This is a genomic window from Psychrobacter sp. S4(2024), assembly GCF_036861305.1.
Lineage (GTDB): Bacteria > Pseudomonadota > Gammaproteobacteria > Pseudomonadales > Moraxellaceae > Psychrobacter > Psychrobacter cryohalolentis.
Genome location: NZ_JAZAQR010000002.1, coordinates 229010 through 459695, shown reverse-complemented (window position 1 = coordinate 459695; position 230686 = coordinate 229010). Strand labels below are relative to the sequence as shown.

At 42.6% G+C, this 230686-nt stretch carries 187 protein-coding genes and 7 tRNA genes (1 of these 194 only partly in view); 110 read left to right on the top strand and 84 right to left on the bottom strand.

Annotated elements, in window-relative coordinates:
* The first annotated feature begins 271 nt into the window (after positions 1 to 271).
* The 3 genes from dapA (at position 272) to purC (ending at position 2370) form a co-directional block, all read left to right on the top strand.
* On the top strand, positions 272 to 1177 hold the full coding sequence (gene dapA / locus VLA57_RS06870; RefSeq protein ID WP_133103913.1) for a 4-hydroxy-tetrahydrodipicolinate synthase: 906 nt from the start codon (positions 272 to 274) through the stop codon (positions 1175 to 1177).
* Between the two features lie 14 nt (positions 1178 to 1191).
* Positions 1192 to 1527 carry a hypothetical protein gene (locus VLA57_RS06865; RefSeq protein ID WP_133103912.1) on the top strand — a complete coding sequence of 112 codons (336 nt, stop codon included), beginning with the start codon at positions 1192 to 1194 and terminating at the stop codon, positions 1525 to 1527.
* Between the two features lie 129 nt (positions 1528 to 1656).
* Entirely contained in the window at positions 1657 to 2370 is a 714-nt protein-coding gene (purC, locus tag VLA57_RS06860; protein WP_133103911.1) for a phosphoribosylaminoimidazolesuccinocarboxamide synthase, read from the top strand.
* A gap of 72 nt (positions 2371 to 2442) precedes the next feature.
* Here purC and VLA57_RS06855 read toward each other — a convergent pair whose 3' ends face one another.
* Positions 2443 to 2901, bottom strand: coding sequence for a hypothetical protein (locus tag VLA57_RS06855; protein WP_333954695.1), 459 nt, complete (start codon positions 2899 to 2901; stop codon positions 2443 to 2445).
* Positions 2902 to 3110: 209 nt separating this feature from the next.
* On the opposite strand from VLA57_RS06855, the gene VLA57_RS06850 reads away from it, so the two are divergent.
* Together VLA57_RS06850 and VLA57_RS06845 are read left to right on the top strand one after the other, a co-directional pair.
* Positions 3111 to 3749: a DNA-3-methyladenine glycosylase gene (locus VLA57_RS06850; protein WP_333954694.1), complete on the top strand. Its 639-nt coding sequence runs from the start codon at positions 3111 to 3113 to the stop codon at positions 3747 to 3749.
* A gap of 85 nt (positions 3750 to 3834) precedes the next feature.
* Complete coding sequence (locus tag VLA57_RS06845) at positions 3835 to 4146, top strand: NIF3 1 (protein ID WP_011512537.1); 312 nt, start codon at positions 3835 to 3837, stop codon at positions 4144 to 4146.
* Between the two features lie 32 nt (positions 4147 to 4178).
* Here the strand turns inward: VLA57_RS06845 and VLA57_RS06840 are convergent, their stop codons facing one another.
* The 3 genes from VLA57_RS06840 to VLA57_RS06830 form a co-directional block, all read right to left on the bottom strand.
* Entirely contained in the window at positions 4179 to 4550 is a 372-nt protein-coding gene (locus VLA57_RS06840; RefSeq protein ID WP_011512538.1) for a hypothetical protein, read from the bottom strand.
* 203 nt (positions 4551 to 4753) lie between these two features.
* The gene (locus VLA57_RS06835) at positions 4754 to 5377 is read right to left on the bottom strand and encodes a hypothetical protein (protein ID WP_333954693.1); all 624 of its coding nucleotides are present in this window, start codon (positions 5375 to 5377) and stop codon (positions 4754 to 4756) included.
* A gap of 903 nt (positions 5378 to 6280) precedes the next feature.
* Complete coding sequence (locus VLA57_RS06830) at positions 6281 to 6484, bottom strand: CsbD family protein (RefSeq protein ID WP_011512540.1); 204 nt, start codon at positions 6482 to 6484, stop codon at positions 6281 to 6283.
* A gap of 496 nt (positions 6485 to 6980) precedes the next feature.
* Between VLA57_RS06830 and VLA57_RS06825 the strand changes: the two genes are divergently transcribed.
* Positions 6981 to 9209, top strand: a complete 2229-nt coding sequence (locus tag VLA57_RS06825) for a molybdopterin oxidoreductase family protein (RefSeq protein WP_333954692.1) — start codon at positions 6981 to 6983, stop codon at positions 9207 to 9209.
* Positions 9210 to 9305: 96 nt separating this feature from the next.
* Here the strand turns inward: VLA57_RS06825 and VLA57_RS06820 are convergent, their stop codons facing one another.
* A complete protein-coding gene (locus VLA57_RS06820) occupies positions 9306 to 10625 on the bottom strand; it encodes a D-amino acid dehydrogenase (protein ID WP_333954691.1) in 1320 nt (439 codons plus the stop codon).
* Between the two features lie 52 nt (positions 10626 to 10677).
* The gene (ygfZ, locus tag VLA57_RS06815) at positions 10678 to 11445 is read right to left on the bottom strand and encodes a CAF17-like 4Fe-4S cluster assembly/insertion protein YgfZ (protein ID WP_333954690.1); all 768 of its coding nucleotides are present in this window, start codon (positions 11443 to 11445) and stop codon (positions 10678 to 10680) included.
* A 295-nt stretch (positions 11446 to 11740) separates the two neighbouring features.
* Here ygfZ and VLA57_RS06810 point away from each other — a divergent pair, with 295 nt between their 5' ends.
* Together VLA57_RS06810 and hemL are read left to right on the top strand one after the other, a co-directional pair.
* The gene (locus tag VLA57_RS06810) at positions 11741 to 12094 is read left to right on the top strand and encodes a zinc ribbon domain-containing protein YjdM (RefSeq protein WP_333954689.1); all 354 of its coding nucleotides are present in this window, start codon (positions 11741 to 11743) and stop codon (positions 12092 to 12094) included.
* Between the two features lie 84 nt (positions 12095 to 12178).
* A complete protein-coding gene (gene hemL, locus VLA57_RS06805; RefSeq protein ID WP_333954688.1) occupies positions 12179 to 13480 on the top strand; it encodes a glutamate-1-semialdehyde 2,1-aminomutase in 1302 nt (433 codons plus the stop codon).
* A gap of 86 nt (positions 13481 to 13566) precedes the next feature.
* On the opposite strand, the gene VLA57_RS06800 is transcribed toward hemL, so the two are convergent.
* Complete coding sequence (locus VLA57_RS06800) at positions 13567 to 13893, bottom strand: DUF962 domain-containing protein (RefSeq protein WP_259275382.1); 327 nt, start codon at positions 13891 to 13893, stop codon at positions 13567 to 13569.
* A gap of 483 nt (positions 13894 to 14376) precedes the next feature.
* On the opposite strand from VLA57_RS06800, the gene ppx reads away from it, so the two are divergent.
* From ppx to tilS, 3 genes are all read left to right on the top strand, one after another.
* The gene (gene ppx / locus VLA57_RS06795; RefSeq protein WP_011512547.1) at positions 14377 to 15903 is read left to right on the top strand and encodes an exopolyphosphatase; all 1527 of its coding nucleotides are present in this window, start codon (positions 14377 to 14379) and stop codon (positions 15901 to 15903) included.
* Between the two features lie 228 nt (positions 15904 to 16131).
* Positions 16132 to 16935: an acetyl-CoA carboxylase carboxyltransferase subunit alpha gene (locus tag VLA57_RS06790; RefSeq protein ID WP_011512548.1), complete on the top strand. Its 804-nt coding sequence runs from the start codon at positions 16132 to 16134 to the stop codon at positions 16933 to 16935.
* A 141-nt stretch (positions 16936 to 17076) separates the two neighbouring features.
* Positions 17077 to 18684, top strand: a complete 1608-nt coding sequence (gene tilS, locus VLA57_RS06785; RefSeq protein WP_011512549.1) for a tRNA lysidine(34) synthetase TilS — start codon at positions 17077 to 17079, stop codon at positions 18682 to 18684.
* Between the two features lie 10 nt (positions 18685 to 18694).
* Here tilS and VLA57_RS06780 read toward each other — a convergent pair whose 3' ends face one another.
* Positions 18695 to 19216, bottom strand: coding sequence for a GNAT family N-acetyltransferase (locus tag VLA57_RS06780; protein ID WP_333954687.1), 522 nt, complete (start codon positions 19214 to 19216; stop codon positions 18695 to 18697).
* Positions 19217 to 19434: 218 nt separating this feature from the next.
* Between VLA57_RS06780 and proC the strand changes: the two genes are divergently transcribed.
* Entirely contained in the window at positions 19435 to 20268 is an 834-nt protein-coding gene (proC, locus tag VLA57_RS06775) for a pyrroline-5-carboxylate reductase (protein WP_333954686.1), read from the top strand.
* Between the two features lie 121 nt (positions 20269 to 20389).
* Positions 20390 to 20959 (top strand): YggT family protein, encoded by a 570-nt coding sequence (locus VLA57_RS06770; RefSeq protein WP_011512552.1) that lies wholly within the window; start codon positions 20390 to 20392, stop codon positions 20957 to 20959.
* Between the two features lie 123 nt (positions 20960 to 21082).
* On the opposite strand, the gene VLA57_RS06765 is transcribed toward VLA57_RS06770, so the two are convergent.
* Positions 21083 to 21877 carry a hydroxymethylpyrimidine/phosphomethylpyrimidine kinase gene (locus VLA57_RS06765; protein ID WP_333954685.1) on the bottom strand — a complete coding sequence of 265 codons (795 nt, stop codon included), beginning with the start codon at positions 21875 to 21877 and terminating at the stop codon, positions 21083 to 21085.
* Between the two features lie 247 nt (positions 21878 to 22124).
* On the opposite strand from VLA57_RS06765, the gene VLA57_RS06760 reads away from it, so the two are divergent.
* The 3 genes from VLA57_RS06760 (at position 22125) to VLA57_RS06750 (ending at position 23302) form a co-directional block, all read left to right on the top strand.
* Positions 22125 to 22214: transfer RNA gene (locus tag VLA57_RS06760), tRNA-Ser, on the top strand.
* Between the two features lie 183 nt (positions 22215 to 22397).
* Positions 22398 to 22474 (top strand) — tRNA-Arg (locus tag VLA57_RS06755).
* Positions 22475 to 22648: 174 nt separating this feature from the next.
* A complete protein-coding gene (locus tag VLA57_RS06750) occupies positions 22649 to 23302 on the top strand; it encodes an RDD family protein (protein WP_333954684.1) in 654 nt (217 codons plus the stop codon).
* Positions 23303 to 23344: 42 nt separating this feature from the next.
* Here the strand turns inward: VLA57_RS06750 and VLA57_RS06745 are convergent, their stop codons facing one another.
* The 10 genes from VLA57_RS06745 to VLA57_RS06700 form a co-directional block, all read right to left on the bottom strand.
* Positions 23345 to 24325, bottom strand: coding sequence for a calcium/sodium antiporter (locus tag VLA57_RS06745; RefSeq protein ID WP_333954683.1), 981 nt, complete (start codon positions 24323 to 24325; stop codon positions 23345 to 23347).
* 210 nt (positions 24326 to 24535) lie between these two features.
* A complete protein-coding gene (gene panD / locus VLA57_RS06740; RefSeq protein ID WP_011279481.1) occupies positions 24536 to 24916 on the bottom strand; it encodes an aspartate 1-decarboxylase in 381 nt (126 codons plus the stop codon).
* Between the two features lie 99 nt (positions 24917 to 25015).
* Positions 25016 to 25597, bottom strand: a complete 582-nt coding sequence (gene pth / locus VLA57_RS06735; RefSeq protein ID WP_333954682.1) for an aminoacyl-tRNA hydrolase — start codon at positions 25595 to 25597, stop codon at positions 25016 to 25018.
* 158 nt (positions 25598 to 25755) lie between these two features.
* Positions 25756 to 26430 (bottom strand): 50S ribosomal protein L25/general stress protein Ctc, encoded by a 675-nt coding sequence (locus VLA57_RS06730; protein WP_020442553.1) that lies wholly within the window; start codon positions 26428 to 26430, stop codon positions 25756 to 25758.
* A gap of 431 nt (positions 26431 to 26861) precedes the next feature.
* Positions 26862 to 27809 (bottom strand): ribose-phosphate pyrophosphokinase, encoded by a 948-nt coding sequence (locus VLA57_RS06725; RefSeq protein ID WP_011512558.1) that lies wholly within the window; start codon positions 27807 to 27809, stop codon positions 26862 to 26864.
* Between the two features lie 110 nt (positions 27810 to 27919).
* Positions 27920 to 27995 (bottom strand) — tRNA-Gln (locus VLA57_RS06720).
* Positions 27996 to 28239: 244 nt separating this feature from the next.
* Positions 28240 to 28315: transfer RNA gene (locus tag VLA57_RS06715), tRNA-Gln, on the bottom strand.
* Positions 28316 to 28482: 167 nt separating this feature from the next.
* Entirely contained in the window at positions 28483 to 29451 is a 969-nt protein-coding gene (gene ispE, locus VLA57_RS06710; protein WP_333954681.1) for a 4-(cytidine 5'-diphospho)-2-C-methyl-D-erythritol kinase, read from the bottom strand.
* Between the two features lie 95 nt (positions 29452 to 29546).
* Positions 29547 to 30185 (bottom strand): lipoprotein insertase outer membrane protein LolB, encoded by a 639-nt coding sequence (lolB, locus tag VLA57_RS06705; protein WP_333954680.1) that lies wholly within the window; start codon positions 30183 to 30185, stop codon positions 29547 to 29549.
* A gap of 184 nt (positions 30186 to 30369) precedes the next feature.
* Positions 30370 to 32289: a tetratricopeptide repeat protein gene (locus VLA57_RS06700; RefSeq protein WP_105575682.1), complete on the bottom strand. Its 1920-nt coding sequence runs from the start codon at positions 32287 to 32289 to the stop codon at positions 30370 to 30372.
* A gap of 714 nt (positions 32290 to 33003) precedes the next feature.
* On the opposite strand from VLA57_RS06700, the gene hemA reads away from it, so the two are divergent.
* The 4 genes from hemA to VLA57_RS06675 all read left to right on the top strand — a co-directional run bounded on the left by hemA (position 33004) and on the right by VLA57_RS06675 (position 37305).
* Positions 33004 to 34398, top strand: coding sequence for a glutamyl-tRNA reductase (gene hemA, locus VLA57_RS06690; RefSeq protein ID WP_011512562.1), 1395 nt, complete (start codon positions 33004 to 33006; stop codon positions 34396 to 34398).
* A gap of 571 nt (positions 34399 to 34969) precedes the next feature.
* Positions 34970 to 36106 carry an aminotransferase class V-fold PLP-dependent enzyme gene (locus VLA57_RS06685; protein ID WP_333954677.1) on the top strand — a complete coding sequence of 379 codons (1137 nt, stop codon included), beginning with the start codon at positions 34970 to 34972 and terminating at the stop codon, positions 36104 to 36106.
* 266 nt (positions 36107 to 36372) lie between these two features.
* The gene (locus VLA57_RS06680) at positions 36373 to 36810 is read left to right on the top strand and encodes a YeeE/YedE family protein (RefSeq protein ID WP_011512564.1); all 438 of its coding nucleotides are present in this window, start codon (positions 36373 to 36375) and stop codon (positions 36808 to 36810) included.
* Between the two features lie 72 nt (positions 36811 to 36882).
* Complete coding sequence (locus VLA57_RS06675) at positions 36883 to 37305, top strand: DUF6691 family protein (RefSeq protein WP_333954676.1); 423 nt, start codon at positions 36883 to 36885, stop codon at positions 37303 to 37305.
* 139 nt (positions 37306 to 37444) lie between these two features.
* On the opposite strand, the gene VLA57_RS06670 is transcribed toward VLA57_RS06675, so the two are convergent.
* On the bottom strand, positions 37445 to 39109 hold the full coding sequence (locus tag VLA57_RS06670; protein ID WP_333954674.1) for an AMP-binding protein: 1665 nt from the start codon (positions 39107 to 39109) through the stop codon (positions 37445 to 37447).
* A 348-nt stretch (positions 39110 to 39457) separates the two neighbouring features.
* Between VLA57_RS06670 and VLA57_RS06665 the strand changes: the two genes are divergently transcribed.
* Positions 39458 to 41593 carry an NADPH-dependent 2,4-dienoyl-CoA reductase gene (locus tag VLA57_RS06665; protein ID WP_333954673.1) on the top strand — a complete coding sequence of 712 codons (2136 nt, stop codon included), beginning with the start codon at positions 39458 to 39460 and terminating at the stop codon, positions 41591 to 41593.
* Between the two features lie 129 nt (positions 41594 to 41722).
* On the opposite strand, the gene VLA57_RS06660 is transcribed toward VLA57_RS06665, so the two are convergent.
* The 3 genes from VLA57_RS06660 to VLA57_RS06650 all read right to left on the bottom strand — a co-directional run bounded on the left by VLA57_RS06660 (position 41723) and on the right by VLA57_RS06650 (position 45631).
* Complete coding sequence (locus tag VLA57_RS06660) at positions 41723 to 42727, bottom strand: lipoate--protein ligase (protein ID WP_333954672.1); 1005 nt, start codon at positions 42725 to 42727, stop codon at positions 41723 to 41725.
* A 496-nt stretch (positions 42728 to 43223) separates the two neighbouring features.
* Positions 43224 to 43916, bottom strand: coding sequence for a hypothetical protein (locus tag VLA57_RS06655; protein ID WP_333954671.1), 693 nt, complete (start codon positions 43914 to 43916; stop codon positions 43224 to 43226).
* A 116-nt stretch (positions 43917 to 44032) separates the two neighbouring features.
* Positions 44033 to 45631 (bottom strand): GMC oxidoreductase, encoded by a 1599-nt coding sequence (locus VLA57_RS06650; RefSeq protein WP_333954670.1) that lies wholly within the window; start codon positions 45629 to 45631, stop codon positions 44033 to 44035.
* Between the two features lie 394 nt (positions 45632 to 46025).
* On the opposite strand from VLA57_RS06650, the gene trpB reads away from it, so the two are divergent.
* The 3 genes from trpB to VLA57_RS06635 all read left to right on the top strand — a co-directional run bounded on the left by trpB (position 46026) and on the right by VLA57_RS06635 (position 50007).
* Positions 46026 to 47252, top strand: coding sequence for a tryptophan synthase subunit beta (gene trpB / locus VLA57_RS06645; RefSeq protein WP_333954669.1), 1227 nt, complete (start codon positions 46026 to 46028; stop codon positions 47250 to 47252).
* A gap of 100 nt (positions 47253 to 47352) precedes the next feature.
* The gene (locus VLA57_RS06640) at positions 47353 to 48249 is read left to right on the top strand and encodes a DMT family transporter (protein ID WP_333954668.1); all 897 of its coding nucleotides are present in this window, start codon (positions 47353 to 47355) and stop codon (positions 48247 to 48249) included.
* Between the two features lie 654 nt (positions 48250 to 48903).
* Entirely contained in the window at positions 48904 to 50007 is a 1104-nt protein-coding gene (locus VLA57_RS06635; RefSeq protein ID WP_333954667.1) for an alkene reductase, read from the top strand.
* A gap of 271 nt (positions 50008 to 50278) precedes the next feature.
* Here VLA57_RS06635 and VLA57_RS06630 read toward each other — a convergent pair whose 3' ends face one another.
* Positions 50279 to 51580, bottom strand: a complete 1302-nt coding sequence (locus tag VLA57_RS06630; RefSeq protein ID WP_333954666.1) for an NAD(P)/FAD-dependent oxidoreductase — start codon at positions 51578 to 51580, stop codon at positions 50279 to 50281.
* 387 nt (positions 51581 to 51967) lie between these two features.
* Here VLA57_RS06630 and acs point away from each other — a divergent pair, with 387 nt between their 5' ends.
* The 4 genes from acs to pgsA all read left to right on the top strand — a co-directional run bounded on the left by acs (position 51968) and on the right by pgsA (position 57279).
* Positions 51968 to 53935 carry an acetate--CoA ligase gene (gene acs / locus VLA57_RS06625; protein ID WP_333954665.1) on the top strand — a complete coding sequence of 656 codons (1968 nt, stop codon included), beginning with the start codon at positions 51968 to 51970 and terminating at the stop codon, positions 53933 to 53935.
* A gap of 356 nt (positions 53936 to 54291) precedes the next feature.
* Positions 54292 to 55473: an NAD(P)/FAD-dependent oxidoreductase gene (locus VLA57_RS06620; protein WP_333954664.1), complete on the top strand. Its 1182-nt coding sequence runs from the start codon at positions 54292 to 54294 to the stop codon at positions 55471 to 55473.
* A gap of 98 nt (positions 55474 to 55571) precedes the next feature.
* Complete coding sequence (locus VLA57_RS06615) at positions 55572 to 56003, top strand: MgtC/SapB family protein (RefSeq protein ID WP_011512578.1); 432 nt, start codon at positions 55572 to 55574, stop codon at positions 56001 to 56003.
* Between the two features lie 595 nt (positions 56004 to 56598).
* Positions 56599 to 57279 (top strand): CDP-diacylglycerol--glycerol-3-phosphate 3-phosphatidyltransferase, encoded by a 681-nt coding sequence (gene pgsA, locus VLA57_RS06610; protein ID WP_011512579.1) that lies wholly within the window; start codon positions 56599 to 56601, stop codon positions 57277 to 57279.
* A gap of 142 nt (positions 57280 to 57421) precedes the next feature.
* Here the strand turns inward: pgsA and VLA57_RS06605 are convergent, their stop codons facing one another.
* Entirely contained in the window at positions 57422 to 57916 is a 495-nt protein-coding gene (locus VLA57_RS06605; protein ID WP_011512580.1) for a pyridoxamine 5'-phosphate oxidase family protein, read from the bottom strand.
* A gap of 436 nt (positions 57917 to 58352) precedes the next feature.
* Here VLA57_RS06605 and purL point away from each other — a divergent pair, with 436 nt between their 5' ends.
* Positions 58353 to 62363: a phosphoribosylformylglycinamidine synthase gene (gene purL / locus VLA57_RS06600; protein ID WP_333954663.1), complete on the top strand. Its 4011-nt coding sequence runs from the start codon at positions 58353 to 58355 to the stop codon at positions 62361 to 62363.
* A 279-nt stretch (positions 62364 to 62642) separates the two neighbouring features.
* Here purL and VLA57_RS06595 read toward each other — a convergent pair whose 3' ends face one another.
* The 10 genes from VLA57_RS06595 to VLA57_RS06550 form a co-directional block, all read right to left on the bottom strand.
* Positions 62643 to 64625: a DUF3732 domain-containing protein gene (locus tag VLA57_RS06595; RefSeq protein WP_333954662.1), complete on the bottom strand. Its 1983-nt coding sequence runs from the start codon at positions 64623 to 64625 to the stop codon at positions 62643 to 62645.
* On the bottom strand, positions 64622 to 65071 hold the full coding sequence (locus VLA57_RS06590) for a three component ABC system middle component (RefSeq protein ID WP_011512583.1): 450 nt from the start codon (positions 65069 to 65071) through the stop codon (positions 64622 to 64624). The genes VLA57_RS06595 and VLA57_RS06590 overlap by 4 nt, the downstream gene beginning before the upstream one ends.
* Positions 65072 to 65077: 6 nt before the next feature.
* On the bottom strand, positions 65078 to 66214 hold the full coding sequence (locus VLA57_RS06585; RefSeq protein ID WP_011512584.1) for a hypothetical protein: 1137 nt from the start codon (positions 66212 to 66214) through the stop codon (positions 65078 to 65080).
* Positions 66215 to 66576: 362 nt separating this feature from the next.
* The gene (locus VLA57_RS06580; protein WP_333954660.1) at positions 66577 to 66780 is read right to left on the bottom strand and encodes a hypothetical protein; all 204 of its coding nucleotides are present in this window, start codon (positions 66778 to 66780) and stop codon (positions 66577 to 66579) included.
* Between the two features lie 28 nt (positions 66781 to 66808).
* On the bottom strand, positions 66809 to 67693 hold the full coding sequence (locus tag VLA57_RS06575; RefSeq protein WP_333954659.1) for an N-acetylmuramoyl-L-alanine amidase: 885 nt from the start codon (positions 67691 to 67693) through the stop codon (positions 66809 to 66811).
* Positions 67694 to 67699: 6 nt separating this feature from the next.
* The gene (locus VLA57_RS06570) at positions 67700 to 68500 is read right to left on the bottom strand and encodes an MOSC domain-containing protein (protein WP_333954658.1); all 801 of its coding nucleotides are present in this window, start codon (positions 68498 to 68500) and stop codon (positions 67700 to 67702) included.
* 221 nt (positions 68501 to 68721) lie between these two features.
* Positions 68722 to 69135 (bottom strand): ribosome silencing factor, encoded by a 414-nt coding sequence (gene rsfS, locus VLA57_RS06565; RefSeq protein ID WP_011512587.1) that lies wholly within the window; start codon positions 69133 to 69135, stop codon positions 68722 to 68724.
* A 140-nt stretch (positions 69136 to 69275) separates the two neighbouring features.
* Positions 69276 to 70184, bottom strand: coding sequence for a nicotinate-nicotinamide nucleotide adenylyltransferase (locus tag VLA57_RS06560; RefSeq protein ID WP_333954657.1), 909 nt, complete (start codon positions 70182 to 70184; stop codon positions 69276 to 69278).
* A gap of 196 nt (positions 70185 to 70380) precedes the next feature.
* Positions 70381 to 72537 (bottom strand): phosphate acetyltransferase, encoded by a 2157-nt coding sequence (gene pta, locus VLA57_RS06555; protein WP_011512589.1) that lies wholly within the window; start codon positions 72535 to 72537, stop codon positions 70381 to 70383.
* 110 nt (positions 72538 to 72647) lie between these two features.
* Complete coding sequence (locus VLA57_RS06550) at positions 72648 to 73880, bottom strand: acetate/propionate family kinase (RefSeq protein ID WP_333954656.1); 1233 nt, start codon at positions 73878 to 73880, stop codon at positions 72648 to 72650.
* 601 nt (positions 73881 to 74481) lie between these two features.
* On the opposite strand from VLA57_RS06550, the gene lptM reads away from it, so the two are divergent.
* From lptM to VLA57_RS06530, 4 genes are all read left to right on the top strand, one after another.
* Positions 74482 to 74793, top strand: a complete 312-nt coding sequence (gene lptM, locus VLA57_RS06545) for an LPS translocon maturation chaperone LptM (protein WP_333954655.1) — start codon at positions 74482 to 74484, stop codon at positions 74791 to 74793.
* A gap of 95 nt (positions 74794 to 74888) precedes the next feature.
* Positions 74889 to 76220, top strand: coding sequence for a diaminopimelate decarboxylase (lysA, locus tag VLA57_RS06540; protein ID WP_333954654.1), 1332 nt, complete (start codon positions 74889 to 74891; stop codon positions 76218 to 76220).
* Positions 76221 to 76421: 201 nt separating this feature from the next.
* The gene (gene dapF, locus VLA57_RS06535; RefSeq protein ID WP_020442583.1) at positions 76422 to 77309 is read left to right on the top strand and encodes a diaminopimelate epimerase; all 888 of its coding nucleotides are present in this window, start codon (positions 76422 to 76424) and stop codon (positions 77307 to 77309) included.
* Between the two features lie 57 nt (positions 77310 to 77366).
* On the top strand, positions 77367 to 78416 hold the full coding sequence (locus VLA57_RS06530; protein ID WP_333954653.1) for a tyrosine recombinase XerC: 1050 nt from the start codon (positions 77367 to 77369) through the stop codon (positions 78414 to 78416).
* Positions 78417 to 78491: 75 nt separating this feature from the next.
* On the opposite strand, the gene VLA57_RS06525 is transcribed toward VLA57_RS06530, so the two are convergent.
* Positions 78492 to 79388 carry a nitrilase-related carbon-nitrogen hydrolase gene (locus tag VLA57_RS06525; protein ID WP_333954651.1) on the bottom strand — a complete coding sequence of 299 codons (897 nt, stop codon included), beginning with the start codon at positions 79386 to 79388 and terminating at the stop codon, positions 78492 to 78494.
* 331 nt (positions 79389 to 79719) lie between these two features.
* Between VLA57_RS06525 and rpoN the strand changes: the two genes are divergently transcribed.
* Together rpoN and hpf are read left to right on the top strand one after the other, a co-directional pair.
* Positions 79720 to 81432, top strand: a complete 1713-nt coding sequence (gene rpoN / locus VLA57_RS06520) for an RNA polymerase factor sigma-54 (RefSeq protein WP_333954650.1) — start codon at positions 79720 to 79722, stop codon at positions 81430 to 81432.
* A gap of 402 nt (positions 81433 to 81834) precedes the next feature.
* Complete coding sequence (gene hpf, locus VLA57_RS06515) at positions 81835 to 82203, top strand: ribosome hibernation-promoting factor, HPF/YfiA family (protein ID WP_201530493.1); 369 nt, start codon at positions 81835 to 81837, stop codon at positions 82201 to 82203.
* A 298-nt stretch (positions 82204 to 82501) separates the two neighbouring features.
* Here the strand turns inward: hpf and thiS are convergent, their stop codons facing one another.
* From thiS to VLA57_RS06495, 4 genes are all read right to left on the bottom strand, one after another.
* Positions 82502 to 82702 carry a sulfur carrier protein ThiS gene (gene thiS, locus VLA57_RS06510; protein WP_011512598.1) on the bottom strand — a complete coding sequence of 67 codons (201 nt, stop codon included), beginning with the start codon at positions 82700 to 82702 and terminating at the stop codon, positions 82502 to 82504.
* A 111-nt stretch (positions 82703 to 82813) separates the two neighbouring features.
* Positions 82814 to 83182: a DUF423 domain-containing protein gene (locus tag VLA57_RS06505; protein ID WP_201530492.1), complete on the bottom strand. Its 369-nt coding sequence runs from the start codon at positions 83180 to 83182 to the stop codon at positions 82814 to 82816.
* A gap of 65 nt (positions 83183 to 83247) precedes the next feature.
* Positions 83248 to 84111, bottom strand: a complete 864-nt coding sequence (gene rpoH, locus VLA57_RS06500) for an RNA polymerase sigma factor RpoH (RefSeq protein WP_011512600.1) — start codon at positions 84109 to 84111, stop codon at positions 83248 to 83250.
* 241 nt (positions 84112 to 84352) lie between these two features.
* A complete protein-coding gene (locus tag VLA57_RS06495) occupies positions 84353 to 84820 on the bottom strand; it encodes a sulfurtransferase TusA family protein (RefSeq protein ID WP_333954648.1) in 468 nt (155 codons plus the stop codon).
* A gap of 409 nt (positions 84821 to 85229) precedes the next feature.
* Between VLA57_RS06495 and VLA57_RS06490 the strand changes: the two genes are divergently transcribed.
* Positions 85230 to 86891 (top strand): M48 family metalloprotease, encoded by a 1662-nt coding sequence (locus VLA57_RS06490; protein WP_333954647.1) that lies wholly within the window; start codon positions 85230 to 85232, stop codon positions 86889 to 86891.
* A 74-nt stretch (positions 86892 to 86965) separates the two neighbouring features.
* Here VLA57_RS06490 and VLA57_RS06485 read toward each other — a convergent pair whose 3' ends face one another.
* Positions 86966 to 87415 carry a GatB/YqeY domain-containing protein gene (locus tag VLA57_RS06485; RefSeq protein WP_011512603.1) on the bottom strand — a complete coding sequence of 150 codons (450 nt, stop codon included), beginning with the start codon at positions 87413 to 87415 and terminating at the stop codon, positions 86966 to 86968.
* Positions 87416 to 87606: 191 nt separating this feature from the next.
* Complete coding sequence (rpsU, locus tag VLA57_RS06480) at positions 87607 to 87822, bottom strand: 30S ribosomal protein S21 (protein WP_010195908.1); 216 nt, start codon at positions 87820 to 87822, stop codon at positions 87607 to 87609.
* A 392-nt stretch (positions 87823 to 88214) separates the two neighbouring features.
* Here rpsU and VLA57_RS06475 point away from each other — a divergent pair, with 392 nt between their 5' ends.
* The 4 genes from VLA57_RS06475 (at position 88215) to VLA57_RS06460 (ending at position 90777) form a co-directional block, all read left to right on the top strand.
* Positions 88215 to 88601, top strand: a complete 387-nt coding sequence (locus tag VLA57_RS06475) for a hypothetical protein (RefSeq protein WP_333954642.1) — start codon at positions 88215 to 88217, stop codon at positions 88599 to 88601.
* Between the two features lie 66 nt (positions 88602 to 88667).
* The gene (locus tag VLA57_RS06470; protein WP_333954641.1) at positions 88668 to 89183 is read left to right on the top strand and encodes a c-type cytochrome; all 516 of its coding nucleotides are present in this window, start codon (positions 88668 to 88670) and stop codon (positions 89181 to 89183) included.
* A 96-nt stretch (positions 89184 to 89279) separates the two neighbouring features.
* Positions 89280 to 90338 carry a tRNA (adenosine(37)-N6)-threonylcarbamoyltransferase complex transferase subunit TsaD gene (gene tsaD / locus VLA57_RS06465; protein ID WP_333954640.1) on the top strand — a complete coding sequence of 353 codons (1059 nt, stop codon included), beginning with the start codon at positions 89280 to 89282 and terminating at the stop codon, positions 90336 to 90338.
* Positions 90339 to 90405: 67 nt separating this feature from the next.
* Positions 90406 to 90777 carry a CrcB family protein gene (locus VLA57_RS06460; protein ID WP_333954639.1) on the top strand — a complete coding sequence of 124 codons (372 nt, stop codon included), beginning with the start codon at positions 90406 to 90408 and terminating at the stop codon, positions 90775 to 90777.
* A 73-nt stretch (positions 90778 to 90850) separates the two neighbouring features.
* Here the strand turns inward: VLA57_RS06460 and VLA57_RS06455 are convergent, their stop codons facing one another.
* The 4 genes from VLA57_RS06455 to potA all read right to left on the bottom strand — a co-directional run bounded on the left by VLA57_RS06455 (position 90851) and on the right by potA (position 94760).
* Positions 90851 to 91741 carry a LysR family transcriptional regulator gene (locus tag VLA57_RS06455; protein WP_333954638.1) on the bottom strand — a complete coding sequence of 297 codons (891 nt, stop codon included), beginning with the start codon at positions 91739 to 91741 and terminating at the stop codon, positions 90851 to 90853.
* Positions 91742 to 91843: 102 nt separating this feature from the next.
* Positions 91844 to 92674: a spermidine/putrescine ABC transporter permease PotC gene (potC, locus tag VLA57_RS06450; RefSeq protein WP_333954637.1), complete on the bottom strand. Its 831-nt coding sequence runs from the start codon at positions 92672 to 92674 to the stop codon at positions 91844 to 91846.
* Complete coding sequence (gene potB / locus VLA57_RS06445; protein WP_333954636.1) at positions 92674 to 93552, bottom strand: spermidine/putrescine ABC transporter permease PotB; 879 nt, start codon at positions 93550 to 93552, stop codon at positions 92674 to 92676. The genes potC and potB overlap by 1 nt, the downstream gene beginning before the upstream one ends.
* On the bottom strand, positions 93552 to 94760 hold the full coding sequence (gene potA, locus VLA57_RS06440) for a spermidine/putrescine ABC transporter ATP-binding protein PotA (RefSeq protein WP_333954635.1): 1209 nt from the start codon (positions 94758 to 94760) through the stop codon (positions 93552 to 93554). Before potA ends, potB begins: the two co-directional genes overlap by 1 nt.
* A gap of 450 nt (positions 94761 to 95210) precedes the next feature.
* Here potA and VLA57_RS06435 point away from each other — a divergent pair, with 450 nt between their 5' ends.
* Positions 95211 to 95849, top strand: a complete 639-nt coding sequence (locus tag VLA57_RS06435) for a carbonic anhydrase (RefSeq protein ID WP_011512612.1) — start codon at positions 95211 to 95213, stop codon at positions 95847 to 95849.
* A gap of 96 nt (positions 95850 to 95945) precedes the next feature.
* On the top strand, positions 95946 to 96512 hold the full coding sequence (gene gloA, locus VLA57_RS06430; protein ID WP_011512613.1) for a lactoylglutathione lyase: 567 nt from the start codon (positions 95946 to 95948) through the stop codon (positions 96510 to 96512).
* 80 nt (positions 96513 to 96592) lie between these two features.
* Here gloA and VLA57_RS06425 read toward each other — a convergent pair whose 3' ends face one another.
* From VLA57_RS06425 to ribA, 3 genes are all read right to left on the bottom strand, one after another.
* Positions 96593 to 97063 (bottom strand): c-type cytochrome, encoded by a 471-nt coding sequence (locus tag VLA57_RS06425; RefSeq protein ID WP_263240925.1) that lies wholly within the window; start codon positions 97061 to 97063, stop codon positions 96593 to 96595.
* A 575-nt stretch (positions 97064 to 97638) separates the two neighbouring features.
* Entirely contained in the window at positions 97639 to 98646 is a 1008-nt protein-coding gene (gene hemF, locus VLA57_RS06420; RefSeq protein ID WP_333954634.1) for an oxygen-dependent coproporphyrinogen oxidase, read from the bottom strand.
* 18 nt (positions 98647 to 98664) lie between these two features.
* Positions 98665 to 99339, bottom strand: coding sequence for a GTP cyclohydrolase II (ribA, locus tag VLA57_RS06415; protein WP_333954633.1), 675 nt, complete (start codon positions 99337 to 99339; stop codon positions 98665 to 98667).
* A gap of 563 nt (positions 99340 to 99902) precedes the next feature.
* Here ribA and dxs point away from each other — a divergent pair.
* Positions 99903 to 101945 (top strand): 1-deoxy-D-xylulose-5-phosphate synthase, encoded by a 2043-nt coding sequence (dxs, locus tag VLA57_RS06410; protein WP_333954632.1) that lies wholly within the window; start codon positions 99903 to 99905, stop codon positions 101943 to 101945.
* A gap of 319 nt (positions 101946 to 102264) precedes the next feature.
* Positions 102265 to 103092 carry an inositol monophosphatase family protein gene (locus tag VLA57_RS06405; protein WP_011512618.1) on the top strand — a complete coding sequence of 276 codons (828 nt, stop codon included), beginning with the start codon at positions 102265 to 102267 and terminating at the stop codon, positions 103090 to 103092.
* 48 nt (positions 103093 to 103140) lie between these two features.
* On the opposite strand, the gene VLA57_RS06400 is transcribed toward VLA57_RS06405, so the two are convergent.
* Both VLA57_RS06400 and VLA57_RS06395 read right to left on the bottom strand, forming a co-directional pair.
* Positions 103141 to 104580 carry a WS/DGAT/MGAT family O-acyltransferase gene (locus VLA57_RS06400; RefSeq protein WP_020442606.1) on the bottom strand — a complete coding sequence of 480 codons (1440 nt, stop codon included), beginning with the start codon at positions 104578 to 104580 and terminating at the stop codon, positions 103141 to 103143.
* Positions 104581 to 104626: 46 nt separating this feature from the next.
* Positions 104627 to 105451 carry a thiazole synthase gene (locus VLA57_RS06395; RefSeq protein ID WP_333954631.1) on the bottom strand — a complete coding sequence of 275 codons (825 nt, stop codon included), beginning with the start codon at positions 105449 to 105451 and terminating at the stop codon, positions 104627 to 104629.
* 162 nt (positions 105452 to 105613) lie between these two features.
* On the opposite strand from VLA57_RS06395, the gene gspE reads away from it, so the two are divergent.
* The gene (gene gspE, locus VLA57_RS06390) at positions 105614 to 107182 is read left to right on the top strand and encodes a type II secretion system ATPase GspE (protein ID WP_333954630.1); all 1569 of its coding nucleotides are present in this window, start codon (positions 105614 to 105616) and stop codon (positions 107180 to 107182) included.
* A 22-nt stretch (positions 107183 to 107204) separates the two neighbouring features.
* Here the strand turns inward: gspE and VLA57_RS06385 are convergent, their stop codons facing one another.
* Positions 107205 to 107726 (bottom strand): RidA family protein, encoded by a 522-nt coding sequence (locus VLA57_RS06385; protein ID WP_333954629.1) that lies wholly within the window; start codon positions 107724 to 107726, stop codon positions 107205 to 107207.
* 146 nt (positions 107727 to 107872) lie between these two features.
* The gene (locus VLA57_RS06380; protein WP_201551677.1) at positions 107873 to 108583 is read right to left on the bottom strand and encodes a DUF4442 domain-containing protein; all 711 of its coding nucleotides are present in this window, start codon (positions 108581 to 108583) and stop codon (positions 107873 to 107875) included.
* A 287-nt stretch (positions 108584 to 108870) separates the two neighbouring features.
* Here VLA57_RS06380 and VLA57_RS06375 point away from each other — a divergent pair, with 287 nt between their 5' ends.
* The 21 genes from VLA57_RS06375 to VLA57_RS06275 all read left to right on the top strand — a co-directional run bounded on the left by VLA57_RS06375 (position 108871) and on the right by VLA57_RS06275 (position 132518).
* Positions 108871 to 110328 (top strand): McrB family protein, encoded by a 1458-nt coding sequence (locus VLA57_RS06375; RefSeq protein ID WP_333954628.1) that lies wholly within the window; start codon positions 108871 to 108873, stop codon positions 110326 to 110328.
* 48 nt (positions 110329 to 110376) lie between these two features.
* The gene (locus VLA57_RS06370) at positions 110377 to 111837 is read left to right on the top strand and encodes an McrC family protein (RefSeq protein ID WP_333954627.1); all 1461 of its coding nucleotides are present in this window, start codon (positions 110377 to 110379) and stop codon (positions 111835 to 111837) included.
* Between the two features lie 248 nt (positions 111838 to 112085).
* Positions 112086 to 112162 (top strand) — tRNA-Pro (locus tag VLA57_RS06365).
* Between the two features lie 92 nt (positions 112163 to 112254).
* Positions 112255 to 112331: transfer RNA gene (locus tag VLA57_RS06360), tRNA-Arg, on the top strand.
* 40 nt (positions 112332 to 112371) lie between these two features.
* Positions 112372 to 112447: transfer RNA gene (locus VLA57_RS06355), tRNA-His, on the top strand.
* Between the two features lie 348 nt (positions 112448 to 112795).
* Complete coding sequence (locus VLA57_RS06350) at positions 112796 to 113731, top strand: helix-turn-helix domain-containing protein (protein WP_020442614.1); 936 nt, start codon at positions 112796 to 112798, stop codon at positions 113729 to 113731.
* A 283-nt stretch (positions 113732 to 114014) separates the two neighbouring features.
* The gene (locus tag VLA57_RS06345; RefSeq protein WP_333954626.1) at positions 114015 to 115103 is read left to right on the top strand and encodes a hypothetical protein; all 1089 of its coding nucleotides are present in this window, start codon (positions 114015 to 114017) and stop codon (positions 115101 to 115103) included.
* Positions 115104 to 115186: 83 nt separating this feature from the next.
* The gene (gene gspF, locus VLA57_RS06340) at positions 115187 to 116389 is read left to right on the top strand and encodes a type II secretion system inner membrane protein GspF (protein WP_201532308.1); all 1203 of its coding nucleotides are present in this window, start codon (positions 115187 to 115189) and stop codon (positions 116387 to 116389) included.
* Between the two features lie 519 nt (positions 116390 to 116908).
* Entirely contained in the window at positions 116909 to 117442 is a 534-nt protein-coding gene (gene gspG / locus VLA57_RS06335; RefSeq protein WP_262880838.1) for a type II secretion system major pseudopilin GspG, read from the top strand.
* A gap of 441 nt (positions 117443 to 117883) precedes the next feature.
* Positions 117884 to 118408 (top strand): protein-disulfide reductase DsbD N-terminal domain-containing protein, encoded by a 525-nt coding sequence (locus VLA57_RS06330; protein WP_333954625.1) that lies wholly within the window; start codon positions 117884 to 117886, stop codon positions 118406 to 118408.
* 59 nt (positions 118409 to 118467) lie between these two features.
* Positions 118468 to 120702: a cytochrome c biogenesis protein CcdA gene (locus VLA57_RS06325; RefSeq protein WP_333954624.1), complete on the top strand. Its 2235-nt coding sequence runs from the start codon at positions 118468 to 118470 to the stop codon at positions 120700 to 120702.
* A 473-nt stretch (positions 120703 to 121175) separates the two neighbouring features.
* On the top strand, positions 121176 to 122609 hold the full coding sequence (locus VLA57_RS06320) for a phospholipase A (RefSeq protein ID WP_333954622.1): 1434 nt from the start codon (positions 121176 to 121178) through the stop codon (positions 122607 to 122609).
* 72 nt (positions 122610 to 122681) lie between these two features.
* Positions 122682 to 123560, top strand: coding sequence for a ComF family protein (locus tag VLA57_RS06315; protein ID WP_333954621.1), 879 nt, complete (start codon positions 122682 to 122684; stop codon positions 123558 to 123560).
* A gap of 274 nt (positions 123561 to 123834) precedes the next feature.
* Positions 123835 to 124308 carry a prepilin-type N-terminal cleavage/methylation domain-containing protein gene (locus VLA57_RS06310; protein ID WP_333954620.1) on the top strand — a complete coding sequence of 158 codons (474 nt, stop codon included), beginning with the start codon at positions 123835 to 123837 and terminating at the stop codon, positions 124306 to 124308.
* Positions 124308 to 124943: a type IV pilus modification protein PilV gene (gene pilV, locus VLA57_RS06305; RefSeq protein ID WP_333954619.1), complete on the top strand. Its 636-nt coding sequence runs from the start codon at positions 124308 to 124310 to the stop codon at positions 124941 to 124943. Before VLA57_RS06310 ends, pilV begins: the two co-directional genes overlap by 1 nt.
* Positions 124943 to 125896 (top strand): PilW family protein, encoded by a 954-nt coding sequence (locus tag VLA57_RS06300; protein ID WP_333954618.1) that lies wholly within the window; start codon positions 124943 to 124945, stop codon positions 125894 to 125896. The genes pilV and VLA57_RS06300 overlap by 1 nt, the downstream gene beginning before the upstream one ends.
* A 25-nt stretch (positions 125897 to 125921) precedes the next feature.
* Positions 125922 to 126752 carry a pilus assembly protein PilX gene (locus VLA57_RS06295; RefSeq protein ID WP_333954617.1) on the top strand — a complete coding sequence of 277 codons (831 nt, stop codon included), beginning with the start codon at positions 125922 to 125924 and terminating at the stop codon, positions 126750 to 126752.
* A 79-nt stretch (positions 126753 to 126831) separates the two neighbouring features.
* Complete coding sequence (locus tag VLA57_RS06290) at positions 126832 to 130674, top strand: pilus assembly protein PilY (RefSeq protein ID WP_333954616.1); 3843 nt, start codon at positions 126832 to 126834, stop codon at positions 130672 to 130674.
* A 51-nt stretch (positions 130675 to 130725) separates the two neighbouring features.
* On the top strand, positions 130726 to 131301 hold the full coding sequence (locus VLA57_RS06285) for a type IV pilin protein (protein WP_333954615.1): 576 nt from the start codon (positions 130726 to 130728) through the stop codon (positions 131299 to 131301).
* Positions 131301 to 131753 (top strand): type IV pilin protein, encoded by a 453-nt coding sequence (locus VLA57_RS06280; protein WP_333954614.1) that lies wholly within the window; start codon positions 131301 to 131303, stop codon positions 131751 to 131753. The genes VLA57_RS06285 and VLA57_RS06280 overlap by 1 nt, the downstream gene beginning before the upstream one ends.
* A gap of 318 nt (positions 131754 to 132071) precedes the next feature.
* Complete coding sequence (locus VLA57_RS06275) at positions 132072 to 132518, top strand: pilin (protein ID WP_333954613.1); 447 nt, start codon at positions 132072 to 132074, stop codon at positions 132516 to 132518.
* 356 nt (positions 132519 to 132874) lie between these two features.
* On the opposite strand, the gene VLA57_RS06270 is transcribed toward VLA57_RS06275, so the two are convergent.
* From VLA57_RS06270 to mutS, 3 genes are all read right to left on the bottom strand, one after another.
* On the bottom strand, positions 132875 to 133411 hold the full coding sequence (locus tag VLA57_RS06270) for an REP-associated tyrosine transposase (protein WP_333954612.1): 537 nt from the start codon (positions 133409 to 133411) through the stop codon (positions 132875 to 132877).
* 208 nt (positions 133412 to 133619) lie between these two features.
* The gene (gene fdxA / locus VLA57_RS06265; protein ID WP_333954611.1) at positions 133620 to 133943 is read right to left on the bottom strand and encodes a ferredoxin FdxA; all 324 of its coding nucleotides are present in this window, start codon (positions 133941 to 133943) and stop codon (positions 133620 to 133622) included.
* A gap of 92 nt (positions 133944 to 134035) precedes the next feature.
* Positions 134036 to 137143 (bottom strand): DNA mismatch repair protein MutS, encoded by a 3108-nt coding sequence (gene mutS, locus VLA57_RS06260; protein ID WP_333954610.1) that lies wholly within the window; start codon positions 137141 to 137143, stop codon positions 134036 to 134038.
* A 398-nt stretch (positions 137144 to 137541) separates the two neighbouring features.
* Here mutS and secA point away from each other — a divergent pair, with 398 nt between their 5' ends.
* Together secA and VLA57_RS06250 are read left to right on the top strand one after the other, a co-directional pair.
* Positions 137542 to 140322: a preprotein translocase subunit SecA gene (secA, locus tag VLA57_RS06255; RefSeq protein ID WP_333954609.1), complete on the top strand. Its 2781-nt coding sequence runs from the start codon at positions 137542 to 137544 to the stop codon at positions 140320 to 140322.
* A gap of 181 nt (positions 140323 to 140503) precedes the next feature.
* Positions 140504 to 141028 carry a hypothetical protein gene (locus VLA57_RS06250; protein WP_201551636.1) on the top strand — a complete coding sequence of 175 codons (525 nt, stop codon included), beginning with the start codon at positions 140504 to 140506 and terminating at the stop codon, positions 141026 to 141028.
* 94 nt (positions 141029 to 141122) lie between these two features.
* On the opposite strand, the gene VLA57_RS06245 is transcribed toward VLA57_RS06250, so the two are convergent.
* From VLA57_RS06245 to VLA57_RS06225, 5 genes are all read right to left on the bottom strand, one after another.
* Positions 141123 to 141791, bottom strand: a complete 669-nt coding sequence (locus VLA57_RS06245) for a YsnF/AvaK domain-containing protein (RefSeq protein ID WP_333954608.1) — start codon at positions 141789 to 141791, stop codon at positions 141123 to 141125.
* Between the two features lie 171 nt (positions 141792 to 141962).
* Positions 141963 to 142811: a DUF2382 domain-containing protein gene (locus VLA57_RS06240; RefSeq protein ID WP_020442634.1), complete on the bottom strand. Its 849-nt coding sequence runs from the start codon at positions 142809 to 142811 to the stop codon at positions 141963 to 141965.
* Positions 142812 to 143198: 387 nt separating this feature from the next.
* On the bottom strand, positions 143199 to 144380 hold the full coding sequence (locus VLA57_RS06235) for a thiolase family protein (RefSeq protein WP_333954607.1): 1182 nt from the start codon (positions 144378 to 144380) through the stop codon (positions 143199 to 143201).
* Positions 144381 to 144438: 58 nt separating this feature from the next.
* Positions 144439 to 145785 carry a homoserine dehydrogenase gene (locus tag VLA57_RS06230; protein WP_133103823.1) on the bottom strand — a complete coding sequence of 449 codons (1347 nt, stop codon included), beginning with the start codon at positions 145783 to 145785 and terminating at the stop codon, positions 144439 to 144441.
* Between the two features lie 214 nt (positions 145786 to 145999).
* Positions 146000 to 146857: a DsbC family protein gene (locus VLA57_RS06225; protein WP_011512652.1), complete on the bottom strand. Its 858-nt coding sequence runs from the start codon at positions 146855 to 146857 to the stop codon at positions 146000 to 146002.
* A gap of 400 nt (positions 146858 to 147257) precedes the next feature.
* Here VLA57_RS06225 and VLA57_RS06220 point away from each other — a divergent pair, with 400 nt between their 5' ends.
* Positions 147258 to 148181 carry a DUF808 domain-containing protein gene (locus tag VLA57_RS06220; protein ID WP_333954606.1) on the top strand — a complete coding sequence of 308 codons (924 nt, stop codon included), beginning with the start codon at positions 147258 to 147260 and terminating at the stop codon, positions 148179 to 148181.
* A 124-nt stretch (positions 148182 to 148305) separates the two neighbouring features.
* Here VLA57_RS06220 and VLA57_RS06215 read toward each other — a convergent pair whose 3' ends face one another.
* A complete protein-coding gene (locus VLA57_RS06215; protein WP_333954605.1) occupies positions 148306 to 152646 on the bottom strand; it encodes an Rne/Rng family ribonuclease in 4341 nt (1446 codons plus the stop codon).
* A 1205-nt stretch (positions 152647 to 153851) separates the two neighbouring features.
* On the opposite strand from VLA57_RS06215, the gene VLA57_RS06210 reads away from it, so the two are divergent.
* Together VLA57_RS06210 and VLA57_RS06205 are read left to right on the top strand one after the other, a co-directional pair.
* Positions 153852 to 154868: an RluA family pseudouridine synthase gene (locus VLA57_RS06210; RefSeq protein WP_020442640.1), complete on the top strand. Its 1017-nt coding sequence runs from the start codon at positions 153852 to 153854 to the stop codon at positions 154866 to 154868.
* Positions 154869 to 155003: 135 nt separating this feature from the next.
* Positions 155004 to 155708 carry an HAD-IA family hydrolase gene (locus VLA57_RS06205; protein ID WP_020442641.1) on the top strand — a complete coding sequence of 235 codons (705 nt, stop codon included), beginning with the start codon at positions 155004 to 155006 and terminating at the stop codon, positions 155706 to 155708.
* A 108-nt stretch (positions 155709 to 155816) separates the two neighbouring features.
* Here the strand turns inward: VLA57_RS06205 and yihA are convergent, their stop codons facing one another.
* Positions 155817 to 156602, bottom strand: a complete 786-nt coding sequence (gene yihA / locus VLA57_RS06200; RefSeq protein ID WP_333954604.1) for a ribosome biogenesis GTP-binding protein YihA/YsxC — start codon at positions 156600 to 156602, stop codon at positions 155817 to 155819.
* Positions 156603 to 157013: 411 nt separating this feature from the next.
* On the opposite strand from yihA, the gene VLA57_RS06195 reads away from it, so the two are divergent.
* The 4 genes from VLA57_RS06195 (at position 157014) to VLA57_RS06180 (ending at position 160136) form a co-directional block, all read left to right on the top strand.
* A complete protein-coding gene (locus tag VLA57_RS06195; RefSeq protein WP_011512658.1) occupies positions 157014 to 157349 on the top strand; it encodes a c-type cytochrome in 336 nt (111 codons plus the stop codon).
* Between the two features lie 335 nt (positions 157350 to 157684).
* Positions 157685 to 158353 carry a c-type cytochrome gene (locus VLA57_RS06190; protein ID WP_011512659.1) on the top strand — a complete coding sequence of 223 codons (669 nt, stop codon included), beginning with the start codon at positions 157685 to 157687 and terminating at the stop codon, positions 158351 to 158353.
* Between the two features lie 248 nt (positions 158354 to 158601).
* A complete protein-coding gene (locus VLA57_RS06185; protein ID WP_333954603.1) occupies positions 158602 to 159744 on the top strand; it encodes a hypothetical protein in 1143 nt (380 codons plus the stop codon).
* Positions 159732 to 160136 (top strand): RnfH family protein, encoded by a 405-nt coding sequence (locus VLA57_RS06180; RefSeq protein WP_333954602.1) that lies wholly within the window; start codon positions 159732 to 159734, stop codon positions 160134 to 160136. Before VLA57_RS06185 ends, VLA57_RS06180 begins: the two co-directional genes overlap by 13 nt.
* A 25-nt stretch (positions 160137 to 160161) precedes the next feature.
* Here VLA57_RS06180 and VLA57_RS06175 read toward each other — a convergent pair whose 3' ends face one another.
* On the bottom strand, positions 160162 to 160578 hold the full coding sequence (locus VLA57_RS06175) for an outer membrane protein assembly factor BamE (protein ID WP_333954600.1): 417 nt from the start codon (positions 160576 to 160578) through the stop codon (positions 160162 to 160164).
* A gap of 324 nt (positions 160579 to 160902) precedes the next feature.
* Here VLA57_RS06175 and fur point away from each other — a divergent pair, with 324 nt between their 5' ends.
* Entirely contained in the window at positions 160903 to 161337 is a 435-nt protein-coding gene (gene fur / locus VLA57_RS06170) for a ferric iron uptake transcriptional regulator (RefSeq protein WP_011512663.1), read from the top strand.
* A gap of 111 nt (positions 161338 to 161448) precedes the next feature.
* On the opposite strand, the gene VLA57_RS06165 is transcribed toward fur, so the two are convergent.
* Positions 161449 to 162570: a PilT/PilU family type 4a pilus ATPase gene (locus VLA57_RS06165; protein ID WP_133103813.1), complete on the bottom strand. Its 1122-nt coding sequence runs from the start codon at positions 162568 to 162570 to the stop codon at positions 161449 to 161451.
* Between the two features lie 158 nt (positions 162571 to 162728).
* Entirely contained in the window at positions 162729 to 163781 is a 1053-nt protein-coding gene (locus tag VLA57_RS06160) for a type IV pilus twitching motility protein PilT (protein ID WP_149492504.1), read from the bottom strand.
* A gap of 315 nt (positions 163782 to 164096) precedes the next feature.
* Here VLA57_RS06160 and VLA57_RS06155 point away from each other — a divergent pair, with 315 nt between their 5' ends.
* The gene (locus tag VLA57_RS06155) at positions 164097 to 164855 is read left to right on the top strand and encodes a YggS family pyridoxal phosphate-dependent enzyme (protein ID WP_333954599.1); all 759 of its coding nucleotides are present in this window, start codon (positions 164097 to 164099) and stop codon (positions 164853 to 164855) included.
* A 218-nt stretch (positions 164856 to 165073) separates the two neighbouring features.
* Here the strand turns inward: VLA57_RS06155 and VLA57_RS06150 are convergent, their stop codons facing one another.
* Both VLA57_RS06150 and VLA57_RS06145 read right to left on the bottom strand, forming a co-directional pair.
* Positions 165074 to 166348 (bottom strand): hemolysin family protein, encoded by a 1275-nt coding sequence (locus VLA57_RS06150; RefSeq protein WP_201532335.1) that lies wholly within the window; start codon positions 166346 to 166348, stop codon positions 165074 to 165076.
* 244 nt (positions 166349 to 166592) lie between these two features.
* On the bottom strand, positions 166593 to 168296 hold the full coding sequence (locus VLA57_RS06145) for an NAD+ synthase (protein ID WP_333954598.1): 1704 nt from the start codon (positions 168294 to 168296) through the stop codon (positions 166593 to 166595).
* Positions 168297 to 169074: 778 nt separating this feature from the next.
* On the opposite strand from VLA57_RS06145, the gene VLA57_RS06140 reads away from it, so the two are divergent.
* From VLA57_RS06140 to epmA, 3 genes are all read left to right on the top strand, one after another.
* On the top strand, positions 169075 to 170214 hold the full coding sequence (locus VLA57_RS06140) for an AI-2E family transporter (protein WP_181209503.1): 1140 nt from the start codon (positions 169075 to 169077) through the stop codon (positions 170212 to 170214).
* A 105-nt stretch (positions 170215 to 170319) separates the two neighbouring features.
* Positions 170320 to 171480 carry a 4-phosphoerythronate dehydrogenase gene (locus tag VLA57_RS06135; protein ID WP_333954597.1) on the top strand — a complete coding sequence of 387 codons (1161 nt, stop codon included), beginning with the start codon at positions 170320 to 170322 and terminating at the stop codon, positions 171478 to 171480.
* Positions 171481 to 171519: 39 nt separating this feature from the next.
* Positions 171520 to 172542: an EF-P lysine aminoacylase EpmA gene (epmA, locus tag VLA57_RS06130; RefSeq protein WP_333954596.1), complete on the top strand. Its 1023-nt coding sequence runs from the start codon at positions 171520 to 171522 to the stop codon at positions 172540 to 172542.
* Positions 172543 to 172672: 130 nt separating this feature from the next.
* On the opposite strand, the gene VLA57_RS06125 is transcribed toward epmA, so the two are convergent.
* The 6 genes from VLA57_RS06125 to VLA57_RS06100 all read right to left on the bottom strand — a co-directional run bounded on the left by VLA57_RS06125 (position 172673) and on the right by VLA57_RS06100 (position 177922).
* Positions 172673 to 173311, bottom strand: coding sequence for an NAD(P)H-binding protein (locus tag VLA57_RS06125; protein ID WP_333954595.1), 639 nt, complete (start codon positions 173309 to 173311; stop codon positions 172673 to 172675).
* 207 nt (positions 173312 to 173518) lie between these two features.
* Positions 173519 to 173968 (bottom strand): YaiI/YqxD family protein, encoded by a 450-nt coding sequence (locus VLA57_RS06120; protein WP_333954594.1) that lies wholly within the window; start codon positions 173966 to 173968, stop codon positions 173519 to 173521.
* The gene (locus VLA57_RS06115) at positions 173968 to 175323 is read right to left on the bottom strand and encodes a 5-(carboxyamino)imidazole ribonucleotide synthase (RefSeq protein ID WP_333954593.1); all 1356 of its coding nucleotides are present in this window, start codon (positions 175321 to 175323) and stop codon (positions 173968 to 173970) included. The genes VLA57_RS06120 and VLA57_RS06115 overlap by 1 nt, the downstream gene beginning before the upstream one ends.
* A 241-nt stretch (positions 175324 to 175564) precedes the next feature.
* Complete coding sequence (gene purE / locus VLA57_RS06110) at positions 175565 to 176125, bottom strand: 5-(carboxyamino)imidazole ribonucleotide mutase (protein WP_333954592.1); 561 nt, start codon at positions 176123 to 176125, stop codon at positions 175565 to 175567.
* 130 nt (positions 176126 to 176255) lie between these two features.
* On the bottom strand, positions 176256 to 177200 hold the full coding sequence (locus tag VLA57_RS06105; protein WP_333954591.1) for a metallophosphoesterase: 945 nt from the start codon (positions 177198 to 177200) through the stop codon (positions 176256 to 176258).
* 113 nt (positions 177201 to 177313) lie between these two features.
* Positions 177314 to 177922 carry a rhomboid family intramembrane serine protease gene (locus tag VLA57_RS06100; RefSeq protein WP_133103801.1) on the bottom strand — a complete coding sequence of 203 codons (609 nt, stop codon included), beginning with the start codon at positions 177920 to 177922 and terminating at the stop codon, positions 177314 to 177316.
* 320 nt (positions 177923 to 178242) lie between these two features.
* Between VLA57_RS06100 and VLA57_RS06095 the strand changes: the two genes are divergently transcribed.
* Together VLA57_RS06095 and VLA57_RS06090 are read left to right on the top strand one after the other, a co-directional pair.
* Positions 178243 to 179760 (top strand): hypothetical protein, encoded by a 1518-nt coding sequence (locus tag VLA57_RS06095; protein WP_333954590.1) that lies wholly within the window; start codon positions 178243 to 178245, stop codon positions 179758 to 179760.
* A gap of 442 nt (positions 179761 to 180202) precedes the next feature.
* Positions 180203 to 181804 carry an OmpA family protein gene (locus VLA57_RS06090; protein ID WP_333954589.1) on the top strand — a complete coding sequence of 534 codons (1602 nt, stop codon included), beginning with the start codon at positions 180203 to 180205 and terminating at the stop codon, positions 181802 to 181804.
* Between the two features lie 248 nt (positions 181805 to 182052).
* On the opposite strand, the gene nagZ is transcribed toward VLA57_RS06090, so the two are convergent.
* On the bottom strand, positions 182053 to 183138 hold the full coding sequence (nagZ, locus tag VLA57_RS06085) for a beta-N-acetylhexosaminidase (protein ID WP_333954588.1): 1086 nt from the start codon (positions 183136 to 183138) through the stop codon (positions 182053 to 182055).
* Between the two features lie 482 nt (positions 183139 to 183620).
* On the opposite strand from nagZ, the gene VLA57_RS06080 reads away from it, so the two are divergent.
* Positions 183621 to 185831 carry a carboxy terminal-processing peptidase gene (locus tag VLA57_RS06080; RefSeq protein ID WP_333954587.1) on the top strand — a complete coding sequence of 737 codons (2211 nt, stop codon included), beginning with the start codon at positions 183621 to 183623 and terminating at the stop codon, positions 185829 to 185831.
* 501 nt (positions 185832 to 186332) lie between these two features.
* On the opposite strand, the gene VLA57_RS06075 is transcribed toward VLA57_RS06080, so the two are convergent.
* Positions 186333 to 186818 (bottom strand): FKBP-type peptidyl-prolyl cis-trans isomerase, encoded by a 486-nt coding sequence (locus tag VLA57_RS06075; protein WP_011279591.1) that lies wholly within the window; start codon positions 186816 to 186818, stop codon positions 186333 to 186335.
* Between the two features lie 325 nt (positions 186819 to 187143).
* Between VLA57_RS06075 and VLA57_RS06070 the strand changes: the two genes are divergently transcribed.
* The gene (locus VLA57_RS06070; protein ID WP_333954586.1) at positions 187144 to 189090 is read left to right on the top strand and encodes a M61 family metallopeptidase; all 1947 of its coding nucleotides are present in this window, start codon (positions 187144 to 187146) and stop codon (positions 189088 to 189090) included.
* A gap of 126 nt (positions 189091 to 189216) precedes the next feature.
* On the opposite strand, the gene copM is transcribed toward VLA57_RS06070, so the two are convergent.
* Positions 189217 to 190056 (bottom strand): CopM family metallochaperone, encoded by an 840-nt coding sequence (gene copM, locus VLA57_RS06065; RefSeq protein ID WP_333954585.1) that lies wholly within the window; start codon positions 190054 to 190056, stop codon positions 189217 to 189219.
* Positions 190057 to 190252: 196 nt separating this feature from the next.
* Entirely contained in the window at positions 190253 to 190879 is a 627-nt protein-coding gene (locus tag VLA57_RS06060; RefSeq protein WP_333954584.1) for an rRNA large subunit pseudouridine synthase E, read from the bottom strand.
* Positions 190880 to 191095: 216 nt separating this feature from the next.
* Here VLA57_RS06060 and icd point away from each other — a divergent pair, with 216 nt between their 5' ends.
* Positions 191096 to 192355, top strand: a complete 1260-nt coding sequence (gene icd / locus VLA57_RS06055) for an NADP-dependent isocitrate dehydrogenase (RefSeq protein WP_333954583.1) — start codon at positions 191096 to 191098, stop codon at positions 192353 to 192355.
* 158 nt (positions 192356 to 192513) lie between these two features.
* Here icd and VLA57_RS06050 read toward each other — a convergent pair whose 3' ends face one another.
* A complete protein-coding gene (locus VLA57_RS06050) occupies positions 192514 to 194733 on the bottom strand; it encodes an NADP-dependent isocitrate dehydrogenase (protein ID WP_333954582.1) in 2220 nt (739 codons plus the stop codon).
* A 669-nt stretch (positions 194734 to 195402) separates the two neighbouring features.
* Here VLA57_RS06050 and VLA57_RS06045 point away from each other — a divergent pair.
* The 5 genes from VLA57_RS06045 (at position 195403) to VLA57_RS06025 (ending at position 200896) form a co-directional block, all read left to right on the top strand.
* Positions 195403 to 196740, top strand: a complete 1338-nt coding sequence (locus VLA57_RS06045; protein WP_333954581.1) for a GNAT family N-acetyltransferase — start codon at positions 195403 to 195405, stop codon at positions 196738 to 196740.
* A gap of 52 nt (positions 196741 to 196792) precedes the next feature.
* A complete protein-coding gene (locus VLA57_RS06040; RefSeq protein WP_333954580.1) occupies positions 196793 to 197299 on the top strand; it encodes a chorismate--pyruvate lyase family protein in 507 nt (168 codons plus the stop codon).
* Between the two features lie 387 nt (positions 197300 to 197686).
* A complete protein-coding gene (gene glyA / locus VLA57_RS06035) occupies positions 197687 to 198943 on the top strand; it encodes a serine hydroxymethyltransferase (protein WP_020442674.1) in 1257 nt (418 codons plus the stop codon).
* Between the two features lie 206 nt (positions 198944 to 199149).
* A complete protein-coding gene (locus tag VLA57_RS06030) occupies positions 199150 to 199833 on the top strand; it encodes a hypothetical protein (protein WP_333954579.1) in 684 nt (227 codons plus the stop codon).
* Positions 199811 to 200896, top strand: coding sequence for a helix-turn-helix domain-containing protein (locus VLA57_RS06025; RefSeq protein ID WP_333954578.1), 1086 nt, complete (start codon positions 199811 to 199813; stop codon positions 200894 to 200896). The genes VLA57_RS06030 and VLA57_RS06025 overlap by 23 nt, the downstream gene beginning before the upstream one ends.
* Positions 200897 to 201004: 108 nt before the next feature.
* On the opposite strand, the gene gltS is transcribed toward VLA57_RS06025, so the two are convergent.
* From gltS to VLA57_RS06005, 4 genes are all read right to left on the bottom strand, one after another.
* Positions 201005 to 202279 (bottom strand): sodium/glutamate symporter, encoded by a 1275-nt coding sequence (gene gltS / locus VLA57_RS06020; protein ID WP_011512689.1) that lies wholly within the window; start codon positions 202277 to 202279, stop codon positions 201005 to 201007.
* Between the two features lie 73 nt (positions 202280 to 202352).
* Entirely contained in the window at positions 202353 to 202739 is a 387-nt protein-coding gene (locus VLA57_RS06015) for a barstar family protein (RefSeq protein WP_333954577.1), read from the bottom strand.
* Position 202740: 1 nt separating this feature from the next.
* Entirely contained in the window at positions 202741 to 203487 is a 747-nt protein-coding gene (locus tag VLA57_RS06010) for a ribonuclease domain-containing protein (protein ID WP_333954576.1), read from the bottom strand.
* A 297-nt stretch (positions 203488 to 203784) separates the two neighbouring features.
* A complete protein-coding gene (locus tag VLA57_RS06005; RefSeq protein WP_333954575.1) occupies positions 203785 to 205086 on the bottom strand; it encodes a glutamate-5-semialdehyde dehydrogenase in 1302 nt (433 codons plus the stop codon).
* Positions 205087 to 205441: 355 nt separating this feature from the next.
* Between VLA57_RS06005 and VLA57_RS06000 the strand changes: the two genes are divergently transcribed.
* The 10 genes from VLA57_RS06000 to VLA57_RS05955 all read left to right on the top strand — a co-directional run bounded on the left by VLA57_RS06000 (position 205442) and on the right by VLA57_RS05955 (position 216809).
* On the top strand, positions 205442 to 205768 hold the full coding sequence (locus tag VLA57_RS06000; protein ID WP_333954574.1) for a hypothetical protein: 327 nt from the start codon (positions 205442 to 205444) through the stop codon (positions 205766 to 205768).
* A 172-nt stretch (positions 205769 to 205940) separates the two neighbouring features.
* Positions 205941 to 206738 carry an ABC transporter ATP-binding protein gene (locus tag VLA57_RS05995; RefSeq protein ID WP_011512694.1) on the top strand — a complete coding sequence of 266 codons (798 nt, stop codon included), beginning with the start codon at positions 205941 to 205943 and terminating at the stop codon, positions 206736 to 206738.
* A gap of 340 nt (positions 206739 to 207078) precedes the next feature.
* The gene (locus VLA57_RS05990) at positions 207079 to 207879 is read left to right on the top strand and encodes a transporter substrate-binding domain-containing protein (protein WP_333954573.1); all 801 of its coding nucleotides are present in this window, start codon (positions 207079 to 207081) and stop codon (positions 207877 to 207879) included.
* Positions 207880 to 207965: 86 nt separating this feature from the next.
* Positions 207966 to 208898 carry a transporter substrate-binding domain-containing protein gene (locus VLA57_RS05985; protein ID WP_011512696.1) on the top strand — a complete coding sequence of 311 codons (933 nt, stop codon included), beginning with the start codon at positions 207966 to 207968 and terminating at the stop codon, positions 208896 to 208898.
* A gap of 99 nt (positions 208899 to 208997) precedes the next feature.
* Positions 208998 to 209915: an ABC transporter substrate-binding protein gene (locus VLA57_RS05980; RefSeq protein ID WP_333954572.1), complete on the top strand. Its 918-nt coding sequence runs from the start codon at positions 208998 to 209000 to the stop codon at positions 209913 to 209915.
* A gap of 437 nt (positions 209916 to 210352) precedes the next feature.
* Positions 210353 to 211087, top strand: coding sequence for an ABC transporter permease (locus tag VLA57_RS05975; protein WP_020442682.1), 735 nt, complete (start codon positions 210353 to 210355; stop codon positions 211085 to 211087).
* 13 nt (positions 211088 to 211100) lie between these two features.
* Positions 211101 to 211826, top strand: a complete 726-nt coding sequence (locus tag VLA57_RS05970; RefSeq protein WP_333954571.1) for an ABC transporter permease — start codon at positions 211101 to 211103, stop codon at positions 211824 to 211826.
* 97 nt (positions 211827 to 211923) lie between these two features.
* Positions 211924 to 212640: a fumarylacetoacetate hydrolase family protein gene (locus VLA57_RS05965; RefSeq protein ID WP_333954570.1), complete on the top strand. Its 717-nt coding sequence runs from the start codon at positions 211924 to 211926 to the stop codon at positions 212638 to 212640.
* A gap of 273 nt (positions 212641 to 212913) precedes the next feature.
* Complete coding sequence (locus VLA57_RS05960; protein WP_333954569.1) at positions 212914 to 215115, top strand: PhoX family protein; 2202 nt, start codon at positions 212914 to 212916, stop codon at positions 215113 to 215115.
* Positions 215116 to 215345: 230 nt separating this feature from the next.
* Positions 215346 to 216809 (top strand): alpha/beta fold hydrolase, encoded by a 1464-nt coding sequence (locus tag VLA57_RS05955; protein WP_333954568.1) that lies wholly within the window; start codon positions 215346 to 215348, stop codon positions 216807 to 216809.
* A 244-nt stretch (positions 216810 to 217053) separates the two neighbouring features.
* On the opposite strand, the gene hslO is transcribed toward VLA57_RS05955, so the two are convergent.
* Complete coding sequence (hslO, locus tag VLA57_RS05950; RefSeq protein WP_333954567.1) at positions 217054 to 218034, bottom strand: Hsp33 family molecular chaperone HslO; 981 nt, start codon at positions 218032 to 218034, stop codon at positions 217054 to 217056.
* 552 nt (positions 218035 to 218586) lie between these two features.
* On the opposite strand from hslO, the gene VLA57_RS05945 reads away from it, so the two are divergent.
* The 10 genes from VLA57_RS05945 to VLA57_RS05900 form a co-directional block, all read left to right on the top strand.
* On the top strand, positions 218587 to 219579 hold the full coding sequence (locus VLA57_RS05945; protein WP_333954566.1) for a glutamate/aspartate ABC transporter substrate-binding protein: 993 nt from the start codon (positions 218587 to 218589) through the stop codon (positions 219577 to 219579).
* Positions 219580 to 219688: 109 nt separating this feature from the next.
* On the top strand, positions 219689 to 220435 hold the full coding sequence (locus VLA57_RS05940) for an amino acid ABC transporter permease (RefSeq protein WP_011512705.1): 747 nt from the start codon (positions 219689 to 219691) through the stop codon (positions 220433 to 220435).
* Entirely contained in the window at positions 220432 to 221100 is a 669-nt protein-coding gene (locus VLA57_RS05935) for an ABC transporter permease subunit (RefSeq protein ID WP_011512706.1), read from the top strand. The genes VLA57_RS05940 and VLA57_RS05935 overlap by 4 nt, the downstream gene beginning before the upstream one ends.
* A gap of 183 nt (positions 221101 to 221283) precedes the next feature.
* Entirely contained in the window at positions 221284 to 222003 is a 720-nt protein-coding gene (locus tag VLA57_RS05930) for an amino acid ABC transporter ATP-binding protein (protein ID WP_041753349.1), read from the top strand.
* Between the two features lie 178 nt (positions 222004 to 222181).
* Positions 222182 to 223441, top strand: coding sequence for an NAD(P)/FAD-dependent oxidoreductase (locus VLA57_RS05925; protein ID WP_333954563.1), 1260 nt, complete (start codon positions 222182 to 222184; stop codon positions 223439 to 223441).
* A 330-nt stretch (positions 223442 to 223771) separates the two neighbouring features.
* The gene (locus VLA57_RS05920) at positions 223772 to 225526 is read left to right on the top strand and encodes an AMP-binding protein (RefSeq protein WP_333954562.1); all 1755 of its coding nucleotides are present in this window, start codon (positions 223772 to 223774) and stop codon (positions 225524 to 225526) included.
* 144 nt (positions 225527 to 225670) lie between these two features.
* Positions 225671 to 227281 (top strand): carboxyl transferase domain-containing protein, encoded by a 1611-nt coding sequence (locus VLA57_RS05915; protein ID WP_333954561.1) that lies wholly within the window; start codon positions 225671 to 225673, stop codon positions 227279 to 227281.
* Between the two features lie 61 nt (positions 227282 to 227342).
* Entirely contained in the window at positions 227343 to 228143 is an 801-nt protein-coding gene (locus VLA57_RS05910) for an enoyl-CoA hydratase/isomerase family protein (RefSeq protein ID WP_333954560.1), read from the top strand.
* Between the two features lie 62 nt (positions 228144 to 228205).
* Positions 228206 to 228634 (top strand): GFA family protein, encoded by a 429-nt coding sequence (locus VLA57_RS05905; protein ID WP_333954559.1) that lies wholly within the window; start codon positions 228206 to 228208, stop codon positions 228632 to 228634.
* A gap of 133 nt (positions 228635 to 228767) precedes the next feature.
* Positions 228768 to 230686, top strand: the 5' portion of a protein-coding gene (locus VLA57_RS05900) for an acetyl/propionyl/methylcrotonyl-CoA carboxylase subunit alpha (RefSeq protein ID WP_333954558.1). The gene runs 196 nt beyond the window's last position; the window shows 1919 of its 2115 coding nt (coding positions 1-1919); it begins with the start codon at positions 228768 to 228770; the stop codon falls past the right edge of the window.

Here is a 230686-nt window from a genome sequence, read left to right as displayed (position 1 = left end):
AAAATATGCTACACTAGCAGGCGTTTTTATAGCGAGATAATCATCCTATTAATGTCAGATAAAATGGCGTCAAGGACGGTATAAGACATACGAACATTCAGTATTAACCTCGAGCAAGATCTTACCAATGATGTTTATGAGCATGCATATTATTTATAGTATCCATGCAGCTATTTGACAATGAATACTTCAAAATATGCATTGGTACTTGCAAACGACCTATCATGTGATAGCTTTAGTCAAAGCTAGGATACGAGAGTAAGGCACAGTTATGAGCACAGCATACGACGATATTAAAACCCGACTACAAGGCTCAATGGTAGCTTTGATAACGCCCATGCTTCGTGACGGCACGGTCGATTATAAACGTCTGGCAGACCTCATAGATTGGCAGATTGAACAAGGCACACATTGCCTTGTCGCTGTTGGTACGACTGGCGAATCTGCAACCTTGTCAATGCAAGAGCATAGCGATGTCATTCGCTATTTTGTACAGCATGTTAAAGGTCGTGTGCCGGTGATTGCAGGTACTGGTGCGAACAATACGGTGGAAGCCATTAAGCTGACCCAAGATGCCGCAGATGCTGGTGCAGATTGTGCATTATTGGTCGCCCCTTATTATAATAAGCCGCCACAAGAAGGCTTATATCAACATTACAAAGCCATTGCTGAAGCTGTTAATATCCCGCAAATGCTGTATAACGTCCCTGGACGCACCGTCGTTGATATCGCGCAAGAAACAGTCGAGCGTTTAGCGGATATCGATAATATCGTTTCTATCAAAGACGCGACAGGTTCTGTTGCTCGCGGTGAACAATTAATAAAAGCAGTTGGCGATCGTCTTGTTGTCTTGTCTGGTGATGATGGTAGCGCCCTTGAGCTAATGAAATTTGGTGGTAAAGGGAATATCTCTGTGACTGCCAACGTCGCACCAAAAGCGATGAGTGAAACCTTTACAGCAGCCTTGCGCGGTGATTTCGATACCGCCAATCAAGTACATGATATCGTTAAACATTTACATCGTGACTTGTTTATCGAATCAAGCCCTATTCCAGCCAAGTACGCTTTGCACAAAATGGGTATGATAGATCAAGGCATTCGCCTGCCGCTGGTATGGCTAGCCGAGCAACATCACGCGACGATTGATAGTGCTTTGGTTCGTGCAAACTTATTATAAAATGATGCGTGTAAATGCTAACTCAGAGAGATAATATGATGAAAGTATCATCAATGACTGCAAAAGTATTCCCTGCTGTAATGACGGTCGTGTTGGGTAGTACGTTAGTATTAAGCGGCTGCCAAGCGACAAAAGAATTTATTGGTAAGCGTGACAATGGTAGCCTAGAGTATCAGCAAAGTAAAAAGTTGGCGCCGCTACAGCTGCCAGCTGCTCAAGAGACTGCACCCTTTGTACCGCTTTACCCAACCCCTAATGCAGGCGCCAATACGCTCACATTACAGAACGAGTCTGGTAAACAGTACCAGCTACCAAAACCGCAACGCGCTGTTGCGAGTCGTACTGAATAAAGTCTTTTTTAACCTTATCTATGCCGCTGATGCTTTTATCAATACCAATACATCTCATTGGTTTTATAAGTTATCAGCGGTCGCTGCGCGTTTTTACCACATAAGCTTGAACGAACAGGAAACCTCCTAATGCAAAAGCAAGAACTGCTCTATAAAGGCAAAGCCAAATCTGTTTATGAAACAGAAGACAACGACCTACTGATTTTACATTTCCGTGATGACACCTCAGCGCTTGATGGTAAGCGTATTGAACAGCTTGCACGCAAAGGCGTGGTTAATAATCGCTTTAACGCGTTTATTATGCAAAAGCTGGCAGACGCTGGTATCGAGACGCATTTTGAAAAGCAATTGTCTGACGATGAAGTGTTGGTCAAACGTTTGGATATGATTCCGGTTGAATGCGTTGTGCGTAACTTTGCTGCGGGCAGTTTGGTACGTCGTTTAGGGTTGGAAGAAGGTCAGGCTTTGACGCCACCGACTTACGAGCTATTCTATAAAGATGATGCGCTTGGCGATCCGATGGTTAATGAGTCAATCTCAATTTCTCTTGGCTGGGCAAATGAAGCACAGCTTGTTAAAATGAAAGAGCTGAGTCATCAAGTAAATGAAGTTTTGACAGCGCTGTTTGATGCTGGTGATTTGATACTAGTAGATTTCAAACTAGAGTTTGGTGTATTTCATGACCGTATCGTCTTAGGTGATGAGTTCTCACCAGATGGTTGCCGCATTTGGGATAAAGCCACCAAGAAGAAGCTCGACAAAGACCGCTTCCGTCAGTCATTAGGTGATGTCATCGAAGCTTATGAAGAAGTGGCAAGCCGTATCGGTGTACCACTGAGCTAAATGTAGAAAAATTAAAACCGTTAAGACATAAAAAAACTGAGCCATGGCTCAGTTTTTTTGCACTTAAATTTATTAGCTGTCTTTGCGAGCGTCTTTGATTTTCTTAGCAGCAAACTCCATGGCATCTGCCGCTTTATCTGCTAATGTACCGACCACTTCTTTTGCCTTTGTAGTAGCAGTATCAGCTAAAGAAGAGTCTTTATCGCCCTTACTTTTAGCATTTTTATCTGAAGACTTACTATCTTTACTATCGTCTTTATCTGATGCTTTGTTGTCTTTGTTGTCTTTGTTGTCTTTGTTGTCTTTGTTGTCTTTGTTGTCTTTGTTGTCTTTGTTGTCTTTGTTGTCTTTGTTGTCTTTGTTGTCTTTGTTGTCTGAGCTATTACTTGAATTCTTACTGTCAGAACCTTTATCAGTATTCTGATCTTTAGTGTCACTGGCAGTGTTGTTGTCTTTTACATCATTTTTTTTGTCTTCTGCTTTATCACTACCATTTTGCTGCTTATTGCCTTGGCTATTAGAGTTACTCATTGTTATATCCTTTTAATTTAATTATGTTTTTTAGTGTGGTCTATCTGGGATCAAGATTACTATTATATTGAGTTAACTGTCTGTATAACATCAGTTGCAATAAGTAATGGTGGTCGCTATCAGACAGCCTTTGATGGCTTTTTATGTTAAATTTATGCTGCTGTGATAATAGAGTGTAAATACAAACCCTTATAAAAAGGTTATGACTGATGTTAGCGTCTCAAGTTGTATCGAGTGTTTTGGAGCCATCTTGGTTCGCCCGTCCCACTTGCGTGGTAGCTGCCGACTTAATTGGCAAGGTGTTGTGTCGAGAGCTGACAGACAGCGATGGTCAACAAAAAATCTTGCGTATGCGTATCTCAGAGACAGAAGCCTATATTGGCGAGGGGGATGCTGCGTGTCATGCGCATGCAGGCACACGTACGCCGCGTACAGAGATTATGTACCATATAGGCGGTGTTTTTTATGTATACCTGACTTATGGTATTCATCATATGCTCAATTTGGTCAGTGGACCAACAGAGTCGCCAGAAGCTGTTTTAATACGTGCTGGATTTTTAATAGAGGGTAGCGCTCGCTTAATGAATGAGCAATTATTAGACGTTAATAGACAACTTAATCATATCAAACAGCTGGCAGGTCCTGGCAAGCTGACCAAGGGCTTACAGATAGATAGAACGTTATACGGTAAGCCAATCACGCCTGCGTCAAAAGTTTGGGTGGAGGATGATGGTTGTCAGCCACTAGTATCATTACGCCCCCGTATTGGCATTGATTATGCTGGCGACGCAAAAGAGTGGTTGCTGCGTTATATATGGACTGATCACCCTTCTTTGTCAAAAAATTAGAAAATTTTTTATAGTTTTAACTTAATTTTCAAGTATTTGATGAGGCGATTAATTTAATAAGGTTGCTATTTAATGGGGCTAGAACATGTATAAACTCACCTTTTTTGTACCAGACTCAGTATTAGAGCAGGTAAAGTCAGCGCTATTTGCAGCAGGTGCTGGCAAAATTGGCGATTATGAGCAATGTTGTTGGCAAGTGCAGGGGATAGGGCAATTCATGCCACTGGTAGGTAGCACGCCACATATTGGTACACAGGACAGTTTAGAGAAAGTCAATGAATGGCGGGTAGAGATGGTGGTTGCGAAGGTTAATATTGGTGATGTCATTATCGCATTAAAGCAGGCGCATCCTTATGAAACACCTGCTTATGATGTGATTGAAGTCTTAGATTTTTGATCGCAGTTTTCAATGCTTCTTAAAACAGACTATTAGTCTTCTTTTATTTTTAAGACATTATAGCCGGGATAGCCAAGCTCGATTTTATAATCTTCACCACCGCGGTATGCTTTTACTTTTATTTTGTTGTCGCCTTTTTTGTATTTAACGTCTTCAACACGGTAACCCATGCTACGGACTTTATTTGCTGCTCTTTGCTCGATAGCAGGACGGTAAATATCTTTATCAACGTTATTGATAGTTTCCTTATGTTTCTTATAGACGCTACTGTCTTTATAAATATCTTCATAAAGGTCGCCATAAGGGTTATATCCAGGTGTCGTAACACAACCTGTGGTTATCGTTAATAGCACTGCTGCCATACTGCCCGCTGCTGTGGTTTTTAGTAAAGAATTAATGTTCATAAGATGATCTCAGTAATGATATGAAAATTGCGTATGAAACGATGATAAATAGATAGTATACGATAAACAAGAAAAAGCGATAAAAAATGGTCAAATAAACCAAGGGCTGGCTTATTTGACCGCGGACATCAAATACTAAATGATGCCAAAATTTGATAAATAATAGAACGAATAAATGTTATTCGGATGCTATGTCTTTAACATTAATCTTTTTTAATCTTGATTACATTCAAGTTTGGATAGCCAAGTGTAATCTCATACTCTTGTGAGCCACGTTTGGCTTCAATCTCAAACACGCCACGATTGTTCTTTTGTTCAAACTCGATATCTTTGACTCGATAACCCATACCCTCAACTTTATTGATAGCACGGCGTTTAATCGCTGGATAACGTGATTCGTTCTTGATGCTATCTTCATTTTTATAATGTTTATCTTTGTATTTGCCATTATCTTTATAGTCGTTTTTATCATCCCAGACATTAGACCAAGGTTTTTTGGTCGAGCTGATCAGCCTGAGATCTGGTGAGCTGTATTTTAGTTCATACGCTTGATTATTTTTCTTAGCAAGAACCGTCAGCACACGGTTACCGCGGTAGCTCTCTGTTCTGATGTCCATCACGTTATAACCTTTACGGCGTAAATCCTGACGCAGCTGCTGAATAGCACGGTTATTTTCAGCGTGGTTATAACCGCTGTTGTCATTGTATACCGGATAATTATCATAACCTGAACCGGCGACAGCGCAGCCAGCAGTAATGCCAACGAATGAAAATGCAAGTGAGGCAGAAAGGACAGTTTTAAGCGAGAAAGGTTTTAACGTTTTCATGATGGAATCTCCTAAGATATAAGTTGACTTAAAAAGTGCTTATATACAGTTGCAAAATTTTGTCAATATATAATGCAGAATAACGCTAACAATCATGAATAATACGCAAAATATGCTTATAAACTATGGATGTTTGTTCTTAATTATCGTTATTCTTGAAATATTTTCTTACATACACATAGTAAGACTTAAAGCTCATTAATACGTGTCGTTGGTGTTAAGAAGTTGTAAATTTTGCAAATAGTTGCGTAAGCATTCGATACTTTGAGTGACTAAGGTGTTGCTTAGAACAGCGAATATCGCTAACACTTAAGTGGTCTGTATTAATTTTTTCTAGCTTAAAAATAGGTATTTATATTAAAAGCTATTAATATCATATAGTTAATCCTATTAACCTTCTGAATTTAAACTGACGTAAGCATATGCTTACACGCAATGACGTTTACGCGACTTAACAGTAGCTCAATAATTTGACACTATACACACACGGCATAAGGGAATGTGACTCAAGGATTGAGTTGACCGTATTAAGGATAATATTTCAACGGCTAGCATCAGGATGATAATAGCAATTGGATTAAGGACACATAACCCGTGTTGCAGGCAGATAATGCCACTAGTAGTAAAAAGGGCAGGATGCCCAACTGTCACAATATGCTCAATATCTTGCAAGGATGCAGCGATTAGAGCCGTGGTGGGTAACAAGGATAGTTAACAATAAAACCGCATAACAATTAATTGCTATGCGGTTTTATCGTGTCTGAGGTTTGAGCTTTGTCCCTGATAAGTATCTGCTGATACACCGAGCATAAAAAAACCGCATTAGTTTCTAATGCGGTTTTCGTTTAAATAATCTGCCTATAAAAGCTTTATCTAAAGTCTTGTTACAAGCATCACTATTTACTAGTATTTATTTTCAGTACGCCATGCATCTACTTCACGCTCAGCATCATCTTTACTATGACCATAACGCTCTTGTACTTTACCAACGAGCTTATCACGGCTACCTTCAACATGTAATAAATCGTCATCAGTAAGGTCAGCCCATTTCTGCTTTGCTGAGCCTTTTACTTGGTTCCACTCGCCTTTTAGAGTATGTTCATTCATTGCTATTATCCTTGTTTTAGTTATTGCGTCTTTTACAGTAGCTGTTATTTAAAAGTTAAATCAACAGGTTGCATCACGCTTTAGTATCCAAATTATTATTTATGATTCTTATTGCTAGTACAGTATTGCTGTTAAATAGCTTATTTCTTATATAGCGTATTTTAAAACACTTAACTACATTACAAATAGCCAATGGCTAACTTGTGCTACTAATATATGAATTTCAAAATGCTTTGTCTGTATGGACAATGTTGATACTGTTGCTCAATTATAAAAAAAATCGTGACTGTGTTATGAGCAGTCTAGTTATGTAATCATTAGGATGTTTTGTCAGTGAGGTACGTAACTAAGGTGCATAACTACAGTGCACACATTTGACTATGAGTTACAGCATCAGCGAGATATAGTAGAGAATAGACTGTCAGTAATCACAGTCTTAAAAAGGAATTCAGTATCGATTTATTAAGAATGATAATATAAAACAGGGAGCGCGACCGTGGCGACTGAACAAACCAAATCCAAAGAGCAGACGCATTTTAGAACCTGTACTCTGTGTGAGGCAATGTGTGGTATCGAGATAAAGCACGATGGCAAAAAGGTTTTATCGATTAAAGGGGATAAGAGCGATCCATTTTCTAAAGGGTATATTTGCCCAAAAGCGACTGCCTTGCAAGATTTGCATGAGGATACTGACCGCCTGCGTCATCCTGTTGAAAGAACGGCTAAAGGCTGGAAAGAAATTAGCTGGACTGAAGCGTTAGATAAAGTCGCAGCTGGTATTGGCGCAGTGCAAAAACAACATGGCAAAAATGCTTTTGGTGTTTATTTGGGCAATCCCAACGTACACAATCTGGGTGGCATGCTAACGATTAAGTATCTGCTAAACAGCCTCAAAACGCGCAGTCGCTTCTCTGCCACTTCAGTCGACCAATTACCGCACCATATCGTTAGCATGCATTTATTTGGGCATATGCTGCGTATTCCAGTACCTGATGTCAACCGTACTCAGTATATGCTCATCATCGGTGGCAATCCGCTAGCGTCTAACGGCAGTATTATGACGGCACCAAATATGCGCCAAAAACTAAAAGACATTAAAGCACGTGGTGGCAAAGTCGTCGTCATCGATCCAAGACGTACCGAAACCGCTGATATCGCAAGCGAGCATCACTTTATTCGTCCAGCGACTGACGTGTTGCTATTATTAGCGATGCTCAATGAGATTTATTTGCAAGGCTATGCTGATAAAGCAAGTATCAATAATAGAGCAGCAGCACTCGCGCCAGAAATAGAGCGACTGGCAGATTTTGCCAAAGACTATAGTGCAGAGTCAGTTGCCGCTATTACGGGCATAGCTGCGGTTGACATCAAGCGACTGGTCACAGAATTTTGTGAAGCAAAAAGCTCGGTTTGCTATGGTCGGATGGGTATATCAGTGCAGGAATTTGGTTTATTAAGCCAGTATTTGTCTATGGTTATTAATATCGTGACGGGGCGCTTAGATGAAGTGGGTGGTTTGATGTTCCCGAATGCTGCAGTCGATGTGGTGAATAATTCTGGTCCGGGGTATTTGGGTAAGCGTCATAGTCGTGTCAGCAAGCTGCCTGACTTTAATGGTGAATATCCCGTGGTTGCCATGAGTGATGAGATGTTGATCGAAGGTGAAGGGCAATTAAAAGGCTTTATGACGGTAGCGGGTAATCCTGTCTTGAGTACACCCAATGGCGAAAAATTAGATCAAGCCTTTGAACAGTTAGATTTTATGGTCGCCATTGATTATTTTGTCAATGAAACCAGTCGCCATGCTAATATTATCTTACCGCCAGTCTCACCGCTAGAGCGCGACCATTACGACGTTACCTTTAATAATTTTGCCGTACATAACGTCGCTAAATATTCAAAAGCGTTGTTTCGTAAAGATAAGGACGCCAAGCATGACTGGCAAATCTATCTAGAGCTGGCAAAGCGCTTAGATAAAAAAGCGTCTTTAGCAACCAAAGCTGAACGGCTATTGATAAGGCGAATAGGACCGAAATTTATACTCGATCAAGGATTGCGGCGTGGACCTTATGCTGGCATGACATTGAATAAGCTCAAGAAAAATGCTCATGGTCTTGATTTAGGACCGCTTAAAACCATGCTGCCGCAAGCGTTAAAGCACAAAGATAAGCAGATTCATCTGAATGTCGATTTTTACCAAGCAGATCTTGCCCGCGTGCAAGCGATGATGCAAAATTATGATGACAGCGAGATTTTATTGATAGGTCGTCGTCATGTCCGCAGTAATAATTCGTGGCTGCATAACAGCTACCGCTTGGTCAAAGGTAAGCCGCGCTGTACGCTCATGCTGCATCCAGATACTGCTGCGCAATATGGTATTGAGGATGGTCAAGACGTGAAAGTCACCTCGCGCGTCGGTAGCGTGATTGTTGCAGCAGAAATCACTGATGAGTTGATGGCGGGGGTAGTGAGTATTCCGCATGGCTTTGGTCACGGCCGTAAAGGCGTTAAGCAAAAAATCGCCCAAGCGCATGCAGGTGTCAGTGTGAATGATCTGACAGATGATACGTTGATTGATGAGTTAAGCGGTAATGCCGCTGTAAATGGCGTCCCTGTGCAATTGGAAGCTATACATGCAGAAACTGCTGGATTCTCAGAAACTGCTGAGTCAAACAGTTCGAACTCTTCGTCACATTCAAAAGCTGAGTCGGGTAGCGCTGCATAAATGCAATCAGTAGTATAGTTAAAGTTGGACTCGAAAGCGCTTATTTATAATGATAAGCGCTTTTTATTTACCTTATTAATTTGTCTTAGACTAAATCTAGATACCGATAAAATCAAAATCAACCTCAGGTATCTCGCCTTGTATTAGTAAGCTAATCGCTTTAGCCGAACCACATGCATGCGTCCAGCCAAGCGTGCCATGACCAGTATTGAGCCATAAATTATCAAAAGTGGCGTCAATATTTCGACTACCATGTCGGACTTTACCCATATGCGCGCGCCCTATTAAGGGGACATTTGAGGGTGTCATTGGTCGTAACCCTGTCCAATATTGTACAGAGTTGGCAATGATGCCTTTAGGAAACAACTGCTGCACGCGGCGAGTGATGGCTTCACAGCGTAGGGTATTCAAATCTAAGTTGTAGCCATTAAATTCTGCTGTCCCTGCCACTCGCAATTTATCGCCAAGACGTGAAGTGACCAGCTTAAATTCATCATCAATGAGACTGACAAAGGGTGCTAGATGGGGTGCTCGGGGGTTGATTTGATAAGTGGCCGAGTAGCCTTTGGCAGGGAAAATAGGCAGATGCATATTAAGGGGTTTCATTAAAGCGACGCTATGGCTACCAAGCGCCAATACATGGCTATCTGCACTAAAGGTTTGCGCATTTTCGCCTTTGGGTCGAATGGTAATGCTATATACGTGCGGACGCGCAGAGTCAGCATCCGTATTAATCGCTAAGATCTCAGTATCGTATAAAAACTTAACGCCAGCCTTTATACAGTGCTTAGCTAAACGCTGAGTAAATAGATGGGCATTGCCTGACTCATCATGGCTGGTATACGTCGCGCCTTTGAGCTTATGGGCAATGGGGTAGAGTGCTGGCTCGAGACTAACGGCATTATTGATGTCAATCACATAACGCTCGCAGCCAAGCGCCTGCATACGCTCTGTAGGCGCTATCGCAGCATCAAACTCCGCTTGATCGGTATAAAAGTGCATGATACCGCGCGTTTGCTGCTCGTAATTAATCCCAATATCCGTGCGTAATTGTTGTAAAGCATCGCGTGAGTACAATCCCAAACGTACCATTTGTACTAAATTTGCATCAGCACGATCTGCGCGGCACTCTTGCAAAAACTGCATCGCCCATTTAATTTGCGCCTTATCCGCACGCAATCGATAAAGCAACGGTGCATCCTCGCGAAACAACCATTTGAGTGCTTTTATCGGTGCAGTAGGATTTGCCCAAGGGGTCGCATGCGAGACTGATATCTGTCCGCCATTGGCAAATGAGGTTTGCATACCTGCAGCTGACTCACGCTCAATCACAGTCACATCATAGCCTGCTTGGCGGAGATACCATGCGGTGGTCACGCCCACCACGCCTGCTCCGAGTACCGCAATATGGGTCATAGATTACTCTGCTGCGATTGATGAAATTAGATGAGAGCGTTATTATCTGGTATTACTTGGGGCGAGCAACATCCACTTGTAACGCCAATGGTAAATCCAATATGGTCAGACTACTTTCAGCCAACTGTTCTGGACGAGCCACGACCAATGCCTCAAAGCCTTCACTAGTAGTAATCGCATTGACGACTTGTACTTTATCCAGTTTTTCACCAGCGGCAGGAGTTGTACCTGAGCCTTTTACACTTGTTCCTTTTACATAGTGCAAAAACGCTTTCGGCGCTGATTTAAAGTAAATACGGGCGATGACTTCTTGACCCAAATAACAGCCTTTATCGTAGTCCATGCCGCCGCGCTGATGCAGACGCAACTCTTGTGGTTGGAATTCGCCTTGCGTTGCCGCTACTATCCAATAGTTACCAGTTGCGATACTAGACTGCATCCAAGCTTGGATATTCTCAGACGTATTGTGGTCGTCCTGATGGCTAAAAGTCGGCACTTCATCAATAACACAAGGATAAATAGGGGTCGGGGCACTAGTATCAAACTTTGAAAAGGCACCGAATTTTTTTAAATGGCCTTGGAAAGCCTCAGCGCAATCTGCACTGATGACCACATCAAAATGTTTTTCCGCTTGTTTTTTAATCCAAATACCGAATTCTATGCGACCTTTTAAATTCCCAATGGCTGCGGCTTGATAGCTGAGTCCGAGCTTAGTGACATCACAAGTTAATTGTCCTTGCAAAAATTTTTCGGCATCCTCGCCTTGGATAGATAATTGGGAAAACTGTGGCAATGTCGCCGCATTGATAGATTGAGTCATTGTTATTATCCTTCTAAAAAGAGGTTTTTTATAAAGCAATAAATGTTAAGAATAAGTATCAAAAAATGATAGCTCAGATTTTTATGCCAAGATAAACAATTATAAAATCAGATGAGGCTAAGAAGAGTACCACAAAAAACACCCTCATAAAAAACGTCATCGTTAAGATAGCTATCAAGCGTTAAATTGGGCACAGCCAGCGGTTTTCAAGCGTACAAATTGGTTAAAGAGTGCAAGTTACGGTACAATGTGAGCTCTGGAATAAACCTAATATATGATGGCTGCCGAGGGAATTATGAGCTTACCAAATTGTCCGAAATGTGATGCTGAATATACGTATGAAGATGGCGCGCTGCTGATATGCCCGATGTGTGCTCATGAATGGACAGTGGCAGAAACTGATGTAGCACAATCTGAAGATCAAGACGCGGTCATTCGCGATGCCGTTGGTAATGAGCTGCAAGATGGCGATACCGTGACAGTCATTAAAGATTTGAAAGTCAAAGGCTCTTCAACCATCATCAAAGTAGGAACGAAAGCAAAAAGTATTCGTCTATTGCCAGATGCGACCGATGGTCATGATATTGATTGTAGGCTTGATGGCTATGGTCCGATGAAACTTAAATCATCGGTAGTTAAAAAAGCTTAAGCTACACATTTATTGTGAAAAAAAATAATACAAATCCCTAAGTATAAAATCACTAAATAAAAAACGATTAAATAGAGAATAACTATGAGCACTAAAAATGAACAACTATTCGCGCAAGCACGTAAGCATATCCCTGGCGGTGTAAATTCACCTGTCCGAGCTTTTGCTGGTGTCGGTGGCACACCAATATTTATGCACCGTGCCAATGGTAGCAAAATCTACGATACCGAAGACAATGCTTATATTGATTATGTCGGCTCTTGGGGTCCGATGATTTTGGGTCATGCCCATCCAAAAGTTATTGATGCGGTCAAAAAAGCGGCTGATGATGGTTTGAGCTTTGGTACGCCAACGCCATTTGAGACCACCGTTGCCGATAAAATTTGCGAAATCGTCCCGAGTGTTGAGATGATTCGTATGACCAGCTCAGGCACGGAAGCGACCATGAGTGCGATTCGTTTGGCACGTGGTTATACTCAGCGTGACAAAATCGTCAAGTTTGAAGGCTGCTACCATGGTCATTCAGACAGCCTATTAGTAAAAGCAGGCTCAGGCATGCTTGATATTGGTGAGCCAACCTCAAAAGGTGTACCAGCAGATTTTGCCAAGCATACTATTACGATTCCATATAACAATCCGCAAGCGATTAAAGACTGTTTTGAGAAATGGGGCGCAGAGATTGCCTGCGTTATCTTGGAGCCGATCGCTGGTAACATGAATATGGTCATTCCAAGCCAAGAATTCCATGATACCTTGCGTGCAGAATGTACTGCCAATGGCGCAGTATTGATTTTTGATGAAGTCATGACGGGCTTTCGTGTTGGACTTGGCGGTGCGCAAGCGCATTTCGGTATCGACCCTGATTTAACCTGCTTTGGTAAAATCATCGGTGCGGGCTTACCAGTGGGTGCTTTTGGTGGCAAAAAAGAAGTCATGTCTTGCATCGCACCACTTGGCGGTGTCTATCAAGCGGGTACGTTATCCGGTAATCCGCTGGCGATGCGCGCCGGTATCGCCATGTTTGAAGACTTAACGGCAGACGGTTTCTATGACGAGCTATCAGCGAAAGTAGACCATTTGGTTGATGGTTTCCAAGCGGCTGCTGACAAGCATGGTATCAATATGCGCACCAATAAATTGGGCGGTATGTTTGGTATGTTCTTTGTCAAAGACAGTGCGACGACTGTACCTCAAAACTTTGATGACGTGACTGAGTGTGATATGGAGTTATTTAATACTTTCTTCCACGGTATGCTTGATCGCGGTATTTATCTGGCACCGTCCGCTTATGAAGCAGGCTTTATGTCTATCAAGCATAGTAACGAAGATATCGAGGCGACTATTAAAGCCGCTGATGAAATATTTGCAGAAATGGCAAAAGCGTAACACAGCAGTTTTAGGCGTTTAAAAAAACCAGCATAGTGACAAGATTACTGTGCTGGTTTTTTTATGAATAATAAAGGCAGTTGTATTTATTGCACTTTATCAAACTTACGGTCTCTCAGACTTAAATTACCTCGCATTACGTCTACATACATACGAAAATCACTAGCAAAGCTTTTTAAAGGAAATTTAAAAGAGGCGGGTTTATTCTTTTCAAAGAAGAAATGTCCGACCCAAGCGCAAGCGTATCCTGCGGCAATACCTTTAAGTAAGGGTTTTGCTGAGCGATTCTTAACAGATTTTGCCAGTCCAATTAACCCAAAGCTACTGCCTGCAAAATGCAATCGACGGCAAGCCATATTTTGATGCTCATCAAGATAAAAGTCATAAAATGACGGTTTGTCTGAGCTATCCATTTTTATCAGATTGTTCTGGCTGTCTTTTTCAGCAGTAATTTCTTTAGTTTGTGACGTTTGCGTAGGGGTGTTATTCATCGATTTGGCTTCCTTGTAGGTTATGTCTCATCTATCCGTAATGAGTCTTGTCAGTAGAATGAAATAGCTTGATACCATAAAGCTCATAGGTAAGTACTTGTTCTCTATTATAATATAGACAATAGTGGTGGTAGCAAGCCAATATTGAACAAATAATGGCTAAGGGTAGAAGATGTTTTTTGCTTCAAAAAGTATCTATCCTGTTTTTAGCCGCTGTTTAGCGGTTGTTTTCGCTTACTTGCCAGCGTTTGGCATAAATGTTTTAATGGCAAAACTTGCCATCATTTATGTGATTATTATCTTTTTTATATATGGTAGTCCTTACTTTAATCCAACGTACTTTCTATTTTAAAAGCCTAAACCCTTTTAATTATCTTTTGATCTGACACGGTAACGACCTTACTTATGCCCAAAGACAACCTAAAAAATCCACCACTCGCAGAAGATGAACTGATGGCAGCCATTGATATTGGCTCCAATAGTTTTCATTTAGCCATTGCTCGCCTCGATCATGGTGAAGTGCGAAAAGTGGTGTCTATGTCTGAAAAAGTTCAGTTAGCTGCAGGACTGGATGAGCATAATATTTTGGGTGCAGCAGCGGAGCAGCGCGGTTTAGACTGTCTCAGCCGCTTTGTGGCGCGTCTAGATTCGGTGCCTCCGGAGCGTATTCGTATTGTTGCGACCAACGCCTTACGCCAAGCCAAAAATGCCAATGATTTTATCAGCCGTGCCAATAAAATCTTACCCAAGCCTATTGAGATTATCGCGGGACGAGAAGAAGCGCGTTTGATTTATTTAGGAGTCTCGCATACCAATGCCAGTAGTGACAAGCGTCTGGTTATCGATATTGGTGGCGGCTCAACAGAGTTTATTATTGGCCAAGAGTTTGATCCATTATTGACCGAGAGCTTACAGATGGGCTGTGTTGCCTTTACGCAGAAGTATTTTGCTAATGGGCAAATTACCAAAGAAGCCTTTAACAACGCCATATCGGCTGCGCGCAAAGAAGTACTGGCGATCAATGGGCGCTACCAAAAAGTAGGCTGGAGCAGCGCCATTGGATCGAGTGGTACGATTAAAGCGGTACGTAACGTCCTTGTTTCAAAAGGCTGGGCAGACGAGCAAGAGCGCATCACTTATAAAGGTGTTAAAAAGTTAGAAAGATTATTGCTTAAAATTGGCAACGTTGATGACATTGATTTAGAAGGCGTCAAAGAGCACCGTAAAGCCGTATTTCCAGCAGGCGTTGCGGTATTACGAGCAGTCATGAAGGTGTTGGGCGTAGATGCTATTACTTACTCAGATGGCGCGCTACGCGAAGGTGTCATGTACGATATGCTTGGACGATTTGCCAGTGAAGACGTACGTGACCGCAGTGTATTGGCACTGATTAAGCGCTATTCAGGCGATAAAAAGCAGGCTAAGCAAGTAGTCAAAACCAGTCGACACCTTTTTGGGCAAGTGCAAACTAAACTTGGACTCAGTACGGAAGATGGCGATCTACTCAGGCGAGCTGCATTTTTACATGAGATAGGGCTGGCGATTGCTCATAGTAGCTATCACAAACACAGTGCGTATTTGATGGAACATTCTGATATTCCAGGTTTTTCACAAGTCGATCAAAAACGTATGGCACAGCTGATGTTAAATCATCGCCGTAAGCTCAAAGCAGATATGTTAGAGCAAACGTGTACTATCGGCGGTGATCAGCTCGTTTATCTGTGCTTGCTGCTACGTTTGGCAGTACTGGCACATCACAGTCGCAGTGATTATGAATTACCAACATTAGAATTAAAAGTAGATGATGACAATCATTGGCAAATCATGGTTGGTGATAGCAGCGAGCACTACGCTTTCTTATTATCTGATTTGCAGACTGAAATAGAACAATTTGCCAAATGGGGCGTCAAACTAAGCGTCATTGAGGTTTAATTTTTTATCAGCTAAAACTGTTAGTAGATTACTTGATTAATGTGGTTAGAAATAACATAACAAAAGCGGTGTTGTCGGTAATGTTATGGCATATAAGATGTGCTATTATAGTTTTTATTGAGTTTACAACTGTACTTTTATTATCCTAAAGCCGATAACGATGTTATTATTAAATATAACCATATTGAACATAGCTCTATTAAGTATAACTAAGAAAGGGAAGCGTCTATGAGTACCGTCTGGGATAGCGTTCAGCTTGCACGGCATGCCAAACGTCCATTGTTTATGGACTATGTAAATCAGCTGTTTACCGAATTTGATGAGTTGCATGGCGACCGCGCTTTTGCTGATGACAAGGCAATCCTTGGTGGACTTGCACGCCTAAACGGTATGCCAGTGATGGTTGTTGGTCAACACCGTGGTCGCAGCACACGCGAGCGTATTGAGCATAACTTTGGTATGGCAAACCCTGAGGGCTATCGAAAAATCATTCGTTTGGTCAAAATGGCTGAGCGCTTTAATATTCCGGTTATGACCTTTGTTGATACCCAAGGAGCTTATCCGGGTATTGGCGCGGAAGAGCGTGGACAAGCACAAGCCATTGCTGAAAGCATTGCTGTGTTTTCTAGTTTAAAAGTGCCTATCATCGTCACCATTATTGGTGAAGGCGGCTCAGGTGGCGCATTGGCGATTGGCGTTGGTGATAAAGTGAATATGCTACAAAATAGTATTTATTCAGTCATCTCTCCTGAAGGCTGCGCTTCTATTCTATGGAAAACTGCCGAAAAAGCGCAAGATGCCAGTGAAGCCTTAAAGTTAAATGCTATCAATCTGTATCAAATGGGCTTGATTGATGCGGTCATCGACGAAGGTGAGGGTGCTCATATTCAGCCACAGCCAGTAATGACGGCATTAAAAGCTCTATTGGTTGAGCAATTGGATGAGCTGAAAGATTTAGATACCCATACGCGTTGTGAGCTACGTTATGAGAAATTCAAATCGTTTAACTCAGAAGTCATGTTGCCTTGCTAGTATGTCCTGTGTCTAAATAGTTGACAATCAGCTTTTAGCACTAGAGGCTTACGCTTAATGTTAAAATAAAAACGTGTCATGTTATGGCGCGTTTTTTTTTGTCAATTAATTCATATACTAACTAATGAGATAAGGTCAATGATGAGCAGCAGTGCAATCCTACCACATCCTATTGAGCCAATAGCTGAACTGCCGATTGACGATAATTTGGCAAAGGCATTATTGACCAGTATGGCTGAGTATGGCGAGCAGCTACAGGGTCGGCGAATTTGGCTGGCCTGTAGTGGTGGGCGTGATTCATTGGCACTGGCAGCGCTATGTGTGCAACTCTATCAGCAAGGTCGACTGCCATTTTTGCCGCAACTATTGCATGTCAACCATGGCTTGCAAGCGGATAGCGCTATTTGGGCTGCGCATGTTGCTAACTGGGCAAAGGCTCAAAAGATACCATGCACTATTTTGCAGGCACACGTAAATGGACATGATGAGCAAGCCGCACGCCAAGCACGTTATGATGTGATGCGTGCGCAACTCAATCAAGATGATGTATTACTATTAGCCCATCATGCTGATGACCAAGCTGAAACTGTGTTGATGCGGTTGATTCAAGGCGCAGGAGTAAATGGTCTGTCGGGTATGCATCCGTGGCGTGTACAAACGCAGGACGCGCATCGCATCATAGTATGGCGACCTTGGCTCATTGTACAGCGCGCCAGTATTAGCTCATATGCTAAGCGCCTAAAGCTGCCTTATATCGATGATCCCACCAATGACGGCGGTGATAACGTCCGTAGTGGACTGCGCCGTGACATCATGCCAGTATTGGCAAAATACAATCCTAACGTTATTGATAACATAGCGCGTAGCGCGCAGCTACTAAGCGATGCGCAATTAACGGTTAAGGCACAAGCGGCAGAGGATTTAAAGCAGACAGAGGTAATATCATTACAGCTACCATCTGCCCAGCGTGTGCTAAATATAGATGAACTACAAAAACTACCACTTTATCGCCAACGACAACTATTGCATTATTGGCTTGGTCAAGATGAGCCATTACCTCCTGCTAAGCAGCTTGTCGATGATGTATTGAGCTTAAGCCAGCGTCATGATCATGATCATCAAACGGAACTGTTTTGGCAAGGACGCAAACAGTCATATACTATTCGCCGTTATCGTCAGCAGCTTTATCGTCTAAGTAGCGACTGGCTCAAATGGTTAGAGTTGCCGCTTGCCGAACAGACGCAGAGCTTGTTTACTCATACTGAGTCTAATCTTATCGGGGCAGATATTCATACAACTGGAAGACAACCCGTTCCAATTAATCTACGCAATGATGATAAATTCACTTGGCAATTACAGATTCTGCCAAATGAAGTAATGCCACTATTAGAAAGCTATAAAGTAGAAAGCGATAAAGATAAGCTTAGGATTACCTTTGCGCCATTAGATCGCAATCAGCGTGTGCAAACCGCATTGGCGTCGCGTCCACAATCGGGCAAAAAGCTCTATCAAACCTTAGGTATTCCATCATGGATGCGTGAGAGTTTGGTAGTCGTTAGCGTGACTTTGATAAATAAAGAAAGTAGTGAAAACGAGCTTTTAGAGAACGATTGCCCGATAGAACAACCTATTTTATTATTATCACCTCTTGAAAACTGGGTGTTAGCTTCTGATAAGTTGTTAGAAAGCAATCCTCATTATATAGAAAGTGCTATTAGCAGCTGTTTAACCGTACCTAGCTCGTTTTGATGTTTGTTACTCAAAGCCTTGAGTAGGGTAGATCTTCATTTTTTTTGATCATTTTGATATCTACTATTTGTATATCTTTATAGTGCTCTTCACTCTTTTCGCCATCATAGACAAAGCCAAATTTTTTATAAAAATGAATAGCAGACGCGTTATCCTCTAATACCCATAAATAAAAATTTGCATTGATATTAAAACTCAATATGGCTTGTAATGACCTTTTCATCAATTTACTGCCTATACCTAGCCCATGATATTCTGATAAAACATATAAAGTCGTGATTTCATAGCTATTATTTTTAGTAAAATATCCAATAAATCCCAGGCTCTTATGATTAGCATCATAGGCTATCCAAATGATGACATCCGGATGAGTGATCACTTCCTGCCACATTTTTGTTTTTTCAATAAGATTGTTTTTATTGTTGATATAAGACTTAGGTAGCAGATTCAAGTAGGCGTCATGCCAACTTTTGCAATGGATATGAGCAATATCCGCAAAATCTTTTGAATGAGCTTTACGAATGCAAAACATGTTTTTCCCCTGTACCACTCTACATAAACGACTTTTTAATCTAACAGGTAAGCTGTGTGATATTCGATGTTAATTTAGTATCTCAATTAAACGGTAGTACTATTAGTTAGCCTTTGAATTTCCCGAACAGCGCCAGTAGCAGTATGGTAAACTGAGTGTCATTTTACCTATCATTATGTTAGTTTGAATACCTTTGGTTTTTTGAATAGGAGACATGTATGTCAGTATTAGATAATAAGAAAATCAGCTTTATCGGCGGCGGAAATATGGCGCAGGCTTTGATTAGTGGGCTTGTTAGCTGCGGTGTCAAACCGAGTTTAATTACCGTTGCTGATCCTAGTAGTGAGGCGCGCGAGCAATTGGCTGCTAAAGGATTGAACACAGTTGATCCAACTGCTGATGCAAAAGCTGCCGTTATCGATGCTGACATTGTGGTGCTGGCAGTCAAACCGCAAGTGATGAAAGCGGTAGTCAGTAGCTTTTCGGATATCTTAGACAAACAGCTGGTGATTTCAGTGGCAGCAGGTTTGTCGACTGAGCTTTTATCTGACATGTTGGGTGGGTATGACAATATCGTCCGCGCGATGCCAAATACACCTGCGATGATTCAAATGGGCGCAACGGGTCTGTACGGTACTGATAATATTTCTGCTGAACAGAAGCAATTGGCAACGGCGGTCATGGAAGCATCAGGATTGGTCATGTGGGTCGATAATGAAGAACATATGCATGCGGTAACCGCCGTATCAGGGTCAGCACCAGCGTATATGTTTTACTTTATTGAAGCTATGGTTGATGGGGCAGTGGCTTTAGGTTTGGATAAAGAGCAGGCTTCAGCGCTCGCTATGCAAACCATGTTGGGCGCGGCAAAAATGGCAATGGGTAGCGAAGATGCGCCAAGCGAGCTACGTCGTAAAGTGACCTCACCAAACGGCACAACCCAAGCCGCCATTGAATCAATGCAAGCCAATGACATTGGTCGTCAAATTGGTGAAGCCATGCAAGCGTGCTATGATCGCAGCCAAGCCTTGAGTGAAGAGATGAGCAAATAATCATCTTTATAATAGAGGTAGTATTTTATAAAATGCGGCCTCTGACTGGTTATAATAAATGCCTGATAATGACATTCGTCATCCTCAAACCTGTTAATAATGTCACATTGAGTAGCGCTTCATGAACAACATGTTATTGCAAATTTTTGATTTGGTCACCACCTTCGCCATGATGTTGGTGTTTATTCGTTTTATGCTACAGTTTGCAGGGATGGATGCCAGCAATCCTATGATTGCGCCTGCCTATAAAGCGACCCATATCGTCGATGTCTTTGGACGTATTTTTCCAACCGTTGCACAAGGTCGTATTAGTATCGCTGCCATCGTCCTGATGTTTTTGATTCGTCTGATTGATATCGCAGGAAAAGCAGCATTAACACATAAGGGTATTGCGCCAGTCCCATTGTTTTTTACCGGTACTATCAGCTTGGTTTTAGACTTTTTACGCATGTGCCGCTACTTGGTGATAGGTTCTATCATCGTTAGCTGGATTGTGGTTTTTACACAGTCTCAGCATCCGCTTATCGGTATTATTGTAAATTTAGCAGAACCTATTTTGGCACCGTTTCGTCGTATTACGCCAAACTTAGGGATGATTGACCTATCACCGATGATTGCCTTTTTCGCCTTTTACCTACTCGAAATTTTTATCGGTGGTTTGGCATCAAGCTTTATGCCGATGTTAGGTTAAGCCAGTTAAGTTAAAAAGATTTTCGGGATAATAAAATTTCAAATAAAAAAGGCGCTCTATACAAGATAGAGTGCCTTTTTTATGTTCGTTATTTAGATAAAATTATATGATAAATACTAAGTGCTAAAAGCGCATAAAGCGGTTGGGTATCAATTGCGCTTTAGCATCCTCAGGGTGCGGTGCATCAGCGGCACGCAGCGTTTTGGTAATCCAGCTATCCGCCGCTTTTACTGCCTCGATAAGCGCATCACCCATCGCTAAGCGCCCAGCGATAAAGCTCGCTAGTGAACAGCCAGAGCCGTGAAATTCGCCTTTTAGGCGTGGCAAGATACTTTTATGTACCATCTCGCCTTTTATGTATAAATACTGCTCAATATCACCGCTATCGAAGTCGTGTGAGGTTTTGACCAGTACTGCATGAGTGCCTTGTGCACATAACTTCTGAGCACCTATATGTAAGTCTTGTTCAGCACTCAAGGCGCGCAGCTCATGAGTGTTAGGGGTAATCAAGGTGGCATAGGGTAGCAGCTGTCTAAAGGCGGCGACTAGCGTCTGCTCATCGCCTAAGCTACCACCACTGTTGGCGACCAATACTGGGTCCAATACAAAAGGAGTACCCTTAACAATAATCTCGTCAGCAAATAACTGGGTGAGCATAGTGATATTATCAGTCGTACCAAGCATACCTGACTTAATGACACTGACAGACAAGTCATTAAGTACAGCGCTGGCTTGATCTTTAACTAAATTTGCCGCGCACGCATCAAAGCCAAATACCTGTTGCGAGTTTTGTATGGTAATAGCCGTACAAGCGATAGCAGCATGAGCGCCTGCTTGACCGATGGCTTCTATATCCGCTTGTAATCCAGCACCACCTGAGGGGTCTAAGCCTGAAAAGCACAATACGACTGGTCGCATAACACATCCTTTGATATCTTTTATAATAAGTGGTAAATACTATAGCCATCTACTGCCAAAAAAGCCATAAAGACCGATAAATCGATAATTATGCAAAAAGCATGATTAAAAGGACAGACAATGCTTGCAATTCGTTTTGGCTTTGCTATAATACTCGCCCACGGCATAAGACGTATTGTTAGCATCAATACTATGTTTAAAGAGGTATTTTTATTAAAAATACTTTGATAAGTGTCTTAAATCGTTAGGTGAAGTGGGTGAGTGGCTGAAACCAGTTCCCTGCTAAGGAACCATACGTGTAAGCGTATCGAGGGTTCGAATCCCTCCTTCACCGCCATTTATTCGTTGTTATTAGAGTAATCAAGCGAAAACAGCGTTAATTATCTTCTGTTTTGTTAAAACAAAAATTAATTTGATTTTAACGAAAAAAGGTGTTGACACAAGCGAAATTATCTATATAATGACCAACCTAATTTACTGTAATTGTTATTAACAAAGCAGTAAATGATGTGTAAAGTACGCGCTTGTAGCTCAGTTGGATAGAGCACTTGGCTACGAACTAAGGGGTCGGGAGTTCGAATCTCTCCAAGCGCACCATTTTACATCATCGCCTATTTACTAAATCAATCGCCTGTCTTATGACAATTTGGCGGTTTTTTTACGTCTGCGATTTCTTCATATCCAATCGACTATCCTGAGTATAGTGTACGATAAGTGCCTGAATTACGGTACAATAGCGCTATTATTCATTGCTTGCTATGAGCTGGTACCATGTCAAAGAGTTTATCTAAACGCCCGTCTAAATCCGCTGCTAAAGCCAAAAAATCTGCACCTCATACCTCTGAGGTTGAAGAGCTAGCGATTGCTAAACCCAGCACCCGCATGGCAGCGATTCTTTATGATGGTATGCTGATTTTAGCATTATTATTTTTGGTAGGGACGGTGCTGACGGTGATTGGCACCTTGTTGACGATGGAGACGGGTAGCGAGTCGTCACAAGCTCAATCACTGCCAACATGGTATCAAAACGTTATTATGACACCCTCTTTTATCCTGACGTTGGTAGGGTTTTATGGGTTGTTCTGGCGTCGTGGTGGGCAGACATTAGGTATGCAGACTTGGCGGCTTAAAACCGTTAATAACAACGGTCATCTGCTCACGTGGGGGCAATCCTTTAAGCGTGTTCTAGCAGCCAGTATCATGCCACTTATATTTGGTCTCATTGGTAGTGTCATCGGTGGCTCGCGTGCTATTTTATTGACCAGTGTCTTTCTGGGCTTTGTTTTTAATTATGCTTTTTGCCTATTCAACTCACGTGGTCTCGCAGTGCAAGATATGCTATCGAATACCATTACCTTAAAAATGCTAAAAACAGAAAATGAAGGACTATGGCGAGTGATTAGAAACCGCAAGCGAGGAAAATAAACCGCATTATCATTGCCATAGTCTGTCAACATACTTTAAACCTTACATGTTGGCTGTTTGCATCAGCCATAAAGTATAGCCGACAAAAAATAAGACCAAAGTCGAGCCAGAAGCGCGACCGAACGGACGCTTACTCATAAAGGCAAAAACCGCCATAGCTACCAGTAAGAGCGTGACCAGACCCATCGCCAATATATCACGTGATAAGATAATTGGACTGACTGTGATTGGCGCTATAAGGGCTGCGAGACCAACGACGCCCAAGGTGTTAAATATATTAGAGCCGATAATATTACCCAGTGCCATGTCGTGCTCACCTTTACGCGCGGCTGATAAGCTTGCGACCAATTCAGGCAGCGAGGTTCCAATAGCAACAATGGTCAGACCGATAATCAGCTCGCTCAATCCCCAAAACGTTGCCAGCTCAACGGCCCCCCAGACGATGGCTTGCGAGCTTGCTACCAGCATTGATAAGCCAATGACTAAACTGCCTAAACCGCGCATCAAGCTAGGATGGTTGTCCTCTGTACCGCTCAAATTTTCTGTAGTAGCCTCTTCATCATTTGATTTGCTTTCACGTAAACTAAGAATGATCTGAATTCCCAACACAATGACCAATGTTGCCAATAGTACCAGACCATCAGTTAGGCTTAATAGCCCGTCACGGAGCTGCCACGCTGCCAATGCAGTGATGACTACCAGTATTGGCAGATCGCGCTTGATGACTCCTTTATGAATGATAATAGGGCTAATGAGTACCGTTGCACCCAAGACCAAAGCAATATTGATGATATTAGAGCCATACGCATTACCCAGTGCGAGTTCAGGGCTGCCTTCCAATGCTGCCAATGCAGACACGACCATCTCAGGGGCAGATGTGCCTACTCCTAATATGATAACGCCAATTAAGAAGCTGGGCGCATTAAACTTTTTTGCCAATGCTGTTGCAGCATCAATGAAGACATCGGCACTCCAAACAAGAATCGCAAGACCAATCAATATTGCAATAACTGCCAACCACATTTAGACAACTCCTTCGTTAGAGATAAAAAACAGATATTGGATTTTGAGCAAGCTTATGTCATATAAAAATGGCATAAAAAAAAGCTGAATCACAATCTGGATTCAGCTTCGATATAAGTACAAGTATTTTAATGGGATTTTGACAGAAATGGCAACCGTGTGACCATGTATTTACTCATAGTTTATGTAACAAGTTCTTAAATGATTTTCTTAGGCCACTTGTACTGGAATAATATTTGCGGTGTCTTTAACTGTATTGTCTTCATTGCAATACACCAGTCTTGGCTGATACGTTGACGCTTCAACTTCATCAAAATGTGCATAGGCACAGATGATAACGATATCGCCTAGGTCTGCCATATGAGCCGCTGCACCGTTTAAGGAGATAATACCAGAGCCAGCTTCAGCGCGAATAGCATAGGTGCGAAAACGTTTGCCATTGGTGACATTATAGATGTCGATAGATTCGTTTTCACGCAGACCGGCAAGGTCTAACAAATCACCGTCGATACCGCATGAGCCTTCATAGTGAAGTTCGGCATGAGTAACACGGGCACGATGTAATTTGCACTTGAGCATATTAAGTAGCATAGATTGCTTCCTTAGTGTAACGGATATAAATGAGTCAAATCAAAACGTTAATGGGGATTAACTTGCTAAAATAAAAGGCTATTATAATTGAAACACCATTCATTCAGGTAATTTAAAACCATTAATTTGCGAACGTGCTTTTTCGACATCACCGCCTAATAGCAAAGGCAGGGCGTCAAAAGCAGCAGATAATGCACTATCAATAGCAATCTGCTCATCTGGCGCAGCTTTTGAAAGCACATGACCACTGACTTTAGACTTGTGACCCGGATGACCAATACCCACACGCAGACGATGGAAGTCGTTGCCAATATGGGGGGTTATGTCACGCAGACCATTATGACCGCCATGACCACCGTCAGTTTTGAGTTTGATGCTACCAGCAGGAATATCAAGCTCATCATGGGCGATTAACAGCTCGTCATTATCAATGCCATAAAATTTAACCATGGGCACGACCGACTGACCTGATTTATTCATAAAAGTCAGCGGCATCAATAGACGCACGTCATGCCCATGAATCTGCCCGCGTCCTGTCACTCCATGGAATTTTTTGTCGGGGGTGAGAGTGATATTAAACTGCTGAGCCAAATGAAGGACGAACCAAAATCCTGCATTATGGCGCGTAAACATATATTCCTGACCCGGATTACCAAGACCGACTATAAGCTTTATGGCCATAAAAACACCCTGCTTGACTATAATAAATGAGTGGTCAGGTCTGATTTCTCAAACCTTACTTACAAAAACAGCAGGAGATATTCATCACCTGCTATTTTTTGACTGAACGAACCTTACATTATATAGACAACAATAAGTCGCTATATAAAGCCGGTTTATTACTCGCCGTCTTTGCTTTCGTCAGTACCTTGCTCAGTCGCAGGTACGTCAGCGGCATCAACTTCAGAAGCTTCGTCAACTTCTTCAACCGTTGGTGGCTGCATGTTCACGATCGTACGGTCATGACCATCTTCTAATTCAAGCTCAGCAATAACCACGCCTTCAGGAAGAGTGATGTCTGATAGACGGAACAAATCGCCAATTTCCATACCAGATACATCTATTTCTAGATATTCAGGTAACTGTGATGGTATGCAAACGATTTCGATGTCAGTTACTAGTGTTGATAGAACACCACCAGCTTTAGTACCAGGCGCTTCTTCACGACCAGAGAAATGAACAGGAACATTCATGTTGATTTTCTGACCTTTCACAACGCGCTGAAAATCAGCATGCATTGGGAAACCTTTAGCAGGATGGCGTTGCAAGTCTTTAATAACTACTTGATGCTCTTCGCCATCTACATTCAAAGTCAAGATGTGTGAGAAAAACGCTTCAAATTCTAGTGATTTTACTAGCTCATTGATTTTGATAGAGATAGCTGTTGGCTGCTCACCACCACCATAGATGATAGCAGGAACTAGGTTCTGCTTACGTAGGCGGCGGCTCGCACCTTTACCTTGAAGCTCAGCAGAACGATCAACTGCGTTTAATGCAAAATGATTAATAGTCATGGATGTAATCCTATAAAAAAATGATGAAGTGTCTGGTCATAAAAAAGTGGATTTGCGACCAATCCACTAATACGTGATGATAGCTAGTATTTATCGTGCGTGATAAACGCCGATAATCAAATATAGCCATGTGCTTAACCTAATGATTGCCATGATAAACATTATCAAGAAAATCATTATTTTAAACGTGATCAGCACTTTTAATAATACTGACTGTTTTAAATCATAAAAAACGGTCAGCACAGGCGCGCATTATACGTGATTAGCTAATAATAAGAAAGACCTACGTAAAATAGCTGGGCAAAACCTTTATGCAAGATCGTTATGAAAAACACCTATACGAACAACAGTTCAAAACTATTAATTAACATCATTAAATAAAAAAGCGCCAAGTAATGAAACTTGGCGCTTTTTTCAATCTACGATAACTCTTAAGCGTCAAACATCGCGCTGATAGATTCTTCATTATTAATACGGCGTAAGCTTTCAGCCAACATTGGCGCGATGCTCACTTGACGAATCTTGCTGCAAGCTTTGGCAGCATCAGACAATGGAATCGTATCAGTAACGACAATCTCATCCAATTCTGATTCACTGATGTTCTTAAGCGCATTACCAGATAACACAGGATGCGTGATATAAGCCACTACGCGGCGTGCGCCATTTGCTTTAAGTGCTTCGGCAGCTTTACATAGCGTGCCAGCCGTATCGACCATATCATCAACGATGACACAATCACGGTCACGGACGTCACCGATAATGTGCATCACTTGCGACTCATTGGCACGGGCACGACGTTTATCGATAATCGCCATGTCAGTATCGCCCAACTGCTTAGCCATCGCACGTGCACGAACCACGCCGCCAACGTCAGGAGAGACAACCATGATGTTGTCATAATCTTGTTTCTGTAGATCGTTAAGCAATACAGGCGTGCCGTAGATATTATCAACTGGGATGTCAAAGAAACCTTGAATCTGATCTGAGTGCAAATCAACGGTCATCACACGATCGATACTAACGATGTTCAACATGTCAGCGACGACTTTAGCAGAGATAGGCACACGAGCTGAACGAGGGCGACGGTCTTGACGGGCATAACCAAAATATGGCATGACTGCTGTAATACGACCAGCACTAGAGCGACGCAAAGCGTCTGCCATCATCATGATTTCCATCAAATTGTCGTTGGTCGGTGCACAAGTAGGCTGCATGATAAACACGTCTTTACCACGCACGTGCTCTTTGATTTCTACGGCAATTTCGCCATCAGAAAAACGCGTGATGTCAGCTTTACCAAGAGGTATATGGAGATGATCGGCTACGGTTTTTGCTAATTCTGGGTGGGCATTGCCCGTAAAAATCGCCAAATAAGGCATGACAGAAGTCCTATTGATTGACTCAAGCAGCGACCGCTAAGCAGTGTCAAACTGCTCAAATTCAGAAAAGAGTGGTAAAAAAGATTGATGACTACTATTACAGTAAAAAATGGCAGGGGTAGCTGGACTCGAACCAACGGATGTCAGGATCAAAACCTGATGCCTTACCAACTTGGCTATACCCCTGTAATGTCTAGGCTGTGTACGTCGATATCTAAAAGCAACTTTTAATAAAAGTCATTATTAGAATAGCGTCACGACCTGTTCGTTATCTGATAAACGGAAAAACCGTCTAAAACATAACTTTTCCCTAACGGTGTTCATTGCGAACTATACCGAAACTGGGATAACATTGTCAATGTCGATAAGATAAGCGGCTGTCTATAAACTGCTTATAATAAGTACACATCTAATGCTTTGAGCTTAAAAATGGCAGGGGTAGCTGGACTCGAACCAACGGATGTCAGGATCAAAACCTGATGCCTTACCAACTTGGCTATACCCCTATTGAGGCGACCTATTATAATTAAATTTTCAGATTTTGCAAGTCATTTGCGCCTTTTTATAGCTTTTATTAAAAAATAGGTCAAAAATAAAACGGGTATTGGATCCATAAAACTTTTTACGCTGTATTTATAGTCCTCTTATTTTCACACTATAGCTCAAATCTAACTCATAAATTACGAACTAAATAGGCAGGACAGGGCGCCTCTTCAATCCACTTTGCCAAACGCGCTTTATCAGATATCACACCTGCATCCAAAGGCAAAAATACTGCGCTACCTGAGCCAGTCATTCTTGCTGTGCTCAGTGCTTGAGTCTCTAACTCTTGCAAATATCGTAGTGCTTCATTGACGGCAGGAGCAAGACTGGTCACCACTGGCGTAAAGACATTTTGATAAGGCGTGTTTAAATGTTGCACATAATCATTAGACTGGTTTTGAATGGTCTTAATTGATAGCGGGGCGATATCTCGCTGTAGCTTGGGGTGCGCAAAAAGCTCGGCAGTATTAGCGTGAGCATTAGGGATCAATACTAAATACTGTTGCTCAGGTAAATCAATCGCTGTCAGCTCTTCGCCAATGCCCATCGCAATAGCATCTTGTCCAAAAATAAATATCGGCACATCAGCGCCAATGCTTGCGCCAATTTTTATAAGCCTATCTTGATCAAAATTAATCTGCCATATTTTATTTAAGACTAATAATGTCGTCGCAGCATTGGATGAGCCACCACCTAAGCCTGCGCCCATCGGTAAGTGCTTATCTAACCTCACTGACACTTTCGGTAGATTCTTAGGTAGCGAATTTGAGTTTATGGCAGATGCCAGTAAGGCATTAGCCGCTTTAAAGATCAAATTGTCCTCTATGCTGCTGGTTATGGTGTCGGCACCACTTAGCGTAAGCAGCTGACCACACAGGCTACTATTATCTACAGCGCTATTGTCTGCTACGCTATCAATAGTAATTATTAATTCATCTGCTACTGAAAAATGCAAATAATCGCCCCAATCGAGCAGGCGAAACACCGTTTGCAAATTGTGATAATCATCAGCGCGCTTACCGGTAATATGCAAAAATAAATTAATCTTTGCTGGTGATAAGCGCGTGATGACAGATGAATTAGTAGAGTTCTTAATCATAAATGATGGTCACAATTCTCAGGTGCAATTTTAAAACGCAAATAGCCATTTATAAAAATGGCTGTTTGCAATAGCGATCAAATCTATTGGTGCTATTACTTTTGATGATCGATTGTCATGACAACTTTGTTGCCTTGCGATTGAACGGCACTGATCTTATTTGGTAATTTATCATTGCTTTTGTAGCTGAAGCTGGCACGCCATTCGCCATTTACAGAGCTAATTAGACGGTTTTGAGCATCAAGCTGCGGTGCGCTGTCTGAAGGCGCTGGGCGTCCAGAAATCCAGTAAGGCATCTGAGAGATAGGTGCTTGCCAACCGGTGGCTTTTTTAAGCAGGGTTTCAGGGTCAGCCGCATTCAAAGTACCGGTTTTTTCGCTCACCAAAGTCGCAGATTGACCATTGTATTCGATATTGGTTTTACCAATGCCTAACGCACCAATGAGTTCAATGGCAAAGCGATCATTCTGTTGACCCCATGCATAAAATGCACTGCCGCCTTGCGCCCCTGTTGTATCACTCGCAGCCGTTGTAACACCAATCTTACCTGTAATATTAAAGCTCTCAAGTTTCTTTGGTTGCTCAGTATTTTGACCTTGAATGGTTGTGCTAGGCTGGTTGGTCGCGTTGGCGGTCTTCATAGACTGACAGCCAGAGGTAATTACCATTGCTGCTGTCATAGCGGCAAATAGGGCCAATTTATTAGGTTTATAAAAAGATCGCAGGGTAGACATGATGTTTCCTCAAAAATGGACAAATTTGCAAAATTTTTGTTTCGAGAGCAGGTTAGCTTAAGTGTTATTTGTTACTCAGTTATGCGTGGCTGTTAGCTTCTTATACATGACTTGTAATAATAGGATGTCGTATTCGAGGACTTAGAAGCACTATGCCATTGCTTATTAATTATATCGTTTGTTATTAATACAATTGTATACGGTCATTGATATTGTGTTGCCCAAATGAGAAGCGCTGCTGCAAGTCGGCAAGTAAAGCGTCAACTTTTTCATTGTCGCCTAAGCCTTGATAAGCGCGTAATAGCAATGTCCCTGAGCGTAAAGTAGGGAGCACATCGTAAGGCGTTTGCAGATAGTCGATCACTTGCTGATAATTCTCGTTTGCCAGCGCATTACTTGCCAGTACATTGAGAGCTTGCAGGTGCAGCTCATTGTCATAGCGAGGGTCATCGTAGCGTATTTGTATGATCGCTGTCGCCAACGTCAATCCTTGCTCAGAACCACGCTCATTGGCCAGCAATAACTGGGCGTAACTCAGCTGATAAGCAGGATTGCTGGGGTCAAGCGCTTGCAAGTGATTAAGTAAGGTACGCTTGACGATATAGTCCTCTTTATCATCAAGGAGCTGGGCGCGTGCAAAAAGCAGCATCTCATTATCAGGGTATTTACGAGCAGCCTTAGTTAATAGGCGTAAGGCTTCTGCAGGTTCATTCTGTTGCCATAAGATATCCGCTTGTAGCACAAAGCTATCAGGAGCGAAGACGCTAAAGTCTTTACGCAGCTTTTCTAACGTTGCGATAGCGGCATCAACATTATTATTGAGTAAGTCTAATGCGACCACTTTTCGTCGAGCTTCCAATACCAAGTCCTCTTGCATGACAGCATTGAGGTAGTATTTGGCTTGTTCAAAGTTTTGCTGACGCTCGGCACTGATGCCCAGATAATAATAAGATTGATCTAAATAAGCGGGATTTTTGGCAAGCGTATTAAGCAATTGATCGGCACTAGTATATTTTTCGATATCTAAGCTAACCAGCGCCGCTAATAAGGTAATCTCAGCATCATCGGCAAAGCGCTGATGAGCGTCTAATAACAGCTGCCACGCTTGCTCATTCTGTTTTAAATCAAGCAAATAGCGAATCTCATACAAGTATAGATTCTTACTGTCAGCATTACGCAAGCGTGCTTGGCTGAGATACTCAATGACTGCTTCTGGCGTTTCGATTTTGCGCAGGATATCTGCTTTTAAGGTAATAAAAGGCACATAATCCGGCTGGCGCTCAACTGCTCGATTGATATGAACGATGGCAATCTCAGGTTCATTAAACTGATAAAGCAAGCCAGCTTTTAAGACTGACAGCGAGGCGTTTTGTTCACTTGCGATAGGTTGCAGAGCGGCGAGTAACTCTCGCTTATCATCATCGCTGTTTGGATAAATGCCAATCAGAATTTCGCTAAGGTCGGCGCGAGGATCATAGCTCAAGATGCGATTTAGAGTTTCGCCTGCCAACTCATAATCGTGCGCTCGCAGTGCCAAATGAGCGACATAAAACCAAGCCGGCACATGGTCTGGGTTTTCATCTTGCCATGCTTTGGCAAATTGTAAAGATTCTTCGACCCTGTCATTACGTAATGATAAGCTTAACGCTCTTTCAAATACGGCTGTGGCGTCTTGTTTAAATGATTGCTGCTTATAGATAATCAGCGCACGCTCGGTATCATCACGATTTGCAGAAAATTCTGCATCTAATAAGGCATACAAGCTTGGTTCATTGCTTATTTTATTGAGGTCAGATGACGGACTACCTTCGGTTATCGAGGCATCAGTTATCAAATTTTTATTAGCCATGCTTTTAGTCACTGGTGTGTGACTGTTAATAACTTGACTAGAGGCATTAATGGTTCTGGTAACGGTGGCACTACTAATGTTAGTAGGAGAGACTTTGGGCAAAGCTATGTTTGGTGAGACAATGGCATGGTCAGCATGGGCAGGGAATCCTAGGCACAAACAAACCGCCAACGAAAACGCTAGCTTATAACGTTGGCATAGCCGATCAATGAGAGCATGCAACAAAGCACTAAGGCTAGATTGAGCATTATGCATAGATTGTCGTCTAAATGAAGACCCAAAAAAGACCATAGCGTGCAGTATTTACCTATTCTGACCTTGTTTCTATGCCTAGTAAAAGGATTTGCAGCATAGAAGGCTGGGTTTATTAGAATCGTTTTAAAAACAGATATCTGTGACGAACAATGATGTCAAACATTATAAGAGTAGCATGAAGGGATACACAATAGCAGCCGTGTTACTTAGGCATCAGTAATAGTGTAAATTTATTCTATTGACAGTCCTAAATAAAAGAAATACAAATGTTATCAATAACTACTGGGGTTAATTTTTCTTGCTTGCTGTGCCTACGCAGACAGAGGCTGCGAATAATCAACCCCAGTAGTTCTGTATTCTTTTAAAAGTGGTGGATCAACTATAGTAGCACCCGAATTTAAGGGTAACATTGTTAGCTTTAAGTAAACCTATATGCAAATGTTAGAATATTAAACCAGTAATTACAGTTGATTTGTAAGCCATGCGCCCAGATACAGACAAAGTGCTGGCTTATAGAGGTGAGTGTTAAATAAAGCTATCAATAATGATATAATAAGCGCTTTTTATTATTTTACTTTCAAAGTTGCCTATTAAAAGCTATTTTTCAAAGATTTCTTGTCAAAAGCTGTCTTTGAAAAACGGGATTTTAATTTTTTAAAAACCGCTAAAGGTGTTTGGTTGGCGAGTGAATATCATATTTATGGTCTGTCAATAATGAGATTAGTGGTCATTGGGGTCAATCACAAAACTGCACCAGTCGCTCTACGAGAGCGCTTGGCGCTTGTCGGTGACGAGGTCAGTATCGCACTTGCGCAGCTACAAGGCTTTAGCGACGGTAGCGTGATAGTCTCCACCTGCAACCGGACAGAGATTTATGCATTGGTCCCAGAAAGCATATTATCACCACATACGTTATTGCCAAATTCAGCCTCAGCAGTTGTAGAGACTTCAGTTATAGAGTCTAGTATGACGGCTAACAATAGCGCCAACCTTTCATCGACTATCATCAGCGCTCACATCCTAAAAATTAAAACTTGGCTTGCAGGTTTTAAGCAATTATCACTGGATGAGATTGACCCTTATTTGTATGTCCATCGTAATACGCATGCCTTAACCCATTGGCTACGAGTAGCTGCAGGTCTTGACTCTATGATATTGGGTGAGCCGCAGATACTTGGGCAAATCAAGCGCGCTGTGCATATGGCGCAAGATCAAAAAGCGCTTAGCAATCAGCTAGGTTGGATTGTTGATCAGGTATTTGCAGCGGCAAAACGAGTACGTAATGAGACCCAAGTTGGCGCACAAGCCGTATCACTTAGCTATGCTGCTGCCAAACTGGTGACGCAAATCTTTGATGATTTGCCAAGTCGTACTTTGCTGGTGGTAGCCGCTGGCGAGATGAACCGCTTGGTAGCGACGCATATCGCAGGTCTTGGAGTCGGTCGCGTTATTATTTGCAACCGTAATCCTGAACGCGCAGAAGCGTTAGCGGCTGAGCTGCGCAATCCCAATCGCCGGATCGAAGTCAGAACGCTGCAAGAGCTGCCACAAGTATTGGCAGAAGCCGATATTGTGAGCAGCTGTAGCGGTAGCATGGACATATTGATTGATAAAACCATGACGCTGCGGGCACTGAAAAGCCGTCGCTATCAGCCGATGCTGATGATTGACTTGGCGGTGCCGCGTGATATTGATTCGACTGTCAGCCGGATAGACGACGTTTATCTATATTCTGTCGATGACTTACAACATGTGATAGCCGGTAATATCGAACAACGTCGGCAAGCAGCAGTAGATGCTGAGCTGTTGGTCAGTCAATTGGTGGTTGAGATGGATCGCCGCTTTCAAGTACGCCAAGTAGGCAAGGATATTCAGCAATATCGCACGCGTACTCATGAGCAGGTAAACAAACTATTGCAGGCGTCTATCGCAGAGCTGCATGGCGATAGTGCTAACCCTGAAGATATTATGATTGAGCTAACGCGGCGCTTAACGCAAAACTTGACCCATGCGCCCTCCAAGCTCATGCGTAAGGCGGCACGCGAAGGTGACAATGAATTACTCGATTTTGTGGTATCAGGTCTACAAGACGCCCATCGGAATCACTGATAGTTGCCTTTTATCATCAAAAATAAGAAATTGTATCAGTATGGTTTTAACGCAAACATAGCATTGTCAACCTGCATTATCAGTGCTAATATCGAGCTGTTATGACGATATTGAGTGATGATGCTTGATTGATGAATAGGGACTGTTTTTAGGATACTCGAGCGGTATTCGTTACAAAACCAGCGTCTTTATACTATTTAACTTTTATCTATCCAATCAATCATTTTCAATCACTACTGTTATCAGCTTACTACCGCGTAGCAACGATAATGGTTTGCGTATCTTATGCGCTTTCACTCAATATCTGATGACATCAACGACGTAAAAGATACCACCGTCAACGGCAATAGCGCTAGGATAAAGTGCTACATCGTCCACCCTGCGTCATATTCTCAATTATTAATCGATATTCGTACTTAGTGAATGCTATCTATAAACGTATCTGGCTATCATATTACGTTGGTCAAAAAATGTTTGATTAAAATAATAGCTGACCTAAATTTGCTAAGACAGTATCTAGATTTTGTTATCACTCATACTTAAAAAATATTACAACAGACAGGAGCGTCACATGACTGCATTACGTCAAGATATTGATCCAAACGGCTTATTAGAATATTCAGTGGTTTATACCGACCGCGCCCTTAATCATATGTCAAAAGCCTTCCAAGAGGTGATGAATGATTTGCTCAGCAACCTAAAAACAGTCTATAACGCTGAAGCCGCGGTTATTATTCCAGGTTCTGGTACCTACGGCATGGAAGCAGTCGCTCGTCAGCTGACCATTGATGAAGATTGTCTCATTATCCGTAACGGTTGGTTTAGCTATCGCTGGACGCAAATATTAGAAAAAGGCAAATTTGCCAAATCATCTACGGTACTAACGGCTGAGCGTACAGAAGATACGGAAGCGCCAAAACCATTTGCACCAGTAGATATCGAAACGGCCGTTGCCAAAATTAAAGCAGACAAATCTGCTGTTGTTTATGCGCCGCACGTTGAAACGTCGTCGGGCATTATATTGTCAGAAGACTACATCAAAGCATTAAGCGCGGCCGTACATAGTGTTGGCGGTTTATTGGTTATTGACTGTATCGCTTCAGGTTGTGTATGGTTAGATATGAAAAAATTGGGCATTGATGTGCTCATCAGTGCGCCGCAAAAAGGCTGGAGTAGCACACCATGTGCAGGTCTGGTTATGCTCAGTGATGCTGCTATCAAAAAGGTAGAAACCACGGAGTCTAACTGCTTTAGCCTTGATTTAAAGCAATGGTTAACCATCATGCGTGCGTACGAAAACGGCGGTCACGCTTATCATGCGACTATGCCAACCGATAGCTTGCGTCAATTCCGCGATACTATCTTGGAAGCAAAAGAGATTGGCTTTGATAAATTGTGTGATGCACAATGGGAGCTTGGCAACCGCGTCCGTAAGGTACTGGCAGATAAAGGTATTGAAAGCGTTGCTGCCAAAGGGTTTGAAGCACCAGGCGTTGTCGTATCTTATACCGACCGTGATGACATCCATAAAGGCAGTGCTTTTGCTGAAGCTGGATTGCAAATCGCTGCTGGCGTACCGCTAAAAGTCGGTGAGCCTGATAACTTCAAAACGTTCCGTTTAGGTCTATTTGGTTTGGATAAATTGACCGATATCGACGGCGCGGTAGAGCGTTTTGAAAAAGCGCTTGATGAAGTCTTAGTAAAATGATTTGAGAGGCTGACTCGTTTATTAACGACTATATTTATTAAGCCAGTCAGCCATCAAATGAAGAGATACTGAGCAATGCGTGACGCAATGTTCAGTATTTTTTTTACTTTTTCATTATGTTTTATAATATAATGTATTTATATAGAGTAATATGTAGTAAGATATAAATAATAAAAAATCGTTTATAGCAGTAGTACGATATCGTTGTTAAACTCAATTGAAGATATCAAACCATTTTTAATAAAAAATCAGCTTAGGTAATCATTATGGGTATACAAATAGACTGGCAAGCTTTTACGCCAATTTCCTTGGTAGGCGGGCTGATGCTAGGCGTTGCAACGGTTATCTTGCTGTTGGGCATTGGTCGTATTGCGGGTATTAGTGGTATTTTCTCAAGTCTTCTTAAACCCAAGCGCGTCGAGATGTGGCAGGTATTATTTATTGCAGGTCTGATTCTCTCGCCATTATTATATAGTTTATTTAGACCGTTACCTGATATCGAAATCAGTACCTCGATACCGTTATTAATCGGTGCAGGGCTATTGGTTGGTTTTGGGACGCGTTTGGGTTCAGGCTGTACCAGCGGACATGGTATTTGTGGTAATGCGCGACTGTCGCCACGGTCGATGGCGGCAACAGTGACCTTTATGTTATTTGGTATTGTGACGGTTTATATTGGTCGACATCTCTTGGGCTTAATTTAAACAACACATTGCTAAGACAACGTTGAATATGATTCATAAAAGCTTATATCCACGAATGAAGTGCGAGACATAATGATGCTAAAAAATATAATTGGGTTACTGGCAGGTCTGCTATTTGGTATTGGGTTATTAATCTCAGGTATGACTGATCCTGTTAAAGTACAGGGCTTTTTGGACGTCTTTGGTGCATGGGATATTTCTTTAGCACTGGTGATGGGCGGCGGTTTAATAGTTGCCATCGTTGGTGTCCAATTAGCTAAGCGTCAACAGACCAGCTGGATTGGCACTTCAATAGATATGCCAAGCAAAACAGTGATTAATAAAAAACTGTTAATCGGCGCGATGCTATTCGGTATCGGCTGGGGCTTGGTGGGTATTTGCCCAGGTCCTGGTATTGTGCTGCTCGGCACAGGACAATGGCAAGCGTATGTTTTTATCCCAGCGATGATAATCGGTATGCTGGTCTACCAATGGCTGGAGCCAAAGCTTAATTAGTTGTTTGATTAATAATAAGCTTGGTTTTTTTAGCGCAATAAAAAGGTCAGCCTACATTCATTAGGCTGACCTTTTTTATCAATGATGATTCATTAATATTAACGATAGTTCCGTATTACTAAGGCTTAATGATAAACACTTACTTAGCACTAGCCGTTACTTTTGGCGTTTCATGTGCTAAGGATTTGGCCGCTTGACGCAGCTCAAACTTCTGCACTTTACCAGTGCTTGTCTTTGGGATTTCAGCAAAGATAATATATTTTGGTACTTTAAAACCAGCAAGGTGCTGCTTGCAATGTTCCATCACATGATCGCGCTGTAAAGTGCTGCCTTCATGAATCTCGATAAATGCCACCGGTACTTCGCCCCATTTATCATGCGGCGCGGCGACGACCGCACAGCTTTGGATTTCTGGCATTTTATATAGGATGTTTTCGACTTCGATACTAGAGATGTTTTCACCGCCTGAGATGATAATATCTTTAAGCCTGTCCATAATTTTGATATAGCCGTCAGGATATTTGACCCCTAAATCACCGGTGCGGAACCAGCCATCAGTAAAGGCTTCTTCGGTGGCTTTACGACTTTTTAGATAACCTTTCATTACCATATTACCGCGCAGTGCCAGCTCGCCCATTTCTTCGCCATCTGCCGCAACTGGCTCCGTGGTGCCTTGTTTAAATAGCTCAAAGCCAGTCATCAAATGTGACGTTACGCCCTGACGTGATTTCTTTTTCGCACGAGTAGCGACATCCAGTTCATCCCATTCTTGCTGCTCAGCGCATACAGTAACCGGTCCATAGACTTCGGTAAGACCGTAAACGTGCGAGATATGAAAGCCCATTGCTTCCATGGCAGCAAGCATGGTTTCAGACGGCGGCGCACCAGCAACCCAGCCTTTGACTTCATGATTGATGGCGTCTTTATATTCAGACTTGCCGCCAGCAATCATATTGTGCACCACGGGTGCTGAGCAATAATGACTGACTTTATACTTGGCAATCAGCTGCAAAATCAAATCAGCATCAATCTTACGCAAGCAGACGTTGACGCCCGCACGTTCGGCAATCGTCCACGGAAAGCACCAACCATTACAGTGAAATAATGGCAGCGTCCATAGATACATAGGGTGCTTGGGCATATCCCAATCTAAAATATTGGAGACAGCATTGAGCGTCGCACCGCGATGATGATAGACCACGCCTTTGGGCTTACCCGTCGTGCCAGAGGTATAGTTGAGCGCGATAGCATCCCATTCATCTAATGGTTTTTCCCAATTATCCAAACTGTCTGAGCTGGCGATTAATGCCTCGTAGCTCATTTGTCCAAAACGTTCAATATCGAGCGCCGCATCTGTCGCATGAATCACGATTAGATTTGGAAAGGTTTCATCGATCATTTCAGCATGTTCAGCAAACTCGCTGTCTAGAATCAATACTTTGGCTTCTGAGTGTTGCAGACAAAAGGTCAGGGCGTTGATATCGAGGCGGGTGTTCAGCATACAAAGCACGCCACCTGACATGGGTACGCCAAAAGCGCATTCGACCATTGCTGGGGTGTTCGGCATCATGACTGCAACGGTATCATTTTTATCGATGCCTAATTTACGCAGACCATCCGCCAGTTGTTTGCAACGATCATAAGTCTGTTGCCACGTTTGGGTGAGGTTATTATGTTCTAAGTCGTCATAGATAATAGCGGTTCTGTCAGGATAGACCTGAGCACTACGGATGATAAAATCAATAGGAGTAAGCGGTTGATGGTTGGCAGCATTTTTGCCGAGACCGGTATGGAAGTCTGTCATGCAGATAGTCCTTTATCGTATGTTTTTATAGTCGATGACTCAATAATGGTGCTTTGTTGTCGCCAATCAACTGTATCAGGGTCTGATTATTATAGACAGTCGCAGGCAAAATTTGGACAGGTTTTGTGGAGATTATTTACCTATCTGCAAAAAACCTCACTATTAGACAGCATCGTTCAGCGCCGCTATTAATTAGTGTTCACTCATCAGTCGCTTGTCTGCATAGCTGATGATAATGGCGGTGTGGTACGATACCGTAACGCTAAATCCTATAGCACGAGCAATATAAGCACTCTTACAAAGCATTCCTAAAAAATATTCTCATAAACCATTCATAAGGAAAATGATATGTCCGCCAGCCGTACTGCCACTTCTATTGAGACCACCAGCACTAATGCACACTACCCGCATTTATTTGAGCCATTAGATTTGGGCTTTACCACGCTTAAAAACCGCATGGTGATGGGTTCGATGCATACGGGGCTTGAAGACCGTTTTTATAACTACGGTAAACTGGCAGCATATTTTGCCGAACGTGCCAAAGGCGGCGTAGCGATGATGATTACGGGCGGTATTTCGCCCAATCGTGAAGGGTGGTTACTGCCTGCTGGTGGCACCATGAATACGCGTGCTGACGTTATTAACCATCAACGCGTGACCCGTGCTGCGCATAAGTATGACAGCAAAATAATCATGCAAATCTTGCACAGTGGTCGGTACGGCTATCATCCATTTGCAGTCTCATCAAGTCCGATTAAATCGCCAATCTCACCATTTAAACCGCGTAAGATGAGTATTAAAAACATCGAACAAACGGTAAAAGATTATGCCCGTTGCGCAAAGCTTGCTAAGCAGGCGGGTTATGATGGTGTCGAGATCATGGGCTCAGAAGGGTATTTGCTGAATCAGTTTTTATCCCGTCATGTGAATAAGCGTACTGATGAATATGGCGGTGATATTCAAAATCGCATGAAGTTTGCGGTCGACGTGGTCAAAGCCGTACGCGAAGCTGCCGGTGAAGATTTTATTATCTTATTCCGCTTGTCAGTGATCGATTTGGTCAAAGACGGTAACGTCATGGATGAAGTCATCACTGTCGCCAAAGCGCTAGAAGAAGCTGGCGTGACCATCATGAATACCGGTATCGGCTGGCATGAAGCGCGCGTACCAACGATTGTCACCAGCGTACCGCGTGCGGCGTTTGTTGATTTCACTGCTGAAATTAAAAAACACATCAGCATCCCAATGATGGCAGCCAACCGTATCAATATGCCAGAAACGGCAGAAGACATCGTCGCCAGTGGTCAAGCAGATATGATTCAGATGGCGCGTCCATTTTTAGCCGATGCCCATTGGGTGAATAAAGCCAAAAATGGTCAGGCAGATCGTATTAATACCTGTATTGCCTGTAACCAAGCTTGTCTCGATCATACCTTTGAAAATAAACGCTCGACTTGTCTGGTCAATCCACAAGCGTGTTACGAGACAGAATTGGTGTATAAGAAAACCAAAAAACCGAAAAAAGTTGCCGTCATCGGTGGCGGTGTCGCTGGTATGTCAGCCGCTCACGTCGCCGCGCTACGTGGTCATAAGGTCACGCTATTTGAAGCGAAAGATATCTTGGGCGGACAGTTTAACTATGCCAAGGTCATCCCTGGCAAAGAAGAATTCTTTGAGACCATTCGCTACTATATCAATGAGCTTGAGCACTTAGGTGTTGAGATTAAACTCAATACCAAAGTCGATAAAGCCATGCTAGAAAAAGCCAAATTCCATCATGTCATCGTTGCTACTGGTGTGGTGCCTAGAAGTCTCGCAGGTAAGCTGGAAGGGGCTGATTTGCCACAAGTGATGAGCTATGCTGAATTGCTCTCTGGTGAAAAATCAGTTGGTGATACTGTCGCCGTCATCGGTGCTGGCGGTATTGGTTTTGACGTCAGTGAATATCTCACAGCTAAGCATGGTCAGCCGCTTGATGAACTAGGTCCTGAGCTGTTGAAAGACCCAAGCTATCGTCCAAAAGCGCAGTCAGTTAGCGAGTGGCGTGAAGAGTGGGGCGTAACTTCTGATACCGACTATCAAACCGAGGGCGGACTAATCAAGCCTGAAGCCATTAAGCCTATCCGCCAAGTGTACTTGATGCAGCGTACCAAAGGTCGCTTGGGTAGTGGGCTCAATAAAACCTCTGGCTGGGTACATCGTGCCCATGTCAAATCACACGGCGTCATCCAAGTATCAGGTGCGAAGTACGATAAAATCACCAATGAAGGTATTTGGATCACCAATAACCAAGGTCAAAGCCAGTTACTACGTGTCGATAGCGTCGTCGTCTGTGCTGGTCAAGAGTCGGTCGTTGAGCTGATGCCAAACGTTGGCGATGCGCCAGATGCACAGTATCATCTTATCGGTGGTGCTAAGCTGGCGGCTGAGCTAGATGCTAAACGTGCGATTCGTGATGGGGCTGAGGTTGCGGCTGCAATTTAAAGTTTGAATGGTTTAGGTGAAATATAGAAACGGTGAGATTAATTATCTTACCGTTTTTTTATATCTGCTTAACCAAGCAATTAATCACTAAAATGTAATTAATTGCCTACTATTTTTCTTGTAGAAAATCTAACCTTCCATCTCACCCAGCAACCACTCCGACACATCGTCAATCTGCGCCGCCAAATCAGGATGCGCTCTGTTTAGCTCATCAAACTTAGCTTTAATATCATGCTTGTCGTACTTAACATCTGCCAGTGATTCTTTTAACAGATCAATCAACTCAACGTTTAGCGCATCAGAGAAGATGATCACTTCACGTATCACTGCTTGCTTCACATCGAGATGCAAATCAATAATGCCCCAATCAAAGCGCGTTTCAATGTGATGGGTGAATTCAGGCGTCTTACCAAAGCGCCAATCCCAATCTGCCATTTGCTGATAGTATTTATTAAGCGTCGGCTGCTTAGCGAGGCTGGCTTCATCCAATTCTTCTACTGGCGTAGTGTCGCCATAATACTCACAAAACGCCTCGATAATCGCCTCAGATAACGTCTCGTGATTGATGTCTTCATTAAACTCAACCAAGTTTGCAACGCGCGCACGGACGGATTTGATGCCTTTTGCCTTTAGCTTTAATGGATGCGGATTAAGATAATTGCCCAGCTTTTGCATGTCAGCATTGACCAATAATGTCCCATGATGAAAGCTGCGATCAGCCGCATGTTTAAAAGCGCTGCCTGATATTTTCTTATCATCAACTTGCATATCGTTACGACCGGATAAATCTGCGTCTATGCCCAATTTTTTTAGTGCGTTGATGATAATGGTAAAGTTCGCGTCTTGGTCGTAGTCGGCTTTGGGCGATAAAAAGGTAAAGTTGGTATTGCCCAAGTCATGAAATACCGCACCGCCGCCACTCTGACGCCGCGCCAAAAACACATCGTCAGCTTCCATCTTATCGATTTTGCATTCTACCCATGGGTTTTGCGAGCGCCCAATGACCACGGTCTCGCTATTGCGCCATAAGAATAGCGTGTGCGAGTCTGGGTCGAGCGTATTAAATATCCAATCCTCGGTCGCAAGATTAAACCAAGGGTTGGTCACGGCAGATTTTAAAATGCGCAGTTTCATTAGTTATCCTTTTTCTTGAATAATTATTCTAGATTGAGTGTTATCAATAGATACTGTCATTGTTGCCGATGCGTGGTTGGAATTCAATGGCTGTGTGGTAGGGAAGATGGTTTTAGGATTTGAATATTTAGATAGAGCGGGGTATTTTGATTAGATTCTGGAAAATGTGATTTATAGCTTTTTGAAGGAATAATTAGTTGCTGTAGCTAATCCTGCTATCCGCTTGTATCTAACTTGTCGATGGCGTGCGAACTAGTTTGTCTGGTGGCGTTCCTATTGTCTCGATATGAGGAGGGAAGCAGTAAGTGTCTGGGAGACGCTTACCCCGACGTAAGAGAGAATCTATGATTTTCTGGAAAGCCATAGTCCGCATTGCTATCGTCGGCGTTAGGATACCGCTACTATTAAGGTTAAACCACGCTCCAAGTTGACAATTGATAGCATGGATTGATAGGAAGATAGTATTCCAAATCATAAAAAATATTTAAAGTGCGGCTTATATATTTAGAAAAATATCTATAATCTTATTAATTCGAGAGTCTCTATATATAATCTTTATATCGTCTGGATATGATAGAGCATAATTCCTTAATTTTATTACTGCTTCAAGAGCAACTTCTTTTTTCATGCATAAGAATGATGCTAAAAAGGCATAAATACTGAGTAATAAAAGAAAATAAGGGCTACCTATATTTTTATAAAATATTGATAAGTGTTCATAATCAAATAGAAGAACTAAAAATCCTACAATAAGTAGTACAAAAACCATATAATAAAAATAAGCTAAATATTTATTAACTAATTTTAAAATGGGGTATATTTTTCCATATTTTAAGGTTAAGTGGTGTCTGTCATAATCAATATATTTGTTCGCTTTTCTAAATGTAGTACATTCAATTTCATCATCTCTATCAGAGATATCTATTATCTTATTCCGAGCTTCTTTGCTAATATTTAGTCTGTAAACCTTATGAAATATTTCTTTTTCATAAGTGTCGACTAGTTGCTTTCTAAGTTTGTTATCAATTTTATCTGTTTCGAAAGCTTCTTTAACCTTATCAAGACTAAAGTATCTATTTTCTTGGTAAGACTTGTAGACTCTTGCTAGCTCAAAGAGGAACTTTAAAGTTCCCATTATGACTATAAATAGCCAAAAATTATCTAACGACCCTAAGTCTATACTAGGCATAGTAAATCTCTATATATTTGGAATATATTTGGTCCAACATAAGTGGGATAGCATGGGAGTATCATACATCATCGCATAGTTTAAATATTAAACATTCACTTATAAACCTCAACACCCTACCCAAAATCTTCCCTCAAAATACTCGCCATATTACGCTCAGCAAGTCCCGTGATAAACACATACGGATTGACGCCAGCGCTACCGGGGATTAACGCGCCATCTTGTACGTAAATATTCTTATGCCCTTTGACGCGCCCAACTTGATCCGTCGCTTTGCCAAGTACGCAGCCACCTAGCGGGTGATAGCAGAAGTTATCGCCGAAGCCTTTGGTGAACAGCAGGCTTGAAGTCGAGCCACCATTTACTTTGGCGAGTTTTTCGATCAGCTCTTTAGCAGCGTTTACCGAGTACTCATTTTGCTCACGTTTCCAGTTAAGTTTGACGGTTTTTGTGGTTTTATCATAGTAATAATTGCCGCGTTCGGGATTATCCGTGATAGCAAGATATAACGTCGTCCAAGTCTCAAGTCCCAATGGCAATGGTGCGAGCTCGGCAAAGATTTTGTATTTTGAACCGTCTCTATCGCCGTCCCACATATTGATACCTTTGACCGGAATGGTAGATTGAGTGGTGCCAGCAGCGTGGACGAAATTGCGCCCTGTCATGATGTTGCCGTTTGGCCCCCAGTGCTGACCGATATGCTCGTTTAGATGCTTAAGCTTGCCTTCCGCTTGGCTTCTGAGTAGCAGCTCTGAGGTTCCCGTACTGCCCGCATTAAGGAAGAGCTTATCGCAAGTGTAATGCTCAATTTTATCGATGCCGCCCGTCATATTGATAACATGAACTTCTAAGCGCAGTTGGTCGTTATCGAGCGCTTGAATAGTATTAACTTTGCGCAAGGTTTTGACCGTGACATTGCCTGTGGCTTCAGCGTCTTTTAGGTAGGTTAAGTCTAGTGAGAACTTGCCAGCGTTATTGCCGTAGATGACTTCGCCGCCCAATCCTGACTTATAGACTTCGCCTTTGGCCTCACGTTGCATATAATCAAAGTCGTAACTGTTACCGAAGAATTCCGTTTTAAGTCCAGCTTTTTCGGCTTGGCGTTCAGCTGAACGAGTAAATTCGTAATGCTCGGACTCATTAAAAAACGATTCAGGGATTTTACTGACTTTCAGATTTTTCATGGCACGGGGAAAATAAGTATCGTACATCTCATCAGCATCAATCCATGGGAACACTGCTTCAAAGTGCGCGCGTCTTGGCTGAATGGCAATCGCGCCATTGACGATGGAGCCGCCGCCATAAGCACGCCCTGCGAATACTTTCATATCGTCGTATTCGATTAAATCCAACACCCCAGGATATTTTCTGATAGGAATTGGAATCGGGATAGGGGCGTTTGGCATATTGCTAAACCAGCTTGAGCGTTTATCGGCGCTAATCATTTTGCAAAAGGTATTATGTTCGGGCATTCTATCCCAGCGCATACCCATCTCAAGTATCAATACTTTATGACCTTTTTCGCTTAATCGTAGTGCAGATACCGCGCCGCCGTAACCACTACCGACGATGATATTGGGAAAGTGTCCAGCTTGGGTGATGGTGCTTGGTAGTTTTGGCTGCTTGGCAAGCGTTTGGCAGCCACTCACCGCAGCGGAGGTGCTGATAGCGCCTAAGCTTAAACCCATGGCTTTAATCAGTTGGCGTCGTTGCATGGTATGTCCTAGTGTTAAGATTTAAGCTAAAAAAGCTCATATTGAATACTATTCGCTTTCGACCGCAAAGGTGCGCTTAGCCAAGCGAGCATCATATTAGCAAACATAGGTTGCGTTATTATTTCAGTCGCACGATTGCTGTAATACTTATAGATAAATCGGGCTTTCATTCATCGATTATTCTTATCAGTTTTTAGCCAATGACTCAGCCAGTTACTTAGTCAATTATTTTTATAGTAAGGCGTAAACTTGACCAAATAGGGAATTTCGCTTATTATCTTGTTTCAATGTACTAGAACGCAAATACATTAAAACATTCTTATCATTAAAAACGCTAAATAATTCGGCAAAGACAACAATAGTAGTAATTAATTTAAAATAATAAGGCTTAACTATGACAACGAAAAATACTGCCACTGGCTACGGTTTACATCAGTCCATCTTGCCGAATAGCGAGGGTCTATATGGTGAGTTTGGTGGCAAAATTGCTCATCCTGAGCTTGCCAAAGCCATGACAGAAATCGAAATAGGTTTTCGTGAAATCATCAAAGACGACGACTTTATCAAAGAGATGAAGCGCTTACGCGAGACTTATGTTGGTCGTCCAAGTCCCATTTATCATGCGCAGCGTTTGACCCAGCATTGCGGCGGCGCGCAGATTTATTTTAAACGTGAAGATTTAAACCATACGGGCGCGCATAAGATTAATCACTGTTTGGGTGAAGTGTTATTAGCCAAAAAATTAGGCAAAACCAAGGTGATTGCCGAAACGGGCGCGGGGCAACATGGCGTCGCATTGGCAACGGCAGCAGCCTTGATGGGTATGGAGTGTGAGATTCACATGGGTGTGGTCGATATTAAAAAAGAACATCCAAACGTCAGCCGGATGAAGATTTTGGGTGCCAATATCGTGCCAGTCTCACGCGGCGCAGGAACGCTAAAAGAAGCAGTCGATAGCGCTTTTGAGACTTATTTGAATGAGCTTGATACCAGTATGTTTGCGATTGGCTCGGCATTGGGACCAGCGCCATATCCTGAAATGGTCAGCTACTTTCAGTCAGTGGTCGGACATGAAGCACGGGCGCAGTTCTTAGCGACGACGGGTAAGCTGCCTAATAAGGTGGTCGCTTGTGTTGGCGGCGGCTCTAATGCTATTGGCATGTTTAGTGGCTTTTTTGATGATAAAGATGTAGAAAAAATTGGCGTGGAACCAGCAGGCGAAGGCTTGGATACCCCTAACCATGCGGCGACGATGTCACTGGGCGTGAAAGGCGAGATTCACGGTTTTAAATGCTATGTACTGCTCGATGAAAAAGGTGAGCCAGCTCCTGTACATTCGATTGCCTCCGGTCTTGATTATCCAGGGGTTGGACCACAGCATTCGCACCTGCGAGATTTAGAGCTCGCGACCTATGAGTCAGCGACTGATGCAGAATGTTTAGAAGCGTTTATGGCATTATCACGCCTTGAGGGTATTATTCCTGCCTTAGAGTCGGCACATGCCATCGCTTATGCCATGAAAATAGCCAAAGATATGTCAGCGGCTGAGACGATTTTGGTCAATTTGTCAGGGCGTGGCGATAAAGACATCGATTTTATTTTGGATAAGGTGGATTTATAAAATAAATCTGTGATAAGTACAGAAAATACAATACCTATTGAGCGCTTAACCAGTTATCATCGAGGTTTTTTTACTGTCTAATGCTCGATAGGATCATCTCATGTCTAACCGCGACCTCATTATTTTTATCACCTTATCTTTTATGTGGTCGCTGTCTTTCATTTTTTATCGTATTGGCGTGCCTGAGTTTGGCTCGTTAGCTTTTGCCAGCCTACGTGTGGTCTTGGCTGGACTGACGATGTTGGTTTTTGTAATACTAAAAAAGAAAAACAGAGTAGGCATTCGTGAAAATTGGAAAGTATTAACGTTGGTTGGGCTGTTCTCCGCAGCAGTGCCCTTTATCTTGTTTGCATTTTCAGCGCGCTCGGTAAACGCTGGCGTATTGGCAGTGCTTAATGCATCTGTGCCAATGATAAGCGGCTTTATTGCCAGTGTATTTTTTAAAGACAGACTGTCAAAAAAGCAAATTCTCGGTTTGGTCATCGGTGTGATCGGCGTGATGATTCTAATGAGCGAGAACTTATTTGGCGGGCAGGGCGCTGGGTCAGGTTCTGGGTTATTGCCGATGGGCTACGCATTACTGGCCTGTGTTGGCTACGCGCTTGGGGCAAATATCACTCGAAATTACTTGGAAAATGTCTCTCCAGTAGCGATTACCGCAGGCTCGCTTATCATTGCCAGTGTGATTATGTTGCCTGTGGCGGTTTATGAGTTTCCTTATGGTAAGAGCATCAGTCTCACCGCTTGGATTTCTGTCATTTGTATCGGCGTATTTTCGACTGCCATCGCGCTAATTTTTATGAATCAGTTGATTAAAAGTATCGGTCCGGTACGAGCAACCAGTATTACTTTGGTGATTCCGATTTTTGCCATTATTTTAGGCTATTTGCTGCTTGGAGAGGCATTGGATACGCCCGCGATTATCGGCTCTATGGTGATATTATTTGGTACTTATTTGTCTTTGAATTTGTCTTTCAAAAAGATGCTAAAGTCATAAAATATTTACTGTTTTTAAATTTCATGTAAAAAAACCTGTGTAAAATCAGGTTTTTTTTGTGGCTAATGTATTTGGTTAACGGTTAAATAAAAATGATCCATATTTTGAATGCTTTAGATTTAGCCTTCGACACGTTTATTTTGGCAAAATAGCTCTTCTAAGCACTCTCTATCGTCACCATCGGTACGCCAAATCGAAGAAAATCGCATTGCGATATACATCCAATAAAAATTTGGCGTCTTTTACCGCGTAGCCATTGGGATAACGTTGCCCATAATCTTCCCAAAATACCGCCTATTCGACCAGCTCTTCAAAAGTAGTGGTAATGGGCAGCAGCGCTCCAAAAGATATCTTGATTGTCTGTTGCCATCCGCTGGATAAAGGCTTAATGAAATAATCAGCCAATCTGATTAAAGTCATTCGCTTAATATGTTAATAAGAGGCTTTGAATAATGAGTATTATCAATACCGATATCATGCCATATTGATATTTTTGTTTGTAATTTTTCCTTGGAATTACCGTATCTACGCCTTATAAAGAACACGGCTTATGAATAGCGTGCTTAATGCGTTTTGGACGTAATATTAAGTGTGAATTATTCATCATTAACAAATTCTATAACCGTATTTTTATAACAGTAAATAAGGCTTTTTATGGCACATGATAATTTATTCGAACCCGTCAAAATGGGCACTCAAACCCTAAAAAATCGCATCATTATGGCACCTTTGACGCGCTTGCGCTCTGTCGAGCCCGGTGATGTCCCTACAGCGCTTGCTGGCGAGTATTACTCACAGCGTAGCGGTTCTGGGCTTGTCATTGCTGAAGCGACACAGGTTTCTTTTCAGGCAAAAGGCTATGCAGGCGCGCCTGGTATCCACACCGAAGATCAGACGACAGCGTGGAAAACCATTGTCGACAATGTCCATGCAAAAGGCGGCAAGATAGTAGTACAGCTCTGGCACACTGGTCTTGTAGCACACGAAAGTGTTCAGCCTGACGGTAAGGCGCCGATCTCTGCCTCCGATGTTCATGTGGGAGTACGTACTTCACTGCGCGATAGCAACAACCAAGCCATTCGAGTTGAAGCGACCACACCGCGTCCTGCGACACTGGAAGAGATAGAGCAAGTTATTGCTGATTTCGGTCTTGCGACCAAAAACGCTAAAGAGGCGGGTTTTGATGGAGTGGAAATTCATGGTGCACATGGCTATCTATTACATCAATTTTGGGCTGAGCATACCAATCAGCGCACTGATGAATATGGCGGTAGCCGTGAGAACCGTGCGCGCTTGATGCTGGCTGTGATTGATGCTTGTGTCGACGCATGGGATGCGGACCATGTCGGTATTCGTATTTCACCGCTTGGTACGTTTAATAATGTGGAAGCTGGATATAACGAAGATGAAAACATTTGGCTGATTGAACAAATCAATCAACGCGCTATTATGTATTTGCATTTATCTGAGCCTGATTGGGCAGGTGGAACGCCTTATAGTGATGCGTTCCGTCAGCGTGTTCGCGATGCCTTTGATCAGACAATCATTGCCGCAGGTGGTTATACAGCGGAAAAGGCTGAAAGAAACATCAAGTCAGGCTATATCGATGCCGTGGCGTTTGGCCGTGATTATATCGCCAATCCTGATTTGGCTGAGCGTATTCGTGAAGGCGCGCCGCTAAATGAACAACATCCAGAGAGCTTTTATGGTGGCGGCACAAAAGGCTATACCGATTATCCGTTTTTAAACCAAGCATAATGGTTTGACGGTCAATAAAAAAGCCACCTTGCTATGATTAGCAAGGTGGCTTTTTTGATGGTGCTATTGGTATTTTTCTCATATCAAGTGGCGTTTAGATATAGTCGGTGAAAAGTAATATCGATACAACACGTACTGCTGGTGCAAATTTTTCTTGCTTGCTGTGCCTACGCAGACAGAGGCTGCAAAAAATTTACACCAGCAATACTGTAGCGACTTTAAAGTATTTCAACTATAAGTGGTGTTTAGATATTAGAAAAACCAGTCGGTATCAGACAACCTCACCGCAGACAAAACCACTTGCCCACGCCCATTGGAAGTTATAACCACCGAGCCAGCCTGTGACATCCAGCACTTCACCAATAAAATACAGACCATCTTGATAATTACTTTGCATGGTCTTTGATGAGACTTCATCAGTCTTGATGCCGCCGCGCGTGACCTCAGCAGTGCGATAGCCTTCGGTGCCAGAAGGTTTTAGCTGCCAACCATTAAGTGTTTCACCAAGTTCAATTAAACGCTCATCTTTAATATTGGCAAGTTCTTTGTCTTTAATGTCATCCCAAAGAGTCGTTTGTAGCGCCGCAAGCAATTTTTTGGGTAAGGCATTATCTGTATAATCAGCCAATACCGTACGGATAAGCTGTCTTGGATGTGATTTTTTATGGGCAAGGAATAGAGCGGTCATATCGATATCGGGGAGCAGGTTGATACTGATGGTTTCGCCTGTCTGCCAGTAGTTGGACAGCTGCAACATGGCAGGACCAGAGAGTCCACGATGGGTAAATAGCAGTGGCAATTTAAATGAGATGCGATCATTGCTGGCAATCACAGGGAGACTAATACCAGCAAGCGTACGAATCAACTCACCAGTTTTATCAGTAAAAGTAAAAGGTACCAAGCTGGCATCGGTTGATATAAGCGTATGATTAAATTGCTGTGCTAGTTCATAACCTAAACCGCTTGCACCCATCGTCGGGATAGATAATCCGCCTGTTGCCACGACCAATGACTCACAGCGAAAGTCCGCTTGCACAAGCTTGGTTTGATGTGCTGAATCTTTTTGTTCTTGTTTGTCTTTTTTGCTCAGCACTTTACTGGTCAATAATTGAAAGCGGGATTTTTTATCGTTTTCGAGTGCTTGCACGCTGTCGACTTGAGTGTTGAGCTTGACTTGTACACCGACAGCGGCACATTCATCGAGCAGCATCGTCAAGATATCTTGCGCCGAATCATCGCAAAATAGCTGACCATGCTCGCGCTCATGGTAGGGTATTTTATGCTGCTCAACCATAGCGATAAACTCCCAACTCGGATATCGACTAAGCGCTGATTTACAAAAATGCGGGTTACTACCGATAAAATGCTCAGGCTCAACGAAGTAATTGGTAAAGTTACAGCGCCCGCCACCAGACATGAGGATTTTTTTGCCGGCTTTATTGGCGTGGTCAAGTACCAATACGCGTCGACCACGGCGACCGGCGGTTAATGCGCAATATAGCCCTGACGCACCAGCACCAATGATGATGACATCATAATGCGAGTATTGTGAGGCAGTACGGTGCTTGTCCATGGTCGGTAGTTCCTGATTTTAAAAGTGCAAATAAGTCTTATAGAGCCTATTGTCATATAAAGAATGGCGATATCAATTATAGCGCTTAATATCAGGTTGCTATTGTCCATGTTTTATAACAGGTTACAAGGATTAAATAGCATTGTCGCAACTGCATTTTCAAAAAAGAGCGGTAAAAAATATCTGCCATAGAATCTGCACTGTTAAACATACTGGCGTGCTATACAATTGTTGTGATTAGTGGTTGATGCCTTGCAACCATTCGGCATATTTGTCAAACTGTCTTTGAGTGTCACCATTATGGAAGATGACCCTTATTGCCTGTGCCAATCCTCGCTATCAGCGATGTTTGCTACAGGTCATAATAATTAGAAAAGGATGAAGCTCATGACTCAAAAATCATTTCCCATTGCGCCTGAATTCCTCGCCGCAGCCAATATCACCGCCGAGCAGTATGCTGAACAATATAAGCAATCGATTGCATCAGCTGAGGCGACAGATGCCTTTTGGGTGGAGCGTGCCGAGCTGATTGATTGGATAAAAAAGCCCACCAAAATCAGCGATGTCAGTTACGACTTAGAAGACTTTCGCATTAAATGGTTTGAGGATGGCGAGCTGAATATTTCAGTCAACTGTCTGGATCGCCACGTCAGAAATAATCCCTATAAGCCTGCCATTATTTGGGAAGGCGATCATCCTTCCTTGCATAAAATCATATCATTTAAAGAACTGCATGAAGCCGTTTGTCGCTTAGGTAATGCCATGCGCAAGCTTGGGGTCAAAAAGGGCGACCGCGTTACCTTATATATGCCGATGATACCGGAAGCGATGGTTGCCATGCTGGCGTGTACGCGTATTGGCGCCGTGCATTCGGTGGTCTTTGGCGGTTTTTCCGCTGAGAGCTTGGGTAATCGTATCATTGATAGTCAGTCTAAGCTGGTCATTACCGCTGATGAAGGTATTCGTGGTAACAAGCGTACGCCACTCAAGGCTAATGTCGATCGCGCGCTAGATATGGATGGCACTGACAGTGTCAGTAATGTCATCGTCGTCCATCGTACAGGCAATTCAGTACCGATGAGTGGTCGCCGTGATATCTGGTATCACAGCTTGGTCGATGGTGAGTCGCAGCACTGCGAACCTGAAGTGATGAATGCAGAAGACCCGCTGTTTTTATTATATACCTCAGGTTCAACAGGCAAGCCTAAAGGCGTGTTGCACACCACAGGTGGCTATATCACTTATGCGCTGTCCACGTTTCGTGATGTTTTTGATATTAAAGAGGATGATGTATATTGGTGTACCGCAGACGTCGGTTGGGTGACGGGTCATACCTACGCCACTTATGCACCGCTTGCTAATGGCACCACGACCGTTATGTTTGAGGGCGTGCCAGAGTATCCGACATGGGCACGCATTGGGCATATCATCGATAAGCACCAAATTACTGTCTTGTATACTGCACCGACTGCTATCAGAGCTATGATGAAAGAGGGCGATACCTTTGTACGTGAATCGGATCGCTCAAGTCTGCGCTTACTTGGGACAGTTGGGGAACCAATTAATCCTGAAGCGTGGGACTGGTACTATCATGTCGTCGGTGGCAGCAAGTGTCCGGTTGTCGATACTTGGTGGCAGACAGAAACTGGCGGTATTATGCTCGCGCCAATACCGGGGACGGTCGCGATGAAGCCGGGCGCGGCGATGAATCCGTTATATGGTATCGTCCCTGAAGTCATTGATACTGATGGTGTTGCGCTTGAAGGTGCTGCTGAGGGTAATTTGGTGATTAATAGTAGTTGGCCCGGTCAGATGCGTACCATTTATCAAGACCACGCGCGCTTTTTAGCGACGTATTTTACCGAGTATCCTGGCTATTATTTTACCGGTGATGGGGTACAGCGTGATGAAGATGGTCACTATTGGATTACTGGACGTGTCGACGATGTGCTCAATGTATCAGGACATCGACTGGGCACCGCAGAGATTGAAAGCTCGATAGTCGCACACCCAGCGACGGCAGAGGCAGCTGTTGTAGGAATGCCGCACGACATACGTGGCATGGGAATTTGCGCTTTTGTTATCTTAAAGTCGAGTGAAACGGCAACTGAATCACTAAAATCGGAGTTAAACCGCCATGTGCGCTCTGAGATTGGTCCAATTGCAAATTTAGATGCCATCTATATGGTTAATGTACTACCTAAAACCCGCTCTGGTAAAATCATGCGCCGTATTTTGCGTAGTCTAGCGGCAGGACAGTATGTTGGACTTGGTGATTTATCTACCCTAGCTGATAGCTCAGTCATCAATGAGCTAGTCGAAGTGGTCAAAACTGAACGGGCAAAATCACATTGATTGTTCAATATCAATAAAATTTGAATAGGGTCAATGCTTAAAAATGATTGGAAGCTGAGGTAAAAAGCCATGCTATAAAAGTAGCATGGCTTTTTACCGAAATATCATGGATATAGTCGGTCCTAAATAGAAGAAATACAAACATTATAAAGTACTATTGGGGTTAATTTTTTTTGCTTGCTGTGCCTGCGCAGACAGAGGCTGCAAATAATTAACCCTAGTAGTTCTGTACCCTTTTAAAAATGGATTAACTATATTAGCAGGCTTTAGAGGTTCAATATTTTTTAGAATAACCCCCTTACTTTCACCTGACTACTTACTATTTTGCTAAATATTTTATAAGGTTTATTGTCATTATGACTGATTCTGCTTTGCATACGACTGAACAATCCATACCGAAAATTGCTATTATTGGCGGGGGTTTGACTGGCTTATTTACGGCTACGTTATTGGAGCGCGCGTTTACTCAAGACAATGCTAATTTTAAAAACCAGTCGATCGTACCAAACATTGTTATTCTTGAGAAATCCCGTAGCGTTGGTCGTTTAGCAACGCGATATCGCACGGACAGCGCAACGCATAAAAACTGGCAATGGGCATTTGGCGCGCAGTTTTTTACTGCCAAAAGTGCTGACTTTCAGCAGTTTATCAAACCATGGCTACAAAGTGATTTATTACAGCCATGGTATGCCAATGTGGTGGACTTAATACCTTCTGACGATGCCGCTCAGAATGCTGACATACAAGCCAAGGAGCAATGGAGCAGTACCCAAGCGCGTTATATCAGCACGCCCAAAATGACCAGTTGGGGTCGTGTCTTGGCTGATGAACTAGAGCATACAACTATAAACTTTAAAACTCGTGTGGCGCCATTACGCAAAGAAGATTTTGTAGAACAAAATGAGGCTAATAACAAAACTGAGCTGTTTGATGAGAATGGCAACAGCCTTGGCAGCTATGATTGGGTAATTTGTACAGCGCCCAATGGTCAAGCTGTAGAGCTGATGGCGGATAGCAATTTTGAAGAGCTTGCAAAAATTAGCGAAACACAGATGCAGGCCTGTTATACCTTGATGCTTGGGTGGGATAAAGAGCAGCTTTTACCTCCTGCATTAAACACGTCACCCCCTTTATGGGATGTGGCTTATGTGCAGGATTCGGTGCTCGATCGTATCTTTATTGAACATCAAAAACCTGACCATAGCAGTCTATTACCCAGTATCACTATTCACGCTCGCAACGATTGGTCGGAGCAGCATGTCGATGACGATATAGAAACTGTAAAAGCAACCTTGCTACAAGCAGCAAAGCAAGCGTTGAGTTGGGATGAAAATAGTACGCCAAGCCAAATCGATTGTCATCGCTGGCGTTATGCTGCAACTCTTAAACAGCTTGATAATACAGAGTTTGGTATTTTAGTTGATGAGCCGCGTCAATGGATTGTCAGTGGCGACTGGTGTGGACAAGGTAACATCGAAAGCTGCTATCAGATGGCAAAACAAACCGTAGCAAAAATCTGCGCTGACCAAATCAGTTAAAAACGATGACTGAAAGTGTATTTTTTAAAACGGTAAACAAGCTCATAACCAACACTAAAAATTAAAACGTTTATCGCTATAAGAGGAGGTAGAACGCTATGTCTGGATTTGATATCGATATGGAGCTAATGCAATTTCATTTTTTTCAATTAGGAATTGCCTTTATTCTTTCCTTACCGATTGCACTCAACCGCGAGATGAAAGACAACGGCGCAGGGCTTAGGACCTTTCCTTTAGTGACCATTGCTTCCTGTGCTTTTATGCTCGTTGGTATGGATATTTATGATGCGACTGGTGAGGCGAGAATCATGTATGCGATTATCACTGGCATGGGTTTTATCGGTGGCGGCGCGATATTTAAGAACGAACAAGGCTCAAAAGGCACAGCAACGGCAGCCAGCCTTTGGAATACCGGTGCTATTGGTATTTCAGTTGCTTATGGGCGTTATGAAATTGCGATTATCTTGTCTGTGGTTGGTTTTTTGATCTTGCAATTCTCTGAGCCGTTTAAGTCAAAAGAAAAGCTGTAGAAACCAATAAAAATACTGCGAGGCAATGTATAAAGGACATCCAGCGAATAAAACGACTAAATAGCGGACAAAAAAAGAGCCCACGGAGGAGATACCGTGGACTGAGGAAAACTTATCATGCGATCAAATGAAAAATCATGAGCCACAAATAAATTGATACAAATTTATTATTATTACTAGGTGTTGTTCTTATTATTTATATTTGGTTGAAAAGAGACAGTTCAAGAAACTCTTACATCTGCTTACAATTTTTAGTGTACAAGTGTATCGATATCATCGGCTCATAATAACCGACATTCAGCTATTTTCCTAAGCTTGCTTACATGTTATTACGTTTTAGACGGTATATGTATGGATGTATCTAAGCATACAATAGAATAGCGATATTTTTGCCTGGAACTAGCGATAAAAAACAGTGATAAAAATCAGCTATCACTCATTAAAATGGCTAAATACGCCACATCTAGGATAAAAATTGCTCGATTAGAAAAATATACGCTTGGCATCAACGATACCTACATAGAGGGCATGACGACTTGGCTGAAAAATGCTAAGCTATCCGTCATTATTAGGTCAATATTAAACTGGGTTTGCCATGACTGAGAGCACGCATTTGCATCCGCAGGAGCCGTCAAGTACGCAGAATAACAAAAGTATTTTTAATTTGCCCAATAACCTGACGATTGCGCGTATCTTGATGATTCCGCTATTTGTTGCGATTGCCTATTGGCCACCTGCTATGGGGATCGGCATGCCAGCAATCTCTGACAACGTGATTGCAAAGGTTGGTATGAGTGACTTTAGCGACAGTCTATTGCGTCACTTGTTATTAACAGGTGTCTTTATTCTTGCCGCTATTACTGATTGGCTCGATGGCTATTTTGCTCGTAAGCTCAATGTGGTATCAGCCTTTGGCCGATTTTTAGACCCAGTCGCTGATAAGCTGATGGTAGCAGCCGCGCTGATTATATTAGTGCAATGGCATCCCAATATCATCATGGCGATAGCAGCAATTGTGATTATCTCGCGTGAAATCGCCGTATCGGCATTGCGTGAATGGATGGCAGAACTGGGTAAAAGTACCAGTGTAGCGGTGTCTTATGTAGGTAAGCTCAAAACCACCTTTCAGATGATAGCGATTACGGTGCTTTTGTTAAATTGGGAATCGCTTGAAACTATCGGCTATGTATTGATGGTAGCGGCAGTGATTCTAACGTTATGGTCGATGATGATTTATCTTAAAGCTGCGTGGCCGTATTTAAAGCAAAGTGGGTAAAAGGTGGCTAAGTAGATAGCGGTTAAATCTTATACTTTATTCTAAAACTATAAAGCCCAGTCAATAAAAAATGCCAGTTGCATCAGCTACTGGCGTTTTTTATGATAAATTTTTTTTATCTATTTAATAGTTTAATGATAAATTATAAAGAAACGGAAAAGGTCTCGCCCATATCTTCAGCAGTTTTGCCGTCTTGTACGGCTGCCGCTGCCATCTTAAACATGTTCACCACTGTACTACCACTAAGCCAGCATTCTGCACCATGAGGAACTACTTTGATCAATTGTACGTTTTCATCTTCTTTACCATGCTCAAAAAAGGCATTATAAACTGGCGACCATAGCTCGTCCAATTTGGCTTTGTCTGTCGGTAATTCAGCGTTAGCACTGATAGAAACAAAGTTCTTTTCATCTTGAGTGGCATAAGTCAGCCCGATTCTTGCATCATCCTGAATATCTTTGACGACATCTGATTTTTTATCGCCGATAAACCAGATCTCTTTATTATCAAGGTTGACTTCACTTGTGGTCATTGGCCACGCATGAATATCGCCTTTTTTATTGCTGGTACTCATCATGGCAAATTTCACGTCTTTGATGACGGCTTGGATTTTATCGAGATGCTCTTGGTTACTCATGGTGGATATCCTTTTTCATTATTGTAAATAAATTATGAATTTATAGTTGTTAGAGAAATAATTATTAAGAGGCTAGTGTAGACAAAGCGTTTATTTTATAAAAACTGGCTTTATAAAAACTAGCTCGTCAAGAACTGCTATCTAGAATAGCGATTTCTGCTGGGCTATTTATATAGGTTGCCCGTAAGGCGATGTGAGGGTTTGTAAGGATTATAAGCTTTAGGTAAAAATTGTGACGCTGTGCCCTCAGCCTTGCTGTTTTGATAGCAAATCGTCAATATTTGCTCAATGCTTTAGTATAATATTACCGAAGCAATCGGCAATTTATCTTGGTTTTGTCCTGCTTATTACAGGGCTTCTTGTTATAATACGCGAACCATTTACTTAGCATGGCAGAGATGCCTGTTATTGCCTATATCCTATGGAATATGCCTTTATGATGACCATCGCCGGACAACCGTTTCTTACCGATTTTCAGACGCAGCAACTCATCAGTCAGTTTCAGCAAAAAACCGAGCTAAATGTCAGCCAAATTCATACCCAGCAAGTGTATGTGTTATCACGAGAACTCGAAGGTGATGAGCATAAAAAAGCACTAGACTTACTTGCTGTCGACAGTGGCACTGTCCTTGAAGCCCCAAATAGCAATCAACTACAAGTTATCGTTAGTCCACGTTTTGGTACGATATCGCCATGGGCAAGTAAAGCGACCGATATCTTTAATAACTGTGAAATTGCCATTAATCGTGTTGAGCGTGTCATTGTCTATACGCTAACCGTCGATGGAAAAGCAGACGGCGAAGTGAATGCAACGCTACCTAAAGCCGCTGAGCAACTATTATTTGACCGCATGACGCAAAGCTTGGTCTATGATTTAAATGACGTCAATAAACTGTTTGACGATGGACAACCAGCATCACTCAATCATATTGATGTGATTGGACAAGGTCAATCGGCGCTTGAGTCGGCAAATGAAGAATTTGGTTTTGCGTTATCGAGCGAAGATATCGACTATCTGATGAATGCTTACGTCAATGAACTCAAGCGTAATCCAACGGACGTTGAGCTGATGATGTTTGCACAGGCCAACTCAGAGCATTGCCGTCATAAAATCTTTAATGCTGAATGGACGGTTGACGGCGCAGTACAGCCAAAGTCACTGTTCCAAATGATTAAGAATACTTATAAAGCCAATCCGCAAGGCATCTTGTCTGCTTATAAAGACAACGCCGCAGTGATGGCAGGCTCTAAAGGGATGCGTTTTTACCCGATTCCTACCAATGCTATGGACGTAAATTCTGCGCATCCTTATGATTTCCATCAAGAAGAAATCGACATCTTAATGAAAGTCGAAACGCATAACCATCCAACCGCTATTGCCCCTTATGCGGGTGCAGCAACGGGTGCAGGCGGTGAGATTCGTGACGAAGGCGCAACCGGACGTGGCGGTAAACCAAAAGCAGGTTTAACAGGTTTCCATGTGTCACATTTACATATCCCAGAAATGGTTGAAAAATGGGAGCAGTCAGGTCAATTAAGTACGCAGGATTATGGTACGCCGGATCGTATGGCAACTAGTCTTGAAATTATGACGGAAGCACCATTAGGCAGTGCCAACTTCTCTAACGAATTTGGTCGCCCGAATCTTTGCGGTTATTTCCGTAGTTTCCAATTGGATACTTCAGCGGCAAAAGACGGCAGCCAAATGCGCGGCTATCATAAGCCCATCATGCTGGCAGGTGGTTACGGCAATATCAAACGCAACCTCATTGAAAAAAATGCCATTCAGCAAGGCGATTTACTGATTGTCCTTGGTGGTCCTGCGATGCAAATTGGTTTAGGCGGCGGCGCAGCATCTTCGGTCGATAGTGGCTCACTTGATGAAGGCTTGGACTTTGCTTCTGTACAGCGTGATAACGCTGAGATGGAGCGTCGCTGTCAAGAAGTGATGGATCGCTGCTGGGCGCTTGCGGGTAATGACGTTGATGCAAGTAATAATGGTAAAGATGGCAACCCAATCGTCTCATTGCATGACGTGGGTGCTGGCGGTCTGTCTAATGCGATGCCAGAATTGGTCAATGACCATGAGATGGGCGCGGTATTAAATCTACGTAAAATTCCGTCGCTAGAAGCGGGCATGTCGCCAATGGCAATCTGGTCAAATGAAGCGCAAGAGCGTTATGTGCTAGCGATTCGCCCTGAGAGCAAAGCGCAGTTCGATGCGATCTGTGCGCGTGAGCGCTGCCCGTATGCCATCTTAGGTGAAGCCACTGAAGTACGTCAGCTCGTCGTGAATGACGAATTACTGCCTGAGCAACCAGTCGATATGCCGATGCAAGTATTGCTTGGTGGTACACCACAGATGAAGCGTAGTTTTGAGCGTCAAGAAATTACCTTGCCAGCTTTAGAGTTAGGCGAAGTCAATCTGGCCGAATCAATCAAAGACGTGCTACGTCATCCAACTGTCGCTAGTAAATCATTCCTTATTAGCATTGGTGACCGCTCTATCACGGGTATGGTTGTGCGTGATCAGTATGTAGGTCGCTACCAAGTGCCCATCTCAGATTGCGCCGTTACTGCTTCAGGCCTGATTGCGTTAGATGGTCAGCCCATGAGCGGTGAAGCGATGAGCGTTGGCGAACGTACGCCTGTTGCGCTTATCAGTCCAAAAGCTTCTGCTCGTTTGGCGGTTGGTGAAGCGATTACTAACATTGCTGGCGCACGTATTACTCAGTTATCTGATATCACGATGTCGGCAAACTGGATGGCAGCGTGCGGTGATGATGCAGAAGACGCCGCATTATTTGATGCGGTCTATACCGTTGGTGAAGAACTGTGTCCTGCATTGGGTATCGCCATTCCAGTCGGTAAAGACTCGCTATCGATGCGTGCTAATTGGACGGACGAAGACGAGAACGGCAGCACAGACAAATCAGTCGTTTCGCCAATGAGCTTGGTCATTACTGCTTTTGCTCCTGTTGTTGATGTTGCAAAAACTTTAACGCCTGAGCTTATTAATGGTGATAGCGCGTTTTATCGTATTGATTTGTCTAAAGGACAATTGCGTCTCGGCGGTTCAATCCTTGCGCAAACGCTTAGCCAATTAGGTAATGACTGCCCGGATTTAGGGCAACCAAGTGACTTGGTCGACTTCTTTAACTTTATCCAAGCAGGCAACGCGCAAGGCGTCATCAGTGCTTATCACGATATCGGTGATGGCGGTCTGCTAGCAACTATCGCTGAAATGCAATTCACCAGCCGTCAAGGTATCAAGCTGTCATTGACCGATGATAATTTACTCGGTCAATTGTTCAGTGAAGAGTTGGGCGCAGTCATTCAAGTATTACCAGAAAATGTCGCTGCGTTAATGCAAATGGCAGAAGAATTTAATGTCAGTGATATGCTGAGCCTCGTTGGTCAAAGCTCAGAAGAAGACAGTCTGCTTATCCAAACGCCAACGCTCATGGGTGATGACACCCTACGCTTTAGCCGTACTGAATTGCAGCAAGCGTGGACTCAGGTTAGCTATCAAATCGCGCGTCGCCGTGACAACCCAGCATGCGTACAGCAAGAGTATGACTTGATTAGCGACGCTAACCATAAAGGTCTTATCGCTGCACCAAACTTTGACCTCAATCAAAAGGTTGAAGAACCATACTTAAACAGCCGTGAAACTAAACCAAGAGTCGCTATCCTGCGTGAGCAAGGCGTCAACGGTCAGACAGAAATGGCAGCAGGCTTTACCCAAGCCGGGTTTGAAGCAGTCGACGTCCACATGAGCGACCTGCTAGAAGGTCGCATTAATCTACGTGACTTCGATGGTCTGGTCGCTTGTGGTGGCTTTAGTTATGGTGATGTACTGGGCGCTGGCTCTGGCTGGGCGAACTCTATCTTGTTCCATGATGAGCTGCGCATGCAGTTTGTGCGCTTCTTTGCCCGTCCTGATACCTTCTCACTTGGTGTCTGTAACGGTTGTCAGATGATGGCACAGTTAAAAGACCTCATCCCAGGCGCGGAAAACTTCCCACGCTTCATCGCTAATAAATCGGCTCGTTTTGAAGCGCGTACGGTCAACGTCAAAGTCGAGCGTACCAAATCTATCCTGTTCAAAGGCATGCAAGATAGTATTTTACCAATCGCTGTCGCGCACGGTGAAGGCTATGCCACGCTGGACAACACCGAGATCGACGGTATGGCAAAACACGGTCAGCTCGCCATGCGCTTCGTCGATAGCCAAGGTCATCCAACCGAGACCTATCCTCTCAATCCAAACGGTTCGCTCGGCGGTGTCACGGGTCTATGTAGCACCGACGGTCGCGTCACCATCATGATGCCGCACCCTGAGCGTACGCTACGTGCCTACAATCATAGCTGGAAGCCAGAAGAGTGGGACGAGGACGGCGCGTGGATGCGTATGTTCCGTAACGCTCGCGCTTGGTTGCGTTAAGATATAGGTTAAGCTGTTTTAAATCATTGTTTTAAACATAAAAAAAGGTGGGCTTCGGCTCACCTTTTTTGTATTTGGGGTTTGGGTTTTTAAGAAGTAGGGGAGCTAATCCCGCCTTACGCTTGTATCTGCCAGTCTGGGCGAGGCGGTGACACAAGTTGAGATGTTGCTGTTGCCTCGACACCACCTCAATCTCTAGCCACCGCAACTCGCCCAAACCAGCAGGATACCGCTACAGTCGGGGCTAAACCGCGCCTACCATTTAACTCAAATGCACTATTAGAAATTCATAAGTTTTCTAGTTCTCCACCTATTTCCATTTACCAACGATTCAAAGTCACCGTTCTCAAGAGCTAAGTTATCTACATGGTCAGTTACAATTATTTGAGGTGAAAATCCAAACTCTTCATTCAGAGAAATACAATAGCTATTTAGTTGATTGAAGATATTTGTAACAGATTTCATATCTTCGTCAAGCTTTTTATCTTCTAGTCCTTCAACCCTTTTAATATCTTCTGTTGAGAAGTTCTCCTTCGTGTCACGGCTAAAATTTGGGAAATAAACTTGAGTTGGTTGGTCTAAGAATAATATAGAAGGGATTAAGCAGTCTTCGCCTAAAGAGACAAAATATTTATGTAATGAAAGAAATAATGTTAAATGAGTATATAACCAATTAGCACCACTACCCATTGACCTCAAGTATATTTTTTTATTCTTATCAGTATCATCATGGTACAAGTCAAAACTATTCAAAGAGAATTTCAAATTTATTGGATCATAAGTTTTTTCGAAGTCAAACTCATTGCCGATATCATACATATATTCATTTATGGTTTTCTCCGCTTCTTCTATAAAGTTATTAATATTATATTTTTTAAGCGCGCCTGTTATAGCTTGCAAGTCTTTCCTAAGCTCTATAAGTTGCGAATCAATTTTGGTATCACTAGAAGGGTTAATTAAGTCAATAATACTAAATAGCTTGTATTTCTGATTATATATTGCTTCGGAAAAATCTTTTCTTTCTCTAATCACTTCATTAATACTTTCAAGTTCCTTCTTTTCTGCTTGTAAGCTTTTAACCTGTTTAGTAAGTTTTTCAGCGTGTCTTTCAGTATCTGCTAATAGTGTCTGAAGAGGAGCGCGCATTTTTTCTGTTAGTCTAAGTGTTTGGTTAAGTTTTTCAATCGCTGTTTTAAGCTGTATAGCCGATTTAGGTAACTCGCTATGCTTAGTCTCACATAAAGGACAGGTGGCATCAAAAACTTTAACCGCTTCTTGATCAACAAGTTTTTCTGAGGTTAGTAATTTATCCTCTTGATTTAATGAGTTTTTAATTGAAGTTATTTTATTCTTTGTATGGTTTAGTTCAACAATTTTTTCGGCATGAGATTCTGAAATAGCTACATAACGCTGATGGAATATATCTGATGAAGAGTCAAAGTTATCAGGATGCAATATGACATGAAGTCTATTTTTACTTTCTACAGGGTTAGATATAATACTTTTCAATTTAATAGGTTCTTTAGGAAACCTCATCAGTGCATACATGTTTTTCAGTTCGGGCTCTAGCTCTAGCTCTTGCTTTTCCTTGTAATAATTAAGCACTTCTTTCTCTTTTTTTAGTTTCTTTATTTCTATCTCAATAGCTTCTTTATTTTTCATCTGTAGAAAATAGTCTTGGTTTACAAATCCTAAAAAAAACTTAGTATGTTTAATAACTTGTTCACGCTTTTCTTTTTGATCAAACCGATAGAATAAAGCGTGCTTATTTGCTATTAAATTTTGATGTTGAAGTAAGAACGACATATAACTACGTATTGTTGGGCGACTCTCTTTTTGGCCTTTATAAAATGTATCTATTGTAGATTCGTCAATGCTATCTATATCTAAAAGCTCATTTCTCATATACTCCTTGAATTTACTGATAGCAAACCTATCTTCGAAAAATTCTATATTGATTATACTTTTTCTATGTTTCTCTATAGTTCTAGTATAAACCCTATTACTTTTAGGTTTTCTACCGAAAACATATATTTGATTCGAGATTGCCATACAAACATAGTAAATTTGAGCGTTGTCAGTAATTACACCTTCAGGAATAGTGTCTTCCGAGCTTCCTAAGCAATAGTCGAATATTTCGATTAACGCACTTTTACCTGTTGAAGATGCTCCTGTGACAATATTTAGTCCAGCTTTAAAATAAACTGGATGTTTTTTATCACTATCATCTATTATACCTATTTCATAAATCATTGATCTCATGGGTTCACCCTCAATCCTTTATAAATTTCAGTAATGGATAAACCACTAAATAATTTTCCTAAATTTGTAGCCTGCTTATGTATTTGTTTTTTATCGTAGTTTTCGTTAGCGATAATTCTTAAAGAAGATTCGTCAACAGTCATCCAATCATTAACTATGCAATAACTTAAGCTTTGTGCAGATAAACGTTTTAAAGCGTCAAATCGCTCTTGTAAATCATAAAATTCTTTGGGATTATCGAACTTGGTAAAAAAGGTTGAACGACTTTTGCCAGATAATCTCACCGTATCTAACTTTTTAGACAGTTCAGGATGACTACATATCGGTATAATAAGTGGAAGTAGTAATATGTTTTGCTCTACTTCTTCCAATGAGTTGTAGAATGATACAATGTGACTTCCATACTTGAAGGGGTTGTAGTAGTAGGTGTGAACGGCGTCAATCATATCCACTTAGTCTATCTCCCATTTTAACTCATCATTTTCATCATCCATAGAGTTATGAATTAAGCCGTTTTTATATGGTTTTGGAGTCATTTCACACTCTTGAACTTGTTCTGCTGGCTCGTCAATGAACTCATTATATAGAATTTTTGCACAATCTATCCTTGGGTGATTTGGATATAAAAGCGAAGCATTTTGATATTTCCTTTTAAATTTCCTTATCAAATCACTCTTATATGTTTTAGTTATTTCTCTATATTTAGGTGATCGTACTGACTCATCCAATAAGGTATTCGTAAATTCAGCGTAGTTTCCTACAGCTTCAGGAATTTCGTCATAATGCTCTATATCTTTTATCTTTTGAACGAAAAGTGATTCATTATGCTTTAATAAGTCAACGTCTGTTGCTAGTGCTCCAGTAAAGGGAGGAAAAGAAAACTTTCCTCTACTATATTTACTCGTTAAGTCTTCAAGCCTATCTTTAAAATCATGCTGATTTATGAACCAGCTATCTTTATCCATTTTTTCGTAAACCCAACCAACAATCCCTTCGAAGTATTGATCTATATTATCATCAGGAATCCCCACTAGTTTGTTAATTAGTTTCATCTTCAAACTATCTATATCATCTGCGCTGTCATTAATTAGCATCTTACCTAATATATCTTTGATTCTTGCACTATTAGAATCACTAAAGATAATTTGCTGAAATTTCAAAACACCTTTAGCGTCTTTCTTTATTTTTTCGGCACCAGTTCTTTTATCATAAATACTTCTTATGATAGCTAGTTTTTCATCAGGAGTTTTGGAGTTCCAACCATTGAGTTGGCTTGTTTTTGATGTAGGCTGAGTTGTATGAAGAATTAAAAAAGCATACTGTGTATGATCAAAATCATCTTTAAGCCAATTATTCAGTGTATTCCAAAAATTAGCGTGACCGTCAGTAAGAAAGTCCGTTTGATCGTAATGTTTACTTTCTATTTGTTCATTATTTTCTAATTCATTGCCACGTATACTTATATCACCATCACTTTCAAACCAAATTGACTGACCTTCATTCAACTCAAAACACTTTTTAATACCAAGTAAAATCTGATAGTGAAACCCTCGTAAAGTAGGTAGTACACTGTTTTTAGTTGAATTCATTATGATACCGCGTTTAAATTTAAATCATAAGTTTTAGATGAAATTAAGCTTAGCACTTAGATGTCATACTTTACAACTAATGTTTAGACTAACTTATAGTAGATGAATTTACTCAGTACATAAAATAGATAGAGCTTGCGACTTATAGAAATACTAAGGTGATAACTTGAATCAATAATGTACTGGGTCTCGTCCCTCGACACAGACCTACAATTTTTTATCGTCTACGTTTGGAATTAATATCTATAGATCTGTCCGCTCATAATCAAGATTATCTCAAATTATGCATAACTGCTATATAAATTAAATATCTGCTAATAGCATCGTCAACCATAATTTAAAAATGAGCGGAGGTATTAAAACTATTCACTCTTCAAAACCTCCTTAGCCTCAGCAATCAACTCATGAATCTTAGCACTTTCTTTTAACACGCAAGCATCATAAGCAGAAAGTGGCTCAGCTTCCTGCTCTTTTTCTTGCTCCTGCCTTGCTTTTTCTTCTAGATATTTCTGCAGCTCATTTTGCTCATTTTGCTCATTTTGCTCGTTGTATTGTGAGTTACTCATGGCTTATGTCTCCTAATATTTTTATCCATTAATAAAAGTCATCACGACCAGCATACTTCTTATTGAGCGCCTTTAAAATAGCATAAGTTTCTAAATCCAGCTCGCCCGTTGGCTGCTGCGGACGGAAATGCAACTGAAAGGCATACACGACATTGCGACTGGCTTTATCCCACACGTCTGTGTCATTGATTTGATAACCGTAATCGCGAAACGCTTGCTTAATCTCAGGTATCGTTGCTGCTGCAAATGCGTCTTGATTCATAAAGAATTGCTTATCAAATTCATTATACCAAGCGCCGATGCCATACTCTTTATAAAGTCGCTGCCAAGGGAATTTTGCACCGGGGTCGATTTTACGCGACGGTGCCATATCGGCATGACCGATGATATTCTTTGCTGAAATACTATATCTTTTTGCCAAGTCTTGCACCAGCTGCGCTACTTTCTTAATCTGTAACTCATCAAATTCTACATAGTGCTCGTAAGGATGATAGTCGAGTGCGCCGTTTTTTAAGGCGTCTCGATATTCAGGCTTAATGCCTGCATTGACAATCTCGATGCCGATAGAGGTATCATTGAGTATCGTTCTACCGGCAAAGCCGCCGTTACCAGCATGCCAAGCACGCTCGCTTTCGGGTACTAGGTTATAAATTTTATTATCGTTATTATCCAAGATCAGATAGTGGGCGCTCACATTTCCAGTGGTCAATGTTTTTATAGATCTGGCATTATCTGAGACGGTATAGTGCAGGACGATGGATTTAATCCGCTCGCTTTTGCCAGTGGCTTGATAGGTTTCGCTATCAATAACGAAGGGTTCAGTATTCGCTATTTGGGTGTTATTAGTGGTCACGCAGCCAACTAAAGGCAGCGTTAAGGCACATGCTAATGCTAAAAAGATATTTTTTGCCATGAAATGCTAACCCTGTTTAATCTTCTTTGCCAAAACCTTCTTCCAGCTCTCTTCCAAACACTCAATCGCAAGCCAAGGTTCAATAACTTCTGCGGCAAATGTCTCTTTTGAGTTTGATAACTGCCACAGTTTCTCAAGTGTCGCAAAAGGATAGGGGCGTTCGATAAGATAAACCGGTAAATTAGCGCTAATCGTCCCATCGCGAACGACTTGAAAATACCAACCAGCGATGCCTTGTTTGCTGACCCAAGACGCAATATTTGGCACTTTGGTAAATTGTCCGATTTGGTCATTGATTTTGTAGCACGGTCGGCGCGGCTGGACAATGCGTAATTGCACGCTGTCGCCACCATTCCCATCAATGCTTTCATCTTGACCATACTGAAAAACGTCACCAATACAAACCGTCGCTTCCGTCATTTCTAGCAAACCATTTACTGCTTCCGTAGTGAGGTTTTCACCCAATGTGCCAACACGCACTTTTAAGCCAAACTCTGCATTAATCTTGTTATAAGTCGCCGTCGCTAGTTGATGTACCGCTTTTAGTGGACCACCATGATGACGTCTATCGGCTTGCTCATCAGTTGTGAGACCCATAAAGTTGACAGCGACGCGCGCTTTAACTGGTGCTTTATCGATGGCGCTCATTTCTTCACGGGTAAATGGCATGGCTTTGCCAGCACGGACGCAGGTTAGAGTGGCGATATGCAGTGGCAAGGTTTGGTTAAAGTCAGCAGTATTTTTTTGGCTAGAAGATGCTATCGTTTTTGAGTTTATAGGTTGTATGTTCATAGGTTCTAAGTTCATAGGTTTTCCTAATCTATAGGGATTTATTAGGGAAGAGGTTATATCGATACTGGTATTAATAATGCGTATTATCTTAGCTTAATCATTCCTCTAATGGTAAGAATTCAGCCGTTTAAAATTTAACCGTATTTTGAATTTTATTAGCACAGTAAATTTTAGACAAAAAAAGACCAGAATAGATATCTGGTCTTTTTCTTAAGCAGCTTTGGCAATAAATAAGATTATTTATTTTTGTTGCGACGACCGGCTGTTTTCTTCTCACGCGGCACAGCAACCAGCTCAGCCAATTGTTCAGGTGATGACCATAGACCTTCTAGGTCATAGAACTCGCGGGCTTGTGGCGTCATCATATGCACGACAACAGCGCCCAAATCAATCAATGTCCAGTCAGAATCGATACCGCCTTCACGACCTAGTGGCATAAAGCCACCCAGTTTGGCTTCAGCGCCGACACTGTCAGCCATTGCACGTACATGGCGCTTTGAGGTACCGTCAGCGATGATGATACGCTCCATTACGTCTGTCAATGCTGCTACATCCATTACGGTGATGTTCTTAGCTTTCATATCGTCTAGCGCGGTTTGTACAAGGGTCAAACATTCTTGTAAACGTTCGTCAGTCATGGTGTTGGTCATAAATTTTAATCTCTTGAATCGTAAATATTAAAAATAAAATGGTAAATCGTCACAATGCATTCTCTAACGAGCCAGATAGAGGCAGACGTTTTTTGAGGAAAAATGATCAAAGTGGGCAAAATTAAAAGTATAAGGCGATTTTAACGGAATTGAGCAGCAGAATATAGCTGATGGGCGATAATATATTGATAAACAGCAGGATTTAGCCATTTAGCTAATGAATTGGGTGCAGTATTGCCTATGATATCATTTATTGGTTGTAAAGATGCAATTTGCATGTCAGTGCTGTGCGTTATATTTAATGATTGAGGCGCTTGCGGCAGTTGTTGATAAAGCTGCTGACGTATGTGTGTGCTTGATATTGCTGTCACAGGGCGCGGGTCGATATAAATATGACCTTGATGGCTATTTTTTACACAAAAGCTGTCTGTTAAAGATTGAGGGTTAGCGGCTAATAATTCAGTTATAGAATCGATGGTTAAAGGTTGTAGCAGTTTTGGAAGTTGGGATGTTAGAGAGTGGTGCAACTCAGTCTTAGAGACGTTTTTATCAATTTTGATATCAATATCTATATCGCTATCAAAATTTTCTTGACGGTCAAACACCCATAGACTGACATAATCAGTCAGTTGCAGCCCATTTTTCCAGTGTTCCAAACTACGCGCGCTGTCCATGCCCATGACAAATATCAGACTGTCATGCGGGTAGCGTGTGCGCAGTGTCTGCACACTATCGATAGTATAAACAGGCGGTGCTTGCCACAGCTCAAGCTCGTTAATGTATAAGGGCGACTGTTGCGTTGCCAGCTTTAGCATTGCCAGACGATGCTTAGGATCGGTGCTATCTGCTTTAAAAGGCGAGCGCGCATTGGGCAGCAACGATACATACAGTTCGCGCTGTTGCTGCTCAGCTATTGGTAATAAACACTGATAAACATACATCGCCATTTGCAAATGACCGTTATGTACAGGATCAAATGAGCCACCCAAATAAGCACGGATGGCAGACTTAGTATTTTGGCTTTGATAACTGTTAGAAGTATTTGACATAAATGAGTGAGTAAAAACTAATGCAGATGGGCGTTGTAGTTGATTTATTTTAAATCGACTATAGCATGTGATTATTTACTTATCCCGATTATCGATTTTATTATGCTTAATTATACCGTTTAAAAGCCATAAAAAAGCCGACCATCATTATGATAATCGGCTCAATAATACGTGTTTTGAACGAAGCTTTAGATGCTTAAATAACGTCGCTATGTGCTTGAATGGCAGTGAGGGCGATGGTATAGATAATATCATCGACCAAGGCACCACGTGACAAGTCATTGACTGGTTTGTTTAAGCCTTGCAACATCGGTCCAACACTGACCACATTGGCGCTACGTTGTACCGCTTTATAAGTGGTGTTACCGGTGTTCAGGTCTGGGAAAATAAAGACGTTTGCTTGCCCAGCAACAGGCGAATCCGGCGCTTTTTGCTTGCCGACGCTCATGACAGAAGCCGCGTCATACTGTAGCGGTCCGTCGACTTTTAGATTCGGCGCACGTTCACGGACGATTTGGGTCGCACGGGCGACTTTTTCGACATCAGCGCCAGTGCCTGACGAGCCCGTAGAGTAGCTAATCATTGCCACTTTTGGATCGATGCCAAAGGCGGCAGCAGACTGCGCAGACTGAATGGCAATCTCAGCCAATTCTTCTGCATTTGGATCAGGGTTAATGGCGCAGTCACCGTAGACAACCACTTGCTCAGGCAACAGCATAAAGAAGACTGACGATACAAGTGAATACTCCGGTGCCGTTTTAATCAACTGAAACGCTGGGCGGACAGTATTCGCCGTGGTATGAATCGCCCCGGATACTAGACCATCAACTTCGTCCATCTGTAGCATGGTCGTACCTAAATAAACGGTATCTTGCAGATATTCAGCAGCCACTTCTGCGCTGGTTTTACCTTTGCGACGCTCGACTACAGCGGCGATATATTTGCTCATATCTAAGCTATCAGGATCGATGATTTCAAGCCCTTCAGGTAATACCAAATCGCGGTTTTTGGCGACTTGTTCAACATCAGCACGCTTAGCGAGTAGCACACAGTTGGCAATACCGCGGCTTTGACAGATACAAGCAGCTTCGACCGTACGCGGCTCAGAGCCTTCTGGCAGCACGATACGTTTTTTGGCGATTTGCGCTTTTTTGACCACTTGATGACGAAAAGCAGAAGGTGACAAACGCGGCTCATGATTTTGGCTAAAGTAAGCTTTAATCCAGCTAAGATCTAGATGCGCCGCGACATAGCGCGCCACTTCTTCAGCGCGTTCGGTATCATCACTTGGAATCTCAGCACTCATGTGTAATAGGCTTTGTACCGTCTCAAAGCTGTCATCTTCGACACTCATCACAGGAATACCAGTTTTGAGTGCAGATTGCCAAAGCTCAGCGACGGTTGGACTAGGGACAACGCCGCCAGTCAATACCAATCCTGCTAGCGGAATACCATTGATACAGGCAAGACCCGCCGCCAATAATAAATCGTCGCGGTCGCCCGGCACCACGATAAGCGTACCACGTTTGAACACTTCATCGACACGTGCAACTGAGCGTGCAGTCAAGCTAATGCGATTGATACGGCGCGATTTTGCCTCCCCAACGTTGAGCCAAGTACCATCAAGTTCAGCAGCGATATCCCACGTACGCGGCACGGATAATGAGTCACTAAATGGTACGACACCGATTAAGCGGAATTGTTCGGTATTAAAGTGCGGCGATAGGCGCTGCACTTCTTGTATAAAGCCGCTATCCAAGCTCACAATCGCTTCACCAGGGGCAACGATTTGATTTTCTAAGGTGCTTTGCGTATTTGGCAAGTCATGCATACGCATCAAGATACAGCCAAGCGTACGATCACTTGCCATACCACCAAATTCACGCGCATGCACATCAAGCTTATCGGCTAAATAGGCAGGTTTACTGGTATCGGCGGTGCTAACAAAGATGATTCGGGCATCGAGTGCATGAGCAATCGCACGGTTGATCTGTGAGGCATAAGAAGTTTCAGTCGTCGGTACTAAGCCTTCGCAAATCACCACATCGTAATCATCACCAAGAGTATGGTAGTTAACAACCACTTCTTCCATCAAGTCATCAAGATTGTCATCACCAATCATACGCTCAACATGTTGACGGCTGATCGATTTAGGTGGCTTTAGTCCAAATGCATGCATGGCTAATGCGCTTGAGCTGTCCAAGCTGTTTTGCTTATCCAGCGTATCGTCTTGTAAAAACGGCTTCATAAAACCCGCTTTGATACCGTTATAATCGAAAGCACGAATCAAGCCTAACGCCGCTGACGTCACACCAATACCGCGGCTGATGGGCACAAGTAAAATAGTTTGCATAATGTATCCTACTATTTATTATATTTTTAGAGAGATTGTCATCCTTGAGCGTATAAGAATCAACTTGTGATTCTTATCGCAGGCATATGAGTCTTATTATAGACCTAGTTTTATTTTAGACCCAAGGCTGCACGAGTCTCTTGAGCGATACGGCATTCTTCATCAGTTGGGACAACCCACAGCTCAATACTGCTATCGTCAGCATGGAAACTGCCTTCATTGCCACCGACCAACCCAGCGTTCTTATCGGCATCTACTTTGATGCCAAAATGACGCATGACTTCTAAAATACGCGTCCGCGTAGTCACAGAGTTTTCGCCGATACCACCGGTGAAGACAATACCAGTAAAGTTAGGGAGCGCGCAGCTTAAGCTGGCAAGGTATTTACCAACACGATAGCAGAACATCTCGATAGCCAGCTTCGCGTCTTCATGACCTTCATTAGCCGCTTGCTCAATGGTACGCAAGTCATTCGATAAGCCTGAAATACCAAGTAAACCACTTTCGCTATTGAGCATCTTGTCGATTTCTTCTAAGCTCATACCAAGTTGGCGCTTGAGATGAATATGTAAGCTTGGGTCAACATCACCACTACGCGTACCCATCATAAGACCTTCAAGCGGGGTCAGACCCATACTGGTATCAAGGCTTTTGCCGTCGTAGACAGCTGTTGCTGAACAGCCGTTGCCCAAATGCGCAGTTAACCAACCATGTGGTCCTGTTGCGCTGGTAATGTGGCTGGCGCGTTCTGATACATAAGCATGCGAGGTACCATGGAAGCCATAACGACGAATTTTGTGTTCTGAATAGAGTGCCTTTGGTAGCGGATAGCGGAAAGCAACGGGTGGCATGGTCTGGTGGAAGGCAGTATCAAATACCACCACTTGCGGAATATCAGGATAGATTGCTTGTACAGCTTCGATACCTAGTGCGTTTGCCGGATTGTGTAATGGGGCGAGGACTTTTAGACGTTTGACTTCTGCTAACACATGCGCATCGACACGCACCGCTTCTGAGTACTCACGACCGCCATGTACCACTCGATGCCCAACAGCAATAAAGTGATACTGCTCAAGTAGCTCAAGGATTTTCTGTAAGGCAAGTTCATGACGACCACCAGCGATTGCAATTTCTAACTTTTCACCATTTAATGTGGTGTGTTTAATACGGGCAGTATCGAGACCTAAGTTTTCGGCAAGACCTGTGATACGAGTGCCTTCATCCTCACTAATTAAGGCGTATTTGATTGAAGAGGAGCCGCAGTTCAATACTAAAGTAGGATTGGTCAGGGTCGATGCTTCAGAATGTTTGTCATCAAAAGTGGTGCTTACGCCAGCGCTCATACTCTATCCTTAGATTGTCTTTTATAAAAGGTGCCGCATCTTGACGATCACCTGTTGAATAAACGAAAACCAGCGATATCGGTGCTGGTATAGGTTGCACGGTTTGGAAACATAAACCATAGCCGCGCTGATTTTCGTTATGCTTGAGCCATCACTATGTCTAACAGAGGTTCAATGTAAAGCAAACGCCTGCTAGCGTTGCCTTATAGCTACAAGGGTTGACTATAATGTATCATATTTTGGCAGTGACACCACGATAACTCTAAGGCTTTAATCAGCCAGTTCTCGATTGATGGTTACAGGTGTGCACCGAAGACAGTGAGGGCTTATTAGATAAAATAAGTAAAAATTTACCTTTATAAAAATTGTAAGTAAGTTTGTCTAGCTTTAGATCAATAACATTGTTTTATATTTATATTGGATTCTCTATCACTACATTTCAGCAAATTTACTACGCAAACATATTCTATAGGCGCACAGCTTTATAGAATAATGCTATGATTAAAAAATCTTCCTATTTTCCTTATTGCAGCCTTGGTTTTTTTCGCTGATAGTGATTTTTATCGCGTACACCGTTGCAAGATTACAGGTTATCTATCCTATGTTTACAACACGATATACCTCAAAACCCAAGCACTCTCAGACAGTGGGCAGCGCTATTCGCCATAGTACGTATAACATCATGCTTGGTACGTCGATCACGATAGCTTCAGCGGCATTGTTGGTTGGCTGCGGACAAAAAGGCGATCTATACCTTGTAGACGCTGGTAGTAAAGCAGTGCGAGATAGCACGGCAATATTAGATAGTGGCAGTAATCCACAAGATACCGCCTTTGCTAAGATTGACAGCGACCAGCAAAATACAAAGAATTTTCAGCTGCCTGAACCGAGTAACGATCCTAACGATTACTAATAAGTAATCATGAATTCTTAAAATGTAAATGCTCAAACGATTTTTGAGCAAGCCCAATACTTTATTGTTACCTTGATTATATTAGAGATATTTATATGAGTCAGTCAGTCACGACCCAAACTGAGCAAGGCCTGTACATCAATCCTGAAGCCTTAACCGCCCATTTGCCTGAACTACATTATCGCGACGGTGCACTGTATATGGAACAGGTCAGTATTACCGAAGTGGTTAAACACTATGGTACGCCTTGTTATGTGTACTCAAAGCAAGCCATTTTGGATGTCTATCAAGCTTATACCGATAGCTTTGCCAGCTTAACTCACCAGATTTGCTATGCGGTAAAAGCAAACTCAAACCTTGCGGTACTTGGCGTATTGGCGCAAGCAGGCGCAGGGTTTGATATCGTTTCACGTGGCGAGCTAATGCGGGTATTGGCGGCAGGGGGCGAAGCTGCACGTGTGGTATTCTCAGGCGTCGGCAAAACCTATAGCGATATTGAATATGCGCTTAACCAAGGTATTGGTTGCTTTAATGTTGAGTCGATTAGCGAGCTGACTCTAATCAATGAAGTCGCCGCGCAGCTTGATAAATCAGCGCCGATATCACTACGTGTCAATCCTGATGTAGATGCCAAAACCCATCCGTATATTTCAACAGGTCTCAAAGACAATAAATTCGGTATTGCTCACGAGGATGCGCTGGTCGTTTATCAACAAGCCGCCAAATTGTCTCATATCGATATCGTTGGTATTGACTGTCATATCGGCTCGCAGTTGACTGAAGTTGAGCCATTCGTTGCTGCATTGGACAAAGTGATTGAGCTGGTGCATAGCTTACGTAAAGCAGGTATTGAGCTGCGTCATATCGATTTGGGTGGTGGTCTGGGTGTGCGTTATATTGATGAGACGCCTGTGTCTATTGATGAATTTGCCAATGCTTTATTACCAAAACTTAGTGAGCTTGGCTTGACGGTATTCTTTGAGCCGGGTCGTAGTATCGTGGCAAATGCTGGGGTATTATTGACCAAGGTTGACGTGCTCAAACCAACTGAGCATAAGAATTTTGCCATTGTTGACGCGGCAATGAACGATTTAATTCGCCCTGCTTTATATCAAGCAGAAATGGCAGTAATTCCAAACGTTTTGCCTAGTAATGGTATTAATACAGAAAGTACTGAGCCATGGGATATCGTTGGTGCTATCTGTGAAACGGGTGATTTCTTAGCAAAAGATCGTTTGTTGTCGCTCTCAACAGGCGATATCTTGGCGATCACGGGTGCTGGTGCTTATGGCTTTACTATGAGTAGCAACTATAATTCACGCCCGCGAGCTAGTGAAGTCATGGTAGCTGATGATCGCCACCAGCTGATTCGCAAACGCGAAACCGTTGAAGCGCTATATGCAGACGAAGTATTGTGGCAAGGTTAACGGCTAAGCAGCATAAAGTATCTCAAAAATCTAACCCATTATCATAATGATAGTGGGTTTTTTTTATGGCAAATTTTGATCAAACACCTGAATAATAAGTGTGGAATATAACTTGGCATTTGATAACGGTGATAGTTATGATTGTAACTGACAGCGTGCTAATATAAGACATACATAAAAATAGGATAGGGTATCAGGGATATGCTAATAGAATTTACTAAGATGCACGGGCTGGGCAATGACTTTATGGTCATCGATTTGGTGACTCAGCGTTTGGACTTGACCAAGGATTTGGTGCAGTTACTGGGTGATCGTCATTTAGGTATTGGTTTTGATCAGTTGCTCGTCGTTGAGCCGCCAATGCGCCCCGACGTCGATTTTAGTTACCGTATTTTTAATACTGATGGGTCAGAGGTTGAGCAATGCGGTAATGGCGCCCGCTGTTTTGCCCGTTTTGTGCAAGCGCGCAAGTTATCCTTTAAACAGCGTCTCCGTGTTGAGACGGCAAGCGGCATTATTTCGCTGACGACCGATCGTTATGGCTGGGTAGAGGTTGATATGGGCAAGCCCAAGTTTGAGCCAAGTGAGATTCCATTTACCCCAAGAGCCATCACCAAAATCCAAAATGCTTATCATCTGGACGTGAATGGTACGCCGGTGCAGCTTTATGTTGCCAATATGGGCAATCCGCATGCGGTGATAAAAGTTGACGATGTGCTTGATGCTGACGTTGAAACCTTGGGTAAAGCCATCGAATCGCATCCAGCGTTTCCAGAACGTGTCAATGTTGGTTTTATGCAAATAATGAATCAGCGTCATATTCGTTTGCGAGTGTATGAGCGCGGTGTCGGTGAGACGCAAGCCTGTGGTACGGGCGCTTGTGCAGCCGTTGCCATCGGTATACGCGAAGGCTGGCTTGACGAAGGCGAAGATGTGCGTGCTCAGCTCTATGGCGGCAGCATGGTAATTAAATGGCAGCCGGGCTATTCGGTCATGATGACCGGACCAACCGCATTTGTGTATGAAGGTGTCTTTAGTCCAGATGGCTTGATGGCACAAGCCGGTATCAAGCCCAATCCAGAAAGTTAATAGTAAAATATAAATCACAGTTATTTTTACTGGATAAGTAATGGGGTTGTTTTCAATATGGTGATGTCTTATAAAAAATCTCAAGTGACAGACGCACGATCTGATAAACAATCCGTTTCACCGTCATGGTTATCAGCAGAATTGGCAATCACCATAGAAGCGGATGCCGCGTTAAGTGAATTATTAGACCCTGTGCATCGTTGGCTAAATGTCTTATCTGTGCGCAATCACTCGCCGCATACATTGACGGCTTATTTTGCTGGCTTAAACCAATTGGCGTTATTCCTGCGAGGTAAACGCCTGACATGGACGCGTTGTGATAAGCGCCAATTAGCCCAGCATATCAGCCAACGCCTTGATGAAGACAAACTAGCTCTTGCCAGCGTTCAGCAAGAGTTATCAGCTATTCGTCATTTTTATGGCTGGCTGATAGAAGAGGATTTGGCACGTATCAATCCAACTACAGGGTATCAGCTCAAGCGCAGCCCTAGACCCTTACCCTCTATCGCTGATGTGGATTTATTGACGCAATTGCTCGACCAAGAAATACCTGATACACCTGAACAAGCACGCTTGTGGCTACGTGATAAGGCGATGTTTGAATTGCTTTATAGTAGTGGTCTACGTGTCGGTGAGCTAGTCGCGCTAGATATAGCAGATGTAGACTTGGCTGATTTGCGGGTACGCGTGACCGGCAAAGGTAATAAGACACGCCTAGTACCTTTAGGAATAAAAGCGGCTGACGCCATTCGTCGTTATTTACCGCACCGTAATCTGTGGGTAGAGCAGATGGACAGTGCATTATTTATTAGTGAAAAACTGGGTACGCGTTTATCAACACGGGCCGTGCAGCAGCGTCTCAAAGTTGCTGCTACTCGTGCTGGTATTGCTCAAAACATGTATCCGCATCTATTGCGCCATTGCTTTGCATCACATATGTTATCAGGGAGTGGCGACTTGCGCGCTGTCCAAGAGATGCTTGGGCATAGCGATATCAGTACCACGCAAATTTATACCCATGTCGATTTTGCTAAATTGACCCAAGTCTATGACCGTGCCCATCCTCGAGCCACTCACGTATCCAAAGACAGCGATTCAACCCTTTAATTTTAAAAGTGTCTTTCATCGCAAATTGCTTTGATTAAAAAAACCTTTTATCAAGACGCTTTTATAAAAATTATTTTATGCCAAACGATGACAATCAAAGATAGGCATCTTTTGTCGTCCCTGATTTTGCGCTTGTCTATCTAACGTCGCTAAGACCAAAGCATAATTTTTATGGTCTTTATTCAAAGATGGGGTCAATTCGCTATTATTGTAGCTGCTCATTACAGTTCCATCATAAGCGCTAATCGTCGTATGTCCCCACGTCTGACGTGTATGACCGTCTCTGTACGCATGCTCACCGCCTTGTGCTGCTCCAATTACCATACATTGACTGTCTAAAGCTCGCGCTTGCAGTAAGAGCGACCAATGGGCTTGTCCTGTTAGATACGTAAAAGCAGATGGCGCACTTAATAGTTCTGCGCCTGCTTGCCGCAGACGCTGCGCCAATGCAGGAAAGCGTAGATCAAAGCAAACCATCATACCGAGCTGATAAATATCATCATTTACTTCGAGCGCTGCCACGACCGTCTGCGTACCTGGCTCAAACGTCGCCGCTTCGTTATAACTGCCTTGCTTATCGGCGACGGTCGCGGTGAATAAGTGAATCTTGTCATAGCGTGCCACTTGTGTACCATCCGGCGCAAACAATAGGCTTACTTGGCGCAATCTACCATCAGGCACAATCATACCATCAGGGCGATACGGGCAGGGCAGAGAGCCTGCTAGCACGTATATACCATATGTACGTGCATACTCTGCTATCGTCGCTGACAGCGCATCAAAGCGATCTGCTGTCGCAAACTGTCTACCCATGCTACAGCAGTTTTCTGGTAGTACGACAAGCTGCGCGCCTTGTGCACGAGCATCTATAATAGCGGATTTTATATCTGACAGATTGTCTTCAATGCTTTGCTGACTATTCATTTGGATGGCAGCAACGGTCAGCTGTATGTTATTTATATGTTCATTCATAGCAGGCTTCTCAATATTGTTAATATTATATATCTCTTATAAAACGTTTTCAGGTTTGTCATTATTAATGGTTTATTTGAACCTTACTCCGCAAATCATTCTATGCAACTATGCAACTATGCACAGGTATAAATTTTTATTAAAGTATTCTTTAGAAGCTACCAGAAAGCTACGGACAGAGGTTTGTCATTCACTTATCTGGCAAGGGCATAAATTATCATAGCAAAATTGTCGCAAAAAATGCTATCGTCATGTCCTGTTAAGGGTAAACCGCTCATTAATCAGCATTACAAAGACAATATTACCAAGACTGGAGTGTAATAAACTGCCCATGAGTATGTCGTTCGGATTGGCGACCACGCTAAGCACCTCACAAAAACTGACCCCGCAAATGCAGCAAGCTATTAAATTGCTGCAGCTCTCTAGTCTTGAGCTGGCGCAAGAGGTTCAAGCGAAGCTGGACAGTAATCCATTACTAGAACGCATCGAAAACGATGAAGATGAGTACGAAAGTATGGATAAAGACGCATTAGATGAGTTTGGCGAGCCACTAACGTTAGACAGTTGGAATCAGAGTACTGCTTCTGATACGTTTTCTATATCTCCTCCATCAAATAATGAAGATGTATTTGACTATGATGACAGTACTAGCGATAGCCTTACTAATGATAGTCTAGATAAATTGCAGCAAGACGGTTTTGATACGGATGCCATCGACAGTTATACGCTTGAAGACTTTGAAGGCTCAAACTATGAAAGCTCAAACTATGATAGCCCTAATGCAGATTATGACGGTTTTAACACCGCCAGTACTGGTTCAGGCAGCATATCAGCGCGTCCAGATTCTGAGGACTTTGATCGCTATGAGGGCAGTACCAATGCGACGATTCAAGACCATGTGCGTTGGCAGCTGAATTTTAAACGTCTCTCAGAGACAGATACTCTTATCGCTGAGTATTTGATGGATTCTATGGACGACATGGGTTTTGTACGGCTCGATATCGAGGAGTTGCTACAGAGCTTTGATACCATTGCGAGCTTTTATCAGTGGGATCAGCGCGTTGAGCAGGATGAAGTAATGGCAGTACTGCACATGATTCAATCCTGTGATCCGCTTGGGGTTGGCGCACGAAATCTAAGTGAATGCTTAGCGATTCAGCTATCTAAGCTCGATACTGACACGCCTTATCTAAAACAAGCCCAAGCGCTCTTATCTGCCAGTGAGCATCTGGTCAGTAATAATATTAAAGCCTTAACTGAGCGCACAGGACTTGCGGCACAGGAGATTACCCCTGCGCTTACGCTGTTGCGTACTTTAAATCCTTCACCAGGATTGCTATTTCAAAGCCGCCAACCGGATTATACTCAGTCGCCCGACAGCTATGATATCCCTGATGTATTGGTGACGCCTATCCGTCGCCATGATGCTCATCAAAACACCACCACATCTACTCAAGAAGATGGCTGGCAGGTACGTCTAAACCCTGAAACCTTGCCAAAACTGCGAGTCAACCAAGAATATGCCAATCTTGTTAAGCGCGGCGATAATAGCCCTGATAATCAATATCTGCGTGAAAATCTCACCGATGCGCGCTTGTTTATTCGCAGTATCGAAGAGCGTAATCAGAACCTTTTAAAGGTCGCCACTAGCATCGTGCGCTACCAGCAATCTTTTTTGCAGTATGGCGCCACTGCTATGCAACCGCTTATTTTAAAGGTGATTGCAGACGAAGTCGATTTACATGAATCAACGGTCTCGCGCCTGACCACTAGCAAGACCATTTTGACACCGCAAGGACTGTTTTCGCTCAAGCATTTCTTTTCATCACATGTTAGCAGCAGCGATGGCGATATCTCATCAACTGCTATCAGCGCGATGATTAAGCAGCTTATCGCTGATGAAGAGCCCAAAAAGCCATTGTCTGATAGTAAGATAAAAGATTATTTGTTGGCAGAAGGTATCGATATTGCCAGAAGAACAGTCGCCAAATATCGTGAAGCAATGAATATTGGCTCATCTACACAGCGCAAACAAAAATATTAATGGTCTGAATTCAATAACTTATCTAAAGAGTCGATCAATAATCAAAATATTTTGTAGATAATATAAAAAATAAAATTTTTTGATTATATAGAAACATTAAAGAAACAACCGATTTTATTACATTTACTTACAATATAAAGCCTTGCTACTAGCAGGTTTTCATGACAAATTAGAGTCATACCAACAACAAAATCAAAGTGTCGATTTAGCAAATTTATGTAGTCAGTCATTAGGGATGAGATAAAAAAGACGATAAAAGGATACGTCGATATTTTATTAAAAGCACTGCTATTAAAGGCGTTGAGGATAAAGATACAAGATTATTTTGTGGTAAGGCAGGATGATAAGAGCAGCGATGCGACCTCATCTGTTGATTGTAAGTACTAATAAGAGGACAATAATATGAATGTTTCTATCAGTGGTCACCATATCAGTATTACCGATGCCATGGACACCGCAGTTCGCGAAAAACTTGAAAAAGTCGAGCGTCACTTTGATCAGATTCAAAGTATTCAAGTGATTCTATCGCTAGATAACAGCGGTGCTAAAAAGAGCCATAAGGCTGAAGCTATCATGCGAGTCTCGGGTAAAGAGATGTTTGTCCAAGCTCTTGATGATGATATGTATAAAGCCATAAATGAGATGGCAGACAAACTTGATAGACAAGTACGCAAGTATAAAACAAAAATGGAGAGCAAAAAAACACAGGGTGTAGGGCGTGATGCTCGCTATGAAGATTTGATGACGGCTGAAGCTGAGCCTGCAGTTTAGTGATAGCTTGCTGTGTCATAAAACTTTAATCATTATTAGCCAATAAATAAATGCGTAAATAGCAAGGTTATTAAATTGAACAGTATTCCTGAGTAATTTGAATACGTGACATGCTCAAAAATGAGCAATTTAGCAAGCCTAAGACGCTAAGTAAAAAAAAGACCTCAAACGCATAATCGTTGAGGTCTTTTTTATAATAAATTTTAAAAGGAAAGGGTTGTAAACGTTAGGTTTTACAGTGTGATTTTCTAAAATTCTATGTATCAAAAACGACTATCTATTTCAATGGTTAGAAACCTTAGCCACCGCCTACAGCCTGTACTACTTCAATAGTCATGCCTTCAACAATATGTAGCTTATCAAGCTCACTTTTAGGAATCAGTTCACCATCGACTTCTACCGCATAACGACCGTTACTAAGCCCAAGCTCATTGACAACCAATTGTACCGTTTGATGAGTCGTCTGTAACTTCTTACCATTGACACTAATATTGCTCATAAATCGTACTCCCTAATAATCCAAAATTCCTATTTAGCCTTACTATTTTCACTACTACCAACACTAACGTAGCTGAATAAAATAAGATTATTTCTTACTAAAATCAATCAATCAGCTATTTGTTAAGCGTGCTGAAGATAGCGCAAGCCATAACCAACCTGCAATCATCAGCACACCGCCAATAGGCGTAATGGCACCGAACCAACGTGGCGCGCCAAGTGTCATGGCGTATAAACTACCCGCAAAAATAATGACACCAATTTGTAATAACCATGCGGCGGTTTGGGTTGCATAGTTTAAGCGAATAAGGATACCAACAAGTAATAATCCAAGCGAATGGACAAACCAATACAAGGTTGCCGTCTGCCACCATCCTAGCTGTTGAGTGTTGACCATAGCTTTGAGACCATGCGCGCCAAACGCGCCTAAAGCAACGGCGATAGCCATATTGATCGCCGCGATACTTATCCAATTGAACATGGTTGTACTCGTATTGTTGAATAAATGCTTACTAGGCAAAGACATTTGTCTTACTGATAGGTAAATTATTGAATATCATCAGGCAAAATCACACTGTCGATGGTCATCGCTTCACGGATTTTATCCATGGCGTTTTTCTCAATTTGGCGTACGCGCTCAGCAGAGATAGAGTAGACCGCTGCCAACTCATGCAGCGTTGATTTTTGCTCAGATAACCAGCGCTGCTCGACAATATCACGTGAGCGATCATCCAAGGTTTCCATTGCAGCAATCAAGGCTGATGAATTATTCTCTTCCCAGTCAGATTCTTCGACGATTTCGGCAGGGTCAATGCCATCTTCCAAAAATAACTGCGGCGCATAACGTCCATCGTCATCGTCACTTGATTGCGCCTCAAATGACGCATCATAAGAGGTCAGGCGCGACTCCATCTCAAGCACTTGCTTACGAGTAACGTTTAAGTCATTGGCAATCGCATCGGCTTCTTCGAGGGTCAACTGATTGTTGGTCTTTTTTAAACTACGTAAGTTAAAGAACAGCTTACGATGCGCCTTGGTTGTGGCAACTTTTACAATACGCCAGTTACGGATGACAAATTCATGAATCTCTGCTTTAATCCAATGCACTGCAAATGATACTAGACGTACGCCTTTGTTAGGATCAAAACGCTTTACCGCCTTCATAAGTCCCAAATTACCTTCTTGGATCAAATCTGCTTGCGGTAACCCATAGCCTGAATAGCTGCGGGCAATATGAATAACAAAACGCAAATGCGACATGACCAGTAAACGCGCCGCTTCTACATCGCCTTCATCATAATAGCGATGGGCAAGCTCTTGCTCTTGCGTCGGAGTCAAGATAGGGATTTGGTGCACGGTATTAATATAAGCACCCAAATTCACCCCAGGTGCGGACAAATGCGTCGGCATGGCAGGTACCAAATCACGGGTACTGGTATCGCCAAGCGCGCTGGCATCATAAGGCGGACGCTCAGCTGCCGCTTTCAGTGCTGCATCGCGCGCTTCGTTTATTTCAGGAACAGCGCTGTCTTTTTTACGGTTATTTGCAGCGTTAGTAGTGGTATTAGCCATATTCTTGACCTTGGTTAAATAGATAAGCAAACAGTCAGATAAAAATCTTTATAGTTGTAATTGTAAAGGATAGCGACGCTTAGTTGCTATCAGTTTTGGTAATGATAAAGTGATATATTGTATCAACAGAATATTTAGATTGGCTGTCGCTCAGTTCTTCACTGTCTGATACGGTGGCTTGATTAATACTAAGCAATAGCGGGTTCATGGCTTTTGTTTGTAAGCTTTGCTGACAAAAAGCCATAATGTCAGCTTGAGAATTTGGGTCAGTTGCCACAACGTACAATGACTCCCCAGAGACGACACTGCGTAATGCGACCTTAGTTTTTAACAGTGGCATCGGGCAGGCAAGTCCGCGACCATCGACCATATCTTTGATAACAAGTACTGGTTTACTCACATCTGTTTTATCATTTACGTTGATGTCATCTGTTGGTAATAAGTCTAGGAGCTGCCTGATTGATTGCTGCTCGCTCTTAGACAAAGTCTCTCCCAGATATATTGGATAAGCGGCTCGTACCATGATGGATGGACTATCAGCAGACATAAAATAAACCTTTAACATGGCTAATATTAAACCTTGTGTTTCAGTCTAATGCTTAGCATTACAATATTTATGGATAATACTATCTTAATACAACATGGCGATTGTGCTGTGACGCTGACGGTTTTATAAGCAACCATTATAGCAAATTGCCTGTATTCAATTGCAGTTGAATATAGTCATCATCGCGTTTGATCAATCAGAACAACTGAGTAGTATTGATCTTCATATTTTTATATTAGACTTATCTAATAGGTTCACATAACCATGTTGCGCAATGGTGACGCCCTGCGGAGTTATTGGTAGCGACAGGCAGACGGCAATTGACGTTCAATAGACAACCTCGTATAGTCAAAGCACGTTATGATTATGCATATAGGGTACGCACTTGGATTATTCTAAAAGACAATCAATGCTTGATAAGCCGCTAATAAATGCACGGAATAAACGTGCTATCACTCACTATGCAAGCATACAGACAGGGTTATTCTCTAAGCAGGTAAACCATCATCTGTCGCCAATGCTTGCACTAAAATTAGCACTGTCAACGATACTATTGGCCTGTACAAGCGCCGCCTATAGCAAAAGCCAAACGGTGCCATTGAGCTATGATTCATGGCAAACCACTAACACAGAAGAGCTAAGTTTGCCCAGTTTACGCGGGCAAGGGCTGAGCTTTGATGAGCAATATCAAAATAAATTGCTTGGTGAATGGTCATTAAGAAACATCAATGGTCATGTAAAGATGGAGCATGACCCTTGGATTCAAGAAACGGTCAAAGAACTAACATGGCGGCTCAATGCCCAAGCACGCCAGCAAGCACCGCTTGGTTTGGTCATTATCGATAACCCAAGTATCAATGCATTTGCGGCTCCAGGCGGCGTAATTGGTCTTAATACCGGCACTATATTGGCCGCAAACAGCATGGATGAGCTGGCAAGCGTTGTAGCTCATGAGGTTGCGCACATCAGTCAGCGTCATTATGAAAGCGGCGCTGATGAGCGTAAAAAAGCCTTGCTGATGCAAATAGGTGGCATGCTCGCCGCGATTGCTGCATCGACCGTCGATGGTGATGCGGCAGCAGCAGTGATGATGGGTAGCCAAACCGCCACTATGAATAGTAGTATGGCGTTTAGTCGTAATAATGAACGTGATGCTGATCGGGTCGGTATGCAAATCATGAACCAAGCTGGCTATGACCCACGGGCGATGCCGCGCTTCTTTGCGACCATGAATCAAAAAAGTCAGATGAATCAAACCGCCAATCAGTTTTTGCCAAGCTTTATCCGCTCTCATCCACTGAGCAATGAGCGCTTGAGTGAATCTCAAAGCCGCGCGCAGCGTTATAATACGCTGCCGTTAAATCAACAGCAGCGCCATCAAGCTTTGTTTGATCTGCTGTATTGGCGCGTACAAAGTACCGGCAAGCATGCTTCAGAGACTGCCTTGATGACTGCGGCAAAAAACAGCGTCGGGGCAAAACTTGCACTAATGCATTGGTATGGAGAGCAGCAGCGCTTTAAAGAGGCAAATGATTTATTTGCCGAGCTGTCTGCATTGCCGGTCGCAAAGCGCCAAGTACTCGAGCCATTATTGTCCATTACTCAAAGCCAGATTTTGACGGAACAAAATAAATGGCAACAAGCTGCTGAAATATTAGAGAGTCAGCAGCGGCTCTATCCTGAGCGCCGTGACTTACGACTTTATCTGGCAGAAGCCTTGACCAATAGTAATCAGCCAACCAAAGCCCAAGCATTGCTTAAGCCATTGACTGAACAGCAGCCAAGCGATCGCTATGCTTGGCAAAGTTTGCAATTGGCCAATGAAAAATTGGCAAAGACCACCAATTCTGCACCGCTAAAAAGTATTGCTACTATTAATGCACTACGCTACCGCAGTCATGACCAACTATGGAGTGGAAGCTACGAGCGAGCGCTGACTTCTTTGACGCAAGCCAAAAAATTGACAGAAAATTTGCAAAATACGGCTCAAGCCAATAGCGCTCGTCCACTACTTGCCAATATTAATGCCGAAATCAAAGCCGTAAAAACCGCCAAAGATTTTAAGCCTTAGGCGGTTCTCTGATAACTAATTGCTATAAAGCGCTATATAGAAAAAGCGTTGATTTTATCAATATGCTGTAGCGATTAACCTTGTAGCGCGTCTTTGACCAGCTTTGAGATTAAGGCAGGGTCAGCACGACCCGCGGTTTTCGTTTTTAATATACCCATCACGCTACCCATATCACGCATTGACGTTGCGCCTTGCTCGGCGATTTCTGCATTTACCAAGGCAGTAATCTCCGCATCATCCATCTGTTTTGGCATATATTCATTGATAATATCAATCTCAAACTGCTCTTTGGTTGCCAAGTCATCACGACCGTTTTCAGTAAAAATAGTCAATGACTCATGGCGCTGTTTGAGCTGTTTTTGTAATATCTCCAAAACTTCGGCATCATCAAGCTCTATTCGACGGTCGATCTCAATTTGCTTGATAACTGCTTGTACGTTACGCAGTACTTTGACCCGTTCAATCTCACGTGCTTTCATAGAGACTTTGATGGTGTCAGTTAGCGTCTGTTTAATTTGGCTCATTGTTGTTATTCCTTATGATTATAGGTAAAAAGTTTGTGTAAAAAGTCTACTAATCAGAACAAGCTTTATAATAGAAAGTGTTAGAACCAATGATAGTAATAACAAAAATTGTAGCATAAAAAACGCCACTGATATCATCGGATAACAGTGGCGTTAGTGTAGCGCTGGTACTTAGCTAATCGACTTATCGATTAGTACATACGAGTGGTACGAATAGTTTCGCGTTGTAATTTCTTTTTATAACGCTTTACTGCAGCAGCTTTTTTGCGCTTGCGTACTTGCGTTGGTTTTTCATAAAATTCACGCTTACGTACATCTGACAATACGCCAGCTTTTTCACAAGCACGTTTAAAACGACGGATAGCGATATCAACTGGTTCGTTTTCTTTAACCTTAACTGCAGGCATGAAGACTCCTCGATTAGGATGAGATATAAGGGCATTAGTTTGGCTGTGTATTAGTATTTAGCCGTAATATCTCAAGATTACTGGCATCAGCTCAAACTAGGACAATCTTGCGCAATAGCACAAGGGCGCCTATTTTAATAAAAAATCGCAATAAAGTCAAAGGCTTTTACCTATTAATCTATAACTATCATTAAGTTGCAAACTGCTGCCAGCAATAAGGGTCGTAAGTCATTTATAGCTAAACGTTCTTTAGGAAGGATAAACGGGTTATTTACTAAATAGCATCAGTATAAATAAAACCCCTACTGTCTATAACGGTTTAGGCCAAGTTTATGCTATGATAATTTGCATAATATCAATCGTTTTATGTGCACTTTATTAAGGATGTTGGAATGAAAAAATCAGTACTCAATACGGCGCTAAGTACAGCATTTATCGTCGCTCTTGGTTTTGGTGTCAGTGCTTGTAGTAGTGAGAAAGAAGGTGAAGAGTCAGATCACATTTTAGCCGTCGATCGTGTTGATGAGGCAGCAGAGATTGCTCGCGCGAATGCACCTGCAGCAGAAAAGATGGATTTCCCAGCAGCAGCGCCAATGCCAGCAGCTGATGCGACAACAGATGCGACGATGAGTACTGAAGAAGGGGCTGTCGCAGTAGAGGAAACAGCAGCTGATGCAACGGTAAGCGCCGATAGTTCTGATACCGCTGTGGCGACTGCCGATACTGCCAATAGTACTGAAGTGCCGGCGACAGATTCAGCTGAACCTGCAATCAATTAATCCTGCTTGAAGGCAGTATTCAATAATGAGCGGTGTCACTAACCATCTATAGATGAGGAAATAACCATGACTGTTAAACAAGCTGTAATAAAGAAAAAATCAGTTGTTAAGTTAGCGCTGTCTGGTCTAAGTCTTAGTGTGTTATTGACACTTAGCGCCTGTAGCGGTGGTGACAACACTCCCACTGATGAGCCTGCGGTGGTTAATGAAACCGAAGCTGTGGTTGTGGAGCCAGCAGCGCCTGCTGAAGCTGAGCCTGTCGTTGAAGTAGAAACAGTTGAGGCGTCAGAAATAAAAGCGGAAGAAGTAAGTGCTGCCGCTGCTGAGCCTGAAGTGTTGGCTGCTGATGCAGGTGCTGCATTGTATGAAAAACAATGTAAAGTCTGTCATGAAAAAGGTTTATTAGCCGCGCCAGTATTCGGTAATAAAGAAGCGTGGGCACCACGAATCGCCAAAGGTATCGATACACTACATATGCACTCTGCCAAAGGCTTTAACAAAATGCCTGCGCAGGCAAGCGCTGAAGTCAGTGAGGCGCAAGTTCATGCGGCTGTTGATTATATGGTTGCTGCAGCTAGCTAAATATTATTGATTGAAATTTGCTAAACTGACCGCCATTGTAAGCTTACAGTGGCGGTTTTTTATTCACGCTACAAGGCAAAATATAAAGGCACACAGATGAAAGTATTGGGATTAGAAACCTCTTGCGATGAGACGGGTCTAGCGATTTTTGATAGCGAACAGATAACGAGCGACAATAAAGGTCTACTTGGACAAGTATTGTATTCACAAATAGAGCTTCACGCCCTTTATGGCGGCGTGGTGCCTGAGCTTGCTAGTCGCGATCATATCCGTAAGTTAGTGCCTTTATTTAATGAGCTTTTGCAGCAATGTAACATCACTAAAGATGAGATTGATGCCGTCGCTTATACCAAGGGTCCGGGGCTTATCGGCGCCTTGATGACGGGTGCATTGTTTGGTCGTAGCTTGGCTTATGGGTTAGATATTCCAGCGATTGGTGTTCATCATATGGAAGGGCATCTATTGGCACCGCTGATGGGTGCGAATCCACCAGCGTTTCCATTTGTCTCCTTACTGGTTTCTGGTGGGCATACGCTACTCATTGCTGCGCATGGTATTGGTCAATATGAAATCCTTGGCGAATCCATTGATGATGCGGCAGGTGAGTGTTTTGATAAAGCGGCGAAGATGTTGGGCTTGCCATATCCGGGTGGTCCTAATATCGCTAAATTAGCGGAAAGTGGCAATTCGGACGCTTATAGTTTACCAAGACCAATGTTACATCGTGGTTTGGATTTCTCTTTTAGCGGTATGAAAACGGCAGTGCATAATCTGATTAAAGATACCAATGGTTCAGGGGGCTCTGGAAATAGCTCTGATAGCGACCCGCAAGTCCGTGCTGATATTGCCGCCAGTTTTCAGCATGCCGTGGTCGATACCTTGGTTAAAAAATGCGTCAAAGCCCTTAAACAGGTCGGGATGAGCCGCTTGGTTATTGCAGGCGGCGTCAGTGCCAATAGCCATTTGCGTGAAACTCTCGAGCGGGAGCTTGCTAAAATAAATGCGACCGTACATTATGCCCCTCCTGCTTTATGTACTGATAATGGTGCGATGATTGCGTATGCGGGTTACGAGCGTTTGCAAGCGGGTCAAGCAGATGATTTGGCTGTCAGCTGCGTACCACGTTGGCCGATGACCGAGTTGCCCGCAGTATAAATGCTATAAGCGCTATAAAGTAGCTTGTATCCAATTTATTAAACTTTATATCACTCAAGGATAACTTATGCAGTGGCTTGCGATTGGATTAGGTGCTGCCATTGGCGCTTGCCTGCGAGGGTGGCTAGCGCGTTTTAACCCGATGCACCATTGGATTCCACTTGGGACGCTTGGTGCTAATGTCTTAGGTGGACTATTGATAGGGCTGGCCTTGGTGTGGTTTGAGCGTATGGGCAGTGGCTTATCCCCCAATATTAGACTGTTTGTAATTACGGGATTTTTAGGTGGACTGACGACTTTTAGCACCTTTAGCGTTGAAGTATTTACCTTTATCCATAATGGCAAACTGCTTGCAGGCTTAGGACTGATTGGGCTACATGTGGGGCTGACGTTATTAGCAACCGCAATTGGCTTTTATTTCTTTAAGTTGGTTTTGTAATAATAAAAATGCAGCGATAAAAAAGAGCCATATTAATTTTTTAATACGGCTCTTTTTTTAGTGATAATTACTTTTAGACAGGTTTTACGATACCTTCTAATAAACTGGCAAACCCTTGCATATAGGCAATCTCTTGGCTCGAGGTGCGCGTTGCCGCATACAGCTGACAGTAGACGCCGCTACCTAATGGACGCGAAACTACCCAACCTTTTCTCTCATATTCAGCGACCACCCAGTCGGGGAGTGCTGCCACCCCGCGTTCACTAGCAACCAACTGAATAAGCATAGCGGTTAGCTCAGTGGTACGCATACTTTTAAAGCTGACCTGCTCTGGGGTCATAAAATTGGCAATAATATCAAGGCGCTTGGCCTCCACTGGATAAGCAATCAAGGTTTCATCGACTAAGTCTTTGGCATGAATAAATTGTTGCTCCGCCAAATCGTGAGTAGGTGAAAGTACCAAACGACTTTCATATTCAAATAAGGGCTGATAACTGATACCCTCTATCGGCAAATTGCTAGTGGTAATGAGCAGGTCAATATCCCCTTCCATCAATAAATGATGCGGCTCGGGCTCAAAACCAGTAGCAAAATCTAGCTCCACATCTGACCACTCACGGCGATAATGATTGAGAATCGGCATCAACCAATCAAAGCAGCTATGACATTCAGACGCTAAGCGCAATCTTCCTGCTTGACCATGGGCTAGGCGTTTTAAGTTGGCTTTGGTGCGCGTGACCTGCGGCATAATACTGTCTGCCAGCGCCAATACCGTTTTGCCAGCTGGCGTAAAGGTCAACGGACGCGTGCGCCTATTGACCAAACTAATATCGTAATAATTTTCTAGCTCTTTTAACTGATGGGAGACCGCAGAGGCGGTGACATGCAGCTCATCGGCAGCAGCAGCCAATGAGCCGTGGGCTCGCAGCGCAGTTAGCGTATTAAGGTGACGGAGCTCTAGCATAAAATGACCTAACCACCAAAGTGAAAAAGAAATAAGGTATAGCAGATAGAAGCATTACACCTGTTATACCGATAGGCGAAACTGATTAGAGCAATATTAATATTAACGTCGACGTAGCAATAACTGTGAAATCACAACCAGAATTAAGGAAGCAACCAGCAATATCGTACCAATCGCATTGACCTCGGGTTTAAGTCCCACGCGTACCATGGAATAAATACGTAGCGGCAATATCTCATAGCTAGGACCGGTGACAAAGGTCGATACCACCACATCATCGAGCGATAAGGTAAAAGCAAGTAGCCAACCCGCCATCACTGCCGGGAAAATCACCGGAATCAATACTGTCCGTACCATTGTTGATTCGCTAGCACCTAAATCACGCGCCGCTTCCATCAAACGCTCATCCAAACTACTTAAGCGCGCAAAGACGGTTATAACGACAAACGGCAAGCAAAACGTAATGTGCGCCAATAATAGCGAGACAAAACCCAGCTGTAGCCCAATTAATAAAAACAGTGCCAGTAGCGATATCGCTAAGACAATCTCAGGCGACATCATTAGCACAAATAACAAGCCATTTAGCAGCCCTTTACCACGAAAGTCATAGCGATGTAACGCCAGCGCCGTCAGTGTACCGATGATGGTTGAGACTGTAGCGGCAACCAAACCTAATAAAATCGAATGCCAAAATGCATCTAACATCGCCTGACTATTGAGTAATGACTCATACCACTTTAAACTAAAGCCGCCCCAATTATAGCCAATTTTTGACTTATTAAATGACATCACTACCAAGACGATGATAGGTAGATATAGCAAAGTATAAATCAGACCAAGGTAGCCTTTGGCGACGATATTGCCAAACCTTATGGGATTTTTGTTTTTCGGCGATTTGTTATTTGTTGAGCTATTTAGTGAACTATAAGACATTAGGCCACCTCACTAAAGTCAGTCTTGCCAATACGGCGGCTACTGGCGCGATAGGCAAGCAATAATACCGCCATAGCAAGTGTCAAGAGCACACTAGCAGCTGCACCAAATGGCCAATCTCGAGCATCTAAAAACTGGTTTTTGATAATATTACCAACGAGTAAATTACGCGAGCCGCCCAAAATATCGGCGACGTAAAACATGCCCATCGCCGGTAACAGGACTAGCAGCAACCCAGAGATAATACCAGGTGTGGTCAAAGGTAGCACCACATGCCAAAAGGTTTGTCGTTTTGAGGCGCCCAAATCTTGCGAAGCAAGCAGCATATCATTGCGTAAGTCGCTAAATACCGCATACAGCGGCAGCACCATAAAAGGAAATAACAAATAAGTTAAACCCGCAATGACCGCGCCTTGGGTATATAAAATATCAATGGGCGCATCGATAATGCCGATTGCTAATAAGGATTTGTTAATCAAACCGTTACTGGCAAACAATAACTTTAGCGCATAAGTTCGTACCAAAGAATTGGTCCAAAATGGTAGTATCAGCATGAGCATCAACAGTGGCTGCCAGCGTTTACTAACTCGAGATACAAACCAAGCAAACGGGTAGCCGAGTAATAAGCAGATGACCGTAGTGATGCCCGCCATCCATAATGAATGCACAAAGACATCAAAATAAAGCGGGTCAATCATGCGCACGTAGCTGTCTATGCTGACAGGTAGGCTGATAAAAGCCGTGCTATCACGGGTCAAAAAGCTGACGGCTACGATCAATATATTGGGTAATAGCGCAAAGATAAGAAGCCAACCCCAAATCAGCCATAGCGTTGCGGTACGAAAAGGGCTTTTATTGCTGATGCCAGTATGTGCCATTAATGGATATCCTCTTCTGGCAATACCCATTCCCAACCATCGACCCATGACACTTTTACACCTTCATTAAGCTTATAATCAAAACTTGGGTCATCTTCATCGAAAAATTCCGATGCTTTAATCACATGACCATTAGCCAGCTCAATAATAGAGTCTAAAGTACTGCCTTTATAATTGCTTTCGATAACGCGCCCTAATAAACCACCATGGGTGTTGTCAGTCGGATCATAAATCCGCAAATCTTCCGGACGTAGCAATAAATTGACGATATCACCGACTTGGACATCGTTGGCAAAATCGGGTCGACGCAGATTACGTAAGGTCGTCGGACCCTCTTGCGCTTGGGCTTCGCAGACCTCGACTTCAATCCGCCCATTGGTCACGCGCCCATCACGATCGGGCTGCTCAGGATAAACGCCTTTGACTTCCGCTTTAAATAAGTTGGTCTCACCGATAAATTTGGCAGTAAATAAATTGGCAGGGGTTTCATAAATTTCAATTGGCGTACCAATTTGCTGAAATCTGCCGTCTTTCATTACCGCAATGCGGTCTGACATCGACAGCGCTTCTTCTTGATCATGGGTGACAAAGACAAAGGTAATGCCAAGCTCACGTTGCAGACGTTTAAGCTCAGATTGCATTTGCAAACGCAGCTTATGGTCGAGCGCCGATAAGGGTTCATCGAGCAATAGCAGTTTAGGACGATTAATCACCGCGCGTGCAATCGCTACGCGCTGCTGCTGACCACCAGATAAATCCTGCGGGCGACGATTGGCTAAATGTTCTAGCTGCACCATCGCTAGCATCTCACGTACCCGCGTTCGAATCTCATCTTTAGGGATTTTTTTTAGCTTTAGACCATACGCCACATTTTGCGCGACAGTCATATGCGGAAATAGCGCATATTGCTGGAACACCGTATTGACCGGACGTTTATCAGCGGGCAAGCCTGCCATCTGTACGCCATCCAAGTAAATCGCCCCTGCATTTGGCTGCTCAAATCCTGCAATCAGTCGTAGTAGAGTGGTTTTACCACAGCCTGAAGGACCGAGCAAAGTAATAAACTCACCATGCTTGATATCAAGATTGATGTCTTTTAAGACCTCAGTATTATCATAGGTTTTCTTTAGACCGGTCAGTTGTAGCAATACCTTATCAGCGTTTTCTGATGCAGGAGTAGTCGGCGGCGTTAAAAGTGATTCGGTCATAATGATTCCTAGATTACCGATATACATACTAAAATATCAGTGTCAGTCTGAACGCTGTATACGTTAGATACGATGATTTAGTATGTTAAAGCGATGAGTTTAACAGGGGTTGGTCGCAGGCTATTATAACAAACCTTCGCTACAAGTCAGCGCAAGTTCCTTGTTGGTTGGTTGACCCCTATAGTTATCTTGAAATAGCGATTAAAGATGAGTCTACGCTTTGTTAAATAGACTAAGTAACCACCCTTAAATTAAATAATTTTTACCATTTTTTTGAATTTATTCCTATACAATTGGTTTGTGTATGATAAATACAGAGTGACTTATAAAAGTAAGAACTTAAGTGAGGTTTGCTGAAAGCGCCAAACGATATCGAAGACTTAGACTCTATGACAGGATAGTTATAGAGCAATTTACTATGTTAACCCGTTAAATTATCAAGGATTTCTTATGCCTAACAATACACGCCCTAAAACAGGTCAGGAAGCACTGGAGCTGCTTAAGCAAGGTAATATACGCTATGTAGACAGCTTGACCAATACCGATCCCTGTATGCAAAGGCGTCCAGAATTAATCAAAGATCAAGACCCTTTAGCGATTATTTTGGGTTGTTCGGACGCACGGGTACCGGTTGAGATCGTTTTTGATCAAGGTTTAGGTGATTTATTTGTCATACGCGTCGCAGGTAACGTAGTAGCTCCTTCACAAATTGGTTCGATAGAATTTGCTGCCGAAAAATTCAATACTAAACTGGTCGTGGTGCTTGGACATTCGCACTGCGGCGCTGTCACCGCCTGTGTTGAAACATTAATCAATCCTGAGCAAAACTACTCACCCAATCTACAATCTATCGTCGACCGTATCCGTCCAAGTGTCTATAATCTGCATGAACTTGCGACCGCCAATGGGCAAGATGTGGATGCAGACGAGCTGGTTGATCGCTCTATACGTGCAAATGTGCGTATGTCGGTCAGTCAATTAAAGCATGGCTCGCGTGCGTTAGAGGATTTAACCAGTAGTGGTCAGCTATTGATCGTTGGTGCCGAGTACGACTTAGAAACAGGTAAAGTGCGGTTTTTAGATACTTAATAGTGTTCTATAGAGGCTATGCTAGAAAGACTAAGTGTTATAGGTATGATCATTTAATCTATTAGTGATTAAAAATATTTACATATAGGAATAATCATGAGTAATGATACTTTTAACAACGACCATTCAATACAAGAGCAACCTGAAAGCAGCGTAAAGGCTAATGGCGTACAGCCTATCTCAGCGCAGACGACAGGTTATACCTTTAACCATACGATGCTGCGTGTTAAAGATCCTGTGAAGTCTTTAGCGTTTTATACTGGTGTCTTAGGTATGACGTTACTGGCAGTCAAAAAATTCCCAGCCATGGGTTTTGATTTGTACTTTTTAGCCAAGCTGACTGAGAGTGAACGTGAAAACTTGCCGTCAGGTAATGATTTAGAGATTTTTGCCTTCCGTCAGCGTGGCATTTTGGAATTGACTCATAACTATGGTACCGAAACAAAAGTGGACTTTAGCTATCATGATGGCAATCAAGAACCACAAGGGTTTGGTCATATTTGTTTTAATGTACCTGATCTCAATGCAGCGGTAGCTTGGTTTGATGAAAACAATGTCGAATTCAAAAAACGTCCAGATGAAGGCAGCATGAAAAATATTGTCTTTATTAAAGATGTTGATGGTTATTGGATTGAAATCGTACAAGCAGACTTGATGGCTTAATTGATTCATAAGTTAAGCGAATAAAAAAGCCACCTTATTGTTTGATAGGGTGGCTTTTTATATTGCTAAAGGATTATTATTTAGTCTTTTTCGACTTGGAAGTCCGTATGGCAGGATTTACAACTGTCGCCAACAGGTTTAAAAGCTGGCATCACATCGTCAATGCTAGTTGCTGTCTGTGCAGCGGCGTTTAGCTCAGCAGTGACCTTTTGAAAATTCTCTGCTTCTGCTTTAAAATCATCAACATTTGACCAAACCTCTGCTTTGGCATTGCCAGCGGCGTCTTTATTATTAAAATGGCTCCAAGGATTTTTAGACTCTTCTGCTAAAAATGCCGCCTGCTCTTTAAACACTGCAGCATCAAAAGTATCCGGCTCTTTTGCCATGCCGCCCATAACCTTCATTGCATCACCGAAATTCTTCATGATGTCCTGACGAGCTTTGACATCAGGGTCTACTGGTGTGCTACAAGCCGTCAGTCCTAAAGTGGCTGCCATCAAAGTAATAGCAAAGATAGATTTTAATGATTTTTGATTCGATACCTGAGTCATGAGTAGTGCTCCTTTTTACGTTGCTAATAAAAAGGTGGCGTAGCATACGCATGCTCGTCACCTGATTAAATGGCTACTATTAAAATAAATTTTATCCGATATTTTTAATATATTTTCTTTATTAACATTCGAAAATACTGTTTTTCATGATGCTTAAATTACGTACTATCCTATATTAAACAGCAAGCAGCTTAAGTAGCATAGGGCGAAACCGTGAGTTTTTGTAAAATAGATTAAATATTTTCATAAATTGGTTTTAAATAATCGCTTTCGCTAAGCTATAGTAGATACACTTTTAAAAGAATACAGTGCTACTGGGATTAATTATTCGCAGTCTCTGTCTGCGTAGGCACAGTAAGCAAGAAAAATTGATACCAGTAGTACCTTATAATTTTTGTATTTCTTTTATTCAAGACTGACTATATAAATTGCCGTCCTAAAAATTATCATTACTTATTTTGAATAGCGCTTTATTTAAAATAAAAAAGGTCAGCATGATTAGCTGACCTTTTTAACAAAAAAATGGATTTATATCAAAACCAATAAATACTAGTAAGTTATTATGCCAATCCCGATTATAAAGTCAACCAATCACGCGGTTTTAGGTAGAAGTCAGTCAACTCAAACTCAGGCGTGCCCTCAGCTGGCTCAAAGCGATAATGCCAGCTAGCAAGCGGTGGCATACTGACTAAGATGGATTCGATACGCCCATTACTTTGCAGACCAAATAGAGTGCCGCGGTCATAGACAAGGTTGTATTCAACATAGCGACCTCGGCGATAGAGCTGAAATTCACGCTCTGCTTCAGTATAGGACACATTTTTACGCTGCTCAAAAATTGGCAGCATACCTTCAAGGTAGCCATTACCGACCGCTTGCATAAATTTAAAGCAGGTCTCAAAATCCCAGCCGCGACTTTCAGTATTGACGTCATCATAAAACAAGCCGCCGATACCGCGCTGCTCATCACGATGACGTAAATGGAAATACTCGTCGCACCATTGCTTGAAATCAGGATAAATGCTGTCGCCAAAAGGTGCACAGAGGTCATGACAGACTTGATGCCAATGCACGCAGTCAGCAAGCACAGGATAAAATGGCGTTAAATCAAAACCACCGCCAAACCACCAAATAGGGTCTTTGCCTTCTGCTTCGGCAATAAACAAGCGTACATTGGCATGACTAGTGGGAACGTTAGGGTTTTTGGGATGCACAACAAGAGATACGCCCATTGCCTGTGCTTTACGACCAGCAATGTCAGGATGACGCGCAGTTGCTGAAGCAGGCAAGTTCTGGACGTGTATATGACTAAACATAACGCCGGCTTTTTCTATCACTTCGCCGTCTGCCAATACGCACGAGCGACCACCACCACCTTCAGGGCGCTCCCAATCGTCAGGGACAAAGGTAGCGGATTTCTGTGCATCAGTGCAGCCCTCACTTTCTTGCGCTTCTAGGGCTTGGCAGATACGCGCTTGTAAATCGACTAGAAATTCACGCACGCGCATGATGTCATGGTGGCTTGGTGTTGTTGCATCGGTCGCCGACACATTGATATCGTTATCTATATTTGGGATGCTCATAAAATATCTGATTATTTGCTATTTATTAAGGTGTAGGGTGGTATTAAAATCTGTGTCTAATAGATGACCCATACGATCGCGCTTGGTCGCTAGATATTCAGCATTCATATCATTCACCCCAACGACTAATGGCACCCGCTCAATGACATCGATACCATGCTCGGTCAAGTAAGCGACTTTACTAGGATTATTGGTGATAAGGCGCACAGCATCAACGCCTACATGAGCAAGCATAGGTCCACACATATCATAGATACGCGCATCAGCAGGCAACCCCAACATAAGGTTGGCATCTAGAGTGTCGTGACCTTGATCTTGTAAGGCGTAAGCGCGGATTTTATTGGTCAGACCGATGCCGCGCCCTTCTTGGCGCAGATATAAAATCGCCCCGCAGCCCGTTTTTTGTATCGCATCCATAGCGGTATTTAGCTGTGGTCCGCAATCACATTTTAAGGAGCTAAAAGCGTCACCAGTTAAGCACTCAGAATGAATTCTTATTAAAGGAATAGGGCGTTCTGATAAAGCATCATCTTTTTGATTTAAGCTGCTGTCGGCAATATTCGTTTGATCAAACACAGGCAGACCTACCGTCAGCATCACATGCTCTTGACCCTCATCATTCTCAAAGATATGAATATCAAACTCGCCGTGACGAGTAGGCAATTTGGCGCTAGTAATAAATTGATATGACATTAATGCCCTGCATAAGCTGATCATCGTGGCGCTAACTGTCTGACATAGCTTTATTATAATAGCTAAGTTCTTGTAAGCTAGCGGGTTTGCAAGATAGTATGCTAATTATATTTATTGTAAAAACCACAAATTATAAAAACACACAAAGTTCACAGACGGCGCACGATGATTAAAGCGACAATTAAAAATAAATGCTATTATGCCATACTATTTTGACGGATACAGTGACAAGTCTTTGCCCTTACATTACTATGTCGTCACTAACGTCCGGTATGAATACAAAATAATAAGGCATAATAGCCATTATTATTACCTTTGAGACAGCTATTAGAGCAGTCTTTAGGGTTGTCATTGAACGTTATTATCTTTATATCAAATAGCGTATTTTGGGTTATTGCAGCGATAAAAGCTGTATCACTAATTGTATAGTCGATGCCATACCTTGTATTAGCAATGATACAAATGATGGCATGGCTATTATTAACGCCACTTAGACTATTGCTATTGCTAGACCTTGTCTAAGGTAGCATCTGGTCAGCAGATTGGTAGGTATCGTACGTTTTATGCAGCAGTCACCTCATTCCCCACAGTCTCAGTCATTATCTGCGTCAGCTGTTGATTCTGCTGTACCGCTATCAAAACTGCAACAAACGTATGCAGTGATTCCACGTGAGCGTCCGCAGACGCCATTGCTCGACAGTGTGGATAGTCCTGCTGATCTCAAGACTTTTAGCAGTGCTGAGCTGATTACTTTAGCCGATGAGCTAAGGCTGTTTGTATTGTATTCAGCGGGTCAAAGCGGTGGTCATTTCGGTGCCAATTTAGGCGTGATTGAATTGACTATTGCGCTACATTATTTGCTAGACACCCCACAAGATCAGATCGTTTGGGATGTGGGTCACCAAGCGTATGCGCACAAAGTACTGACAGGTCGCCGTGATCAGTTAGGTACTATCCGCTCTAAAACTGGCTTAACGGCTTTTCCCGAACGTGCCGAATCTGTCTATGATACCTTTGGGGTTGGGCATTCATCAACGTCCATCTCAGCCGGTTTAGGCATGAGCTTAGCGCTACGCTATCAAGGGCGCGCGCAGACGGTTGCCTGTATTATCGGCGATGGGGCGATGACAGGTGGCATGGCGTTTGAAGCGATGAATGACGCGGTGCAACAAGACGCTGATTTGATGGTGATTTTGAATGACAATGACATGTCTATATCCTGCTCGATCGGTGGCTTTTCACGGCATTTAGCAATGCTTTGGGAGTCAGGGTATCAAGTTGATATCTCTGATGCAGGCGAGCCAATATTATGTCAACGCCCTGATATGCAAGCCTTTGACCGACGTAAGCGTCATAAAGAGCAGCGCGATGTACCGCAATTAGAAGACAATCTATTTAAGGCGATAGGCTTTACCTATTTTGGTCCTTTTGATGGTCATAATATTCCTGAGCTGCTACGTGTATTGTCGCTTGCCAAGCAAGTCAAAGGTCCAGTTCTGGTCCATATTTATACTACCAAAGGTAAAGGCTTTGCGCCTGCTGAATTAGACCCAGTCGGCTATCATGCTATTAGTAGCTTACCTGCTGAAGATAACGCACCAAAAACTGAAAAAGCAGCGATTAAACCTTCCTTAAAGTACTCGCAAGTATTTGGACAGTTTTTATGTGACAAAGCGGCACAAGATAAGAAGCTGCTCGCCATTACCCCAGCGATGGAAGAAGGCTCAGGGATGATTGAGTTTGCTCGTCAATTTCCAGAGCGTTTCTTTGATGTAGCGATTGCTGAGCAACACGCTGTGACGTTGGCGGGTGGCATGGCAACACAAGGTGTAAAGCCGATTGTGGCGATTTACTCGACGTTTTTACAGCGTGGGTATGATCAGCTTATTCATGATGTTGCTTTGCAAAACCTTGATGTGATGTTTGCCATTGATCGCGCTGGTCTAGTTGGTGAAGATGGCGCTACGCATGCAGGGGTGTTTGATTTTGCCTTTTTACGCTGTGTGCCCAATATGCTGATTGCAGCGCCAAAAGATGAAAACGAATGCTATCATTTGCTCAATACTTGTTATGAATACCAAGGTTGTACCGCAGTGCGCTATCCGCGCGGTGTTGGCACTGGCGCAACTATTATACAACCAGCGCAAATTTATAATATTGGTGAAGCGGTTATAGAATCGGTACTTGGTACAGACGATGCACCCAAGAAACTGGCATTATTGGCATTTGGTACGATGGTCGAAACCGCTCAGAAAGCCGCAGAAATGATTGCGAAATCCCCTTTATTAGCATCAAGCTGTCAGCTGCATGTAGTTAATATGCGCTGGGTGAAGCCTTTAGATACTAACTTGCTTGAAAACCTAGTTGAGCAAGGTATTACTCATATAGCGACTTTAGAAGAGCATATGATCATGGGCGGCGCGGGTAGTGCGGTCAATGAATACTTATTGAATGAATCGGCTGCTTTTAAAATCCATCGCCCAGCTATCTGCAATATAGGTATCCCTGATCGGTTTGTAGCGCATGGCTCTCAAGCAGAACAGCTAGCAGATTGTGGTCTAGATGTGGAAGGTGTATTCAATCAGCTCCAAACCTTATTATCTTAACTAATGTGGCTTAAGGTTTAAAAGACGATTAATCATCTATCTGCTAAATTATCAAAATAATAAATGAGCGTAGTGCGCAAAAAATTGATAAAATAGCTATGTAAAAAATAAAGCATGTATTTTGTGCCAAAAAATCGCCTGCTTGCCGTAGGTGTAAATTATTTGACAACTTGAGCGGTGCGACTAATAGCGACCATATATTGTGGTTTGCTACGTGGCTTTATTTTTCATTGATTTTATAAGAAGTGCTTATGTGATAAGTGCTTCTTAATTAATATTTATCCAGCAATATCCATTCATCAAACAAGCAGGTTATTTTATGGAACCCATGGTCGTCATCGCAGCGCGTGCTGCTGAAAAAGTCGGTAAAGAAATTTTGTACGCGCATCAAAACCGTCACAAAATTGAGTTGGATATCGAGTCAAAAGGACTAGATGGTCTGGTTACTCGTATTGATCGCTTTAGTGAAGAGCTGACGATTGAGACGCTAAAAGCCAGCTATCCAAATCATTCGTATTTGGGTGAAGAGTTTGGTATGCAGGAAGGTCGCGGCGAAGATGCTGACTGGTGCTGGATTATCGATCCACTAGATGGCACTAAAAACTTCGTTCATGGCGTACCGCAGTTTTGTGTGTCTATCGCCGTACAGCATAAAGGTGTGACTCAGCATGGTGTTATCTATGATCCTGTCCGTGATGAGATGTTCTCTGCTAGCCGTGGTAAAGGCGCGCGTTTAAACCAACGCCGTATCAGTGTCAGTGAGCGTAAAACGATCGATGGTGGTTTATTTACTACTGGGCATCCTCTTGAGCGTAAGCGCAATGGCGAAGTTATCTCATATGCCAAAGAGCACTACGAAAGCCTACAAAAAATCACTGAAGCGGGCGGTCAAATCCGTCGTTTAGGCTCAGCTGCTCTTGATTTATGTTATGTGGCTGCTGGTCGCTTTGATGGCTACTTTGAGATGTCAATCAAGCCTTGGGATATCGCAGCAGGCGAGCTTATTGTCACCGAAGCACGTGGCGTGGTCGTTGATCATACCGGCGCACACAATTCGATGACATCAGGCTCTATCTTTGCTTGTAATATAAAACTGCTAAAACCTTTGATGCAAGTGGTTGTGCCAGCATGGGGCGATGCGCTTTAATCGTCCCCTTTTAGATAGTTAAGTATGACAAATAAAGAGCTGGTTCCGTTACGGAGCCAGCTTTTTTGTTTTACCATTATCTTTATAGCCACTTTTATCTTCAACTGTAATACCATTGAATTCAAGCTCTTTACTAACCTTTTCAAGCAGCTGCAACTCTTCTTCTATCAGCATCAGCATATCTTGCACATGAGGTAAGGCCTTGCTACAGGCAGTAATACCAAATTCAATCTTATCCAAATAACTTGCCAGCGTAATATTCATCGCTTGCCCGTTGAAGACAATCGAGGCAGGGTACAAAGATTGTAGGCGCGCGCCATTCCAATACAATGATTTTTCGGAGCCTGGCACATTTGAGATAATCAGGTTAAAGGCTTGTTTTTTAGGAAACAAACCAGTCGCCAGATTAATCCCTTCCCATGCATAAGACACCACACTGTAGTTAATAACTTGCGCTTGATTCATACGTCTAAAACGGCGTTTTCCATTGTTCATACTGCGATGAATTAGCTTGATTCTACTCAATGGATCATCCAGATGAGTACCCAGATTGGCAAGGACAAATGACAGCTGATTGCCCGCGACACTATCGTCAGTTCGTAAAGACATGGGCACGAACGCAATCAGAGGCTTGCTAGGTAGTGCATCCATCGAAATCAAATAACGCCGGATAGCACCAGCACAAACGGCTAGTACTACATCGTTTTTGCTAATATTAATACGCTCAGCAATATCATTGAAGCGCTTGATATCATAAGATTGTGCCGCTATGCGCCTCGATGCTGAGATGCGTCTGTTTAAAATACTTCTCGGGGCATCAAAGGTACTGACATAGCTGTCGTCATTATAATTTTTAAAATTATCCAGTAATTCTGTGAACACAGGCTTAATGGTAGATACTTGCTCTTTCAGGATGCGTAAAGCGGAGCGCTCTTTGGGCAAGATAGCATCGATCTGATTGCGATGGCGTGCCATTAATGACCAAATAGGCAAAGTAACCGGCTCATTGGGCGATTGTGATAGGGATTTTTTGACCAAACGCATGGCAGCGATGCCATCAACCAGCGAGTGATGGATTTTGAAATACAGCGCAAAGCGCTCTGGGCTACCTTCGCTCTCTGGCTGAATGCCTTCAATCACATGGCATTCCCACAGGGGCATAGCACGGTCCAATAGACGACCATGCTCTCTTGAAACATACATCAAAAGTTCGCGCACACGAGCGGGCTTGGGTAGGGCGACATGATGCAAGTGGTGCTCAACATCAAAATTTTTGTCTTTTTTCCAAAACACCATATGCTCAAGCACTTGGTTGAACGGAAACGTTGGCGGTACATCAGAGTCTTGCATCTGCTTTACAAGCTGATGAACAAAACTGATATCGGCATCTTCTGGTAATTCAAATAAAAATAGACCTCCAACATGCATGGGTTGTTTACGCGACTCAAGAAGTAAAAACAACTGGTCGACTGCTGTAAGAAGTCGCATAATAAATCCTTTTATAATGAAAAATATAATCACCTAACCTTTAATACTACTGAAAAAAGTATCCCGTCTGTGGTGAGCTGGCAGTTGCCATTTTGCGCATCGGCATACGACCCGCCAAGAAAGCCTGACGACCTGCCCATACCGCATACTTCATTGCTTGAGCCATCATCACAGGATTTTGCGCATTGGCAATGGCTGAATTCATCAGTACGCCATCACAGCCAAGTTCCATGGCAATCGCGGCATCAGAAGCCGTACCGACACCAGCATCAACCAATACGGGTACTTTCGCATTTTCAATAATCAAGCTTAATGTATGGCGATTGAGCAAACCAAGACCAGAGCCAATTAGACTACCAAGTGGCATAATTGCCACGCAGCCCATACTCTCTAATTCTTGAGCAACGATAGGGTCATCTGAGGTATAAACCATCACTTCAAAGCCATCATCAATCAATACTTTTGCCGCTTTGAGTGTTTCCATCACATTAGGGTATAAGGTTTTTTCGTCCCCTAATACTTCAAGCTTAACCAGATTATGCCCGCCTAATAGCTCGCGAGCAAGCTTACAAGTACGAATCGCCGTTTCTGCATCAAAACAGCCTGCTGTATTTGGCAAAATAGTGTATTTATCTGGTGAAATGACATCAAGCAAATTGGGCTCATTGCTATTTTGACCGATATTGGTACGACGAATAGCGACCGTCACTATCTCTGCTGCTGACGCGCCGATGGCGGCACCCGTTTCAGTCATATCTTTATACTTACCCGTACCGACCAATAATCGAGAAGAAAAAGTCCGACTGCCTACCGTAAAAGTATCTTGCAAAAGGGGTGTCGATTGAGTAGCAGTGCTAGTGTTATCTGACATAACTGAAAATCCTAATGGCGAGTAAAACAAAATGCTATTATAACAAAATCATGCAATCTTACTTGCAGTCTTTTTTGAGTTGAGCCAGTTAAGAATAATACATTTACTATGCTTTGATACAAGTTTTTTTCTGAGTTTTTCTTTATCTATTAGGTCGTTTTTATGATGCAACTGCCGTACAGTTTTGCAAAACGCCATCAGATTTTGGTTATTCTAGCCATTGATCCTGAGCTGCCACCGACATTGCTATTGACCAAGGTGACGCCGCTTTCAGCAATCAATGAAGCGGTGCGATTTTTACAGCAGCAAGGCATACGCGGTGTGCCAATATATGAAAGCGTCAGCTCGAACGATTTTGAGAAACGCATGAATGCCGCTTATGCAGGTAACACTGGCGAGTCACAGCATATCGCCGCTGGCCTTGAAGACCATCCTGATCTTGATAGCTTGGCAGATAGCGTGCCTGAAACTGAAGACTTGATGGACCAACAAGACGATGCACCTATTATCCGTCTGATTAATGCATTATTGTCCGAAGCGATACGTCTAAACGCCTCAGATATCCATATTGAAACCTTTGAAAAACGCTTGGTCGTTCGCTTCCGCGTCGATGGTGAGCTTAAAGAAATCATCACACCAAAACGTCAATTAGCGCCGTTATTAGTATCGCGTATTAAAGTGATGGCAAAACTGGATATCGCTGAAAAGCGCGTGCCGCAAGATGGGCGTATTAGCTTGCGCCTAGCGGGGCGCGAGGTTGATGTGCGGGTATCGACATTGCCGTCAAGTTTTGGTGAGCGTGTGGTCATGCGCTTACTAGATAAGCAAGCAGGTCGCCTGAATATGACCTATTTGGGGCTATCTGATAATGATTATAGTGAGCTTAAGCGCTTAATCCATCGCCCGCATGGCATTATATTAGTGACAGGACCAACAGGCTCGGGTAAAACCACCACGCTATATTCCGCATTGACTGATTTAAATGATCAAACCCGTAATATCTTGACGGCTGAAGATCCAATTGAATTTCAGCTCGATGGTATTGGGCAAACGCAGGTCAATAATAAAGTCGATATGACCTTTGCTAAGAGCTTGCGTGCAATGTTGCGTCAAGACCCAGACGTGGTCATGGTGGGTGAAATTCGCGATTTAGAGACAGCAGAAATCGCTGTGCAAGCATCTTTAACAGGGCATTTGGTCTTATCAACCCTACATACCAACACCGCTATTGGAGCGGTTACGCGCTTGCAAGATATGGGCGTTGAGCCGTTTTTATTATCCTCATCATTGATAGGCGTGGTCGCCCAGCGTCTGGTGCGTACGTTATGTACACATTGTCATGATTGGCAGCTGGCTGATCCTGAACAAGCCAAATTGTTTACTGAGATTGGTATTCAATCAATGTTTGACAATATTGCAACTAACAATGCTGCTGATAATCTGGCAGATAAAGCTATCAAGCTACCTAGAGCAGTCGGCTGCGATAAGTGTAACCAATCAGGCTTTAAAGGGCGAACAGCGATATATGAAGTGGTGCCCGTTGATGATGCGCTGCGACGCATGATTCATAGCAATACCGCCGAGTATGAGCTAGAAGAGTACGCCCGCCAAAAGACACCATCGATTCGTGCTGATGGTTTGCGTAAGGTAATCGCGGGACGTACGACGTTAGAAGAAGTGCTACGCGTGACCAAAGAAAGCGCCCTACTTGAGGACGCTTTGATTGTTTAGAGTAATATTTTTAGAGAAATTTTTATTTGACAGCGATACATTCAACTTCAACGCTGGCACCTGCCGCTAGCTCTGCGACACCAAAAGCTGAACGGACGGGATAAGGCTTTGCCAGTTCAGCTTTATAGATTTTATTGAAGTCATTAAAATCGTCCATATCGGTGAGCATCACCATACACTTAACGATATCTGACTTTTGGTAACCATATTTTAATAACGTGGTATTGATATTATCCATTGTCTGTTTGGCTTCGGCTTTAACACCGCCTTTGACCAGCTTGCCATCTTTAAAGCCAATCTGACCAGACATATACAAAGTATCGCCGACACGGACTGCTTCTGAGAAAGGATAATTGCCGCCGTCACCTAAAAACACAGGGCTAGACTTAGTGATAGTTGCTGCATGATGTGTATGAGTTGAAGTTTTTTCGGGTGCCGCAGTGGCACTAACGGTAAATCCTAATGCACAAATACTGATGAAAAAAGCCTTGGATAAATTAGTAAGCGCTGTTTTAGAAGTAGCTTTGGAAATCATTTTGGACATCATTGTCTCCTTATTATAAGTTTATAAATCACCGCTATACGAAGTGCGCTATAAAAATGCTTTAACATGGATAGCGCACTACTTTACGTATTCTTAATATATTAGTTATCTTAAACAGCCTCATCATTATCAGCTGATTGATTGTCTTACTTAGTTTCTACTTTTGCGTCTGTTTCTACTACTTTGGTATGAGACTCAGTATCAGCCTCTGCCGACTTTTCATTAGCTTTGCCTTGACGACGCGCTTCTAACTCGGACTTGGGTATCCAAGCCCATGTCATCTCGACTACGATTGGGTCGCGATCACTGTCCGACTCACGGTCATGAATGACACATGGAATAATCATTTCGCCTTTCGGAGTATTTAAAATATCTAAACGCTGCTCATCAGATAAGCTTGCGATGGCAGCCATTTGTCCTTTTTTAATCGGTCGATAGAAATTCACCGAATAAGACTTAATCAATAGTACACGATCAGCAGGTAAGTTTAAGCCTAAAATGAATCCCGTTGCCGTTTCAGCAAGCAAAGTAATGGCAACTGCATGGACGGAGCCGATATGGTTTTGCACCGCTTTGGTATTATTTAAACTGACCACCACTTGGTTTGGCTCGACCGTTTCATAGTAAATACCCGTTGTGCCCACATAAGGTACTACTTTACCAAATGCTTTCGATAAAATGCTCGAACGTGCACCAGCAGGTAAATATTTGGTGATAGATAACAGTTTGGTAAATTGATTGCTGATTGGTTTAAGTGTGCTATTGGTTTTTTCGACGGCAGGTTTTGTGTTCTCAGAGACTTTGGCTGGCAGTTTATTGGTCCGTTTGATCGGGAGTTTTTTTAATAATCCTGACATAAAATATTCCTCATTTAAGTGGGATTTACAATGCTAATGATACTAGGGTTAAAAGGCTCATGTCATAAATGAGTCACCGAATAGGCTTTATGCTAGCAGCTATTTTAGTTATGGTACATTAACTGCTCAGTCGCTACTATTATTACCATGTACTGCTGCGCTTACAAAATAACAGTGACGTAACGGCATCTTAGGCGTTAGTAATTTAAGCACTGATACCCTGTAGAGCGAGCAACTGTAATGATAAAATGCTAGCACTTTTTTATACTTTTTTGCTGGATAATGTTATGCCTGATATGTGTGATGATAAGCCAACCAATATTATTTATACGGGCGTCGCGGGTACTGGTAAAACCTACCGATTGCTCCAAATTGCTAAAGAATATACGGACTATCTGCCTAGAGCCAATAATGAGGATTTACTCAAGCAGTTATTGCAAGAATTGAACTGGCGTGATGTGGTGTGTTTAATATTTTTAGATTTTCAATCGCAAAAACAGGACTTAGTAAAAGTACCTGAAATCGTCAATCATGAGTTTTTTATCGCCAAAGCATTACAAAACGCACGTGAGAAAAATTTAAGTAATACAGCGTGGTCTGTATTGCAAATGCACAGTCCAACCAGCTCACAGACGGTTGCGTATAAAAATAGAGCCAGCCAAGCGTACTTTGATAAAGACCCTAGCGGTGCGTGGTATTTACTGCCTGACAGCCTGATGCTATTAAGCGAATTGTCAGAGCAATTGTCAGAATTTCAGCAGGCGCAGTATGATAATAGTGCTAGCCAAAATGAGAGCTTTAGCCAGCAGCGCTTTAGTATGGTCAGTTTCCATCAAGCATATGGCTATGAAGAGTTTGTCGAGGGCATTCGCCCAGTAATGGCAGCGTCTAATCAGTCGAATAACAGCTCATCTCAAATGAGCTACGCCATTACTGATGGCACCTTTTTAAAGCTCTGTCAGCGCGCGTCAGATAATCCTCAGCAGCGTTATGCGATGCTGATTGACGAGATTAATCGTGCCAACGTCTCACGGGTTTTTGGTGAATTGCTTAGCCTTATTGAACCTGATAAACGAGCGGGTACGCCCAATGCGATGACAGTAAGTTTGGCATACTCTGGGCGAGCGTTTAGCGTGCCTGCCAATGTTGATATCTATGCCACCATGAATACCCAAGATCATTCGTTAGCGCCACTAGATATGGCACTGCGTCGTCGTTTTCGCTTTATTAACTGTCCGCCGCAGCCTGAGCTATTACCGATTATCAACCTCAATAAAGGATTAGAAATAGTCGACGAAGCGGAGTCCATCAATGTAGCCAAAGTATTAACGGGTTTAAATCATCGTATTAGCCAAACGTTAGGGATTGAGGCGCAAATGGGTCATGCATTTTTATTCTCCGTGCATAGTCTTGAGCAGTTACAAATGGCACTTACTGAGCAAATTATTCCACAATTAGCCCAAGCAGCTGGTGGGCAAGTGGCTGTCCTACAATATATTTTTAGAGATGAACAGCAGCCAATATCGGCGCAATTTATTCATGATAGTCAAACGTTAATACATAACGGTATGTCCACTCAAATGGCTAGCGAGAATGGTATAGCTTCTCAAAACTCCATGTTTGCAGGACAGCAATCCTATTTTACTCAATCTATAAATGCCGGCAGTTATGCAATTAATACTGACCTTATTGCCAATACTGGCAAGTTCACCCAGCTTGCCGTCTATCAGCGCTTATATCCATGAGGATGTTAATCGGTGGTAAATAAGGATAAACAAACTCAAAGCTCTGAAATGAATATCATGACGGTATTTGAACATCAGCGTTTAATAGCGTCTAATTTCTTGTACGACTCTGATTTTCAGTGGCTGATAACCCAAGAGCTGTCAGTATTTAGTATTAAACGCAAGCAAGGACAGTGGCAACTCAAGGTTGGACATTATATTGGCGTTATTGTACTGCCTAGTGGCATGACTCTTGAGATACTGCCAAAATTTATCGCAAACACTGCTAGCAACTCTATTAAGCAGCCATATCAGTCAAATGAATCGCCAGTAGATACGGATATTTTACAAACCCGTCACTGGGTACAAAATATGCTGTCAGACCTAATGAATAGTAACGATAACAAATCGCCTCACAGCAAAAATTTTGGGCAATTCAGCAACCAGTTAACAATTCTACCAGTCACCACATTGCCTTTATCAGATTGGCTCAGTATGCAGCTTTTGCAGCGTTTAACGAATTATCAACCGACCAAACAGTATCAAACCCAAATCCATAACCAAGCAGTAATTCAAGGTCGCTTAATCATAAAAGAGCAATTACGTCATAACAGTATGCAGCCACATAAATTCGTTTGTGAGCGCAGTATGCTGAGCCAAGACATGCTAGGCAATCGAGTCATTAAGAGCGCATTAACGCTGCTGATGCCTTTGTTGTCTCAATCAAATCTGCTTTTGCATTTACAGCCGTGGCAACAAGTGTCTGTCCTACATCAGCATGAAATACGCCAGCTAGAGTCGATATACCTTCAAGCAAAGCGTGAGCTTGCTATTCAGCCGCTGCAAGTAAAGCAATTACAAGCCGCTCAGCAACTGGTAGATTTCGCTTATTGGCTGCTTAGTCAATCAAATATGGAAATCGGTCATAGTATTAATGCACCAAAACCATTTGGTAGTAGGTCTACACCGCCACGCTTATGCTTACTGATAGATATGAATCAAGCGTTTGAGCAATGGGCAAGCCAGCGTATTGCTTTGTCTTTTCAGCAATTAAGCGACGACTATAAACCATTATTCCAAGCGCAGCGTGTTTGGCTTAATGATGCAGAAGGGCAGGCGTGTTTGTCTATTCGCCCTGATTTATTGATTTATCGCCAGATGCGTTCGAATACTAAAAATAAAGAGAAGCATGATGATGCTTTACCAATAAAGAATTTAGGAGCAAATCCATCATCAGAAAAGCAAGCAGGTCAATATAGTCACGTGATCGATATTAAATGGAAGCCTTTAGCGCATGCCAGCGCCATTAGTGCCAGCGACGCTTACCAACTGAGCAGCTATGCGCAGGCGTATCAAGCAGAGCAAGTCTGGCTGGTATATCCAGTACAAGACAATCAAAGACGAGCGGTTGTACTAAAGCAAGATACTCAGGACATATACAATAGTGAAAATGCACCCTATGCTCAGTTATGGCTGATACCTTTTAATGTGCTTACAGGTATGATAAACACTGACTTGCTTCCGATATAAGATTTAGTATAATATGCGCTTAGCTCATGAGGCACTATGTTGAGTAGCGCTTGTTGTCGACGCTCAGTTTATAAGAAATAAGCCTTTTTTAAATAATTTAGCAGTTATTTCAAATTAATTAAAAATAGGTGTTGACACCATCGGCGTTTCCCCTTAATATGTGCACCTCGATAGCAAGGAACGTTAGCCAGTTAGTGGCATTGCCAACAACCAGTTAATCAACAAACTATCGTGTTAATAGAGAATTTCGGAGTGTGGCGCAGTTTGGTAGCGCATCTGGTTTGGGACCAGAGGGTCGTAGGTTCGAATCCTATCACTCCGACCATCTATTTAAGAGCCTTACAGGCTTTTTTTTATGTATAATGGTTTGGTTTCTTGTATATCAAGCGGACCAAAATATGTAAAAGTCTTCTAAGAGCGCCTGTAGCTCAGTTGGATAGAGCATCTCCCTTCTAAGGAGGTGGCCGCAGGTTCGAATCCTGCCAGGCGCACCATTTAGCCTGCATATATTGCCGAATTTTGGCAACAGTTATGGCGGTTGTAGCTCAGTTGGTAGAGCCCCGGGTTGTGATCTCGGTTGTCGTGGGTTCGAGTCCCATCAGTCGCCCCATTTTTTTGCTGTATCCCTTCTATTTATATCTATATTAAAATCATTTAAAAAAAGCCGCTGCCATTTCTGGCATTTTTTTGTACCTGTCTATTTTATATCTTTTTTGCCTCTGTGATAGTCCTAAACCTTTTAAATCGCTCATGATCTAACAGTCTACTGGCATTTTTTATCATTTTTTTATGATACATATTGTGTCGTAAGGGCTTTATAAAGGTATATTAGCTGTACTGTCAAAGAAAAATTTATCTCAGTAGCACTATATTTTTAAATAAAATCGATCCTCATATTAATGCGATTTTTTTATTAAAGTGGCGCGTTATTGAGCAGCTGTTATTGAGGAAATGGTTAATGGATGCATTAAGCGTGTTACTACAAAATGTGCATTTATTCGATACGAAATACTATCGCTTAAATGGTACAGGCAATTGGTCTTACTCACTCACTAGACAAGATACGATTGTGTTTTATTTGGTGATGTCTGGTAGCTTTTGTATTGATATGGGCAGTGGACTCAGAGAAGCGCATGCTGGCGACATTATTATGATTCCTAGCTCGCACAATCATGTCAGTTACGCGCTCAACCATCATGGTGAGAGTGCCAAACCTTTGGATGAGTTGCTTACTAATTGCACGGAACAAGTGCTTGATATTCAGGGCGATGGTGATGCCCAATCATCTTTGATACTGATTGAATGCAAGTATGATAAAGAGATGATTCGTCCTTTATTATCAGTGCTACCAACGATATTGCCTGAAATTAATGATGAATCTGATGGTCGGTTCGAGGTGATTGATGTTGAGATTCGACTGCTGACGTTGGAAGCTGAGCATGAGCGGATGGGTAAGACAGCGATCATCAATCATTGGGCAAGTATTATGATGATTGAGTGTTTGCGGGTTTATATCGAAAGTTTGCCTGAAGCCACAGACAGTTGGCTAAAAGCCATGAAAGACCCGTTTTTAACCAAGGCATTGGTGGCCATGCACGAAAATCCAAGCCAAAACTGGAGCATTCATGAGCTTGCTGAAGTTGCAGGTATGTCACGCTCGAGTTTTGCGCAGCGTTTCAAAGACGTGGTTGGTATGCCACCGTTGACCTATCTGATTGACTACCGTTTGCGTCTGGCGGCACGTTATTTGCGCTTGCAGCAAAATAGTATCAGCCGTATTAGTGAGCTAGTGGGTTATGCCTCAGACTCAACCTTTAGCCAAGCCTTTAAGCGCGTGTATGGCATATCGCCAAAAGCATACCGCCAGCAATATCAAAAACAAAACCTTGCTTAGCCGCTGCTTCACACATAAATAGTCATCCAAGCTGTGTGATATTTTCTAAACTGAGTCAGTGATATAACAGTGTCTATCTGATAATAATTTTTCATCATTAGCATTTTGATCTTGCACAGCTGACAATGAGTGTAGGTTCAGGTACTATGGGATGACAATGAAGTAATAAGTCGCCTAGTTGCGACAGTGTTTTAGCGACCTATCTTTTATGCTTATATATTACGGTCTATCCAGAATATAGTATGACTTAGGTGATGTTTATTTTTGCAGCTGATGGTGTTTTATGACTGAACCGACCGCAAAACCAAGCGTAAAATCAAATGATCTACAAGATTCTTCTGCGTCTATTAATCATAAAGACAAAATTAATAGCAGAGTCAAAGCTAACAATAATCAGCATGACTCAAATCTTCAGCAGGAAAATAGTGCACAGGCAGGTATGGCTATTCGGCTTGATAAAGCGGCATTATTAGCATTATTTGTTTTGCCAAATGCGGAGGGCAGTTTGACAGAGACTAGTTCTGCTAATATAAATACTGCTAATCATACTCTAATAAACCAAAGCTCATCTATCTCTACAAGTGACAGTAGTGTTGCTACTCAGCGCGTAGCACTTTATCGGGCGCAGCATGAACGCACGCAGCAATTATATTTGGCTTCTGCTGCTATCCGTCCGACTTACCTTGTACATACCCTCAAAACACAATTTGCCGAATACCAGCAATATTTGCTTTCACAGCAGCTGGATAAACGCGGTTTGATGGATACGGATGCCATTGAGCGCTTATGGCAGCAGCTGCATGTGGTCGATGACATCATCGAAGATATTGTACGCCATATGCCAGCTCAGCAACCTGCAGGTTGGCAGTTGACAATACAGGATGGACATAATCCATTATGCTTTGCCACCGTCGGCAAGCTAAAGCATAATAAACCTATCTTTGATCAAGGCAGTTTGAACAGCTATGTGCTCGGGCACTTTGGCGTCAGTAGCTTTACTTACGATCGTGGCTATTATATAGGACATGTGGTTGGCTATTTATTCAGCTGTTATTTTTGCGCCCATTTATCTATTACCTATGGCGTGACAGCACTTGGTCAGGATGTGGTGAGTGATTATGATTATGCCAGCCTTGAAACCCCGCACATGGTCAGATTGTTACAAGGTTTAGACGGTTATTGCAAAAAACGTATTTATCAATTGGCGGTCATTTGTGCACGTCTCAGTGTGTTTGCCAGTGATAAGCGCATTGAGCGTATGCTGATCGCTGAAGTCAATGATTTTGATAAAAAGCTACAACAACAGCATTTAGATGTTCTATTATTGCAAGGCTTGATGCCGGATAGTAACGATTCTACGCCGCTTCTTTAAGTCGTCTATTCTTTTAATAAGCCAACTTTTCAAATCTTGATCTATCCTCTTTTACTCTTGACCGTCTTAGGATATCCGCTGCTATGCCCGCTTATCATTATAAAGCGCTTGACGATCGCGGCGGCATCCAAAAAGGCTTACTTGAAGGTGATTCTGCGCGGCAAGTACGCCAGCAGCTGCGTGATAAACAATGGACGCCCGTCGAAGTCAACGCCGTCAATGATAGGCAAAGTCAGCATAAAAGCCGCTATAAAAAACCCTCTGCTTATGAGCTGGCACTGCTTACCCGCCAGCTATCTGTGTTACTTGCTGCTGGTATTCCGTTAGAGGAAACTTTGGCAGCTGTCGCCAAACAATCGCCAAAAACCCATATCAAATCTTTAATGCTTGCCGTTCGCTCGCATGTCTTAGAAGGTCTCAGTTTGGCGCGCTCTCTGCAGCAAGCGGCGAGCTTTCCGCCACTATATATCGCTACCATTGCAGCTGGAGAAAAATCTGGTCATTTGGACTTGATCTTAAATCAGCTTGCCGATTACACCGAAAATCGCTTTGCCTTACAGAAAAAAATACAAGGCGCTATGGTTTATCCCATCGTGCTGATGGTGATGGCAGTTGGCGTAATTATGGGGCTAATGAGCTTTGTAGTACCAAAAATTGTCAAAGTGTTTGAGCAGTCCGAACAAGCCCTGCCTTTAATTACCCAAATTGTCCTTAGCTTATCAAATATTATTACCCAGTGGTGGTGGCTGATGCTGCTGGTGTTGGCAGGAACGGCGTTTTTATTCTATCGCTTCGCTCAGACGCAAGCGGGCAAACTTGCCATAGATAGTGCTGTGCTAAGATTGCCCATACTGGCACGCTTATCGAAAGGGTTGAATGCGGCGCGCTTTGCCAGTACGCTTGCGATATTGGTGCGCTCTGGTGTGCCATTGATTGAAGCGCTCCATATTGGCGCTGCGGTCACCACCAATTTGCATATTCAAAAAACCATCATTACCGCTGCAGATAGAGTGACAGAGGGTTCAAGTCTGTCGAGTCAATTAGATAAATCGCCCTATTTTCCGCCGATGATGGTGCAAATGATTAAAAGTGGTGAAAACTCGGGCGAGCTTGAAAATATGCTTAGCCGTGCTGCAAATATGCAAGAGGCAGAAGCCACCAATTTTATCAGTACCTTGTTGTCATTACTTGAGCCTTTAATGCTGGTGTTGATGGGTGTGGTCGTCATGATTATCGTAATGGCGGTGATGCTGCCAATTGTGAATATGAATGACTTGGCTGGCTAGTTTTTATTAACCTTAAATATACGGTCTTGTTAGTAATAGTTATTTTATTACCCTTATGCTTAACAGCATTTCTGTTTCCATATTTTGTATTTTCAAATACAGCCTCTATACTTCTGATGTTTTGGTTTATTTTTTTACTTATATTCTAATAATTTGACTTCAAATTTGGCTACGTTTCTTAAGTTTTGCTTACTGTTGTATATTATTGACCGACCAACGCTTTTACTGTTGTCAAATCTAACCTTGCGTTATAGTAAGTATCAGTTATAAGTAACAGTCAAACGCTATTTCAAAAGGTTAGCCATCATAGATTATTAATAACACATTGATCCAAATGACAACCTGCCTTCAATGCTGGATAAAAGTAAAACCATGGTTTATAGTAATAATCGTTTCAGTGCTCCTTAAGACACTGTAAATATGCCTGTTGTGAATGTGACGATAAAGGTAACTTAAACAAACGCCATCTTCATTATTTATATAACCTTGACGCGAAAAGCGATGCCAGAAGCGATGACTATGACTGATAATATTCGAGTAAGTACGATTTCACCAAGTAATATGGATGATACGCCAGAGTGTTTAGCGGCAGCGCAAAGTCAGAAAGCTGTTGCTTTATCAAGCACTCAGCGCGTAAGCAATCTCCAATCAGGATTTACCTTAATTGAAATCATGGTGGTGATTGTGATTTTGGCCATTCTTGCCGGTCTAGTGGTGCCAAAGGTGGTCGGACAAAGTGATAAAGCACGGGTTAAAACCACTGAAACAGCCCTATCAACAGTATCAAATGCGCTAGATATGTATAAAGTAGATAATTCGCGCTATCCAACGACGGCTCAAGGCTTAGAAGCACTCACCACGCCGCCAGCGGAAGCTAAGAATTATCCTGACGGTGGTTATATTAAAGGCGGATATCCAACGGATGGCTGGGAAAACGAGCTGCAATATGTTGCCCCGGGTAGTGAAGGTCGACCTTATGATTTATTTTCTCTAGGGGCTGATGGCGAACAGGGCGGAGAAGGGCAGGATGCTGATCTTTATGCTCAGCTATAAGCTCTAGCCTACTCAGTTATTTAGGTATTGTTTGCAAGCTATACCATGATAAATACTTTGGCGCTAAAAGCATCTTTAATGAGATTAATATATCAACCAATAAGACGTTATTGGTTGATATTTTTTATGAATATCAATAACTATAAATATCACTATAGTCAGGGAAAAGTAATATCGATACATCAAGTACTGCTGATATTCATTTTTCTTGCTTGCTGTGCCTACGCAGACAGAGGCTGCAAAAAATTTATATCAGCAGCACTGTAGCGCTTTTGAGATATTTTAACTATAACTTTAAATTCAGATAAACGGAATCTTAACCCTGCTATTTATTATTAAAACGAGTGACTATTTTCTATTGATTGTAAAAAAACAGCTGTTCTTCTAGTAATCCGAGGTAATCATATGTCTATAGAAACATCAAAATCGAAATCAATTATCATGAATAAACAATCAACTAAAAAGCCTTATTTGCTTGCTATAACAGCCACTGCTTTGATGACTACTTTGTCAATGACGTCTGTTGCGACTCAAGCTGCAGGTCTGGGGGAATTGTTTAGTAATAATAGTGCTCAGCAATCAAAATTTTTGCCCGTTGACAAGGCATTTCAAGTGACTAGCAGTACCAAAGCGACCACTAAAGGCACGCAGTTATCGATCGCTTTTGATATCACACCAGGTCATTATGTTTATAAAGATAAGCTAACCTTGAGTTTTCCAAAAGGTATCAGTGCCGCGCCATTTACCTTTAGCCAATCGCCGGTTTCTATTGATGATCCAACCTTTGGCAAGGTACCCGTATTTACGCAAAAAACTGTGATAGCAACGACTATGATGACGACCAAAAATGGTAAAGCGGCAAAGAATGTGCCGGTTGTGATTGGCTGGCAAGGTTGTGCTCAAGCTGGACTATGCTATCCGCCAGAAAAGGTTAAAACCACGTTAAACATTGCAGTCAAACGTTAGTCATTAATAGATAGCGCAAGTAGGTTGATTTATATAGTCGTTATAACAGGTAGTCCTTTATGTCCATTAAGACAGTAAAAAGCATTTCGTCATTTAAAGCGGTATCTACAAGCAATCAGTCTTCAAAAAATTTGCCATCAGTTGTAAATAAAGTGCCAAAGAAGTCATATCTGCTGGCACTAACTATAGCGAGTAGCTCGTTATTTGCAGGATTGACTGCGACGACTATGACGACGCAGGCAGCAGGATTGGGCGATCTTTTTAGTAGCAATCAAAGCGCTGGACAATCGAAATTTCTGTCAGTGGATAAAGCCTTCCAAGTCACGAGTAGCAGTAAAGCTGTCAAAGCTGGCACTCAGTTATCGATTAATTTTGATATCACTCCAGAACATTATGTTTATAAGAATCAGCTTAAACTCACTTTGCCTGCTGGCGTTACGGCGGCACCGTTTACTTTTAGTCAAACGCCTGTCTTAATTGATGATCCAACTTTTGGTAAAGTGCCAGTATTTGATCAAAAAAATATGGTAGCCACTACTACTCTGAGTATTAATGGCAAGAGCATTGACAATGCAGCGGTGGTGATTGGTTGGCAAGGCTGCGCCAAAGCAGGACTTTGCTACCCGCCTGAGAAAATAAAAACCACTGTCGATATCGTTGCAAGCTCGCCGCAAGCTGTGGTTAATACGACAAGTAATGTCACTGGTGTTGCTAAAGGCGATGTCAATCAAGAGACTACTACTAATGCAAATTCGGTAAATAATAGCAATAGCGTCACAACATCAGAGGCGCCAAATGCCACAAGTATAGACAGTACTGAGGCAATGAGTCCTGAAGCAGAGCGACCGCTTGCAGAAGAAGATGAAGTCATTGATTATGCGTTGTTGGATGATGAGGCTTTAGATGGAGAGCTTGGCGCCACCAATACGATTTCTGGCGCTGATACACCATTAGCAGATAATGCTGCTCCGACAAATAATACGCTAGCTACCGCAGATAATTTGGCTGATGGCGATCCGTTTGGCTTAGCCAAGCATCCTTGGTTGGCATTAGGGTTACTATTCTTGGCAGGGCTTGGCTTAGCGCTTACGCCGTGCGTACTACCTATGTTACCTATAGTCGCAAATATTGTCGCCCGTCAGCAAAATCCAACGGTTAAAAAAGGTGTCATTTTAACGACAAGTTATGCGATTGGGGTGTCGATTGCTTATGGGATACTTGGTGCTGTCATTGCTGTATTTGGTGAGTCACTCGGCATTATCGGCTGGCTACAAAACCCAATCATCCTGATCAGTTTTGCAGTAATATTTGTTTTGTTAGCCCTTTACATGCTTGAAGTATTTACCATTCGTTTGCCGCATTTTATCAGTAGTAAGATGCAGGGCTTAAGCCAAGCAGGCGATAGTAAGCTCGGTAGCGCTGGTGGCAGTTTAGCTGCTGGATTTTTATCAGCATTGGTAGTATCACCTTGTGTTTCTGCACCATTATTTGGCGCTTTACTTGCTGTCTCAACGATTGGTAATCCGCTATTGGGTTTTGCTGCCCTATTTATGCTAGGCTTTGGCTTGTCAGCGCCACTGATTTTGATTGGTGCTACCCAAGGCAAAATTATGCCAAAAGCGGGCGAGTGGATGAACTGGATCAAGCAAGGTTTTGCCTTATTGTTATTTGCCGTGGCGTTACTATTAATAGAGCGCGTCTTCATATCGTCAGTAATGTTACTGGTATGGGCATTATGGTTTATGGTTGTGGCAACATGGGCATGGAGCTGGCGTGGTAAAGGTCGAATGCTATCGCAAGCCATCGGTTTGATAGCTGGTATTTGGGCTGCTACTTTAGTAATTGGTGCCGCACTTGGTAATGATGATAGCTTACATCCGTTAGCTTCATTAAGTGCCGCCCCTATGTTAGTGCAGTCAGCTAACGGTCAAGCTGGCGCTCAAAATAATGCGACGAATAACTCAGATGAGCATATCACTACATTGGCAGAATTGGATGTTATCACTGCCGCCAATCCTAAAGTTTTGGTCGATTTGACCGCTGATTGGTGTATTGAATGTCGCATTATGGATAAGAATTTATTTACCAATCGTCCCGCACAAATGCAAGACTGGCAATTGGTACGACTCGATATTACGGAAACCACGGCAGATTCTAAGGCAATTTTAGCGCGTTATAAATTATTTGGACCACCAACTTTATTGTATTACCAAGATGGTCAATTGGTACAACAACAAGTGGGTGAGACTGGTCGTGCAGAGTTTGAGCAGACTTTGACGGCATTAAATAAATAATAGTCGTATCGGAAATCTTTGTTTTATTTCTTTAGATGCCTTAATACGATTCCTATAAAAAAGCCAACGTACTGTCATAGTATGTTGGCTTTTTTTATTTTTTATCAGAAGAAGGCTTGCAGCACTCGATTAGTTGTATTTCGTGCTAAATAAATCAACATTACTTTGAGAGCGTCATTAGTAAGACACTGGTTAAAGGGTTCATTTTGTCTTCTGTACTCAATATAAGCATTTGGTTTTATGCTACTTATCTTCATTTAGCACTACATTATGCAGCAATAAAGCTAGTATAGTGTGTACGTTTTCATTACAATAAAGCAACATTGCTAAAAGCGCATTATTCAGCGTGATAGCAACCTTTTATCTCCAAGTTATATTGAATTTTTATGCCAGTTTAGCGCCGACGCTAATAGTTATATCCATCATCTCATATATTCTGTTGACAATAACGATCAGTTGAATAAAGGATACTTATGTTTTTCAATATTACTTCGCAGCGCCCCTCTATAAATAAACCTGAAGCACCAAAAAAAATGATGATTAAAACGACTAAGCGTTCTCTACATATCGCCGTTGGCGTAGCGCTCACTTTTTTCACAGTACAAGCGCAGGCTGCTGATACAACTCAGACTAAGAGCTTGCAGCCTATGAATACCAATATCGCTGTGCAAAACGGCAGTGCGGTGAGCGAAGATTTTATTGCTCAGCAGGCGGCATTGTTTTTTGAATGTACTCAAGTACAGACCAGTTCTGCCCGTTTGGCATGCTTTGACAAGGTTGCAGAGCAAGGCAAGACGCCAAGTTATGTCACAAGTAAACAGCCAGTAGATTTGGCAAAAACGGTTATCAGTACGCTGTCAGGTAATCCCCAGGTGGTATTAGCACAAGAAACCAACGCTGTTGAAACGGCTAACGGCAATGCTAACGGCAATGTTATCGCTCAAAAAGTATCTGCTAACGCTTCACAAGATATTGAAACAAACTCGTCTGCTGAGACTGAAAGTTTAGATACGGTTGGACTGACGCAAAGAGAAGCGGAAGTATTAGAAAATGTCGGCGTGACGCAAGCGGATATCGAAAAATATACGCCACTAAGCTTAGCGTATGATCTTGATAAAAACAGTGAACGAGGTACATGGACAGTCAGAGCCTATCGTCCAACCTATGTTATGCCACTGTTTTATACCTTTGATCCCAATTTAAGCCCAAGTACATCCACTCGACCTCAACCAGAGAAGCCTTTTACGTCTAACGACACTCGTAATACGGATTTGAAGTTTCAACTATCATTAAAGACCAAAGTGGCAGAAGATTTGTTTAATACCAATGCTGATTTGTGGTTTGGTTATACTCAGGAGTCGCATTGGCAGGTTTATAATGAAGACAACTCACGACCATTTCGTGCAACCGATTATCAGCCAGAGGTATTTTTGACCCAGCCTGTGACAGCAAATCTGCCTTTTGGTGGACGACTGCGTATGCTCGGAGCAGGTGCTATTCACCACTCAAATGGTCAAGATGATCCATTATCACGCTCATGGAACCGTGCTTATGTGATGGCAGGGGCAGAGTGGGGCAAGTTATCTGTCATACCGCGACTGTGGTTACGAGTGAACAATGAAAATGATAGCAGTGAAGACAATGCAGATATCGAAGATTTCATGGGTTATGGCGATATCAAGTTCTTATATGATTTACCGAGTCAACAAAGTCTAAGTGGTACGTTGCGCTACAATCCGGGCACCAGTAAGGGCGCTGCGCAAATCGATTATACTTATCCGCTATCCAAAAACGTCAATGGTTTTGTGCAGGTATTCCAAGGTTATGGCGAATCTATCGTAGATTATAACTATGAAAATACCTCTATCGGCTTTGGTATCGTACTCAATGATTGGAAAGGGCTGTAACATTATTATCTATAACATCACTGTCTACAGTGACAGCCAATCATGCATTACTGTCTACAGTGACAGCCAATCATGCGTCACTTAGCGCCTTATCAGACCGGAATATGGCTGGCAGAGTATATAAATTTACGTTGCCAGTTATGTGCCGTTTATCGTAGTATCCCGCAATCACAGCTCTCAAAAAGTCACTCCTCATTAAACCCTTCATTATTCAGTCAAAACAGCTTATTAGCTGAAAACGCATCGCACTCTTTATCAAGTGACCATTCTTTATCAAGTAATCACCCTTTATCAAGTGACCATTCTTTTTCTACTAGTATATGCAAGCGATTCAATAGCCGTTTTAGTAGCGGACTGTTATGTCCCAGTTGCCATAGCAGTCTTACGTGGTTGCCCAAGCCGTTTGAAGTCGATATTACTGCTGGCATGACGCTGACCATTCAAGCAGCAACCTATTATGACTATCCCATGCGCCAAGCTATCAAAGCCTTTAAGCATCATGAGGATATGACAAAGCTGCCGTTATTGCTACATGCGATACGCCAGCTACCACGACCTCATGGTTGCCATCATGATAATAGCGTGATTGTCGCTATGCCAACGACCGATGAGCGTCTCATCAAACGTGGCTTTGATCCTGTCAGTATCTTGGCCGCGTATCTATCTAAGCACTGGGATATCCCTTTATGGCAAGGCATAAGACGTGTTGATGATACGGTCAGTCAGCAAGGCTTGAGCCGTGCCGAACGCCTAACCAACTTAGACAATGCCTTTGCGCTTATTGAGCCACCACCTGTCAAGCGGCTGTTATTGTTTGATGATGTGGCGACCACAGGGGCAAGCCTACAAGCCTTAGCCCGCACACTGTCCATTTACCCTATGCAATCCCCTAACGCCAATAATAAATATCATCTGTGTGCCTATGCATTGGCACATGGTAGCCAGTTGTAATAGCTAACAATATTAATTGGCAACTACTATTATGTTGCTAATATGTTGTCATCACGTTATATTAAATAGATAACTATCTGTCAGTAGACAGTGAGCCGTATAGATAAATGTAGAGAGTTAGAGCTTACTAGATGACTTGTTTTATGGAACATAAATTGCATGGCTATAATTGAATGTATTAGATTAAAGCCTGTTTAAATATCAAGTATTCACTATGACTGTAAAGCCAGTTCTAATTGAATGTACTAGCAGCTATATACGATAGGGATTTGACGTGAACGTATTTGCGAGACATCGACCACAGAAATTGCGCATGAGCAGCTCAGGGTTTACTTTGATTGAGCTGATGGTCACGATTGCCGTGCTTGCTATTATCGTTAGTATTGCTGCGCCTAGTATCAGTATGCAGCTTGCCAATCAGCGGGTGAAGTCGACTGCGGCTACGCTGGCAAATGCTTTATCAGAAGCAAAAGCTGAAAGTGTGATTCGTCGTCAAGATCAAGCAGTGTCTTATAGTAATGGAACTACAGAATCTGGCAGTATTACTATTGGGAGTATCAAAACATATCGCTATGATGTTAAAAGCAAAATTAGTGGGGTGACTGGTAGTATAACTTTTAAACCAAGTAAAGTTGCTAGTGCTGCTGCTACTTATACTGTTTGTGATAGCAATAATAACGCAACGGCGCGCCAAATTGAGGTTGATAAAGTCGCTAATATCACTACTAAATTGGGAGGAACATGTTAATGAGTAATTCAAGCTCTCAAAGTGGTGTTGGTCTCATTGAAGTTATGGTTGCTATATTGCTCCTGTCAATTGCCGTACTAGGTTTTAGTGCCTTACAAATGCGCGCAATCAATGCCACTGATGAGAGCTTAGTACGTACCAAATCTTTAACTTTAGTACGCAATTTGGCTGAAGTAATGCGCGCTTATCCTGAAGCCTATGTCACTGTTAGTGGTACAGATTTTACCAGTGCAGCACCGCCAAACGATGAACCACTAAAATCTGGTGCACTGTCGCCTGTACCAACTGTACAAGCCGTTATCACTAACGCCGTAGAGACTAGTGTAACCGTTGATTCAACATCTATTAGCATCAGCAGCTGCATAGCAACAGCATGCAATATTAACCAACTCGTTGCTCGAGAAGCGTTATTGATTCAACAGACAGCAGCAGCAGAAGATGTAGATATTGCTGTGGTGACCTGCCCTGATACAACCGAGCAAGCCATTCAAAAGCAGATGTGTGTGATTACCGCATGGAATGATACCAAAGCAATATTGAGTGACGCAGATACAGGTGATAATGCTAACGCTTGTGCCAATATCAATGGCGTTTATAAAACGGGCAGCCATTGTTTGATATCGGAGGCCTACTAATGAGCGCTTATCATAATAAAAGCTATCCATCTACTATCCAAGGCTTCACGCTTATTGAGTTGATGATATCGCTAGTATTAGGTCTACTCATATCAGCAGCAGTCATTCAGGTATATATCATTAGTACCCGTACGCTTACCGTACAGCAGAGTGCCTCAGAGGTACAAGATAGTACGGTTTTTGCCCTGCAAGCCATTGACGATCATGTTCGTATTGCCAATTTGGGCAACCCTATTACTAATATTACTGATGCATCGGCGCATGGCGGCGTAGTGTTAACTGGTAATAATATAGGAAATAGCAGTTACGCCAATACCGGATATCTGACCGTGAGTGCAGGACAAACTGGTACAGCGGGCACCAATGGCTGGACAGGGGTATCAAATACAGGCACAGCAAGCGATCAGCTGACCATTCAGTATAAAAACATCACACCCAATGATTTATATGATTGCGAAGGGGGAAAGGTCGATGCAGGCATTGATCAATGGGTTATTGAACGTTACTTTGTGCGTTTAGCCACAAATGCTACTGCCAAAACAGAGGTGCAGGATCTGGTCTTAGCTTGTGATGCAGGTCGCGTTGACAGTGCAAACGTAGTTAGTGGGTTTGGGGATAATGGCGAGGTCATTGTCTCAGCGATTGATCAGTTCCAAGTATTACTAGGAACCCTAACAGATATCAGTCAATTGACTTATCTTCCGGCAAAGACATATTTAGAGCTCACCGATAAACCAGCAATAACCACTGTTAAGCTTGGTGTCATCGTTCGTAGTAATACGCCATTAATAACCGATGCTGACAAATCCCAATTTACTGTCCTTGGCAACACGCAAACATTAAAAACGGATAGTGAGCGCAAAAAGTACTATCGTCGCAGTTACGAGTCCACCATATTACTGCGTAATGCGCGCGTGATGTCAGTCACTGGTCTTCCGTCTAGTGTCCAGTAGAGCTGCCTTATAAGAAGAGGATAATATGTCAAACATTCAGCAGAATCAGTATCCTAAAGTATCGGTTGCCACCCAGCAAGGGGCAGTACTGATCGTGGTATTGCTATTCTTAGTTTTGATCATATTAGCAGGCGTGATTGCTGTTAGACAGAGCACCACAGATCTGCGCTTGGCAACCAGTGACCAAATTAACGCGTTACTGCTACAGTCTGCTGATAATGCCAATCAAAGTATAGAACAAAGTATGAACGGCAGTAGTGACGCAGAGATTTATAATGACATGATATCGCGCTCAGGGCCGTTTGGTTACTTGATGCTAGATACCAATAGTATTAATCATGAGTATGTGTTTTGTTTTCGTCCCCGCGGACGGTTTTTTGATATCAATAAAGCCTCAATCATGACGCCAACTGGTACGGTAGTATCGGGTAGCGGCAGCGGTTATTGCGATACGACCAAGCCTGGCGATTATGTGAGCGCCCGTAATGCCAGTATGACGCAAGTCAATGTCTCTTTAAGCCCACCAAACAAAAATACTGAGTTGTTCAGTAGCTATACTATCGGGCAAGATAGTGGCGAGATATCAAGCCAAGCGTTTATGTTTGATATCTATAGCACGGCGGTACTGCCAGCTTATGCAGACACTAAAGTAGATGATGAGGATTGTTTCAAAAAAACCAGTAAAGGTTATGAGGTTACCAATAGCGAAGATACTATCGGCGGCTGCATGGCAAAAGCTGGCGTGCCAAGCACGGTGTTGTATGAGCAAGCCAACGTTGAGAACCAGTCACTACGCACTAAATGTGTCGACTTCGCCAAAGGCACAGGCAAGCTATGTATATTGCCATCCAGCTGATAGCGTTTCTTGAATGCAGCATTAGATACAGTCTAGTCTATTGACTAATCGTATTGATAATAACTAAAAGGACTGAGCCATGAAAAACTTACCTAACGAGATGCCAGTTGCCCCCTTATGGCGTACCAAAGCCTTGTCGTCTGCCGTGCTCCTCAGTTTGGCCGCGATGATGTCACAAACCGCGGGTAGTGCTGAGAGAAAACCTATCGGCGATCTGGAGATTTATCAGTCTGCAAAAGGCAATGGCGCCAGTATTTTTATGATGATCGATGTCTCGGCTAGTATGGGTAAGTCGAGCATTGAAACGGATTATAATAACAAATGCGACCAAGGCGGTGGTAAAGACGATAAAGGCAACGACAGAAGCTATGGTTATCAGACGAGTGAAACCATTACCGCTTATGTAAAGGACGAAAATGGTAACTATATCGAAGTGCAAGCGCCTAGAAGTGACGGTACCGATGCAGGAGGGACGTTCACTCCCAAGGGCTGTCAGGCGCAAAACGGCGGTGCCAAAGAGTTTGATCGACTATCGCGTCTACAAATGGCACTGATAGAACTATTTTCTGATAGAGTAGAGAGACAAAAAGGTAGCGAAAAAGTGGTCAGTAATGCAGGCTCACTACCAAATGAGTATGCTATCGGTACAGGGATATTTGGTTATGGCGATGGCAAAAAAGCCAAAGTGATCTCCCCGCTAGGACCACTTACCGCAGCTAAGCGCAGCGAACTAATTCAGGAAATCGCCAAATTAAGTGTGCAAGACAATAACAATAAACCAGTATCACAAGCATTGGCAGAAGCGGGCGCTTATATGATGGGCACGACCACCAAAACGGATAGTTCTTCTGGCTACAGTGGTTTTGATGACTCCGTAGATAGTGCAAAGAATGATGCAAAATCAAGATATGTATCACCATTAAAAGCGCAACAATGTAGCGGAGATGGTATCTATCTGTTGACCGATGGCGCACCTAGTGGCTCAAACCCCACGATAGCCAAAAGCCTGATGAACAAGTCGCTAGAAGGCAGCTCGCTGTCAGTAGCTAATTGTAATGCATTCTCACTACCAGCAGGTGCTGATACTGATTTAGGTTGTATGGCAGAGTATACCCAAAAGCTGCGGCAACTTGATAATCCTATAAAAACCGCAGTGGCAGGCTATGGTGATGCCTTTAAAGGTCTTACTAAAGAAATCACGGTAGATGGTAAGAAAGTAAAGGTAGCCAACTGTACAGGGACAGCCAGTGCAGATGCCAGTAACCTATGTAAGATAGGTGAGCGCTTTGATGATAACCCACCCGCTAGCGCTAATGTCTTTGGTAATGGTGGCTTTTACTATATCGCCGGCGAAAAAGGCGTCTCTCAACAAGAGCCCGTGATAGGATCTAGAAGCTCTGAGATGATTGCCAAAAGTATTGTAGACTTTGCAGCGACCTTAACACAGGTAATTGATACTGCACCCTCAGGGACTATCACGGTACCTGAAGATCCGTACAAGATATCGAATCAGCTGCCTTATGCTTATCTACCAATGCTAGAGCCTGATATCGCCTCAGGAGCAAGTATCTGGAAGGGCAACCTTAAGAAGTATAACCTCAAAAACGGTACTCTATATGGGAAGGCCAACAACACTGCAGATACTAGCAATTCATTAGACAACCTACTATATAAGGACGTTTCGGGTCGATTAAACGAATCAACTCGTGACATTTGGCAATCAGGCGACTTTCAAATAAGCGGTGTGACTGCCAATAATGAGATTGAGGCAGGTGGCGTCTACGCTCAGTTAAGCTCACCAAGCTCCGAACCAGCCAGTATCCGTACGCTATATGTCGAAGATGTCACCTCTGCGACTAACAGCGCCCCTACACTACGTAAGCTGAGCGTGAACAGTGAAGGTGTTGCTCAAGGTTTTAATAACCTAATAGACCCTATCTATGATGAGCTCAATAAGCGCCGTTTGCTAAGCTTTTTGGGATTCAATCAGGTGCTTGATCTCAATGGAGATCCTACAGACAACACTGCTGTTGCCCAATTGAAACTTGTTGCCCCAGCGAGTAAGACTACACCATTAGGCGGTGTAATACACTCCAAACCTACGGCAGTCTCTTATAGTTCAACTTTAAATGATAATGGGCGCATCATCAATCCTCGTGATGACTATGCGTTGTTTGGATCTATGGATGGTGCTCTACATTTGGTCGATGCGGATAAGGGTCAAGAAAAAGTCGCCATCATCCCAAAAGCAATGCTAGAGACGCAGCCAGAAGCGCTAGTCTCCGATTCCAAAACAGCCAAACTTGGTGTGCCCTACTTTGGAGTCGATGCGCCATGGCTTGTCACGACTGATTATAATTATAATTTAACAGGTAAAAAAGTAACGGTAGATAAATCAACTGGTAAAGGTATGTTCGCTTATGGTGGCCTACGTATGGGCGGTGAAGGTCTCTACGGTATAGATATCACCAATACCAATAGTATCGACCCAAATCTTGCGGTACCCAAGATGCTATTTACTATTACTCCAGCAGGTCTAGCTTCTAGTACCCCTGAAAAATCGACCACTATTGGCTTTGGACGTATAGGGCAGATATGGAGTAAGCCTGTAGAGGCCAAGATTCGTATGACTAAAGATGATAAGCCCATTGACGTACTTATCTTTGGTGGTGGCTATGATATGCAGTATGAAACGGATAGCTATGTGGCAACGAGCACTGCCCCTGCCAAGGGTAATGCCATCTATATGATTAATGCCAAGACAGGTGCGCTTATTTGGTCTACTAGCAAAGAGGTGAATAGCGGTAGTAAAGTCACCAGTGCTACTAATGCGAATATGATCCACAGTATCACTGGTGGCATCACCGTGCTCGATCGTGATAATGATGGTCTAATGGATCATCTATATGCTGCTGATCTAGGCGGGCAAGTGTTCCGTGCCGACTTTGAAAATGCTCGTCCTAACAAGTTTGGCTTTAGTGAAGTCGCCAGCTTCTCCAATAAGCGTCTGACACGGATACTTAATACGACCCCTACAGATAGCAAATTTACCTATCGCTTTTATGAGCGTCCTGTCGTCAGCTTCTACCGTAATGAAGGTGGCCCTAATAACGGCAAGATATTTGCGATGGTCAACGTCATATCTGGTAACCGTAGTGCGCCGCTATCCACACTGCGCAATAATGACACCCATGCCAACCGTGTCTATGGCATCATCGATAGCGATGTGACTAAGACCAGCCTATATGATGCAACGCCAACGCTAACTGTTCAAAACTTAACTGAAGGTAATCTGACCAACTTAGCTACTGAGCTGGGTGTCAATCCAGATGAAGCGAAGAAAAAAGCTGCCAAGGCGGCAATGATCGCTGGTACCAAGCAAGGCTGGTTCTATCCATTGACTCGCTTTGATGGTTTTAGTAATGTTCGCTACAATAAGGGCGTTGGCGATAGCGTTGTAATCAATGATTTACTCTACACCACAGTCTATAACCCTGACAAACAGTACTATGAGGTGAACAGCTGTACGGCGAAGATTGCAGGAGGATCAGAGCGTCAACTCTACTGTCTGCCTTATGGTATCTGCATGGATGATACTTCAAAATCAGGTACTGGCGGTTATGTACCAGCAGGGCAAGGTATCCAAGAGCTGACTTTAGGCGCCTATGATGCGGCAAACACCGATATAAAAGTGCTGATCGGGACGACGACCCTTGATAGCCGTGTTGATGCTACCAATCGCACTAACTATGGTATAGACACTCTTAAAGATGGTAGCAATATTAAAAACCAGATACAGTCTAACTCTGGCTCTACTACAAGCAAGCCAGTACAGGCAGGTGGCGATGGCAGTGCCGCTGAATTCTTATTCAATGAGCGTTATACCCTACAGCCCCGCGCATGGTATAAACAAACCCAGTAGCTAGTCATGGTGATAGGTTATCTTACTCGCCTTTATAATAGGACGCCGCATATGAGCAAGCTGCATATAAATAACACAGTCAGTAAGGCTGCGTATAGCGGCACACGCGGCTTCACCTTGATAGAGATGATGATTGTGGTTATGATTATTGCCATACTGGCCGCTATCGCTATCCCCAGCTATCGTCAATATGTAATCAAGAATGCTGAACGCGAAGCACAGGCAAAGATGCTCCAATTAGAGATAGAACTGGAACAGTGGAGAGCAAGGGCACTGAGCTATCAAGGGTTTAAACCGAAAGTTATCAATAGCGCTACCAATGACATTACCTATGCTTATGCAGAAAGTGACAATACCACTATCTATGTCCCAAGTGGCAGTACTTCAGCTAATTACCGCTATAAAATTACCCTTGTCGATAGTGACGATACAACGAAATCACTGGTAAAAGTCGATTTTAATAATAGTACAGGGCGCTCGTGGAAGATGCTTGCTGTCCCCAATAGTACAGGTGCCTTTGAGAATGCAAACAACATGCTAATGACCAGTACGGGAGTACGCTGTCAGAATAAAAGTAGCATTGCAATCACTGCGACTACATGCGGTACAGGTGAGGAGGATTGGTAATGAAGATAATAACGAGTTGCAAAACGGACCAGATACCTGTGTCGCAGCGCGGCTTTACCCTTATCGAGATGATGATCGTCGTCGCCATCATTGGTGTACTCGCCGCAATTGCCTATCCTAGTTATCAACGCTACGTTATCAAGACAAAACGTACGGATATGATGAGTGAGATGCAAAACATTGCCTCAGAGATTGAGAGCCGCAAGCTTGCTCAGGGTAGTTATAGCGCGATTAGTGCAAGTGTCAAAACAGATTTTGCCACCGCATACCCAAGGCAGGGTACTCAGCTATATGATGTGACCATAACCGATCCACTTGTTGCTAAGTGGACAATTACTGCCCGTCCTAAGACAGGCTCACAAATGGCAAGCGATGGTAATCTTAGTCTGAATTATCAAGGGATTAAATGTCGAGGCAGTGTCTGTGGTACGGGTGAAGAATGGACAAAATAATATAAGTGAAATAGAAATGTTGAGAATTTGACAAAAAATGTCAGTTATCTTTACCTTTCGTTACTCATGATAGGCAAACTGACAATTTTTAGTGGCTTAGGCGTAACATTTAAGGTTAGATAAAATAAAAGCAGAGAACGGTTAATAATAAATTGCGATGATAATTAGATATTTAGGTAAAAAGATAACGCTATCTATGATTTTGGCACGGTAAGTGCAGTGTTTATAGTAAGAAAAAAATAGATTATATCACTAAAGATAAAACGCGACTGTATCAACAACAGCCACTTATCTTTATATACCCCTAAAGGAGTTCTTATGAACACTGCTCAAAAAGGTTTTACCTTAATCGAACTAATGATCGTTGTTGCTATTATCGGTATCCTAGCTGCGATCGCTATTCCACAGTATCAGAACTATATTGGTCGTTCACAAGTACCAGAAGCGCCAACTTTATTAGCTGGTCTTAAAACACCTCTTACTGAACAAATTGCTAGTAGTGGTATAGCAACTGGTTGTGTAATGCCTTCTGGAGTTGTCACAAGCGGCAGTTATGTTGAAAAAATTGAGCTGACAAAAGGTGCTGCTAATCAATGTGCTGTTACTGCTACCTATAAATCAACTATTAATGATGATGTAAAAAGTAAAACAGTTCGCTATAAGTATGATATAACTAATAATTCTTGGACCTGTGATACTACTCTAGTCGCACCTTTTGCCCCTAAAGACTGTACCTCAGCAAGCACGTTACCAGCTTTAACTTAATAAATAGATCAAAATAAAAACAAAAAAACCAAACTTAATGTTTGGTTTTTTTGCGCCGGTTATTACTCAGCAAGCGTAGGCTGGGCTTCTAGCCCAGCTTAAATGATGTAAAGTTAATATGCTGAGCAAAATGCCCAGCCTACAAAGAGTCTCGTTTAATATCAAAAAGCCAAACGCTCTGTTTGGCTTTTTTGTGTTTAAAATTATTCAAAATTTTTTGCATCAAATATTTGCAAGGTTAATATGCTGGGCAAAATGCCCAGCCTACACAGATTAAACGATTAAATTTAATAAAAAACCAAGGGTAGCTCAGCCTACAAATCCCAAAGCCTATAAAGTTAAGCGAATATATGAGCTTACACATCATATCGAATGTTGATATTTTTATCATTCTCATCCGTTCCCCAATCAGCGGGATACACGCCTTTTTTAATCAATTTATGCAATGTGGAATATTGCCAGTTTTGAGGATTGGTGACGTAGCCATGCTTAACAGGATTATGATGAATATAATCCATATGTTGCCGATAGTCAGCGTCATCACGGATACGATGTTCCCAAAATCGTCGTTGCCAAATACCACGCTCTCTTTTTGCTTGTCGTGAGAGAGTAATGGCTTCGGTTTTATTGATTTGCCTAGAGAATTGGCTTTTGATACTCGCCACTATGACAGCGTAATTATCAGAATTTGGTGGCAAAGTAATCATTATATGGACGTGGTCAGGAAGGACGACCATCGCGTCTAATTTGAATTGGTGGTGTTGAATGGTTTTAGCGTAGGCATCACGAAACTTGTCAATATGAGTCAATAAGAGTGACGACTTTCTATCCAGTAGATTAAAGGTCAAAAAATAACAACCGCCTTGGGTTTTGTCACGAATATAGTTTCTCATAAGGCAATCAGTGTATAGACGAGGTGATGGGCGTAGGTAGGCTGCGGCTTTAGCGTAGGCTGGGCTTTTTAGCCCAGCTCAAATCATGCAAAGTTACCATGCTAGGCTAAAGCCACAGCCTACGAGATACGAATTGGAGTTAGGTTATAAATAAAAAGGCTAGAACAAAAGTCCTAGCCTACATAGTATCCAAAGTATCAGTTGTTACCTACTTCTCTAAATATTGAATTTTACCTTCTACGCCATCCCACTTTTCAGCTTCTGGCATCTGTCCTTTCATCTCAGTGATGTTTGGCCACTTTTGCGCCAGCTCAGCATTCAGCTCAGTGAACATCTCTTGCCCTTTTGGCACTTCATCTTCTGAGAAGATGGCATTGGCGGGACATTCAGGCTCGCATAGCGCGCAGTCGATGCACTCATCAGGGTCGATGACGAGGAAGTTCGGTCCTTCATAAAAGCAGTCTACAGGACAGACTTCCACACAGTCGGTGTATTTGCAAAGAATGCAGTTCTCTGTAACGACAAAGGTCATAGTACTGTCTACCTGTTATTGGATTGGGGCAAAATAGAATAGTGGAAAATTAGGCATATTTTAGCGCTTTTACCACTAATTGACAATTCCCTTTAATGACTAATGATTTCCTTTAGATGATAAAGTAAGTCATGTGCTTGCTTTGGCGTTAGGTTATCAGGATTAATCGCATTGAGCTCATCTTGTAAGCTAAACAAATGATTTTGTTGTGGATTATGACCTAATTTTTGAGTTTGAGTAGTATTACTGCTACTTGCACCTTCTACTTTACTTTCATGATTTTGCTGCTGTTTATCGTTTAACGACTTAGCTAATTCATTTTTATCATCAATGGTTTTTTCGTTTTCCGCTTTTAAATTGTCTATTAAATAACGCTTAGCATCATTTAATATCTGAGTAGGAATACCAGCCATCTTTGCCACATGCAATCCAAAGCTAGAGCTTGCAGCACCATCTTTGATTTGATGGAGTAATAATAATTGACCATCGACTTCACTGGCGGCGACATGCACATTGCGGATATTGGCATGATTGCTCGCATTATTTTCTATATTTTTTTCTGTGTTATTTTGCGCCAATTTTGTCAGCTCAAAATAATGGGTGGCAAATAACGTCAGGCAGCCAATCTCTACCAGTCGATTGACGCAAGCGTGTGCAATCGCCAATCCGTCAGTGGTTGCCGTTCCGCGTCCGACTTCATCCATCAGCACCAATGATTTATTGGTTGCTTGATTGAGAATATTAGCGGTTTCAATCATTTCCACCATAAAGGTTGATTTGCCACCCGCCAAATCATCAGCTGAGCCAATACGAGTAAAGATGCGGTCGATATCACCGATATGAGCGCTGGCTGCTGGCACAAAACTGCCGCAATGGGTGAGTAAAACAATCAATGCCGTTTGGCGCATATAGGTAGATTTACCGCCCATATTAGGACCGGTAATCATTAACAGTCTTTCAGGATTAGTATGACTGCCTAATGCGCAATCATTAGCAACGAAATGGCTGCTATGTTTGGCAGGAGTATTGCTGTGAGTATGAACAGGGTTTAGTGCGGCTTCGACGACGACATGACGACCTGCTTTGATATCGATACTGGTTTGACTGCCAGTATTGGATCTATTTGTATTCTCTGAATTATTATTCATGACTGGTCGCTGCCAGTTATAAATTGTCGCAAGCTGTGCCCAATTACTAAGCACATCTATTTGCGCGATAGCAGCGCTAAGCTGTTGTAGTTCAGCCAAGTGGCTACTTAATATAGTCAATAGTTCGTGATATAGCTGCTTTTCACGAGTCAATGCTAAGCTTTGCGCACTTAGATATTCGGTTTCGACCTGTTTTAACTCATCAGTGATAAAGCGCTCACTGCTTTTCAGGGTTTGCCGACGGATAAAATGCGCCGGTGCATTCTTTGCCTGCATTTTGGGCAATTCAAAATAAAAGCCGCTGACTTTATTAAAGCCTACTTTTAAACTCGGTAACTGGCTCTCTTGACGCGCTCGCTCTACCATTTCATCCAAGGTTACTTGGATATTGTCATGCAAATGGGTGAGGCGATCAAACTCTGCATCGTAGCCTGCGGCTAGCATACCACCATCACGAATATGCGCCGGTGGCTCTACGATAATAGCGCGCTCGATTAGCTCGGCGACGGACTGTACGGCAGGTAGCTGCGCAGGCAATTGCTGTATCAGCATGGGCAGCAATCCTGCCTGCTCATGGCTAATACCTGCATTTATCAGTAAAGTATTAAGCTGGGTGCTACTAGCAATACCATCAGCCAATTTACGCAAGTCACGCGGCTTGGCACTCATCAGCCCGATACGGCTACTGATACGTTCAATATCACCGATAGCATTTAACGTTTCACGTAAACTGCTGACCAATGAATGTTTTTCTAAGTTTTCATTAACCTGCTTATTTTCGCCAAAATTATTGTCTGACTGCAAAAGGCTAGTGATTGCATCTAAGCGCAGATTAATACGTGCATGCTGACGCAGTGGGCGCTTCATTTGCTGCATGAGTAAGCGGCGACCCATTGGCGTTTGACAATGATTAAGCACCGATATCAATGATGTACCATTGCTGCTAACGGGGGTAAATAGCTCAAGATTTTGCTGACTATTGGCATCAATGATTAAATAGTCATCATTATATTCAACGATAAGCTGGTTAACTTGTGGTACATGGCGTTGCTGGGTTTGCCGTGCATAGTGGATTAGTGCGGCGCAGCTAGACTGAGCCAGTGGCGCGTCACTAATACCAAGTCCATCAAGGCGTTGGACGTCAAACTGCTGGCAAAGGGTTGCGCTGGCATGCTCACGGTGAAAGTCATTAGCGGCAACTTCGATAATAGGGCAATCAAGATTTTGCCGTAGCCATAGCAGCCAATCTTCGCCATTACTACCACTACTGTCAAAACTGTTGCCAAGTGCCTCGCTAATAATACATTCACTCGGCGCAAAGCGTGCCAGCACCGTCAGCATTTGAGTTTGCAAACCTTCAATATCACCATGATGCGCGCTGAGTGTTTGCGTCGTTAGCGTTCCAGCAGCTAAATCCATTTGACTAATGGCAGCTTGCATAGGTTGTTTGCTGTTCGATTTAGAAATTTCGATATCAATAGCGACGACAGTCGGGGTGTGATTGGGTGCAATTAAGGCGTCATCAGTAATCGTACCAGCGGTCAGGGTTTTTACCACTTCACGGCGCATAATAGTGCCAGCAGTAGATTTGCTCTTATCTTTCTTCTGCTTATCGCCCATCGTCGGAGCATTGGAAGGGTTATTTGCATTGTCAGTGCCAGTGGCTGATTCGTCGATTTGTTCACAGACAACCACGGTTTGCCCAGCAGCGATCAATCTTGCCATATAACTATCTGCAGCATGAAAAGGCACACCTGCCATCGCAATCGTATTACCTGCTTTATCGGTACCTCGACGGGTTAAAGTAATGTCCAATATCTGTGCCGCGCGTTTGGCATCCTCAAAAAATAACTCATAAAAATCACCCATCCGGTACAGCAATAACGCTTGAGGATAGTTAACCTTCATATTGAGATATTGCACCATCATCGGCGTATGATCTGCCAAGTGGTAGATGGCATCACCTATCACCAATGAGTCAGAGTCAACTGGCACAGATTTTGAAGTGGGTTTAATAAGATTGTTATTTTGAGCAGAAGGTTTAACTGGCATGCAGAATCTCTTAAGTTGTCTTTTTTATTTATTGAATAGGGGTGTTTAAATAAGTTTGGCTAGATAGAAGGTTTTAGATGTAAAGGCTAATAATAATCGGTTCAAAATAAAATAGGTCACCTAGAAAGTGTATTGGTAACAAGCAAAAAAATTGAAAAACATAGGTTTATAAGTGTTATTTTAACACGTCCTATCACCTTTTTACGTCGGCAAATATCTGCTAACTGCCCTTGTATCCATCGCCGTCATAACCATATATAATGACGTCACACTTAATTGGGCGATATTTTATTGGACGGTCTTAAATTGGACAGTAACCAGCCAAATAATTAAAAAAACAGCGAGTAAAGCGTTGTCATACGCACTAATTATCGAATATTTCCATAGGTCAAAAAATTATGTTATCAAAGATTATAGGCAGTGTCGTTGGCACCAAAAATGAGCGTGAACTCAAACGCATGCGCAAAGTGGTCAGCAAAATCAACGCATACGAGGCTGCGATACAAGCCCTGTCTGATGAGCAATTACAACAAAAAACTGAAGAATTTAAAGTAAGACACCAAGGCGGTGAAAGTCTAGATGCATTATTGCCAGAAGCGTTTGCGGTTTGTCGTGAAGCGTCGCTACGGGTTAACGGTATGCGCCACTATGACGTGCAGCTGATCGGTGGTATTACTTTGCACGAAGGCAAAATCGCTGAGATGAAAACTGGTGAGGGTAAAACCTTGATGGGTACCTTGGCCATGTACCTCAATGCCATCAGTGGCAAAGGCGTACATTTGGTGACGGTTAACGATTATTTGGCGGCACGTGATGCGGAATTAAACCGTCCCTTATTTGGCTTTTTGGGCATGACGGTTGGCGTGATTTACTCGCAGCAACCACCACAAGAAAAAGTCAATGCTTATCAAGCGGATATCACTTACGGTACCAATAACGAGTACGGTTTTGATTATTTGCGCGATAACATGGTCTTTAGTTTAAAAGAGAAAAAGCAGCGCCCGCTAAACTTTTGTATTATCGATGAAATTGACTCTATTTTAATCGATGAAGCTCGTACGCCGTTGATTATCTCGGGTCAAGCTGAAGATTCATCACGCATGTATGCGCTGATTAATACCATTATTCCCGTGCTTATTCGCTCAAAAGATGAAGAAGCCAATAAAAATAATGAAGAAGAGGATTTCTGGATTGATGAGAAAAATCGCCAGATTGAGATTAGTGAAAAAGGCTATGAGAAAATTGAGCGCTTCTTAATCCAAGTCGGCGAGCTTGGCGAAAACGAAAGTCTTTACAGCCCAAGCCGTTTGCCATTATTGGCTCACGTACAAGCAGCGATTCGCGCCCATCATGTCTTTGTGAAAAATATCCATTATATTGTCGATGACGGCGAAGTGGTTATCGTTGATGAAAACACTGGTCGTACCATGCCTGGTCGCCGCTGGTCAGAAGGTCTGCATCAAGCCGTTGAAGCCAAAGAAAATGTTGAGATTCAAGCCGAAAATCAAACCCTTGCAACCACCACATTCCAGAATTTTTTCCGTCTGTATGACAAACTGTCTGGTATGACGGGTACCGCTGATACTGAAGCAGCAGAATTTAAATCAACCTATGATTTAGATGTCATTGTGATTCCAACGCATGAACCGATTGCTCGTGTCGATATGGATGACCAAATTTTCTTAACCAAGTTAGGTAAATACAAAGGCATTATCCGCGAGATTCAAGAGATTCAAGCAAAAGGCGCGCCAGTATTGGTTGGTACGGCAACGATTGAAGCCAGTGAAGAATTGTCTTATCTGCTCGATCAAGAAGGCGTTAAGCATAATGTGCTAAACGCTAAGCAGCATGAGCGTGAAGCTGAAATCATTGCTCAGGCAGGTAGCCCAAAATCGGTCACGATTGCTACCAATATGGCAGGTCGTGGTACCGATATTATCCTTGGCGGTAACTGGCAATCGTTTATTGAAGATATTGATGCGGTTAGCCCTGACGAAATGGCGCGTCTAAAAGCCCAATGGCAAATCAAGCATGACCAAGTCGTTGCGGCTGGTGGTTTGCATATTATTGGTTCTGAGCGTCATGAATCACGCCGTATTGATAATCAGTTGCGTGGTCGTGCGGGTCGTCAAGGTGATCCTGGGATGTCACGTTTCTTCTTATCACTTGAAGATGACCTAATGCGTATCTTTGCCGGTGATCGCGTCGTGAATATGATGCGTGCCATGGGGCTAAAAGAAGACGAAGCCATTGAACATAAAATGGTCTCAAAGTCGATTGAAAACGCCCAAGGTAAAGTAGAAAGTCGTGATTTTGATGCGCGTAAAAACCTACTGAAATACGATGATGTGGCCAATGATCAGCGTAAAGTCATCTATGGTCAGCGTGATGATTTGTTGGCAGAGATGGATTTGTTAGAGGCCATTAAAATCATGCATCAAGAAGTCTATAATGCCATGATTAACCAGTTTATTCCGCCAGGCTCTATCGATGATCAGTGGAATATCGATGGGTTAGAGGATGAGCTTGAGAACGAATTTAAGATTGCAATGCCCATTAACGATTGGCTTGATGAAGATCGCCGCCTAGATGAAGAAGGCTTACGAGCCAAGATCATCGAAACAGCATTGGATCGTTATCACAGTCGCCGTGAGCAAATGGGCGAAAAAGATGCGGCTCAGCTTGAGCGTCATTTTATGCTGCAAAGTTTAGATAAGCACTGGAAAGAGCATTTAACCCAGATGGATCAGCTGCGTAAAGGTATTCATCTGCGTGGCTATGCACAGAAAAACCCTGAGCAGGAATATAAGCGTGAATCATTTGAGCTGTTCCAGATGATGCTTGGCGCGATCAAGTCTGAAACAGTACAAGACTTATCACGTGTGCATATCCCAACCAAAGAAGAGCTAGAGGCGTTAGAAACACAGCAACGTGAAAATGCAGCCCATATGCAAATGCAGTTTGAGCATAGTGATATCGATAATATGGATGGCGGTGTGGAAAGAGCAGCAGGGCAAAGCCGCAATGTCGTTGGCGGTGCTACGGGTGCTGGCGTGGCAGGTGCTATGGCGGGCAGTAGCGATGATACAGACCCATATGCTGGTATGAATATCAGCCGTAACGCCCCATGCCCATGTGGTTCAGCACTTAAGTATAAGCAATGTCATGGCAAAATCTAAACCTAGCTAACATTCCTTGATTAAAAAGTCCTTATCGAATAGATAGGGGCTTTTTTATGCACTGATGATTGATGGCTGAATAAAAATATCATCTACATTGTATTGATTACTTACAAATTCAATGTAGGCGCGCATTTGTGGACAGGCTATAGTGTTTAGCATAATTATTTGGGAGAGCATGATGAATGTAGCATTATTAAAACAGTGGCGTCACTCTTTGGTTGTTACGGCATTATTGGCAGGAGCCTTGTCTATAACAGCCTGTCAGCCAAAGCAAGAAACAGAGCCAAGTTTAGAAGAGAGTATCAGTGAAGAGCAGGCTGTGCCTATGTCTGCTGAACCTGCAGAGCCAAGTGATGTAGTCGTAGATGCCCCCGCTAGCGAAGTCGCAGATGATACCGTAGCTACAGTAAATACTGGCGTCAATCAAATAACGTACTTGTGCTCTCCTGAGCTAGAAGTCGAAGCGACTTATAAAGATACGGATAGCCAAGTGGTACTTGCAACTGCTAAAGGTACTGTCACTTTGACAAAAACCAATGAAGCCAGCAATCCTGAAGTATTTGAGGGCGCAACGGCTATCGATGGGACGACAGGCTTTGTACAATGGCGCGTAGCCCATAAAGATCGCGAAACAGGTGTAATGCGTACCGCTGGCACTGACACTACTAACGTCACTACTTATGAATGTAAAAAGACTCAATAATGGCTAGAACGTTGATGGATAATTTAATATAAAAAAAGCAACGTTCGCGTTGCTTTTCTACTTTTGCTTTCCACAAAATTCGAAATTCGACAGCTTATCTCTTATGAGCCGTATTTTGTTCATGTGCCAAAAACCCTTCTTCAGTAACATCGAGTTCCTCATGTTTGAGTTCGACTTCAATGCTGTCAGTATGCGTATGTGTGGTTTTTTCAATGGCTATTTCTTGGATAACATAAGTGTCCTTAGTAATGGTTGCGATTTGACGCGATAAGACAATTTCAATAGGCGCATCGCCAATCTCAACTTGTGTGCCATTGATAGTAACGACGGCTTTACTGTCTAATGAAGGCTCCACATGACGCAATATGTCTTTATCATCATAGTTCCCTGACAATAGATCCTGACTTTCGGCATCCTGATAATCGGTACGTACCGTGATATATTCTTCTACCAGCTCAATAGGTACTTGAATAGTTTTGGTGCGAAAATGCTTGGTGACAGTTACTTTACCAACATCCAAGCGCTCTTTATTGACTACTGGGCGCTCTTCTAATAATTCTAGATAACCACCGTTATTGTTATTAGTATCAGGTAGATTTTCTGAAATACTTTCTTGTTGATTGCTTATTATTGTTTGCTTCTGACTATGATCAGATGATAACAAGTCAGATGAGGTTAAATCATCTTGCGTGCCACTAGCGATATTATTGGTAAAATCAGGATAGTTGGTATTAGGATAGTTATTTTCATTATTAGCATTCATGGTTGTTGTCCTTATTATTGTATATAAAAAAAGACCAGAGACGAGCTCTGGTCTTATCTACTGAGCAAATCACTCAGTGGCTAATGGCTGTCGTATAGTATTGATTTAAATAGTATATAACAATATCACAAATACTATTTAGATTACAAAGGCATACGAATGGCTAGCCTATTACATACCACGAGCGCGGCGTACATCTTCAGCAGTGATATCATCACGGGTAAACAAATTGCCATCACGATCAATCACGTTACCATTATTATCGACATCTAGCTCTTCACGTTGAATAGTATCTACGATAGTCTCAGTATGACGCTCTGTCGTTTTACCAACATTCACTTCTTCTGTGACATAGGTCTCTTTATTGACATGAGCACGCTCAGCTTCTAGCTCAACTTCGATCGTATTATTGCCATCGATATCACCGATACGGCGTTCAGTTGGGCGATTAACGTTGGTGCGTTCAATATTGGCATGCTCTTCTTCCAAGTCAACATTGACGTTACGCTCTTCAGTCACGACATGTTTACCGACTTTTACCAAACCTGCCACAATACGATCTTTATTAACAGTCAGACGTTCTTCTAATAGCTCTAACGTATTTGGTGCATCGTAATTATGATCGGCAATTTCCATACGCTCAGCTTCTGGGATACTGTCAGCGACAAATGCCTGACGGTCTCTTTCATACTGTTCTTTATAGCTATATTGATAATCATGGTCATAGACTTCCATCGCTTCGACCTGCGATTTGGTTAAGCTATCAAAGAATACGTCATCACCAACGATACGTGCTAAACCTGCTGGTACCAATACTTCTTTTGAGCTAAACCAGCCACCTGCATCGACGATTAAGTAACGAATGCGACCAGTCGTATCTTCTACCAATGCGCCTTCGATTTTACCGATTTTTTCTTCATTAACACCAAAAGCAGTCTTGCCAGTTGGGTCATAATAATCATCGCCGATCAGATCACGGTGAGTTGCTTGGATATCTCTTAAACGAATAAGTTGGCTCATTATTATCTTCCTTTTGTATGAATAAATTTCTTTTTATAAAATGGTTTATTGATATTCTTATATGAACTGTTATTAGATAAACGGTTCAATCAATAGTATTTATTATAGCCAGTCGCTATCTCGACTTGTTGTTATCGTAACAGGACGATTTGGCACGAGATATATAAGCAAGGTAGCAAAGTGTGCGCTTGACGTAAGGGTGTGTAATAGGCTGTAAAGAGCATAATCACTATATAACCTTTAAGTTAAGGCTTTCCTACGCTAATACGTTTAAGCAGACGGGTGTTAATATTTTGATATAAAAAAACCGCATTGCTCAAAGCAATGCGGTTTTAGATTCTAATAATAAGCTAAATATTTACAGCATACCGATCATTTTAAAATAGTTTAAGCCAATTCGATTGCTACTGCTACTGCTTCGCCGCCACCGATACATAGTGTAGCAACGCCTTTTTTGCCACCAGTACGCTTTAGAGAGTTAATAAGCGTCACTAGGATACGAGCGCCTGAACAGCCCACTGGATGACCAAGGGCACAAGCACCGCCTTCTATGTTTACTTTAGCATGTTCGATGTTTAGCTCATCCATTGCTGCCATCGTAACCATGGCAAATGCTTCATTGATTTCCCATAAATCGACATCAGCGACTGACCAGCCAGCACTCGCCAATACTTTTTCAATTGCGCCAACAGGGGCAATAGTGAACTCGCTTGGATGACGAGAATTAGAGGCAGTCGCAATGATACGCGCTTGATACTCTAGACCTTCTTCTTTGGCTTGTGACTCTTTCATCAATACAACAGCTGCAGCACCGTCTGAAATAGAGCTGGCGTTTGCTGCGGTGATGGTACCGTCTTTTGCAAAGGCAGGACGCAAAGTAGGGATGCGCTCAGCATTAGCAAGGGCAGGCTGCTCATCGGTATCAACCGTTTGTTCGCCTTTACGAGTTTTGAACGTAACTGGTTCAATCTCATCTTTGAAATGATTGTCTTTGATCGCTGTAAGTGCACGATTTAGCGACTCAATAGCAAAATTATCCATTTGTTCGCGCGTATAGCCTTTTTCATCCGCCATTTCTTGTGCAAATTGACCCATTAGCTTGCCCGTATCGGCATCTTCTAGACCGTCTAAGAACATATGATCTTTGACTTCTTTATGTCCCATGCGATAGCCACCACGCGAACCTGGCATGATATAAGGCGCATTGGTCATCGACTCCATACCGCCAGCAATAGCAACCTTAAAGCTTCCGGCTTTGATACCGTCATGCGCTTGCATAACTGCTTTTAGACCTGAGCCGCACAGCTTATTGATGGTAACCGCACCCGTTGCATCAGACAAGCCAGCTTTGCGCATCGCCTGACGCGCAGGACCTTGACCCAAACCTGCGGTTAAGATACAGCCCATAATAACTTCATCAATATTATCAACATTAACGCCTGAACGCTCAACAGCTGCTTTGATAGCCGCTGCGCCCAAATCTGTGGCGCTTATGTCTGTCAATGCGCCTTGGAAGCCGCCCATTGGGGTGCGAGCGCCGTTTAAGATTACAATTGCATCATGTGACATTGTTATTTCCTTTTTTGAGTATTTTAATCCAACATATTTGATTGATTAAAGCATATTTTTACGCCAGCTCATCTAAGCGTATGCGTACTACTTTATCAGTAATGGTGTCTAACTTCTCGATTTTTTCGATGGCAAGATTCATCTGACTCTCAACCACTGGCAGCGTTAAAATAATCACTGGCACTTGCCCAAGTTTATGCGCCGGTTTTTGTAAAATAGCATCGATATTGATACCGGCATCACTCAAGATACGGGTAATATCTGCCAACACACCAGGGCTATCGTACGCATGGACACGTAGGTAATATCCGGTGATCATTTGCTCAGCACGCAATATTGGCGTATCTGACAATTTTTCAGGGATAAAAGCTAAGTGCGGTACATGATGACCATTGCTGTTTTGTTGGTCAGCATCTTTACATCCTAATACACGCACTAAATCCATCACATCTGCCATCACTGCAGAAGCCGTTGCGCCTGCACCCGCGCCGTCACCGCAATATAACGTCTGACCGAGAGGGTGAGAGTTCACCAGTACGGCATTCTTTACGCCATTAACATTAGCAAGCAGGGCGTTCTGTGGAATCAGTGTTGGGTGTACACGCAGCTCAATACCAGCGCTGTCGTCCCCACTGCCATTTCCTGCACGGCGAACTGCAAAGCCCAAGTGCTTGATACGATAGCCAAGCTCTTCAGCGTAATTGACATCCTGCAAAGTAGTACCGGTAATACCTTCACAGTAGACTTTGTCAAACTGCAATGGAATACCAAAGGCGATAGAGGCAAGTAGCGCCAGCTTGTGCGCCGCATCGATACCTTCAACGTCAAAAGTAGGGTCGGCTTCAGCATAACCAAGTGCTTGCGCCTCGTTCAGTACATCGGCAAAAGGGCGACCTTTATCACGCATCTCTGTCATGATAAAGTTGCCCGTACCATTAATGATACCCGCTAGCCAATCAATTTTATTGGCAGCCAAACCTTCACGCATGACCTTAATAATTGGAATACCACCTGCTACGGCTGCTTCATAGGCGACATGAACATTATGCTGCTCAGCAAAAGCAAAAATCTCATTACCATGCTCAGCCAATAACGCTTTATTGGCGGTCACCACATGCTTGCCATTTTTGATGGCGTGCATAATAACGTCTTTTGCAAGGGTCGTACCGCCAATTAATTCGATAACAATATCGACATTGTCACTGGCAGCGGTTGCCATCAGATCACTGTTTTGCATAATATTGGGATTAATGTCATCACGCTGACGACGAATACCAACTTCGGTAATCACAATGTCGCGTCCGCTACGACGTTTTAGTTCATCTAAATTATCATTGATTAGATTGACCACGCCCGTTCCGACGGTGCCTAAACCAAGTATCGCTAGTTTGATGGATTTGCTCACAGGATCCTCAAGAGATTAAATAGTGGGATAAAAAACGCTGCTATGAAAGATCTTGAAACTACAAGAATCACTAACATAAATAAGCGCTTATATAGAAATTATATGGCTAAGTTTGCCTAGCGCTTTATCCTATCATACCGATAAGCAGTTGTGACGTCTACACAATGTCGCCACCGTCATACATATCACAAATACTTAAAGCATATAACCGTCTTTAGTTAGCGCCAACTGCTTCTGCCAATTGAGCTGCAGGTAGATAGCCGCCTACTTGCTGTCCTGCTTCAGTAAAGATAGCAGGCGTACCTCGCACACCAAGTTTTGCCCCTAATGCCATCTGTTCTTGTACAGGATTGGCACAGCTAGGCGCTTGCACATCGGCGCCAGCTTTCCCTTGATTCATTGCCGCCTTACGATCTTGACTACACCAAATAGCTTCCATTTTTGGCACTGATTCTTGGCTACGTGGCCATGCCAAATAACGTACCTCGATGCCACGTGTATTAATATCATCCATCTCTTCATGCAATTTACGGCAATAACCACAATCTGCATCTGTAAAGGCGTAAACCACAGCTTTAGTCGCGCCCTTTGCTGGATAAATAACCATGTCTTTTTTGTCGACTGCTTTTAACGCTTCTTGGGCAGTACTGGCCAACAACGCGGCACTAATATCTACAGGCGCTTCTGCACCAACCGCGATGATTTGCCCTTGAATAATATGCTTGCCCGTCTTATCCGTAAAAAAAGAAGGCAATCCTTCAGCTGTCACCCAATAAATACCAGTCATATCGGTTGGTACAGCTGAGAGGATAGTCTCTTCAATACCAGAAGCCTTTAAATTGGCTTGCAAAGATTTTACTACTTTAGCATCGCTATCCTTAGAAACCGCAGCAGTACTCGTTTTGGCTTTGCTGCTATTGACAAGATCTGTATTGTTGGTCGCATCTGCTGCATTGTTAGAGCAGCCAGCTGCAACGATAACCAGCAAGGCAGCACTCATAACACGAGTAAGAGGACTGCGAGAAAACGTATCACGGTTGGGATTGGTTTTAGAAAAAGGCGCTAAGAACATAGGATGTTTCCTTTAGGCAGTCATGCCTAATCAAGATTTTGATAGCAAAAGGTAATGAAGATCTTTTGGAATTTTGATCTAACATGATGACTAGATCGATCTATAAGAGGTAATAAATTTTTACAGTTTATTGATAACAAAAGATAACTAATAATCAGCCTCATATTAGCATATTTTTATAAATAACCGCGAAAGCCTGTATAACGGTCTTATTAAATACACAATTTGTAGCTATTCGTTAAGAAAATATAAATAAAATACATTTGTGCTATTTCATATCATTTTATGTCTAGGTAGGCTACTGCTTATAACTGTGTTTTATGACTGACCATATTTTACGACAGAGTCATCTGTTATTTGAAAATTTACTTATTGAAGCAATTTAGCTTAAGGAGCGACTATGGCAGGTGCCAGTTTATTAACCTTACTTGATGATATCAGTGTGATCTTGGATGACGTTTCGGTCATGACCAAAATCGCCGCCAAAAAAACAGCAGGGGTGTTGGGTGATGACTTAGCGCTTAACGCTGAGCAAGTTACAGGCGTCAAAGCAAACCGTGAGCTTCCCGTTGTTTGGGCGGTTGCCAAAGGCTCATTTATTAATAAGCTCATTTTGGTGCCAGCGGCCATACTTATCAGCGCTATTTACCCGCCGTTAATTACGTTTTTATTGATGTGTGGTGGGTTGTTTTTGGTTTATGAAGGTGCTGAAAAAGTCATTCACCGCTTTTGGCCACATGCTTTACCGCATGATGAAGAGCAAGAAGCTCGTCGCAAAGCCAATGCCGATGAAACAGTAGACTTGGTTGCTTTTGAAAAAGAAAAAATCAAAGGAGCAATACGTACCGATTTTATTTTATCAGCAGAAATCATTGTGATTGCATTGGGTGCTACTGCTAGCGCAACTTTACTAGAGCGCAGTTTGGTACTGTCTATTTTAGCGATTAGTATTACCGTTGGTATTTATGGTCTGGTTGCTGGTATTGTCAAGATTGATGATGTTGGTTTACATATGATGGAAAAAGAAGGCGCATTTACCCAAAAGGTCGGTAAGGTTTTATTTGCCGCAGCGCCCAAATTAATGAAATTTCTATCTATCGCTGGTACCTTGGCGATGTTCTTAGTCGGTGGTGGTATCTTAGTGCATGGCATTAATTTCTTATATCATGGTGTTGAGGATATTGCCCATTTGACCGGTATTTTTGAAAGTTTCACTACCGCATTATTGAATGGTGTTATTGGCTTTATTATTGGCGCGATCATCGTTGCACTCTTGACGGTTGTTGGTAAAATACGCAACAAGGATGAATCTGCTGCTCATTAATAGTTTTGGTTATTAATCGACAATATTAAATAAGCTCTTATATTCAATCAAATAGAAAATAAAAAAAGCCCCAAAGTTGCTGACAACTTTGGGGCTTTTGCTTTTTAGACAGGGTAACTTACGATTAGCTCTCTCTATTAGAGTTATCTGAATCATCTGACTCTAGTTTTTCAGCTTGCGTCGGCTTTTTATGGTCAGCTTTTGGCTTACGGGCACGAGCCTTTGGTACTTTAGGCGTTGTTAAGTTGAACATGCCTTTTTGTGGTAGTAATTGCTCTGCCACATTTTCAATCATGTTTTTATAACTGGCTATGGTCGTTTTTGACTTGGCTGCTTGACTGTCGTCTTTCAGAGAAGGCGCTACTATTGATTCAGCATCTTGTACAGTCTCACTTTGCTCGACAGTAATGTTTGCAACCTCAGCAGCGTCGACGTCGGTCATTTTGATTTCAGATACATCATTTTCGACACTTCTGATACTTTCAATATCAGTGCTTTCGATATGAGCTTGCACTGCATCTACTTCTGCTAACGTTTGCTCAGCATCTAATAACTGCTTGCTTTGATCACTGACAGCATCTGCTTGAGCTTGATTGGCCAGAGCATCAGCTTCTACTTCATGCGCATCAATATCGATGCCCGTTTGAACGGGCTCGTTATTTGCCACATCAGTAACCGCCAATACCGCTGATTCTTTATAATCAGGATGCTGACCACGTGGATCGTTGCTAGCACGTTTACTGATAGCACGAGGCTCTACTGATGTTTTACCTTGGGACGCTGCAAACTGACTGACGGCTTTTGTCATTGACTCAAAACGTGCAATGTAGTCCGCTGCTAAAGGCTGATAGCCGTAGTTACTAAAGTCAAAGTCGCTATGAGCAACTGGTTTAATAGCCACTTGCTTGTCAGCGCTGTCTTTAACTAGCGTCTGCTCTAGATGCTTAGCGATAGCAGCATTAAAGCAGCTGATGACACCGTCTGTCGCTAAGCGATTTTCTGCCTCTGCTAAGGTTGCACGGATAAATTCACCAACCGTACCACGAATGGTAGGCGCGCGTTCACTAACTTGCACATCTTGCTCATTTGCGTGAGACGCTTTAGCAAATGATGCTTGCACCTGTTGAAGACGTACGACGCGTGGGTCATTACTGGCTTGACCAAACTTATTTGCCGCAACGTAGCGTTCAGAAAATAAAGAATCACGGCTAAGCTCAAGTACTGCCTGACTGCTACTATCCTCGGCAGCAACTTCGTTAGAATCCACGACCACATTTTCTTCGGCAGTATTTTCAGCAACATGAGCCTTCTGAGTGGTTTCGATTGGCGCTGCCTTTTCTACTTGTACCGCTACCACTTCTTGAGTTGATGCAGTATTCTCGGCTTCACTATCCATGCTAATTTTTGTATTAGCTCGTTCATCTACAGCAGGTTTGTGGCTACTAATTTTATCGCCGCTTTTATCGTCTTCTTTCGAAGTGGGTTGATTCGCTTTGTCGGGATTAGCGCTTTTTTCTACTTGATCGATCTGAGTAGTATTGACGTGTGCAGAGACTTTTTCAGAAGTTTTAGCTTGGACGCTACTTTGTTGTGTGTTATCAGATGCAACGCTACTGGTATCAATCGTTTTAGAAGTTTTTTGAGCTGGTTTGTTATCGACGGACTTTTGCTTATCCGCACGTTGCTCATTATTATTCTCTGAACGCTCATTTTCAGCATCAGTATCACTTTCAATTACTGCTTGCTTGTGAGTCGCTTGGCGTGATGCAGACTTGCTATCATCTAATGACAAATGTACCACTTCTGGTGATTTGAGCTCACTAGTAGCTTCATTCACCTGTAATACTACTTCATTAGGGTCTTGGTTGCGACGCGCATTAGACTGGTTTTTGTTGCTGTTAGCATTTTTAGGGGCTTGCTGATTATTTTGCTTAGAGTCAGCTGCCGTTAAAGTTTCACCGCGCTCAAGCTTGCCACGTGATCCACGTTGACTGTTCGATTTGCGCTTAGTACGAGTTTGCTCTTCTACTACATTATCAGAGCTGTCAGAACGACTGCTGTCGCTGACACTGGTTGCATTAACACTGGTCGGATTAGCGTTGTCTTCATTTGTATTACGATTATTGTCTTGGCGATTATTGCGATTGCGATCGTTATGACGTCTATTATCCTGCTGACGTTTATCTTGATTGTTGGCTTTGTCATCAGTGCTAGCGCTGCTGTCAGTCGTATTGCTAGTGGCGCTATTCTCAGTTTCATCTGCCTGCTCTTTTCTTTGACGTGGCTTAGATGGTCTTGATTTGCGTGGTTTACGTCTTCTTCTTTCTTCAGCGTCGCTGCTATCATCAGTACTACTCTCAGCAGAACGTGTCAGTTGACGATTCTGCTCATTACTACTTTGCTGATTAGTTGCTGGCTGAGGCGTTGCAGTATTTTGACTATTATTATTGTTCGCTAAAGCCGTATTATCCACTTGGCCAAACGAGCCTAGACTTTGTGCTCCGGTATTGACCAATGCTTCAATAGCTTCAGCTGCGTCTCGGCTACTAACACTTGATGTCGTTTGAGCTTGCGGTGCTTGCGCAAATAAATTAGACAACCAAGCAACTGCTTGCGGCTGTGCAGCGGCAATAGCAGTAGGTTGTGGTGCTACTGGCGCTGATGGGGTCACAATGTTTTGAGAGCTCTGAGGGTTTTGAACGCTTGGAGTCTCTTGAGCCTGTGGCGCACGTGCTGATGTCACATTGCTACTATTGTTATTACTGCGATGTTCATTGCTATGACTGGTGCTATTCTGTTGCTGCTGCGTAGGCGTACTTTGCTGGGCATTAGGACGAGCCTGCGCTTGATCGCTGCTATTTTTATCCGCAGCTTGACGAGGCTGTCGAGTTGGCTGCTGCTCAGGGCGCTCTTTTTCAGCCGTTTGCCAGTCAACGTTGTAGCCAAGCTCGCTATGTTCTTGCAGCTGAGTATCGGTGATACGCTCATAGCTTGACGGGGCAAAGCCATCGCGATTAAAGTGAAGTTTAAAGTTTGGCGACTCTAAATGCGCATGCGGCAAGATAGTGATGCGCGTACCACTGTCTTGTTCAAGATAGACCAAACTGTCGCGTTTCTCATTCAACAAAAATGCTGCGATATCAGTCGGTACTTCTGCTTGAACTTCACCTTGACGCTCTTTTAGCGCGATTTGCTCAATCTGACGCATGATAGATAATGACAATGAACGCAGGTCACGAATCATGCCATTACCATGACAGCGTGGGCAGATATAACCGGTTGATTCTTCTAATGACGGACGCAGGCGCTGACGGCTCATTTCCATCAAACCAAACTTGGAAATATCACCAAACTGGACGCGGGCACGGTCATATTTGGTAGCATCAATCAGACGTTTTTCAACTTCTTTTTGATGTTTGTTGTCATTCATATCAATGAAATCGATGACAATCAAACCGCCCATATCGCGCAGGCGCAATTGACGGGCAATCTCATCGGCGGCTTCTAGATTGGTATGGTAAGCGGTTTCAGCAACGTCTGAACCTTTGGTAGACTTAGCAGAGTTGATATCGATAGATACCAATGCTTCTGTCTGATCGATAACAATTGAGCCACCTGATGGTAGGCGAACTTCACGCTGATAGGCGGTTTCAATCTGTTTTTCAATATTAAAGCGCGAAAACATCGGCTCATAATCGGTATATTTGCGTAGTTTTTCAGCCTGTTTTGGCATCACAGCATCGATAAATCCCGCCGCTTCAATATAAGCATTTTCGTTATCAATCCAAATCTCAGAGATGTCATCACGTAGATAGTCACGGACAGCACGCGTAACGACGCCCGCTTCTTGATGCACTAGGCGCGGTGATGGATATTTTTGGTTTTGTTCTTGAATGGCTTGCCAGATATTGAGCAAATGATTTAAATCGTGCTGCAAGTCTTCTTGGGTTTTACCAATACCAGCAGTACGTATGATGACACTCATTCCTTTTGGCAGATCTAAACTGCCAAGCATACGTTTCATATCTTCACGCAATTTGCCTGAGATTTGACGCGAGATGCCACCGCCGCGAGGATTGTTTGGCATTAATACCAGATAACGACCAGCCAATGACACATAAGTTGAGAGGGCAGCGCCTTTATTGCCGCGCTCTTCTTTTTCGACCTGAACGATTAACTCGTCGCCTTCTTTGATCAGTTTTTTGATGTTTTCATCACGTGGATTGCCGCTTAAGTATTCGGCAGAGATTTCACGAATCGGCAAGAAGCCTTGACGCTGTGAGCCATATTCGACAAATACCGCTTCAAGTGATGGCTCGACACGAGTCACATGACCTTTATAGATGTTGGATTTTTTTTGTTCGCGGGTACGGTTTTCAAGATCGAAATCGTACAGATGATTGCCTTTACAGAGAGCAACACGAATTTCTTCGTTTTGGGTGGCGTTGATTAAAATGCGTTTCATAATAGTTTCCTATGAGTACGCATAACAACGACAGGACAGGCTTTAGGGCTAAGTGGCAAGTATTTGCTAATAACAAAATTAGCATGAGCAGATATAAATTAACGAGAGAACGTAAATAAAGCGCGAAAACACTCTTCAAAAGCTTTACTTTCAACCAGTGGCATAACGTCGATGTAGAGAGCATAGGGTGTAAGGCTATTACATATCTATATCTTAATATAATCAGGCTAGTGGTAACGATTAATGTATAAGCAGGGTAGTGATCGTTTATTATCAGTATTTTGAACCATATTGGTGATCAGCACGCTTTGTCATTTTGTCATAGCGGCGCATGGTTACTGATATATAAAGGTATTACTGATACCAAAAAAGCATCGTGCTGGCACAATCAATCAAAGTCTAGCAATAATATTGCTGTCGACTATATAAAACAGTACGATTCAGCAGTTATCCATCTAGGTCAAGCAATTGGTCATTCTTTATTTATCGTTCTTTTGGATATAACGTTAATAATATCTTGGGCGTCTCAAAGCGAGTTCTTGCTGCGTTAGTCATCAGCGGGGCGTACTTGGCAAACAGAATAAATGACCGGCTTATCGGCACGGTGTCTCATGTCTATTCTACTTATCGTCCTCTGTTTGACCACCAATACTCAGGCAGTTATCGAGGTTTACAGGGTAATACTCGATTGCACTCTCAACGACCCATACTTGCTCAACTGCACGCGGCTAAAGGACTGTTAGATAATAAATCATCAAATCAAGTCGTTATCATGCGGGTAGTGAGTAAAGGGTATATGGTTAGTTATCGCTTAATAAAAGGCTAATGCCATATTTATCAAGTCGATACTATCTATTGTCATAATATTCTGTAAGAAATGCTTCATAAGAATAAATAGTTTTTACTAAAATTTTTTTTTACTGATAAATATCAGTCATGTTCTTTCAATTTATTAGGTATTATAAAGTATATCTGTTGCTATAACACCCTTAAAATCAGATGAAGCGCCGAGCTTGCATAGGATGTATGAGTCAGCCGATTGTATTGACAAGTGATTAGCCAGTCATAAAATCGATATTTTCCACCTAAAACAACAATCAATTAGCAATGAATTATTGTCTCAACCTCTGCTTAATTGGCGCTCAACATGTTAAACTATAGCAAATCTTTATGTAATTGCCTAACTAAAAATGACGAACTCAAAAATGACAAACGACGAACCTATCCACGAAGCGCCAGCTATCTTTAATAGTAAAACGCGCCCACAAAGTGCTGACGATGAGATTAGCAACTTCGGCAAGGTCAATTACCTTGAAGTCACGCGTCATCAGCACGACCAGCGCTTGGATAACTTTTTGCTTAATCGCTTAAAAGGTTTGCCAAAACCGCATATCTATAAAATGATTCGCTCAGATGAGATTCGCGTCAATAACAAGCGCTGCAAGGCTCATGACAGAGTGCAGCGTGAAGACGTGGTACGTATTGCGCCAGTGGTACTTGCCACTCGTGAAAAACCTATCATCAGTACCGAATTTGCCAAAAGCTTATTGGCGCGTGTGGTCTATGAGGATGAAGGTTTGATCGTGCTTAATAAACCATCCGGTATTGCGGTTCATGGCGGTAGTGGTCTTGCATTTGGTGTCATTGAAGCCATGCGTGAAGTCACAGGCAAGAAGTATTTAGAGCTGGTGCATCGTATCGATAAAGATACTTCAGGTTTATTAATGATCTCTAAAAAACGCTCTGCACTTAAAGTATTGCAGCAACATCTGGTCGACAAAACCATTCAAAAGCATTATTTATGTATTGCAAAAGGTCAGCCTGCACTTAACGAACAACGTATCGATGCGTCATTGTTGCGTTATACACTGGCAAGCGGTGAGCGCCGCGTTAAGGTAGATACACAAGACCCGCAAACCAAAGAGAGTCAGACTGATATCGTCGTTCATGGTCGTTTTATGATTGCTGAGCAGCCCGTTAGCTTGATTGAAGCCAAGCCGCTCACCGGACGTACCCATCAAATTCGTGTACATTTGGCGCACATTGGTCATGCTATCTTGGGCGATGATAAGTACCATGTACATGATAAATCTGGTGTGCATCGTCTATGCTTACATGCGTGGCGTCTAGATATACCTGGTTATGAGACTATCACTGCGCCTTTACCAGAAGAGATGCTCGACTGGATGCCAGAAGAGATTAAAGCCAATTTGCCTAAATAATCTGATGCTTAAACAAGCTTTGATTAGATGCTATGTTAAGCATCAGATTTAAACGTCACGATAGCTTATGAAACATAAGTCGCCGTGACGTTTTGCTATCTGCCATTTATTATGATTATTCATAAAGGTCTATTTATGAGCCAAACTACTACAATGATTCCTGCTCAGAGTTCTCAGTCAGCCAACCCGCATCATTTAGCCGATAAGACCTTAATCATATTTGATTGGGACGGTACGCTAATGGATTCGATTGGCTTGATTGTTGAGGCTATGCATATAGCAGGTGAGGCACATGGCTTCAAGACAACTGATAAGGCCGTCAAAGATATTATTGGGTTAAGTTTAATGAAGGGCATTGAGCTTTTATATCCGTATTCAAGCGATAAGCAAAAACTGTTAATTCAAAAAAGTTACGCAGATTATTATATTGCTAACAGCCAGCGTACACCGTTCTTTGCGCCGATAGAAAATATGCTACAAACCTTGCAGCGGCAAAATCGTCAGCTTGCAGTTGCGACAGGTAAAAAACGTAAGGGTCTAGATCGTGTTTTAGACGCTTCAGATAGCCATCATTATTTTGTTATGACGCGCTGTGCGGATGAAGCAGGCTCCAAACCTGACCCGCAAATGCTGACGGATATTTTGCAATATACCGAACAGCAAATCTCTGATGCCGTATTTATCGGTGATAGCATTTATGATATTCAAATGGCAAACAGTCTGGGCATGACCAGTATTGCAGTTAATTATGGTACCGCCAGCAGCGACGAGCTTGCCGCACAGCAGCCTACATATCAGGTGGACACGCCACAAGCGTTGGCACAATTATTATGTGCTTAAATATAAATCGGAGTAAATGATAATCTGCTTAAATGGTAAAAAATGATAACAAAAAAAAGGGTTTATCGATAATAACGATAAACCCTTTTTCATTGAAGGATATGAGATTTATTTGCTGTCTTCTTGAGAGCTGTCTTCTTGAGAGCTGTCTTTTTGAAGCGCATCCTGTTCGATTGCGTCTTCTAGCTCATCGCCTTCTAGCAATGCAAAAGAGGACTCGATAATTTTGTCTGCATCCAGCTGATACTCATACCAGTTGCCCATAACGCCTGCTAATTCATCCAGACCTTCTTTTCTTAATGCTGAAAATAGCTGAATACTACAGTTCAGACCCAGTTCTTTCAGTCTTTTACGAGTATTAAGCAACGCATTTTTAGAGGCACCATACTTTAGCTTATCTGCTTTCGTTAACAAAATATGAACGGGCAGCTCACCATCTTTTGCCCAACGTAGCATTTGCTCATCAAAGAACTTCAATGGATGACGGATATCGCTCATCAGAACCAGACCTGCAAGGCTTGAGCGCGATACCAAGTACTCTTCCAGCTCAACCTGCCATTCTTTTTTCATCTCAAGCGGTACAGCGGCATAGCCATAACCTGGCAAATCTACCAATCGTCTATCAGCATCACCAACATTAAAAAAGTTAATCATCTGCGTACGACCAGGCGTTTTAGATGAGCGTGCTAATTGGCGCTGGTTGGTAAGCGCATTAATGGCAGAAGACTTACCAGCGTTTGAGCGACCAGCAAATGCCACCTCTAAGCCTATATCTGCAGGACACAGGTGAAAGGTTGGTGCTGACATCATAAATTCAGTTTGCTGAATACGCTGACGGGCTTTGGTATTAAAAGCCGCATGCTTGGCGGCGACATCGTTGAACGGGGTACTCATAAATGACTCATTACGGTTAAAATTTAGATACTTAAATTTAGATAAAATAGTAAAAGATTTTGCAATTGCTCGGTTAATAGCACAGCATCTTTGGCTACTAATAACCAACTATCAATCTTTCATAAAATAAGGGCATTAAATTACTGACTATTCTATACTATTAATGCGCTTAGTTATTGAAATAACGGTTATTAGCCCCATATTAATTACATCTCTACTGTAATTAATATGGGGCTAATAACTCATTTTTCGATTCCTTATCCAAGCGTATTAACAAAGTTAAACTATATTCATATATATTAATTTGACATATATTGTTACAATCTCTATCAGAATAGGTTTATTCACAGATGTTAAGGCACAGAAGCAATGAAGCAAACGTCTGGACGAATGAGCCAATGGAGGTGTCTTATGTTATCGATGACCATGATTTTTGCCAAAGGCAATCGCTTTTTAGCCAGCAGTGTTAGCGCGCTTATCATTAGTGCAGCCATGATAACTGGTGCAGGGGCGGCTAGTACTGCAACGACTTATAATGAGTCCTGCGCTGCGTGTCACGACAGCGGTGCCTTGAATGCGATTAAAAAAGGTGATAGTGCCAAATGGCAGCAGCTAATAAAACAAAAAGGCATGCCTGCACTTATTAGTTCGGTCAAAAATGGTATGATTCAGATGCCAGCTGGTGGGTTGTGCGAAGATTGTAGCAATGATGACTATCGTAAGCTGATTGAGTATATGAGCAAATAATTAGCTAAATATCTATTAAATCTTTATTTGCTAAGACATATAAATAAGGCGCAAGGGTCTAGAACCTTTTGCGCTTTTTGCCCTTTATAAACCAGAGATTGAGTCAGTGAGGGGGAAAACTACCCAATGCTACGATTAAGTAGGCAAATAGTAAAAAGTCTTGCTATAATAATCCAAAATAAACCCTGATATTAGTAAGTACTTTCGTGCTGCTTGTGATAAAGACGATAGAATATACGGCTTAGCAACTAAATAATGGCTTTGTGAATATAATGCGTCTACATAATGCAATCACTCTAAACAATGCTTACATCGAGTTAGTAGGATTTGTATCAATGAAAAAGTTAATCGCTGCCGCCAGCTTATGTGTTGCAAGTTTCAGCGTACAAGCTGCTATCACTGTTCCTGAATATGATCTTAATGCCGGCAAACAAATTGCAGAAACTGTCTGTGCTGCTTGTCATGGTGTTGATGGTGTGAGCCCTGTGCCTGCCCAGCCAAATCTTGGTGGTCAAAACGTTAAGTATTTATATAAGCAATTGGTCAATTTTAAAGCAGGCTACCGCAAAAACGGTATCATGCAGTCGCAAGTGGCCAATTTATCGCAGCAAGATTTAGCCAACGTTGCAGGTTATTACTCAAGCCAGAAACCTTGGGGTGTGGCGTTCGGTAATCCTGCAACTACGCAAGAAGCGAGCAAGTTATTTTTAGGTGGTGATAAGTCACGCGGTGTCATCGGTTGTGCGGGCTGTCATGGTCCAGACGCAGCAGGTAACGTATGGGCAGCATTTCCACGTTTAGGTGGACAGCATGCTGAATATATTGCCACCCAGTTAAAGCTTTTCCGTGCCGCTGGTCGTGTAGATGATATCGATAGCGACGAGCAAAAGCGTGTCAATGATGCTGCAAAAGAAGGCGAGATGGGCATGATGCAGACCGTTGCTTCTAAACTGTCAGATCGTGATATCCGTATCTTGTCAGATTATGTGAGTGCTATTCACTAATATCAGATAAAGTCGGTGTTCTTCATTGCTATTCTTAAGAAAAGCGCCTTCTACATTGGTTTTAACTGAGTTATTAAACCCCGATTTCGGGGTTTTTTTATAACTGTCAGTCCTTATATAATGGCATATTAGTAGTACTTTACTTTATAAAAATAAATTGCCTATATATCAATTTGACGATTAAAAGCTACTTATGCTTAACTAATATTACTCAATGTTACTCACCTTGAATCGCTTGGATGTAAATTATGATGATTCGCTATGCTTCTTATTTTATTGCAGCGCTGCTACCATTATTGCTTTTTCGCTGGTTTGCACCGGCGTCAATAGGAGAGATTGATTTTTGGCTGTTGTGGCTATTGGCTATGGTGCTGGTCTCGCTACCGGTCATTTATGCTGAGATAGCATTGGCTTATCGTAGTGCTGAGGCACCTTTGGCGGGTATGCAAAAGCTCACTCGAGAGGCAGATGCCAGCGCCTTGTGGCGTGGCTTTGGTTGGCTTGCTGCCCTCGTAGCCATAATCATTGCAGCGCTTGTGATATCAGGTGCTAGCACGGGTATGTTGACTGCACTTACAGACTTAAATAGCACACCTGAAGTGCCAAGCTTTGCGGTTGCCGCAGGCTTGATGGTCATTGCCGCATTGTTAAGCTTGTTGGGTGTGACACCCTTACCGATTGGTTTGGGATTAATGCTTATTGGATTGATATTTGGGGTAGCAAACGGTTTGCCAAATATTACCTTTGCGATGACCAATATCAGCTTAGGAGAATGGGCACGAGCAGTTGCACTAGCACTTGTCAGTGTTGGCGCAGGTACAGGCTTATATTGGTTTGGTCAAAACCGTATCACTAAGCAAGCGGTAACAGCAGTGGGCGTAGATAATCACTATGCTCAAAATCCCTCTCGTGCTCAGGGGTCAAGCGAATATCGAGCAACCAAGCTGGTGCTACCGATTTGGATATTACAATTATTGGTGGGGATGGTGGCTTTATTTATCAGTGGTATGACGCTACCACCAATCGGACAGCTACTGTATTGGGCAGGGGTGGTTTTTGTCGCTAGTTACTTGCTACATTATAGTACGCAGCAGCTCGCGCATAAGTTTGGACTGCTAGTCAGTTTGGTCATAACGGCTGTCATAGCGATAGTGTTGGTCGTTGCCATACCGACTATTTGGCTGGTAGGTATACTGGTTATTATCAGTACGATAGCCGTATTGTTATTGTCAGTTTTTGCAGGATGGCAGATGAAAATCAGTCACTTGCGTAAGTCTTTAAACTTTGGCAATGAAGCTTTTTATAATTTATGGCGTGTGGCGATACGTTTGATTGTGCCAGTAGCACTCTTATTAGCCTTGATAGGTTGGGTGATGCAGTGGTTAAGCTAACAGCTGATGAAGTTCAAGTTAATAAACTGGATAGTGCTCAACAAGACAATGTTCAGCAAGGCACTATTCCACAAGCTATTATGATAACGGTATATTTAGCCTATGCTGAAGATGTACAGAGTCAGCATTATCTAACCTTGTCAGTAGCTGATGGCACAACCTTATATGCAGCATTGAAGCAAGCTGGTTGGTTGATACAGTTTGAAGGACTAGCAAAATGGTGCGATGAGGTGATTGATGTGGCAGTGCCGACAGCCAAACGTTGGCACGTTGGCATCTATGCGCAAAAACAGCCACTTAACTATCAATTGCAGCCTTTTGATCGGATAGAGGTATATAGAAGCTTGAGCGCTGATCCTATGTCTCAGCGCAAAAGTAAATCTCGAGTTTGAGAATTAAAGCTCGCCATCGAAGCGATTATTTAGGTAGAGACTCTAAACCCTGAATGCGAGTCACTATGCCATTATTATTAAAATAAACTTTTAGATGCTGACTGGCGTTTTTAACGTCGGCGATACCTTTACGTTGACCTTCAGTCCCTGCTTGATAGTCATAAATATAGTCCCAACGGTTCGGCTCTAGGGTATCTCTAATGGCTGGGCTACCAAGAAGATAAAGTACCTGATTTTGATTCATACCCACTTGTAATTTTTGTGCTTGGGTTTGAGTAATAGGCGTCCCTTGTGGCAAATCAATCTTATAAACACTCAGTAGCGAGCAGCCAGACATGGTAACAGCGGCGCCCAATATGCTGGTAATGACAATCTTGCGTAATGCGCTTGAAGAATGAAACGGACGTAAGTTTAGGGTCTTTATCATGGTAAGATGACTCATAAAAAATGGGTTAGGTACGGCTAAGCACAGTAGATGCTGGTCTTACCGACAATCTTGGATAAATGATACGTCATTTACTTGCAATTGCCTACCACTTACGACATTATTTACCAAATGTGCGCTGGCATCATTTATTATTAATATTTTAAATTCATATACTTATAATCATATTTTTTAGTAAAAATGTACTGGAAATATATTTGATAGTGACTGATTTTGTATGAGGATGATTTTTTACAATTAACCATTCATCACTACTAATGATTATTTACCTTATGTTTTTTGAACTTATTTGCTAAGACTTTCATAGTCAGAAGGGATATTATGGCTTCTTTTACCAATCAAGACTTACGTAGAGCGGGTCTAAAAGTAACGTTACCGCGTATCAAAATTCTAGAGCTGCTTGAGAGCGCAAAGCTGCATCATATGAGCGCAGAAGAGGTTTACAAGGCGCTAATTGAGCAAGGCGAAGATGTGGGTTTAGCGACCGTTTATCGCGTGCTGACTCAGTTTGAGCAGGCAGGTATTGTCGAGCGTCACAACTTTGAAAACAATTTATCCGTGTTTGAGATTACTCAAGAAGAGCATCACGACCATCTGGTTTGTGATAATTGCGGTAAGATTGTCGAATTTCATAATGAAGTGATTGAAGAAGAACAGCTTAAAGTAGCAGCAGAGCATGGCTTTAAGTTATCAGGCCACTCATTGGTACTATATGGTATCTGTGATGACCAAGCCTGTAAGGACAGCGTCAAGTAAGCATCAAAGTATCGATGAGATAAAATTAAAAAAGCCCTTATATATGATGAGGGCTTTTTTATAACGGTTTCTTAGGCATAAAAAATAATAACTATGGTTAAAAATACATTATTAAGTAATGTCTAACGATAAACTATCCGCGCCTTCATCTAAGTTTGCCACGCCATTTTTGCTGCTGAGTTTGATTTTTAAGCGCAGATCATTAGGCGAGTCTGCATGAAGAATCGCTTCTTTATAAGTAATCTCACCGTTTTCATATAGATCAAACAGTGCTTGGTCAAATGTCTGCATACCGCTATCACGTGAGCGTGTCATGACATCTTTGATTTCGTGCACCTCACCTTTACGAATATAATCGCTAATCAGCTGTGAGTTTAATAAAATTTCAATAGCAGCGCGGCGTCCCTTACCGTCAGGCGTTGGAATCAATTGCTGGGCGATAATGGCTTGTAAGTTAAGTGATAAATCCATAAACAGTTGATTATGGCGACTGGTCTCAAAAAAGTGAATAATACGGTCGATTGCTTGGTTGGCATTATTGGCGTGCAACGTTGCAAATACCAAATGCCCCGTTTCAGCATATTGAATCGCGTAACTCATGACTTCACGATTGCGAATCTCACCAATCAAAATCACATCTGGCGCTTGGCGCAAGGTGTTTTTTAGACCGGCTTCAAAAGAGTGGGTATCGATACCGACTTCGCGCTGGGTAATAATACAGCCACGATGCTTATGGACAAACTCGATAGGATCTTCTATGGTAATAATATGACCATGCGAGTTTTGATTGCGGTGTCCTATCATTGCTGCAAGGGTGGTTGATTTACCCGTACCGGTTGCACCTACTAATAAAATTATACCACGCTTTTTCATTGCCAGCTCTTTTAGAGAGGGTGGCAGGCGTAGCTCCTCGACAGTAGGGATATTATTTTCGATTTTCCGTAAAATCATCCCTGCCATATCACGTTGTATAAAGGCACTGACCCTAAAACGTGCTTGTTGCGCCTGATCAGTAATCGCAAACTGGCACTCGTTGGTCTCATCAAACTCTTTTTGCTGATTGACTGTCATGACGCCTTTGACCAGCCTCATAGTTTGTTCAGCCGTCAAAGGTGTTTTACCAACCGGCAGTATTTTGCCATTGATTTTCATGGAAGGGGCGACATCAGCAGTGATAAAAAGGTCAGAGCCGTTTTTGTTAATCATCAATTGTAAAAGTTTATCAATGTCCATAACGTACCTATATGTGCAAGAAAATGTGCCATAAATAGAGTGAAACCTGCTTCAATAAACTTTTTTGCGAAAAATGACAGTGAATTTAAAGGATGATTGCTCAGAAATCTGCAATTAGTACTATATTCGTTTAGAAAGAATTACTGATATCATTTACATTATAAAAATGCTTCAGGCTGTTTAGCGTAAGGTCGTGCAACGTCTTTACTAACTGTGCCTCTCGCTACAAGATTTTTAAGAGTTTGATCAAGAGTAATCATGCCATCACCAGCACCGGTTTGGATAGAAGAGTACATTTGAGCGATTTTATTTTCTCGTATTAAGTTACGAATAGCGGGCGTACCTAACATAATCTCATGGGCGGCAATTCGCCCGCCTGTTTGACGACGTAACAATGTTTGCGAGATAACGGCTTGTAGTGACTCTGATAGCATCGCTCGAATCATGTCTTTTTCAGCAGCAGGGAAGACGTCAATAACACGGTCAATGGTTTTGGCAGCGGAACTGGTGTGCAAAGTGCCGAAAACTAAGTGACCGGTTTCAGCGGCAGTGAGCGCTAAACGTATGGTCTCAAGATCTCGTAGCTCACCAACCAGAATAACGTCCGGATCTTCACGTAACGCTGAGCGCAATGCTGGCTCGAACCCCAAGGTATCGCGATGGACTTCACGCTGGTTAATCAAACTCTTTTTGGACTCATGAACAAATTCAATCGGGTCTTCGATAGTCAAAATATGCTCTTTACGGGTTTCATTGATATAATCAATCATGGCAGCTAGCGTGGTCGACTTACCTGAGCCGGTTGGACCAGTGACCAACACCACGCCACGTTTAAAGTCTGAAACACGCTTAAACACTTCGCCCATACCTAGATCTTCCATCGTTAGAACTTTGGAGGGAATCGTACGAAAGACGGCGCCTGCACCGCGATTTTGATTAAATGCGTTTACCCGAAAACGGGCTAGATTTGGAATCTCAAAAGAAAAATCGGTTTCAAAAAACTCTTCAAAGTCGGCTCGTTGTCTATCATTCATGATGTCATAAATGAGCTGATGTACCACCTTGTGGCTCATCTCTGGCATATTAATTCGCGTCATCTCGCCATCGACTCGAATCATCGCAGGCATACCGGCTGAAATATGTAAATCTGAAGCCTTATGCTTGACGGTAAAACGCAGCAGATCTTCAATGCTTAAATTTTGTTCAGCCATAATCGGATATTCCTATCAATAAATAAAGTGTGCCAAAATCAACATAGAAAGCAGGCGATAAACAAGGTTCTATGACATTGTTTGAGCCAACCTCATTAAAATAGGTTAGGCGTCACTATAATTGTTACTATTGCTAGAGCTTTTAGTAGCATATGTTAAACCATGTAACAATATCATAACAAGACTGTACTGATTTAACCATCTACTAACTGCATAAAATGCAAAAATAGACTGACTGATTTTTCGCATAGTGATAAAGCATCGATACAATCAGCTGTCTTTTATTTCGAACTCACTATATCAACAAGAGTTTTTATGAATATGTCTTCTCAGCAATTAATTAAAAATGTCGCAATCAATCTTAGCAATAATGATGAAGCAGAAGTTCAACATCTAACTGAGAACTGGCAGCAGGTAAAGACGCAAGTGGTACAGGCATGCGAACAAACGTTGCGAGCGCCGAGCAGTGTAACTTTGCTTGCGGTGTCCAAAACCAAATCTGCTGAGATGGTGGCAACATTGGCACGTCAAGGTCAGCATGATTTTGGTGAAAACTATCTACAAGAAGCGATTGAAAAAATAGAGTTGCTACGTGAGCAAGTAGGATGTAAGCATATTGTCTGGCACTATATTGGAAGCATTCAACGTAATAAAACCCGTGATATTGCTGAGTATTTTGATTGGGTACAAACGCTTGAGCGTGACATTATTGCCAAGCGTCTTAACGACCAACGTCCTGCTGAGCTGCCACCTTTAAACGTCTTGATCCAAATTAATATTGATAATGAAGACAGTAAGTCGGGATGTTTACCAGAGCAGCTTCCAGAATTGTTAACAGCAATTAAAAATTATGAACATTTGCAATTGCGCGGGTTGATGATTATTCCTGCTAAGGCAAACACAAATGCTTTTAAGCGCACCAAACAACTATTTGACGACATTAAGCGTACCCATCCTGAGCTGAGTCAATGGGATACGCTGAGTATGGGTATGAGTGATGATATGACTGATGCGATTGCTAGTGGTACGACCATGGTGCGTGTTGGCACGGCGATATTTGGTGCGCGTGCTTGATGTAATAGTGAATTCAGTATTAAAACGATACAGTAGGACTGGGATGAATTTTACGCAGCCTCTGTCAGCGTAGTCACAGCACGCTAGAAAAATTTATATCAGTACTGCGTTGGAATATAACGTATCTGTTTTATTTGGAATTGACTATAGTACGCACGCTTGAGGATAAAAATTATCATAAAGCCAACCCTGACAGTACTCATAAATTACATTACGTATTAAATCACATCTTCAAATTTTGTTACCAGTAGCTGAGTTATTTTAAGATTGTCAGTAGCGATAATCTCAAAACGATAATTGGCATACTCGACACAGTCTGTCTTTTTAGGAATTTTACGCAGCATATACATCATAAAACCGCTAATGGTTTCGTAATTTTGGCTATGTGGTAAATTGACCATGCCCAATGAGCGAATCACATCTTCAATGGGCGTCATGCCATCAATTAGCCAAGAGTTATCTGTACGCTGGACAATCGGTTGCTCCTCTAAGGTGACCAACTCGCCCATCACGATGCTCATTACGTCTTTAAGTGTGATCACCCCAACCACTAATGCATACTCATTCACAATGACGGCAAAATCTGCACCCGTTGATTTAAATGTTTCCAATACTTCAAACAAGGATAATGTATCGGGAATAAACAGAGCAGGTTTTAGCAACGCTTTGTCTGTTAAACACACTTCTTGCTGCTCAAGTACTGAGGCTAAAAAGCTGCGCGACTCTACATAACCGATGATATGTTCTAAGTCATCGTCATTACAGACCAAGAATTTATTATGCGGCTGCTTAATCATCACAGCAACCACTTCTTCGGTACTGGCTTTAGTATCAAAATAGACAATATGCTCGCGCGGATTCATGACTGAGGTTACGGTTCGCTCTTGCATCTCAAAGATATTTTCGATCAAGTGATGCTCTTGACGCTTAATAACACCAGCTTCCGCACCTGCATCCATCACCGCATAAATATCCTCTGACGTCATTTCATCTTGGCGTACGGTTGACACGCCTATGAGTTTAAATAGTAAATTTGCCGCCCCATCAAACACCCAAATAATCGGCTTAAAGATAAAAATAAAGAAAATCATCGGTCGAACCATTTTGACCGCGATAGGTTCAGCATTGGACATGGCCAAACGCTTAGGCATCAAGTCTGCAAACAATACAAACACACTGGTGACTAAGATAAATGATACCACGGACGCGGCAGTCTCATTGCCAAAAAGTTGCTGTAAATATGGACTAATGGCTGACTCACCGATGACCCCTGCTAAGATAGCCACTGCATTGAGCGCCACTTGTACCACGGTAATAAAGCTGCCGGGTTGCTCTTGCATATTGAGTACATCGAGTGCTCGTACTTCGCCTTCCTTGGCCATGACTTGTAACTTGATTTTGCGGGCGGAGGCAAGCGCCAGCTCCGAACTAGAAACGATAGCGCTTAGCGCAATTAATATAAAAATAAACACACCAGCGGTTAGCAAGCTCATGACATACTCGGATAGAAATAGGTAAGGTAGATAGATTTACAGTAATGATTGAAAGATAATAATTGGTAGGTTTTGAGGTAAAAGACATTTAGTTATTAACATTTAGTTAGGCACAAAAACTAAAAAAGCTGGGCAAGCACCCAGCTAATTATAAAACAATTTTATGATATTAGATAAAAACTTAAATTTATCAAGCCTTTAAAAAATGGCTCTAAAAGGTTTTTGATAAATTCAGTATCAAGGCTTAGCCTTTTATTGACCATTTATTGACGAGTGGATAACGGCGCTCACGACCAAAGGCTTTATGGCTAATCTTAGTACCAATTGGTGCCTGCGAGCGCTTGTATTCACTATTGTCGACCATTTGGATAACCTTGGCGACCAAATCAGCATCAAACCCTTTATTAATAATATCTTGATAGCCCATATCTTCATCGATATACGACATCAAGATACCGTCTAAAACATCATAATCAGGCAAGCTGTCTTGGTCTTTTTGATCGGGACGTAGCTCAGCAGATGGTGGACGAGTAATGACGCGCTCAGGAATAACAGGCGTATCTTCTAAACGGTTACGATAGCTGGCCAATTTATAAACTTGTGATTTATACACGTCTTTTAGAACGTCAAAACCGCCTGCCATATCACCATATAAGGTTGAATAACCAACCGCTAGCTCTGATTTATTACCAGTCGTGATAACCAAATGCCCAAATTTATTGGAAAGTGCCATTAATACAACGCCGCGCGCGCGTGCTTGGATATTTTCTTCGGTGGTATCAGCAGGCGATTTGTTGAATAATGGCGCAAGGGTATGACGGATACCTTCGACTGCATCAAAGATAGGACAAACGGTATAAGAGACATTGAGACGGCGAGCTTGAGCTTGCGCGTCCTCTAAACTGATTTGCGAGGTATATTCGTAAGGCATCATGACTGCATAGACCTTGTCAGCACCCAGTGCGTCGACCGCAATACAGAGTGTCAATGCTGAATCAATACCGCCTGATAAACCAACGATGATGCCAGTAAACCCTGAAAGATTGACATAATCGCGTAAGCCTACGACCAATGCTTGGTACATCTCTGATTCACGGCTTAATGATAAAGGTGCTTTTGCTTGTGTATCAAATTTTGCTGTTTTTACATCAAAGCTTACCAGTAGCAATTGATTCATAAAGCGTGAGGCTTCATGTGCGACGCTGCCATCTGCTTGAATGGCCATAGAGCCACCGTCAAATACCAAATCATCTTGACCGCCAACGGCATTAAGATAAACGATAGGTAAGTTGTTTTCACGGCTACGCTTGGTCAGCATTGTTTTGCGAGTATCTTGTTTTTCGATCTCAAATGGTGAAGCGTTTAAGCTCACAATAAGGTCAGCGCCTTGCTTTTTGAGCTCGGCAATAGGACCTTTTTCCCATAAATCTTCACAGATCAGCAGACCAATGGTGATACCTTTATAATCAAATAAGACTTGATTACGTCCTTTATCAAAGTAACGACGCTCATCAAATACGCCGTAGTTTGGCAAAATTTGCTTATGATAAAAGCCCTTTTGATGACCATTATGCAAGATAGCGGCTGAGTTAAAGGTGCCATGATGATCAACATGCGGATAGCCAACAATCATGACGATATCATCGATGTCGCTTAGGGTAGACAACGCGCTTTTGATACGTCCTGAAAGACTAGGACGTAGCAACAAATCTTGCGGTGGATAGCCCAATAAGGCCAGCTCTGGGAAAATAATGACATCAGCACCTTGCTCGCGTGCCTGCAGTGCTAGGGTGCGCATTTTTTCAGCATTGGCTTTGATATCGCCAACTAAGAAGTGGGATTGGGCTAGGGCAAACGTAACGCTATCTTGCGATTTTGAAGCTTGGTTGCCCTTATTGGAAGCGGTAAGGTTGGGGTTGTCAGTATCTTTTGCAGTGTCTTTTGACATTGTTATTGTTCCTATCAATAGGTTATTTAAATCTGTTATATATTTCTTGGTTTCAAATAAAACCAAATGAAAATATGTTTCCGAAAACGACTCAAAATATGTATTTAAAATCATTTACTCAAAATAAGATGCTTAAATAGTGCATCAATATCATGAGCATCAAACATGTATAGGCATGAATGTCATGCAGATGCGCCCTCTCAATTTATGCAGCACTGCCCTAAAAATAATGCTAAATACCATCTAGCGTAAGATAACAGGCGAGAGGGTGTTTTATAGACGCTAAGGGCTTACCTCAATAAAAGTAATAAAGCCAAACCAACAGAGCGTCATTTAAAAGCGTAAATCAATCCCTTTAGTATAACATCAATTGATGTTACTAATAGAACCAGCCAGTGATTTAGCTCTCTAGATGGTAGATATAAAAGTGCTTAAAAAGCGCATATTGATGATGTTTTTGTTAAGATAATTATGTTCCATAGGTTTTGGCAATCAACATCAATGACGATACAGGCACTAACAAATTTGCTCCCAAGAAAGTTGTAAGTAAAGGTTACAACATAGCGTTATTTATTTGGATAATCTTGTTGCATAATAGTTTTTTGCTGTTAGCCTAATTAACCTTATAAAAGCAGATGTTTTATCCAAATCTGTACTGCTCAAAATCTTCGCTAATGGATGAAAATTACAAACATAATCTGTGATTTAAACAACCCATTTATAAATTTTATAGTAGAACCGTATTAGGTTTCTGCTGGTCACTCTTGGTTTGCACGCTATGATTGAAAACTGGACGAAAGAATTTATTATTCAGCGCTTGCTGGCAATCACCTTATTGGTCGTGCTGTTTGTGCTGTGTTTTCAAGTGGTGCAGTTTTTTATTGTACCGGCATTGTGGGCAGCGATTCTGGCATATGTGACTTTTCCTATTTATAACTTTTTTCATCAAAGAGTCAGATTTAGCTCAAATTTTAGTGCAGCGATTATGACCGTCAGTATTACTTTGATGATAGGCGTGCCCTTGGTAGCCGGTATTTTTATCTTACAGCAAGAAGCGTTAAGCCTGATCAGTAATTTGGTCTATCGTATTAAAGTGGGTTATCTGGACGTGCCTGATTCTGTCAAAGATTTGCCGATAATAGGACAGCAGGTCAAAGATGTGCTTTGGCGCATCAATAAAAACCCTGAAGGGACGCTAGAGGCGTTTCGTCTTTGGGTACAGTCGCATCTGTACTACGGAAAAATTGCCTTTGACGTCGTGTTCAGCAGTCTTGCCAAACTTGGTATGGCGCTTATGACGTTGTTCTTCTTTTATCGCGATGGCACCAGTTTGGTTCGCCAAATTCGACAAGCGCTGCGTAATATTATCGGTAATCGTATCGACGGTTATATTGACTCTGTCGGTACTACCACGCGTGCGGTGGTTTACGGTATCGGTCTGACAGCATTAGCACAGGCATTGCTTGCTGGTATCGGCTATTATTTTGCCAGTGCACCGAGTCCTATTTTAATGACGATTGTAACGTTTATCATTGCTCTCATTCCATTTGGTACGCCATTTGTTTGGGGCGGTGTCTCACTTTGGTTATTGAGCCAAGGGCATACGGTTGAAGGTATCGGCTTAGCACTTTGGGGTATTTTAGTGATTAGCTGGGTTGATAACCTTATCCGTCCGATCGTTATTAGTGGTGCGACCAAAATTCCTTTTATTATTATCTTTATTGGGGTGTTGGGCGGTCTGACGGCTTTTGGTTTTGTGGGTTTATTTATTGGTCCTGTGGTACTAGCAATCGGACTTGCGGTATGGCGTGAATGGATATCACAGCATAAAAATGATCTGTTTGCCCAACAAGAAGAGCTGGATCAAGGTAAAAACTTGATTAAAGTGGATCAGCCGAGCCAAGACACACTTTTATAAGCGCGTTTATAGTAAAGCAATCATCTAAAGCGCTTAAAGTCATATATAAGATTATCTATATTCAATGAGACGGTAGCGAATACTATGAAAAACAAGGTAGATACGATGAGAAATCTCACTATTGTGGCTGATAGTAATATCGCAAGCCTTGATGAGTTCTTTAATCCTGTAGCGCTGGGTCAAAATACTGAGCAACAGGTGCAGGTCATACGTGTTGCTGGTCGTGATATCAATGCACAATTAATGGCAGATGTGCAGCCTGACGTTTTGTTGATACGCTCTGTCACTTCAATAAATGAATCGCTATTAAGTGATAATAATAGCGTCAAATTCGTTGGTTCTGCGACCATTGGTACTGACCATGTCGATCAAGAATATTTGGCAGAACGCAATATTACCTTTGCCAATGCCGCTGGCTGTAGCAAGCATTCAGTCGCACAATACGTAGTGACTGCTATATTAACTTTACGCCCACAGTATTGGCAGCAATCCACGAAGCCATTAACATTGGGCATCATCGGACTTGGTAATATCGGTAGTACGCTAGCTCAGTATGCCAATGATTTAGGCTGGAAAATATTGGGTTATGACCCTTTATTAGCCACATCCGATATCAACAACGCTAGTCTTGAGCAGGTATTGAGCCAAAGCGACATAGTAAGTTTACATGTCCCTTTAACGGATAAAAAAGATACGGATGCGCAAGATGCAGTTAGCAACAGCATTAGCAATAATGTCAGCGATTATCCAACGCGTCATTTAATTAATGCAGAAACTTTGACACTGATGTCACCGCATACTATGCTGATTAATAGTGCGCGCGGACCTGTAATTGATGCCGCTGCCCTCGAAGCCGATATCGATGCGACTGAACGCCAAGTAGTATTGGATGTGTTTGAACATGAGCCGCAGATTTCTGAGAGTTTGCTCTCTAAGCTTGCTATTGCCACTCCGCATATTGCTGGTTATACCTTAGAAGGCAAGCTGCGTGGCACGCAAATTATTTATGATGCTTTATGTGAAAAATTGACAGTACTACCTGTATTATCGATGCATCAGTTACTACCACTCAATACTTATCTATGGTTTGAGCTAAAAGAACATCCAGACAGATTGCAAAAGTTTTATGATATTAGAAAAGACGATGCGGTATTAAGAAATAAAATAACCAACGGTAAAGTTAAAGGTTCAGATTTTGATCAATTACGCCGTGATTACCATCTGCGCCGTGAATGGCAAGCACAAACAATCAGTGTGACTATTTAATTATCTGTTTTTACGATTTATGAGGCACTGTAACCAGTCATGAGTAAAGCCAATAATCAGTCTTTATCTAATCTAAGCTATGCCCCAACGATGACCCTTGCAATGGCGCAGCAGCGTGCGAAATTAATGAGTGTCATTCGTCAGTTTTTTGCTATGCGTCAAGTATTAGAAGTGCAGACGCCGCTATTATCGCAAGCAGGCAATACCGATACCTTTTTGCAATCCGTAGCCGCACAGGTCACGTATCAAGACAAACCTTGTACTTATTATCTGCATACGTCACCTGAATTTGCCATGAAGCGTTTGCTTGCCAGCTGGCAGGTGCCCATTTATCAAATCTGTCCGGTTTTTCGAGATAATGAGATCGGGGCGCGGCACAATATTGAATTCACGATGCTGGAATGGTATCAGCCAAATTATAGTCTGGATGATCTAGCAGCAGAGCTTGGTGAGCTATTGGAAGCGCTCTATGGTCATCCGATAATCATGAGTCATTATCGCTACGTTGATGCTTTTATGGATTTTGTTGGTATTCACCCGCTGACCGCCAGTCTAGCAGCATTACAAGCTGTGGCAGAAGACAAAGGTCTGATAGGATTGGATTTTAATAGTGCAGAGAGCTGCGATAGCGAACAAGACCGTCGTCAAAGCTGGCTAGATTTATTATTTAGCCATGCTGTTGAGCCAAATTTGGGTCACGATTTGCCGACATTGATTATTGAATATCCGCCTGCAACTGCCGCTTTGGCAAAGACCGCTGTTGATAAAGAAGGTAATAAAGTTGCCAAACGCTTTGAGCTGTATATCAAAGGAATCGAGATTGCCAACGCTTATGATGAGCTAGCAGACGGGCAGGCGTTAAGAGGGCGGTTTGAGCAGGACAACCAATTGAGAGCGCGGCATAACTTGCCACAAATGCCTATTGATGAGCACTTAATAGCAGCGTCTGATGATTTGATACCTTGTAGCGGGATTGCTGTTGGTTTAGATAGGCTGCTGATGGTGTTGACAGATGCAACGAGCTTAGAAGAAGTTATCTCATTTCCTAGTGGTTCGGCTTAGTCGCTCTTCGACAGATTTAACATAGTCGTTCCTTATTTTACAAGCCTATACTAAGAAAGCGAGTAAGCCTTTTGACTTACTCGCTTTTTTGTCTGTCATTTTATTTATAACTAATTAGTACGGGGCGCCATTATAATTTTGCAATAGCCTCAGCAATGTTTGTATCACCATTATGCATACTAAATACGGTGTTAATGCTATTGTCTGCATTAAGTACAGCAGCTAGCGTAGTTGCGACATCTTCGATTGAGTTCTCACCGGAATTATCATCATTGATGGTAATTTTTCCAGTAGCGGCTCGCTCTTTTAACGCTCCTGCTTGTACGATGGTGTAATCAAGACTGCTATTATGGATTAACCACTGATCAGCGTAATGCTTGCAGATATAGTATTCTTTTAAATTTTCAATAGCTGAACTGTCCCATTTACTGGTGTCTAACGAAAAGACGGTACTTAGCATGATATAGCGTTTGATACCTTTATCTTGTACGGCTTGCATGGTCTTAACCGCCCCATGTAAATCGACTTCTAAGACGTCTTTGCCGCCAGACCCAGCAACGAAATAGACAGCATCGATATCTTGATCAATTTGCTGTTGAATTGCATCCTTGTTTGCAGTGATATCCAAATCTAATTGGCTATAATTATGATCTTGAAATAACTTTTCTTCCTGACGGGTGGTACCGATCACTTGATGGTTATCTGCTAATAGTTGCTTAACCAAATCAGTACCCACTCGACCACTTGCGCCAATTACTAAAATCTTCATAATCATTCCTGTTTTTATTCATGTTATCGTCGTTTGAAAAACGGATTGTTTTAAACGTTGGATATAGCGTAACAAGAAAAATCGGCACGCTTCGTTATGAAGCGTGCCGATTGCATAGTGTTTGGTTATAGAGTGTATACGGTTTGCAAGGAAGCAAAGCGCCTATAGTGATTTTGAAATAATAGAGAGAACGTTATTTATAAAAGATTAGCGTACCAATTTATTTAGCCCATCGGCAAAGGCTTTTTTATCACGATCGCCATAAGGTTTTTGTCCGCTCATTTCTTGCAGCTCAAGCACGCCAGTACCACGCATGGTATCCATAAAATCACGCATATTGAGCTTTTGCTTAATATTGTTTTTGTCATAGACCACACCGCGTGTTGTCAGTACCATGCCACCTTTGTCCAAAATATCATTGGCCAAAGGGATGTCACTGGTAATCGCCAAATCACCCGGCTGAATCTGCTCAACAATATAATCATCGGCTTTATCAAAGCCAGAGGGCACGACAGTCATCACCAGTAGAGGCGATTTACGCAGCTTGATTGGCTGATTGGCGACAAATATCGCCATCGTTTTTGTACGCTCAGCGGTCTTAATAATCAAGTCTTTGGCAATCAAAGGCACTGAATCTGCATCTACCCAAATCTGCATTATTTCTTAGCCTTCTCTGCTTTAGAGTTGGTTGACTCAAAATTTTGTTGCTCATTATCATCATTTGTTAAGCTTTTTTTATGTTTAACGTCAGTGTCTACTTCAGCAGTCGTTAAGCTATCTTCTGCCGTTGCCGGATTGTTGATGGGCATTACCTTTTTATCAAGACCAACTTTATTAGGCAGTACCGCGACCAGCTTTGCCAATGCAGGCTCTAAGTCTGCCACATCATTTGGCATCAAGGTAATATGGGCAATTTTACGGTCATCGCGCTCCGCTTTATGATAGCTATGATAATGTACGCCATCGATATTGAGAACTTCACTGATATCAGGATATTGCCCTAAGACATTGATCATAATTGCTGGATAGACATTGTCAGTATCGCCTAGTGGCAGATTAACTACGGCACGAATATGATTTTCAAATTGGCTGGTGACAGCACCTTCAATACTCCAATGACCAGAATTGTGCACGCGTGGCGCTATTTCGTTGGCAAGTAGAGTGTCATTGCCGCGCGCATCTTTGGTTACAAATAGCTCAAGCGCCATTACACCAACATAGCCCAAATGATTCATGACGTTGGTAATAGCATCAGTTGCTTGTTTGAATAAATGACTGGTACCAATAGCTGGTGCTTGGGTCTTGGCCAAGATACCCTGATGATGATGGTTTTCGACCAAATCATAACAGCGTACCTGACCGTTTTGACCTCGTGCGGCGATGATAGAAAGCTCACGACTAAAGTGAATAAAACCTTCAGCAATCAATGGCGCTGGCGTTTGTGTAAGCGTGCCTTTACCCGTAACTGCATCCTTTAGTTCTTGCCAAGCTGCTTTGATATCGCTGTCTTGTCTGATCACAAACTGACCTTTGCCATCATAACCGCCTCGGCTAGTTTTTAGGACAATAGGCAATCCAAGAGCATTACAAGCTTGCTGTAATTCCGCCTCTGAACTAACAGACACAAAGGGTACCGTTGCGATATCAAGCGTATTAAACATCTGCTTTTCTTTTAAGCGATCTTGCGCGATATCTAGGGCAATCGTTGGCGGAAACATGCCTTGTTTGCTGCCAGATTTTGATAGATTTGCTAGTTGCTGAACGGTAGCAGTTGGGGTATTTTCAAACTCCAAAGTGAAGACGTCAGCTGCTTCAATAAAGGCGTCTAATTGCTCGCTGCTAAAAACGCGCCCATATAGACTGGCCGGACAGTCAGCGCTGTCTTCCAAAAACACACAGTGATAGCCCAATGGCATAGCCGCTTGTGCCAGCATCATGCCAAGCTGACCACCGCCTAGAATACCAATGGTGCGAATGGTTTGAGTAACAGGGTAAGCGTTCGCTATAGTCATGGCAGGCTCTTTGATTCAAATAAACAAGGGGTTAAATGCTTCAATATATAAAAATATAAATGCATATGGCTATAAAGGCTATAAAAGTCTAACGAGTTAAAATAGGAAAAGGTGCATTGTATGCACCTTGTATTTAGTAAAACTTATCTAAAAATAAATATCAAGTAAACCCGCTTATATTCAAAATGAACGATAAAAATGGTAAATATAATAATTATTTTCCAGTCGCTTAAGTTAAATACTAAGTATTAATAATACCGGGCGTTGGACTGGCAAGAATGGTGTCAGTTTGCGCTTGACGCATATTATCCAGCTTAGTTGCAATCGACTCATCATGTAATGCCAACACTTGAATCGCAAGCAGTGCCGCATTATAAGCGCCTGCTGAGCCAATAGCTAATGTGCCAACTGCCACGCCTTTGGGCATCTGAACGATAGACAGTAAGCTGTCCCAACCACTCAGCATAGAGGATTTTACAGGGACACCAAAGACAGGTAGCGGCGTTTGACTGGCACACATACCGGGCAGATGAGCTGCTCCGCCAGCGCCAGCGATAATCACTTGCAAGCCGTTGCCTTTTGCGCTTTTAGCATAATCGAATAATCTGTCTGGCGTACGATGTGCTGAAACCACTTCACATTCAAAGGCGATATCAAAGTCTGCAAGCAATTGTGCTGCTGCGCTCATGGTTGCCCAATCAGACTGCGAACCCATGATAATGCCAACTTTTGGTTGACCAACAGGGGAGGTGATAGGTGCGTTCTGATCAGTAGCGTTAATCGTCGCTGAGATGATGCTCATGCTTTGATATCCTCAAAAAGACCATCATACAAAAATTTTGCTGTATTCGTAAAGCCAAGTTTGCGCTTTAATGCCAAATCACGCATATAAAACATCATACATCTCAAAGATAGCCAAGTATGCGAGCCTCTTAATCATGATGATATTGGATAAAACGACTGGTCCTCAACGGTAAAGGCTGCTCACTATCGAGCTGATAACAGGTCAGATAACCGCTATCGACGGCTGCCGAATAATCGGTACAGACCACTTGTGAACTGAGCGGCTCAGGGTTACCCGTTAGCCAATAATGTCCGACAAAGACAGGTTTGTGGGTTTTCAGAGTGAAGTCAATATTTTCAGCCAATACATCTTTAGGGATTTGCGCTAATGCCGATAAAGGTGCGCGCGCTATTTCATAAAGACTGCGTGTATTCAACTTATCAAGCCACCAGCGTACTCGTACGCGCGTGCGCTTAGTGCCTTCTTTATCGACCATCACTAAGCCTTTAGGCAGTGGCGTTTCAACGCCTTTTAACACGCGCTCTAATGCATCAAATTCTACAGTATCTTCTCTAGAGGTCGAGATCAGCCCATGGACTGTCAGGCAATTACTCTCGGTCAATAACGGCTGCAATATCGCCATGCTGTCGACATCCCAACAAGCATGCACAAAGCAGGCATAGTCGGTTTCAAGCCACAAAGGAATCTCATACAAGCGTCGTAGCCAATATTGATGTGTCTCTGAACCAAAAGGGACTTCTGCCAAAAACGCCTCATGCTGACGAGTATGTATCTCATTATGTGAGCGCAGATATTGACTGCTATCATCAGGATCGAGGGTGGCAAAGGCGAGAGCATTATATTCATGATTGCCCATTACGGCATCAGCAACATCGGCATCAAGCATGGCAAAGACGATTTCTAACGTCGCTACCTGCTGTGAACCGCGATCAATCAAATCCCCAATAAATAGCGCACGATGACCAGAAGGCGGCACAAAGTACTGACCATTATGGACATAACCCAATTGCTGTAACAATCCAACCAGTTTGTCTGCGTAGCCGTGAATATCACCGATAACATCTATAATCATAATAAAGTTTCAAATCTTAAATATAAAAGGGCGTAAAAAGCGGTTTCGTGAAAATGATATTGACTGTTATCCGTGTTTACTTAATTCGTTACTGTTATTTTCAGTAAAATTTTTTAAAACCCCGGTGACAACAGCGCATTTAGAAAATGCGGCAGCACTTGTGGCTCTAGAACAATCGTGGCTATCACCCCAAACGCGCCACCCCACATATGGGCCATATGATTGATGTTTGAGCCGCCGCGTTTATCAGAATAGATACTGTAAGCGACGTAGGCTACTGCAAATAAGATAGCGGGAATAGGAATGATCGCAAACAGATAGATTTTTTCCCAAGGAGCAAGCAATATAAACGCAAACAATACAGCAGAGACACCGCCTGATGCGCCAAGGCTTAAATAGCTGGCACTTTGCTTGTGCTTAATATAACTTGGAATCATCGCAACAATAATAGCCAGTACATAGAAAAGCAGAAAGCCATAACCGAACAAAAACTTTTGGTATAAGCCCTCGATGGCACGACCAAAAAAGTATAAAGTGAACATATTAAAGAGTAAGTGCATGCTATCAGCATGGATAAATCCATGAGTCACAAAGCGATCCCATTGACCATTGTTCACTGCTGGGGGATAAAAAATCAGTCGATTAAACACTGCTTTGTTTTGCCACGCCAATAGACTGACAATAACCGTAATAATAATGATAAGCGTCGTCTGGTTAAACAAAGGATAGTCCTTAGGTTGGGTCTGATAGATAGCAGTGATAAGTAAGGCAATACTTATAACATAGGTTGTGTTGGTTATTGTCATCCAAATATGAATGATAAACAGTTACGTATTCATCTTAATAATAGTAGCAGCGATTATCATGCAAAAACCAATATGCGACAAAATTGTGCTTTAATGCTTGGTTATATTGAATAATATAACATCGTACGAGTGACAGTGAGTAATGCTTCGTATACTGACAGTAACGACTGATGCTATGACCAATCAAAATATATCGACTATATATGTAACATTAACGCTGACAGAGGCAGTAACTTATGAGTATCATCGATCAACTAGAGCAAACGGTGACCCCAGCTATATTGGGTAACAATGGTAGCGTCTCCCATGTCAGCTTATTGGAACAATTTTATGCGATTTTGGCATCGCGTTTGGCATTGCCACATATCTACTCACAGTTATTGCGTATTGATGCCACCGTTATCAATGAAAATGTCGCCCAACCGCCATTATTTGAGCAACTTTGGCAAACCGCAAGCTTACGTCGGTTGATGATTCAAGAGCTGGCATCGACCCATCATATTGATGAGTTTACGACGATGCAGCTGCTGATGAATGCCGCGCCACTGGCCTATCAAGAGTTAAAAATACTGGCTAATGGACAATTTTTGCCAGCCTTTTTGCAAGGTGAACAAGCCTCATTGCGCCCTTATTTGCCGATATGGTCCGCACCTATCATTGGCGCGCCGCAGCATACTGATGATGAGCTGTTTCAGAGCCAGAGAGTATTGGCAGGGACTGTGATACCAGCTGTTGCTTTAAATAACTACAAGCCCGCCGCTGTCGATATTATCGCTTCACCGAGTTTCACAGCAGAATCGCCAATACCAACTTTAGATGAGCGTCTCAGCACTGATTCGATTCATGTCAGTCCAGCAGAGCATCATTTGGCAGAAAATAGCAGCCTACGCCGAGAAAAAACACGTACCCGTAATCAACGTAATGACATGTTGCTATGGACATTTGTATTACTAGGGGCAGTGACCGCTATTGGACTTGTGTGGGCATTATTAATCAAGCCAAATGACACGCCGCCAGTAGAGGCTGCGGTTACAATGCCAGTTGTCGTACCGCCTGTGATTGAACCGCCCGTACAAGTGGTAACGCCAATTGAGCTCATAGTGGGGGTGGATAACAATGGCAGTCTTTATACTTGTAGTGGGTCAGTGGGCGATGTCGCGCTACAAATCCTATTACAACAGGCGCTAAATACTAGCTTTGGTGAGCAGGCAGGGATGTGTCAGTTAACTGTCAAAGAAGGCGTTGCCAGCAGCGTTGCCAATATGCCAATAGAGGTATTACCTAATGTACTGACATTATTGAGAGCAGCGCCGTTTGCGCGCTTACAATTACAGAATGATCGCATCACGGTAGAGGCGCCTGATGCTATGCAGCTACAGCGCTTAATGACAGATATGCGTACATTGCTACCATCGATGATGATTGAGAGTACTGCACCACTACCATTACCTAGCAACCCTAATGATATGAATAATGGTATCGTAGAGCAACAAGGTATGGCGACCAATAATTTTAATAATCAATTTGAGAATGCGCCTGCCAATAACAATGCTAACAACAGCGCTAATAATGTGGAATATCAAGCACCAGACGATGAGACCAACGATAGTGTGATGCCCGCACCTGTCAGAAATAATAATACTAATAATTTCAATAGCACGCCTTCAGGTTCAAATGGCTCTATCTCTTTATCTGAAGTTGACGATATGGCAAACAATGTTATTGTGGTTGAACCTGCTCAAGTCAGAAGATAAGTCACTATCATTTTTAAAGACTATAAAACGTTAAAAAGTGTCTTATATTTTATAAGGCACTTTTTTGTTTCTACTAATAAGCAGTTTTTTAGGCAATATTTGATTGATACTGTTCTAATATTGCAATTTAACGTCGAGCTGAATATGGATTCGCAATTTTTACTTTATAGGCATCATAGTTACGAGTAACAACTGAAATATTACTTATTGTAGCATTTGCACAACAGCGCGTTGATTGTGAACGCCTTCTTAATACTTTTATAATGACGAAAGCTGAATCTGGTCATTGCCCACTTTATAGCGTGGCTAGGTGTTATTTCAGACGATTAAATTTTAGATTACTACTGTTATAAATTAGCACTGACATAAAGCGCTTTTTTTTGAGCGCGTAAACGATATAAAACAAGTCACATAAAATAATGATGAATCGAGGAAAGATGCTATGGATATTATTAATCATTTGACACGGACAGTCAGTCCAGCGGTACTTGGAGACGATCACAATCCCGCCAAGAAAAATTTACTTGAACAGTTCTATGCTATTTTTGCGGCGCGTCTAGCAGACAATCAGACCCATGACCGTTTTGCCAATGAAACGATTGCTCGTGATGATCAAGGTTTTTATGATCGTGTATGGACAGAAGACGCACATCGCGATCAAATCGCTCGCGAGCTTGCCGGTAAGCATAACGTCGATGTTACGGCTGCTCGTGGCTTAATTGCCATGGCAGCCCCGCTTGCTTATCATGAAATCAAAAGTTTGGCAGGTACGACTCCAGTACCGCAATTTTTAAACGAAAATATTGACAGTTATCAGCGTCATATTCCCGTATGGGCAACGGCTGTATTGCCTGTTGGCGTGATTGCTGCTGCTCCTGTTTCTACTGGTACGCATATATCAGATACTGTTAGCACCGCGCCGCTACAGCGCGAAGCAGAAAAAGATGGCAGCTTTATGAAGGCGCTGTTACCTATTATTGGATTGATTATTTTAGGGGCTTTAGCTTGGGCGCTATTAAGAGGCTGTCAAGATAAGCCTGAGCCGGTCGGCAAGCCTGTTGTGACAGAGCAACAAGCCGCGGATAGTGATGGGCAGGCAGTTGCAGGTGATATTACACCAGCATCCTTGCGTATTGCTACTGGTGAAAATAGTGAGCTATATGCATGCCGTATGGATGTGGGTAATGACACGCTACAGAGCAATATCATGACTGCGCTGACTGGCGTGTTTGGTGATGCCGCCAATAATTGCCGTGCAGATGTCGATGATAATTTCTCAATAGATATGCCAGCGACTGCGCAGCTTGCCACTATTTTACCTATTTTTAAAAATGTCCCAAATGCCAGTATGTTGGTCAAAGGCGATACGATTACGGTCAATGCTGCTGATACTGCCGCTTTAACCAAATTGGTATCTGATTTACAAGCTGCTGCGCCAGCGATGACAGTTATTGCTGAAGGTCCACTGAATGAGCAAACTGAGATTGCTGATAGCTTAACAGCGTCTAAGGCGGCAATGGATAACTTGGGTCAGAACCCCGATCCTCGTGATGTCGCTCGCGCCTTAAGTCTACAAGTGGTCAATTTTGAAGTAGATAAAGCGGTGATTCCTGACGCCAATAAAGCGCTATTAGATCGCGCTGTGAAGCTAATGGAGCAAGTGCCCAATATGACACTGATGATTATTGGTCACACCGATAAAACAGCGGATGCTGCTTATAATCTAAAGCTATCAGAAGAGCGTGCGCAGGCTATGAAGGCGTATTTGGTCGCGCAAGGTGTTGATCCTAGCAAGCTTATGACCAAAGGTATGGGTGAGACCGATCCAATAGCGGACAATACGACAGACCAAGGTCGTTTCCTTAACCGCCGTATCGAGTTTGTGGTTTATGACGAAACGACTACGGCCAATGATGGCTTAGCGATTAATAGTGATGCGCTTGATCCAGACCTAAATCCATTAGACAGCGACAACGATGATTTAACGCCAGATGCTGATGATGCTAGCCGTGGTACGGCATTGGATCCAGCTGCAACCAATTAAGCGAAGCGTTAAGATACATTGAATTAAACTATAAATCAGAAAAACCGCATCTTAATCAAGGTGCGGTTTTTATCTTGTCTATTCTTCTATATCAAATTAACTTGATTGCCATTTATTAGATGTATAGTCAAAATACTCTAAAAACGCTACGGTACTGCTGGTACAAATTTTTTGCAGCCTCTGTCTGCATGGGCACAGCAAGCAAGAAAAATTGATACCAGCAGTACATAATGTGTCGATATTACTTTTCACTGACTATAGCTAGTCGGGTCTTTTAACTCAAGATTAGCGGATGCCTTAGAGTCTAATTGAGTAGGAATAAACGTCTGTGAGATATTCTCTTTTGCTTGTTGCCAATAGTCAAACTGCTGACAAGTCGATTCAAGGTCGCCTTGCCAAGCGGGTATCTGTCCACACATGGTTTTGATGCGTTTTTGATTGGGATAGGGCAGCTCTTGCGCCGCTTTTGCTGCTTCATGAGCCGCGACGCGATCATTACAAACCAAAGCAATATCACAGCCAGCTTCGATCGCTGCTTTGACGCGCGCACTGACATCACCCGCAGCTTTTGCCCCTGCCATAGACAAGTCATCAGAAAACAATACCCCGTCAAAATTTAGCTGCTCACGAATAATGTCTTTGAGCCAAATCTTAGAAAAACCCGCTGGTTTATTATCTACTTGCGAAAAAATCACATGTGCTGGCATCAAAGCATCAAGCCAAGGCAACGTTTGCGCAAATGGCTGCATATCACTGTTCATAATCTCATCTAAGCTACGATCATCGATGGCTTCTGCAACATGCGAGTCGGGGGCTATTGCACCGTGACCAGGGAAGTGCTTACCCGTGGTTGCCATGCCAGCGGCTTTCATACCTCGCATAAACTGGCTTGCCAAAGCAGTGATAGCTTGCGTCTCATGGTGGAAGCTGCGATCACCGATAACTTGGCTGATACCATCTCTATCGAGCACTGGTGCAAAGCTCAAATCAATGCCCACTGCTAATACTTCAGCTGCCATTAAATAACCACAATCATATGCACAGTCTAGAGCGCGATTGGGGTCTTGGTTAAATAACTCACCAAATCTTCCCATCGCTGGCAGTGGCGTAAAACCGTTACGCAATCTGGCAACGCGTCCGCCTTCTTGATCGACCCCAATCAGAATGTCAGCGTTGTGACAACGTATGTCGTCACACAGCGCGCGCACTTGGGCGGCATCGGTGACGTTTCTGGCGAATAATATGACCCCACCAACTTGTGCTTGTCTAATTAAGCTGACATCTTCAGCCGTCAGCGCGGTACTATCGATATCAATCATTAAAACGCCATACATTGCGTGATCCTTATGAGGTTATATATTGTTATATGCTACGGTAAACTAAAAAGCCATGAGAAATGACGTCTATTATTCATCGCTATCAGGGTCTTATTATGACAGTAATTACGAGTCCAGCATAATGTATCACGGGAATTCATTGGAAGACATTTTAATACATTGACCGATATTCGTTAAATAGAGTCATCTGGTTTATATAGTAGGAAACTTGGTATGAGCGCGCGCAGCGTGTAAGATTGTTTATACAGTTTGAGACAGAGCTATATTCATGCCCATGCTAGTATTGATTGGTTTTTTAACGATAAAACCAACATAATCCTTACGCAGATATAAGCTTTTAGTGCTAGCGTAACGCATGGTTTAGTGTTAAATATAAGAGAGTAAAAATAGCTGGATTTTATGGACAGCCATTTATAGATATTTTTTGATTTTGCTAAAAACAGAGCATACTTTTCACTTAAAATAATTAGGTAGATATGATGAAAAAACAACCAGCACAGTGGTTACTCAGTGCAGCGTCAGTGGGCATCGCAGGTTTAATTCTTACCCAGAGCTACGGCACCGCAGTAGCTGACACCAATACCGAAGGTTTTAAACAGACGCCTGAGCAACAGGTTACCACGCGCCAAGTAGCGGCATTGCTGGATCGCAGTCATTATCTTAATCAGCCACTGGATACAGCGACTGGTAGCGAGATTTTGTCTATGTATATCGATAGTCTCGATCCAAACCATACGTTGTTTTTGCAATCTGATGTTGATGAGTTTAAGAAAAAGTATGCCGATGAATTTGGTGCGCGTTTAAAGCGTGGTGATTTGTCTGCTGGGATAGAAGTATTTGAGCGCTATCGTAAACGCTCAAATGAGTATTTTGCCATGGCAAAAAAGATGCTAAAAACAGATATTAATTTGACCAGCAAGGATAACATTGTCCTTGACCGTGAAAAACTCAATCATTTTAAAACCAAAAAAGAGCAGCGCGACTATTGGGCAAGTCAGTTAAAGTTTCAGTTGATGAGTATTACTTTGGGTAAGGAAGACGAAAAAGCAAAAGAAAAAGTCTTTCTAGACAACCCAGATATCACGCGTGGTCAAGATTTAGTCCGTAATGATGAGCGCACGCCAAGTGAGATTTTACTAAACCGATTGTCTCGTCAGCAAGAGCAGTTTACCCGTCTCAAAGATGATGAGATTATGGAAACCATCTTAAACACGGCGATGCTGACCTACGATCCTCACAGTAATTATTACGCGCCAATTCAAGCCAATGAGCTGCAAATACAATCTAGCCTACAGTTAGAAGGCATTGGCGTATCTATCCGCCCTGACCGCAAAAACCCAGACTATACCCGTATTGTGACCTTAGTCGATGGCGGTCCGGCAGCAAAATCCGGTCAAATTAAGCCCAACGATTTAATTATTGGTATTGCCAAAGATGGCGAGACTATGACTGATGTGGTCGGCTGGTCAACGCGTGAAATCGTCAGTTTGATTCGTGGTAAACGCGGTACATCGGTGACGATTAAAGTTCGTCAGCCTAATACCCCTGATGCCAGTGCTCGTAATGTGACTGTGGTTCGAGATATTATTGCACAAGAAGAATCAGGCGTTACTCAGCGTGTTGTTGAAGTTCAGCGTCCAAATATCGATAAAACTCCGAAACGTATCGGTGTTCTTGAAATACCAAGCTTTTATTTGAACTACCGAGCCCGCCGTAATGGTGAAGATTATCGTAGTGTCAGTATCGATACCGAAAAAGCATTGAAAGAGCTAAATAAAAAGAATATCGATGGCTTGGTCGTTGATTTGCGCAATAATCCAGGTGGATCACTAGATGAAGTTGCCAAAATGCTTGGCTTCTTTATTAAGAGTGGTCCGCTAGTACAGATTCGTGATAATCGTGGCAATATTCAAGTCTACCGTGATGATGACGGTGATGAGCAGCTATATGATGGTAAGGTAGTCGTTTTGACCAATCTTGCATCTGCGTCAGCAAGTGAGATTTTTGCTGCCGCTATTCAGGATTATGGACGTGGCTTGATAGTCGGTAGTACTACAACAGGTAAAGGCTCAGCGCAAATCCAATTAGACAGCTTGGCGCTTGGTTCTGCGACGTTAACGCAGCGTAAATTCTATCGTATCACCGGTGGTAGTACGCAGAATAAAGGCGTGGTCCCTGATATTGAATTGGTCAACATCTATGACGATGCAACCTTTGGCGAGCGGGCACAGAAAAAGGCGCTGCCTTGGGATACAATTAAGACTGCACCGTATAAGCCCGAAGGTAAATTCACGTCGAATACCTTGGCGACTCTCAACCAACAGTCAAAAATCCGCCAACAAAAAAATCCGCAGTTCGTTTATTTATCAACGCTCAATGATATCCGTAATATGGAAGATGAGAAAAAACCAGTTGCGCTCGATATCAATAAACGCCGTGCCAAAATGCAGCTAATAGAAAAACGCTCCCTAGAGGCTGAGAACAAGCGTCAGATTGCAACTGGTGAGCATCCTTATGCCAACTGGAATACTTATCAAGCGGCAATGGATGCGAAGTTTGAAGAGCGTAGTCAGATGAAGGCTGCTGAGCGTCCAGAGCTACCAGAAGATGAAGCTTTCATTAATGAAGCGGCTTATATTATGCTCAGTGCTGAGCCAACAAAGCTGAGCAGTCCTGAAGAAAAGCTATAAAAATTATTGTAAACTATTATTTATTCAGCTGCCCAAACTCTACGAAAAATGCACGTAAGCATATGCTTACAAGGATTGACGTTTAGACCTCTTACTTAGTATGGGTCAATCTGCGATTATACATCTACGGCACGATTGAACTGAAAGGTTCAGAGGTACTAGGGATTGGTATCTGGAAAGTCGCATAAGGGATAGGTAGTTTGCTGATTAGGGATGATAGGGCTGGATGCCCGACCGTTATAAAATACTTCGGGATTAAGTATTGAATGACAGTAACATGGATGGTTGGTAATAAAAGCCGCATAATGCTAGTCATTATGCGGCTTTGTTACGTCTGGGCTTTGTGATATTTTAAAGGTCTTAATGTCAAGTAAGTGCAGATGAAAACCTTTAAATTTGCTTATAAAAAAGGGTCAATAGAAAAATCTACTGACCCCTTGCAACAAAGGATGGACTTCATCACTCATTGCTTATGCATCTAGCACAATAATCTATAAGAGATTAGTGTTCAACGCCACCTGCACCATGTACATGACCGTGGTTTAGTTCATCTTCAGTAGCAGCACGTACTTCTTGGATTTCAACATCAAAAGTCAAACGCTTGCCAGCTAGTGGATGGTTTGCATCAACAGTCACTTCTTTGTCACTGACGGCAGTCACAGTAACTAGCATCACTTGACCACCAGCTTCTGACTGAAACTGCATACCAGGCTGGATATCTTCAACGCCTTGGAAGTTGTCACGTGGTACATGTTGTACCGCTTGTTCTTGGTATTCGCCGTAACCATCAGCAGGCTCAACAACAGCATTAACTCTTTCGCCAGCAGATTTACCTTCTAGTTGTTGCTCTAGACCTGGGATGATATTACTGTGACCATGCAAATAAGCAAGTGGTTGACCTTCTGGAGATTGGTCAAGGATATTACCTTCGTCGTCTTTTAGCGTGTAGTTAAACTTGACGGCAGTGTCTTTTGCGATAGTAGTCATAAATTATCCTAAATATGTTGATATTAAAAATTAAATACGGTTGCAATAAACCTAAAAAAGCCAATCAGCCAGCCAAATAGCCACGTCATCAGTTAATTATCATCAGTTTATTAGGGTAACTTTAGCAGTTAGCCTCTTTAATTGCGATAACTCCCATCACTTTCAAGGTTAAAACAACAAAAAATGCCAATTAATCGTGTAATTTAGCAGAATAATCCATGTTTTTAGCATATTAACCAAATACTGCGTTGCTGGTTTTAGGTTCGCCAGTTGCGTTTTTGAGCAATGACTTCTACCATAGCAGTAATTATAAGGATAAAAAAATATGACTTCACTCTCTCATGCTGCCGATAATCAGCCATCTAATATTAACTACCAATTCGACTTTGAGCGTTTTTTAGAGCATCTGGTTGATGTCACGCTTAGGTTTACAGCAGATACAGACGCGCCAAGCTTATGGCTACCGGCATGGATACCGGGCAGTTATTTGATGCGTGAATTTGCTCGAAATATCACCGCTGTACATTACGAGATATTGGATAAAGAGTTATCGGATAACCAGATTGCGAATCATAAAGATCCTAAGTGTTATCGCGCGCAAAAAACTGATAAGCACACATGGCAATTGCCACACGCAAAAGCAGGGCAAACGATAAGCGTATATTACGAAGTATATTGTTATGATTTATCGGTACGCACGGCTTATGTCGATCAGCAGCGCTTGTACGGCAATTTTACCTCACTGGCATTGGCAGTTGCTGGGCAAGAGCAATCATCAATCCAAGTTAGCTTGATGGTACCTGAAGCCTTTTTTATTGATAAAAATAAAGAGCAAGTATTACTGGCGTGTGGACTCAAAGCTACACATTTACAAAGCGATGAGCAATATTTATATGGTGTGCAAGCGGAAAGCTATCACGAACTGATTGATTATCCGTTTGAGATTGCGATACAAGAGAAATTTGATTTTATCATTCAAGATAATCAGCATCAGACGCTGAGCCATCAATTTTTCCTCGCAGGTAAGCATAATGCCAATATGGGACGATTGCAGCAAGACCTAACTCGGATCTGCCAGACGTATCTCAATTGGTTGGGTGACGCGCCATTTAATGATTATACTTTTATGACTTATGCTAGTGGGCAAGATTATGGCGGCTTGGAGCACATCAATTCGACCAGTTTGATTACCCCACGCCGTGATTTACCTCGTATCAATGAACCAACAATGCCAAGTAGTGATTATCAGCGATTTTTAGGCTTGTGTAGTCATGAGTATTTTCATGCGTGGTGGGTCAAGACAGTTCGTCCCGATGTGATGCTAGATGTGGATTTACGCCGCGAAGCTTTTACACCTTTGCTATGGGTATTTGAAGGCTTTACCTCGTATATTGACGATTTTATGCTGCAAGCCTCAGGGGTTATTGATAAGGCAAGCTATCTAAAGTTATTGGCAGAACAAATTAATCGCTATCACCAAACGCCGGGTCGCGCACAGCAAAGTGTGGCAGAATCGAGCTTTGATGCGTGGATTAAGCTGTATCGCAACGATGAAAATACTGGCAATGCGGGTATCAGTTACTACAATAAAGGCGCGTTGGTGGCGTTATGTCTGGATTTAACGTTACTAGAAAAGAGCGCGGGACGTTATCGTTTATTTGATGTGGTCAAAGCTTTTTGTGAACAAGCGAAGCAAAATGATAATCAGCGCGTCGGGATCAGTAGTGCCGATATGGGGACTGTCATTGGGCAGTTTATGCCATTAGCAGATTGGGAAGATTTTGAGCGCTGCTATGTTAATGGCGTTGAAGAGTTGCCTCTAAAATCGTTGTTAGCCGCTAACGGTATTCAGTTACATAGCAATACCAAAGAGACCGCTGACAAACATGTACCGTGGGGCATGAGATGTACTGAAACGCCAATGGGACTCAAGGTCAGTAAGGTAGCGCGCGCGAGCGCCGCGGCAAAAGCTGGACTCTCAGCACATGATGTTATTATCGCAATTGATGGTATCAAAGCAGATAACAAACAACTAGCCCTATTCAATGATGCATCACACGACATTGAATGCCATTTGTTTCGCCGTGATGAGCTGATGACGGTTAAGGTTGTACCGAAAGTCGATACAGATGAGAGTGATGGTTTAGATAAAGTCTTTCCACATAGCATTAGCTTGCGTTTAGCAAAGGCTAATACAGATGATGAAAATAAGATAAATGAATTAAAAACAGAAAGTGCTTGGTTAGATGTGATGAAGGGTGCTCAGTCATAGCGATTTGGCTATCACACGTAGTTGAGTGCTCTACAGAGACAGTGGCTACTATAAAATTAGTAGCTATTAAAAAGCCCATACTAAACAATGATGCTTAGCATGGGCTTTGTGTTGTACGCTTAAAATTTAAGCATTAGGTTTTGTGGTTTTGGCAACCTCTACGGCTTCTTTCTGGTTTGCAGAAGTATCTTGATCGGTAGCATTGCTTGCATCTTTTTCTGCATTAACTAACGTTTTTGCAATCCACTCTTGTAACCATATAATTTCAGGCTGCTGGGCATCAATGATGTCTTGTGCCAATTTACGCATTTCCTTATCGGTACCATATTGGAGCTGTACCATTGCCATATCTACCGCGCCGCGATGATGAGGCAGCATACCACGTGCAAATGCCATGTCTGGCACAGGGTTTGCGATGCCAGTCATCATGTCGTCATGCATGGCTTGCATGCCTGCCGTATAAGCTTGTTGCATTACTTGGGTATTGGGCTTTGGCTTGGGCGCATCAGGGTGGCTAGCAAGCCATTTATTTATAATATCAATCTCAAGCTGCTGTGAGTCAATGATGTCTTTTGCCAGCTTACGCATCGTCTCATCATTACCGTATTTAAGCTCAATCTTTGCCATATCTACTGCACCATGATGATGCCCAAGCATACTTTTTGCAAAGGCTGTATCAGGATCATTATAAGCCATACCTACCATCATCTCATTATGCATATCAGTCATAGACTTCGTATAGTCTTTAAATATGTCCGTCATTGGCATCTCATCTGGCGTAGTATCAGCAGTCATCATATCGTGAGCATCCATATCTTCATGGCTGTCAACTTGCTCTGCTACAACCGGTGCATCGTCTTGCACTGCATTCACCTCAACATCATCTGATGCTGGCTGGCAAGCACTTATTAATAGCGCAGCAGACACGCCAGTAGCAAACAAGGCAAAACGATGAAAAGCAGTCATGACATATCCTTACCATAAATTGAACAAGAAGCTTAGCAAAAAAGCATATGAATCATATAAAGCATATAAAGCATATAACTAAATGTTAACAGATAAATCTTACTCTTTCGAGACGCTATGTTTAAGATGTCGTAATATAGTGAGCTTAAATAAAAAAATCTATCTTAAGTACAGCTTTAATTAGGTATTATGATAGCTAACCTATGATGCCAAGTTTGCGGCATTGCTCACTATTTAAATGAATGCGTACAAACTCACCAACGCCCAACTCTCCAAGCTCAAATCCTGCCACTGACCAGCGTATCAAGCGTAAGCAAGGCAGCCCTACATGCGCAGTCATACGCCTCACTTGGCGATTTTTGCCTTCATAAATAGTCAGCATCAACCATGAAGTTGGGATATTTTTACGCTCACGAATAGGCGGATCGCGCTCCCATAATGTAATCGGCAAGTCGACTTCATCCACTAATACTGCAGAGGCAGGCAATGTCTTACCGTCTTTCAAGACCACGCCTGACGCCAGCGCCTTTAATTGGACAGCAGTGACCATGCCTTCTACTTGCACCAAATAAGTCTTACCTTGTTTTTGTCTATTTTGCGCAAAACCCTTTGCAGATGGTGGCTGCGTAATGGCTTTATTAATACGTCCATCACTGGTCAAAATCAGCAGCCCCTCTGAGGTAGCATCAAGCCGACCAGCGATACGGAGTGATTTATCCGTGAAATATTCTGATAGAGTAGTATGGTCATTATTGCTGTCATCACGGAATTGACTTTGTACTCCGTAAGGCTTATTAAACAAAATCAGGCTAGAGCTGGACATAAAATAGCGTTTCCCAAAAATAAAATGGCGGATAGCAGGACATATACTATAAGAGTTAATATACGAGTAAAGCTTAAAGGTAGAGGCGTGGTTTACCTTAAGTTTATCGTATTGTACAAACATTTATAATGCTGTCATCACCATGATAAAACAGCTAGCATAACAGAATGCCAAGGACGCTTAAAACACATAATACATATCAAGGAGTATCACCTCATGTCATATAACAAGGTTATCGTACCAATAAACGGCGAAAAAATAACCGTAAATGCTGATTTATCCTTCAATATTCCAAATCATCCTATCATTCCCTTTATCGAAGGCGATGGCATCGGCGTTGATATCACACCTGTCATGATTGAAGTGATTGATGCGGCAGTTGAAAAAGCTTATAAAGGCAAAAAGTCCATCGTTTGGATGGAGACCTATTGCGGTGAAAAAGCCTCTAAAATTTATGACGGCGAATTTATGCCAGAAGAGACGCTTGATGTGTTGCGTGATTATGTCATCAGTATAAAAGGTCCGCTGACTACGCCAGTTGGCGGTGGTATGCGCTCGCTGAACGTGGCAATGCGACAAGAGCTTGATTTGTACGTTTGTCAGCGTCCTGTACGTTGGTTCGAAGGCGTTCCAAGTCCTGTCCAACATCCTGAGTTGACTGATATGATTATTTTCCGCGAAAACTCAGAAGATATCTATGCCGGTATCGAGTGGAAAGCAGGCAGTGAGGATGCCAAAAAAGTCATTAAGTTTTTAAAAGAAGAGATGGGCGTGACACAGATTCGCTTTTCAGAAGATTGTGGCATTGGTATCAAGCCAGTATCAAAAGAGGGCTCACAGCGTTTGATTTTTAAAGCGATTCAGCACGCCATCGACAATGACTTGCCTAATGTGACGCTTGTGCATAAAGGCAATATTATGAAGTTCACTGAAGGCGCTTTTAAAGAGTGGGGATATGAGGCTGCTACTGAGTGCTTTGGTGCTCAATTACTAGATGGTGGCCCTTGGATGACGATAACAAATCCTAAGACGGGTCATAAGATTGTGATTAAAGATGTGATTGCGGATGCGTTTTTGCAGCAAATCTTGATGCGTCCAGCTGACTACTCAGTGATTGCGACATTAAATCTAAACGGCGACTACATCTCTGACGCGCTAGCCGCGCAAGTCGGTGGTATCGGTATTGCTCCGGGTGCTAATAAAGGAGTTGCTATTGCTGTATATGAGGCAACCCATGGTACAGCGCCAAAGTACGCCGGACAAAACAAAGTCAATCCGGGTTCGCTTATTTTATCAGCTGAGATGATGCTACGTGATATGGGCTGGACAGAGGCCGCTGACTTGGTCATCGAAGGTATCCAAGGTGCTATCAAAAATAAGACCGTGACCTACGATTTTGAACGCTTGATGCCGGATGCCACCTTACTAAGTACCTCTGAGTTTGGTAAAGCAATCATTAAACATATGAATGGGTAAGAAAATGATATCTTTTACATAATGTCTTATAAATAGTTTCTGACATAAAAATTACTCATTAATAAAAGACAAAAAAACACCCCAAAATCTAAGATATTTGGGGTGTTTTTTTTACGCTAATGTCACTTCTATAAATTAACTTTTATAAGATGAGTTAATTATAATGAAGCAATGGCGTTATTGAACAAAGTGCTAGGACGCATTGCTTGCTCAGCCAATGCTTCATCCGCTAGGTAATAGCCTTTAAGATCCATAGGCTTACCTTGAGCATCATTTAGCTCTTTGATAATAGATGCTTCATTGCTCTCAAGATTCTGCGCAAGTGCGGTAAATTGCGCTTTTAGCTCGCTGTCTTGATCTTGAGCAGCAAGCTCTTGTGCCCAATACATAGCAAGATAGAAATGACTGCCACGGTTGTCAAGCTCACCAGTTTTGCGTGATGGAGACTTGTCATTCAATAACAGCTTTTCAGTTGCTCTATCTAAGGTATCAGCCAATACTTGAGCTTTAGGGTTGTTGTCATTCTGTGCTAAATGCTCTAGCGACACAGTCAATGCCAAGAACTCACCCAAAGAATCCCAACGTAAGTGGTTTTCTTCAACCAATTGTTGTACATGCTTTGGTGCTGAACCGCCAGCGCCTGTTTCAAACAAACCGCCGCCCTTCATTAATGGAACCACTGACAACATCTTAGCACTGGTGCCCAATTCTAAAATCGGGAATAAGTCAGTGAGATAATCACGTAAGATATTACCAGTAGCAGAAATCGTATCAAGACCACGAGCAACGCGCTCTAAGGTATAACGCATGGCACGAACTTGTGACATGGTTTCGATATGTAGACCAGTGGTATCATGATCTTTTAGATACATTTTTACCTTTTTGATCAGCTCGTTTTCGTGTGGACGATACGGGTCTAACCAAAAGATAACTGGTGTATTCGATTCGCGTGCACGGCGTACTGCAAGCTTGACCCAATCTTGGATAGGCTCATCTTTAACCTGACACATGCGCCAGATATCACCTTTTTCAACACGCTGCTCAAGCAAGATTTCATTTGTTTCTTCGTCAACAATACGAGCAATACCGTTATCGCTCGCTTCAAAAGTCTTGTCGTGTGAGCCATATTCTTCCGCTTTTTGAGCCATTAGACCGACGTTAGGTACTGTACCCATCGTTGTTGGATCAAAGTTGCCATGCCATTTGCAGAAATTGATCATTTCTTGATAAATACGAGCAAAGGTAGATTCTGGCATGACAGCTTTGCAATCATATAGTTTACCATCAGCACCCCACATTTTGCCGCCATTACGTATCATAGCAGGCATGGATGCATCAACGATGATGTCACTTGGCGAATGGAAGTTGGTGATGCCTTTTGATGAATCAACCATCGCCAAACGTGGGCGATGTACTTGGCAAGCATGTAAATCACGCTCAATCTCTTCACGCAAACTGGCTGGCAACTCGGCAATTTTTTCATACAAACTTGCCATGCCGTTATTAACATTGACACCTAGCTCGTCAAATAATGCGCCATGCTTTTGGAAAGCATCTTTATAGTAGATTCTGACCGCATGACCGAAGACGATAGGGTGTGATACTTTCATCATGGTCGCTTTTACGTGCAACGAGAATAAGATACCAGCTTCACGGCAGTCTTCCATTTCACGCTCATAAAAATCAAGCAGTGATTTTTTGCTCATGAACATAAGATCGATGACTTCTTTATCAAGCAAAGCGATGCCTGTTTTGAATACATTTACAGTGCCATCGTCCGCTAAGCGTTCCATACGTACAGTACGTGCTTTATCTAAAGTGATAGATTGCTCGCCATCATAGAAGTCGCCGCTGTGCATATGTGATACATGCGTTTGTGACCATTGTTTCCATTCACCCATAGAATGCGGATGTTTGCGTGCGTAGTTTTTGACCGCTTTTGGTGCGCGGCGATCTGAGTTACCTTCACGAAGTACAGGGTTTACCGAGCTGCCTAGACTTTTGCCATAACGCAGACGAATCGATTTTTCTTCGTCAGTTTTTGGGTCATCTGGAAAATCAGGAATGGCATAGCCTTTACCTTGTAGTTCTTTAATAGCTGCTTTCAACTGTTGAACAGAAGCACTGATATTTGGCAATTTGATGATGTTGGTGTTTGGATCTTGTGTCAGACGACCTAGCTCAGCTAAGTTATCAGGAACGCGTTGCTCTTCACTTAAAAACTCAGGGAATTCAGCCAATACACGGGCAGCAACTGAGATATCACTGGTATCAACTTCAATGCCTGCTGTTTGAGTAAATGCTTTGACAATAGGCAAGAATGATACGGTTGCAAGCGCTGGGGCTTCGTCGGTTTTTGTATAAATAATTTTTGACATTGTAGTAGAGTATTCCTTTATGTTGTCATTAATAAGGGGAGTAAGGCTTGGATCTTATTTAATCGCTTTATATAGCCTTCATACCATAATGAGTGATGGCGCTAAATTAAGCACATCAAGTGTCACTTTTGCAATCATACAAAAATATATTTAAACAGTTTGACGCATTTAAATAGTTTTGAGACTGCCTGTTGACCTTATTTTGCAAAACTATCTTTTGGAAGCTGTTTTAACCTTTATGACAAACTTACCGCCAAAAGAGGGGTTGAACGATTGGGTAACACTGCCTGACGATACATGACAGTCGATATATTATAGTTCATCCACTATAAATCCGATATGATGTCAATCTCGTATGTTGAACTAAGTATACTATTTCGCTCATATCTCATCTATATGAATTATATTAAGCTAATAATACTCTTATTCTATCAGTCATCAAGATTGATATCATCTTTTCCATGTAATTTGCCTGTTTTTAATGGCAGTTTTTATTACGTATGGCATCAAAGTTTTGTTTCGATCACACTAGTACGGCATCATTTCTTAAACGGTATCAATCATCCTATAACGGTTATATAAAATTCTTGCAAATTGTGACAGCAAAAAAATGCCAATTTGATAGGCTATATGATCAAGAAAAGTCATCAAAAAAACAGTGTGCTGATTATGAATTTACAATATGCGTTACTGAACGATACCAGTTGGCAAAGCCTAAGCGAGTGGCAAACGCCAGACACCCCTTTTATGTCATTTGCCTTTTGGCAAGCGCTTAGTGACACTGGCGCGATTGGCGAGGAAGCTGGCTGGTTACCTATTTATATATTGGTGCACCGTGTAGATGCCGATGACGATTTTGTAGTACAGAAAAATTTGTCTTCTGTAGAAGCTTCTATAAAGGTGAAGCAGCCGGTTGCCGTGATGCCCGTATTTATCAAAGGTCATCACCAAGGGGAATTTGTATTTGACCATTCATGGGCGCAAGCTTATGCGCAGTATGGTCTCGACTATTATCCGCGTTTGGTAACGAGCGCCCCTTATACGCCTATTACTGGGCAGCGTTTATGGGTGGCAGCAGGTGAGACGCTCGATGCTGACATTATAAAGACCGCTATTGCCGGGGTGGATGATATTGCGCAGCAAGTAGATGCCTCTGGCTGGCATGGGCTATTTGTCACACCTGAGATGGCTGCTATGGCTAACGCATCGCTGCCGACTGATATTGATATAGAAATGGCGCTTAAAACCCAAGCAAATGGTGTAACGGCAAAACCGATTGAGCTACCGATACTTGAGCGTCAAGGTTGCCAATTTTTATGGCAAAATAAAAATCTAACTCAAAATAATCAGCCATTTACAGATTTTGAAGCATTTTTGACCACGCTTAAAGCCAAAAAACGTAAAACCATTCGGGCTGAGCGCAGAAAAGTTGCTGAGCAAGGTATTACGTGCCAGCGAAAATGCGGTGATGACATTACCGAGTCCGACTGGAAGACTTTTTATCATTGCTATGTAATGACTTATGCGGTACGTGGGCAGCAGCCTTATTTGACCATGGATTTTTTTAAAGCATTAGCGCAACATATGGCTGAGCATTTAATGCTCGCACAAGCACTTGATGCCAACGGTGAGATTATCGCGAGCAGTCTGTTTTTATATGATAAGCCTGACAATAAAACGGCAACTTTGTACGGTCGTTATTGGGGAGCGCTTGGTGAGTATGATAGCTTGCATTTTGAGCTGTGCTATTATCAAGGTATTGAGTTTGCCATCGAGCAAGGCTTGCACTATTTCGACCCAGGAACGCAAGGTGAGCATAAGCTGATTCGTGGCTTTATTCCAACAGCTACCCACTCACTGCACCGTATTTATGATGCGCGTTTTGTGCCAGCGATTGCTGATTTTTGCCGCAAAGATCGGCTACAGATGTCGCAATATCGAGAGCAAGCATTTGAAGCTTTGCCGTTTAATATTGATAATATGCCAATGTTCCATAACAATGAATAACCTTATCTTTTAACCACCTTCTACTTAATAAAGTACACATTAGCCGTAAACTATGACCTCTCATCTTCCTTGCGTAACCAATTCATTACCTCCAACTGAGCTATTACCTTGGCTAAATACCGAAGGCTCTCTTACTGCCTTGCTAGAGGTAAAAGCTGGGCAGCCGCTACGTGTGGAGCGTCACTTTGAGGGTTATCGTCTCCTATCTTTAGCACAAAAAAAACAATTGGGTATCAAAGGGGCAGCGCTTAGTCATCCACGGCTGGCATGGGTCCGTGAGGTATATCTATACGGGAGTGACGAGCTACCATGGGTACAGGCGCAAAGCCTGTTTCCGTTATCAAGTCTAAAAGGCAGTGCCAGACGTCTACAGCAATTAAAAAGCACACCCATAGGCTATGTATTGTTTAATCGCAGTCGCACCTTACCCAATCAGCGCTGTATCAAATATACGGCAGATGGCTGGCAACGGCAGACGCTTTATGATTGGTACGGTCGTTCTTTACTCATTAGTGAGACCTTTTTGCCACGGTTCTGTGAAAAACAATTGGATATTTAAGTACTTCATCAGAAAATTAAAACAACCAATTAATTAGCCAACTATTTTCCACTTTATTATTCAGATAAGTTTTTAGTGAATAAATTTTAATGAATTTACTGCTTCTATTTAGAGGATATATTGATAAGTTACTGAAAAAAATAGATTTAAATATAGAGAATTTTGCCCTGTCGTCTACTCAAAATAAGCTGATATTTTTTTGCGCTCGCAACATAAAGTTTCATGTTACACTTAAACTTTAGCGAGAATATCGATGCAAAAGAGTATCGAATTTATCCTTAAAACTGCAAGCTCATGCCTTTTGCTTGCCTATTTCAAACTTCTTTTGCTACTTGCTTCTTTCAACGACCGTTATTACTAATAAACGTCACCACTTAGGACTTTACTATGTTTAAAGATATCTCTATCAAAGATTTTGATCCAGTACTTGCTGAAGCTATGGCTGCTGAAAGCGTTCGTCAAGAGAACCATATTGAGCTTATCGCTTCAGAAAACTACTGCTCACAAGCAGTGATGGAAGCGCAGGGTACTGATTTGACCAACAAATACGCTGAAGGCTATCCTGGTAAGCGCTATTACGGTGGTTGTGAGCATGTTGACGTCGTTGAGCAACTAGCTATCGACCGTGCAAAAGAATTGTTTGGTGCAGAATATGTGAACGTACAGCCACACTCTGGTAGCCAAGCAAACTCTGCTGTCTTTTTAGCATTGCTTGAAGCCAATGATACTGTACTTGGCATGAGTTTAGATGCTGGTGGTCACTTAACGCATGGCGCACATATCAACTTTTCAGGTCTGAACTACAATGCAGTACAGTATGGTTTGGTCGAAGGCACTGGTCTTATCGATTATGACCAAGTTGAGAGCTTGGCAAAAGAGCATAAGCCTAAAATGATCATCGCTGGTTTTTCAGCGTATTCACAAGTAGTTGATTGGGCGCGTTTCCGTGAAATCGCTGACGAAGTAGGCGCTTACTTGCTAGTGGATATGGCTCACGTTGCTGGTCTTATCGCTGGTGGCGTTTACCCAAGCCCAGTACCGTTTGCTGATGTAGTGACCACAACTACGCACAAAACCTTACGTGGCCCACGTTCAGGTATGATTCTTGCTCGTGATGAGAAGCTTGCTAAAAAGCTCAATTCTGCCGTATTCCCAGGCAACCAAGGTGGTCCGTTGATGCATGTCATCGCGGCAAAAGCAGTTTGCTTTAAAGAAGCATTAGAAGAGAACTTCAAAACCTATCAGCAGCAAGTGGTTAAAAACGCTCAAGCCATGGCAAAAGTCATTCAAGATCGCGGTTATGAAATTATCTCTGGTGGCACTGAAAACCATCTGATGCTTATCAGCTTAGTTAAGCAAGAGATGACTGGTAAAGAAGCGGATAAATGGTTGGGTGACGCACACATTACGGTCAATAAAAACGCCGTACCAAACGATCCAAAATCTCCGTTTGTGACTTCTGGTATCCGTATTGGTACACCAGCGATTACCACTCGCGGCTTCAACGAAGCACAAGCAGGTGATTTGGCAGGTTGGATTTGTGATGTTCTTGACAGCCGTGGCGATGAAGCAGTGACTGCTGAAGTACGTGGCAAAGTAGAAGCGATCTGTAAAGAGCTTCCTGTCTATGCTAAAAACCAGTAATTTCTAATTAATTGGTTTTATAAGTCAGAAATAAAAAAACCGCTTAGCTTTTGCTAGGCGGTTTTTTTGTGCTTACGTACAAAATTTTAAATATATGCTTTGTATTTAGTGGTTGCATACATACATATTTAAAATGTAGTTAGTTCTTGTTTTTTAACCTCATTTGAGGTTAAAATAGTGGAACTAGTATTGATAAAGGAATAGAAATGCACGCTTATAAAATTGAACATATCACCCAGTCAGATGAGCATAAGGATGATAGTGATTTCAAGAGAATTGGTCTTCCTTATGAAGTGTTTGCTAAGGCAGTAGATGCAGCATTTAGAGCTTACCAACGTGAAGATAATGATTTTTCTACAAAATCAGCAGCAGGATACAACGCTTGGAATTATGCTGTGAAGGAATTAAGACTAAAGGCGTTAGAACGTAGTTGGGGGACGCCTTTTGAGAGTAATGGTATTGAAGGTATCAAAAGTCCACTAAGAAAAATTACAATTATTGTTAATTCAGGCAATAAGCATACTGGAATCAAAGATAAAGAGCCAAAACCTAAGAATCAAAAAGGTTCGGGCTATAACGTTCTGATGAGTGACAATTTAGATTTATTCACTTCTTGTGATGACTTGTTTGACGCAAACGCTATTACTGGAGAATCTGCTGATCCAAATCAAACATGGTTACTTCTTTTTCATATTGACGAGAGGAAGGAAGAAATTAGATTTGAGCTATTACTACCTACAAAGATAGAGAATAGAATTATTTCTGGCTATAAAAAGCGAATTATTTTGTCACCTATTGATATTTCGAATAAGCCTAAACTTACATCCGTGAAGAGTGAAGAAGACTCAACTGTAGGGATTGATTTTGATGTGCCTAGAAAGAGTGGATAAAGAGTTTAATCCTGATAGATTTAAAGTCGCAAGACTAAGACGCAAGATGACATATAGGAAACTTGCGGAGCAAACAGGTTTGTCTTCAAAAACTATATCTAAATACGAGAAAGATGGCATTAATAACCCGCCTTCTAGTGAGTCTTTGAAGAAAATATCGCAAGTTCTCAGTTATCCTGCACAGTTCTTCTTTGAAGATGATATTGATGAAATATCTACTGAGACGGTTTCATTTCGTGCATTAAGTAAGATGACAGCTGCACAAAGAGATGCTGCTATATCTGCTGGACGACTTAGTCTCATCGTCAACAATTATATACAAGACAATTTTGAACTTCCTAAACAAGATTTTATAGATTTGAGAGGTTGTGATCCTGAGGTAGCAGCAGAGACAATCAGAGAGCATTGGGCGCTTGGAAGTAAGAAGATAGGTAATTTGATACATCTATTGGAATCTAAAGGTGTTCGTGTCTTTTCATTGTCAGAAAATACCCTAGATGTTGACGCTTTTTCTTTTTGGAAAGATGGCTTGCCATTTATTTTTCTTAATAATAGGAAATCAGCAGAACGTAGTCGGTTTGACGCTGCACACGAATTGGGACATTTACTGCTGCACAAGCATGCTTCACCTTTCGATGACCCTATTGACGTTTCATTATCTCCTAGTCGAGTTGCTGAACAAGAAGCTGATAATTTTGCTTCTGCATTTTTGATGCCAAAGGCAAGTGTTGCAAATGCTGTTCCTAACTATATAACTATAGAGGACATCATTGAACTAAAAAGTAGATGGTCGGTATCCGCTGTCAGCCTGATATTTAGACTGTATAAAGCCAATCTTATTACAGAGTGGCAGTATAGAAAACTTATGGAAGAGGCTTCAATAAGAGGCTATAGAAAGGAAGAGCCTCAGCCTATTCCTAGAGAAAAATCTTTAATTTTTGAAAAGATAATGCCCATGTTAGCTAAGGAGGGTTTGGGCATAAAATCCTTTGCTAAAGAATTGAAATTACCTCTAGATGAAGTAACCAATTTAATGTTTATGCCAAGTCTTATAGAGCGCTAATATACAAATAGTAATTTAATTAGTCTTATCATCTAACATAAATAAGTCCCAACTATATAAATATAATTGGGGCTTATTCAGGTTAATTCGACTTTATTGCTTATCAAATCACATAAATGGCAATTTGGTAAATATCTGCAGGATGGTGGCGTTAACGATATCAACGAAGAATGCACCAACCATAGGTACAATCAAAAATGCCTTATGTGATGGTAGGTAACGATCGGTGACCGCCTGCATATTGGCAATCGCCGTAGGAGTTGCACCCATACCGAAACCACAGTGTCCTGCTGACAAGACAGCTGCATCATAGTCTTTGCCCATGAGTTTGAAGGTCACAAAGTAAGCATAGCCAATCATTAGAACAGTTTGTGACAATAAGATGATCAATACCGGACCTGCCAAATCTGTCAATTGCCACAGCTTTAATGACAATAAAGCCATCGCTAAGAAAAGACTCAGAGAAGCGTTACCAATGACGTCAATCGCACGGTCAAACATATCAAAGTTAAATACCATGGTTAAGGTGTTACGCAAAATCACACCACCTGCTAATGCCCATACAAAGGTCGGTAACTCAAACCACGTATCCTGCGCTACCAAAGTCATGAGATCAGCAAATGCCAATGCTGCGGCAAACAGTGCCAATGATTCAATGGTAGACGATGCCGTAATCAGACGGATATTATCCGGTTTTTCAAACATCTCCTTATTACTATGAACTTCCTCTTCGCTGTGCTTGGTGCTATAGAGCGACTGCTCACTTGCCAGTTTTTCAACATCACTTGGGTTTGGATTGTCTGCTGTAGGCTTGAGACCAAGCTTTTTAATCAAGCGACGGGCAACAGGACCACCGATAATACCACCTGCTACTAAACCATAAGTGGCAACTGCGATACCCAGCGTCGTCGCGCCAACCACACCATACTGCTCCTCCAAAGTAATGCCCCAAGCACCAGCAGTACCATGACCACCAGTCAAAGCGATTGAACCGGTCACCAAGCCAAGCAAAGGATCAAGCCCAAGTGCGCTTGCCATTGCAACACCAAGGATGTCTTGCAAAATGATAAAGACAGACACGATAATGGTGAAAATTAGTAAGGGTGAGCCACCTGCTTTTAACCGACCAAAATCAGCGCTAAGCCCGATAGAGGCAAAAAACATCAGCATAGTCGCTGTTTGCAGTCCTTGATGGAAATTAAAGCTATAGCCCCAAACAATATTAAGAATATAAACGACAATCGCTGCGACCAAACCGCCTGCGACTGGTTCTGGAATATTGAAATCTTCTAAAAACTTAATTCTTTTGACTAAGAAGCGTCCAAGTAAAAGGACCAATGTGGCTAATATCAGGGTGTAATAGCCGTTTAAGGTAATTTCCATATATTCATCCTTTCTATAAATATAAATTAATCTGAATTCGGGATAAGTCTGTTTTTATCTCGAATTCAGATTCTTATCTTATGGGTGACTGAGTGAAATCGTCGGATGCCATAATAATCCACAGTTGTGGTTTGCCAAATTCTTTAAAGGCGTCTTCAACGAGATTTTTGAACACGTTAAAATCTTCGCTATTAATGTCGTTAGTTAAGGTTAAATCAAGAGCTAAGTACTCGATATCACTGTCTGTTAAGCAGTCCCATGTCGCATCCCAGTTATGACCAAACCAACTTGGAAAATCGCATGCTTTTGCTAAGTTGGCTAACAGTGTGTCTTTATTTAATATATTGCCTATAGGCACAGGAATTGCCTGCTCAGGTATAGCGACAAAGAAACCGCTGCTGTTATCGACATAACTTTGCTCAATGCGGTTTCGAGTCACATAATAAATGGCTTCGCTCATATCATTTCACCTGCAGTATTTGAAAGCTGTTGTAATGATCAAGGGTCAAATAATAAATGGTCGGTGGGTGACCACCAGTAACAATACGTCGTGCGCCGCGATGCGAAACGGCAGGTGTGGGTACGGTATATTCGCGATAGTAGCCTTGCGCCTGCGCCGGTAGCTTGCCTTCGCGATTATAAAACGTGCTGCCATCCTTATTGGGATAAGGAAACGGTCCACCTTGCTGAATAAGCGCAAGCGTTTGATCTATCTGCACATCACCAGTAATAGCTGCTGCATTTGAAGTGCTGGCAGGTTCAATATGGTTTTGCGATAGGCTAGTAGATGGCGTGCTATCGGCAAAAAAACTGGATTTCAAATCAGCAAAGAAATAGACCGCAACAGCGATAATGGCAATCAAACTGAGCAGGATGGAGAAGCTGCTTTTCTTATTGTGGCTGATACGATTATTTTTATGCTGATTGTTTTTCTGATGCGCATTATCTGATTTGCGATAAGTTGAATTTGCCACTGAATTAGATACTGATGTTTTTAAAGTACTTAATTCATTTGATGTGACTTCGGTGGCGCGCAACTGATTTTTTTCATTGTGTTCGCTATTAAAGTAAACGCGTTGCCCTTCGCTGATAGGCTGCGCCATTCGCACGGATGTTATGTGAAAAAACACATCTTCACTTTGATTGTCGACATCGATAAAGCCATAGCCTTTATCAGAATTCCAGTGCTTAATTTTGCCACTTTGCATGGGCGTCCTCGTCCTATCGATAGGGTTTATCATGTAAAATAATGGCTATATAATGAAAGTATCTTAAAAAAACTACGGTGCTGCTGGTATAAATTTTTTGCCGCCTCTGTCTGCGTAGGCACAGCAAGCAAGAAAAATTGATACCAGTAGTACGTGATGTATCGATATTGTTTTTCCCTGACTATATGTCATATACAACATGTGTAGTAAAAATAAAAAAACGCCAGCAATTAAGCTGACGTTCTGTAACAATTATACTGCAGAAGACATTATAAATTGTAGTGAAGAAGTAATAAATCAGGCACGCGTTTCGCCATGACCATAAACAATCCACTTTTGTGAAGTCAAACCTTCAAGTCCAACAGGTCCACGCGCGTGGATCTTGTCGGTTGATATACCAATTTCGGCACCAAGCCCGTATTCAAAGCCATCGGCAAAACGGCTAGAGGCGTTAATCATCACGCTTGCCGAGTCGACTTCGCGAATAAATCGCTGTGACTTGGTATAGTTATCTGTAATGATAACATCGGTATGATGACTGCCATGGGTGTTGATATGCTCAATCGCCTCATCAATGCCGGATAGTATTTTAATCGCGAGGATAGGGGCGAGATATTCGGTATCCCAATCTTCAGCGGTGGCGGCTGATAAATGGCCTTTAAGGGTGGTGTTATCGTTCAGAATAGCCTGCGCTTTACCATCAAGACGTAGTTGCATCGCATTATCGGCTTCAACGATGGCTTCGGCAATTTTTGGTAACAGCTCATCAGCGATGGCTTCATCGACCAACAAGGTTTCCATGGTATTACAAGTACCATAGCGATGGGTTTTGGCATTGACACTCACGTTAATGGCAATCTCAGGATCAGCATCACTGTCGATAAAGGTATGACAGTTGCCATCTAAGTGCTTAATGACAGGCACGCGTGCATCGCGGCTGATACGCTCAATCAACCCTTTACCGCCGCGTGGTACGATAACATCAACATATTCTGTCATAGTGATAAGCTCACCAACGGCAGCACGGTCAGTGGTCTCTAGCACTTGGACACTATACTCAGACATACCAACGTTTTTTAGTCCTTCTAAAATACATTTGGCAATCGCTTGATTGGACTCAAATGCTTCAGAGCCGCCACGCAAAATAATGGCGTTACCTGACTTTAGTGCGAGCGAGGCTGCTTCCAAAGTGACATTGGGACGCGACTCATAAATCATACCGACTACACCAAGTGGCACGCGCATTTTTCCCAGATGAATACCCGACGGACGATACGTCATGTCGGTAACCTCACCAATAGGGTCAGGCAATGCCGCAACGTCTTTTAGACCTTGTAGCATGCCATCAAAACGGGCGTCATTTAATTCCAAGCGATCAAGCAGCGCAGCATCCAGATCGTTCTTTGCCCCATTGTCCATATCGACTGTATTGGCGGCTAAGATATCTTGCTTAGCGTTCTTTAATACATCGTGAATTGCCATCAGTGCAGCATTTTTGTCACCCGTATTGGCAGCAGCCAGTGCTCTGGATGCAGCGCGCGCTTCTTTACCAACATTTTGCATATAAGCGGTTACGTCTGTGGTATTGGTTTGACTCATAAATATTCTTCCTTATAGTTATAAATAGAGAACAATCAGTGTTCTTTAGCGCTCTAATGGCACTCTGCTATTTAACATAGAGGAGATTAGGTCGATAGTAAAGCCGATTTTGTGAATAGAAGTCACTTGTCTTTATATGATAGTCATGATTGAGCATTGGATTGATGGTTACGTATTTTTAACAGAAATAGACTGCAATTACTAAGGTAGTCGCTATGAATCGTCCGTATAGTGAGCGCTAAGCAGCAAGAGATTCATTTTAGCTTTAACACGTTATTTTTGAACTCGCTCGGCTACATGATAGCTATTCATAGTAGAAATTAATGATAGTAAATAAAAGTATTGGAGAATGAACATGACCATTGATCAACAACAAATTCAAAAATCTGGTGCTTACAAAAACTGGTTGGGCGTTGGATTGGTTGCAGCGGCATTGACGCTAAGTGCCTGTGGTAAGAAAGAAGAGCCACCAGTAGAGACGGCGCCAGCAGTCGATGCGCAGACTTCGGTAGAAGATGAAGCCACGGGTGTGGCTACTGCCGGCAGTGCTGACGATGTTGCGGTAGCAACTGCTGACAATGATATGGCTGTCAGTAGCACGGATGATGTGGCCGTAGCAACTTCGGATGATGCAGAGGTGATGGACGGTACTGAAAGCGAAGAGCACGTCTCAAGCTACTAATGTGGCAGATAAAACAGCGCTCACGCTATTAAGATGATAAAATAAGGCCCATAATTGACTGTATATTATGGGCCTTATTTTATAAAGGTAATTTATTGCCAAACGCCTTTTTAAGGCTAAGCGCATTTTTACGTCATGTTTTCATTCATATTTATTGGAAGTCTGCTAAACCATGCTTGATACTGCAAATAATCCGACTCGACCTATCGCTTTAGATTTACAAGATATCCATAAAAGTTTCGGCTCATTGGCCGTACTGAAAGGCGTATCTCTAACTGCCTATGACGGCGATGTTATCTCTATTTTAGGCTCGTCTGGCTCAGGTAAGTCGACCCTGCTGCGCTGTATCAATTTGCTCGAAAAGCCCAATCAAGGTCGTATTATTATCGGTAAAGATGAGCTGATGCTAAAGCCAGCTAAGTCAGGCGAATTGCAAGCGGCTGATATCAAACAGCTAGAACACTTGCGCGCACGCGTGGGCTTTGTCTTTCAGAATTTCAATCTATGGCCACATAAAACGATTATTGACAATATCATTGAAGGGCCAATACAAGTCTTAAAAATAAAAAAAGACCAAGCCATTAGCGATGCTGAGAAGCTGCTTGATAAAGTCGGTTTGCTTGATAAAAAAGACGCTTATCCTGCTAATCTGTCTGGTGGTCAGCGTCAGCGTGTTGCTATTGCACGCGCTCTTGCTATGCAGCCACAGGTATTATTATTTGATGAACCGACTTCTGCATTAGATCCTGAGCTGGTCAATGAAGTGCTTGCCGTTATGCGAGAGCTAGCCGCAGAGGGACGCACGATGTTGATTGTGACCCATGAGATGCGTTTTGCTCGTGACGTTTCTAGTAAAGTGGTATTTTTACACCAAGGCGTTATTGAAGAGATTGGTACACCTGAGCAGGTCTTTGATAACCCTAAGTCTGAGCGCGTTAGAGACTTTATGGCTTCACATCGTCAAAATTAATCCATTGCTTAAATCTAGTAAAATGGCAATCTTAGCAATAATTGTTTAAAACGCTAAGATTGCACATCAGTAAGTCTATTCGTGCCTTTATTACTCAATAATCACAGTCGGTATGCAAAACGTTTGTTTTTGATATTCCACTCAGGTATTATCAAAAGACTTGTGAGCGGGTATGCATAGCACTTATCCATATACCTAAACATCTCACAGCCTGAATATCCAGTTGCCTGAATCTGAGTAACTTATCTGGCAGGGACGTCAGAAAAAATATACCAGAACGCTGTATCAAAAATTAGAGATTAAAAATCATCTTAAAAATCCATCAGAATTTAAGGAACGTATGATGTCGAATTCTCGCCTATTGTGGTCATCGATGACCGTTACTGCCGCGCTCATGTTAGGTGCTTGTAGCCAACCTGCCAATGACGCTGCTGATACCAATTCAGATGCACCGGCAGCAGGAACCGCTGGCAAGACCATTCGTATTGCGACTGAAGGCGCATACCCTCCTTTTAACTATACCAATGCCGATGGCAGTTTGGCGGGTTTCGATATCGACGTTGCCAATGCTCTATGTGAGCAGATGCAAGCCAAATGTGAAATTGTCGCTCAAGATTGGGACGGTATTATTCCGGGTTTATTGGCGCAAAAATACGATGCCGTTATCGCTGGTATGTCTATTACCGCTGAACGTCAAGAAAAAGTTGATTTCAGCGAGCCTTACTTTGCCAATACGATGGTTTGGCTGACCGATACCAAAGGCAGCTTTGATCCTAAAGTCATCAAAAATCTGACGCTTGGTGGTCAACGCTCAACGACGCCGGGTGCTTATTTACAAGACAATTATGAAGGCAAAGACGGCAATACCGTTAAGCTTTATGACAATTATGACAATGCTTACTTGGACCTGAAGTCTGGTCGTAGTGATGTTGTATTGGCTGAAAAAGTATCAGCAAAATCATGGTTAGCAGACAACCCTGAAGGCTTCGGTATCGTGGGTGATGAGATTGACAATGATGACAATATTGCGATTGCTGTCCGTAAAGGCGATGCCATTAAAGAAGACTTTAATAAAGCGCTGAGTGAAATTCGCAGTAACGGTGAGCTTGCCCGTCTTGAGCAGCAAAACTTTGGTCAATAATCTGTAATCATTAGCGTCGATTGTTTATATCTGTTTTAAGCAACGGATATATATACGGCTGGTAAATATATTAAGGAATAACCACTATGATCATTTCAATGACCTCGTCAATGACCAAAAAAGCCTTGTGGTTAGCGCCACTAAGCGCTGCCATGCTGATGCTAGCTGGCTGTAATAACAGCTCTACACCAACAGAAAGCACTGAAACAGCTGCTGCAACTGATACGCCTTTAAATATCAAAATCGCGACAGAATCAAGCTATAAACCTTTTAGTTATACCGATGCTGATGGCAAGTTAATCGGCTATGAGATTGAATTGGTTGACGCACTATGTGCGCAAATGAAAGCCAAATGCGAAGTGATCTCCCAGGATTGGGATGGCTTGATTCCAGGCTTAAATGCGCAGAAGTTTGATGCTGCCATCGCTGGTATGTCAATCACCCCTGAGCGCAAAGAAGTGGTCGAATTTAGCGAACCTTACTTTCATAGCGGCATTATCTTAATAGGTAAAAAAGGCGACGATGTTAGTGTTGACGCTTTAAAAGGTCAGCCAATTGCCTCACAGCGTTCAACTGTTGCCTCGCAATATCTACAAGATAAACATGCTGATGCTGATATCAAACTTTATGATACCCAAGACAATGCGTATCTGGATCTAACGTCAGGTCGTGTGCGGGCGATGATGTCTGATAAAGTGACTGGTATTGACTGGCTAAAAACAGAAGCTGGTAAAGACTATGAGGTCAAAGGTCAAGAAATCAGCACCAATGATGATGCGATGGGTATCGCTTTCCGTAAAGGCGATCCATTGGTTGCCAAATTCAATAAAGCCTTGGCTGAGCTAAAAGACAATGGCACTTATGATCAAATCACGGGTAGCTATTTTGGTACCAGCTCAACCACTGCTGCTCAAAAAGCAGTCGCTACTAGTGATATCAAAGAAGTAGTAGTCATGGATAAAGCTAGTGTCGATGCTGATACGGCGATTGCTAAAGAAGAGCAAGCGACAGCAAACTAATACCTGTGATGACAAATATGTATTGATCCTAAGTTTTGAGGAATGCATATTTGCTAGTACTTTTCAAAATTTCACGATGTAATAACCTCAAGGATGATTATGAGCAACCATCTTGTCATAGGCTCAAATTCAATGACCAGTCAGCGGTTTTCAAAACCTATGCTAGCAGTGGCAGCATTTTTAGCTTTAGTCGGTTGTAGTAACGGTCAAGATAAAGGGGCTGAAAGTACTAACTCAGACGCTAATAATACTGCGGAGACAACTGAGAAAAAAGCAGATGCGACAGAGGGTAATGTGCTGCGTATCGGTACTGAGGGTGCTTATGCGCCTTTTAACTATACCAATGCAGATGGCACGCTCGGCGGTTTTGATATCGAAATTGCCAATGCTATCTGTGCTGATATGCAAGTAACTTGTGAGATTATGGCGCAAGATTGGGACGGTATTATCCCCGGTCTCAAGGCTGGTAAATATGACGCTATCGTCGCTGCGATGTCAGTCACCCCTGAGCGCGCTCAACAAGTAGCTTTTACGGATCCGTATTTTAGCAATGCGCTAGTGTTTTTAGCCAAAAAAGATAGCACCTTTGACCCTGCTAAGGTGACTGATATTAATGCCCACTCTATCGCCGCTCAGCGCTCCACCATCTCATCACAGTGGCTAGAAAACACTTATCCAAAAGCGGATATGAAGCTATATGATACATTAAGTAATGCGTTTTTAGATTTGGGTGCCGGTCGCGTCGATGCCATGATATCGGATAAACTGCCAGCGATTGAATGGCTCAGCTCGACGTCCGGTACTAATTATGTGTTAAAGGGCGCGGAGATTGATATCAATGATAACTTTGCGATTGCCGTCCGTCCGAATGATGAAGCTCTACAAGCAAAAATTAATACCTCATTGAGCAATATTAAAGCCAATGGCACTTATGATAAGATCAATCAAAAATACTTTGCTGTGCCAGCAAGTGCGACACTAACAGAAGCACCAGCTATAGATAGTGCTACACAGTAAAGGCTCAGTAGTATTACTGTTTTCACGACTGCATTCATATTGTGTTAATAAGCATGAGGACATCGCCATTATGGTGATGTCCTTTTTCTTGCGTCCTTATTTACAGTCACGCTATTATTGTAGGCATTATTAACCAACAGATTTGCTGTTATTTAACCAAATCATCGGCCTTTTAAAGAGATAGATATATATTTAGGCAATGCTTTTACACGTCAGTATTAACATAGCAGCGAATGAATATGATAAAATCAGCGCTCATTTCTACTGTGTCAATTATCGCGGCAATAACCGTATCAATCTAGCGTCAGTCTATGACGCACATGACTCATATTTCTTGGGTCTAAAGTACGTTTATTAACTGTATTCAGCTATTGATGCTGATTTTTTTAACTCATATTTTGCAATATTGCTAATATAAAGAGACTGAGTGGATAATCGTGTTTGACTTACAAGGATTTGGCGCGCTTTTATTGAGCGGCGCTACCGTCACCATACAGCTTGCCATGACCAGTCTGATCATCGGCATGTTCTTAGGTTTGCTCGGTGCCACAGCAAAGCTATCTAATATCTGGCTGCTGCGCAAAATTGCGACTGTCTATACCGCCACGATGCGCGGTATTCCTGAGCTGCTATTGGTACTGTTTATCTACTATGGAGGCTCTATACTGCTAATGAGCATTCTCAAAAAGTTCGGCTATAACGACTATGTCGAGATTAGCGCTTTTTGGGGCGGTGTGATGGCACTGTCTATTGCTTTTGGTGCTTATGCGACTGAAATCTTCCGTATGTCGATTCAAGAGATTCCCATAGGACAGCGAGAAGCGGCGCAAGCGATTGGTATGCGTCCTTTTCAGACTTTTTATCGCATAACCTTACCGCAAGTATGGCAGATTGCATTGCCAGGTTTGGGTAATCTATTTTTGGTTTTGCTTAAAGATACGGCACTGGTGTCGGTCGTAGGTCTTAAAGATATCATGTATCAGTCCTCGCGCGCCGCGCAATCAACACAGCAGCCATTTACCTTTTATATGGCAGCGGCAATAATTTATTTAGGTTTGACCATGCTGATTACTGGCTTTATGATGTGGCTTGAATGGCGTGCCAATCCGGCGGCGCGTTATGCTAAAAAGCTCAGCCGTCAAACCACTCACCGTCAATCGACCATAGGATAAAGGGGAAGACACTATGGATTGGAATTGGCAGGTTATTTTTGATCATATCCCAGACTTACTCGGTGGCGCGGTATTGACCGTACAGTTGGTTTTGTTCTCGGGTATTATTGGCTTATTTTTTGGTTTGGTTTTGGCGCTGTTACGGTTGTCCAAAAATTGGATGGTACAGATACTCCCTTTTCTGTATATCTTCTTTTTCCGTGGCACACCGCTACTGGTACAGATATTTTTGATTTACTATGGTCTTGGGCAGTTCGAAGCGGTACGTAATTCGTTCCTATGGGAGCCAGTTCTTAGCCAAGCTTACTGGTGTGCAATCATTGCCTTTACCCTAAATACCAGTGCTTATTTAGCCGAGATTATCCGCGGTGCTATTCAAAATATTCCGGTCGGTGAGCTTGAAGCTGCCGATGCAATTGGGATGTCAAAGTGGCAGAAACTGACCCGTATTACGTTACCGCGTGCTTTTGGTATTGTAATTCCGGCATACAGCAACGAAGTTATTTTTATGCTAAAGGGCAGTGCATTAGCGTCAACGATTGCTTTGATGGATATCACGGGCGTTGCCCGTACTATTAGTGCGCGGACCTATACCTTGATGGAGCTGTTCTTCGCTGCCGGTATCGTTTATCTGTTGTTATCGTGGGTGATTCTGTTTAGCTTTAGAATGTTTGAAAAGCGCATGAATCGTCACGCAAGCTATGTGCCACCAGATGTGACTACGCATACCGTCGGCTAATGATTTGTCATGAATAAAACCTATCATAAACGTTGTGATAAATAGTGCAGTATGTTTCGCTTTTTAAAATATCAATCATTTGCTGTGAGCGCCTAGTATGAGCCAATCACCATCTATATCCTTAGTCGATACAATTGCTGCCAGCGTAAAGGATGACGCGAGTATTGCCACTGTTAACGATAGCGTACGAGCATCCATCGGCAAGGTCATTTGCGTTGGCCGTAACTATGCAGAACACGCGCGTGAGCTTGGCAATGAGATACCAAAATCGCCTATCTTATTCATGAAGCCAGCATCGTCCGTGGTCAGTGTGCACAATGATATTGTCCGTCCAAATCCAGTGCTATATGGCGACACTCATTATGAAGCAGAGCTGTGTATTCAGCTGGCAGCCGACTTATCGGCAGCAACGATTGAACAAGCAAAGCAAGCGATAGGTGGCGTGACTTTGGGGCTTGATTTGACCCTACGTGACTTGCAAAGTAAGCTCAAAGAAAAAGGTCATCCATGGGAGCGTGCTAAATGTTTCGATGGTGCTTGTGTGCTTGCCGATTGGATTGATCCGCAAGCGTTTGGTGATTTTCGCCATGTCGAATATCAGCTCTATATCAATGACGAGCTGAAGCAAGATGGTGATACTGCCTTGATGCTATTTCCAGTATATGAGTTACTGGCAGAGATTAGCCATGCCTTTAGCTTACAAGCAGGCAATGTGATTATGACTGGTACGCCGAGCGGCGTTGGTATATTGCAAGCAGATGATACGCTAACATTCAAGCTTGGCACTCATGAATGGCAGGTGCAAGTTCGATAATTTCTTATCGCAGCAGTATCATATAAGTTTTTACATGCATTAACGCTATCAAAAAATCCCAAGTTCACACTTGGGATTTTTTTGGTTTATCAGGGGTAATAGCCATTTGTCATGAGGCTATCGTCACATTACTATCAAATTGGCATTTGGTTTTCAACGTACTGTCATAAACACTCAGTAGACTTAGGCATAATTCGTATTTTGGTGATTGCAATTACAAGACTGTAATCAACTCTCTCATGCCAATCCAGCCTAACAGCAAGGTGACTGATAATGACATTATTGAATAACAAACAACCACTTGCCCATGAAGTCGTTGAAGATTCTAATCCGACCAACAATATCGATTTTCAAACCATTATTAGTCGTCGTTTAAATCGGCGTAGTATCTTAAAAGGTGGCACAGGATTAACAGCGGCGGCGTTTTTTGGCGCGCTACCTTTAGTCGGTTGTAGCGATGACGATGATAGTATTCCTGCCAAAAATAATGGCAATGATGCTGCTGTTCCTGCACAAGGTGATCTCAAACGTCCCGAAACTTTGAAGTTTACCGCAGTGGCGCATTCAACTGCCGAAACGATGAGCGTGGCAGCAGGCTATAAAGCCGAGATGATATTACCACTTGGCACGCCGCTAATATCTGGTATTGATGACTGGAAAGACAATCGAGAGCAGTCGGCTGAGTCGTTCGAATGGCGCATGGGTGACAACCATGATGGTATGTGGTTTTTTGGCAAAAAGGGCGGCGCATATGATGCCAAAGCGGCAGAGAATGGGCTACTGGTGATGAATCATGAGTATGTAAACAGTAGTGAGCTAAGCCCTTTTGGCTATCATGTGATCCAAGATAACAACGCCGCACCCATCTTTCAAAATCGTCGACTTGCTAGCGACGTGCGCCGTGAGGTTAATTGTCATGGAGTGGCGGTGGTCGAGATGAAACGCCGCGCTGATGGCATGGGCTATGAGATGGTGGCTGATTCGAAATATAATCGCCGTCTCACGAGTAGTAGTACAGCGCAGTTGACAGGACCCGTTGCTGGCTCTGATTTGGTCAAGACTAAGTTTGATCCGACAGGTTTTCAGACTCGCGGCATCAATAATAACTGCGGTGCAGGTTTGTCACCTTGGGGCACTTATCTGACCACCGAAGAGAACTTTTTAGGGGTATTTGCCCGTGGGCAAGATGCCAGCCAGCTGAGCGCAGGACAAAATTACGGTCGCGAACGCTACGGGGCAACGGAAAACTTCCCTGGTTGGGAATATTTATGGCATACCCCTGATGCTAAAGATGCCAAGATAAGCGATGAGTTTTCACGCTGGGATATGACCGCCGCTAGTGCTAGCGCCGCTGACGATTATAGAAATGGCTTTAATACCTTTGGCTATATCACCGAAATTGATCCTTTTGATCAAAATTCCATGCCGCAAAAGCGCACGGCACTAGGGCGTTTTGCTCATGAAAATTGTGCCTATGCCCCTGTTGAACAAGGCAAACCGGTGGTCTTTTATATGGGTGACGATGCTCGAGGCGAATATATCTATAAGTTCGTCTCCAAAGCCACATGGTCAAATGCTGATATCGGCGGTGGATTAAAAGCAGGTGACAAGTATTTGAATGAGGGCACGCTCTATGTTGCCATCTTTAATGAAAATGGCCGCGGTGAATGGAAAGCGTTGATTCACGGTCAAAATGGACTGGATGTCTCCAATACGGTCTTGCCTTTTCATGGACAAGATGAGGTGTTGGTCTTTGCTCGTGCAGCAGCAGATGTGGTCGGTGCCACCAAAATGGATCGACCAGAGTGGGTGTCGGTCAGTCCTATAACGGGCGATGTATATGTGACATTGACCAATAATAAATATCGTGGTGTACGTGATGATCAGCCACTTTCAGCGCCCAATCCGCGCAGCTATAATACTGGCGGCAAAGTGCGTGGTAATGATAATGGTCATATTATTCGCTGGGCAGAAGCAGGGGGCGATCATGCGGCAACCAGTTTTGAATGGGATATTTATTTATTTGCTGCGCCGAGTGATTTATCAGCAGAAAACTTATCACAATTAAATGACAATAATGACTTTTCTTCCCCCGACGGCTTATACTTTGATCCACGTGGCGTCTTATGGATTCAAACAGATGACGGTGCTTATACCGATACCAGCAGCTGTATGTTGCTAGCAGCGCTACCGGGCAATGTCAGCGATGGAACCCTCACTACTACGTCAGCGGGGCAACAAACCCGAGTCGGCATGCCTGCCACTAATGACAATATCAAACGTTTCTTCGTCGGTCCGGAGGGCTGTGAAGTCACAGGTATTACGATGGCCCCAGACTTTAAAACCTTATTTATTAATATTCAGCATCCGGGTAATACGTGGGGCGCTATTGCTGGAGGTAGTACACCACGCTCAGCCACCGTCATGATTACTCGCGAAGATGGTGATGTCATACTGGCAGAGTCATTTGTCTAGTTAAACATTTGCATTAGTAATGATGCGTCTTAACAAACATAAAAATCCTAAGTCATGGCTTTGGGATTTTTGTGTTTTAGGCGGTAGTTACTAGTGTGCAATTTTTGATATTGAATAATTACATGGCTTTTTGACAATAAAGATACTTGATAGTTAAATCATTCTCTTCTGTTTATGACCATTACAGGATAGTATGGAAAATTCCTTTAACTGTTTGATATGTCAACATTATGCTCAGTCCAAAACCTTTAGAAACTATCCATGATTTATTTGCAACGACTCGGCATCCTTCTGATGAGCAATCTGCTATCGATATAGGATTTCAAGGCGATGTATATGAGGAACTGGATAAGCTTGACTATATCTATGTGGATGAGCTGACTGAAAAAAGCGTGAATCATAGTGATGTTCAACCGTATCAACCGCTCTCATTGGTTGGTTTTTTTGAAGGATTGGCACAGCTTGCGACTATGGGTGTGGTCGAGGTGACTGACATTGTAGAAGCCATCCATCGTGAGATATTACTGCGTCCTTTAGGGCGGTTTAATAAAGGAAATGTCGAGCGCTGGCAACAGGGTATCACGGGGCGCATTTATGGTACGGTACGTCAGGCTGTGCAGCTGATTGGTAATAATTTAGCCTCAGGTCTGCACCTTTATAATACTGTTTTAAAACCCAAAAAGGTGAGACTATTACCAAAGAACTTGCGGCGCATGGTCAATATCCTAAACGGAGTGATGGGTGATCATCTGATTACGCATCAAAATCCATTAGCAGTATCGATGGTGCTGTATGATACCAATAATCGGGTGCAAAGCGCTGTATTGTCAGGGCGCGTTATTATTCTATGCCATGGACTTTGTTTAAGCCACTTAAGCTGGAAAGTATCTGGTGAGAATAATCTGGCAAAAGTGCTCATGTATAGCTTGCCATCATCGACTGTCTTGTACTTAAACTATAATACAGGTCGACGTATCTCAAGTAATGGACGTAGCTTTGCTCAAGTGTTGCAAGATTTGGTTGAGAATAACCCAGACATCACCCAGATTGATTTGGTCGGTCATAGTATGGGCGGTTTGGTAAGCCGTAGCGCGCTGTTTTATGGCAAAGAACAAGGTTTTAGCTGGGTCAAAAGGGTGAGCAATCTGGTGACTTTAGGGTCACCGCATCATGGCGCAAGTTTGGAGCAGATTGGGCATTTTGTCCAAGATAAAATAGCTAAATTGCCCTTTGCTGGGTCATTAGCAAAGCTTGGTGATATGCGCAGTGCGGGTATCATTGATCTGCGTTACGGTAGTATTCGAGATGCCGACTGGCAAGCGTTAGAGGGGCGTAGTGTGCTACCAGCAGATTTTCGTCATCCTACTCACTTGCCATTGCATGTGAATACCTATCTGGTAGCAGCAGTGATGGTCGAGACCCATTTTGAATTTAAGACCACAAGTTTATTGGGCGATGGGCTGGTTTCGGTAGAGTCAGCACTGGGTGAGCATACCGAAGAGCATACGCTGGTAGTGCCAGAGGGGCACAAAGCTATTTTTTATGGGATAAACCATATGAACTTAATCTACAGCGATAGAGTACATCAGCAAATCATTGCTTGGCTCTTGGATGATAGATTAGGCGATGCACATGAAGCAAAGTATGCGCTGAACCCGCGTATTTATTCTTATCCAGAAACCTATGAGGTTTAGAATAAGAGATACAAAATAATCAGACTAATGCTAAAAACCCTCAAGCATCATACTTGAGGGTTTTTTTATGACTGACTATAGTGAATTCAGTATTAAAACGATACAGTAGGACTGAGATGAATTTTACGCAGCCTCTGTCGGCGTAGGCACAGCACGCCAGAAAAATTTATACCAGTACTGCGTTGGAATATAACGTATCTGTTTTATTTGGAATTGACTATACTTAAATCAATGAGATAAAAGACTACTCAGCAAAAATCGCTGCCACATCGTCTTCATTAAATTTATAAATCTCACCGCAGAATCCGCAATCCATCTCAAAGGTACCGTTTTGCTCTGCAACGATATCCAATGCTTCTGTTTCGCCGATTTGCTCGATTGCCATTTCACACTTTTCACGTGAACACGTACAACCAAACGATAGCGAGATAGGCTCAGGAGCAACGACTTTTTCTTCATGATATAAGCGATACAAAATCTCATTGGTATCAAGCGTGGTCAATTCTTCCGATTTTAGCGTGCGTGTCAATACAGACAAGCGTGTCCACAAGTCATCATCAATACCAGCATCTTCATTTTGCTCAACTTCGTAGGTTTCTTGAGCGGTACGTGGCAGCATTTGCACCAAGATGCCACCAGCTTGTAAACCATCAGATGCCAAATTAATCAGCGTTGGAATCTGTGCCGATTGCTTTTGATAATGCGCCAAACAATCTGCCAAATTGTCATGGCTACGTTCAACAATACCTTGATATGGCTCGCCGCCATCCGGTTGGATATTGATAAATAATACGCCTTGACCAGTAGCGCCCAGTTCAGCAAACGCTTCTTTAGCATGCAGCATATTATTCCACGCTTGTACGTGCTCGTCAGTATCATCTTTCCAGCTGGCAAGAGCGCGGATAATACCGTTTTGATCACATTCAGCCATCGCCCAATTCAGCAAACTATCGCTATCTGATGATTGCAATTGAATCGACAAGCGACCATTGATTTTAACAGTACCAATCAGCAAACTTGCAGCCGTCAACATCTCACCGAGTAAGCGTTTTAGTGCTTCAGGATAAGGCTTTTGCGCAATGGTCGTCGCATAGCTACGCGATAGGCGCACCACATCACCGCGCACCGGAGAGTCTTCAATAAAAAAGCGTTGGCGAATGTCGTTATCTTGCATCAGATCAGTATTTTGTTCAGGGGCATTCGGAGTTTGGGTATCTTGGGTCATAGGTCATTTATAAGATTAAGAAGTTGCTAGCTTTATGGGGATAGATGCGGATTTATCAATCGTATCTATAGTAGATACACTTTTAAAAAAATACAGTGCTATTGGGTTTAATTATTCGCAGCTTCTTTCTGCGTAGGCACAGTCAGCAAGAAAAATTGATACTAGTAGCACCTTATAATTTTTGTATTTCTTTTATTTAGGACTGACTATAGTAGATTGTTGACGTAAGAAATGCCGTTGATAAAAAATGAATTTCTCTATTAGCTTTATCAAATACGTACCTACATTAATGACGTTAGAGCTTGTTTTATTTAGGGATTATTATCTTAGATAAATTAAAAACCAAAAATAGTCAGCTGAGTAAAAAAAGTTTACCCTCGTCAGTCAATTTGTTGTACAGTAACATTAAGTTGCATAGTGATAAACAACAGCAACAGCACGGATGCATAGCAATAGAACCCATAAACGCAAATTTATAGCGTTTTTCTACGGTTTCTATCGCACTTAAATGTTATTCCAATCTTGTGGCAATGTGATAAAAGGACATATCTCATGACTTACTTTCTTTCTACCTCTATATATAAACCATTAACGTTAGTTGCCTTTATGGCACTAGCTCTAGCAGGCTGTAACAACAATAGCCAAACCAGCAATGAGGCGACGCCAGCAGATGGAGCAACCACTGAGGCGACGGCAAACACCAACGGCACCTTAGATAAAATTAAAGAATCAGGCACCATCGTCGTCGGTCACCGTGACTCTTCCATTCCGTTCTCATACATCGCTGATGATCCAAATCAGCCGATCGGCTATGCTCATGATTTAGAGATGAAAGTGGTAGAAGCTGTCAAACAAAAGCTCAATATGCCAGATCTAAAAATCCGCTATAACCTTATTACCTCACAAACACGCATCCCATTAGTACAAAATGGTACAGTAGATTTTGAGTGTGGTTCAACAACCAATAATGAAGAGCGTCAGAAACAAGTCGCTTTCTCTAACGGCTTCTTTGAAATCGGTACGCGTTTATTGACCAAAAAAGATTCAGGTATCCAAGGTTTCGATGATTTAAAGGGTAAAACCTTAGTCACGACTGCAGGTACAACTTCAGAGCGTTATATTCGTGAATACAACGACGATAAAAAGATGAATATCAATGTCATCTCAGCAAAAGACCATGGCGAAGGTTTCTTGATGCTAGAGAATGGTCGTGCCGATGCCTTTATGATGGATGATGTATTGCTAGCAGGCGAAAAAGCCAAAGCCAAAAATCCCGATGAATGGGTCATTGTTGGTGAGCCACAATCGTTTGAGATTTATGGTTGTATGATGCGTAAAGACGATCCAGAATTTAAAGCCGTGGTCGATGAAGCACTAGCCAATGTCTTTAAGTCAGGCGAGATCAATAGCATCTATGACAAATGGTTCTTAAATCCAATTCCACCAAAAAATGTCAATCTAAAGTTTGAGATGTCAGATAACTTAAAAGCGTTGATTGCCAATCCACATGATAGCGATCAGCCAAAAGTAGCGACTGCGCAATAACGCTTCTTGTCCCTCAACATAGCATGCTTACGCGTTCAGATTGTTTGTCAAATAGTTTGATAGCAGTCTGAAAGCGTGGGCTTTTTAACCGTTGCTCGGAGAGACAATTATGAATTATAGCTGGAACTGGGGTGTGCTGTTTGAGCAGACCGGTATCGGTAGCGAGCTGTATATCCATTGGATGATTACTGGTCTTGGCTGGTTGTTATTGATTGGCAGTATTGCATGGGCAATCGCCATGGTGGTTGGTACTATTTTTGGCATCATGCGTACCTTGCCGAATAAAGGCGCACGTGCTATCGGTACTGCTTATGTGACGTTTTTCCGCAATATCCCTTTATTGGTACAATTATTTTTCTGGTTTTATATAGCTCCAGGTTGGCTCACCCCATCCATACAAGAGTGGTGGTATAAAGACTTGTCTCCCAATACCTCAGCCATGCTGTCAGCCAGTATCGGTCTTGGTTTATTTACCGCAGCTCGTATTGTTGAACAAGTACGTACTGGTATCGAGTCACTACCTCAAGGGCAGATCAATGCTGCCTACGCGCTTGGCTTTAGTATCCCGCAAGCCTATAAAGAAGTACTGCTGCCACAAGCGTTTCGGATTATCTTACCGCCACTGAGCTCAGAGCTGACCAACTGCTTTAAAAACGCCTCAGTTGCGTCTTTGGTTGGGGTAATGGAGCTGATCAGTCAGACCAAAACCATCAGTGAATATACTCAAAACAGTCTTGAGATTTATACCTATGCGACCATTATTTATCTGGTGTTTAATCTGTCTTTAATTGCCATTATGGGGCTAATTGAACGTAAATTGCGTGTGCCTGGGCTAATTGCAGGGAGTCAAAAATGAATATGACCGAACTTGCAACTGCCTATCCCGGTTTGATGGGTGGCATGCTGACTACTTTAAAAGTATTATTTTTAGCAATCTTAGGCGGTCTCAGCTTAGGAACGGTATTGGCTTTGATGCGTTTGTCTGGTATCAAAGCGCTTGAGATACCTGCAAAGCTATACGTCAATTATTTCCGTTCTGTGCCATTGCTGCTCGTGCTGCTCTGGTTTTATTTTGCCGTACCGATGATTTATTTTTGGGTCGCTGGTAAATATCTGCAACTCGATACAGCCTTTACCTCGTGTGTAGTCGCTTTTATGATGTTTGAAGCGGCATATTTTTCAGAGGTGGTACGTGCGGGTATCCAATCTATCGGCAGTGGGCAGGTTAACGCTGCGAAAGCGCTTGGCATGACCTATGGGCAAACGATGCGCTTGATTATTTTGCCGCAGGCGTTTCGCAAGATGCTACCGCTGATTTTACAGCAATGTATTATTTTATTCCAAGATACGACATTGGTTTTCGCGATTGGCTTGACGGATTTTTTCCGTGCCGCTTATGTACGCGGTGAGCTGATGGGTTTATTAACGCCCTATATATTAGGAGCAGGCGCTGTTTATTTTATTATCAGTTTGAGTGCCTCTATTGGCGTACAACAAGTACAAAAGCGTTTAAGATTCTAATGATCTTTAATAAATTCGTATCGAAACCTGTACGTTAAGAGCTATATTTAATAATGATGAAAATAATGTGGTTAGGAGCCAGTGATGAATGAGCCAGTAATGAATAATACTGACACGTATATAAATGAATTTGGCGGACTGGTCACTAACACTGGTCATGCAAGCGATGAAATCGTCATCCAAATGAGTGATGTGAGTAAATGGTATGGTGATTTTCAAGTATTGTCTGGCTGTAGTGCCCATGTGCATAAAGGCGATGTCGTCGTCGTTTGTGGTCCATCAGGCAGCGGCAAGTCAACCTTGATAAAAACGGTTAATGGGTTAGAGCCTTTTCAAAAAGGCGAGATTATGGTCAGCGGTATCTCCGTTGGCGCGCCAAAAACCAACTTGCCAAAATTACGTAGTAGTGTCGGTATGGTCTTTCAGCACTTTGAGCTGTTCCCGCATCTGACGATTGTTGATAATCTGACTGTCGCGCAAATCAAAGTATTGGGACGTAAAGAAGCGGAAGCCAAGCAAAAAGCCATGGCATATCTAGACCGCGTCGGACTAACGGCGCAAGCAGCAAAGTATCCAGCTGAGCTGTCCGGTGGGCAGCAGCAGCGTGTCGCGATTGCACGTGCGTTAGCAATGGATCCAGTGGCAATGCTCTTTGATGAGCCAACTTCAGCACTTGACCCTGAGATGATTCAAGAAGTGCTTGATGTCATGGTTGAGCTAACCCGTGAGGGCATGACGATGATGTGTGTTACCCATGAGATGGGCTTTGCCAGTCAGGTGGCCAATCGGATTATCTTTATGGATGAAGGTCATATCGTTGAAAACTGTAGCAAGGATGAGTTTTTTGAAAGCGCGAAAAGTGACCGCGCGCAAATGTTCTTATCAAAGATTCTCAATCATTAAAGCAGTCATTTAGAATTGATATATTTAGAGCACTTATTAATAGGTGCTTTTTTTATTGTAAGCGACTTTATAAACGCCTACGTGAGTGAATACCTGTTTACTGATACAATGGCAGCAACTATCATAAACAGCCACTATTATAAAAACAATATAATCTCTCATCTATCATGGAGTCAGTATGAGCACAGAAACTACATTTCCTATTACTACAGCAACAGACGCCAAAGGTATTGTCATCATTGGTGCAGGTTTGGCTGGCTGGCACGTCATTGATGCCATTCGTGCCAAAGACAAAGATGTGTCGATTACTTTAATCACCACAGACAATGGCGATCGTTATCATAAGCCGATGCTTACCATGGCAATCAGCCAAAACAAGCAGGCATCAGACTTGGTACGCGCGACTGGCGCTGATGCAGCAGAAGCGGCACAAGTGACCTTACTTGCCAATACGCAAGTCACGGACATTGATGCTGCTGCGCAAACGGTACAGCTTATCTCAGCGCTACGCTCAGATCCTGTTTATACCAATTATGCAACCATCAGCTATGACAAGCTGGTCTTAGCGATGGGTGCTCATCCTATTTTTCCTAATAGTTTGCCACAAGATTTGGTATGGCATGTCAATCATATTGAGCGTTTTGGGCAGTTGCAAGAAAAGCTAGCAGCGGGTAGTCAGCACGTGGCGATTGTCGGTGCGGGTATGGTAGGGACAGAGATTGCTGAGGACTTGCTCAAGGCAGGTCATGAGGTGACCTTAATTGATTTAAATGATGCGCCGCTATCGCAAATGCTACCGCCAAAAGCGACAGCTCGTATTGCAGAGGCCGTTAAATCACAGGGTATTAACTTTTTGGGCGGTTATCTGGTAACGGATGTTGTTCGTATTAGTGATGGTAATACAGCTGAAAACAATATTGGTAAGCTGCAAGTTAGCTATGAGCCATTTGCTTCTAATGCAGAAGATGCAGATGCTCAGTCATCTGAGATATTAATCGTTGATCATGTGATTGCCAGTACTGGTTTGACCGTTGATGGTAAATTGCCAACAGCAGCTGGGGTTGAGTTCAACCATCGCACTGGTATCGTGGTAGATGCGCCAACGCTGCGTACCAATACTGATAATATCTATGCGATTGGTGATTGTATGTCTATCAATGGCGTCGCCTGCCGTTATGTAGCGCCACTGCGTGCGCAGGCAGCAACGATTGCTGATGATGTATTAGGTTTAGAGCATAGCGGTTATGAGCATAAGCCACCGATGATTCGCTTAAAAAACAAAGCCATCTCAGTGATGGCCACGGGCGTGCCGCAAGCAAACGGCAACTGGCAAGTAACCACTGAAACTGAAGACGAGCTTATTATGAATTTACTCAATGATAATAATGAAGTCAGCGCGACCGTTACTATTAAGGCGCCGCCAATGGTTAAAGCCTAATCGTTAGAGGGCTAAATATTATCTAAATCTAGAATTTGTTGTCTAATTATAATAATAGGTTTAAACATTAACTCTCATCAAAAAGCCAGTTATGCAGCAAATGCATAACTGGCTTTTTTGGGTCAAATATTTGTCATGCTTTTATGCTATCTTTTACTCAGCGATTATTTTTAGTAACTAATTAAATGATACATATTGTATTACTATTATTGACAGCCTTCGATTTAAGGCGGTATAGTAGCTAACGCTCGTCAAGACCTGTTCAAGGAACAATGAATGGGTGACAGGCGACTCATTAGCACCACAATAAGTAAAACGAAAGGACTCGTTATGACTCAAGTTTCTGACTTCGATACCATTCTAAATAATATCCCCAGCATCAATATGGGTGCACGCTCAGCAAATGCGCCACTTACCCAAAGCTATGATAAAGGTCCTGATGTGCCGCTGATTGAGGCAACCATCGGTGATTTCTTTGATGCGATTGTCTCCAAATATCCTGAGCGCGAAGCACTGGTCGTACGCCATCAAAATATCCGCTGGACTTATCGTGAGCTACAACAGCATGTCAATCAGCTGGCTAGTAGTATTATTGAGATGGGACTCGAGATTGGTGATCGCATCGGTATCTGGTCGCACAACAATGCTGAATGGCTTTTGATGCAACTAGCGACCGCGAAAGTCGGCGTTATCCTCGTCAATATCAATCCTGCCTATCGTACCTTTGAGCTGCAATATGCCTTGAATAAATTGGGCTGTTCGGCATTGGTATTGATGCGCCATTTCAAAAGTAGCGATTATGCCAGTTTAATCCGTGAGCTGTGTCCTGAGATTTATCATAAAGATTATACCCAGCTTGATTTGGTCGAGATTCCAACCATTGAGCGTATCATTTGGATTGATGAGCCAGACTCTGATGAGGAGTTTGGTTTTATGCAGAAGTTCTCTGCTTGGATGGCGGAAGGCGATGCCAACGATCCACGTGTCGCAGAACGTCAAGCGCAACTTAAAAACACCGATGCTATTAACGTCCAATTTACCAGTGGCACGACAGGGACGCCAAAAGGTGCGACGTTAAGCCATCGCAATATCCTCAATAACGGCTACTTTATCGGTGAGGCCATGAATCTCACTGAGGAAGATAGACTGTGTATTCCAGTACCTTTATATCATTGCTTCGGTATGGTGCTCGGTAACTTAGCGATTCTGACGCATGGCGGCTGTATCGTCTATCCGAACGATGGTTTTGAGCCATTGTCAGTCCTGCAAGCAGTCGAAGAAGAAAAATGTACTGGTCTGCATGGCGTACCGACGATGTTTATCGCCGAGCTTGACCACCCTGAATTTGAAAATTTTGATTTATCGACTTTGCGTACTGGCATCATGGCCGGCTCTAGCTGTCCGATTGAAGTGATGCGCCGTGTCATTGATAAGATGCATATGAGTGAGGTCACCATTGCTTATGGCATGACTGAGACCAGTCCCGTTTCCTGCCAGACCAATGAGCATACGCCGTTAGAGAAGCAAGTATCGACCGTTGGTTTGGTGCAGCCTGCGCTTGAGGTTAAGGTCGTCGATACCGAAACGGGCGAGATTGTACCCTTAGGTGAGACTGGTGAGCTATTGACTCGTGGTTATTCAGTTATGAAAGGCTATTGGGGCAGTCGCTTTAAAACCCGCGAAGCCATTCAAGATGGTTGGATGCATACCGGTGATTTGGCCACCATGGATGAAGATGGCTATGTCAAAATCGTTGGTCGTAGTAAAGACATGGTCATTCGCGGCGGTGAAAATATTTATCCAGTTGAGATTGAAAACTATCTATATCGCCATCCAAAAATTCGTGATGTGCAAATCGTTGGCATCCCAGATGAGCGTTATGGTGAAGTACTGGCTGCATGGATTATTCCTAAAGAGCCAGATTGTCTGACTGAAGAAGAAGTGCGCCAGTTCTGTAGCGAGCATATCGCTCATTATAAAGTGCCGACCTATTATCGCTTCGTGACCGAATACCCGATGACCATCACTGGCAAAATTCAAAAATATAAAATTATCGAACAGATGAAAGAAGAGCTAGGCTTATAGTAAGCTTGCTTGTCAGGTATGAAATAACCAGACCTGAAAATCACGGATTAATCATGTGAGTAACGCTTAAAACAAACAGCAGCTAGAATAACTCGCATAACATAAAAAGCTACTCGCATTTACGTATAAAAGAAAAGGGATATCATGAGCGCTATCATAACCAGTAAACTGAGTCCAAACGCTGCTGAATTTCAGCAAAACAGTGCCGCTATGCAAGCGGTAGTCGATGACCTATATGTGCACTTGCGTAAAGTCGTCCAAGGCGGTTCAGAGCGTGCGCGAGCTAAGCATCTAGCACGTGGTAAGCTACTACCTCGTGAGCGTGTCGAGCGTTTGCTTGATGTCGGCACGCCATTTTTAGAAGTCGCTCCGATGGCAGCGCATGATATGTATGGCGAAGAGATTCCCGCTGCTGGCGTGATTGCCGGTATCGGTCGCATTAACGGCACTGAGTGTATGATTGTCTGTAATGATGCTACGGTAAAAGGCGGCACTTACTACCCAATGACGGTCAAAAAACACCTACGTGCGCAAGAAATCGCGCAAGAAAACAACTTGCCTTGCGTATATTTGGTGGATTCAGGCGGTGCTAACTTACCCAACCAAGATGACGTGTTTCCTGATAAAGAGCACTTTGGTCGCATCTTTTTTAACCAGGCCAACATGAGTGCTGCAGGCATTCCACAGATTGCTGTGGTTATGGGTAGCTGTACGGCGGGCGGTGCATACGTACCAGCGATGAGTGATGAGTCTATTATTGTTAAAGACCAAGGCACCATCTTCTTGGGTGGCCCGCCACTCGTAAAGGCAGCAACCGGCGAAGAGGTCACCGCTGAAGATTTGGGCGGTGGCGATGTGCATACGCGTCTGTCAGGGGTGGTCGATCACTTAGCGCAGAACGACACTCATGCATTATCGATTGCGCGTAATATCGTCAGTCATCTCAATCGTCCTGCCAAGCAAATTCCGAATCAAATCAAACCGCGCCCACCACGCTATGATGCCAAAGAGCTATACGGCGTCATTCCAACGGATAAGCGCAAACCCTTTGATATCAAAGAAATCATCGCTCGTATCGTCGATGACAGTGCCTTTGATGAGTTTAAAGCACGCTTTGGTACGACGTTAGTGTGTGGTTTTGCTCATATCGAAGGTATGCCAGTTGGCATCATCGCCAACAATGGCATCTTGTTTAGTGAGTCGGCGCAAAAGGGCACGCATTTCATTGAGCTGTGTTGTAAGCGTAAAATCCCGTTGATATTCCTGCAAAACATCACCGGCTTTATGGTCGGCCGTAAATACGAAAACGAAGGTATTGCTCGTCATGGCGCCAAAATGGTCATGGCAGTTGCGAACGCAAAAGTACCGAAATTTACCGTCATTGTCGGTGGCTCATTCGGTGCGGGTAATTACGGTATGTGTGGACGTGCTTATAGTCCGCGCTTCCTATGGATGTGGCCAAATGCACGCATTTCTGTGATGGGCGGTGAGCAAGCAGCATCGGTATTGGCAACGGTTAAGCGCGATAATTTTGACCGTAAAGGCGAAGCGTGGAGCGATGAAGACGAAGCGGCATTTAAAGCGCCGATTCGTGAGATGTATGAAGAGCAAGGTCATCCTTATTATGCTACCGCTCGTTTATGGGATGATGGCGTGATTGACCCTGCTGATACCCGTAATGTGTTGGCATTAGCGCTTAGCACGGCTCATAACGCACCGATTGAAGAGACAAACTTTGGTGTCTTTAGAATGTAGCAATGAACGGTATATTGACAGTCATTTAGTGCTCATAAATACATAAAATATAGAGAAAGATATGCAACAAAATTTGAATCATTATAAAAGTCTATTAGTTAACGTTGAGCAGCATATTGCAACAGTAACCTTGAATCGCCCTCAGATACGTAACGCCTTTAATGATGAAATGATTGCTGAGTTGACCCATGCTTTCAAGACGCTTAGCGATGATGAGCAAGTACGCGTTATCATTTTAGCAGCGGCCGGTAAAGCGTTCTGTGCGGGTGCCGATTTGAATTGGATGCGCGCCATGGCGGATTATAGCTATGAAGAGAACCTAGCGGACGCGGAAAAATTGGCACAAATGCTTAAGACCATTTATGAGTGCCCAAAACCAACGATAGCGGCGGTACAAGGGGATGTTTATGCAGGCGGCATGGGTTTGGTTGCTGTCTGTGATGTAGCTATCGCTGTGAGAATTGCCAATTTTTGTCTTAGCGAAGTGCGTCTGGGCTTAGCACCAGCAACCATTAGCCCTTATGTGATTAGAGCCTTAGGTGCCAGAGCCTCACAGCGTTATTTTCTCAGTGCGGAAGTATTTGATAGCAAAAAAGCCCGTCAGCTTGGCTTTATCCATGAGCGCGTCAGTGAAGAGTCGCTTGATGATGCAGTTGCAGAATTTTGTGCCAAAGTCGTTAAAAATAGCCCTGAGGCTGTGACAACCTGCAAGCGCTTATTGCATGAAGTCGCGGGCGCACCGATTACCGATGAGCTAATCGCCGATACGGTCAAAGGCATCGCCGATATTCGCTCATCAGAGCAAGGTAAGGAAGGGGTGCAAGCATTTTTGCAAAAGCGTAAACCTGATTGGTTAATTTAGGACAACAAACTTAGAATAAGCTGTTTAAGAATCAGACGTTATTCAAAAAAGGTGAAAGTGTAATGTTAGGAAAATGCTTGTGTGGTGATATCGAGTTTTCTGTTGACATACAGACTAACCCTTTTAAGATTTATCAGTGCCATTGTTCATTGTGCAAAAAACAATCAGGCTCAAACGCCAATTCAGCGACCATTATCGAAGCGACCCATTTCAAATGGATAAAAAGTGAAAATATAAAAAGCTGGCAAAAAGAGACGGGATTTAGCTCACATTTTTGTACAAACTGTGGCTGTTCTGTTCCCAATGCCTTTGCAAGTAAATATTACTGGATACCCGTGGGTTTATTAGAGCTTGATAGTAAGTCAGTTGCTATAGAGGTCGTCGCTAACTTCTGCTTAAGTACGAAATCCAATTGGCATAATGTTTATAAAGAGTCTGGCAACTTCGATGGGTTACCTGAGTTTAAAACCATATTAGAGCTTTTATCCTAGCGGCTAAGAACTTTTCCAGCTGAGCTTAGAACTTAAATATCTCGAATGATATAGAGAAATAATTAAAAAATAATAAAGCCATCATTAACTTTCTGCAATTTTTTAAGTTATAGATTAAACGATAAGGACCGTCATGTTTTCTAAAATTTTGATCGCCAACCGTGGTGAAATTGCCTGCCGTGTTGCTGCGACTGCCAAGCGTCTGGGTATAAGCACCGTCGCTGTTTATTCTGATGCTGACCGTGAGGCTAAGCACGTGTCTGTCTGCGATGAAGCTGTCTATTTGGGTGGTTCGGCTCCTAAAGACAGCTACCTAAAAGGCGATGCTATCATTGCCATTGCCAAAGAGACCGGCGCACAAGCGATTCATCCGGGTTATGGATTTTTAAGTGAAAACGCAGATTTTGCCCAAGCTTGCCAAGATGCAGGCTTGGTCTTCATCGGTCCATCTGCAGACGCTATCCGTGCCATGGGTGGTAAGTCTGAATCAAAGCGTTTGATGGAAGCGGCTGGCGTGCCACTAATACCCGGCTACCATGGTGAAAATCAAGATGCGCAATTTTTGCAGCAGCAAGCCGATAGCATTGGCTATCCTGTACTGATTAAAGCCAGTGCTGGTGGTGGTGGTAAAGGTATGCGTATCGTTGAGCAGTCCAGTGACTTTATTGATTTATTAGAATCTTGCCGCCGTGAAGCGATTACCAGCTTCGGTAACGATCAAGTATTGGTCGAAAAATACGCATTGAAACCTCGCCATATCGAAATCCAAGTATTTGGTGATACCCATGGCAACTATGTGCATTTGTTTGAGCGTGATTGTTCCGTACAGCGTCGCCACCAAAAAGTATTAGAAGAAGCGCCGGCACCGGGTGTTGATGCAGCGATGCGTGAAGCGATGGGAACAGCGGCAATCGAAGCTGCTCGTGCGGTCAATTATTTTGGCGCAGGCACGGTTGAGTTTATCGTTGAGCAGCGCGAAGGTTCGATGAACTTTTATTTTATGGAAATGAATACCCGTCTGCAAGTTGAGCATCCGGTCAGTGAAGCTATCTCTGGCGTCGATTTAGTAGAATGGCAGCTATTGGTTGCGGCAGGTTTACCATTGCCGAAAAAACAGGACGAGCTGACTATCAACGGTCATGCGATTGAAGCACGTATTTGTGCTGAAAATCCTGACAATGGTTTTTTACCAGCCACAGGTACTTTATTCACTTATCAAAAGCCTGACCACAGTACCTTTGTCATTAATAAGAACAGCACTGATGTGCGTATCGATGACGGTGTACGCGAAGGCGATGTCATTAGCCCGTTTTATGACTCTATGATTGCTAAGCTGATTGTGCATGCACCTACTCGCGAGCAAGCATTAGCCAAGCTTGATCGTGCACTAGCCCAAACGCGCATCGTCGGTCTGCCAAATAACGTCGCATTTTTGCGCTATATTCTTAATACTGAATCGTTTAGCCAAGCCAATCTTGATACAGCTTTGATAGAACGTGAGCGTGAGCAGCTGTTTGATCAGCATCCGCTTGAGTTATCGACGCTTGCGGTTACTGCTATTGCGCAGCAGCTTGCCAATGAAGCGACAACGCAAGGGTCAGATCCTTTTAGCAAGCCTACGGGTTTCCGTGCCTTTAGCGATTATACGCGCTCGTTTAGCTTGGTTTATAATGAGCAATCTTATAACGCTCGTATTAGCAACTGGCGTAATGCAGCTTGCTTAGACAGCAAAAAGGGCAGCGATAACCTCAGTAGCTTTACGCTAGTTATTGGGAAAGAAGTTGCGAACACTCAAGATAACAGCAACGCTAATGTAGCTGCCCAGATAGAAACTGTATATGAAGGTCAAGTCAGCTATAGCAGTATTGACGCACACAATCATACTCTATGGTTAGATGGTGCTCGTATCAACGCCCAAAGCTGGACAAACCATGAGACCGTTTATGTCTTTACTGATAACGGGCGTGATGAAATCACCCTTGTCGATATCATGGCGCATGTTGGCGAAGAGAATGCGGCTGTTGGTAGCTTGAAATCACCAATGCCAGGACA

What these genes read in the sequence shown, in the direction of transcription:
- dapA (WP_133103913.1), top strand. Translation starts at nt 272, where the DNA reads ATGAGCACAGCATACGACGATATTAAAACCCGACTACAAGGCTCAATG.
- VLA57_RS06865 (WP_133103912.1), top strand. Translation starts at nt 1,192, where the DNA reads ATGCTAACTCAGAGAGATAATATGATGAAAGTATCATCAATGACTGCA.
- purC (WP_133103911.1), top strand. Translation starts at nt 1,657, where the DNA reads ATGCAAAAGCAAGAACTGCTCTATAAAGGCAAAGCCAAATCTGTTTAT.
- VLA57_RS06855 (WP_333954695.1), bottom strand. Translation starts at nt 2,901, where the DNA reads ATGAGTAACTCTAATAGCCAAGGCAATAAGCAGCAAAATGGTAGTGAT.
- VLA57_RS06850 (WP_333954694.1), top strand. Translation starts at nt 3,111, where the DNA reads ATGTTAGCGTCTCAAGTTGTATCGAGTGTTTTGGAGCCATCTTGGTTC.
- VLA57_RS06845 (WP_011512537.1), top strand. Translation starts at nt 3,835, where the DNA reads ATGTATAAACTCACCTTTTTTGTACCAGACTCAGTATTAGAGCAGGTA.
- VLA57_RS06840 (WP_011512538.1), bottom strand. Translation starts at nt 4,550, where the DNA reads ATGAACATTAATTCTTTACTAAAAACCACAGCAGCGGGCAGTATGGCA.
- VLA57_RS06835 (WP_333954693.1), bottom strand. Translation starts at nt 5,377, where the DNA reads ATGAAAACGTTAAAACCTTTCTCGCTTAAAACTGTCCTTTCTGCCTCA.
- VLA57_RS06830 (WP_011512540.1), bottom strand. Translation starts at nt 6,484, where the DNA reads ATGAATGAACATACTCTAAAAGGCGAGTGGAACCAAGTAAAAGGCTCA.
- VLA57_RS06820 (WP_333954691.1), bottom strand. Translation starts at nt 10,625, where the DNA reads ATGACCCATATTGCGGTACTCGGAGCAGGCGTGGTGGGCGTGACCACC.
- ygfZ (WP_333954690.1), bottom strand. Translation starts at nt 11,445, where the DNA reads ATGACTCAATCTATCAATGCGGCGACATTGCCACAGTTTTCCCAATTA.
- VLA57_RS06810 (WP_333954689.1), top strand. Translation starts at nt 11,741, where the DNA reads ATGAGCTTACCAAATTGTCCGAAATGTGATGCTGAATATACGTATGAA.
- hemL (WP_333954688.1), top strand. Translation starts at nt 12,179, where the DNA reads ATGAGCACTAAAAATGAACAACTATTCGCGCAAGCACGTAAGCATATC.
- VLA57_RS06800 (WP_259275382.1), bottom strand. Translation starts at nt 13,893, where the DNA reads ATGGATAGCTCAGACAAACCGTCATTTTATGACTTTTATCTTGATGAG.
- ppx (WP_011512547.1), top strand. Translation starts at nt 14,377, where the DNA reads ATGCCCAAAGACAACCTAAAAAATCCACCACTCGCAGAAGATGAACTG.
- VLA57_RS06790 (WP_011512548.1), top strand. Translation starts at nt 16,132, where the DNA reads ATGAGTACCGTCTGGGATAGCGTTCAGCTTGCACGGCATGCCAAACGT.
- tilS (WP_011512549.1), top strand. Translation starts at nt 17,077, where the DNA reads ATGAGCAGCAGTGCAATCCTACCACATCCTATTGAGCCAATAGCTGAA.
- VLA57_RS06780 (WP_333954687.1), bottom strand. Translation starts at nt 19,216, where the DNA reads ATGTTTTGCATTCGTAAAGCTCATTCAAAAGATTTTGCGGATATTGCT.
- proC (WP_333954686.1), top strand. Translation starts at nt 19,435, where the DNA reads ATGTCAGTATTAGATAATAAGAAAATCAGCTTTATCGGCGGCGGAAAT.
- VLA57_RS06770 (WP_011512552.1), top strand. Translation starts at nt 20,390, where the DNA reads ATGAACAACATGTTATTGCAAATTTTTGATTTGGTCACCACCTTCGCC.
- VLA57_RS06765 (WP_333954685.1), bottom strand. Translation starts at nt 21,877, where the DNA reads ATGCGACCAGTCGTATTGTGCTTTTCAGGCTTAGACCCCTCAGGTGGT.
- VLA57_RS06750 (WP_333954684.1), top strand. Translation starts at nt 22,649, where the DNA reads ATGTCAAAGAGTTTATCTAAACGCCCGTCTAAATCCGCTGCTAAAGCC.
- VLA57_RS06745 (WP_333954683.1), bottom strand. Translation starts at nt 24,325, where the DNA reads ATGTGGTTGGCAGTTATTGCAATATTGATTGGTCTTGCGATTCTTGTT.
- panD (WP_011279481.1), bottom strand. Translation starts at nt 24,916, where the DNA reads ATGCTACTTAATATGCTCAAGTGCAAATTACATCGTGCCCGTGTTACT.
- pth (WP_333954682.1), bottom strand. Translation starts at nt 25,597, where the DNA reads ATGGCCATAAAGCTTATAGTCGGTCTTGGTAATCCGGGTCAGGAATAT.
- VLA57_RS06730 (WP_020442553.1), bottom strand. Translation starts at nt 26,430, where the DNA reads ATGACTATTAATCATTTTGCATTAAACGCAGTTGATCGTTCTGCTGAG.
- VLA57_RS06725 (WP_011512558.1), bottom strand. Translation starts at nt 27,809, where the DNA reads ATGCCTTATTTGGCGATTTTTACGGGCAATGCCCACCCAGAATTAGCA.
- ispE (WP_333954681.1), bottom strand. Translation starts at nt 29,451, where the DNA reads ATGATTAAGAACTCTACTAATTCATCTGTCATCACGCGCTTATCACCA.
- lolB (WP_333954680.1), bottom strand. Translation starts at nt 30,185, where the DNA reads ATGTCTACCCTGCGATCTTTTTATAAACCTAATAAATTGGCCCTATTT.
- VLA57_RS06700 (WP_105575682.1), bottom strand. Translation starts at nt 32,289, where the DNA reads ATGCATAATGCTCAATCTAGCCTTAGTGCTTTGTTGCATGCTCTCATT.
- hemA (WP_011512562.1), top strand. Translation starts at nt 33,004, where the DNA reads ATGAGATTAGTGGTCATTGGGGTCAATCACAAAACTGCACCAGTCGCT.
- VLA57_RS06685 (WP_333954677.1), top strand. Translation starts at nt 34,970, where the DNA reads ATGACTGCATTACGTCAAGATATTGATCCAAACGGCTTATTAGAATAT.
- VLA57_RS06680 (WP_011512564.1), top strand. Translation starts at nt 36,373, where the DNA reads ATGGGTATACAAATAGACTGGCAAGCTTTTACGCCAATTTCCTTGGTA.
- VLA57_RS06675 (WP_333954676.1), top strand. Translation starts at nt 36,883, where the DNA reads ATGATGCTAAAAAATATAATTGGGTTACTGGCAGGTCTGCTATTTGGT.
- VLA57_RS06670 (WP_333954674.1), bottom strand. Translation starts at nt 39,109, where the DNA reads ATGACAGACTTCCATACCGGTCTCGGCAAAAATGCTGCCAACCATCAA.
- VLA57_RS06665 (WP_333954673.1), top strand. Translation starts at nt 39,458, where the DNA reads ATGTCCGCCAGCCGTACTGCCACTTCTATTGAGACCACCAGCACTAAT.
- VLA57_RS06660 (WP_333954672.1), bottom strand. Translation starts at nt 42,727, where the DNA reads ATGAAACTGCGCATTTTAAAATCTGCCGTGACCAACCCTTGGTTTAAT.
- VLA57_RS06655 (WP_333954671.1), bottom strand. Translation starts at nt 43,916, where the DNA reads ATGCCTAGTATAGACTTAGGGTCGTTAGATAATTTTTGGCTATTTATA.
- VLA57_RS06650 (WP_333954670.1), bottom strand. Translation starts at nt 45,631, where the DNA reads ATGCAACGACGCCAACTGATTAAAGCCATGGGTTTAAGCTTAGGCGCT.
- trpB (WP_333954669.1), top strand. Translation starts at nt 46,026, where the DNA reads ATGACAACGAAAAATACTGCCACTGGCTACGGTTTACATCAGTCCATC.
- VLA57_RS06640 (WP_333954668.1), top strand. Translation starts at nt 47,353, where the DNA reads ATGTCTAACCGCGACCTCATTATTTTTATCACCTTATCTTTTATGTGG.
- VLA57_RS06635 (WP_333954667.1), top strand. Translation starts at nt 48,904, where the DNA reads ATGGCACATGATAATTTATTCGAACCCGTCAAAATGGGCACTCAAACC.
- VLA57_RS06630 (WP_333954666.1), bottom strand. Translation starts at nt 51,580, where the DNA reads ATGGACAAGCACCGTACTGCCTCACAATACTCGCATTATGATGTCATC.
- acs (WP_333954665.1), top strand. Translation starts at nt 51,968, where the DNA reads ATGACTCAAAAATCATTTCCCATTGCGCCTGAATTCCTCGCCGCAGCC.
- VLA57_RS06620 (WP_333954664.1), top strand. Translation starts at nt 54,292, where the DNA reads ATGACTGATTCTGCTTTGCATACGACTGAACAATCCATACCGAAAATT.
- VLA57_RS06615 (WP_011512578.1), top strand. Translation starts at nt 55,572, where the DNA reads ATGTCTGGATTTGATATCGATATGGAGCTAATGCAATTTCATTTTTTT.
- pgsA (WP_011512579.1), top strand. Translation starts at nt 56,599, where the DNA reads ATGACTGAGAGCACGCATTTGCATCCGCAGGAGCCGTCAAGTACGCAG.
- VLA57_RS06605 (WP_011512580.1), bottom strand. Translation starts at nt 57,916, where the DNA reads ATGAGTAACCAAGAGCATCTCGATAAAATCCAAGCCGTCATCAAAGAC.
- purL (WP_333954663.1), top strand. Translation starts at nt 58,353, where the DNA reads ATGATGACCATCGCCGGACAACCGTTTCTTACCGATTTTCAGACGCAG.
- VLA57_RS06595 (WP_333954662.1), bottom strand. Translation starts at nt 64,625, where the DNA reads ATGAGATCAATGATTTATGAAATAGGTATAATAGATGATAGTGATAAA.
- VLA57_RS06590 (WP_011512583.1), bottom strand. Translation starts at nt 65,071, where the DNA reads ATGATTGACGCCGTTCACACCTACTACTACAACCCCTTCAAGTATGGA.
- VLA57_RS06585 (WP_011512584.1), bottom strand. Translation starts at nt 66,214, where the DNA reads ATGAATTCAACTAAAAACAGTGTACTACCTACTTTACGAGGGTTTCAC.
- VLA57_RS06580 (WP_333954660.1), bottom strand. Translation starts at nt 66,780, where the DNA reads ATGAGTAACTCACAATACAACGAGCAAAATGAGCAAAATGAGCAAAAT.
- VLA57_RS06575 (WP_333954659.1), bottom strand. Translation starts at nt 67,693, where the DNA reads ATGGCAAAAAATATCTTTTTAGCATTAGCATGTGCCTTAACGCTGCCT.
- VLA57_RS06570 (WP_333954658.1), bottom strand. Translation starts at nt 68,500, where the DNA reads ATGAACTTAGAACCTATGAACATACAACCTATAAACTCAAAAACGATA.
- rsfS (WP_011512587.1), bottom strand. Translation starts at nt 69,135, where the DNA reads ATGACCAACACCATGACTGACGAACGTTTACAAGAATGTTTGACCCTT.
- VLA57_RS06560 (WP_333954657.1), bottom strand. Translation starts at nt 70,184, where the DNA reads ATGTCAAATACTTCTAACAGTTATCAAAGCCAAAATACTAAGTCTGCC.
- pta (WP_011512589.1), bottom strand. Translation starts at nt 72,537, where the DNA reads ATGCAAACTATTTTACTTGTGCCCATCAGCCGCGGTATTGGTGTGACG.
- VLA57_RS06550 (WP_333954656.1), bottom strand. Translation starts at nt 73,880, where the DNA reads ATGAGCGCTGGCGTAAGCACCACTTTTGATGACAAACATTCTGAAGCA.
- lptM (WP_333954655.1), top strand. Translation starts at nt 74,482, where the DNA reads ATGTTTACAACACGATATACCTCAAAACCCAAGCACTCTCAGACAGTG.
- lysA (WP_333954654.1), top strand. Translation starts at nt 74,889, where the DNA reads ATGAGTCAGTCAGTCACGACCCAAACTGAGCAAGGCCTGTACATCAAT.
- dapF (WP_020442583.1), top strand. Translation starts at nt 76,422, where the DNA reads ATGCTAATAGAATTTACTAAGATGCACGGGCTGGGCAATGACTTTATG.
- VLA57_RS06530 (WP_333954653.1), top strand. Translation starts at nt 77,367, where the DNA reads ATGGTGATGTCTTATAAAAAATCTCAAGTGACAGACGCACGATCTGAT.
- VLA57_RS06525 (WP_333954651.1), bottom strand. Translation starts at nt 79,388, where the DNA reads ATGAATGAACATATAAATAACATACAGCTGACCGTTGCTGCCATCCAA.
- rpoN (WP_333954650.1), top strand. Translation starts at nt 79,720, where the DNA reads ATGAGTATGTCGTTCGGATTGGCGACCACGCTAAGCACCTCACAAAAA.
- hpf (WP_201530493.1), top strand. Translation starts at nt 81,835, where the DNA reads ATGAATGTTTCTATCAGTGGTCACCATATCAGTATTACCGATGCCATG.
- thiS (WP_011512598.1), bottom strand. Translation starts at nt 82,702, where the DNA reads ATGAGCAATATTAGTGTCAATGGTAAGAAGTTACAGACGACTCATCAA.
- VLA57_RS06505 (WP_201530492.1), bottom strand. Translation starts at nt 83,182, where the DNA reads ATGTTCAATTGGATAAGTATCGCGGCGATCAATATGGCTATCGCCGTT.
- rpoH (WP_011512600.1), bottom strand. Translation starts at nt 84,111, where the DNA reads ATGCCGACGCATTTGTCCGCACCTGGGGTGAATTTGGGTGCTTATATT.
- VLA57_RS06495 (WP_333954648.1), bottom strand. Translation starts at nt 84,820, where the DNA reads ATGTCTGCTGATAGTCCATCCATCATGGTACGAGCCGCTTATCCAATA.
- VLA57_RS06490 (WP_333954647.1), top strand. Translation starts at nt 85,230, where the DNA reads ATGCTTGATAAGCCGCTAATAAATGCACGGAATAAACGTGCTATCACT.
- VLA57_RS06485 (WP_011512603.1), bottom strand. Translation starts at nt 87,415, where the DNA reads ATGAGCCAAATTAAACAGACGCTAACTGACACCATCAAAGTCTCTATG.
- rpsU (WP_010195908.1), bottom strand. Translation starts at nt 87,822, where the DNA reads ATGCCTGCAGTTAAGGTTAAAGAAAACGAACCAGTTGATATCGCTATC.
- VLA57_RS06475 (WP_333954642.1), top strand. Translation starts at nt 88,215, where the DNA reads ATGAAAAAATCAGTACTCAATACGGCGCTAAGTACAGCATTTATCGTC.
- VLA57_RS06470 (WP_333954641.1), top strand. Translation starts at nt 88,668, where the DNA reads ATGACTGTTAAACAAGCTGTAATAAAGAAAAAATCAGTTGTTAAGTTA.
- tsaD (WP_333954640.1), top strand. Translation starts at nt 89,280, where the DNA reads ATGAAAGTATTGGGATTAGAAACCTCTTGCGATGAGACGGGTCTAGCG.
- VLA57_RS06460 (WP_333954639.1), top strand. Translation starts at nt 90,406, where the DNA reads ATGCAGTGGCTTGCGATTGGATTAGGTGCTGCCATTGGCGCTTGCCTG.
- VLA57_RS06455 (WP_333954638.1), bottom strand. Translation starts at nt 91,741, where the DNA reads ATGCTAGAGCTCCGTCACCTTAATACGCTAACTGCGCTGCGAGCCCAC.
- potC (WP_333954637.1), bottom strand. Translation starts at nt 92,674, where the DNA reads ATGTCTTATAGTTCACTAAATAGCTCAACAAATAACAAATCGCCGAAA.
- potB (WP_333954636.1), bottom strand. Translation starts at nt 93,552, where the DNA reads ATGGCACATACTGGCATCAGCAATAAAAGCCCTTTTCGTACCGCAACG.
- potA (WP_333954635.1), bottom strand. Translation starts at nt 94,760, where the DNA reads ATGACCGAATCACTTTTAACGCCGCCGACTACTCCTGCATCAGAAAAC.
- VLA57_RS06435 (WP_011512612.1), top strand. Translation starts at nt 95,211, where the DNA reads ATGCCTAACAATACACGCCCTAAAACAGGTCAGGAAGCACTGGAGCTG.
- gloA (WP_011512613.1), top strand. Translation starts at nt 95,946, where the DNA reads ATGAGTAATGATACTTTTAACAACGACCATTCAATACAAGAGCAACCT.
- VLA57_RS06425 (WP_263240925.1), bottom strand. Translation starts at nt 97,063, where the DNA reads ATGACTCAGGTATCGAATCAAAAATCATTAAAATCTATCTTTGCTATT.
- hemF (WP_333954634.1), bottom strand. Translation starts at nt 98,646, where the DNA reads ATGAGCATCCCAAATATAGATAACGATATCAATGTGTCGGCGACCGAT.
- ribA (WP_333954633.1), bottom strand. Translation starts at nt 99,339, where the DNA reads ATGTCATATCAATTTATTACTAGCGCCAAATTGCCTACTCGTCACGGC.
- dxs (WP_333954632.1), top strand. Translation starts at nt 99,903, where the DNA reads ATGCAGCAGTCACCTCATTCCCCACAGTCTCAGTCATTATCTGCGTCA.
- VLA57_RS06405 (WP_011512618.1), top strand. Translation starts at nt 102,265, where the DNA reads ATGGAACCCATGGTCGTCATCGCAGCGCGTGCTGCTGAAAAAGTCGGT.
- VLA57_RS06400 (WP_020442606.1), bottom strand. Translation starts at nt 104,580, where the DNA reads ATGCGACTTCTTACAGCAGTCGACCAGTTGTTTTTACTTCTTGAGTCG.
- VLA57_RS06395 (WP_333954631.1), bottom strand. Translation starts at nt 105,451, where the DNA reads ATGTCAGATAACACTAGCACTGCTACTCAATCGACACCCCTTTTGCAA.
- gspE (WP_333954630.1), top strand. Translation starts at nt 105,614, where the DNA reads ATGATGCAACTGCCGTACAGTTTTGCAAAACGCCATCAGATTTTGGTT.
- VLA57_RS06385 (WP_333954629.1), bottom strand. Translation starts at nt 107,726, where the DNA reads ATGTCCAAAATGATTTCCAAAGCTACTTCTAAAACAGCGCTTACTAAT.
- VLA57_RS06380 (WP_201551677.1), bottom strand. Translation starts at nt 108,583, where the DNA reads ATGTCAGGATTATTAAAAAAACTCCCGATCAAACGGACCAATAAACTG.
- VLA57_RS06375 (WP_333954628.1), top strand. Translation starts at nt 108,871, where the DNA reads ATGCCTGATATGTGTGATGATAAGCCAACCAATATTATTTATACGGGC.
- VLA57_RS06370 (WP_333954627.1), top strand. Translation starts at nt 110,377, where the DNA reads ATGAATATCATGACGGTATTTGAACATCAGCGTTTAATAGCGTCTAAT.
- VLA57_RS06350 (WP_020442614.1), top strand. Translation starts at nt 112,796, where the DNA reads ATGGATGCATTAAGCGTGTTACTACAAAATGTGCATTTATTCGATACG.
- VLA57_RS06345 (WP_333954626.1), top strand. Translation starts at nt 114,015, where the DNA reads ATGACTGAACCGACCGCAAAACCAAGCGTAAAATCAAATGATCTACAA.
- gspF (WP_201532308.1), top strand. Translation starts at nt 115,187, where the DNA reads ATGCCCGCTTATCATTATAAAGCGCTTGACGATCGCGGCGGCATCCAA.
- gspG (WP_262880838.1), top strand. Translation starts at nt 116,909, where the DNA reads ATGACTGATAATATTCGAGTAAGTACGATTTCACCAAGTAATATGGAT.
- VLA57_RS06330 (WP_333954625.1), top strand. Translation starts at nt 117,884, where the DNA reads ATGAATAAACAATCAACTAAAAAGCCTTATTTGCTTGCTATAACAGCC.
- VLA57_RS06325 (WP_333954624.1), top strand. Translation starts at nt 118,468, where the DNA reads ATGTCCATTAAGACAGTAAAAAGCATTTCGTCATTTAAAGCGGTATCT.
- VLA57_RS06320 (WP_333954622.1), top strand. Translation starts at nt 121,176, where the DNA reads ATGTTTTTCAATATTACTTCGCAGCGCCCCTCTATAAATAAACCTGAA.
- VLA57_RS06315 (WP_333954621.1), top strand. Translation starts at nt 122,682, where the DNA reads ATGCGTCACTTAGCGCCTTATCAGACCGGAATATGGCTGGCAGAGTAT.
- pilV (WP_333954619.1), top strand. Translation starts at nt 124,308, where the DNA reads ATGAGTAATTCAAGCTCTCAAAGTGGTGTTGGTCTCATTGAAGTTATG.
- VLA57_RS06300 (WP_333954618.1), top strand. Translation starts at nt 124,943, where the DNA reads ATGAGCGCTTATCATAATAAAAGCTATCCATCTACTATCCAAGGCTTC.
- VLA57_RS06295 (WP_333954617.1), top strand. Translation starts at nt 125,922, where the DNA reads ATGTCAAACATTCAGCAGAATCAGTATCCTAAAGTATCGGTTGCCACC.
- VLA57_RS06290 (WP_333954616.1), top strand. Translation starts at nt 126,832, where the DNA reads ATGAAAAACTTACCTAACGAGATGCCAGTTGCCCCCTTATGGCGTACC.
- VLA57_RS06285 (WP_333954615.1), top strand. Translation starts at nt 130,726, where the DNA reads ATGAGCAAGCTGCATATAAATAACACAGTCAGTAAGGCTGCGTATAGC.
- VLA57_RS06280 (WP_333954614.1), top strand. Translation starts at nt 131,301, where the DNA reads ATGAAGATAATAACGAGTTGCAAAACGGACCAGATACCTGTGTCGCAG.
- VLA57_RS06275 (WP_333954613.1), top strand. Translation starts at nt 132,072, where the DNA reads ATGAACACTGCTCAAAAAGGTTTTACCTTAATCGAACTAATGATCGTT.
- VLA57_RS06270 (WP_333954612.1), bottom strand. Translation starts at nt 133,411, where the DNA reads ATGAGAAACTATATTCGTGACAAAACCCAAGGCGGTTGTTATTTTTTG.
- fdxA (WP_333954611.1), bottom strand. Translation starts at nt 133,943, where the DNA reads ATGACCTTTGTCGTTACAGAGAACTGCATTCTTTGCAAATACACCGAC.
- mutS (WP_333954610.1), bottom strand. Translation starts at nt 137,143, where the DNA reads ATGCCAGTTAAACCTTCTGCTCAAAATAACAATCTTATTAAACCCACT.
- secA (WP_333954609.1), top strand. Translation starts at nt 137,542, where the DNA reads ATGTTATCAAAGATTATAGGCAGTGTCGTTGGCACCAAAAATGAGCGT.
- VLA57_RS06250 (WP_201551636.1), top strand. Translation starts at nt 140,504, where the DNA reads ATGAATGTAGCATTATTAAAACAGTGGCGTCACTCTTTGGTTGTTACG.
- VLA57_RS06245 (WP_333954608.1), bottom strand. Translation starts at nt 141,791, where the DNA reads ATGAATGCTAATAATGAAAATAACTATCCTAATACCAACTATCCTGAT.
- VLA57_RS06240 (WP_020442634.1), bottom strand. Translation starts at nt 142,811, where the DNA reads ATGAGCCAACTTATTCGTTTAAGAGATATCCAAGCAACTCACCGTGAT.
- VLA57_RS06235 (WP_333954607.1), bottom strand. Translation starts at nt 144,380, where the DNA reads ATGTCACATGATGCAATTGTAATCTTAAACGGCGCTCGCACCCCAATG.
- VLA57_RS06225 (WP_011512652.1), bottom strand. Translation starts at nt 146,857, where the DNA reads ATGTTCTTAGCGCCTTTTTCTAAAACCAATCCCAACCGTGATACGTTT.
- VLA57_RS06220 (WP_333954606.1), top strand. Translation starts at nt 147,258, where the DNA reads ATGGCAGGTGCCAGTTTATTAACCTTACTTGATGATATCAGTGTGATC.
- VLA57_RS06215 (WP_333954605.1), bottom strand. Translation starts at nt 152,646, where the DNA reads ATGAAACGCATTTTAATCAACGCCACCCAAAACGAAGAAATTCGTGTT.
- VLA57_RS06210 (WP_020442640.1), top strand. Translation starts at nt 153,852, where the DNA reads ATGACAAACGACGAACCTATCCACGAAGCGCCAGCTATCTTTAATAGT.
- VLA57_RS06205 (WP_020442641.1), top strand. Translation starts at nt 155,004, where the DNA reads ATGAGCCAAACTACTACAATGATTCCTGCTCAGAGTTCTCAGTCAGCC.
- yihA (WP_333954604.1), bottom strand. Translation starts at nt 156,602, where the DNA reads ATGAGTACCCCGTTCAACGATGTCGCCGCCAAGCATGCGGCTTTTAAT.
- VLA57_RS06195 (WP_011512658.1), top strand. Translation starts at nt 157,014, where the DNA reads ATGTTATCGATGACCATGATTTTTGCCAAAGGCAATCGCTTTTTAGCC.
- VLA57_RS06190 (WP_011512659.1), top strand. Translation starts at nt 157,685, where the DNA reads ATGAAAAAGTTAATCGCTGCCGCCAGCTTATGTGTTGCAAGTTTCAGC.
- VLA57_RS06185 (WP_333954603.1), top strand. Translation starts at nt 158,602, where the DNA reads ATGATGATTCGCTATGCTTCTTATTTTATTGCAGCGCTGCTACCATTA.
- VLA57_RS06175 (WP_333954600.1), bottom strand. Translation starts at nt 160,578, where the DNA reads ATGAGTCATCTTACCATGATAAAGACCCTAAACTTACGTCCGTTTCAT.
- fur (WP_011512663.1), top strand. Translation starts at nt 160,903, where the DNA reads ATGGCTTCTTTTACCAATCAAGACTTACGTAGAGCGGGTCTAAAAGTA.
- VLA57_RS06165 (WP_133103813.1), bottom strand. Translation starts at nt 162,570, where the DNA reads ATGGACATTGATAAACTTTTACAATTGATGATTAACAAAAACGGCTCT.
- VLA57_RS06160 (WP_149492504.1), bottom strand. Translation starts at nt 163,781, where the DNA reads ATGGCTGAACAAAATTTAAGCATTGAAGATCTGCTGCGTTTTACCGTC.
- VLA57_RS06155 (WP_333954599.1), top strand. Translation starts at nt 164,097, where the DNA reads ATGAATATGTCTTCTCAGCAATTAATTAAAAATGTCGCAATCAATCTT.
- VLA57_RS06150 (WP_201532335.1), bottom strand. Translation starts at nt 166,348, where the DNA reads ATGAGCTTGCTAACCGCTGGTGTGTTTATTTTTATATTAATTGCGCTA.
- VLA57_RS06145 (WP_333954598.1), bottom strand. Translation starts at nt 168,296, where the DNA reads ATGTCAAAAGACACTGCAAAAGATACTGACAACCCCAACCTTACCGCT.
- VLA57_RS06140 (WP_181209503.1), top strand. Translation starts at nt 169,075, where the DNA reads ATGATTGAAAACTGGACGAAAGAATTTATTATTCAGCGCTTGCTGGCA.
- VLA57_RS06135 (WP_333954597.1), top strand. Translation starts at nt 170,320, where the DNA reads ATGAGAAATCTCACTATTGTGGCTGATAGTAATATCGCAAGCCTTGAT.
- epmA (WP_333954596.1), top strand. Translation starts at nt 171,520, where the DNA reads ATGAGTAAAGCCAATAATCAGTCTTTATCTAATCTAAGCTATGCCCCA.
- VLA57_RS06125 (WP_333954595.1), bottom strand. Translation starts at nt 173,311, where the DNA reads ATGAAGATTTTAGTAATTGGCGCAAGTGGTCGAGTGGGTACTGATTTG.
- VLA57_RS06120 (WP_333954594.1), bottom strand. Translation starts at nt 173,968, where the DNA reads ATGCAGATTTGGGTAGATGCAGATTCAGTGCCTTTGATTGCCAAAGAC.
- VLA57_RS06115 (WP_333954593.1), bottom strand. Translation starts at nt 175,323, where the DNA reads ATGACTATAGCGAACGCTTACCCTGTTACTCAAACCATTCGCACCATT.
- purE (WP_333954592.1), bottom strand. Translation starts at nt 176,125, where the DNA reads ATGAGCATCATCTCAGCGACGATTAACGCTACTGATCAGAACGCACCT.
- VLA57_RS06105 (WP_333954591.1), bottom strand. Translation starts at nt 177,200, where the DNA reads ATGATTATAGATGTTATCGGTGATATTCACGGCTACGCAGACAAACTG.
- VLA57_RS06095 (WP_333954590.1), top strand. Translation starts at nt 178,243, where the DNA reads ATGAGTATCATCGATCAACTAGAGCAAACGGTGACCCCAGCTATATTG.
- VLA57_RS06090 (WP_333954589.1), top strand. Translation starts at nt 180,203, where the DNA reads ATGGATATTATTAATCATTTGACACGGACAGTCAGTCCAGCGGTACTT.
- nagZ (WP_333954588.1), bottom strand. Translation starts at nt 183,138, where the DNA reads ATGTATGGCGTTTTAATGATTGATATCGATAGTACCGCGCTGACGGCT.
- VLA57_RS06080 (WP_333954587.1), top strand. Translation starts at nt 183,621, where the DNA reads ATGAAAAAACAACCAGCACAGTGGTTACTCAGTGCAGCGTCAGTGGGC.
- VLA57_RS06075 (WP_011279591.1), bottom strand. Translation starts at nt 186,818, where the DNA reads ATGACTACTATCGCAAAAGACACTGCCGTCAAGTTTAACTACACGCTA.
- VLA57_RS06070 (WP_333954586.1), top strand. Translation starts at nt 187,144, where the DNA reads ATGACTTCACTCTCTCATGCTGCCGATAATCAGCCATCTAATATTAAC.
- copM (WP_333954585.1), bottom strand. Translation starts at nt 190,056, where the DNA reads ATGACTGCTTTTCATCGTTTTGCCTTGTTTGCTACTGGCGTGTCTGCT.
- VLA57_RS06060 (WP_333954584.1), bottom strand. Translation starts at nt 190,879, where the DNA reads ATGTCCAGCTCTAGCCTGATTTTGTTTAATAAGCCTTACGGAGTACAA.
- icd (WP_333954583.1), top strand. Translation starts at nt 191,096, where the DNA reads ATGTCATATAACAAGGTTATCGTACCAATAAACGGCGAAAAAATAACC.
- VLA57_RS06050 (WP_333954582.1), bottom strand. Translation starts at nt 194,733, where the DNA reads ATGTCAAAAATTATTTATACAAAAACCGACGAAGCCCCAGCGCTTGCA.
- VLA57_RS06045 (WP_333954581.1), top strand. Translation starts at nt 195,403, where the DNA reads ATGAATTTACAATATGCGTTACTGAACGATACCAGTTGGCAAAGCCTA.
- VLA57_RS06040 (WP_333954580.1), top strand. Translation starts at nt 196,793, where the DNA reads ATGACCTCTCATCTTCCTTGCGTAACCAATTCATTACCTCCAACTGAG.
- glyA (WP_020442674.1), top strand. Translation starts at nt 197,687, where the DNA reads ATGTTTAAAGATATCTCTATCAAAGATTTTGATCCAGTACTTGCTGAA.
- VLA57_RS06030 (WP_333954579.1), top strand. Translation starts at nt 199,150, where the DNA reads ATGCACGCTTATAAAATTGAACATATCACCCAGTCAGATGAGCATAAG.
- VLA57_RS06025 (WP_333954578.1), top strand. Translation starts at nt 199,811, where the DNA reads ATGTGCCTAGAAAGAGTGGATAAAGAGTTTAATCCTGATAGATTTAAA.
- gltS (WP_011512689.1), bottom strand. Translation starts at nt 202,279, where the DNA reads ATGGAAATTACCTTAAACGGCTATTACACCCTGATATTAGCCACATTG.
- VLA57_RS06015 (WP_333954577.1), bottom strand. Translation starts at nt 202,739, where the DNA reads ATGAGCGAAGCCATTTATTATGTGACTCGAAACCGCATTGAGCAAAGT.
- VLA57_RS06010 (WP_333954576.1), bottom strand. Translation starts at nt 203,487, where the DNA reads ATGCAAAGTGGCAAAATTAAGCACTGGAATTCTGATAAAGGCTATGGC.
- VLA57_RS06005 (WP_333954575.1), bottom strand. Translation starts at nt 205,086, where the DNA reads ATGAGTCAAACCAATACCACAGACGTAACCGCTTATATGCAAAATGTT.
- VLA57_RS06000 (WP_333954574.1), top strand. Translation starts at nt 205,442, where the DNA reads ATGACCATTGATCAACAACAAATTCAAAAATCTGGTGCTTACAAAAAC.
- VLA57_RS05995 (WP_011512694.1), top strand. Translation starts at nt 205,941, where the DNA reads ATGCTTGATACTGCAAATAATCCGACTCGACCTATCGCTTTAGATTTA.
- VLA57_RS05990 (WP_333954573.1), top strand. Translation starts at nt 207,079, where the DNA reads ATGATGTCGAATTCTCGCCTATTGTGGTCATCGATGACCGTTACTGCC.
- VLA57_RS05985 (WP_011512696.1), top strand. Translation starts at nt 207,966, where the DNA reads ATGATCATTTCAATGACCTCGTCAATGACCAAAAAAGCCTTGTGGTTA.
- VLA57_RS05980 (WP_333954572.1), top strand. Translation starts at nt 208,998, where the DNA reads ATGAGCAACCATCTTGTCATAGGCTCAAATTCAATGACCAGTCAGCGG.
- VLA57_RS05970 (WP_333954571.1), top strand. Translation starts at nt 211,101, where the DNA reads ATGGATTGGAATTGGCAGGTTATTTTTGATCATATCCCAGACTTACTC.
- VLA57_RS05965 (WP_333954570.1), top strand. Translation starts at nt 211,924, where the DNA reads ATGAGCCAATCACCATCTATATCCTTAGTCGATACAATTGCTGCCAGC.
- VLA57_RS05960 (WP_333954569.1), top strand. Translation starts at nt 212,914, where the DNA reads ATGACATTATTGAATAACAAACAACCACTTGCCCATGAAGTCGTTGAA.
- VLA57_RS05955 (WP_333954568.1), top strand. Translation starts at nt 215,346, where the DNA reads ATGCTCAGTCCAAAACCTTTAGAAACTATCCATGATTTATTTGCAACG.
- hslO (WP_333954567.1), bottom strand. Translation starts at nt 218,034, where the DNA reads ATGACCCAAGATACCCAAACTCCGAATGCCCCTGAACAAAATACTGAT.
- VLA57_RS05945 (WP_333954566.1), top strand. Translation starts at nt 218,587, where the DNA reads ATGACTTACTTTCTTTCTACCTCTATATATAAACCATTAACGTTAGTT.
- VLA57_RS05940 (WP_011512705.1), top strand. Translation starts at nt 219,689, where the DNA reads ATGAATTATAGCTGGAACTGGGGTGTGCTGTTTGAGCAGACCGGTATC.
- VLA57_RS05935 (WP_011512706.1), top strand. Translation starts at nt 220,432, where the DNA reads ATGAATATGACCGAACTTGCAACTGCCTATCCCGGTTTGATGGGTGGC.
- VLA57_RS05930 (WP_041753349.1), top strand. Translation starts at nt 221,284, where the DNA reads ATGAGTGATGTGAGTAAATGGTATGGTGATTTTCAAGTATTGTCTGGC.
- VLA57_RS05925 (WP_333954563.1), top strand. Translation starts at nt 222,182, where the DNA reads ATGAGCACAGAAACTACATTTCCTATTACTACAGCAACAGACGCCAAA.
- VLA57_RS05920 (WP_333954562.1), top strand. Translation starts at nt 223,772, where the DNA reads ATGACTCAAGTTTCTGACTTCGATACCATTCTAAATAATATCCCCAGC.
- VLA57_RS05915 (WP_333954561.1), top strand. Translation starts at nt 225,671, where the DNA reads ATGAGCGCTATCATAACCAGTAAACTGAGTCCAAACGCTGCTGAATTT.
- VLA57_RS05910 (WP_333954560.1), top strand. Translation starts at nt 227,343, where the DNA reads ATGCAACAAAATTTGAATCATTATAAAAGTCTATTAGTTAACGTTGAG.
- VLA57_RS05905 (WP_333954559.1), top strand. Translation starts at nt 228,206, where the DNA reads ATGTTAGGAAAATGCTTGTGTGGTGATATCGAGTTTTCTGTTGACATA.